Raw genomic sequence first — 225146 nt, forward strand, 5'->3', positions numbered from 1 at the left:
ACAGCGCCCATGGCAGGGTTCGGACGCTAAAGAATCAACGGCCAGCAGGCTCCAGCGTCAACACATGCAGCACCGCACGCTGATCCGGCACAACCTCGACATCGGTCCAACCGCCCACGCCAGCGGGACGCGCATGGCCCCGTGTGCAGGCTGCCACCAGCGCGACCCCTGGCTGCGGCTGCACGGTCAGGCGCACCGGCGGTGGAGTGCGGTCTTGTGCGCCCACGGCAATCTCGTAGCGCTTGGCGATGAACTGGGCAGAGCGGCCGAACCGTGTGCCCAGCGCGCGCAATGGCGCGTCCGCCAGGCAGTAGCGCTGGCGCAGGTTGGCTTTTGCCAGCGCCTGCTGCGTCATCAGGGCGTACCCGGGGCGCAGCCGGTAGCGGATGTCCAGCGTCTGGCCCGGTGACACGGCAACGCCCAGCGTGCGCTGCGCGCGCCACTGGGCGAGGTGGTCGGTGCCCGAGGTGCCCACAGCACCTGCGCGGACCAGTTGAGCGAGCAGGTCGGCAGAGATGCCTTCGGTGGGGACGAACGGGGGCGTGTCGGCGATCAGCCAGGGGTTGATGCCGGCCTGTTGCAGCAGGGTAGAAACATCCACGGCGCCTTTGCCTGCCACTGCCTTGACGGATTCCGTCAGGGGAACAGGCTGCCCCGCGCTGAGAACACGCAGCTCGGGAAAATGGCGGTCCGGGTACGTTTCCGAATCCCCCAGCCAGCCGTACAGCGGGCCTTGAATCACCCACTGCGCTGGCGCTGGCCGTGTGGGTTGAGCCGTCAGCGAGACGGTCACTTCACCCCCCTCCATGCGCACCGCGCTGCGGGCGATCACGCTGCGTGGCGATGAATCCTGCGGTGCAGAGAGCATGCGGGGGGCGACTCCCTCGCTGGTGTCGTCGGCCATGGCGGCGTGGCCCAGACACAGGCTGCCGATGACCGCTGCGGCACAGCGGGCAGCGGCGCGCAGCCGCGACGAACGCTCATGAATTGCAACGGTCATGGCGCAGTGGTCTGGTAGCGGTAGACCTTCGGAGGGTCGGGCCGCCAGTACCGCAAGGATGCAGGCATGTAGGCCGGTCCGTTCGGGCGGGTGGCGGTGAAGATGTCGTTTTGCTGCGTCCAGCTCCTGCCGCTGGCGTTGACGCGCGCGGTGGTGGCGTCTTCCTTCTGGAGTGCGGAGCCTGCATAGATCGCCATGTGGTTCGGCCAGGACAGCACATCGCCCACCTGCATCGGCTCATCGGACGCCAGCAGGCGAAACAGCCCCGACTGCCGCGCATAGGTGGGAAAGGTACCCGAAGGCTGATAGTCGTAAGGAAAGCCTGCCGCGCGGTAGATAAGGAAGGTTGTCCCGCTGCAGTCCGCGGCCACTCCTTTGACGGACGAAGAGCCCCGCAGCGAATAGGCGGTTCCTTTCCAGGTCGCAGCCTCCTTGATCAACGGAAGGGCCTCGTTGGCGGTGATATCGCGCCTTGTCGTTTGCGTCATGTCGGAAAGGTTTTGGGAAGTGGATGCACAGCAGACACCTGGGCTGCACTGAGCGTGCAGTAATGCAGCCAGCTCGCCCTCGCTCGGTGCGTTTGCAAAGCCCGCGATGGTATCGGCCGGAACCGCTCTTTTAGCGCTGCAATTCGTTGGAATGTGTGCCACATCCGAAACATTTGCAGCAAACTGCTTCTGCATTAAAAAACGCCGTCAAGCGCTCATCCCAGCACATCCCTCCCCTGTGCCGCCTTATCAAACAAGAACTATTCGCATTACAATCAGCATCCGACAGCAAGCCGACGTCCCGACCCAGTGATGTGAGCCAGCACCTTTCGTTTTTCCGCTCACACCAACGGGATCCCCATGTCTTTTCAGCTTCCGCACGCTGCGGCTGTGTCTACTTCGCCGCGGGCATCGCGCGCGCGCCCGCGGCAGGCCGCTATCCTCGCATTGACGCCGCTGGCCTTGTGCCTGGCCCAGGCCGCCGCCGCGCAGCAGACGGCCCCTGCAGCTCCAGAGGCCGCCTCCCCCAACGCTACCGCCCCCCAGCTGCAAGAAGTCCGCATCAACGCCAGCACCGAAAAGGACATGGGCTTTGCCCCGGTCGAGGCCCAAACCGCCGGCAAGGCGCCCATGCGCCGGCTGGAGACTCCGCAGTCGGTGAGCGTGGTCACGCGCGAGCAAATGGAGTCGCGCCAGATCGTGAACGTGCAGCAGGCGCTGCAGACCGTGGCGGGCGTGAGCCCCGTCAACTTCGGGCGCCGGGGGTTCGACGACATCAACATCCGCGGCTTTCGCTCCACCGAATCCATCCTGGTCGACGGCCTGGTGCAAAGCCCCGGCATGTGGGCCAAGCTGCAGCCCTACGGCTACGAGCGCTTCGAGGTGCTCAAGGGTTCGGCGTCGGTGCTGTACGGTCAGGTGCAGCCCGGCGGCATCGTCAACGCGGTGAGCAAGCGGCCCAAGAAGGACGCGCTGAACGAGGTGGGCGTCGAGGTGGGCAGCTTCGGCCAGCGCACGCTGCAGGCCGACGTGAACAAGCCGCTGTCCGAATCGGGCAAGACGGCGCTGCGCATCAATGCGCAGGTGTCCAACGCCGACGACCCGACGCAGTTCGTCTACCGCAAGGACCGGTGGTTCGCGCCGTCGCTCTCCGTCGACCTGGGCGCGCAGACCGACCTGGTGCTGTTTGCCACCTACAGCCGCAGCGAGTGGATGCGCCAGCAGGGCATCACGCCGTACGGCACGCTGCTGCCCAACCGCAACGGCACGCTGTCCCGCACGATGTTCACCGGCGACCCTGCGTTCGGCGTGTACGACGTGGAGAGCACCACGCTGGGCTATGCGCTGGAGCACAAGGTGTCCGACGCGATGACCTTCCGCCAGAACGTGCGCTACGAGACCGAGAAGGGCACGGGCAACTTCGTCTCCAACCAGGCGCTGCAGGCCAACCAGCGGCTGCAGAACCGCCAGGCCTCGCGCCAGTACATGGACTACGACCTGCTGGCCACCGACACCTCGCTGCTCACGCGCTTCGAGGCGCTGGGCGCCAAGCACCAGATCGTCACGGGCCTGGACGTGCGCAGCGGCCACAGCCTGCTGGCCAGCCGCACCTGCCGCATCGGCGCGCTGGATTTGTTCGCGCCCGTCTACGGCATGCAGGCCGTCTGCCCCACGGCGCTGACCAGCGACGCGCCCGCCAAGCTCACCGTGGCCGGTTTGTATGCGCAGGACCAGATCAAGTTCGGCCAGGGCTGGACGGCCCTGGTGGGCCTGCGCCGCGACTGGTCCACCAACGACACCGACAACCGCGTGGCCAACACGCAGACGCGCCAGAAGGACAGTGCCACCACGCTGTCCGCCGGCCTGGTGTATGAGTTCAAGCCCGGCTGGGCCGCGTACGGCAGCTACGGCGAATCCTTTCTGCCCCAGTCGGGCCTGACGTTTGCAGGCTCGCCTTTCGTGCCCGAGACCGGCAAGCAGTGGGAAGCCGGCGTGAAATACGAGTCGCCCAATGGCCAGCTCACCGGCGCCCTCGCCGTCTTCGACCTGGTGCGCGAAAACGTGACCACGGCCGACCTGGCAAACACCGGCTTCAGCGTGCAGACCGGCCAGCAGCGTGCGCGCGGCCTCGAGGTGGAACTGGGCGCAGACATGAAGAACGGCTGGAAGCTGACCAGCGCCTACACCTACACACAGACCAAGGTCACGCGCGACAACAACGCCGCCATCGTGGGCCTGCCGCTGAACCTCACGCCGCGCCACACGCTCACGGCCTGGGCCACCTACAAGCTGCCAAAGGTCCAGCGCATCACGCTGGGCATGGGCGGGCGCTATGTCAGCGAGCAGATCGGCTCCTACCCGTTCACGCTGCCGTCGTATGTGGTGGCCGATGCGTCCATCAGCTACGCGGGCGACAACTACCGCGTGACGGCCGGCGTGAAGAACGTGTTCAACAAGGCGTACTACGACGGCGCGATCAATGCCAACGTGGTCTCGCCCGCGTTGCCGCGCAGCTTCAACCTGGGCGTGACGTATTTCTTCTGACCGCAGCGCCATCACTCCGCCACCGCCAGCCGACCATGACCAGCCAGCGCACCCTGAACCGCCTTTTCGTGCTGCACTCCTGGGCGGGCATCGTCACGGGGCTGCTGCTGTTCATCGTGTGCTTCTCGGGCGCGGTGGTGGTGTTCAAGAACGAGATCGACCTGTGGGCCAACCCGTCGCTGGCGCAGTTGCCACGCTCTGACAAACCCGCGTCGCTCGACGTGGTGCTGACGCAGTTGCACACCCGCTACCCCGGCGCCACGGTGGAGACAATCGCGCTGCCCGATGCGGTCAACCCGAGCTACTTCGCCTTCGTGCGCGAGCGCGGAGCGCCGGCCAGCACGCGGACCAAGGTGGCACTGCGCTCGGACACGGGCGCGGTGGTGGGCCCGGTGGACAGCCAGCTCGGCCAGTACCTGCGCATGCTGCACGTGTTTTTGTTCTTCGGGCCGCGGTGGATCGTGGGCTTTCTCGGCGCGGCCATGCTGGTGCTGATCGTCACGGGCATCGTCATCCACCGCAAGATCCTGGCCGAGCTCTTCACCCAGCGCTGGGGCCGCAGCTTTCGCGTGGTGATGTCCGACCTGCACAAGTCCGCGGGCATCTGGGGTTTGTTCTTTCACATCCTGATCGCCACCACAGGCGCGTGGATGGGCCTGGCGCCGCTGTTCGAGCAGGGCTACAAATACGTAAGCACCGCCAACAGCAACACCAGCGGCACCGATGCCGCCAAAGCCCCCAAGCCTGCGCGCAAGGCCGCGGGCGATGCCGCAGAGCCCGTGCAGATGCAGTCGCTCGATGCCCTGTACGCCACCGCGCAGCAGGCCGTGCCGGGGCTGGAGGCGCGCTACGTGTCGATGCGCCGCTGGGGGACTGATACCGCTGAGGCGGGCTTCACCGGCAACCTGAGCGACCACCTGGCCAGCACCGCGCGGGTGGACATCAACGCCGCCACCGGCGTGCCCAGGAAGGTGCACGACCCGCGCACGGCGGGCTTCTGGTCGCTGGTCAATGGCCTCATGGAGCCGCTGCACTTTGGCGACTTCGGCGGGCTGGCGCTCAAGTGGCTGTATTTCTTGCTGGGCATGACGCCCGCGTTCCTGTCGATCTCGGGTACCTTGATCTGGCTCGACGCTCGCCAGCAACGCCGGCGCGAGGCCGAGGCCGCAGGCGGCGGCATCGCTGCGGCGAGTTGATGGTCATTGAACCGGTCACGCTGGGCCTGCGGAAGCGCCGCGCCAGACTTCGACAGGCTCAGCCCGAACGGTATTGAATGATTGAAAGCCCGTCTTTGCGAGGCCCATCCACTCCCATGTCCACCTCCAGGCCCCCCATTCGTTTTTCTCCTTGACCATGCAACGCTTCTTCCTGGCCCTGCACGCCACCACGCCCGCCGCGCTCGTCGTGGCGGTGTTCGTGCATTTATGGGGGCCTTCCGGCCTGCCTTCGCTGGCGCAACGGCCGGTATGGGCGACGTGGGTGCTCATCGGCGCGTGGCTGCTGATGTCGGGCATGGCCGCATGGACGCTGCGCACGCTCGCGCTGTGGCGCGTGGCGCTGGGCGGTGCGGGTGCCATGCTGGCCATCGCCGGCGTCGTGGGCCTGGCGCTGGGCAGCGCGCACGCGGTGGGCATGTGCGCCAGCCTGCTCGCCGTGGGCTTGGCGTTTGCGGGCATCGCCGCCTTCATCGGGCCGCCGCGGGTGCAGGCCCACCGGCGCAAGGCAGCGCGCCACGCCACAGTGGCCACATCGGGCCCGGCAGCGCACCCTGTCGCTCCCCGTTCGCGCTGGCACCCGCGCGGCTGGGGCCGCCTTGTGGTGCCGGCGCATCTGCCCTTCTGGCTGAGCGGCCTGCTGGCCGTGGAGTCTTTCCGCCTGGCCCACATCGTGGCCACCGAACCCGCGCGCTCGTCCGGCATGCTGGGCCTGCTGCTCGCCTTCTTCATCGCCCTGCCCGCCGCCACGCTGCGCCACTGGGCGCCGCGCACCACCGTGCTGCTGTGGGCGGTGGCCGCGCTGGCCTATGGCGGCCTGGCGGCCAAGGCCGGGCTGGTGCAATGGGCGGTGGCGTGTGCACTGTGCGCAGTGGCAGCCGGGGCCCCACTGCTGCTGCGCGCGCGGCGGGCACTGCGCTGGCGGCGGACGGGCAGTAACGCGCCGCACCCACCAGCCCCAGCGGCGGACCCTCACCCCCCGGAGGCTGCATGAACGAATTCACCGGCCTGTGCGCCGCAGTCGCTTCGCTGATGGCCCTGACCTGCTGGGCGCGCAGCGTGCCCACCCGCGCGTGGGGCGACGGCAGTCCCGCACCCCGCCGCGCCTGGGCCGTGGCACTGGCCACCGTCGTGCTGCAGGTGCTGACCGCGACTGCAGCGGCGGGGCTGGCGGCAGGGGTCGCCCTGGTGGTCGCCGCCTGGATGGTGCTGGGCTGGCTGCTGGTGCTGGCCATGAACCAGTGGCCCACCGCCAGCCTGCAGTGGGCTCGCCGGCTGGGCGCGCTGGGCGGCGCGGGCTGCGTGCTGGCGCTGGCGTGGCACTTCTTCTTCCAGGCCTGAGCCTTCTTTTTTCAATCAAAAATGCCGCTACCGCTTGTTGAATAAGCGCCAGAAGCTATCATTTTTATAGCATCACAGCCACGCACTGAATGCCGAGTGCCCACCCGGCGCCACGGCACAATCGCGGCCATGGACCAGTTGCTGCTCGACGCCCCCTGGGTGCACACCCTGCGCTTTCTTCTGGAGGTGGCTGCCACCATCGCGTTCGCTCTGTCGGGCGTGATCGCTGCCGCGCGCAAGCGGCTCGATGCCGTGGGCGTGTGCGTGCTGGCCTTCGTCGCGGCCTTTGGCGGCGGCACGCTGCGCGACCTGCTGCTGGACCAGCGGCCCTTCTTCTGGATCCGCCACACCGGTTTTGTCTGGGGCATCCTGGCCCTGTGCGTGGGCGCGATGCTGTTCATGCGCCAGCGCCACTTCGAGCCCACCCAGCGCGCCATGCTCGTGCCCGACGCCATCGGCCTCGGCTTGTTCGCCGCGGTGGGTGTCGACATCGCCACCGCCGTCGGCATGGAGCCGATCATCGCCGTGATGATGGGCGTGATCACCGGCGCCTTCGGCGGCGTGCTGCGCGACGTGCTGTGCAACGAAGTGCCCCAGGCCTTCAGCGACCACCGGCCGTATGCGCTGTGCGCGTTTGCCGGTGGCTGGGCCGACGTGGCCCTGCGCCACCTGCACGCGCCCGACTGGGCTCCGCTGGTGGCGTGTGTGCTGCTCACCGCGGGCCTGCGCGGCCTGGCGCTGTGGCGCAACTGGGAGCTGCCGGCCTGGCGGGTGTGAGGCGCGGCCAGACGCTGTGTGGACGCTCCGCGGCATGCGATGCGGCACACTGGCCTGCCGCCCCCGTGACAGCTGAGCACCGCCGCTACCTGCACACTGGGCCACGAGGAGCCATCGAACCATGACGACCCCCGACCACCCCACCCCCGCCCACCTGCGCGCCACAGCGCTCATCGACAGCGACGCCCCGGCCGTGCAGGCCTTCGCGGCCGAGCATGCACGCGGCGCCACCGACCGTGAGCGTGCCGTCGCCCTGTACCTGGCCGTGCGCGACGGCTTCCGCTACGACCCCTACCGCATCGACCTGTCGCCCGAGGGCATGGCAGCCAGCAGCGTGCTGGCCCACGGCCACGGCTGGTGCGTGCCCAAGGCCGCGCTGCTCACCGCCGCGTGCCGCGCAGCGGGCATCCCCGCGCGCATGGGCTTTGCCGACGTGCGCAATCACCTCTCCACCGAGCGCATGCGCGAGACGATGAAGACCGACCTCTTCATCTGGCACGGCTACACGGACATCTGGCTGGGTGGCCAATGGCGCAAGGCCACGCCGGCCTTCAACATCGAGCTGTGCGACCGCTTCGGGCTGCTGCCGCTCACGTTCGATGGCGAGAACGATTCGATCTACCACCCGTTCGACAAATCCGGCGCACGCCACATGGAGTACGTGCACCAGCGCGGCGCGTTTGATGACATGCCGCTCGCGCAGATCGTGGCGGATTTTCAGGCGGTGTACGGCGGCTGGCTCGACAGCGGCAGTGGTGCTAGCAGCAGCACCACCAGCGTGCTGCACGGCGCCAGCTTTGCCGACGATGTGGAGCAGGAGGCCGCGCGGTGACGTCCAACCCCTCCTCAGCGCACGCCCCGTCGCCGCAGATCCCCGATGGTTTTGTGGCGCTGGCCTCCGGTGGGCCGTTCATTGAGCACAACGGCCCGCTGTATGTGCAGCACGAGGGCGACGTGGTGCGGTTCGGCTTTCGGGTGGAGCGCCGCCACGTCAACCCCATGAACAACCTGCACGGCGGCATGATGGCCAGCTTTTGCGACATGCTGCTGCCGCTGTCCGTGCACCGCAAGAGCACCGAGGTGGCCGACCGTTTTTTACCGACCATCAGCCTGCAGATCGACTAACTCGCCCCTGCCCCGCTGGGCGCGTGGGTGGAAGGCGAGGCCGATCCGCTGCGCATCACGCGCTCGCTGGTGTTTGCGCAGGGGCTGGTCACGGCCGATGGCGTGCCTTGCGCGCGGGTGAGCGGGGTGTTCAAGATCGGGCCGGCTGCTGCACGCAACGCGGTGGAATGAGCAGCTGCGGGAAGCCGGAAGCCGGAAGCCGGAAGCCTATTTCCACATCACCTCTTCGACAGATTCATTCATAGATACATGATTTTGTCTATTTTCATTCATCTATGAATGAAAAGGGGGTTTTCATAACAATACAGTGAAATTCATAGATGTCATAAAATTCAATCCGCACTAACATCTATGAATGCCCGTTCAAAACACCAGGCCCACTGACCACCCGCAGGCTGTGCTGCAGCAGATCGAATTGCTGGCGCAGAACATCGTGATCGCGCGCAAGCGCCGCAAGGAAACGCAGGCGCAGTGGGCGCAGCGGCTGGGGGTGTCGCAACCCACCATGGCGCGCATCGAACGGGGCGACCCATCCGTCGCGATGGCGTCCTACGTCATGTGCATGTGGATGATCAACCCGGCCCTGGGCCTGGCTGACCTGATTGCGCCGCAAAACGACATGGCCTCGCTGGAGCGGGAAGTGGCCCGGACCCGCAGCCGGCCCCAAGCCACCAGGGCTGCGGTGCAAGAGGCGTCCTCCACTGATGTGCGGCAAGGCCAGATGGGGTATTCGGAGCCGAAACCCGCAAAGGGAAAAACGGCCCAAGCCGAACCTCGGGCTTCTCACGTTGCGCGGGAAGCAACGACAAGTCCCTGGGGCCCACCACAGGATGACAACGTGCAGCGGGCCACGCAGGTAGCCGCTGGGCTGGGCATGTCCGATCACAAGACCAACAGCACCGCAGCGGGTTTGGCGGCCCTCATCGCCGGCCACAACAAGGTGCGGCCGTGAGCATGGCCGACGTCACCCCGCGCTCCTACCAGCCGCAGGACACGCTGTACGTGTGGGCGCTGGTCAACCCTGCCAACCCTGTTCTGGCGGGCGCTGTCAGCCTGTCGCAACTGGTGCCCAACTGCGCCACCTTCCATTACGCCGCAGACTGGTGGCAGTTTGCGCTGAGCGAAGACCTGCCCCTGCTGGCCGGCCAGATGTTCAGCGCAGGCCACAAGGACAGTGCGCCCGGCGCCATCGACGATGCCCGCCCCGACCGCTGGGGCGAGCGCATCATCCGCCACATCGACCGCCCTGCACGCCTGTCGATCCTGGAGATGCTGCTGTTCGCGGGAGACGACCGCTTCGGCGCTTTGGGCATATCGACATCGGCCGACCACTACGTTCCCCGCCGCATCGGGCCGTACCCGCAGCTGCGTGACCTGGACGCCATGGTGCGGGCGGTGGAAGACGTGCAGTCCCAAGCCCCGGTCACCCCCGAAATCCAGCGCCTGGTGCAGCCCGGCGTGACGCTGGGCGGGGCCCGGCCCAAGGCGCTGCTGCAAACCGACAACGCCCCCTGCGTGATCAAGTTCAGCGAACTCGACGACACCGTGGACACGCCCCTCATCGAACACGCCACCATGACGCTGGCAGCGCAGGCGGGTATCCATGTCGCCACCACGGGTGTGCTGCCCATTGCATCGCGCCAGGCGCGCCCATCCAAACGCCATGCGCTGACGATCCAGCGGTTTGACCGCCTGCAGACCGAGGCACTGAACCTGCGCGTGCATTGCATTTCTGCCAAGACCGCGCTGGCGGCGGCGGGCCTGGCCGAGAGCTATGGCGCGCTGGCAACGGTACTGCTGCGCCAGGCCCACCCGGACCGGCACAAAGCCCTGCGCGAAGAGCTTTTCAGGCGCATGGTGTTCAACATCCTGATGGACAACACGGACGACCACGAACGCAACCACTGCCTGCGCCTGGGCTTTGACGGCTACTACGACCTGGCCCCGGCGTTCGACGTGGTGCCCACACTGCAGAACATGGGCTACCAGGCGATGGTGGTGGGCCGGCACGGGGCGCAGTCCACGCTGGACAACGCGCTGACCGACTTGAACGAGTTCGGCATCACACGGGCCCGGGCCATCGCATTGATCCAGGACGTCGCCCAGGTGGTAGCGCTGTGGCCCCGGCATTTTGTGCAGCATGGCGTCTGCCCCGCAGACATGGAGCAGCTCGCCGCCAGCATCGACCGCGATGCGCTCAGGCAGCAGCGCGAAGCTTTCTGCTGATCTGCCGTCGCAGAACGTTGCGCTGCACAGCACTGCGCTGCGCTGCTTTGCACTGCCACGCATCAAGCCACGCCCATCACCGCCACCACATGCTCCACAAACCGCGCCAGCTTGGGCAGCTGCCGCCGGTCCGGCGCATAGACCAGTTGCACGGCGCGCGCCGCGGGCAGGCAGTGCTGCATCACCGGCACCAGCGCGCCGCGGGCCAGGTCGTCGGCCAGTAATACCTCGGGCTGCATGATCAGGCCCAGGCCGCGCAACGCGGCCTGGCGCAGGCCTTCGCCCTGGTTGCAGGTCAGGCGGGCGTTCTCGGGCCAGAAGAAATCCGTGTCGCCATCGCGCAGCGTCCACTCCACGCGGCGCTGCCATGCCGAATGGCTCAGGCACTGGTGGCGGTCCAGGTCGGCCGCGCGCCCGGGCGTGCCGTGGCGCTGCAGGTAGGCGGGTGCGGCGGCGATCACCATGCGGTAGGGGCGCAGCGGGCGGGCCACCAGGCCTTCATCCACCACCCGGCCGATGCGCACGGCCACGTCAAAGCCCTCGCCCGCCAAGTCCACCACGCTGTCGGTGAGCTGCAGGTCCACGCGCACCTGGTCGTGCACCCGCAGAAAGTCGGCCACCAGCGGCGCAATGACGTGGGTGCCCAGGGTGAAGGGCGCGCTGACCCGCAGCAGGCCCTGGGGCACGGCGCGGCTGCGCTCCACGGCGGACTCGGCCCAGCGCACTTGCTCCAGCACGCGCCTGCTGTCTTCATAGAACGCGGCGCCCACCTCGGTCAGGCTGTTCTGGCGCGTGCTGCGCTGGAACAGGCGCGCGCCCAGGTGGGCTTCGAGCTGCTGGATGTGTTTGCCCACCATCACCGCCGACACCTGCAGCTGGCGCGCGGCGGCGGCGAAGCTGCCGGCCTCGACCACGGCCACCATGACTTCCATGTTGCGCAGTTTGTCCATGGCAGATTCCTAATCAATGGTTAGTACAAGAATAACTTCAATGTACTTTATGCATTTTTTTATTCACAAAAGAATCAGGGCCTGTCTGTTCCTCCCCCCGTTCTTTTTCAACCTTCAAGGAAAACACCATGTCCAAGATTCTTCTCATCGGCGCGAGCGGCACCATCGGCCAGGCCGTGATGGCCAACCTGGGCGCACGGCATGACGTGATCACCGCAGGCCGCAGCAGCGGCACGCACCGCGTGGACTTTGCGCAGCCGGGCGCGGTCGCACAACTGTTCGAGGCGGTGGGCACGGTCGATGCCATCGTCAGCACCGCCGGCAACCTGCACTTCGGCCCGCTGGCCGACATGACGCCCGAGCAGTTCAACCTGGGGCTGCAAGACAAGCTCCTGGGCCAGGTGCAATTGGCTTTGATCGGCCAGAAGTACCTGACCGATGGCGGCTCCATCACGCTGACCGCGGGCATCCTGTCGATCGAGCCCATCCGCAACGGCGCCAGCGCCACGGCGGTGAACGCTGCCATCGAGGGCTTCGTGGCCGCCGCCGCCATCGAGCTGCCGCGCGGCCTGCGCATCAACGCCGTGAGCCCCACCATTCTCACCGAATCGGTGGGCGTGTACGGGCCGTTCTTCCCAGGCTTCGACACCGTGCCTGCCGAGCGCGCCGCACGCGGCTACCAGCGCAGCGTGGAAGGCGCGCAGACGGGACGCGTGTACCGCGTGCAATGATCGCGGCAACCTGCGCCCCACCCAGCTGGGCATGAAATAAAAATAGCTGCTGCCGCTTGTCTATCAAGCGTCAGCAGCTATCATTTTAGTAGCTGCAATGACCGAAGGCGCAGATCAGTCCAAGCTGGCGCCCGACTCCTTGACCACCTTGCCCCACTTCACGGACTCGGCCTGGATGAAGGCGGCGAACTGCTCGGGCGTTTCGCTGTACGTCTCGGCGCCTTGTTCGTTGATCTTCTTCTTCACCTCGGCCTGGTTCAGCACCTTGACCAGCGCGGTGTTCAGCTTGGCCAGCACCGGTGCGGGCGTGCCAGTGGGCGCGAACATGCCGAACCACGACGTGGCTTCATACCCGGGCACGCCGGCTTCGGCGATGGTGGGCACGTTGGGCAGCTCGGGCGAGCGCTTGGCCGTGGTCACGGCAATGGGCACGAGCTTGCCGCTGCGCACATGCTGGATGGCAGACGGCATGTTGTCGAACATGATGCCGATCTGGTTGCCCAGCAGGTCGGTCACAGCCGGTGCGCTGCCCTTGTAGGGCACGTGCACCATGTCCACCTTGGCCAGGCTCTTGAACAGCTCGCCCGACAGATGGATGGAGCTGCCGTTGCCCGACGAGCCGAAGTTCACCTTGCCGGGGTTGGCCTTGGCGTAGGCGATCAGCTCCTTCACGCTCTTGTAGGGCTGTGCCGGGTTGGCCACCAGCAGGTTGGGCACATTGGCCACGCGTGTGAGCGGCGCGAAGTCCTTGATGGGGTCGAACGGCATCTTCTTGTACAGGCTGGCATTGATGGCGTGCGTGCCCACGGTGCCCATGAAGAGCGTGTAGCCATCGGCCGGGGCCTTGGCCGCCAGCGCGCCACCGATGTTGCCGCCCGCGCCGGCGCGGTTGTCCACGATGACCGATTGACCGAGTTCGGTGGTCAGCGCCTGGCCGATGATGCGGGCCAGGATATCAGTGGTGCCGCCCGCGGCAAAGGGCACGACGATGGTGACGGGCTTGGTGGGGTAGGCCTGGGCCATTGCTGCGCTGCTGCCCAGCAGGCCAGCACCGGCGATGGCGGCAATGCCCGCGCAGGCAGCGGCCGACAGTGCGAAGCGGCGGGTGGTGTAGATGGAATCGGTCATGGTTTGTCTCCTTCAGAAAGGTGGATGAAATGGGTGTCACGAGCGCGGAACCCGCCGCGCCGTGGCCTCAACCGGGCGCCAAGGCCTCCGGGCGAGAACAGGGGGTGCGCCCCTTTCAGGGCTGCAGTGCAAATGCGTTCAGGTGGCTAGACAGGTGCCACGCCGAGCGTGGTACCACCGCACACGTACAACACCTGCCCGGTCACGAAACCGTTGTCGGGCGACAGGAAGAACAGCGCCGCGCGGGCCACGTCGTCGGGCGTGCCCATGCGGCCCACGGCAATGCTGTTCAGGATGCGCTGCGTCTGCGGCGCGCCGTCGGGGTTGCTCTGGCGGAAAAGCTCGGTGGCGATGGGCCCGGGGCCGATGGCGTTGACGGTGATGCCGTCACGCCCCAGCTCCATGGCCAGCGTGCGCGTCATGCCGATCATCCCGGCCTTGGTGGCCGAATACACGATGCGGTCGCCTTTGCCCAGCGCCGCGCGCGACGACATGTTCACGATGCGGCCCTGGCCGCTCGCGCGCAGGCTGGGCAAAAAGGCTTGCACCAGCAGCATGGGCGCGCGCAGGTGCAGGCCCACCACGTCGTCCAGGTGCGCCGTGGTGGCAGTGTCGATGGTGCCGGGGCGCGTGGCGCCGGCGTTGTTCACCAGCGCCGTGACATTGTGTTTGGCGGCGATCTCGGCCGCGCGATCACGGGTCGATGCTTCGTCGGTCAGGTCGCCCTGGTAGGACGTGAGCAGCGGGTGGCTCCAGCTGGGCAGCACGTAGTCCAGGTTGACCACGGCGCGGCCCTGGGCCAGCACGGCCTCGGCGATGGCGCGGCCGATGCCGTTGCTGGCGCCGGTGACGACCGTGACGGGAGTGCTTTTATCGATGGCGGTCACACGCGCTCCAGGATGATGGCAATGCCCTGCCCCACGCCGATGCACATGGTGCACAGCGCGTACTGGCCAGCGTGTTCGTGCAGGCGGTTGACGGCGGTGGTCACCAGGCGCGCACCGCTGGCACCCAGCGGGTGGCCCAGCGCAATGGCGCCTCCCCAGGCGTTCACACGCGCGTCGTCGTCCTTGATGCCCAGCGCGCGCAGCACCGCCAGGCCCTGCGCGGCAAAGGCTTCGTTGAGCTCGATCACGTCCAGGTGGTCGATGGTCAGGCCCGTCTGCGCCAGTACCTTTTGCGTGGCGGGCGTGGGGCCGAAGCCCATGATGCGCGGCGCCACACCGGCCACGGCCATGCCCACCACGCGGGCGCGGGGCTTGAGGCCATATTTGGCGGCATTGGCTTCGTCGGCCAGCAGCAGTGCGCAGGCGCCGTCGTTCACGCCGCTGGCGTTGCCCGCCGTCACCGTGCCGTCGGGCCGCACCACGCCCTTGAGCTTGGCCAGCGCTTCCAGGCTGGTCTCGCGGGGGTGTTCGTCCTGGCTCACGATGATGGCGTCGCCCTTCTTTTGGGAGATGTGCACCGGCACGATCTCGCGCGCCAGGTGGCCGGCCTTGATCGCCGCCACAGCGTTGAGCTGGCTGGCCAGGGCCATGCGGTCCTGCGCCTCGCGCTCGATGCCGAAGTCGGTGGCCACGTTCTCGGCGGTTTCGGGCATGGAGTCGACGCCGTACTTTTCCTTCATCAGCTTGTTGATGAAGCGCCAGCCGATGGTCGTGTCGTACACCGCGTTGTTGCGGCTGAAAGCGCTCTCGGCTTTGGGCATCACGAAGGGCGCGCGGCTCATGCTCTCCACGCCGCCCGCGATCATCAGGCCGGCCTCGCCCGCTTTGATGGCGCGCGCTGCGGTGCCCACGGCGTCGAGCCCCGAGCCGCACAGGCGGTTGATGGTGGCGCCGGGCACGTCGATGGGCAGGCCCGCCAGAAGGCTGCTCATGTGGGCCACGTTGCGGTTGTCTTCACCGGCCTGGTTGGCGCAGCCGTAGAGCACGTCGGTCACGGCCGCCCAGTCCACGCCGGGGTTGCGGTCCATCAGCGCCTTGATGGGGATGGCGCCCAGGTCGTCGGTGCGCACGCTGGAGAGCGCGCCGCCGTAGCGGCCGAAGGGGGTGCGGATGGCGTCGCAGATGAAGGCTTGGCGTTGTGGGCTCATGGTGTTGTCTCCTCGTTTCTTGGGGGTTGGATTCAGGCGGCGGGGCGGATGGGCAGGCCCACCAGTTGCTCTAGCTCAGGCAACTGCAGGCCGGGCACGGTGTCGATGAGCTGCAGCCCGGTGGGCGTGCAGGCCAGTGTGCACAGATCGGTGTAGATGCGCTTCACGCAGGCGACACCGGTGAGCGGGTAGGTGCATTGCGTCACGATCTTGCTGGCGCCCTGCTTGGTCAGCAGGTCCATCATCACCCAGGTCTGCTTGGCGCCGATGGCCAGGTCCATGGCGCCGCCCACGGCCGGGATGGCGCCGGGCTCGCCCGTGCTCCAGTTGGCCAGGTCGCCCGTGGCACTGACCTGGAAGGCGCCCAGCACGCAGATGTCGAGGTGCCCGCCGCGCATCATCGCGAAGCTGTCGGCGTGGTGAAAATACGCGCCGCCGGGCAGCAGCGTCACCGGCTGCTTGCCGGCGTTGATGAGGTCGTAGTCCTCCAGCCCCGCAGCCGGCGCCGGGCCCATGCCCAGGATGCCGTTCTCGCTTTGCAGGATGACCTCGCGGCCCGCGGGAATGTGGTTGGCCACCAGGGTGGGCTGGCCGATGCCCAGGTTGACGTAGGCGCCGTCGTGGATATCTTGCGCCACGCGCTTCGCCAGTTCTTCTTTACTACGCTTTTGATAGCTGCTCACGCCTGTTCCTTGTGCGGTAGGGGCCGATTTCATGCCGATTTTTTGAAACCGCCGGCCTGCGTGGCGGTGCGGTCGATCTTCACGACATGGGTCACGTAGATGCCGGGCGTGACGATGGCCTCCGGGTCCAGCGCGCCCAGTTCCACCACCTCGTGCACCGTGGCGATCGTGGTCTTGGCGGCCGTGGCCATCACCGGGCCGAAGTTGCGGGCCGACATGCGGTAGGTCAGGTTGCCCCAGCGGTCGCCCTGCTCGGCCTTGATCAGCGCCACGTCGCCGTGGATGGGGTACTCCAGCACGTAGTGCTTGCCGTTGATCTCGCGCGTCTCCTTGCCGGCGGCCAGCTCGGTGCCGTGGGCCGTGGGGCAGAAGAACGCACCGATGCCCGCGCCCGCAGCGCGCAGGCGCTCGGCCAGGTTGCCCTGGGGCACGAGTTCGAGTTCGAGCTTGCCGCTGCGGTACAGGTCGTCGAACACGTAGCTGTCGACCTGGCGCGGAAAGCTGCAGATGATCTTGCGCACCTGGCCGGCCTTGAGCAGCGCGGCCAGGCCCTGGTCGGCATTGCCGGCGTTGTTGTTGACCACCGTGAGGTCGCGCGCGCCCTGGGCGATCAGGCCGTCGATCAGTTCACCGGGAATGCCGGCCGTGCCGAACCCGCCTATCAACACCGTGGCACCATCCTTCACCCCCGAAAGGGCCTGGGCCACCGACTCCGCCAGCTTGTTGATCATCGAACCGCTTTCATGATGTGCTTGTCTCGGGATAGAATTTGTTCGCTTATAGAACAAATGTTCGCATAAAGAATTATAGAGGGCCGCTGCATGAATACCGAAACGCTCCCCACCAAAGACCCCAAACCCAGCGACAGCTATGTGCAGTCGTTCGCCCGCGGGCTGGAAGTGATCCGCTCGTTCAGCGCCGCCCGGCCGCAGCAGACGCTGAGCGAAGTGGCCGCGCAGACCGGCCTGACCCGCGCGGGTGCGCGCCGCATCCTGCTCACGTTGCAGACGCTGGGCTATGTGGAGACGGACGGCAAGCTCTTTCGGCTGAGCCCGCGCATCCTGGACCTGGGCTTTGCGTACCTGTCGTCGCTGCCTATCTGGAACCTGGCCGAGCCGGTGATGGAAGACCTGGTGGAAGACGTGCGCGAGTCGTCATCGGCCGCGGTGCTCGACGGGCTGGACATCGTCTACGTGCTGCGGGTGCCCACGCACAAGATCATGCGCACCAACCTGGGCGTGGGCTCGCGCCTGCCGGCGCCGTGGACGTCGATGGGCCGGGTGCTGCTGGCCGGGCTGCCCGATACGGAGCTGGAGGCGCGCCTGGAGCAGCACCCGCTCGAGCGCTTCACCGCGCACACCACCGCCGACCTGCCGACACTGCTGTCACGCATCCGCGAGGCACGCCAGCAAGGCTGGTGCCTGGTGAACCAGGAGCTGGAGGAGGGTTTGATATCGATTGCCGCGCCGCTGGCCGACCGCACAGGCCGCACGGTGGCGGCGCTCAACATCAGCGGCCAGGCCAACCGGACCAGTGCGCAGATGATGCAGGAGACCCTGCTGCCCGCGCTGCTGCGTGCGGCCAGGACCATCTCACGGATGATGGGTGCGCCGCGTACCTGAGCGGCAGCGCTTTGAGAGGCAGCACTGCCAGGTGTGATTCGGGGGAACTATGCAGTGCAGTGCAATTTCATGCCGGCAGCGCGGCGCCGGTGAGAATCACCGATGGGACGATTCACCGCAACGAGTTGCCGGGGCTGACACCCTGGTGGCCTTTGCCTTGCGTGGGTGCAAAGGCCGGGGCACCACCGCCCAACAGCTCGCTGCGGTGACTGGCGCCAGGGCGCGCAGGGTGCGGCCGTGGCAGAAAACACGTGGGATCAGACCTTGCGGCGAAAGCCCACCACCAGCACCATGCCGCCCAGCACCATGGCACCCAGGCTCATCCACTGCGGAATGACGACGGACTCGTAGTTGTCCTGCGCCGTCAGCTCCAGCGCGCCCAGGGGCGCCTGCAGGACGTCGCTGCCGATGCTGAAGCCGCCGGTCACAAAAACCGCCATGCCGGCCACCAGCAGCAAGGCGCCCGCAATTCGCAGTGCAGTCATGAACGTATCTCCCCAACACCGGGCCATCCGTGGAATCTGGCAGATAGGGCCCGGCTCTCTCTGCGCAACGCAAATGTAGAAGCGGCCCGAAAGCCGCCGCGTAGGACATGGCCGCAGACTATGCTGCGTTGACGGCGCGCCCCGCAACCCTGCACGCCCCAGGCCCACAGGGTGCGTGCTAACCTTCCGCCCCATGTTCAGCCCCTCCCAAGCCGATGTGCGCCGCTTTCTCTGCGGGGTGCACACCAAGACCCAGGCCGGCGCCCCCATGGAAGCCATCGAGACGCTGGCCAGCCTGTGGATCGCGGAGCACCCCGAATACCACGGCGAGCTGTCCGACGCCGATGCCGCCGTCGCCCGCAACTACGACGAGACCCCGGGCCAGACCAACCCTTTTCTGCACTTGTCGATGCACCTGTCCATCAGCGAGCAGTGCAGCATCGACCAGCCCCGCGGCATCCGCCAGGCGGTGGAGCTGCTGACCGCGCGGCTGGACTCCCTGCACGACGCCCACCACGCGGCCATGGACTGCCTGGGCGAGATGCTGTGGGAAAGCCAGCGCGCCGGCCGCCCGCCGGACGGCCAGGCCTACATCGCCTGCGTACAGCGGCGCGCCACCAAGGACTGACAGGGCACGGAAAACACGCCCTGCCGAGGGAGCTTGCCGCTTCTTCCCGCTGGCGCACACAATAGGACACACCGACACCGGCCACGCAAGGCACGCTCCTTGCGTGCAGCCTGTCCAGTCCGGTCCAGGAGCCCCCACGGATGCGCGCATTTCAGCTCTCCCTGCGAACGGCCATCGCCGTGCCTTTTGCCGCGCTGTTCGCAGCCACGGTGGCACTGCAGGCCGTCACGCAGCACCGGCAGATCACCGATCTGATCGACCAGGAGAGCGTGCGCCTGCTCGATGCGATCACCAACACCTCGCGCGGGCGGCTGGCCGAGTTTCTGGAGGCGCCCTTCCTCATCCAGCGCAGCATCGGCGATGCCATAGCGCGCCATGGCCTGTACCAGCCAGGCAACCTCAAGCCCGTGTACCAGCATTTGCAGGGCATTTTTTCCGAGCTCTATACAGACCACCAGCAGATCAGCCTGCTCAGCTTCGGCAGCCAGACGGGCGAGTACGCCGGCATCCGCCGGGACGCCAGCGCACGCAGCGGCTTCAAGCTGATCCTCAAGGACGGCTCCACCCGCGGCCTCATGAACGTGTACGAGGACGCCACCCCCACCAAGGTGGCCGCGGCCTTCCCCCACTACGACCCGCGCGTTCGGCCCTGGTATGCACCGGTGGCGCAGTCGGGCAAGGCCCTGTGGTCGCCCATCTACACCACCGCCGGCGAGCGGGGTGACGTGACCATCTCGGCCGCGTCGACCGTCGTGGTCAAGGGCCAGCTGGTGGGTGTGATGGAGGCCGACGTGCGGCTGGACACCCTCAACCGCTTTTTGCGCGAGGAGCCGCTGCGCGGGCAAGGCCAGATCTTCATCACCGACGCGCAGGGCCGCATGGTCGCGCACTCCGAGCCCGGCGCGCTGGTCAGCGACCGGCAGGACACCGCCGGCCAGCGCGAACGCCTGAGCGTGGACCAAAGCGCCAGCGCGCAGATCCGCGCTGCCGGAGCCTACCTGCAGCAGGCGCCCACCACGGCCGAGGGAACGGGTTTTCGCTTCACGGTCCAGGGCGAGCAGTACTTCGGCCGGGTCACGCGGTACGCGGACGCACGCGGCATCGACTGGCGCATCGTCGTGCTGCTGCCGGAGTCCGACCTGCTCGGCGACTCGCGCAGTTCCAGCCGCCGGGCGCTGCTGGCCACCGCCGCCATCGCCGTTCTGGGCCTCATCCTCGGGCTGTGGGTGATCGAGCGCGCCGCGCGCCCCATCCTCATGACGGCCGAGGCTGCCAACCGCATTGCACGCGGCGAATGGAGCACCGGCATCGAAAAAAGCAGCCCGCTGCTGGAGACCACCATCCTCGTGCACGCCTTCAACCAGATGGCGGAGCGGCTGCAGCGCTCGTTCAACCAGATGCGCGAGCTGCTCATCTACGACAGCCTCACCCAGCTGCTCACGCGCCGGGGCCTGCTGGAGCAGGCCAACTGGACCGAGCCGCAGCCTGCGGTGCTGACCCTGGTGGGGCTGGACGCCTTTCGCGCCATCAACGACAACGTGGGCTATGGCACGGGCGACCGCCTGCTGCAGGCCGTGAGCGAGCGCCTGCGCGCCCGCCTGCCCGCCCCCGTGCTCATGGCGCGCCTGGGCGGCGATGAGTTCGCGCTGCTGCACCTGGCCGGCGGCGAGTCTTCAACGCAGGCGCAGATCGCCAAGGCAGTGCTGGCGCTGTTCTCCACGCCGTTCTCTGCCGGCGCCGACGAGGTCATGGTGCATGCATCGGTGGGCGTGGTGGGCGGGCACCTGCGCGGCGACGACCTGCCCGAATGGCTGCGCAACGCCAGCATCGCGCTGGGAGAGGCGAAGCGGCGCGGCCTGAACCAGTGCGTGGTGTTCGAGCCCAGCATGGCAGAGCAGTCCAAGGAGCGCGCGCGGCTGGCCACCGAACTGCGCCAGGCCCTGGAGAAAGACCAGTTCCTCGTGCACTACCAGCCCGTGATCGAGCTGGCCACCGGCCGCGTGAGCGGCGCCGAAGCGCTGCTGCGCTGGCACAGCCCCACGCGGGGCATGGTGCCGCCGGGTGTGTTCATCCCGGTGGCCGAAGAGTCGGACCTGATCCTCGCCCTGGGCGACTGGGTGCTGCGCCGCGCCACGCGGGACATCGCAGAGCAACTGCCGCGGCTGCCCGAAGGCTTCGACCTGCATGTGAACGTGTCCGCGCGGCAGCTCATCCAGTCGGACTTCCCGGCCGCGCTGCAGCAGGTGCTGGCCACCAGCGGCCTGCCGCCGCAGCACCTGACGCTGGAGCTGACCGAGTCGGTGCTGATCGAGGGCGATGCGGTGACCGGCCAGCGCCTGGCACGCATCCGTGCGCTGGGCGTGAAGATCGCCATCGACGACTTCGGCACCGGCTACTCGTCGCTGGCGTACCTGAGCCGCCTGCCGTTCGACTGCGTGAAGGTCGACCAGAGCTTCGTGCGCAACCTGCTCGACTCGCCGCAGAACGCTGCCATCGTCACCGCCGTGCTGAACATGTCGCAAGGTTTCGGCGTGACCGTGGTGGCCGAAGGTGTGGAGACACAGGCCGCCGCGCAACGCCTGCGCGAAATGGGCTGCGCCAGCGCGCAGGGCTACTGGTTCGGCCGCCCCGCGCTGCTGCAGGAGATGGACCTGTCGGTGCGCTCGCTGGACGGCGACGGCAAGGGCTCACCGCCAACACCGCCAACACCGTCGTCAGCGCCATCAACGCCATCCACGCAGGCATGAAAAAACCCGCCAGGGCATGGCGGGTTGTTCTGGGTGCGGGCGGGTGACTGATCACACCGCCGGGCTCTTGCTGCGATCAGCGAAAGCGCGATTGCGGCACCACGTGCAGGTCGCCGTCGATGCCGCTGATGTAGTTGGACAGCGCCTTCAGCTCGGCATTCGTGAACTGCTTGGCGACACCGCCCATGATGGCGTTGCTGCGGCCCACGTTGGGGTTCTTCTCGGCCTTGTACGACTTCAGGGCGACGAACAGGTAGTCGGCGTGCTGGCCGGCGATCTTGGGGTAGGACGGGTCGATGGGCTTGGCGAAGTTGTCGCCGTGGCACGAAACGCAGGCGCCCTTCTTGAGCAGCTCGGCCACTTGCACGCTGGGTTCGCGGGCGGGCTTGGCAGGCAGCTCTGCACCCGTCTTGCCATGCTGCTCGTAGTAGGCAGACACGTCGGCGATGTCCTTTTCAGACAGCGAATCGGCGATACCGCGCATGGTGGGGTGCTTGCGCTCGCCCTTTTGGTAGGCGGTCAGCGCAGCGGCGATGTACTTGGCGCTCTGGCCCGAAATCATCGGCACCTTGTGCACTTCCGGAAAGCTGGCCTGGTAGCCCGGAATACCGTGGCAACCGATGCACATGGCGATCTTCTGCTTGCCTGCTTCCACGTCGCCTTTGGCTTCCTGGGCATGGGAGACGGCGGTCACGGAAGCGACAGCCAGGGCGAATAGCGTGGTCAGCGTTTTGTTCATTTTGCGCGCACAATCTCGTGGAAGTTCAGTCAGCTCTGGGGATCTGATCAACAGCAGATTATAGCCAGCGCCTGTCAAGCCCCATCCATCAACGATCCGGTGATTTCCCTCATGAAATTTCAAGGTTCCCAGAACTACGTCGCCACCCAAGACCTGATGCTGGCCGTGAACGCAGCCATCACCCTGCAGCGCCCGCTGCTCATCAAGGGCGAGCCCGGCACCGGCAAGACGATGCTGGCCGAAGAAGTGGCCCAGGCGCTGGACATGCCACTGTTGCAATGGCACATCAAGTCGACCACCAAGGCCCAGCAGGGCCTGTACGAATATGACGCCGTGAGCCGCCTGCGCGACAGCCAGCTCAATGATGGCGACAGCGCCGACCGCGTGAAGGACATCCGCAACTACATCGTTCAGGGCGTGCTGTGGCAGGCCTTCACGGCCGACCGGCCCGTGGCGCTGCTGATCGACGAGATCGACAAGGCCGACATCGAATTCCCGAACGACCTGCTGCGCGAGATCGACCGCATGGAGTTCTACTGCTACGAGACGCGCGAGCTCATCAAGGCCAAGCACCGCCCGCTGGTGTTCATCACCTCCAACAACGAAAAAGAACTGCCCGACGCCTTCCTGCGCCGCTGCTTCTTTCACTTCATCAAGTTCCCCGAGGCCGACACCATGCGCCAGATCGTGGGCGTGCACTTCCCCACGCTCAAGAGCGAGCTCTTGTCTGTGGCGATGAAGACCTTCTACGACGTGCGCAACCTGCCCGGCCTCAAGAAGAAGCCGTCGACCAGCGAACTGCTCGACTGGCTCAAGCTGCTGGTGGCCGAAGACATCCCGCTCACCGCTCTGCAAAGCGCCGACAACAAGGTGGCCGTGCCGCCGCTGGTGGGCGCGTTGCTCAAGAACGAACAGGATGTGAGCCTGTTCGAAAAGCTCGTGTTCATGAACCAAAGAAATCGTTGATGCCGCAGCCAAGCCCGGCCCCATGAGCGCACCCCACACACCCTCTCTCGCAGACGGCATTGCCGATGCCATCGGTTTCGTCGGCGGCGCGCTGGCCGGCTTCTGGATCGGCCAGTGGCTGGGCTTCGATATCTTCGCGCCCGGCTACGGCACCAAGACGCTGCTGGGCATTGCCCTGGTGGGCCTGGGCGGCGGACTGGGCCTGCACGCGGCGCGCCGCTGGCAGGCGAGCCGCCGCGAGCGCACCCCCGACTGACTGGCCTGGGGCACCGCACGCTCTGGCAGCACCAATCGCAACGACAGCAACGACAGCAACATGGCCTTTGTAGAACCCGTCACCCTGAGCAGCCGCGGCGTGCGCCTGGAGCCCCTGGCGCTGTCGCACGAAGCGGGCCTTGCCGCGGCGGCAGCCGATGGCGAGCTGTGGAAGCTGCGCATCACCTCGGTGCCCGAGCCAGAGGACACGCGCGCCTACATCGACACCGCGCTCAAAGGCCGCGAGGAAGGCCATCGCTTCGCTTTCGCCGTCATCGACGAAGCCACCGGCCAGGTGCTGGGGTCCAGCAGCTTCCACGACATCGTGCCCGCCGTGCGCCGCGTGGAGATCGGCTACACCTGGTACCGCCAGAGCGTGCAGCGCAGCCACGTCAACACCACCTGCAAACTGCTGCTCATGGGCCATGCTTTCGACATGCTGGGCTGCCACGTGGTGGGCTGGCGCACCGACAACTACAACTTCGCCTCGCAGCGCGCCATCGAGCGCCTGGGTGCCAGGAAGGACGGCGTCATCCGCGGCCACGCGCTGCGCCGCGACGGCACCATCCGCGACACGGTGATGTACAGCATGCGTGCCGGCGAGTGGCCCGAAGCGCGGGCGCAGTTGCTATATCTTTTAGAGCGCCACACGCCCGCCTGACCAGCGGCAGGAGCCCACAACATGCTCATCGACTTCTTCTACACGCTGCGCGCGGCCAAGCTGCCGGTGTCGGTCAAGGAATACCTCACCCTGCTCGAAGCCCTGCAGGCCGGCGTGGTGGGCCCCCGCTCGGACGACGCCTGGAGCCTGGACGACTTCTACAACCTCTCGCGCCTGACCCTGGTCAAGGACGAGAAGCACTACGACAAGTTCGACCGGGCCTTCGGCGCCTACTTCAAGGGCGTGGAGATGGTGGCCGACTTCACCAAGGACATTCCGGCCGACTGGCTGCGCAAGATCCTGGAGAACGAGCTCACGCCCGAACAAAAGGCCGCCATCGAGAAGATGGGCTGGGACGAGCTGATGGAGACGCTCAAGAAGCGCCTTGAAGAACAGAAGGAGCGCCACGAAGGCGGCAGCAAGTGGATCGGCACCGGCGGCACCAGCCCGTTCGGCCACGGCGGCTACAACCCGCAGGGCGTGCGCATCGGTGGCGCGGGCAAGAACAAGAGCGCCGTCAAGGTGTGGGAGCAGCGCGCCTACAAGGACTACGACGACCAGCAGGAGCTGGGCACGCGCAACATCAAGGTGGCACTGCGCCGCCTGCGCAAGTTCGCACGCGAAGGACACGACCTGGAGCTCGACCTGCCCGACACCATCCGCAGCACCGCAGCCAACGCGGGGTACCTCGACATCAAGATGGTGCCCGAGCGGCACAACAACGTGAAGGTGCTGCTGCTGATGGACGTGGGCGGCACCATGGACGAACACATCCAGCGCGTGGAAGAACTCTTCAGCGCCGTGAAGTCCGAGTTCAAGCACCTCGAGTTCTACTACTTCCACAACTGCGTGTACGACTTCATGTGGAAGAACAACCGCCGCCGCTTTGCCGAGAAGTTCCCGACCCTGGACATCATCCGCAAGTACAACCGCGACTACAAGCTGATCTTCGTGGGCGACGCGACCATGAGCCCGTACGAGATCCTGCAGCCCGGCGGCAGCGTGGAATACAACAACGAAGAACCCGGCGCCGAGTGGATCCAGCGCCTGACCCACGCGTTTCCCAAGCACGCCTGGATCAACCCCGAGCCCCAGGGCGTGTGGCAGTACCGCCAGAGCATCAGCATCATCCAGCAGCTGCTGGGCAACCGCATGTACCCGCTGTCGCTCAAGGGGCTGGAAGAAACCATGCGCCTGCTGTCCAAATAGGACTGCGGGCACTGCCCCGGCGCCGACTGCGCACGGGGCCAGCGGGGCCGCCCGGGCATGCGGGCACAGTGAGCGAAGCTGTCTGACAAGGACCGCCCAACTTTCAGGGCATAGTGGCAGGGCACCAACAAGGTGCAGGTGCGGCGTGCAAGACACCTGAAACGCCGTTTTTGACGCCCCGGACGCCCAACACTCCTTGCCCACCGTGCCTTTCAGCCCCCTGCGCCCCACCGCCATCTCCCCAACGCCGGCCCTGTGGCCGGCGTTGCTGCTTGTTGGCGTGCTCGGCCTGCAAGGCTGCAGCATGCTGCGGCCCGGGGTCGACAAGGACGAGGGCGACAGCGCATCGGGCACGGGGCCCGTCATCGCAGAGTCTTCATCGCCATCGTTCGCGGTCGAAGTGCGCGCCCCCGATGCCGTGCGCGGCACGCTGGAGCGGCACCTGGAGCTGCAGCGCTTTCGCAACCTGCCCGATGTCAACGCCAGCGAGCTGCAGCGCCTGCTGGGCGCGGCTGACGCCAATGCGCGCGAGTTGTTGGGCACCATGGGTTACTTTGCGCCCACCATCACGGTCGAGCTGACCGAAACCCCGGACTCCAAAGCCGCGCCGCGCACCGTGGTGGTCACCGTGCAGCCCGGGCCGCAGACCCGCATCGCCAGCGCGGACATCGACTTCTCGGGCAACCCTGCGGCAGACCCTGAAGACGCCAAGGCCACCACCCGCCAGCAGCAACGGGTGCAGCGCAACTGGTCGCTGTCGCCGGGCCAGGCCTTCACGCAGTCGGCGTGGGATTCGGCCAAGACCGATGGCCTGCGCCAGCTGCAGGCCCGCCGCCACCCCACCGCCCGCATCGCCAACAGCCGTGCAGAGGTCGACGCCGACAAGCACGAGGCCAAGCTGAGCGTCACCTACGAGCCCGGCCCGGCCTACCGCTTCGGCCCGCTGCGCGTGCAGGGCAGCGAGCGCTACGACCCCGATGGCGCCCGCCGCCTGGCGCGCCTGCCCACGGGCGCGGTGTACGACGAGGCCGAGCTGCTGGACGCGCAGTTGCGCCTGGCCAGCAGCGGCTACTACGACGCGGTGTTCCTGACGCTCGACACCGAAGGCACCGACCCGCAGGCCGCCCCGGTGGTGGCCCAGGTGCGCGAGGCACCGCTGCAAAAGCTGGTGTTCGGCCCCGGCTTTTCGACCGATAGCGGCGCGCGCCTGTCGCTGGAGCACATCCACAACAAGCTGCCCGGCATCGGCTGGCGCGCGGTGAGCAAGCTGTCGCTGGACCGCGAGACGAAACTGGCCAGCACCGAATGGACCGCACTGCCCGACACCAACGGCTGGCGCTGGTTCGCCGGCGGCCAATTGCAGCGCGAGGACACGGGCGACTTCGACACCAACAGCGGCCGCCTGCGATCGGGCCGCAGCAAGAGCACCAAAGCCATCGACCGCAGCTACTTCCTGCAGTACGACTACGCCAACAGCCAGGGTGTGGGCGCACCGCCGTCGGGCACCGCCGTCAGCGTCAACTACGGCTGGACGGGTCGCTACTTCAACAACATGACCGCACCCACGCGCGGCCACGGCATCGCCGTGGAGCTGGGCGTGGGCACCACGCTGCGGCCCGAGCGCGACCCCTTCGTGCGCACCCTGGTGCGCTGGCAGACCTTCATCCCCGCAGGCCGAGTGCAGGACGACGCCGGCCAGGGCCGCAATGCCCGCATCGCCGTGCGCACCGAGGCTGGGGCCGTGCTGGCGCGCGACAGTGCCCAGGTGCCGGTGACGCAGCTCTTTCTGACCGGTGGCGACACCACGGTGCGGGGCTACGGCTACCGCAGCATCGGCGCCCGCACCGACAACGGCATGCTGTACGGGGGCCGCTACATGGCCGTGGGCAGCGTCGAATGGCAGCGCCCCATCGTCTACAAGGGTGAGATGACCGACTGGGAAAGCACCCTGTTCGTGGACGCAGGCGCGGTGGCCGACCGCGCAGGCGACCTGGACCCGCGCGTCGGCGTGGGCGCGGGTGTGCGCTGGCGCAGCCCGGTGGGCCCGCTGCAGGCCGACCTGGCCTACGGCGTGAAGACCAAGGAAGTGCGGGTGCACCTGCGTCTGGGATTCAGCTTCTGATGGCAAACCAGGACCCCACGCCCGTTCCAGCCCCCGCTCCGCCACGCGCCAGGTCTTCGGATTTCAGCGCTGGCGCGTCCGGCCGCAAGAAGCCCCCACGGCGGCGCGTACGCCGCGCGCTGCGGGGCCTGGGCTGGTTGCTGGCCACCGTGGTGGCCCTGCTCATCGCCACCGCCGCAGCCCTGTGGTGGTGGGCCGGCAGCAACAGCTCGCTGGCGGCGGCACTGGCACGCGCCGCGCAGTACCTGCCCGCCGACCAGCAACTGGAAAGCCGCGACGTCAGCGGGTCGCTGCGCGGCGGCGGGCACATCGGCTGGCTGCGCTGGAGCAGCCCGGCGCTGTCCGTGGAGGTGAACGACATCGCCCTGGGCTGGCAGCTCATGCCCCTGCTGCAACGGCGCCTGGAGCTGGGCGAGGTGCACGCCGCCCGGGTGCAGATCACACCGGCCGCGGACGCACCGCACAGCACCGAGCCACCACAACCCCTCACGCAGCTCAAGCTGCCGCTGCAGATCGGCGTGCCGTTTCGGGTGGACGAGATCCAGTGGGCAGGCACGCCGGCCGTGCAGGTGCTGGGCCTGCAGGGCACCTACCGCTACGACGGGCGCGATCACCGCCTGAAGATCGACAACGTGGAGCTGGCCCAGGGCCGCTACAGCGCCAGCGCCACGCTGCAGGCCGATGCGCCCATGGCGCTGGACGCCACGGTGGACGGCGCGGTGCACACCGCCGTGCCCGGTGGCGGCGCAGCGCTGCAGCTGGGCGCACACGCCACGCTGCAGGGCACGCTGGCCACCGCCGCGGCGCAGCTGGAACTGAAGGCGCGCATCAGCCCGGTGGCCGCAGAGGTGGCGCCACCTGCATCGGCTGCATCATCCGCCTCTGCAGCAAGGCCAGCCAAACCCGCATCCAACGGCACCCGCACACCACGCGCAGGCCAGCGCACGCCAACGCCACCGCCTGCTGAGCCCATGCAGGCCGACCTGACGGCCACCGTCACCCCCTGGACCGCCCAGCCCCTGCAGGCCGCCACCGCAGCGCTGCGCGCCGTGGACCTGGCCGCACTCTGGCCCCAGGCACCCAGCACACAGTTGCATGGCACGGTGAAGGCCGGTCCGGTGGCGATCACCCCCGCAGCAAACGCCACGCAGCAGCCACCCGCACCCCATCCACCCACCAGCACGCAGGGCAGTGCCCCACCCGTGCCTGCCCCAGCGTCGCCGGCACCGACCACCGGATGGACGCTGCAAGCCCAGTTGCGCAACGACCTGGCGGGCCCGTGGGACCAGGGCCGCCTGCCTCTGTCCGCGCTGCAGGCAGACGCCAGCTACGACGGCACCCGCTGGACCGTGCCCAGCGCCGTTGCCAGCGCAGGCACCGGCACGGCCACGCTGCAAGGTCACTACACGCCATCCACCCAGGCGCTGGAGGGCCAGGCCGAACTGCGCAACCTGCGCCCCGACCTGCTGCACACCGCCATGGCTGCCGTGCCGCTGGCAGGCCGCGCCAGCGCACAGACGCAGGGCGACCAGGTGCGCTTCAGCGCAGACATCCGTGCGTCGGGCCCCGCTGCAGCGTCTGCACGGGCCACCAAGGGCCGCCCTGCCCTGCTCAGCATCCAGACCCTGGCGGCGCAGGGCAGTTGGCAACCCGGGGCCCAGACCGGTGGCGGCACGGTGCAGCTCGACCGCCTGCTGGTGGATGCACTGCAGGCGCGCGCCGAAGGCACCGGCGTGCGCATCGCCCTGGCCGGCCCCGCCGTGCAGGGCCAGCTCGCCATCACCGTTCCGGGCGCCACGGCCCGGGCGCAAGGCAGCATCGCACCCACCACCGGCGCTGGCGAACTGCAGGTGCAATGGGTCGACCTGGATGCCACGCAGCGCTGGCTCACCAGCCTGCCGTTCGCCGGCAGCGCCGCACGGGACGCGCTGCAGGGTGCCACGGCCAAGGGCGCGGCGTCGGTCACCGCGCGCTGGAAGGGCGGCTGGCAGACACTGGCGCGCCAACTGCAGGCCGCCCCATCCGGCGCAGCCTTGCCAGCAACCAAGGACGCCTTCGAGCTGCAGGCCACGCTGGCCACATCGCAGCTCGACCTGACGCTGCCCCCAGCCAAGGAAGCCGGCAGCAGGCCCACCGCCGTGCAACTGCGCGGCGTGAAGGCCGAGCTGTCGGGCAACGTACTGCAGGCCGCCCTGTCGGTGGACGGCGAAGCCCGCCTGAACGCCAGCCAGGCACAGCAGATGCAGCGCGCCACCCTGCAGGCCCGACTGTCCGGTGGCCTGGCCGCCCCCTCGCAATGGCGAGCACAGATCAACGAACTGCGCCTGCAGGCGCAGGACGCTCAGCGCCCCGGCCCCTGGGCCGTGCAGCTGGCCGAGCCGCTGTCCATTACCGTGAACACCACGGCCAGCACGGCCCCCGCCGCCGGCACGGCAAGCCGGCGCAACAGGAACGACAACAACGACACCAAAAGTGGCACCGCCCCCGCGCCCCAGCCAGCGCCCGCACTGACCATCCAGACATCCGCAGGCCAGGCCCGCCTGACCGGCCCGCAGCCTGGCACCGTGGTGCTGCGCTGGCAGCCCGTGCGAGTCACCACCGGCCCCGCATTGCAGCTGCAGACACAGGGCACCCTGCAGGGCCTGCCCATGGCCTGGGTGGACGCGCTGGGCATGGGCGGCACACCCGCAGCAGCGGGCCGCCCCACGCAGCCGCTGCTGGCCCGCATGGGCCTGGCCAGCACCCTGGTGCTGGATGGGCAATGGAACCTGGACACCACCAGCACCCTGCGCGCCAGCGCCAGCCTGCGGCGCGCCAGCGGCGACCTGCGCATCCTGGCGGGCGACCCAACTGCCGTCACTGCCGTACAAAGCAGCGGCCAGGGCGCGGGTGCCGGCGCCACCACCGTGATCGCCACCGAGGCCACGTCCACCCCCGCCGCGGGCACGCCCGCCGGTGTGCGCCAGGCCGAGGTGTCGATCGATGTGGAAGGCGACGCGCTGCGCGCACGTCTGGCCTGGGCCAGCGACCGCGCCGGCGAGATCGATGCCAGCGCCAGCACCCGGCTCACCCTGGCCGGTGGCAGCGCGGGCACCGACCTGGCCGCCATCACCTGGGCGGCCGACGCCCCCCTGGCCGGCACGCTGCGCGCCCGCCTGCCGGACGTGGGTGTGTGGTCTGCCCTGGCACCGCCCGGCTGGCGCGTGCGCGGCACGCTGGACGCCAGCGCCACCTTGTCCGGCACGCGCGACGCACCCCGCTGGGCCGGCACGCTGGGTGCCGACGAACTGGCCGTGCGCTCCGTGGTCGACGGCGTGGACCTGCAAGGCGGCCGCCTGCGCGCCACTTTGAGCGGCAACCAACTGGACATCACCGAGTTCCGCCTGCAGGGCGGGCGCGGCAGCGGCGCACGCATCGCAGGTTTCAGCGGCAACCGCACCGCCGCGCCGCAGGACGGCGGCACCCTCACGGGCTCTGGCCGCATCACCTGGGGCCAGGCGGGCAATGGAATGTCCGGCATCGCCATGGCCATGCAGGCCGAGGCCAAGGCGCTGCAGGTGCTGGTGCGCGCCGACCGCCAGATCAGTGTGTCGGGCGAGCTGAAGGCCCAGTTGCAGCAAGGCCAGATCAGCCTGCGCGGCAAGCTGACCACCGACCGCGCCACCATCATCCTGCCCGACGAAAGCGCGCCCAGCCTGGGCTCGGACGTGGTCGTGCGGTCTGCCGCCAAGGACAAGGAAGACCAGGCCAAGGCCCAGGCCGCCGCCCGCGCCAACCAGGTGGCCGCCCAGGCCGAAACCGCCAAGCCGCCGGACATCGCCATCACCCTGAACCTGGGCCGCGACTTCGCGCTGCATGGCCACGGCATCACCACGCGCCTGACCGGCGAAGTGGACATCCGCAGCAGCGCCGTGGCCGGCGCCCCGCCGCGCGTGACCGGCGAAGTGCGCACCGAAGAGGGCCGCTACCGCGCCTGGGGCCAGATGTTGGACGTGGAGACCGGCCTCATCCGCTTCAACGGCCCGTACAACAACCCGTCGCTCGACATCCTGGCCCTGCGCCCCAACATCAGCGTGCGCGCGGGCGTGCAGGTCACTGGCAGCGCCCAGGCCCCGCGCGTGCGCCTGTATTCGGACCCCGAACTGCCCGACGCCGAAAAGCTGTCGTGGGTGGTCCTGGGCCGCAACGCCGCCGCCGGCGGCGCCGAAGCCGCCGTGCTGCAACAAGCCGCCCTGGCCCTGCTGGGCCGAGGCGGCGGCGGCAACAACACCGCCGCCAACATCGCCAACCGCGTGGGCCTGGACGAAATCGGCTTCAAGGGCCCCGGCTCCGGCGAAGACGCCACAGGCGCGGCACTCACTTTTGGAAAGCGCTTGTCCAAGGATTTGTATGTGACGTACGAACGCAGCCTGTCGGGCACGCTGGGCACGCTGTATATCTTCTACGACCTGTCGCGCCGCCTGACGCTCCGCGGGCAGACGGGGGAGAAGAGCGCGGTGGATCTGATCTATACCGTGAAGTACGACTGAGGGGGGGGTGGAACCAGTCCGCCAGGAACCGTGCCGCGCAGCCCCTACAATGCGCGGCTGTCTCCTCGTAGTTCAATGGATAGAACGAGTGCCTCCTAAGCGCTAGATACAGGTTCGATTCCTGTCGAGGAGGCCATTGATCCGCAGGAAAATCAATGGCTTACGTGTTTTGCCCCGCTCCCGGGGACATGCCGGGGACATGGAGGGGCATTTTTCACCCCCGAACCGACCCATGCAGGCTCATGAGGCGCTGGGCGATTCCGTCCGGATCGATGCGCATGTTGCTCATGGGGATGGTCCCCGCGCACACGTGCTCATACCAGACGTGGTATCCAGACAGATCGGGCATCTGCTGGCCCGCGCACTGGCGGATGGCTGCCGCGATGCCCGGGGCGCCGAACTCGCCCAGCTCCTCCCGGCCGTCAAATACTTGGGCCCGGTAGTTGCCGGGTTCTATCTTGTCGATGCGCAGGGTCAGGATCATTCTCGGCGGGCGGCTGCTGGTTTCTGGGCCTACACCGTAGGCGGCGGAAATTATCAGCGAGTTGCATGCTCGTTCTGCTGAACCTCCGGTGACGCAAGTCGCCCTGCCGCTATGATCCCTGCGAAGAAAGGGAGCCATGTTCGAAGCCATCATCACCATCATGTACGCGCTCAACGGGCGCCCCCAGGTCGAAGAGCTGAAGTCGGATACGCCAATAGCCGCCGCCAGCGTGGCGGAGTGCAAGGAGAAAATGCTGGCGCGCATGCTGCCCGGCCTGCAGGAGATGAAGGCCACCCCGGGCGTCACGCGACTGTCCTACTCCATCCGCTGCACGCCCAAGGGCTGACACGACTGGCCGGTCAAGAAGCGGCCACCACCGTTCGAAACAGCTCCCTGCAGTTACTGCGGGGGAAACTTCCTGAACAGTTCGAGCAGCTTTTCAGCCAGCCCATCTGAATCGTCGCGCATCTCACCCGCGGTCACGCTGCCCGCGCAGACGTGCTCGTACCAAAGGTGAAAGCCTGCTAGATCAGGCAGCGGATTCTCGGCCGCCAGCAATATGGCCTCCCGGATGCTCACCGCGTCGTAGTGGCCCAGGTGCTGGGTGCCTTCCATTACGTGGGCTCGGTAGTCACCTGAGTCGATCTTGATGATGTGCAAGGTGAGCAGCATCAGCGTCTTGTGTCAGGCGGCAGGGTAACCGTGGGCAGGGATGCGATGCCGTCCGTGGAACGCGGCGCAATCCAGTGCACCCAAAGCCCCTTCAGCCAGGCCAGGGCGCACACCACGGCAACCACTGCGACACCCCACTGGCCGCTGTCCCACACCGCCCAGAACCAGAACGGCTGGCTCGCGAGCCCCACGATGCAAGCCCACCGCTGAAACCGCATGCTGCGGCTTTGCGACAGCCAGATGGCAGTCGGGCCCATCAGGGCGATGGCGGTTTGAACGAGTAGATGGGAGGGCATGGCGGGATTGTGCACCACTGGATGCAATCACAGCATGCGACTTCAGCATGTTGGAGAATAGGGGCTCCGATCTCAAGGGGCAGCTCATGCATTTCGTAAAATTTGGCTTTGTAGTTGGTTTAACCGTGTGCTTGGTAAATCAGGCAGGCGCTGCGATTGACCCCGCCGCGCTTCAAATGATCCGAGAGACTGCGCACGATATCTGCGGAAAAACAGAAGCGGCGGGATCCCAGTCACGGATAGCGCTCCGAGGCGATGCGAATGCCAGCGTTGCACGGCTGATTCGGCGCCTCGTCGATGTCGGAGCAAGCGTGAAGGCCGAGTACGAGCGGGATGGTTACGTCGGCCTTCCACAAAACGAGCTTGCACAAACCTTTAACAACGAGCGTGAGTGCCGCGAGCGCATTTTTCAACAGCTCATTGAGAGAATCATTCCTACTCCGGCGCCTCCAGCCACTGGTCAGGGCAAACCAATAGCTCCTGTAACGAAAGCAAAAAAGCCAGCCGACAAATCAACGGTCTCTACCGCTGCAACTCCGTCCGATGGCAACGCTAGGTCCGCAGACTGGGCATCACCTTCGCAGTCAGCCACTGAGTTCGCTGTTGCCTGGTTGGATCTACTTGAGCTTAATAAACCTCAAGCCTATTCGCTCTTGGCACGTGACCTGCGCGAAGCTGTTACGCACGATCAGTTCTTCAGCCTTTTGGCACAAACCTATGAGAAGAACGGTGCTCCCGAGGCTCGGTCACCAATCGGAGCTGACCCCCTACCTCAGGCCTCCAGGTCAGATCGCAAGTACACGCTCGTAGCATTCAAGACGAAATGGAAAAAGACCGTTAATTCCTGGGGTTCTCCAGGCGACGAAGTTGTTATTACCGGTCTCTCTCCTACGGGGACCTGGGAAGTCGCTGCTTATAGGTGCCTCGCATGCTGAGTTGCTTGGTTCGATCACTATTCAGTTGCAAATCTACCTGCGTCTAATGCATCCCGTCGCTTGCTCGGCAGGTAGACCCCCTCCTCCGCTTCCCGGATCCGCTTCTGCCGCATGTTCACGCTCTGCGCCAGTTGCATCGCCTGGATCCGGCGGTTCGGGTTCTTGTCGTTGAACTTGGCAATGTCCTCGCGGGCCGCCGCCTTGCCCTCTTCGTCCCCGGCCATGGCCGCCATGGCGAACTGCTCCACCAAGGCACTGCGCCGCGCCTGCAGCGCGCGGTCATGCTGCACGATCGCGCTCTTGCCCTCGTACGCATTGCGCACGCCCGACGGAGAGAACCCGGCGGCCTGGCCGAACAGCGCCGCAGCATCCACCTCGTCCTGCACCACGATGCCCGACTTGTCGCGCACGCCCTCTGTGCCGTAGCGCCAGGTCTTCAGCGGCCCGCGCAGCACGCTGGGCGCCATGGCTTCCAGCCCGCGCTGGTACTGCCCCTCGCCCATCAGCTGCACGCCCTTCAGCGCATTGATGCCGATGCCGGCCACCGGACCCAGGGCTGCGGCCATGGCGGACTCGCCCAGGCGCTGGCCTTCCAGCCCTTCCTGCACGTCCGGGAAGATCAGCTTGTCCAAGCCCACCCGGCCCGAGATGTCCCAAGGCGTCAGGCGCGACAGGCCGTGGGCCAGCACCTCGGCCGGCTTCTGACCGAAGGTGTCGGCCAGCATGTTCTGCAGGGCCACCTGAGCGTCCCAAGGCTCGTCATCGTCGCCCCCCAGCATCGAGGCGGCCGCCAGCAACGTGGTGACCATGGGCAGGCCCAGGGCCCCGGCAGCCAGGGCGTGCATGGTGAGCAGGCCGCCCAGCGCCTTGCCGGCCTGCGCGCGCTCCGCAGGTGATGCGCCCTTGAGCGCCTGGTGGGCGTTGCGCGCCAGCGTGTAGACCATGTTCTGGCCGTACTGCTTGAACAACAGCACCACGCGCGCCACGTTGCCCTGCATCGCCCGGGGCCGGTTGTTGGAGCTGTAGTCGAAGTGGCCGTCGTAGGTGGCCTGCACCGCCTGCTCGAAGGCCGCCTTGTCGCCCGCGCCCGCCTCGCGCGCCAGCCGGTAGGCCGCCACGAAGGTCACTTGGCGGTTGAACTTCTCGGCGTGGTGGAACATCCAGCTGGCGGCCCGCATCACCGGGCGCAGCTTGTACGACACGTTTTGGTCCTCGCCCTGTGCGATGCCAGCCAGGTCGTGGGCCATGGTCACATCGATCACGCCGGAGCGCACCGCCTCGTCAAAGGCTGCCTTCTCCTCCGGGCTCAGGCTGGTGGTGATGTCGTTCTTCCCGCGTGCGGCTTCGCCCGAGGCCTTGAGCAGCGCGGCGCTCGCCTTCTTGTACCCCCACTTCGCGCCCATGACCGGGTAGGCCACCAGTGCCGTCTGGGTCAGGTTGACCATTGCCGATGCCGGCGACAGCCCCAGGTGGAAGATGAAGCCCAGGCTGGTGAGCGCGGTGGACACGGCGTTCGTCTTCGGGTTCATGGCGGCGTCGTGGCGCTTGACCATCTCGTCCACCACCTGCTGGCCCTTCACGGAGTCGAAGCCGCTGTCGGTCGAGCCGGCGTCCACGCGGCGCTGCATCTCGCCCAGCTCGTCCTGCAGGCGGTCGCCGTAGCGGAGCTTGGCCAAGTAGCTGGCACCGTGGAAGACGTTCTGCGCGAAGGCCCGGCGCGCGTCCTGGCTGAAGCCGGCCGTGCCCTTGCGGTGGATGCCATGCTTCGCCCAGGACAGGTCGGGCAGCGAGGACAGGTACAGCTGGCCCAGCGCATCCTCCAGCTCGGCGCGCTGCTTGGTGTCCATGCCCTGCTTGTCCAGCACGCCGTACAGCTGCTCCATGAAGCCGCGGCCCACGCTGTCGCGCTCGGCCACGAAGTCCTTGGCCTTGAGCACCTTGCCCACGGCGTAACCCTTGCCGGCCGGGAAGGCCTGCTGCAGCTGCCGGCGGGCGGCGTCTGCCTCGGCCATGGTCTCGGCGCGGCTCACATTGGCCACCTTGCCCTCGGCATCCTTGACCACCACAACGTACTGGCCGAAGCGGGCCAGGGGGAAGTACACGCCCTTGATGTGGCCGAAGAACTCGTCGTCCATCCGCTTGAGCATGGCGGCCTTGCGCTCGGAGCTGATCTCGGTGCGCTCGATGCGCTCCTTGATCGCGCCGCGGACATCGCGCATGTGCTGGCGGTAGGTGTCCCGCGCCCGGGCGTACACGTCCTTGGCTCCCTGCGTGAGGGCGTTGTACCGCGCCTGCAGCCGGGTCCAGTCGGTCTTGTTGTCGCCCTCCACGAAGTCGCGCGACGGGTCGATCTGCGCCAGGGTGGAGTCGTGCATCAGCTCGGCCAGCGCGCGCTCGTCCGGCAGCTTGGCCCAGTCCTGCGCCAGCTGATCGGCGCCGGACCCGGCCTCGTTCTTGTCGGCGTCCATACGCGCCATCAGGTCGCTGTACGTGCGCAGCTCGGGCAGCATGCCGCCGTACACGTCGACCAGTTGCCGGCGGCCCAGCAGCTGCAGGCCCAGGCCACGGTAGTCGGCGGCCTTGTAGCCGGCCTGCTGCTTGAGGTTGGTGACGGTCACAGATTTCAGGGCGTTGCCCACGCGCTGGGCGGTGGGAGTGTCGTCCTTGGCGCGGTACCGGATGTCCGGGTCGCTCGGGTCGAAGGTGCCTCGGTTGCCGGTGGCGGACTTCACCTGGCTGGGCTCGCGGACCATGTAGACCGTCTGGGTGCCGCCGTCGCGCATGGCCACGCGGATGATCGCGCCGTCGTTCTCCGGCTTCAGGCCCGACAGCAGCAGCTTGTCGGCTTCCATCATGTTCTTCGCCTCCAGCTGCAGGGGGTTCTTCAGCGACAGGTAGGTCGGCATGATGGCCTGGGTTTCCCGCGCCATGCGGGCGTAGTTCCCGGCCACCTCGGCGTTGTCGGTGAAGAAGAAGCCCATGCCCGTGTTGGCGGCGCCCGTCGTGGCCCCGGCCCGCGCGCGGCTGAAAACACTGAAGTCGCCGCCGGTGCCATGGAACACGCGCAGCGGCTGGCCGTTGGCGTCCACCGCCTTGCTGTCGCCGAACCAGCGCTGAAACGCTGGGCTCTGGGTCTGGTCCGCCGCGCGGAACCGCACGCCTGCGGGCCCGCCAGTGCCGCTTCCGGCGTGCTCGATGGCCCGCAGCACGAAGCGCTCGGCCTCGTTGTATGTCATGCCGCGGATCCGCTTGGCCAAGCCATCCATCCCCATGCGCTCGGCCACGCTGGCCAGCCAGTTGGCCAAGGTGCGCACGCGCAGGCCCAGGCGGGTGCCGGCCTGCTTCTGGGCGCGCAGCTCCTCGGCCACCACGGCCAGGCCTTCCTCGATGGCCAGGGCCTGGTACTGGGCTGTCAGCTCGCTGCCGGTGTGCCCCAGGTCGCGCAGGGCCTGCAGCTGCTGCCGCGCGTCCGGCGCCTCGCGCTTCCAGCGGTCCGCGTATTCCTGCACCCGCCTGTCGCGCTTTGCCAGGTCCAGCATGGCCTGCACATAATCGGGGGCCGGCAACACATTGCGCACCCCCAGGTGAAACATCTCATGGAAAACCGTCTCAGCGACAGCGTCAGCACTCCCGTGAGCGGAGGCCACGAGGACGATGCGGCCCTCGCCGGGTATCGCCGCCCCCATTACGCCGTCCGGCGCACCGACCCCAAGCTCCTCGCTCCGGCTCACGACGTCGATTGGTGGCGGGTTGGCCAAGCCCGCAAGGGCCTGCTGCACCGCCTGCTGGGCCTGTTCAAGCGATAGCCCGCGCCCGGGCTCCGCAGCGTCGCCAGCGCTGAAGAGCACGACAGCACCGCCCTCGCCCTGGCGTGTGTCCACCGTCTGGAAGAAGTTATCGAACGCGCCCCGGATCACGGGCAGCTCGCCGGCCGTGGGGTACGGGTAGCCGCCCTCCAGGGCGAAGGCACTGGCCGGCACCACGTTGGCCAGGTAGTCGTTGCCGGCGTTCTGGTCCTTCAGCTTCGCAATCACATAGCTCTCGAAAGCCCGTGCCGACATCTCCGGCTTCGTGGTCCAGTAGGCAGTGGTGCGTCGGTCGTCAAGCTTGCGGCTGCGCTCCTGCATGCGGGTGCGGTTGATCGCCCCGTTCACCTCCCGAAAGGCCGCACGCATCTCCTCGCGCACGCCCTCGCCGCCCTGCTCCTGCTGGGTCATGTAGGTGCCGCCGTCTCCACGCTCGCGCGAGAAGTAGTTGTCGAGGCCATGCCACCACTCGTGCGCCATGCTGCCCGCCCCCTCGCGCTTGGTCAGGTTGATGACCACGTTCCCGCGCTCGTAATGGGCGGCTGCAGCGTCGGTGCCTCCGGTGCCGCGCGCGCCGAAGGCCAAGCCCAAGCGCCCGCCCAGCGACAGTGCCTTGGGCGGCAGGTTCAGCACGCCGGCCAGGTCCATCAGGGCGTCATACGCCTGGTTCAGGTCCTGCTGCCGGCGCCCGCCCTCCACGTAGTTGCCAAACTGCACGCCGCGGAACCCGAAGGCATTCTGGAACTGCTCGGGCGTCACGTCGGCACCCTTGCGGTAGTCCTCGCCGATGCGGGGGGAGTTGGTGGCGGAGCGCACCGGCGGGATGGCCTTGAACTTGGCCAGCAGGTCTTCCAGCTCGCTCCGGTTCTCGGCCAGGTACTGGCGCGCGGCCTGGATGTCGGTGAAGCCCGACTTCAGCTCGGCCACGTTGCCGCCGATCTTCTTGCCGATGTAGAACTCGCGCGCACCGCCTGCCCGCTTGCCGTAGATCTCGAACGTGGCGCCGCGCGTGGGCGCCTGCTGCTCGGCCAGCAACTCGGCCGCCCGCCGCTTGAAGGCTGCAATCGCCTGCTCACGGGTATCACCCTTGGCCAGCTCACGCGGCCAGTTACCGAAGGCCGTGCCCTTGGCAGCGCGCGCTACGGTCCAGATGGTGCGCGGGGGCACGTACCGCTGGCCTTCATACAGCGAGTAGCTGTGGTCTTCCAGCTGGATACCCTTCAGCGAGCGCTCGTGGCCCATGGCCTCGTACAGGGCGGCCTGGTTGGCCACGCCGCGCAGGTTGGCGCGCTGCATTGCTTCGGCGACGGTGGCCGTGTCCATGGTGCCGCTCACCAGGTCCTCGGCGAAACCGCGCAGTGACTCCATCCTGCTGGTCCAGCCCTTGAGCTTCCAGGACGACTGCGGCTTCGTGGGCACAGCGTCGCGCAGCGCACGGGCCATCGCCACGGCGGCCGGCGGCGTGCCGCCCTCCAGCAGCTTGCCGTAGTCGGGCTCGGGCCAGGTCTTCGACAGTGGATGCGCACGGGCGTCCAGCTCCTTGGCCTGAGCCATGCTGTCGCCGTAGGCCTCGGCGTAGAGCATCTTGCGGGCGCCCTTCAGCTCCTCGCCGAAGTCCTCGATCTTGGTGGTGGACCGTGGTGCTGCTGCGCGTGCTGGGCGTGGGCCAGCGGATGCCGAATCCGCTCCTGATTTAATAGCTGCTGGCGCTTGCGTTTCAAGCGCTGGCGCCTGATTCGATGCCATTTCTGGGCGCGGGCCAGAGCCTGCTGCTCGATCCTGCTGGTGGCCGGCCCTTTGCGAGGTCGCCGATGGGCTGCTATCGCTTGATGCATCAGCATCGGCAGCTACCAATTCAGGAGCAGAAACCGTGGTGGTGGGCTCCGAGGTGGCCGGCCCCCTGCTGGTCATCATGCTGGGGGCCGGTTCAGTAGGGGGTGTCCTCAAATTTAAGGACACCCCTGCATTGTCAGAAGCATCGATCTCTGCGACCACCTGCGCCAGGCGCTTGCCCTTGGTCTCGATGCCCAGGCCCCGCGCGACGCGGTTGGCCTGAATGGCGTTGGTGCGCCAGTTGGGCGCGCGATCCGCTCCCGAATTTATAGCTTCTACCGCTTGTCCATCAATCGGTGCGCGCCGATTCTGTCCTTTTTCTCGCAGTACGAAGCCCAGAGACTCGTCCCCGCCGGCGGGCACCACCTCATGCGTGCTGGCCAACTGCTGGCGCTGCAGCTCCTGCTGGGCAGCCTGCCGTGTGGCGAACGGTGCACCGCTGGCGCTGGTCACGGTCTGCGGCGCTGGTGCTGGTGCTGGTGCTGGTGCTGCCGCGTTCTCCCTGTTCACTGCCTCGGCGCGGCGCTCCTGGCGCACGCCGTCGGCACCCGCCACCATGCGGCCGGTCGGTGCGTTGTCGAAGGGCAGAGGGGGTCGCGAAACGCTACCCCCTTCGCGCACGGGGGTTACCGGAGTGATGTTGCTCAGGCCCAACTCGGTCCGGCGCTGGCGCTCGGCTTCCACCTGCTGGCGCTGGACTGCCGCTGCGTTGCCCCGGGCGACCGCCTCGGACCGAGCCTCAGCCCGCACGCCGCCGTCTGGGCCGGCCAGCATGCGGCCCGTGGCGCTCTGGTCGTAGGGCAGTTGGGCTGCAGCCTCGTCCTGGGGCATTGCGGCTCGCGCAGCAGGATCCAGGCGTGCCGTGGGCGCCACGTCGTAGCCGCGGCCGCTGGGGTGCGGCACCACCGATACAGGAATTCCTGCATCGGCCGCGCTGCGGCGCAGGGCGTGGGCCTGATCCAGCCGCAGAGGTTGGCCAGACGTGAGGTCGGCGTCAAGCGCCAGCTGGCTGATGCGCTCGGCCACGGGGTCCACCACCGGCCCGGCCGCAGGCGCCTGGGTGAAGTCGATCTCGTTGCCAAAGCGCGCCGGGGCCGTGTCCTGCAGCTCCAGCCTGGTGTCGGGCGTGGGCCGCACGGTGCGCGTGCTCTGCAGTTGGTCGGGCGAGAACGTGGCGTGCAGCACCTCGGCTGCCGCGTCGCGCTCGGCGGGCGAGCGGGCGGAATCGGTAGCTTTTACGAGCAGGTCGCGAAACTCGGCCTGGTGCTCCGGCGCGATCGCGCGGTCAATCATCGGGCCGTACTCGGCCACCGACGGCAGGTCCGGTTGGCGGGCATCGAAGTTCTGCACCACCCGCCCGCGCTCCATGTCCTCGGGCGCCAGGTCCACCGCCGCTGCAGGTGCTGCATCGGCCAGCTCTTGCACGCGCTCGCTGCGCAAGGCCCGCACGCCCGCGGGCAGCGCCTCGTTGTCGGCGTCGGCCAGCTCCACACGCGCCTCGCGCTGCTGCTGCTCTGGCAGCCGGCTGATCGTCGCCTCCAGCTGCGCGCGCTCCTCCTGCGGCGTGGGCGCGGCCGGTACCGGTGCCAGCTCCATGTCTGCCGCCAGCGCAGCAGCCCGGGACATCACGCCGTCGTCAGGGTTGATCCCCATGGCTTCGCTTGGGCGCTGGGCCGGCGCGGCGACGGGCTCAGTGTTGAGCTCGTTGGTGTTTGGCTGTGCACTTGCTGCTGGCGCCGGCGCCGCGTGCCCACCGCTCAGCAGCGACACGCCGCCGCCCGTGGCACCGCCCAGGGCCGCTCCCATGGCGGCCGCTGCAGCGACGCCCTTGGTGGGGTCGATGGTCGAGTCGTAAGGCTGTGCCGCGCGCTGACCCTCGTACTGGGTCACGCCCTCTTCCAGCGCTTCCTGGGCACCTTCGACCGCCGCTGTCTTCGCCGCGCGGGATACGGCATTGCCGGTGAAGCCTTTCGCACCGGCCACCAGCCGCTCCGCGCCCACCACGCCGCCCACGCCGCCGATCACCGCCGGCAGCACGCTGGCCTGGCGCCCGGCCGCCACCGCCTGCTCGTCCGTGGCTCCGCCCTTGGTGGACAGCTCGTAGGCCGTGCCCGCGGCATCCCCGCCCGCCATGGCAGCACCTGCAGCAGCACCACCGGCCAGGCCGCCGCGCGCCGCGTTCAGGCCCGCGATGGATGCCAGGGTGCGACCACCCTTCACAGCCATGCCCGGGCCGACGAAGGAGCCCACGGCCTGTGCCGCTGCCTGCACGGGGTTGTTGACCACGTAGCTGCCCACGGCGCCCAGTTCGTCGAGCACGTCGTCAGCGTTGGCCACGCCCCGGCGGAAACGCTGCTTCTCGGACTTCACGGCATCGCTCTGGCTCGCCTCGCCGGCCTCGACGATGTTCTTGTCGATCCAGCCAGAGACCGCGTTGCCGGGCCGCACGAAGTTGGCCGCCGCGGACACGCCGCCAGCCGCCGCGTTCGCAGCCTCGATCACCGTGTCGTTGGCGATGGACGCGAGCGTTCGCCTGCGCGCTGGCTGTGCGTCTTCAACAACTTGCCCGCCAAAGTCATCCGTGGTGACGGGGATACCACCGAAGGTGTCGTTTTCCATGCCCCCAGTTTTCCCACCAAGGGAATGGGGGGGCAAACCCTACTGGGGCGGCGCACTTCCGATGCTGAGGGCCCTGCTAGAGTGCTGCAAGGAGAAAAAATGAACCCAGCAACCCGAATACTTGCAGTTTTAGAAGCCTTTCTGCCACTTTCCCATGGCAGTCCGCAGGTCGACGGATGGAACACTTGGCTAAAAGGGACAGGAGCTGAGGTGCGTGATGAGAACGTTATGCGAGCTGTTGGGGCGATTCGTAGGGAGACTCGGCTCTTAGAACGCAAAATGGTTGAACTTCAGGTCCCAGCGCCTCTGTACACGGGAGTGGTCAACGGCTTAACTGACGCCTTTCGAACGGCCTTCCTCCACCAGCAATGGGGCAACGTTCACGCAAAGGTAACGGCTGCGGAGGTTCGCGCTAGCCTTGCGTGGATGTCATGGGTGCTCGGCAAGTTTGACGAGAACGAAGTTGACGCAGAAGTGTTGGCCACGCTGGTCCAGGCGCTTGAGGACCAAGAAACACTCCTAAAAGGCGAGAGCCTACCGGCAGATTTACGAGAGCTACTTGAAGGTCAAGTGGAAGAGTTACGCATTGCGCTGATGCTTTATCAACTGAACGGGGTGCAGCCCATCGTAGACGCAGTGAACAAGCAGTCTGGTGAAATGCGGAATGCGTCCGAGGTGCTTGTTGCAGAGACGACAGCGGCCGGGCCGGAAGCGCAAGGAGCCGTCACTCGTGGGATGGAGCTGATTTCGAAAGCGGCGAAGGTGGCGGATAGCGGATCAAAAGTGGTGAAGTTTGGCAAGGAACTATACGAACTTGGTGCCAATGGGTATGCGATGTTCGGGCAGTTGCTTTTGTCGAGCCCTGCTTCAGGCAACTGACACTCTTCATCCTTAAAAACTAACCACTGTGGACCGACTGCTACAAATTCTGCTCTGGTGCCCGCGCTGCTGGCAAGTCTTCGGGCGCGCGATGTTCACAGTTTGCGGCCTTCTTACTTTGTTGGGTTGGCGTTTGGCGTCGCGAGTTGATCGCATCGAACGCAAGATCGGGGTGCTCGTGGAACTGGACAAAGCACTCGCCTCAGTGCCGCTACCGATCCCCACAAGCGCTGAGGGAATGGCACTCGCGATCTTCGGAGCTCTTCTTGGAGCAGGGTTGGCGATGGCAGGCAAGTGGGCCGCGCGAGTGACCTGAGAGCGGCGGACGCGCCCAAAAGAAAGCCCGCAGAAAGCGGGCCGAAAAGGGAGGGATCGCCGCCAGAGGAGTGGCGGCATCGGGATCATGGAGCAACCGCCGATGATCGCTTGTAGGACTGCATCTCCGCCGCGCCGCGCAGCACATGAGTGAAAAAGCCCACCCGGGCGGGCTTGGATTAGCTAAGGTTTCGCCCCCTTGAGAAACTCACCGGCTTTGGCAAGCAAGTCACCCGCCGTTTTCACGGCTTCGATTACCGGAGGCGCCACGGTGCTTTCATCCTCTTTGGCCTTGCCTTTTCTCTCGTTTGAGGACGAAAGGCCATAAGCAAATTTTGCGAGGGCAATCGTGAGTACCGAGATCGCGACGACCAACGACGCAACCAGGCCGATAGCCGCGGGTTGGAGCTTCGGGAGATCTAAGTTGATCGCCCGGATCACATTGGAGACCGCCACGAGAAGCACTGCCACCACGATGTAAATCAACGCTGCAGCAGCGAAGCGGTGTGTCCGACGCGACCTCGCCTCTTGGAGAACTTCGCTAACTGTTCGACCTTCTTTAAATGACGGATTTTCACCGCCCGCCAGATCAAATTTTGACTCTGGCGCGTCCGAAGGCGTACTCATGAAAAGAAGCCGAAGCCGAGGTTGTTCATGCGGTATGACATCGCCACCTTCGAAACGTCAAATAAAGTAGCGAGTTCATCCAACGTGTTGAAGCGCCCAGACTGCACAACTTGCTTCACTGCGCCCTCTGGCATCAGCAACTCAGCAGCAAACTGGTTGGCCTCTCGCTCTTTCGGGTCAGACACACGAGAAGAAAAAACAGCTGGAGTGTCCCGCGGTCGAGGACCGTGTCCCAATGCAAAATGGCCCAACTCGTGAGCGATAGTGAAGCGTCGACGCACTCTCGCCTCAGACTGCTTGTACTCAATTGTCCGTCGAGCATCATCAAACCAGCCGCTGTACGGCGCCGTGGCTGGCAACGGGTTGACTCGCAAACCGACACGGCCAGCCAGAGCCTCGGGATCCACGGGCAAGCGTTGATCCCAATGACCAGCGAGCATCATCCGAGCGGCGGATGCAGGAGAAAGAGATGACGATTGGTACATGGTGAGCCTCCAGGCGATTGGCGGGGAGCCCCGGTCCTAGACGCAAAATAATACATTAACAGTTAATAACAGGTTAAAACTAAGCTCAACAAGCTCCGTTTCAAGACTTTTCGCAACGCACAAAGGTTAAAAATGGGAACATTCAGTCCATTCCACTGGATCATCGTCTTGGCCATGGCCGTGCCACTGCTCGCACTGTTCATCGTGCCCCTGTGGCGCATCCTGCAGCGCGCAGGCTTCAACGGCGCGTTGTCGCTGCTGATGTTCGTCCCCATCGTGAACATGCTGCTGCTGTGGTTCGTGGCGTTCTCGAAGTGGCCCAGCGACCGCGACGGCAAGACCAGCACCTCGAAGGGCTGGATCGCGGTGGGCGTGGCATTCGTGCTGTTGGCGGCGCTCGTGCCCGTGTTGATGTCGGTCGGGGCGCAGGCGGACTATGAGCGGGCAGTGAAGGCCACTCCTGGCGGCCAGGGCTCTGGCCAGCGTGACCAGTTCGGGGGCGAGCTGGTCAACCCCGCCAGGTAAATCACGCAGGCTTGCGGTAAGTCCGCCCGTCAGCGCCGACGTAGGTGGCCCCTTTCGGCAGGGCATTGAACTGGGCTTGGGTTGATACACGCTGAGCAGCTTGCTCCCCGCCATCCACCCGCGCAGTCTCCCCGGTGGCCTTGTTATACCGCCACACGCTCCCCTGGGTGGAGCTGCCGTCGGCGTTCTTCGTAGCTGGCGTGACCTGCACCCCCCACTCGTTCTGAGGCGCCTTCCCTGCCAGGGCCAGCAGGCGCTCGCGGGCTGACTTCTGTCCTTCGGGGGTGCGGGCGTTCTCCAGGTCGGCTTGCGCCCGGTCCATGCGGTCGGCTGACCGGTTGGTGTAGCCCGCCGCGATCTGCTCGAGCGACAGCCGGCCGCGGGCGATCTGGTTCGTATCGTTCACGCCCTGAGCGCGAATGCCGGTGCGCTGGGTCTCTCCGGTCTGCTGCATGCCCTCGCGTTGCAGCCCAGCGTTTTCGCGCAGAGCGGCTTGGTCCAGGCCGGGCTGTGCCGAACGCAGGGCGAGGTCATTTCGCTGAGCCGCGTTGTACGCAGCCACGGCGCCGTTCTGATCCGCCTGTCCGCCCACCTGTCGGCCGCGCCAGTCCTGCGTGGCCCCGCGGCTCCATTCCGGGGTGTTGGTGATGCTGCTGGCGCCTACCGCCAGATTCCGCAGGTCGTTGCGGGCCTGCCAGTCGTTCGCGCTGTTGCGCACCATCGGGGCCTGAACACCGGGCGCCTGACCTCCACCGGTGGCCAGTGCCATCAACCGGGTGCGAGCATCCTGCTGCTGGCTCCCGGCCAGGTTGTCGGCCGCCGCCATGTTCTGCTGACTGACCTGCGCCGCCGGAGCCTGGCCGGTGCCCGCAGCCATCAGGCGCTCACGTGCGCCGTTGCCCTCAATCACCTGGGCACCGATTAGGCCGGCGCGCTGCGCTGCCTCGGGCGTCATGCCGATGGGCGCGCGCTGGGCAGACGCTTCGCCGGAGTTCATGAAGCCGCCGCCTGCGGTACGCCCGTTCACGGTGATGTCGCCGGCCACGTTGCTGCCGGAGTAGCTGTTGCCGACACGGGAGACGTCGCTGGTGGTGCCCGGCGCCGTGGCGCTGGTTGTGCTGGAGACTGCCGGGGGGGAGGCTGGCGTGGGGGCCGAAGGGTTCACAGCTGGCGGGTTGATCAGGCCGCGCCCTGCGCCGGCCGCCGACGTGGGCGAAGTCTGGGCAGTTGCAGCGCCTGGGAGCGCGCTGACAGCTGCAGCACCTGCACCAGCGTTCAGGAGCCGCGTCGCAGCGTTGATGCCGCCGCTGATCGCCCCGCCGGTCCTGGCTACGGCCGGGATGGCACCGCCGAGGGAGCCGGGCAGCGCAGAAGCGATGTTTGACAGGTTGCGCCCGGTCTCGGTGTTCGACCACCGATCCTGCGAACCGTCAGCCGCCGGCGCCGTCAGTCCACCAGTGGGGATCTGCGAGACCGCAGAGGCTGCCGGTGCTGGCGCGGGTGCGGCTACAGGCGGGGGTGCCGCGGGCACAGGCGCTGGTGGCTGCACGACCGTGGTGCCGGGCGCCTGCGTCGCAGCTGCAGCATCGCCGAAGCTGTTGGGGCGCTTCTCGTCCACCAAGCCGCCCTCGACGTAGCGGCCACGGAGCGGCGCCTTCCCGCTGGGCTCGTGGGTCATGTCGACCAGGTCCTGCAGACGGCGTGCGCCCACCTTGCGCACCGTGTCGGTGGGCATGATGAACTCGCCGTTCGAGGCCTTGATGTTGACGGAGTCGCTGGTGCCGGTACCGGGCCCGCGAATGCGTCCGCCGTCACGGTAGTGGGGAATGGTGGCGGCGGCGATCTGGGCGAGTGTTCTGCGCATGGTGGTGGCCTTTGGAAAGTCTTGGGGGAATTCTTCTGGCCAAGGGCTCAAGCGCCAAACCCCACTGGGGCACGGCCCTCACCAGTTCATGCGAACCAGGGGCGGCCGGCGGTCGCGCTGCTTGCGCTGGACGTTGGCGTCAGGGCGTTCGCCGAAGGCTTGCACAAACAGGGCGAGTGACGTCGCGGACTTTTCCGGATCGTAGGCGTCGGCGTCTTGCTTGAGGTATGCCCGGTGTAGCATCCAGTCCATCAGCCGCTCGTGAAAGCGCTCGGGGATCTCGGGCCGGCCCATGTCGAGATCTGCTCTCAGCGGCTTGAGCGCACCACGGTAGACCGTCAGGACAACGGTGTCGGCTTGCGTGGGCATGCGCACCAGGCGCAAGTTGGCCGGCTGCGCGCCGCTGGCCTGCTCGAAGATGAAGCACCGCGGGAGGCCTTTCTGGTTCTCCCACCCGGGGCAGTCGTCGTCCATCTCCTCCACGCTGGTTTCGTCGAGCGGTCGGCCGCGCAGCGTGGCGCGCTTGATCTCGAAGACAGAAGGATGGAGTGGATAGGTGGAGACGTTGGGCTGCAGGGCGATGCTGCACACGGCAGGCGTCAGGCGATCCTCGATAAGCTTCGCTCGCTCGCAGGCTTCCTGCACCGCCTCGTTCAGGTAGCGGACTATGTTCTCGGATGTCCAGAACGGCGGCTCCGCGTGGTCTGCCACCGTGTCACGGAACTCTCGGAAGAAGTCCTCTACCTTCATGGCTTACACCTTGGCCGTGAGCTCGGTGAAGACAGCGTCGGCCTCTTCGCGAGACACAGTGAAGCCCAGCCGTGCCTTCAGGCGCGTGAGGTTGGGTTTGCCCTCGGCCGTGAAGTCGTCTTCGGCCTTGCCATCCAGCATGCCGGTGATAGCGGCGGAGATGGCGGCCTTGCGGGCCTCGGGTGTGATGGCGGAGGCGCCGCTGTCGTCAAACAGCACTGCGCCGCGCGCGCTGGCTTCCTTGTGGAACATCGGTGCCAGCTCCACACCCTCGGGCGGAATGGAGGCAGTGTGGCCCGTCGTGAGGGCGACATGGATGGGTTGGTCAGAGGGGGAGCGGAATTTCATGATGGTGTCCTGGAAAAGAGCCCGGCGGAGATGAAGCCGCCGGGCGAACGGGCCTCAACGACCCGACCACGAGAACAGGGATCAGCCCTGGCTGAAGGCTGCGCGGCCCTCGACGAAGTACAGAATGGTCACCCGCGCAGCGCCAGCCGTGGCGCCCGCGCCGGTCTGGGCGATCAGCGCCTTGAGCGCCTGTGCCACGGTGTGCTTGTAGCCCGTGAGGGTCAGCGCGGTGCGGCCGGCGGTCTTGAGGTCGATGGGCGAGGCGGTGTAGCGGTCATCGTCCGCCACGTCGCCCAGCTTCAGCGTGGCAGTGGTCGCGCTGTTCCAGGGCGTCTTCACCACCACGTCGCCGCCCAGCAGGATGGCGTTGCCGGGCAGGTCGAACGCTTCTTCAGCAGTGCCGTAGGCGATGGGGTCGGCAAAGCCGATGTCGAGGTGGGCGACGATCAGCTCTTGCCGACCGGAGTTCTTCTTGATGGCCATGGTGGCCTCCTTTCAACAACAAGGGGAGGATGAAAGGACGGAGCCCGCAGGCCCCATCCCTCCGTGCGCTGCTTACTGCAGGTAGTGGTCGATGGTCACGAGGCCGAAGTCCTCGTCGCTGCCGTCGTAGATCGAGGGGAAGACGGGCTTTTTAAAGCCGATCATTCGGTCGATGTTCAGACCGATCTGGCTGTCGTACTGGAACAGCTTCTCGACCCAATGGCCGTCGCCGATGTCGGCGAAAGCCAGTGCCTGCGCGCCGCACAGCAGCGTGCGGGTGCCGTTGACCAGGCCACCGGAACCCCACTTCGAACCGCTGGCCGCGCCCTTGGTGTTGTAGACCAGGTTGTGCTCGTGGATCACCGCGCCGTCCACCGTCACAGTCGCACCGGTGAACCAGGGCGAGTCCAGGCCGGCCTTCGCAGCCACCTGCACCACGGCACGCTGGTAGGCCTCGTCCTTCTTCAGAGCGGCCAGGGAGCCCGGGGCAACGAACATGACGTAGTACGGCTTGCCACCGGACATCAGCGGCTTGATGCGGCGCTCCTTCGCGTAGGCGATGGCGTCCACGATCATGTTGTACTTCGGCACGTAGCCCGTCGTGATGCTGGCGGTGTTCGACGCCTGCAGGGTCGTGCCATCCCACATCAACGAGCGCTTGGCGGACGGCGCCGTGACATCGGAAGCGAACGTCAGGTCAGGGAAAACCGAGCCGATGCGCAGCGCACCGTTATTCTTGAAGGCGTAGCTGATGCCCGACATCGTGAGAAATGCCAGTTCATCGGTGCGTTGCGCCAGCCAGAACGACAGCTTGTCCTTGCCCTGCTGCCGGAAGTTGATGACGTTTTTCTGGTCGTCGTAGCGGCCCTTGTTCTTGGTGCCGTGGCTGACCTGGTCGATCTGGATGATTTGGCTGTGGGAGTCCATAGCCTCTTCGTTGCCCTCGCGCTCATCGTCCCCGCGCACGCCGTCGCCGATCAGGTCGGCCACCAGCTGGAACAGGCACTGGGTGCCCTTCTCAGTCTCGGTGAGCTCAGTGACGCGATGCACGACGCTGTTGCCCGTGTCGCTCATGAAATTCTTGAGGAACATCTGGTCGCGTGCGGCCTTCCAGACGACGCGGGACCAGTTGACTTTTTGAATCGGCGTGAGTTCGCCGAATGCGGTGAATGCCATGTCTATCTCCAATAGGTTGGGGTACTTCTCGGGACATGACGCCGCCCATCTGCGGAGAACATGGCTGTTGAGGCGGCCAAGGCGCCGGACCGTTTTACGCCAGCCTGAGGCGACAACCCGGAGATGACGCTGGCAAGGTGGGTGAACCCTTGCCAGCCTTGGCGGTGCTACGCGATGCCGAGCGACTTTTCCAGCTCCGCTTTCGACAGGCCCTCGATCTGCTCATCGCTGAGCTTGGTGGACTCGTCGATCTTGGGCGCCGTGGCTCGGTTGCCCATGCCCGCCTGCACTGCCGCTGGCTGCAGGAGGGAGTGCGCTGCACCCCGCTCGTCTGCTGTCTTGAGGCGAGTGTCCACGGGGTCGGCCTTTCCAGGCAACACCCTACTGGGGGGACCGTCTGGAGCGAAGCGCGGGGCGATGGTGGCGATGGCCTGGGCGAGCGCCACGTGGTGTGGAACACCACCGGCCAGCTTCGCGCGGACCGACGCATCGATCAGCTCCAATGCTTCCGCACCCTCGGGCTCGTTCAGCCAGGGATAGGTGGCCAAGGCATCCGCGGTCACTTCCTGAGACTTGGCGACGGACTGGCTGTGTTGGGTGGCCTGCTCGAACCGCTGCACCACCGCCTCCTCGATGTGCAGGTTGATCTGCTTGCGCAGCGCCACCGCAGCCTTGGAGTCACCGTCGAGCAGCGCCTGGGTGTACTGCTCCTCCAGGGCGTCCACATCCACTGCAGCGGTCTGAGGTGCAGCCTGAGCGGGAGCAGGTGCCGCACCGCCGCGGGCACTGGCAGCCAGCTGTGCGCGCAACTCCTCGTTCTCGCTCTCCAGCGCCTTGCGCCGGTCATTCACCTCGTTGAAGCGCACACGGGGGATGCCGCCGCCCGGCTTGCCTGGCTCGTCAGCATCATCGGCACCACCGCCTGCGGCATCCGAAGCGGCAGCCGGCGCCGGGGCGGGGGCTGCAGCAGCGCTGGGCGCTGGAGCCTGAGGCGCGCCATCCTCGGGCAAGTCGTTGCCCAGGTCCAGCGCCTCCTCTGCAGCTCCTCCGGCCGCCGCGTCGCCCTCTTCTGCGGGCTTCATGTAGCCGCTGTAGGGCATCAGGCGGCGCTTCAGTTCTCGGATGTTCATAGTCTCGTTCTCCTTCAGATGATGGGTTGCTGATCGGCGAGAAATGCCTACAGATCCGCGAAGCGCGCTTCCGCCCCGAGGCCATCGGCGTCGACCGGCGCGGGCGTCACGGTCGTGGCCTGCGTGCGGCACGTGTCGCACAGCAACGGATGGCCTTTCACGCTGGCGCCACACTGGGCGGTTTTTTTGCCGAAGTCGTAGGTGACTTCGCGGCTGCACTGGCTTTCTGGGTTCGTGGTCATAACGCGGTTCTCCTTCAGGGTTGCAGGCCGTCTGCGGCCAGGGTTTCAATGCCTTCGCTCGCGCCCACACCTGGGCTTGCGGGATTCATGGGGTCGGTGTTCTGCGGCAGGTCCACGGTGGGTAGCCCGGCCGGCGCCTCGGGCACGATGGGCCCCGCGTCCTGATCGACGTAGCCCGCCGACTTCAGCAGCCCATCGGCCAGCGCCGCAGTGGCCGGGACCTGGGCCACGACCTGTGCCGTCTGCACGCCGCTGTACTGGGTCTTCACCTTCACGTCGGTGGCCTGGGCGTCGGTCTTGCGTGTCTGAGCATCGAGGAGGCGCACGCGGGCTTCGGCCGTTGGATCGGCAGGCGGCTGGGCGCCAGGCAGCGACTCCAGGATCTCGTGCTTGTCGGCCAGGTTGGAGTAGCGAACCATCACGGGGTCCGGGATGTTCACACCCGCCTTGCGCATCTCCAGCGCCTGCTGGAACTGCGAGTTCTGGAACGTCACCTGCATCGGCTGCTCGGTGATGACCACGTCGTAGGTCCCGATGGTCACGTCGTTGATGTAGCCGCCCGTGGCCGGGTCGAACTTGTTGATCTCCAGCACTTCTTCCTTCGGCTTGCCGGTCTTGGGGTCCGTCTCGGTAATGCGGAAGATGCGGTAGGTGTCGTAGTAGCGCTGCACCAGCTTCAAGATTCGCTTGGCCAGCAGCTGGCGCGTGTATGCCAGGTTGTCCAGAGGCACGGACAGCTGCTGCTGGCTGGCGAACTGCTTGGCTTGAATGGCAATGCCGCTGGTCTCCGGGCCCTGCTGACCGCGCATGGCCTCGGGCACAGTCACATCCTTCAGCGCCTTGTCCGCGCGATCGATCAGGTGCGTGACCCCGGTGGGAACCTGGTTGGGCTGGATCTTCTCCGGCTTCTTGGAGCCCTTTTTGTATTCGATGACCAGGCCGTTCTGGGCACCACGGACCTCCAGCTCCTTCATCGACATGTTGGTGACAGAGTTCTCCTCCACCACCCAGCCGCTGTTGGCGCTCGAATTCACGATGTGCACCACCTGGGACACCGCCTTGTTCAGCACCTCCTGCGGACCGATAGCGTTGTCCACCATGCCCACGGTCTTGCCGCGACGGAAGTATGCGAAGTACGGCACCACCGTGAAGTGCTCGTAGGGGCTGTAGGCATCGTGCAACGTGGCCGTGAATGTCGTCACCACCCACTTGATGCGGCGGCGCATGCGCTTGGCGCGCACCGCGCCGTTGTTCAACGCGTCTGCGATGGAGTCGGCTGCCATCGTGGCTTCCACCTGCACGTCCCCGGCCCCAGGCCACACCAGGCAGGACGTCAGCTCGTACACGAACCGCTGGCGGTCGATGACGCGGTAGCGATCAAGCCCATCCTCCTTGGTGGCGCATGCATCGGTGTAGCCCCAGTCCTTGCGGGTGGCGAACTTGTTCCGCTCCACACCGTCTTCGAGGTCGCCGAAGTCCTGGCCGGCGTCGTTGCTTCCTTCCGCGCGCTTGCGGGCCAGCTTGCCGTAGATCTGCTCGATCTCGTCGAGGGTGAGCCAGCGGGTGATGATCACGTCGCCCCACTTGTCCGGGTCGTAGCTCTTGGCGTCCGGGTCGGGGATGACGTCCAGCGGGTCCAGCGTGCCCACCACGATCTCGCCCTTGATGTTCTCGTCGAAGGACATCCGCACGTCGTAGTAACCGCGCTGCTGGATCAGGCCGTCGCTGAACACCTGGGTTTCGTGCCAGTGGAGCGCGCACAGGTCAGCCACCTGCATCACGGCCTTGGAGATCGTCGTAGCCTTCGTGAGGTCCGAGTCCCCGCCCCGTGGCTTGAACGCGATGTCCATCCGGTTGTGGATCTGGTAGCCGATGGCGCTGTTCACGCTGGGCATGATCTGGTTGAACTCGTACCCAGGCCGGCGGGCCGCGATCAATGCTGCGCGCTGCTCGGGTGTGAGCTGGCGGCCACCGCCAAGGTACATGTCCTCGCAGCGGGCCGCGTGCGGCAGGTAGTCGGTGTGGCCACGGTCCTTGCCGTAGAGGTAGCGCGCCCAGTTATCGCGCGCGGCGCTGTCTGCCAGGATGGGGTAGGAAGAGTTTTCCATGTTCATGCAGTCGCTTGGTCCCAGTGGTCGGAGTCAGAGCCGGCCAGGCGATCCCGCCAGCTCTTGGCCCGTGGCTTGGGCTCTGGTTTCGGAATGTCGGCCGCGAAGGTCATGGCCACGGAGTCGCCCTTGTCCGGGCTGCGGCCCAGCACCAAGCGGATGTCATCCTTGCTGCTGATCTGGATGGCGGCGTGGCGCCCCATGGTCACGACCTTGTATCTGGGCGCAGTGAGGTCGCCCAGCAGTTCCTGGTCAGGCGGCAGTGCGATGGGGTCGGGGTTGGTCGGGTCCAGCGCCTCACGCAGCAGCCAGTAGTACTCGGCCCGCTTGTTGCGGAAGTGCAGCTGGCCAGCCTTGTCCATCAACGAGCTGCCCTCGGAGCCCACCACGGCGTGCACATGCAGGCCCAAGCCCTTGATGAAGTCCAGCGCGCTGGAGCCGATGCCGATGGAGTCGATGCAGACCACAGCGCCGTCGCGGATCAGCGGCACCACGAAGCCGGCCGCGGTCGGGCCATCTTTCGTGACCACGCCCGGGGCGGTGATGATCCTGTCGAACCACTGGCCGTGCCGGCGGGCCGCTGACGACTTGTCCTGGCCGCCCCGCGAAGGGTCGAACCCCATGGCGGTCATCACGCCCTTGGTGGTGCGGTCCACCCAGCGCGCCTGCGCCGCCTTCACCCAGTCCGTGGGGATGAGCTGCCAAACGGGATCGGTCGAGCCCGCGTTGAAGTCGCCGCGCAGCATCTGCGAACGCAGCGGCTCGGGCAGCGCCTGCAGTGTGGCCTTGTAGCCGGTCGTGGTGAGGAACAGGTTGTCGTCGACGCGCGAGGGGATGTAGGTCCGGCTCTTGGGCGTCATCAGCTCGTCGCCCACCATCACCGGCGTGCCATCGGGCACTTCCTGGTCCTCGCCCTTCTCGTCCGTCACGAACCAGCGCAGCTCGCCCGGCTTCGCGGGGTTGGGGTGCTGTGGGTCCAGCCAGGCCGCCCAGTACCGCTTCACCCACTCGCCTTCGGCGGTGGTGGGCGGGTTGCCGGCGGCCACCACGCGCTGACGCACGTTCGGGTTGTCCGTGCGCATCCAGCCGATGAGGGTGCGGAACTGCAACTCGGTGAAGTGGGTGATCTCGTCGAAGCCTTTGAAGTCGTGCGGCCGGCCCTGGTACTTCATCCAGTCGTCGGGCTTCTGCACGCTGCCCAGCTCCAACACCCTCTTGTCAGGCAGGCGCCAGAGGTGGTCCTGGCCGTTGTAGCCCTGGCGTGACCCCAGGATGGCCGTCATCCGCTCCTCCAGGCCGATCAGCTGCACGGCCTCGCGGCGGAACACGATGCTGTGCTCCTGCTCCGTGAGGCTCAGGCCCAGCAGCAGCTCCGACTTGCCGCCGCCCGCGCTGCCCCCGTAGAACAGGACGTCGGCCTGCGAGTGGAAGGCGGCGGATTGCGGCCCCGCCTGCGGCACCCAGATGGCAGGGCTGGCCAGCATCAGGAAGGAGTCCACGGCGGCGCGCATCTCGGCCGTCATGCCCTTGAACGTGGCCAGGATCTGCTCGGGCGTAGGTGCTGACAGCATCATTCGGTGACACCTCCGCCGGTCAGCTGCGCGAACATGGCGAGCAGCCCGGGGTTGCCCTGCAGCACGGCTGACAGGCGCACCGCGCGCTCAGTGTCGGACATGGTGCGCAGCGCCAGCGGGTCGTTGCGCTGGGTGTTGTCCTTCTCGAACACCCCCAAGTGCCGGGCCAGGCGGTCCAGCGCCGCGCCCTTGTCCTGGGTCAGCACCTGGAAGCCCTCCTTCGTGCGGCGCACGCCGGCATACAGCGCCGCGGCGGCCGGGCTCAGGTAGCGGGTGTCCTTGATGACGTCGCGCGAGTGGCCGTCGCCGCAGCACTCGATGCATGCCGGGTTGGGCGACAGGTGAGGGTTGAAGCCGGTGCCACCCTCCTCGTCGAAGACTTCGCCCTCCTTGGCCTTCTTGCGCCACAGCTCGAAGTCAGCGTCGCGCTGGTACTGGGTGCGCTGGCGGAGGAAGTTCGTGCCCCAGCAGTGCCGGCAGCAGCCGACCTTCGTCTCGACCAGCTCGCGGGGGTCGGCGAAGGCCACCAGGGCTATCTCCTGGATCACGCGGGCGGCCGACACCTGGGCGACTCCCTGCAGGTGCGTCTGGCCTGCCTTGATGGCTGCTTGGACGTCCACTCTCGCCAACAGGCGGGAAGCCATGGTCCGGGCGGTCTTCTCGGCCGTCCCGGGCACGGCGCGCATGTACGCCTGGCTGCCGTTCAGGTCGATCAGGAATTCGGAGACGAAGCGCTGCACCCGTGAGTCCAGCTCGACCTGCACCCTTTTGGGGGTAGGTGCGAAGTTGCCCGCTGTCGGGACATCTGCCTTCGTCCGCTGGGCCTTCTCTTCCTTGGGGGGGCGCTCCCAGCCCTCTGCGCCGGCGCGCTTGGCGACCATGGTGTGTGAGATCCCGAACGCCCTGCCGATCTCCCGGGTGGACTGGTGGCTACCGCAGTAAGCCTTCTTCACCCCCGCCCAGTTGATGGTGGACGCGGGCGCAGTCTTGCCGCCTGCGGGCTTGCTGGTTGCTGGTTTGGGGGTCTTGCGGTTGCCGGTTGCCATTTACACGCATGGTTGCGTGCGCATTCAGAATTTGGAAACCCTACTGGGGGCACCCACAATGGCCTACCCCCAGACCGGGGGCAACAACCAGCCCTGGAGAATCCGATGCCCGACGACCTGACACCCGAGATCTACGAACTCCCACTTGGACCCAACGGTCTGCCAGATCTCCTGATGATCTCGAAGGTTCGATCAGGGGACCACGCCATAGTGCGTGCCGCGATAGTCACTTCCGATCCAGAATTGCGCGGTTATTGGGCGCAGCGCTTCAACTGTGATGGCGAAGACGGCATCAAGTGGGCCGTGTTGTTCGCGAAGGAGCGCGCACGCCAGCATTTGGCGGAACAGCGTGGGGATGATTTGCCAGCGGCAGAGCGGGCAATTGTCTTCAAGCCGTTTAGCGACTGGGACGCCCTTTCTGTCCGGCGCACGCTGGGGTTCTACCCCGCAATCCAGACCGCAGCTGGCAACGGTTCCGGCGTTGCGCTGCTGACGCTGCTCCACGAGAAAGACACGGCGTACCGCGTCGTCATCACGGAGGAAAGCGCTCCGGCGAGTTACGCGTAGCCGGTTGGCTATCCTCCTTCCCCTCTACTTGGGCCGGGTCCAGCCTCGCTTCCTGGCCCGCTTGGTGATGAATTGGGTGTCAACGCCGTAGCGCTTGGCAATTTCGCTCACAGTGGCGAGGGTTGTCGTGTAGTCGCGCTTGATGTCTTCCAGGTGCGGATGAGGGAGCGACACGGCAGAGCACGCCACTCCGCGCGATCGACGCATCGCCGTTACTGCCGCTCGGCTGCGCCCCACACGCTGTGCCACTGCTGCGTCCGACAGGGTGCCCAGCAATGCAATTTCCGCTTCTGTCCAGGCTTTTTGAGTCTGGAAAGCGGAGATGCCACGGGCGTATCTCCACATGGCCACGGCTGAGGGGGCGCATCCCCAGTCTGAGGCGAGCGCCTTGTCAGGCTTGTTTCCAAGCTGCCCGACCTGCGCTGGCGTCAACTGGTACGGCGTGCAGAACGGACGAATGCCGTGCCTTTGGCGAGCGTCACGAATCGACGTGATGCTCCTGCCGACGATGCGCGCAATTTGTGCATCGGCGGCCGTCCCCAGTAGCGCCGCCCGCTCCGGCGTCCAGAACACATCTTTTGCCATCTCAGCCTCCCAGGTCCCGCTTCAGTTGCTTGAGCTCTTCAATGTCCTTGGACAGCCGCTCATTCAATGCGATGGAGTCGGCCAGAGCAGTTTCCATCGTCACCGACCTGCGCTGCAGCCTGCGGATCTGCGCTTGCTGCTCGCTGATGCGGTGATCCATCACCACCACCGCCGCCTGCTGCGCGAAGCCGGCTCCGGCAGAGAAGAGTGCCCGGGCCTCTCTGGGGTTCAGGTCCAGCACCACGTCACCCTTCTCCACCTTCACGGCCCCATTCGGCAACCAGCTGTGCGAGACGGACTGGGTCTCTGTGTGTTCGGTACAGGCATACAGCATCCCGTTGTCGCTGTAGATGCGCTCCCGCTTTTTCAACTCCTTGACGCAGTCGTAGACGATGGCCGTTGAAAGACCGGTGATCGCTGCGATTTCAGGTGCGCGGGCCGGAATTTCAGAATCGGTCATCTCCACGATCACGTCGAACACCCTGTCGCGAGTGCTCTTTCGGCCATTCAGCTTCGCAAGGGCTTGCGCCTCGCTCGCGGTGAGTTCGGCCTCCTCGGCCTCGTGCGTTGTTTCGGTCATGTCGTTCATCAGCATCTCCCCAGATACAATTCAAGTGCTCAGGTCGAATTGACCGGGAAGGCCCGCTTCGGCGGGCTTTTCCTTTTCAGGGCCCCGCGGGCAGCGGTTCCGCCCTGTTCCACTCGCCATAGGTCCCGAACAGGATGAACTGGGGCAGGGTCTGCTCCGCGCAGCGCTGGATGACGCCGTGCAGCGGCCCACCTTCAACGCCAGCGGCGGCGTCGATGTCGAACCCGCACCACTTCGTGTCGTAGAACACCGCCGTCACCGCGGACGCTGCGCCGTGATGGGCGCAGAGCGCTGCAAAAGCTGTGAACTGGGCGAACTCCAGGGCGGAGTCCTTGGTTTGCGGCCGCCGGTGGGCGAACTCGATGCCGTTGGCATTCATGGTGCTGCTCCTTCGGATTGGACTTGGTTGATGTCGCGGGCCCTGGCCCATCAAAGACCGGCTGGCGGGCGCCTGCTCATGGCCGTATCGGGTTCGGAAAGCCGCTTGGGGACCTCGCCTATCCAGTCGCCCATCTGCTGCAGCTCGCCGATAAGCTGGAGGGGAACCAGGCCCTGTGGCCCGTTGCGGTGCGCGACGACCTCCAACTCGCAGTACCCTTTGAACTGGGCGAGCTTCTTGCTCATGGGGTGGGCCCAGTCGTTGAACAGCAGCGCCACCTGGTCCGCCGCCGCCTCGATGGCGCCGGAGTCGCGAAGGTGTGTCATTTGCGGCCGGCCGTAGTGCTCATCTGCCTTCCGGCTCATCTGGCTCAACAGCACCACTGCGAAATCGAGATCCATGGCCATGGCCTTGATGCCATTGACGATTACGTCCAGTTCACGGTTTCGGCTCTCTTCGCCGCCGCCCGCCATCAGCTGCAGGAAGTCGATGAACAGAACGTCAAGCCCAGCAGCGCGTTTGACTTTGAGGGCTTTTCGACGAATGTCCATCAGCGTGAGCTGGCCTTGCTGGTCGTGGTACAGCCTGAGACCGCCCAGTTTGCTCGCGGCGTCCGTCACGCCAGACCACATGCCCGCATCCTCCGGCTTCGCGGCCAGGATGCGGCCCAGGCCGATCCCACCGCTTGCGGCGGTGTGCCGGTGCATCAGCTGGATGATGTTCATTTCCTGGCTGAGGAACAGAACGCCGTGCTCGCGCGCGATGCTCCGAGCCATCGTGAGCGACAGGGCCGTCTTGCCATGCTTCGGCCGTGCGCCGATCACCATCAGCTCGCCCCGGCGCAGCCCACCGTTGAGCATGTCATCCAAGCCTCCAATGCCGGTCCGAATAGCTGGGTTCTTTCCCTCGCTCAGATCGTGGAGCACCGCAAGGTACTCAACCAGCGACTCGGAGATGGCTTTGGGGTCGCTCCGGCTGCGCACCGTGGCCACTTTCGCGAGCAGCATCTGGGCCTTGTCCGCTTGCTCCGCGAAGTTGTGCCCCGGGGTCATCGCCAGTTCACCGATCTCGCGGCCCACGTCCATGAGCTTGCGCAGGCGATAGCAGTCGGCCACCGTGGCGGCGTACATGCGCGTGCTGGCAGTCCCGACAGCCAAGGACGCCAGGCCCATCAGGTCCTCAACGTCTGCATCGAAACCGTGGCGCTGCATGTCGACTTGCACCGCGACAGGTTCCACAGGCAGGCCTTGCGCGGCCAAGCGCTGGATCGCACGGTACACCTCGCCATGAAACGGGTTGTAGAACGCTTCCGGGCTGATGCTCGCAACTCGCATGAGCGCGTCGGGGTGGGCAAGCAGCCCGCCGAGCAACGCAGACTCGGCCTCCAGGCTCACGGGAATGGCCAGCCGTGGCTGCTCACGCATGCTCAGCCTCCCGCTGTTCGCCGTGGTAGTTGGTCTGGATCACTTTCGTGAAATTGGCCTTTTTCACCAGCCATGCAATGTCGCAACCTCGAAACTTGCCAGATCTCCCGGTGAGGAAGTCGCTCTGCTCGACGTAGGCGAAATAGCGTGCGAACCAAGCGATACCCTCGTCAACCGTCACGGCAAGCCGCTGACCTTTTCGATCTCCGTTTTCGTGCTTTTCGGTCATCACCCACGCCCATCGGTGGCGCAGGGCCGTGGCGCCTTCCCCATCGCGGAACAGTGACCTGCGCGGCTGAGGCAGCATTGGCAAAGCTTCGGCGTAGACGTCGAGGAGTCGCTCAATGGGGCACGGCGGCACCTTCGGGATCTTCGATTGTTCTCCCTCACCCAAAACCGGCTCAATGCCGTCCAGGCCGGGCTGCACGTCGCCGGGCGGCGAAGCCGACGAAGACCCGATAGGGTCTGGTATTACGGGAGGAGACGGAGACGGAGACGGAGACGGAGACGGAGACGGAGACGGAGACGGAGACGGAGACGGAGACGGAGCATTGCTACTCGCTTGCTGCGTGCATGCTGGCAGCATGCTAGTAGCATCAACCGCAGCATTGCTAGCAGCATTCCTGCTAGCAGCGTACTCCGGCACAAGCCGGTCAGCTTCGGCAGCACCGTGGTGCCTTTTGGCGGCATTCCAACGCGCCTTGGCGCTGCGCATGTCTGCGCCGGCAGCCCAGGGGTTGTGCTCGTGCCAATCGTGCAATGTGTAAGCGCCATCCGTACCGTCAAGGAAGCGCACCGCCGCAAGAGCTTCAACCAGCTGGCCCTCTTCTCCTTGCCACTCCGCCGCGAGTTCGATGTCCTCGTCGGACATGCCGGACAGATCCCCGTCGCTGCGATTTGCGGCAGTCCAGAGGATCAGGCAGACCAGATTCCAACCTGCAGCCTGCCCAAGGCGTCGCATCAGCTTCTTGGCCTTAGGGTGACCGGGCAATCCGGTCGAAATACGTGCATCAGTGGCCATCAGCGGTTCCTTTTTGTTTTTGCGGGTGCGTTCGAATGGGGGCTGGGTCCGACATGCTCTCGGAGCGTCCCAGCGCAAGTACCTGTGCCCATTGCCGCAGCTCGTCCATGGTCTCGGGATCGGTGTTCACTGGTCGGGCCCACGCAGGTGCACCCTCGTTGGGATTCAATGCGCCGGTCCAGGCCCCCTTCGCGAACGCCGGCAGCAAAAGCATGCGCAGGTATCCCCATCCAAATGGGATGTCGCCTCGTGCGCCCTCGAGAAAGAAATGGACCGTGCGCTGACCCGGGAGCCCGTGGAATTCCATGGCCATCAGGCGAGCCCCATCGTTCACGTCCGTCGCCAAGAACGGCATGCGGGGCATCGGCAAGTCCCCGAATAGGTCTTGCGTATGCCCGTGCTGTTGGGCCAAGGCGCGGAGGCGCGCTTTGTTGAATCGGTAGCTGGGCAAGGGCGCAGGCGAGCCAGAGTCAGGACGGACGGTTACCACCAGAACTCCCAACGCAGCCAGTGTTTCGATGTGCCCCCGGATCTGGTCTGGAGGCAACCCAACGAACTCAGCTTGGCTGCTCAAGGGGGCGGGGAAGTCCGGTCCCTCGCGATCCTGAAATGCGGCCAGCACCAGAGCAACGCGGCACCGCATCGCAGGTTCGATTGCGGCAGCACTCACCAGTGAAGAAACGGACTCGAAGCGCTGTTTCATACGGCCCCCATTGCGCGCTGGATGAGGTGATAGGCCTCGATTGCGGAGGCCTTCTCGTGGAGGATTTCCTGGGCGGCCGTCGCCCGCGACTCGCACTCTGCTATCGCGTGCGCCACAGCGTCGACTTCAGGCAACTGCACTGGTACGACGTGAACATCCCCGCCAACCGCCCGCACTACGATCACGATCTTGCCGAGGGTGGTGGGATAGATGGCCAAGCCGCGATCCGGCTGATCGATCAGCACACGGCCGGCGTCGCGGAGTTCTTGCCAGGTGGGTGAAGTCACGCCACGGCCCTCAGGTTGCCGTCGCCCTTGCCCTGGGATTGCTGCAGCTGCGCGAGAGCCTTCAGGGCGGTGTTGAGTGTGTTGGTGGCGCCGTCGATCACGTCGGCAATGCGGGCCGCTTGGTCCTGCGCCGACTTGCGGTCGGGTCGGGCATGGAGCGTCTCGTCGCACATGAAGTACAGCGGATCGGCCGTGCCGCAGAACCGCATGGCAGCGATGATCTGGCCGAAGGAGAGCTTGTCGTCCTTCTCCGGGTTCAGGCACGCCTTCAGGCGGGCATAGGCGCTGTCCATCTTCAGGTGGGGAAACAGGTACACCGCCAGTTCTTTGGCAGTCTTGCTACTGTTTGCCACCATCCGGTTCAGCGCGTCGTACTCGTCGTCATAGAGGTTCTGCATTCTTGGGCTCCTGTGGTCTTCACTAGACGACACTCCTTTCGAAAGCGCCTATTTGTCTAGTGTTGTTGCTCTTTAATTCGTAGCAAATCCGTTTCGCTTCCGACCCCTACTTTTTCTTAGGGGCGTGTAGCGATGCTTTTTCGGGGCAAAAAAAGGACAGTCCATTCATCGCTGATTTCCAGCACTCGAAGGTTTGCCGTCATGAACCCCACACCCGCCGTTTTCCACCGCAGCACACGCACATCGGTAGCCCTCAACACCGATCCCGCCACCGGCCAGCGCACGCAGACGCTGCGCACGTCGGCACTCGAAATGGTGTGGGTGGGTGAAGACCTGTGCATCCGATACGTGGCCTCGCAGGCCACGCTGGACCCGGACCGTGCGCGGCGTTCGCCTGGGCGGTGGCGGGGGAAGTAAGTGATGACCGCGCCCTCTCCCGCCGGCACAGTGGCCGCCGCGCCGCCAGCGAGTGGTGGGCAGGGTGGCTGCGGCAGCACCAGGTCGGGCTCGGGCTCGCCGGGGCGTGGCCGGGGCTGCTGGTCAGGCATGTGCCGGCTCCGCCCCGTGGCCCTCAGGGGCTGAGCTGTGATCGGCGACGGCGTCGTCGACATCGACAGATACCCAGCGCGGCAGAGGGCGTTGGCCGTAGACGTGGTTGAAGTCCAGCACGCAGCCTCGCGTTGCCGCGTACTCGATCAGCTTCTCGGCCCGCTTGTGCGGCAGCGCCCGGCCCTGCTCGTAGGCAAGGATGCAGGCTTGGCTGCAATCAATCGCTTCGCCGAGTGCTTTCTGGGTTAGACCAAGATGCTGGCGGATCAGTTTGGTGCGGTTCATACCGCCAATTTAACACCATTCAGTGTTTGTCGCCGACTTTCTTGTGTTTGGAAGAACCACGGGAATACATGACCATTACGACCATGACGACCGAATCCATTGAAGAGCGCAAGCGCGCCATGTACCAAGAAGAGGCCGCGCGGCTGCGCGCCATCTGGGACGCAACCCCCAATCGCCCCAGCCAAGCCGAGTTCGGAGAGCGCTACGAAATCGGCGGGCAGAGCGCGGTCAACAACTTCCTTCGCGGCGCCTCGCCGCTCAGCCTGAAGGCTGCTGCGGGCTTCGCCCGAGGCCTGGGCGTGTCCATAGCGCAGTTCAGCACCAGACTGGCCGACCAGGCCAATGCCCTCGCCGAGATCACCGAGGGCGCCGACGCGGCGACGGCAGCACGTCAAAAAACGTCAGCGCAGGGTACCCGGAAGTACCTTGTAGCTATCCACAAGCCTGATACGGAGGAACAGATCGGCATGGTTCTCGTGAACGCCAGCGGCCTCTCTGATGCCCATGACCGTGGGGTGCGCCTGATTCAGCAGCATAAGGGCGCGCTGGGCATGGACATCGAGCACGTGCAGACCGTTGTTTTCGAGATCTACTCCATGCGGCCCGCCCGCTGGGATTGAAGAAAAACAGAAAAAACTCAACACTAAAACAGTGTTTGTGTTGAATTAAAAATCAGTTGGTGTAATACTTCGCTCATCGCGCCGCACACCGTGGCGCTCACATGGAGCGAAGATGGAAGCATCCGAACTTGCCGCCCTCCTGCTGGCGGCACCCGCGGACAACCAGCGCCGCAGCGCATTGGCCCACAACGCCATGTCCGAAGGACGTTGGCCCGCCGCAGCTTGCGGGCTACGCCATGCCGCCGCCATGGCCCGCGAGTGGGCCGACAAGGCAGTGGAGCTGGCCAACCACTGTGACGCCCAGGCAGAAAGCGGCCGCGTTGCGTCGACCGTAGGCCCCGCACTCGGCGCGATCATCCAGCCCGGCACGCTGCTGGAGCATGCCGGCCCTGTGACCCTTGAAGCGCTTGAGGCTGCCCTGATGGCCTTGGCACACAGCGTGGGCCGCGAGCATGCCGTCCACGCCAGGCGCGCCATGGTCAACGTGTTGCGCTTGCAGGCCGCGGAGGCGTGAGCATGTCCAGCAATATCCGCCCCCTCCCGCGCGACGTGGCTGCAGCTGCCAGCGAGTGGGATCACCTCTCTGCTGTTTGGCATGCCGGACAGGTTCTGTACTGGCGCCGCCAGATGGGCCATGGCCCCGTGCCCGCCAGCCGCTGCGCCTTCCACGTCCAGCGCCATGAGCGCCGCGTCCTTGAAATCGCCGACCGCTCCATGGCCAGCTTGGACAGGCACACCCAGCTCGCGCGGAGGCCAGCATGACCGACGCGCACGCCGTTGCAAGCAGCGATGCACTCCCTGGTGCATCGGTCCGCAGCGCCCCCACCAGGCACGACAACGCCGCCCTGCGCGCGCTGCTTACGCTGCCTCCCATCCAGACCAGCACGAGCACTGCGTTGACGGTGCCAGAAACGCCGGCGCCCACGCACGTGACGGGCGACCGCGAACTCGATGCCGTGCTGTGGCTGCGCGACTGCATCGAGACAGCGCACCCACAGCTCATCGACAAGGCGCTGGAAGCGTTCGGAAAGATCAAGACACCGGCGAACGAATTGGAAAAGCGCTACACGGCCCACGTCTCGCGCGAGTCGAACGGCCACTTTGCGGCGGTGCTGATGACCTTCGGATTCGCAGACCTGGAGGGCTTGGCCAAGTCCACGCTACAGAAGAAAAGCCGGGCAGAGGAAGCCATCTTCCGCTTCGGCAACGTGGAGGCAGTCTTCAAGGACACAGCGCCAGAGGCGGCCTGCAAGAAGACATTGCGAGGGCTGAAGCGTTCGAAGGCTTTGGGAGATTTCGACGCCTCGGAGGCGAGGGCCCGCTTTTCAGGCGTGCCCAATCTGGCGCCTGCCACGCTGAGCGATTGCTTGTACGCCATCGCTTACTGGGACCAGCTGTACCGATTGCGCGCCGTCCTGAACGATGGATTTGGAGATCCTGCCCCAGCTGGCGATGCCCACGAGCGCTTCTGCTTCAGCATGCTGGCAACGCTGCCGCCCCGCACGCGCCAGGAGAGCTTCGCCGTCTTTGAACATCTGCAAAGCGAGGAAAGGATGGGATGGGACGATACCCCGGCCATCCTGCGCAACCTCATCGGCGGCGGGTGGGCGTGATGGCAACCATTGCGATTTCCACAACGGTAGGCCACTGCAAAAGTTTTGTAATGGGGTCAGGTCGGAGGGACTTCCGCCGGCGGCGGGAGTGCGTCGTCGGAACGCACGTGCACGCGCGTCCCCGAGTGCTCGATGAATATCGTGGTGTCTGGCGCTATGTGGTCGGCAACCGCCTTAAACACGTCCATGTACCCCCCGGCCGTCCTGCTGGGGTTCGCAGCGAAGTACACCACGGCAGGCCCGCCGCGCGCAGCTCCCGCGAGTACCAGCGATGCCAGCGCATCGCCCTGCGACATGCCGCCCTCATCGGCCTCGCGCTGAATGATCGCTTGCACGGCGGGGGAAAGTTTGGTGTCTGCGCCAGCCGGAATCTCAAGCAGCTTGTCGATCTTGTACTGCGCCTTGATCAACTCCTGCATGAGGAATTCGCGGTCTTCAAGCAGTGTGACCAAGTGCGCATTCAGGCTGCGGCCTGCTTTCGCTGCGTCTTCCTCCAGGCGGGCCCGAAGTTCTGGCGGCATACGGAGGGGGTACGGGGGCAACTGCTTCTGTTCCATCCCCCAATCATCGATTCTTTTTGATCCTTTTTCAAAGAATCTAGTTGACTCTACAAGTTAGAATCTGAAAGAATCACCAACCATGACCACCGACCGTCACCAACTGCCACCAACCCCGGTCCGAATCCCGCCGGACTTCAAAGCCCAGTTGCAGGCTGAAGCGAAGTCGAACGAGCGCAGCCTGAACGGAGAGATCCTGGCCCGTCTGCGCTCGACCTTCAAAGGCAAGCGCGCCACCACGACTCAGCGGAAAGACCACTCCTAGGCTTGACCAGGAGATCTTTCCATTTACAATTCAGACGCACCCAACACACACAATACAAACGCACCTAATTTAATTAGCAAACGCAACTTTTGAGAAAGCCAATCCATGCGCCAAACACCACAAACCACAGCTCTTCGACTGGCCACTCTGCTGGCGCGCTCGGGTAAGACGCGTGGTCGCTTCAGCGAAAAGACGATACGTCTCGTGGCTGGGCGGACACAGCTTCGCCAAGTTTTCTTGAACCAAGTTTCCGACGAGCTCGATGACCTTGGCTACGGGTTCACCCCCCTACGTCGTCCGGGGTACGGGATCTTCTCGTATCACGCATTGGAGTCCTCGCCCGTCCTGCTCGTAAAGCACCACCCGGGCTTTCGCAAACTAAGCGTTGACGACATGCTGCGAGAACTGGGGTTGACAGATGAAGGGGACAACGAAGCCGAAAACGAAAACAGCGAAGAATAGGCCCACAAAAGTCGAAGCCCTGATGCAGGTGAGAGCGCATCAGGGCTTCTAGATCCCACCCGTCGAAAGGATTCAGATCATGCCCGATATTACAGCGGTCGCCCCCACACGCGCAAACAAGGCCCCGCCGAAGGCGAAGGCCACCGCAACCGACACGTCTGTGCAGACAAAGTCCAACGAGGCGGATTTGCTTCTTCAGGAAGCCCTCCTTACCCTAAACTTTGTTCTCACCGACCTTTGCGAATCCTCCATACCTGCTGGTGCTGCACCGGCGGCAACTGAAGCGCAGAACATTTCTTATGGGATGTGCCACGACAAAGATGAGGAGGCGAACGCAGATGCACCAGGCTTCACTCCCAGCATCGAATTTTGGACTGGTGTGGATCTGCTCGAGCGGCAGCTCAACGCAGTCATGTTGTTGCTGGGCAAAGCTAACGGCTTGGAACTGCGCGGCGCCATTGCTGCGGTGCCACTTGTGGAATTCGCTCGTTCCTACCTCGAATCCCTCACAGACGCTGTGGCCGCTGGGTCGAACACAGCTCTGCGCGCTTTGACCACCTTTGCTGGAGCTCGCCAGTTCCGCGACCGCCCCAGCCCGCCAATTCGCCGCGTAGGCGATTCTGCAGAAGGCCCCTACAGCCTGCAGCAACTGCGGTCAGTCCTCACTGCAGTGGCTGGCGTGGCTGTCACCCTGGACCAGGTGCTGATGAATGCGCAGGCCTCGGACAGCGAATGGAACACCGGTGTGCTGATCGACAGCGCGCAGATCCTCGCGCGTCACCTGGGCGGCATGGCTGACTGCGCCGTGGGTGGCACTGTGCAGGGGGACCACGATCGCTGGAACTACGGCCCCAACTTCGCCCAAGAAGGCAAGGCAGGTGCCGCATGAACGCCGCTGCAACCCCCGTGCGCAAGACTGCACGCAAGTCGACCTCGAAGCCTGTCAACCCGCCCGCTTCGTTGAGCACTGCAAGCGAACGTACTGTCGCAACCACTGGCGCCGATCTCATGCGTCAGGCCGCGGCCTTGGTCCGGGAAGAGGATGGAGGTGACTACGCTGACCCTTTGCTCGAGTTCGGGCAGAAGGCTCTGTGCCGATTGGCTGAGGGCCTGTCGCCCGAATGCACCCCGCGGGATGTTTTCCTATCTGCTGCTGCAGCCTGCCAGGGCGCTCTCGCAATAGACCGCAGCCAGCATCCCGTGCACGTGCCGCGACATCAGTTGATGCTCTCAGCGTTCGAACTATTGAGCAACGCGGCTCTGAGTTACGACACCCCGCTACGGCCATGTGTTGAAGCGGCAGCAGCCATCGATGCTGGTGCCCGGTGGTCAACAAATCTGGAAGGCGAGGACGCCGACATCCTCGGTGACCGCGCGATGGCCGCCAACGAATTGGTGTCGTGGATCATCGCGGCGCGCGTGACGCTTGAGCAAGCGCGCAAGGTAGTCGCCCAATGCCCCGAAGTCGAAGCGGCAATGCGCCGGCATTTCGTGGCCATCAACAGCCCGATCTGGGGAGGGTGCGAAGAAGACAACGCCCTTCAATGGCTGTTGCAGGACCAGCGCCGCCAGATTGCAGAACTCGCGAAAAGGGGAGCAGCATGAGCGCCGTTGCTGCTCCACGCAAGGTCGTGCCCGACACGACCACGAAGGCGCGACGAGCCGCTGCTTCGGCGCTCAAACCATCCCCCGCGCCACAACAGGTGATCGCGCCATCGCCACCAGGCTCCGACACCAACAGTGCTGAGTTGGCATCCGTCCACCTTGGCGAAGCCGAGGCGGTCATTCGCGCGGCCGCCGAAGCTGAGACCGGCCCGACCCGGGGCGCTGCTCTTCTGGCCGCCGCCCTAGTTACCGGTCTCGCCAAAGAATGCATTCCACTGGGTGTTCCCGTGGACAGGAAAGCGCTCAGCGAAGCGGCCTCCCTGCTCTCACAAGCTGAGGCAGTGCTCGAGTTGGTCACCAGGGACGACGACGATCTTTTGGCTGATGCTGGCCTGACGCTGCTGCTCGCTGCACAGGATCTCATCAGCTCAGCCGAAGACGAGGTGCGCCCATGACGTCGGCCGCTGAACGCATGAGCACGCTCCCTGCGGTGCTCCAGCCGACCAGCGGGCCGCGTCCGGGCAGCTTGGCAGCCCGCGCACTGGCAGCGCCACCGCCCATTCCAACCCCAACAACGTCAGCCCCGGCCGCGATGCTCCCCGCCCAGCGCGGCCTGCCGCACGCACCACCCCGCATCGACAACGCGAGGTGGTATGGGCGGCATGCCAAGCTGGCGAACCGCCTGCTGCACATGGCAGTCCGAGCGGCCGCTCTGCCGCCCGGGCCCCAGGACAACGAGGTGGACGAAGCGCTCGCGGCCCTGCTGCTGCACGCACGCGAAATCGTGAACTACGAGCCGCCCGAGATCCTGGCCAAGGACGGCGTGCACACCATCCCGCACGCGAAGCTGGCCAGCGCGCGGGCCAAGGTGTCCGCGCTGCGACTGGAGCTGGTCCGCACCCGGGCCGAACTGGCCGCGCTGAAGGGCGCAGGAGGTGCAGCACCATGACAAGATGGGTGACGATCCAAAAGGCGGCAGAGCTGACAGGCCTGCCGGCGTCGTTCTTCGACGAGCGCACGGGACGCTCCGGCCGCTGGCCCGAGGGTGTCGTGTGGAAGTGGTTCGAGGGTCGCAAGATGATCGACAGCTTTGCGCTGGACGAGTTCATCGACAGCAACAGCAGCCCGCCCAGCACGAGGGGGCGCAAGAAAGCGAGCGAGACATGCCCGGCGTGATCATCAGGAAGAACGCCCTTCAGATCGACCTTCGGGCACACGGCTACGGCAAGGAACCGCTGCTCATGTCGCCCACGCCAGCGAACGTGCGGTATGCGGAAAGGCTGCGGCTGGAGATCCTGGGGAAGATCGAGCGGGGTACTTTCGTCCTGGCCGAGTACTTCCCGGACAGCCCGCGGGTGCCTAAGGTCCAGGCCAGCGCAGCGCCAGCGGCCGGCGCGCAGCCCACCATCGGCGATGTTTTCCAGGAGTGGCTGAAGATCAAGCGCCCTGAGATTCAGCACAGCACGGCGGACCAATATCAGCAGACCCTGGACAGCTACCACTTCGACACCGTGCGCAAGATGGACGCAAGCCAGCTCACCTTTCGCGAGCTCAAGATCCTGCTCGCTGGGCTGCCGGAGAACTCCAAGACTTTCAACAACGTCGCCAGCGTGCTCAGCATGGCCCTGGAATATGGGCACCTGGCCAAGATGATTCCCGAGGCCCTGCACGTGCACATCGCCATGCGGAAGCATCAGAAGCCGCAGCCCGATCCCTTCACCTTGGACCAAGTCGAAGTGCTGCTGCAGCGCTTCAGCTCGGGGCAGGGCCGGGACTACTACGAGTTCGCCATCTTCACCGGCATGCGGCCCTCTGAGCAGATCGCGCTGAGCTGGTCGAAGGTGGACCTGCATGCCGGCACGGTACTGGTGGACGAGGCGCTGACGCGGGGCAAGATCAAGGGCACGAAAACGACCGACATCCGGGAGTTGGAACTGACGGCCCGCGCGCGCCAGGTGTTGGAGAGGCAACGCGCTGTCTCGCAACTGGCGGGCGGCAGGGTGTTCGTGGGGGAAGACGGCGCGGCCTTTTCGTCGACGGATGAACCGCTGCGTCTGTGGTGGAAGCCTGCCATGAAACTGTCCGGCCTGCGGCAGCGCGACGCCCGGCAGACTCGGCACACCTTCGCGACCGTCTGCTTGATGGCGGGCATCACTCCGGCCTGGGCCGCTCGCCAACTCGGGCACTCGGTGGAGATGTTCTATCGCGTGTACAGCCGATGGATCGACCGAGCCGACAAGGGTGCCGAGCGCCGCAAATTGGACGGTTACATATCGGCAAAACCCGGGGACATAGACAGCAAATTAGGCTGATTTAAACCATGAAAAACAGGCAAAAGCTGTGCGTTTAAACAGTAGATTTCGGCCTATTTACCCCGGTTCTCGGTTCGATTCCTGTCGAGGGGACCAAACAGTCAGTCCGCACGGGTGCAAGCTCTTGCGGGCTTTTTTGTTTCTCGTTCGACGTCAGCCTTTCGGCTGCACGCCCCCTTCAGCTCCTTCCACGCTCCTCCCAGCAAAATTGAGGGCATATCTGGGAGCTATGTCCCAAGGAGTGCGGTTTCATCGGCGCCCCTTTGCAAGCGCTGAACGTGCCAAGACCGAGCCCAGTCCTCCGTCAACCTCGCAGAAGGGCTGCCCGAGGCGGTGGCCGATTCGCAGCGCACTGCGCTGCCACTCCGCGCAAGCGCATCACGGGCTGCGGAGCAGTCGCAAACGCCCACGATGAGGCCCCTGCGGCCAATGACTGTCTGGAGGTATACAAGGCCATGGCAGAGTGCGAAGAGGCCTTCTCGAAGGCCATGGCGCTGCTGGCGCACGCATCCCACCCGTGGGCTTTGATCGGCACGCAGCGGATATGCGGGCCTACCGAAGGAAGTTCGCCGGGGATCGCCTCACGGTTGCGGCGTTGGAGCGGCCTGAGGTGGAGGCGCAGGGCGTTCTGAAACTGGGGGCGTTTGCGGGGCTTGCTGACCTCACGCCAGTGCAGCCGCTGCAGCTGAAGCGCGCGGAGGACGCTGCGGCGGCCTGAGCGTCGCGATGATGACAGCCAGGCTCGCACTGGGCGCTGAAATGCAAAAGGCCCCCGCAGTGATGTCGGGGCCTTTTGCCGTGGTTGCCATCGGCCAGAATCGGGCCCACGTCGATGCAGATGAAGATGGCTTGCCGCGGTTGACGTTGCATACATCGGACGGTAGCCGCTTGGTGTTCAAACGGTGTCCTGGAAAAGTCAACTGAACCGAGATCACCGTACGGACACTCAAGAAACGGCAGCCTGGCTTTCCTCGCATTGCCAAACACTCGCGTTGTAGCGCATCGCGGCCACGCCATGCGCAGCGACGCTCCAGCCAGTTCGCCGCTGCACGAGGGTCAAGCGACGTATGCCGCCAACTCTTGCGGCGTCCCCTCTGGAAAGGCCTCCTTGAGCAGATCCAGAAACGCCGACACACGGGGGCTGAGCAGGCGGCGCGAGGGGTAGAGCGCCCACAGCGCTATTTCAGGCCCTGGAACATCCCCCCACTTCACCAAGGTTCCGGCTGCCAGGTCGTGCAGCACCAGTGACAGGGGCAGCCGCGCAGCGCCCACCTGCGCACGCACCGCGTCGCGCACCATGAACAGCGAGGAGAGATGCAGCACGGGTTGCACCGCCAGGCGCTGCGGCGAGCCCTTCGCGTTGGTGAGATTCCAGATGGCGGCAGGAACGGCGCTGGCGTCCGCACCCGCGCTTCCCCGCACCACCGCCGCAGTGGTCGCGCCAGCGCGCGGCTTGCGGAGCTGGGGGCTTGCAACGACCACGATCCGGTCGCGCAGGAAGATGCGGCCGACCAGGCGTTCGTCCGGGTCGGGGTCGACGCGGATCACGAGGTCGTAGCCCTCCTCCACCATGTCCACGGCCCGGTCTTCGGTCGTGACCTCCAGCCGCACCTCGGGGTGCTTCAAGGCGAAGCGGGCTGCCAGCTTGCCCATGGCAGCCTGCGAGAACAGCAGCGGGGCACTGACCCGCAACCGGCCTCGGGGCGCATCGCCACCGGAGGCGATGGCGGCGGTGGTTTCGTCCAGCTCGGCCAGCAGCACCGAGGTTTTCTCGAACAGCGCCCGCCCCTCTTCGGTGAGCTTGAGCACCCGCGGCCCGCGCTCGAAAAGCCGCAGGTTCAGACCGCTCTCCAGGTCCGCCACCCTGCGCGAGAGGGTGGCCTTCGGGCGGCCCGATGCGCGGGCAGCCCGGCCGAAGCCTCCGTGCCGGGCCACCAGCGTGAAGTCCGCCAGAGCAAGCAAGTCCATGTGTTCCACCAGTGAGACGCAAAGTCCAAATATAACGTCTATCGCACATGGAATGAAACGATGAAGATTCGGGCTTCTTCAACGCAACGGAGCAATTTCATGACCATTCTCATCACCGGCGCCACGGGCAACGTAGGCCGCCAAGTCGTTCAGCAATTGGTGAACCGGGGCGCCGATGTGCGCGCGCTGGTGCGCAAGCCGGCCCAGGCGAACCTCCCGGCGGGCGTGCACACCGTGCAGGGCGATCTGCTCGACATCGACGCCCTGCGCCGCGCCTTCGACGGTGTCTCCACGCTGTTCCTGCTCAATGCGGTGGTGCCCGACGAGTTCACGCAAGCGCTGGTGGCGCTGAACCTTGCACGCGAAGCGGGCATCGAGCGCGTGGTCTACCTGTCGGTGATCCACAGCGACCGCTACCTGAACGTTCCGCACTTCGCGGGCAAGTTCGGCGTGGAGCGCATGCTGGAGCAGATGGGATTCGGCGCCACCATCCTGCGGCCGGCCTATTTCATGGACAACGACCACAGCATCAAGGATGTCGTGCGCAACCATGGCATCTACCCCATGCCCATCGGGAACAAGGGCCTGGCCATGGTGGATGTGCGAGACATTGCCGAGGTCGCTGCCATCGAACTGCTGCGCCGCGAGCAGGCCAGCGGGCAGCTGCCGCTGGCACGCATCAACCTGGTGGGCCCCGACACGCTCACCGGCGAAGCGGTGGCCGGCATCTGGTCGTCGGTACTGGGCCGCCCCGTTGCCTACGGCGGCGACGACACCGCCGGCTTCGAGGCCAACTTGCGCCACGCCATGCCGCACTGGATGGCGTATGACATGCGTCTCATGAGCGAGCGCTTTCTGACCGACGGGATGGTGCCGGAGGCTGGCGACGTGCAGCGCCTGGTGCAGTTGCTCGGGCGCCCGCTGCATGCGTACCGCGACTTTGCGCACGCCGTCGCCACGGCGGCTTGAGTGCTGCACGCACAACGTTCGCCCCCAACCCCAGACCCAATCTGCCCCAGAGGACACCACGATGATCTACTCCACCGCCACAGTCCCCGTGAACCCTGCCGGCCAAGTCCCGCTCACCCGCGCCCAGGCGTGGGCGGGTCTGGTGCTCAAGGCCCGCGATGCAAGGCTGTTTCTGCCGCCAAACCTGTGCACCCACTGCGAGGTGGTGCAAGAGAGCGATACCCACTTCGTGCGCGAGGCCACCATCGCCGGCCAGGCACTGCGCGAGATCATCACCTTGGAGCTGCACAACAAGGTGACCTTCTTCCAGGCCACCGGCCCGCGCGAAGGCGCCATCGTCAACGAGCTGTTCGAGGACGACCAAGGGAACCTGCAACTGCGCTTTTACGGCTATCTGGGCCTGCGGGGCAAGGCGCCCGGTGGGCCCGAGGAGCAGACAGAGCAGGCCTGGATGGACGGCGACAAGGGCTATCGGAGCGCGCTGCTGTCGACCCTGCAGCGCACCCGCGAACTGCTGGCGCAAGGACAGCTGACAGGCGCTGCCGCATGAACCACGCCACGCCGACCACCAGCCACACGCGCATCCAATTGCGGGGGCTGGCGGCGGCAGGCGGTGCCTGCGCGAGATGCGGCAAGAGCCCGTTTGAAGATCGCTCGCAGCGGCCCGGGCTTTTCCCATCAGGCGATCGAAGCGCAGGCCTCACTGCCGCACGGTGATGCCGTCGGCATCACCCTCCACCCTCGTCACATCCGGGGTGGCTGGCCCACGGGATCGCCGCTTTCATCCTCCTGCTCTCCCTCATACGGATCCGAAGCAGACGACTGCGGCAACTGCGGCTGTGGCGGCACCGTGAGCGGCTCCGTGCTGGGCGGCAGGTCGCCGGGCGGCAAGGGAAACGTATCGGGGACTTTGTGGATGGGGTGTTCAGCGGGGTCGGTGGCCATGGGGTTCTCCTGGTACAAAAATTGAATTGGGCCCGGTGGCGCACGCGCTCGGCGTAGGAGGCTGGCTTAGAACGGGGTGCGCTGCGAGAGGTTCACCCAACCCTTGCATGCGCGGCCAAGGCGCAAAAAAAGGCCCCGGCAGGGGTGCCGAGGCCTTCGCGATGCACAGCGCTAACAAGACCGCGCTGCAGCACGGTCACTTGGTCTGGTCCTTGTTCTTCGCGCTGGCGGTCTGCTGGTTCTGGTCGGTGCTCTTGGTGCGGTTGCTGCGCCAGGTGCTGAAGTCGTCCGAAAATTTCTGGTAGCGCTCGCCGCGGAAGGTTTCATAGTCCTTGTCCAGGCTGCGGATCTGCTCGTTGCGCCATTGCAGGTAGTCCTGATCGTGGCCTTGCTGGCTTTGGTGGCGCCCGGCACTGAAGCGGTCTGAATCTCCGTAGAACCCGCCGCCGAAGCGGTCCTGCTGGCTGCCGTACTGGCCGCCACCCCCATAGCCTTCGGAGAACTGCTCACGCCCGCCATAGCTGCCGCCCGGCTGGCGTGCACCGCCCCAGTCGTAGGCTTGTTGTTGCTGGTCACCTTGCGGGTAGCGGTTTTGCTGAACCTGCTGGCCACCCCGGGGGCCGAAGCTGCCGCCGCCGTAACGACCGCCCGGCCCGTTGTGGCCGTAGCCGCCGTATTGCGACTCATCGCTGCGGCCGCCCTGGTACTGGGACTGCGGGGCGCCAAAGTCCCTGTCGGAGCCGTACCGGCCGCCGTCACTCTGCGCCTGGTATTGCCTGTCGTGCTGGCCGTCGTGGCTGCCATAGCCGCTGCCGCTGCGGTACTCCTGCTGCTGATGCTGCTGATGCCGACCGCCGTCGCTGTCGTACTCGCGTGCGTGGTTGCGGTTGCGTTCTTCGTCGTCACGGTATGCCATTGCAATCTCCTCGTTTCAATGAAAAGCGCATGGGCCTATTCCTCATGCGAAAACCCATGTTGAAAAAACACAGGGCCCATTTCTGTAGGCCATTCCTTACGCGTCTGTAGTGCTGTGGCTGCGATACAGATGTGCACATTCACGCCATAAACGTTGCACACCCGCGGCACGGCGCACGGGCCTGCGAGCCACGGTGAACCGGCCATGACCGACGCACGGGGCCACTCCCGTCATGTGCGACAAACCCTTGGACACTGCGCCGGACATGACTACGATGACGACCACCCGGATGCACGGCGGATCCACCTTTTCCAGGAGCCAACCCATGATCAGCAAGAACACGATTTGCCTGTGGTACGAGCGCGATGCCTTGAGCGCCGCCAACTTTTACGCGGCCACCTTTCCCGACAGTTCCGTCGGCGCGGTGATGCTGGCGCCGGGCGACTACCCGGATGGACAGCAGGGCGATGTGCTGACCGTGGAGTTCACCGTGGCGGGCATTCCCTGCGTGGGGCTCAACGGTGGCCCGCACTTCAAGCACAACGAGTCCTTCTCCTTCCAGATCGCCACCGACGACCAGGCCGAGACCGACCGGCTGTGGAACGCGGTGGTAGGCAACGGCGGCCAGGAGAGCGCATGCGGCTGGTGCAAGGACCGCTGGGGCGTGTCGTGGCAGATCACCCCGCGCGTGCTGACCACCGCCATGGCCGACCCCGACCGCGCAGCGGCCAAGCGGGTGTTCGAGGCGATGATGACCATGCGCAAGATCGACATCACCACCATCGAAAAGGCATGGCGGGCCAAGTAGCCGCCGCAGATGGACCGAACCAAGGGTCTGCCATCGCGGGCACGAACCCGCAACCACCGGGTTCTGTTTCGCCATGGCGAGCCGGGAGCGCCAGCGCCCTCCACCCCTAGGCGGCGGCCGGCTCGCGCAGCGCGGGCTTGCTCCGCCCGGCCGTCATGGCCGTGCCCATCGATGCCGACACGATGAGACCGATGGCGAGCCATTGGTTGAAGCTCAGGTGCTCGCCCAGCAGGCCCATGGCCAGCACGGCGGCCACGGCGGGCTCCATGCTGATCATGATGCCGAAGGCCTCCTTGGGCAGCCGCTTCAAGGCCATCATTTCCAGCGAGATCGGGATGGCGCTGGAGATGGCCGCCACGGCCAAGCCGACAAGCAGCACGGTGGGCGTGAGCAGCGCGGCGCCCGCATGCACTACGCCCACGGGCACCACCACCAGCGCGGCCACCAGCAGCCCCAGCGATACGGTGTGCCCCGCGTGCAGGTGACCGGCGCGCTTGCCGAACACGATGTACAGCGCCCAGAACACGGCGGCAGCCAGCGCGTAGAAAACGCCCATCGGGTCGAGCGCGCTGCCGTTCAGGCCCAGCGGCAGCAGCATGCCCAGGCCTGCCATCGCCAGGGCCACCCACACGAAGTCCACCGCGCGGCGCGACGACCAGATGGCGACCGCCAGCGGCCCCGAGAACTCGATGGCCACGGCCAGGCCGAACGGCAGCGTGCGCAGCGACATGTAGAACATCAGGTTCATGGCGCCCAGCGCGGCGCCGTAGCACGCAATCGCCACGGCATCGGCGCGCGACAGGCGCCAGCGCCAGGGGCGCCACAGCAGCAGCATCAGCACGGCCGACAGGCCCACGCGCACGGCGGTGGTGCCCTGCGCGCCCACCGCCGGAAACAGGATCTGCTTGGCCCACGATGTGCCAAACCCGAGGGCCGTGACGGAGCCCAGCACGGCCAGGAAGGGAATGAATCGTTGAAAGGGGGACGCGGTCATGGGTAAAAATATAGTTCGACCGCGGCGTGTTTTTGGCTCTGTTTCGAAGCCCTTCACGCAACTTTCGCTCACTCCCCCTGCCCTGCACTGGAAGGCTGCCGACATGCCCACCACGCCCATTGCCGCCTCCGCCTCCGCCACCGCGCCCCTGCCGCACCCGGGCCTGGACCGCTTCGACCTGGCCATCCTCGACATCCTGCAGACGGACAACACCGCGCCGCAACGCCTGATCGCCAGGGCGGTCAATCTGTCGGCGCCCGCCGTGCAGCGGCGCATCAAGCGGCTGCAGGACAGCGGCGTGATCCGCGCCAACGTGGCCGTGATCGACCCGGTGAAGGTGGGCATGCCGCTGACCATCGTGCTCGAGATCCACCTGGAGAACGAGCGCCCCGACCGCACGGCCCCGCTGCGCGCGCGCATCGCCGCCGAAGACGCGGTGCAACAGTGCTACAGCGTGACCGGCGAGGCGGACTACCTGCTGGTGGTCAATGTGGCGTCGATGGCGGACTACGAGGCGCTGACGCGGCGGCTGTTCGACGGGGACGACAACGTGCGGCGCTTTCGCACGTCGGTGTCGCTGGGGTGTTTGAAAGCGGGGCTCAAGGTGCCGCTGGGAATGGGCATGCGCGAGGGTGGTGCGGCCTGAATGGCGACCCCGGCTGCAGGGGTGATGTTGGTGCTTGGCTCTGTCATCGTGGGTCTTTGGTCTTTGGTTGAGGAGCTTGGGGGCGCAAGGGGTCCGAACGAAAGGAGCCCCTCAATGACCCCACGGCCCAACGTCCTACGGCTGCCAGCGAATTCGGGCCCTAGCTGGATCGCCAGCTGGCGCCGACGATTTCCCATCAACATCACCGATGGGAACAACACATGAAAACGCCTGGTCTCCTTTGGTCCGTGCTCATTGGCGCGGTTGCCAGTGCCCGCTCGATGACACCGATGGCCACGCTGTCGGCAGCGAGGCTGCTGGGGCGCTCCACGCCCGGCAGGCTCGCATTGCTGGACCGCCCCTTGTTCAAGTATGGCGCCCTCGCCATGGGCGCCGGGGAACTGGCCGGCGACAAAATGAAGACAGCTCCTGACAGGACGGTGGCCCTGGGCCTGCTGGCGCGGACCATGAGCGCCGGTATCGCCGGTGCGGCCCTGGCCCCGCGCGGGCGTGAGCAAGCCGGAGCGCTGGCAGCGGTGGCCACCGCGGTGCCTCTGGCTTACGTCACCTTGAACGCCAGAAAAAGCGCCATGAAACGCATCGGCCAGACGCGCAGCGGCCTCATTGAAGACGCGTTGATCATCGCTGGCGGTATCGCCATCGTCGCACTGGCCGTCAAGCCCGGCAACCACCGGTGAGCGTACAGCCCATCAGGGCACGGTGTAATCCGTGCAATCGGGCGCTGGGGTGTCGGGCACGTAAGTGCGGGCCTGCGGGGTGAAGCGATACAACCGCTGGTAGCTGCAGCGGGGATCGGTCACGGTCACCAGGTCGCGCTGGCGAAGTGGCCGCGCCGCCAGCGAGTCTTTGGACCGCGACACGTGCCCCGGAAACGATGTCGCCTTGCTGCGATAGCGCAGCACCGGCCATCCTGCAGCGGATGCTTGCGTCAGGGCGAGGCTCGCGTCGAAGCTGTATTCATCGTGGCAGGCCCCGGCACGCTGCTTCATGTGGCGCTCGCTGAAACACGCCCGGATCGTCGCGCTGGAGCTCTGTGGAACACGCAGGACCTCGAACGGTAGTTGGTCGGGCACAAAGGCGATGAGATGCAGGGTGGTTGCACTGGCCCCACCGCCCGAATACATGGCGCGCTCCTCCGTTTGCACACCCACAAGGATGCCGCCCTGGAAGCGGATGAGCTTGGGCCACAGCCGGGCATAAGCATCTGCGGATGGCAGCCCTGCTATCCGATAGAGCATGTGCACCGGATCGCCCTGACCGCCAGGCAACTGCAGGCTCACGTCCGTGCCATCGGCTGCGCCGTTGGGGCATGCCTGGCCTTCGCAGCCGGGCTCGGAGGGAGCGATTTCCACGCAGAGTTGGTCTGGCGTACAACCGACCGCGGCCCATCCTTCGGATGGGCTGATGACCAGCGTATCCGTGCGCGGTGGTGCGGCGAGGGAGGGGGCCGATGCCACGAGCGCAGCGGCTGCAAGGAGAACGAATTTGCGCATGATCAAAAGCTTAGCGGCCCCAACGCAGCGTTGACGTGAACGCAGCTTGGCGGGAGGGTCTGCGCAACGCAGGGATGGAAGGTTGGGACAGGGAGCACATGCGCCTTGGCAAGCCATCGACCTGGGTTCGACGGCAAGGCGCCAAGCTTCTTCCCGGCACATCCGGTCTCACGCCAGACCCAACGCGTTGCGCATCTCTCTGCCCGTCAACCGCAGCCGCGGGCCACCGAGCAACTCGCACATGCGCGCACTGAGCGGCGCCTGCCCACCGTGCTGCGCAGCCAGCCGGACCACCGCTCCGCAGATGGCGTCGATCTCGGTCACGCGGCCCGCTTCGAGGTCGTCCCACATGGACGAGCGCGCCTTTTCGTCGATCTGCAGCATGCGCCGGGCCAGCCGCGTGAACAGCCAGTTGGGCAGGCGCAGCACATGGGGCAGCAGGCGCGGCGACACCGCGGTGACCTTGGCCGGGGAGATGCCGGCGCGCGCCATCGCCACCAGTGCCTCGGACTGCAGCGCGGCAAAGACGAAGCGGCAGTCGCGGTCGAGCAGCTCTTCGCGCAGCGGCAGGTTGGACAGCGCATTCACCGGGTTGTTGAGGTTGAGCAGCAGCTTGCCCCACTGCACCGACCGGATGTCGTACGGCAGCACGGTGGCAAGGCCCGCGGCGTTGAGCAGGGGCGCCAGGCCTTCGGTGACCTCGTCGCGCTGCAGTTGCAGGTGCCCCGCCGTGGCGCGGTGCACATGGGCGCCGCGCAGCACCACGTTGTAGGGCACCATGCCGGCCAGCACTTTCAGGCCGGGGGCCAGCGCGGCCAGCCGGGCCACGTTGTCCACGCCGTTCTGCAGCGATATGACGGGGGTGCCGGGCGGGCAGGCAGCAGCCAGCTCGCGCGCGGCGGCTTCGGTGGCGCCGCTCTTGACGCACAGCAGCACCACGCTCTGCGCGCGGGGCACCGCGTCGGCCAGGGTGGTGGCCATGCGCAGCGCGGTGGGCGGCACCTGCTGGTCCAGGCCGTCGAGGTCCGTCACCCGCAGGCCCTGCAGCGCGATGGGCTCCAGCGCGTGGGGACGGCCCACCAGGCATACCGTATGGCCCTGCGAAGCCAGCCGCCCGCCCACGTAGCAGCCGATGGCACCCGCGCCCAGAACGATGAAATTCATGTGATGACGATCCCGTTGAAGCCCTGAGGAAACGCACGGCAGGCCAGGCCCGCACGGCCCCCGTGCGACACGGCGGCCCGCAGCGTGCGCATTGTGCGGCGATGCAAGCGCGTGCCCTGGCACCCGGGCGACGCAGCAGCGCTACCGCTCCCCACCCAGCGCCACGCCGCACGCCAGAGTTTGACCTTTTTTGGCACCTTCCGCTGGATGGACAAGCGCAAGCAGCTACCAAAACTATAGCATCCACACAACGCACTGACCAGCGCCCCATGAGTGCTGCGTCAGTGCGGCCTCCGTGCGGGGCCAGTGCCACGGACATCTCACCCGGTCGGGCTTGCGCGCAGGCCGCCGTGCCCACGCGCGGGAGCCGCCTACGCCACGCCCGGCCACCGCACCGTGGCCCGCAGCCCGCCCAGCCGGGGCGATGCGTCCAGCGCGACCACGGCGCTGTGGGCCTGCGCAATGGCCTGCACGATGGCCAGGCCCAGGCCGCTGCCCGGTGCGCCGTCGCTGGTCTCGCGCACGAAGCGCTGCATCACGCGGGCGCGGTGTTCCTCGGCAATGCCGGGGCCGCTGTCTTCCACCGTCAATTCAACAGCCTGGCCGTCGGCCGCACGCCGGACCTGCAGGTCCACCCGGCCGCCCGCGGGCGTGTACTTGACGGCGTTGTCGAGCAGGTTGCGCACCAGCATGCGCAGCGCCTCGGCGTTGCCGGGTACGGTGGCCGCATCGGAGTCGAGCAGGCCCAGGTCGATGGACCGCGCCTGCGCCGCCGGGGCCACGTCGGCCAGCGCCAGCTGCGCCACGGCCTGCAGGTCTACCGGCTCGGTGTGTGCGCCGGGGGCCGCCGCACCCGCCTCCTGGCGGGCCAGGGTCAACAATTGCTCCACCAGCCGCGTGGCGCGGTCGATGCCCGAGGACAGGCGCTCGATGGCGGCGGCCCGCGCAGCGTCGTCGCCCGCGCGCTGCAGGCCCTGCAGTTGCAGGCGCAGCGCGGCCAACGGGGACCGCAGCTCGTGCGCGGCGTCGGCCACGAAGTGCTGCTGCGCGTCGAACGCGCGCTGCACGCGCTCGAACAGCAGGTTGAGCTCGCTCACCAGGGGCTGTACCTCGTCGGGCAACTGCGCGTCGCTGACGGGCGAGAGGTCGTCGGCCTGGCGCTGGGCCAGTTGGCGGCGCACGCGCTCCACCGGCGCGAGCGACCGGCTCACGCCCCACCACACGGCCAGCACCAAGAGCGGCGCCATGAAGGCCAGCGGCGCCAGCGTGCGCAGCGCCAGGGCGCGCGCCATGCCCCGGCGGGCCGCCATGTTCTGCGCCACCTGGATGACCTGCGAGCGCGTCTGCATCGAGAACACCCGGTAGGTGCCGCCCCGTGCCTGCACGTCGGTGAAGCCCAGCACCGCGATCTGCGGCAGCGCCGCGCCCACCGCGGATTCGAAAATGCGCAGGCCTTCGTTGGTCCACACCTGCACGATGAATTCGTGGTTCTCGTCCTCCGGGTCCAGCCCCGGGCCCAGGCCTTGCGCGTCCACCGGCAGGCCCGAGCGCAGCGCCAGCGCGGTCTGCTGCATGTGGTAGTCGAACAGCGTGTCGGCCTCGGCCAGCGCGCCCCGGTAGGCCAGCGCGCCCTGCACGGCGCCGGCCAGCACGATGGCGGCCAGGATGAAGATCAAGAGCCGCGTGCGCAGCGAGCGCGGCAGCACCGCGCGCACGGATTGCAGGGCTGGGGTGATTTTTTCCATCATGCCTTGGGCACCAGGTAGCCCACGCCGCGCACATTCAGCAGCACCTCGGCGCCCAGCTTCTTGCGCAGCCCGTGGATGTACACCTCGACCGCGTTGCTGCTGACTTCGTCGCCCCAGCCGTAGAGCTTGTCTTCGAGCTGCTGGCGCGACAGCACCATGCCCGGCCGGGCGATCAGCGGCTCGAGCACGGCCCATTCACGCGCCGAGAGCACGACCGGCACGCCCTGCACCGAGGCCTCGCGCGTGGCGGGGTTGATGCACACGCCCTTGTGTTCGTACACCGGCTCGGCCCGGCCGGCGGCACGGCGCAGCAGGGCACGGATGCGGGCGAGCAGTTCGTCCAGGTCATAGGGCTTGAGCACGTAGTCGTCGGCGCCGGCGTCGAGCCCTTCGATGCGTTGCGTGACCGAGTCGCGGGCTGTAGCCACCAGCACCGGGGTGCGGTCCTTGCGCGTGCGCAGGTCGCGCAGCACCGAGAGCCCGTCGCGCTGGGGCAGGCCCAGGTCGAGCAGCACCAGGTCGTAGGCCTGCGTGCGCAGGGCCGTGTCGGCCGCGTTGCCGTCACGGGCCCAGTCGACCGCGTAGTGCTCGGCGCGCAGCAGGTCCTGCACGGCTTCGCCGATCATGGTGTCGTCTTCTACGAGGAGCAGTCGCATGGTGGGGCGAGCATAGCGAATGGTGGGGGTGGGGTTGTGCCCTGGCTTCGACAGGCTCAGCCCGAACGGGTGGGGTCGGGTCGGGCTGAGGTGTGGAGGTTGGGGCACCCCGCCCCGCCCCGCTCCACCCACCTCACCCTCATCCCCGCATCAGCCCAAACGCACCGGCACAAAGATCTTGTTGCCGTCGCGCTCGATCAGCAGCGCCACCGACTTGCCGGCCTTGGCCATCGCCGTGCGCACCTGGTCGATGTTCTTGGCTGGTGCGCCGTTGATGGCCAGCAGCACGTCGCCGGGCTGCACGCCCGCGGCAGCGGCGGGGCCGCGGGCCTGCTCGATCACGAGGCCTTCGCTCACACCCACCTCGCGGCGTTCGTCAGCATCGAGCGGTCGCAGCGACAGGCCCAGTTGCGCCTTGCCCACGGCTTCTTCGGCGCGCGCCTGCTTGCTGCCCGCCTTGTCGCTGGCGTCGCCCAGGGTGGCGGTCAGCTCCACCGGCTGGCCGCGGCGCCACACCGACAGCTTGGCCTGCTGGCCAGGCTGGGCCTGGCCCACCCAGGCGGGCAGGTCGCCCGAGGCGACGATGGCATGGCCGTCCACCTGGCGGATCACGTCGCCGGGCTGCAGGCCCGCCTTCTCGGCGGGGCTGCCCTTGCTCACGCTGGCCACCAGCGCGCCTTCGGGCTTGTCGAGCTGGAAGGATTCGGCAAACGCCTGGTTCACCTCCTGCACTGCCACGCCGAGCTGCGCATGGCGCACCTTGCCGGTGGCGACGATCTGGTCCTTGATCTTGGCGGCCAGCTCGATGGGGATGGCGAACGACACGCCCTGGTAGCCGCCCGAGCGGCTGTAGATCTGCGAGTTGATGCCCACGACCTCGCCGCGCGCATTGAACAGCGGCCCGCCCGAGTTGCCGGGGTTCACCGCCACGTCGGTCTGGATGAAGGGCACCAGGCTGTCGTCGGGCAGCGAGCGGCCCTTGGCGCTGACCACACCGGCGGTCACGCTGTTCTCGAAGCCGAAGGGCGAGCCGATGGCCAGCACCCATTCGCCCACCTGCAGGTCGCGCGTGCTGCCCAGGCGCACCACGGGCAGGTCCTTGGCGTCGATCTTGAGCACGGCCACATCGGTCTTGGGGTCCGAGCCCAGCACCTTGGCGCGGAACTCGCGCCGGTCGGTGAGCTTGACGGTGACATCGCTCGCGCCCTTGACCACATGGGCGTTGGTCAGCACCAGCCCGTCGGGGCTGACGATGAAGCCCGAGCCCAGGCCATGGGTGGGCACGTTGGGACGGCCCTGCGCACCGGCGCCGGGCATGCCGAACTGGCGGAAGAATTCGTAGAACGGATCGTTCGGATCGATCTGCGGGCCCCGGCCCTGGCGGGCGGTGGGCTGGCTTTCGTCGTCATCATCGTCATCGTTGGCCATGGCGGCCTTGGTGCTGCCGGTGACGCTGATGTTGACCACCGCCGCGCCATTTTGCGCCGTGATCTGCGCAAAGCTGGGCAGTGCGCCGCCCGAGGGTGCCGCAGGGGTCTGCGCCACGATGGGGGTAGCCGGCGTGACCGCGCGGGCCTGGTGGCCGCTGATCAGCCCGGCGCCGGTGGCGCCCAGAGCGCCCGCGGCCACCAGGGCCAGGATCAGGCGGCGGGGAGTGGATGCAAGCGTGTTGCTCATGGTGTCTGCCTTTTCAATCGGGGTTGCGATGGAAGGCAGTGTGGGCAGCGACACTTAGACGAAACTTAGGCTGCGGGATGTGCATGTGGGTGCATTTGGAGCATTCTTTTGCCGCCCAAGGGCCTTCGATACTGGCGCGACCCCAGGGCCAGTGCCACCGTGCAAGGGCCGCCATGCTGCGTATGCGGCGCTGCGCTTGCGTGCACCTGTGGCGTCCCCCTCCCTAGCGCGAAGCGCGTAGAGAGAGGGGGAAGGCGCGTAGCGCCCAGGGGGTGCACTCTACAAAAACATGCCGCCCGAGGCCTCGATGCGCTGCGCATTCACCCAGCGCGTGGCGGGCTGCAGCAGGGCTGCGACCAGCGGGCCGATGTCCTCCGCCACGCCCACGCGGCCCAGCGCGGTCTGGCCGGCGACAAAGGCGTTGAGCTGTGCGTTGTCGCGCACGGCGCCGCCGCCAAAATCCGTCTCGATGGCACCCGGGGCCACGACGTTCACGGCGATGCCGCGCGGGCCCAGCTCCTTGGCCAGGTAGCGGCTGAGCACCTCGATGGCGCCCTTCATCGCCGCATAGGCCGCATAGCCGGGCAAGGCGAAGCGGGCCAGGCCCGACGACAAGTTCAGGATGCGGCCGCCGTCGTTCATCAGCGGCAGCAGGCGCTGCGTGAGAAAGAACACGCCCTTGAGGTGCACGTTGACCAGCGCATCGAACTGCGCCTCGGTGGTCTCGGCAAACGCTGCGTGCACGCCCATGCCGGCGTTGTTGACCAGGAAGTCGATGCGCTCGCGCTCCCAGCCGGACTGCAGGGCCTGCGACAGCTGGCCGGCAAACGCCTCGAAGCTGCCGACGTCGCCCACATCCAGCGGCAGTGCCACGGCGCGCCGGCCCAGGGCCTCGATCTCGGCCACCACGGCCTGGGCTTCGGCGGCCTGCTGGAGGTAGGTCAGCACCACGTCGATGCCGCTCTTCGCAGCCGCCAGCGCGGCGCTGCGGCCCAGGCCCCGGCTGCCGCCGGTGATGAGAACGATGGGGGTGGAGTAAGACGATGAAGTGTGTGCCGGTCCGGTCATGGGAAGGTCCTCGGGTAGGGGTGGGGTGCCTGCCACGGGGTGCAGCGGGCATGGAGAGAACTTTATTGATTCCCCATGGATACATAAACCAGGCAAAATTGAATTGATTGTTCAAAAATGAATAGCCAATGAACCCCTTTGACCGCATGCACATCTTCGCCCGCGTGGCCGAGCTGGCCAGCTTCACGCAGGCCGCGCAGGTGCTGGGCATCCCCAAGGCCAACGCCTCGCTGGCCGTGCAGCAACTGGAGGCGCAGTTGGGCACGCGCCTGCTGCACCGCACGACGCGCCGCGTGCAGTTGACGCAGGACGGGCAGGTCTACTACGAGCGCTGCAAGGACCTGCTGGCCGACGTGGAAGAGCTGCAAACCCTGTTCACCCACCCCGAGGGCGCCGACCTGCAGGGCCGGGTGCGCATCGACATGTCCACCGGCATCGCGCGCCAGCTGGTGCTGCCGCGCCTGCCCGAGCTGCTGCAGCGCCACGCCCTGCTGCAGGTGGAGCTGAGCAGCACCGACCGGCGCGTGGACCTGGTGCGCGAGGGTTTTGACTGCGTGATCCGCGTGGGCCCGGTGGCAGAGCCCGGCCTGGTGGCGCGCCCGCTGGGCGTGGTGCGCGTGGCCACCTGCGCCAGCCCCGGCTACCTGGCGAAGAAAGGCACGCCCCGCACGCTGGCAGACCTGGCGCAGCACGACCTGGTGCACTACGTGAGCACACTGGGCACACGCTCGGCGGGCTTCGAGGTGCAGGACGGCGACAGCCCGCAGTTCCACCCCATGGACGGGCGCGTCACTGTGAACAGTGCCGAGGCCTACCTGGGCGCCTGCGCCGCCGGGCTGGGCCTGATCCAGGCGCCGCTGCTGGGCGTGCGCGAGCTGATCGACAAGGGGCTGCTGGTGGAGGTACTGCAGGACCACCCCGCCCCGCCCATGCCCGTGACGCTGCTGTATGCCCACCGGCGCCACCTGCCCCAGCGCGTGCGGGTGGTGATGGACTGGCTGGCGGCGGTGGTGCAGGAGCACCTGCAGCGCGAGGCGGCCGCAGCAGCCCAGCAGGCATCGCTATCAATTCAATAGCTGACAGCGCTTGCCAGACAAGCGGCAGAGGCCTGAAAAGCTTGATAACCCATGAAGGCAGGCGGACGCATCAGCCTGTGAACCGGTAGACGATGGCCCCGCGCACCACCTCGCCCGGCTGCCACCAGCGCGCGCCGAAGCCGGGGTGGTTGGGCGCGTCGGGGTACTCCATGGGCTCCAGGCAAATGCCGTCGCCGGGCTGCCACAGCCAGGGCGTGCCGGGCGCGCCGATGGCGCTGCGCCCGCTGTCACGCATCGGGTCGGCCTTGAGGCCGTGGCCCGCATACACCTGCACGCCCGGCGCGGTGGTCCACACCTGCATCGCGCGGCCGCTGCCCGGGTCGCTGAGCAGGGCCGCGGGGCGCAGCCCCCCTGGCGTGATGGGTGAGACCGGTGCGGGTGCCTGCTGTGCCCAGGCGGGCAGCGCGGCGCCGGGAGCGTCGCCCCAGGGCAGGTAGTGGTCCAGCCCGCCTGCGCGCGCCAGTTGCTCGTGCGGGTGCGCCATGGCATCGCCCACACGGCGGGGCGCACGAAAGTCGAACGGCGTGCCCTGCACCGTCTCCACCGTACCGACGGGGCACACATCCGCCGCCAGCGGCACGTAGTGGCTGGCAGGCACCTGCAGCACATGGCCGTGCGTGCCGCCCGCACCGGCCAGGTTGAAGAACGCATGGCCGGTGATGTTGACCACGGTGGGGGCATCGGCCACCTCGGCCGTCCAGGCCATGTGCAGCGCGTTGTCGGCTGCGATGGCCAGGTCCAGCGTCAGCCGCACGCTGCCGGGCACGCCGTCGTCCTGCGTGCGAAACACGTGTTGCAGGCGCAGTGCATCGGGCCGCGCCTCGGCCACCGTGAACACCTGGAACCGGCTGCCCAGCGGGCCGCCGTGGTGGTGGTGCGGACCGCTGTTGGTGGGCAGCTGCAGCGTGGTGCCATCGGGCAACTTCAGTTGTCCGTGGCGCAGCCGCCCGGCCCAGCGGCCGATGATGGCGCCCATGGAGAGTTGCCCATCCAGGTAGCCCTGCAGGCTGTCGTAGCCCAGCGCCACGTCGGCCAGGCCGCCCTGCCCGTCCGGCACCGCCACCTGCACCAGGCGGGCGCCGTAGTTGCTGACCGCCACCTGCAGCCCGCCCGCGCCGCGCAGGGTGTACAGGTCGGTGGGTTGACCGTGGAGGGTGTGCGTGAACGCGTCGCGATGGAGGGTATGGGCCATGGGCAGCGAGTCTAGGGCTTGGCAGGGGGCGTGGCCGGCGTGGCCGCAGGCGCATCGCGCGTGACCAGCCAGATGCCGGCGCACACCAGCACCAGGGCCAGCAGGTTCTTCCACTCCAGCAGCGCCTCGCCCAGGAACAGCGCCGACAGCGCCGCGCCGAAGATCGGTACCGTGAAGTTGAACACCGTGATCTGGCTCACCCGGTTGTGCTTGAGCAAAATGCTCCACAGCGAGAACGCAGCCGACGACAGCAGCGCCAGGTACACCAGCAGCGCGGCCGAGCCCCAGGTAAAGCCCGTGAGCGAGCCGCCCAGCACCCCGCCGACGGCCAGCAGCGCCGCGCCGCCAATGCCCAGTTGCCAGCCGGTCATGACCACCGAGTCCATGCGCTGCGACACCTGCTTGCCGTAGATGCTGGCCGCGGCCAGCACGAAGGCGGCGATCACCACGAAGCCTTCGCCCAGCAGCGTGAAGTCCATGTCCAGCGTGCCGCGCCCCAGGTTGACCACCATCACCCCCACAAAGCCCACCAGGCAGCCCCAGAGCTTGGCGTGGCTCAGCCGGTCGTTGTGATAGACCCAGTGCGCCAGCAGCACGCTGAAGAAGGTGCCGGTGGCGTTCATGATGGAGCCCTTGACGCCCGTGGTGTAGGCCAGCCCCACGTAGAAGAACACGTACTGCAGCGTGGTCTGCGACAGGCCCAGCACCACCAGCTGGCGCGCACTGCCCGCCCCCAGGTTCACGATGGACTTGCGCTGGCTCAGCGCCCAGGCCAGCAGGATGAGCCCCGCGCCCAGAAAGCGCCAGCCGGCGAACACCAGTTGCGATGGGATGTCGTCGCGCGCAATGCCGAACCAGGCGTAGCCGGTCTTGATGGCGGGGTAGGAGCTGCCCCAGAGCAGGCAACACAGCAGCGCCAGCGCCACCACGACCTTGCGGTCGGAAAATCGGGTGTGGGGCATGGGAGTTCGTCTTTCTCTCTAGTGACACAGCCCGTGCAGTGACGGGCTGTGGGGATGGGATTTCGGCAGATCGTGTCTCATGGATCTGTCTCGAAAAAAAACTTAAAACCCGTTCACGCTGAGCTTGTCGAAGCGCCGCGCAGGGCTTCGACAAGCTCAGCCCGACCGGGTATTTGGTGGGTTTGAAGGATGGGAGCGGACGCGGGACAGATGGGTGAGGTCCCTCACAACGTACGCTTCAAAAGACTCCTGCGAACCCTTTCAACAACCCATACCGTTCACGCCAAGCCTTTCGACGGACTCAGGACAGGCCTGTCGGAGCGCGGCGCGAGGCTTCGACAGGCTCAGCCCGAACGGTTGGCTAATACACGCGAGCCTCGTCAAGTCACCGGTGCCGGATTGAACAGCACCAGCGCGTTGTGCAGCTTCCACTGCTCCGCCCAGGTCTTCTTGCGGCCGCTGGCCACGTCGAGCAGCAGGTGGAACATCTCCCAGCCCAGATCTTCGATGGTGGCCTCGCCGTCGGCGATCTTGCCGGCGTTGATGTCCATCAGGTCGTGCCAGCGGCGCGTCAGGTCGCTGCGCGTGGCCACCTTGACCACGGGGCATTCGGCCAGGCCGTAGGGCGTGCCCCGGCCGGTGGTGAACACATGCAGGTTCATGCCGGCGGCCAGCTGCAGCGTGCCGCAGATGAAATCGCTGGCCGGCGTGGCGGCGTACACCAGGCCGCGCTGGTCGCGGCGCAGTTTTTCGCCCGGGGCCAGCACGTGCGAGATGGGCGCGGTGCCGCTCTTGATGATGGAGCCCATGGCCTTCTCGGCGATGTTGGACAGGCCGCCCGCCTTGTTGCCCGGCGTGGTGTTGGCTGCGCGGTCCACGCGGCCGCGGTCCAGGTAGCGGTCGTACCAGCCCAGTTCGCGCACGATGGCTTCGGCCACCTCCGGCGTGGCGGCGCGGCTGGTGAGCTGCTCGACCGCGTCGCGCACCTCGGTGTTCTCGCTGAACATCACCGTGGCGCCTGCGCGCACCAGCAGGTCGGCGCAAAAGCCCACGGCCGGGTTGGCGGTGACGCCCGAGAACGCGTCGCTGCCGCCGCACTGCACGCCCAGCACCAGCTCGCTGGCCGGGATGGTCTCGCGGCGGCGGGCGTTCAGGCGCGCAAGGTGAGGCCTGGCGCTTTGCACGATGTCGTCGAGCATCGACATGAAGCCCACGTGGTGGTCGGCCTGCAGGCACACCGTCTCGGGGCCCAGGGCTGCATCGCGCTCGTCGGTGATGGGGAAGCTGCCCGGGGGCAGCAGGCGATCGGGCTGCAGTTTCTCGCAACCCAGGCTCACCACCATGATCTCGCCGCCGAAGTTGGGGTTCAGGCTGATGTGCTTGAGCGTGCGGATGGGGATGACCGCGTCGGGCGCGTCGATGGCCACGCCGCAGCCGTAGGTGTGTTCCAGGCCGATCACGTCGTCGACGTTCGGAAACAACGGCAGCAGCTCGGTCTTGATGCGGTGCACGGCCTGCGCGACCACGCCGGCCACGCACTGCACCGTGGTGGTGATCGCCAGGATGTTGCGCGTGCCCACCGATCCGTCCGCGTTGCGGTAGCCCTCGAAGGTGTAGCCCGTCAACGGCTCCAGCACCGGGGGCTTCACCGTGGCCATGGGCAGGCCTTCCAGCGCACGGGCCGAGGGCATCTGCAGCAGCCGCTCGTGCACCCAGCTGCCGGCCGCGATGTCCTTGAGCGCGTAGCCGATGGGCACGTTGTAGCGGCGCACCACGCCGCCTTCGGGGATGTCCGCCAGCGCCACCTTGTGGCCCTGGGGCACCTTGTCGCGCAGCGCGATGCCGGCGCCGGGCACGCCGGGCGGCAGCACGGTGCCGGCGGGCAGGCCACCGTCGTTGGCGACGATGGCGACGTTGTCTTCCGCATGCATGCGGATGGTGAGGGCTTCTCGCATCGGGTCTGTCACTTCTTTCACTTCTTGCTGGCGCTGCACAGCGTGCACAAAACATGCGCCCTGCGCCGCCAGGGTCACCACCGGCAGCGCGCATGGCACTTCATCCACCATCACGCCGCACGGCTCAAATGCAGTCAGGGGGCAGGCTTGCAGCCACGCCCCCTGTGCTTCAGGTCACATCACGTCGCTTCAGCCGCCTTTGAGCACCAGGTCCGGCAGCCACATCGAGAACTGCGGCACATAGGTCACCAGCATCAGCGCCACGATGAGCGCGCCGTAGAACGGCCAGATGGTTTTCATCACCTCGCCCACCGAAACGCCCCCGATGGTGCACCCGATGAACTGCGTGGTGCCCACGGGCGGCGTGTTCAGGCCCAGCGCGCAGTTGATCAGCATCACGATGCCGAACTGCTCGGTGGACATGCCGAACTGCTGGCAGATGGGCAGGAAGATCGGCGTGCAGATGAGGATGGTCGCCGCCATGTCGAGGAACGTGCCCAGAACGAACAGGATGATGTTCACGCACAGGAAGATGACCCACGGCGACGAGGTCATGGACTTGAGCGCATCGCCCGTGAGTTCGGCCACGCCGTACAAACCGATGAGGTAGCCGAACATCGACGAGATGCCGATGAGCAGCAGCACTGTGCCGGTGGTCTTGACGGCCTTGGACGCGGCCTTGAGGAACTGCTCGCGGGTGAGGCGCTTGTAGACGAACACCGACAGGATCAGCGCCCACAGCACCGCGACCGACGCGGACTCGGTCGCCGTGAAGGCCCCCGACAGAATGCCCGCGATGATGATCACCACCACGGCCAGTCCCGGCAGCGATGCGCGGAACGAGATCCACACGATCTCCCAGCCGGGGAAGGTGCCCGCGGGGTAGCCGCGCTTGACGGCCACGAAGTACGCGGCCGCCAGGTTGCAGATGGTCAGCAGCAGGGCGGGCACGATGCCCGCGAGGATCAGCGCCGCGATGCTCACCTTGCCGCCGGCCGCCAGCGTGAAGATGATGAGGTTGTGCGACGTGGGCATGAGCGCGCCCACCAGCGATGCGTGGGTGGTCACGTTGACGGCGTAGTCGGCGTGGTAGCCCTCTTTCTTCATCTGCGGGATGAGCACGGCACCCATGGCGGACACGTCGGCCACGGGCGAGCCCGAGACGCCGCCGAACAGCGTGCAGGCGAGCACGTTGCTCATGCCCAGGCCGCCGCGCACGTGGCCCGCCACGCTCTTGGCGAAGTCCACGATCTTGTCGGCGATGCCGCCGTACATCATGATTTCGCCGGCGAAGATGAAGAACGGAATCGCCAGGAACGAGAACGGGTTCATGCCCGAAATCATCTGCTGGAAGCCCACCGCCAGCGGCAGGCCTTCATACAGGATGGTGGCCAGCGACGACAGGCCGATGGAAAAGGCCACGGGCACGCCCAGCAGCAGCAGGAGCGTGAAGGTCACGCAGAGGATGGTCAACGCCATGGTGGTGGAATCTCGGTGGAAATCGGTGAGAAGACGGTGTGAGCGCGCAGGAACGGCCGCTCAATGCCAGGCGGGCTCGACCTCGACGCCGCGCAGGATGGCGATGATGTGCTCCAGCGAGAACATGGCCACCAGCACGCCGGCCATGGCGGGCGGCACGTACTTGAAGGCTTCGGAGATACCGAGCGTGGGGATCTTGTAAGGAGCCACCGATTCGGCCAGCACGCCGCAGTTCCAGGCCATGACGGCGCCGAACACCAGCACCAGCGCGTGGATCAGCAACTCGAGCTTGGTGCGCAGCCAGTCGGGCGCCAGCACCAGAAAGGATTCGAGACCGATGTGGCCGGCATCGCGCACGCCCACTGCCATGCCAAGCATGGTCACGTAGAGCACGAGCAGCACGGCGCCGCTCTCGGCCCAGGTGGGTGTGTCGTTGAACACGTAGCGGCCGATCACCTGGTAGAGCACGGCGCAAACCAGCAGGACGAGCCCTCCTACCCCGAGTTGAAGGCAGGTGCGCGCAATGAAAGCGCAGAGTCGCGTGTACATAGTGGACATTCAAAAACAACTGGAAGTGGGCAGGCGGCGCACTGCTCCGTGTGCCACCTGCCCTGAAGACGCTGGCTTTTTCTTACTGCACCGCGTCGATGCGCTTGACCATGTCCTGGAGCTTGGGGTCCTTCAGGAACTTGTCGTACACCGGCTTCATCGCGTTCTTGAACGCGACCTTGTCGATCTCCACGATCTGTGCGCCGCCGGCCTTCACCGTGGCCAGGGACTTTTCCTCACGCTCGTCCCAGATCTTGCGCATGAAGCCCACCGATTCCTTGGCGGCAGCGCGGATGGCCTTTTGCTCGTCGGCGCTCAGCGTGTCCCACACGCGCTTGCTGAACAACAGGATCTCGGGCGCCATCGAGTGCTCGGTCTTGTTGAAGTACTTGGCCACTTCGAAGTGGCGCGAGCTTTCGTAGCTGGGGTAGTTGTTTTCGGCAGCGTCCACCAGGCCGGTCTTGAGCGCGGTGTAGACCTCGCCGAAGGGCATGGGGGTGGCATTGGCGCCCATGGCTTCGAGCAGGGACACCCACAGGTCGCTCTGCTGCACGCGTACCTTCAGGCCCTTGACGTCGGCCAGGGTCTTGATGGGCTTCTTGACGGTGTAGATCGAGCGGGCGCCGGAGTCGTAGAACGCCAGACCCACGAACCCTTGCGACTCGCAGTCCTTCAGGATCTCGTCGCCGATGGCGCCGTCGAGCACCTTGCGCATGTGTTCCTTGTCGCGGAACAGGAAGGGCATGGTGGGCACCATGGTGGCGGGGCAGATGTTGTTCATGGGCGCGACGTTCACGCGCGTCATGGCGATCGCACCCAGCTTGGTCTGCTCGATGGTGTCCTTCTCGATGCCGAGCGACCCCTTGGCATACACCTTGATGCTGTGCTTGCCGCCCGTGGCCTTGGACAGCGTCTCGCCCATGTGGCGCACGGCCAGCACGGTGGGGTAGTCCTCGGGGTGGATGTCCGACGAGCGGAACTCCGTGGCCTGCGCGGCCAGGCTGCCGAACAGGACGCTGGCAGCCAGTGCGACGCGGCCGAACAGATGGGGGATTTTCATGGTTGTCTCCTGGGTTGAAATGTTGTGAATTGGGGGAGAGTTCCGGGGCCTGTTGTCCTCAGGCGCTCCGATAGGGTGTTTCCGGCAACCCCGCCACGCCGGGCCGGGTGGCAAAGATGGCGCCGCCGAGCGCCACGTCGTCGCCTTGGGGCTGCCCCGGACGGATGGAGGTGATGAACAGCACGTCCAGCCCCGGGCCGCCGAAGCTGCACATCGAGGGCTTGCTGGTGGGCACGGCGATGGACCGGTCCAGGCGGCCGTCGGGCGTGAAGCGGTGCACCACGCCGGCGTCGTTGCCGCAGATCCAGTAGCAGCCGTCGGCATCCACCGCGCCGCCGTCGGGCCGGCCGGGCAGATCGCGCATGTCGACGAACAGCGAGCGCTCGCCCAGCGACCCATCGTCGTGCAATGGCAACTGCCAGATCTGCTGCACGCTCGGGTGGCTGTCGCTCAGGTACATGGTCTTGCCGTCGGGGCTGAAGCCCAGGCCGTTTTGCGTGACCAGGCCCTGCACCTGCGGTGCCGACAGGCCGCGCTCTCCATCCATGCGGTACAGGCTGCCCGCGGCCTGCGCCAGCGACATGTCGCGCACCATGGTGCCCGCCCAGAAGCGGCCCTGGCGGTCGCAGCGGCCGTCGTTGAAGCGCATGCCGGGCTGGGGGTGGTCCACGCCGGCCAGCAGCGTGGCGGCCAGCATGCCGTCCACCTGGGGATGCAGGTAAAAGACGCCCGTGTCCATGCCGGCGATCAGCCCGCCGGCTGCGTGCAGCGCGATGCAGGCAGGGCGCTCGGCGGTGTCCCAGCTTTGCAGGTGCTGGTCCGCATAGGTCCAGCGGTGCAGCTGGCGGCCTTCGATGTCCACCCACCAGAGCGCCTGCTCGGCAGGGCTCCACACCGGGCTTTCGCCCACCTGGTCGCGGTGGTCGGGCAGCAGCAGGTCCACGGACGGCGTCATCGGGGCGCTCATTCGAAAGGGCCGGTGCGCACGAAGGGGCCGCCCTGGTAGATCACGGCGGGGTCGGTCAGGTCGGGGTGGGGGTCGGCTGCCTCGACCTTGGCGCGGAAGGGCTCGGAGCTGTCCTGCGGGCGGTAGCCGATGTGGCGCGCCAGGGTGTTGTCCCACCAGGTGGTGGTGTTGTCGCCCATGCCGTAGATGGTGCTGTGGCCCACGACCGGCGCGGTCAGGCTGGCGACCACCAGGCGCTCCAGGTCGTCGTAGCTCATCCAGGTGGCCAGCATGCGGCGGTTGCGTGGCTCAGGGAACGAGGAGCCGATGCGCAGGCACACGGTCTCGATGCCGTAGCGGTCGAAATAGAAACGCGAGAGGTCTTCGCCAAACGCCTTGGACAGGCCGTACAGGCCGTCGGGGCGGGCGGGGTCTGCCAGGCCCACGACTTCGTCCTGGCGATAGAAGCCGGTGACGTGGTTGGAGCTGGCGAAGATGACGCGCTTGACGCCCTGCTTGCGTGCGGCTTCGTACAGGTTGTATGCACCGACGATGTTGGCCTGCAGGATCAGGTCCCAAGGCTGCTCGGTGGACACGCCACCCAGGTGGATCACGGCGTCCACGCCTTCCAGCAGGCTGAGCACGGCGCCGGCATCTTCCAGCCGAGCGGGGCGCACTTCCTCGCCCTCGGCCTCTGCGCCCAGGTCCGCGATGTCCGACAGGCGCAGCGTGGTGCAATACGCCGACAGCCGCGTGCGCAGCTCTTTGCCCAGCCCCCCGGCGGCGCCCGTCAGAAGCAAGCGTTGAAAACGGATCGACGTCGGATGGCAAGGCATGGCGGTTACAAAGGCAGAGGTTCTTGGTACAGTGACAACACTCTTGCTATACGTCATCAGTTGTCGTACAACAAAGAAAGAGCAATGTACCGCTTCTGCCCCACGAGGCCACATAGGGATAACACCAAGAAATGAACACCGTTACCGAGCTTCGCCGCAAGCCCCGCACCCTGGCCCTGGAGCTGGTCGAATCCCTGGGCGACCGCATCCGCGACGGCCGCCTGGCGCTGGGCGACAAGCTGCCGACCGAAGCCGCGATCATGACGGAGTTCAGCGTGAGCCGCACCGTGGTGCGCGAGGCGATTTCCAAGCTCCAGGCCTCGGGCCTGGTGGAGACGCGCCACGGTATCGGCACCTTCGTTCTGGGGCTGGGCCAGGCGCCCGGCTTCAAGATCACGCCCGACCAGTTCAGCACGCTGCGCGACGTGATCGCCGTGCTGGAGCTGCGCATCGGCGTGGAGACCGAGGCGGCGGCCCTGGCCGCCCAGCGCCGCACCGACGCCAACCTCAAGGCCATGCGTGAAGCGCTGGACGCGGTGGCCGCCGCCGTGGAGGCCGGGCGCGACGCGGTGGCGTCGGACTTCCAGTTCCACCTGGAGATCGCACGCGCCACGCACAACAGCCACTTCGCGGAACTCATGGGTACGCTGGGCAGCATGATCATTCCTCGCGCGCGCCTGGACTCGGTGGACGGCGTGAGCAACGAGCGCAGCCAGTACCTGCGGCGCGTGAACGGCGAGCACGAAAGCATCTACGACGCCATCGTGGCGCAGGACCCGGACGCCGCCCGCGCCGCCATGCGCACCCACCTGGCCAACAGCCGTGAACGCCGCCGGCGCGCACAGGCCGAGGCCAGCTGAACGCCACCGCCACTGGCAGGCCACAGTCTCGGCGCCTAAGTAGTTACCCTGGCAAAAGTATGTGCACATTGTTGTACGATGACATACAACATATTCTTTTGCCTGGGTGCGTCGTCCTTGGGCCGCCGCACCACCACGGCGCTTGCGGCACGGCGCCGTATCACAGCGCCACGACGTCCACAGCCCTGAGGGCTTGAAGACTTGTCGACCCCCATCCATCCACCTCACTCACTCCCATCACAGCCATGCATGCAAACCTGATTGGCGGCACCTGGACCGAAGGCGCCCGCAACTACCGCAACACCAACCCGTCGGACACGCGCGATGTGATCGGCGACTACGCCGTGGCCAGCCGCGAGCAGGCGCTGGAGGCCGTGTCGGCAGCCCACGCGGCCTTCCCGGCATGGAGCCTGTCCACGCCCCAGCAGCGCTTTGACATCCTGGACGCAGTGGGCAACGAGATCATCGCCCGCAAGGCCGAGCTCGGCGACCTGCTGGCCCGCGAAGAAGGCAAGACACTGCCCGAGGCGATCGGCGAAGTGGGCCGCGCGGCCGCCATCTTCAAGTTCTTCGCCGGCGAGGCGCTGCGCCCTGGCGGCGAGCTGGTGCCTTCTGTGCGCCCCGGCGTAGGCATCGAGATCACGCGCGAACCCCTGGGCGTGATCGGCATCATCACGCCGTGGAACTTCCCCATCGCCATCCCGGCCTGGAAGATCGCCCCGGCCCTGGCCTACGGCAACTGCGTGGTGTTCAAGCCCGCCGAAGTGGTGCCCGGCTCCGCCTGGGCGCTGGCCGACATCCTGCACCGCGCAGGCCTGCCAGCCGGCGTGTTCAACCTGGTGATGGGCCGCGGCTCGGACGTGGGCCAGGTGCTGCTCGAAGACGAGCGCATCGCCGGCGTGAGCTTCACCGGATCGGTGGGCACGGGCCAGCGCGTGGCCGCCGCCTGCGTGCCGCGCGGCGCCAAGGTGCAGCTGGAGATGGGCGGCAAGAACCCCTTCGTGGTGCTGGACGACGCCGACCTGGCCGTGGCCGTGGGCGCTGCCGTGAACAGCGGCTTCTTCTCCACCGGCCAGCGCTGCACCGCCAGCAGCCGCGTGATCGTGACCGAAGGCATCCATGACCGCTTCGTGGCCGCCATGATCGAGAAGATGAAGACCCTGAAGGTGGACGACGCCCGCAAGGCCGGCACCGACATCGGCCCCGTGGTGGACGACCGCCAGCTGGCGCAGGACCTGGAATACATCGGCATCGGCCAGCAGGAAGGCGCCAAGCTCGCCTTTGGCGGCGAAGCCCTGGAGAAGAACGCAGACGGCGCGCCCGGCTTCTACCTGCGCCCCGCCCTGTTCACCGAGACCACGCCCGGCATGCGCATCAACCGCGAAGAAATCTTCGGCCCCGTGGTGAGCGTGCAGCGCGTGAAGAACTACGACGAAGCGCTGGCCCTGGCCAACGACACGCAGTTCGGCCTGGCCAGCGGCATCGCCACCACCAGCCTCAAGCACGCCACGCACTTCAAGCGCCACGCGCAAGCCGGCATGGTGATGGTGAACCTGCCCACGGCCGGCGTGGACTACCACGTGCCGTTCGGCGGCCGCAAGAGCAGCAGCTACGGCCCGCGCGAGCAAGGCCGCTACGCCGCCGAGTTCTACACCACCGTGAAGACGGCCTACACCCAGGCCTGACCCGCCCGCACCGCGCCAGGCCGCCCACCCGTACGGGCTGGGCAGCCTGCCACCCGCAACCTCGCCACGGCGCCCCGCCATGGCGAGGTTTCTTTTTGGGCGGGTGGCGATGACAGCCCCAATCGTTACGCATTGCAACGGTGGGCCGTGGGCCCCGAATGCGCCGCGGGCCGCCCGTATGATCCTGCCCGGACCAGATTCACACAACCAACAGGGCGAGGGGGCGCGGGATCCGTATGGCATTCACGATGGAAGGCGTGGTGGCGCTGGCGCCCGACGACGCTTCGGCCAAGGCCGCCAAGGGCCTGGTCTCCCCCGCCAAATGGCCCCTGCTGGGCGCCGACGACCACGCCGTCTGGGGCGAGTGCCAGGGCAGCGGCTCCAAGCCCTACCAGACGCAGGTGGACTTGAACGGCCCCGCCTTCCGCTGCAGCTGCCCGAGCCGCAAATTTCCGTGCAAGCACGGCCTGGCGCTGCTCATGATCCAGGCGCAGAACCCCCAACTCTTTCAGGCCACGACGCCGCCCGCGTGGGTGAGTGAATGGCTCGGCTCGCGCGCAGACAAAGCGCAGCAAAAGGAAGTGCGCCAGGCCGAAAAGGCCGCCGCCCCCGTGGACGAAGAGGCGCAGGCCAAGCGCGAAGCCCAGCGCTGGCAGCGCATGGAAACGGCGGGGCAGGAACTGCAGCGCTGGCTGTGCGACCAGGTGAGCCGCGGGCTCGGTTCGCTGAACGCCGAGGTGCTGCAGACCTGGCAGACCATGGCTGCGCGCATGGTGGATGCGCAGGCCCCGGGCCTGGGCGTGCGCATCCGCGAAGCCGCCGCCGGCATCCGTGACGGCGAAGACTGGCCCGAGCGCACGCTGGCGCGCCTGGGCCTCATGCAGCTGGCCTGCGAAGCCCTGCAGCGCCGCGCCAGCCTGCCGCCGGCCCTGCAGGCCGAGCTGCGCGCCATGCTGGGCTGGCCGCACGACAAGGCCGAGGTGCTGGAGCACGGCGAGCGCGTGGACGACCACTGGACCGTGCTGGGCGTGGTGGCCCAGGACCGCGACGACAAGCTCACCGAACGCCGCGTATGGCTGCACGGCGCCCGCAGCCAGCGCCGCGCGCTGCTGTGGGACCACGCCTTCGGCGGCCGGGGTTTCGAGCAATCCTTCTTCGCCGGGACGGGTGTCAGCGCCACGCTGGCCTTCTTCCCCGGCACGGCGGGCCTGCGCGCGCAGGTGGTGGACCAGGCAGGCCCTCCGGCCGCCCCGCAGTGGCCCGATGCCGGCACGGCGCACGAATGGGACGGCGTGGCGCGCCGCATCGCCGCCAGCCCCTGGGTGTTCAGCCATCCGGTGGTGATGCACCACGCCGTACCGTTGCTGCGCGACAGCCAGCCGTACCTGCATGCCGACGGGCATCTGCTGCCCCTGGCCGTGGGAGACGCCGACCTGTGGACCCTGCTGGCCGCGACCGGCGGGCACGCGGTGCACCTGGCCTGCGAATGGGACGGCAGCAGCCTGGTGCCGATGACCGCGTGGGAGAGCGCTCCGCCCCAACACCAGGCCGAAGCCCCGGCGCCGTCGCCCCTGTGGCAAAGGAGTGCCGCATGAGCGCCGCATGGACCCCGCTGCTGGCCACCGCGATGGTGGGCACCGAGCGCCAGAGCAGCGCGCAGCCGCACTGGCCCGGCGCCATCGGCCAGTCCATCGACGACGCGATGGCGCAGGCGGCGGATGCACCCACGGCCCTGCTGCGCGCCTCGGGCATGCTGGCGGCCTGCAGCCTGGCGGGGCTGCAGGGCGTGCCCAGCACCCTGCCCGCATCGGCCACCCAGGCAGGGCCCGACACGCGGCCCGCGCTGCAGGCCTGGCCTGACGGCCAGCTGCCGCACCTGATCACCTGGGCGTTGCAGGAGGGGCCGCCCCGGCTGCACCACCAGATCTGCCTGGCGCTGGCCGGGGCGGGGTACCGGCTGCCGCCGCGCCTGTTGCCCGCAGCCCTGGACCTGGGGCGCCGCTCCGTCGCGCTGCGGCCCGTGCTGGCGCCGGTGCTGGGCGAGCGGGGCCGGTGGCTGGCCAGCCAGCGCGAGGACTGGCGCTACGCCGTGGGCGTGAGCGCGTCGGCCCCCGAAGAAACGCGCTGGACCGACGGCAGCCTGGAACAGCGGCGCGCCTTCCTGGCGGCCGAGCGCGCCACGCAGCCCGAGCAGGCCCGGCAGCGGCTCGCGCAGGCGCTGGCCGAGCTGGGCGCCAAAGAGCGCGCCGACCTGGTGGGCGTGCTGGCCGACCAGCTCTCGCTGCAGGACGAGCCGCTGCTCGACGGCCTGCGCACCGACCGCAGCCGCGAGGTGCGCGCCAGCGCGCTGGAGTTGCTGCTACGTTTGCCTGAGGCCGCCCATCCCCGGCGCGCTGCAGACCGCATGGCCCCGCTGATGCGCCACGAACGCGCGCTGCTGCGCAAGCGCTGGGTCATCGATGCGCCCGAGGCCGTGGGCGCCGACTGGAAAGCCGACAACCTGGACACGCCCCGCCCTCAGCACGAGGCGCTCGGCGAACGTGCCTGGTGGCTGTACCAGCTGGTGCGCCAGGTGCCGCTGGACTGGTGGAGCATGCACACCAGCCTGTCGGCCAGCGAGCTGATCGAGTGGGCCCGGGGCACCGACTGGGCGCAGTCGCTGCTGCGCGGCTGGCGCGACGTGCTGCTGGCAGCGCCGCAGACCGACTGGGCCCAGGCCTTCATCGACACCGGGGCCGCCCACCAGCTGCGCACCGACGTGGCGGCCATCCTGGCGCTGCTGCCCCGCGCCGCACGTGAAAAGATCTGGCAGCAGCGGCTGGACAAGGAGGGCGTGACGGTGCAGCTGTACACCCTTGCGCCGCAGATGCTGGCGGCCTGCCCGCCTGCGGACACCTTGTCGGCCCCGCTGTCCGCGGCGCTGGCAGACATCCTGCTGCAGCGGGCCCGCCAGGGCACGCTGAGGGACGACTACGGGCTGCGCTCGGACCTGGCGGAGCTGGCCTGCGCGCTGCACCCCGATGTATTGCCCGCGCTGGCCCAGTGGCCGCGCCATGCCGACGAGACCCCTTCCTTTGCCACCGTGGTGCATGACGTGATGCAGGTCATCGCCACACGCCGCGCCCTTCAACCCCTGTCCACGACACCCACCACCCACGCCACGCCATGAGCTCCACACCTTCTTCCGTCATGCGCCAGCACGCCGAGCACCAGTTCGCCGAAGAACTGGCGGAACTGAAAAAGCACGACCAGCGCCAGCGCCCGGACAACTGGGCGCTGTCGCCTTGGGCCGTTGTGCAGTACCTCATGGGCGCCACGCTCGCCAATGGCTTTCAGGTGAGCGCCAAGTACATCGGCAATGCGCGCCTGATGGAGGTCGCCGTGGCCACGCTGGCCACGGACCGGGGCCTGCTGCTGTACGGCGTGCCGGGCACGGCCAAGTCCTGGGTGTCCGAGCATTTGTCGGCCGCGATCAGCGGCGACTCCACCCTGCTCATCCAGGGCACGGCGGGCACCAGCGAAGAGCAGCTGCGCTACGGCTGGAACTACGCCCAACTGCTGGCCCATGGCCCGTCGGAAAAGGCCCTGGTGCCCAGCCCGTTGATGCAGGCCATGCGCGCGGGCAAGATCGCGCGCATCGAAGAGCTCACGCGCATCCCGGCCGACGTGCAGGACAGCCTCATCACCGTGCTGTCCGAAAAGACCCTGCCCATCCCGGAGCTGGGCAGCGAGGTGCAGGCCGTGCGTGGCTTCAGCATCATCGCCACCGCCAACAACCGTGACAAGGGCGTGAACGAGCTGTCGGCCGCGCTCAAGCGCCGCTTCAACACCGTGGTGCTGCCTGTGCCCGGCAACGAGAACGACGAGGTCGCCATCGTGGTCAAGCGCGTGGCCGAGATGGGCCGCGCGCTGCAGCTGCCTGCCGAGCCCCCGGCGCTGAAGGAAGTGCGGCGCATCGTGCAGATCTTCCGCGAGCTGCGCAACGGCAAGACCGAGGACGGCAAGACGCAGATCAAGTCGCCCTCGTCCACGCTGTCCACCGCCGAGGCCATCTCGGTGATCAACAACGGCATGGCGCTGGCGGGGCATTTTGGCGACGGCACGCTGAGCCCGCTGGACGTGGCCTCGGGCCTGATCGGCGCCGTGGTCAAGGACCCGGTGCAGGACCAGGTGGTCTGGAACGAATACCTGGAGACCGTGGTGAAGGAACGCGCCGACTGGAAGGACCTGTACCGCGCCTTCCGCGAAATGGCATGACGCAGGCCCCTTGTGACACCGGCGCCATTGGCGCAACCTGCGCCACTTGCGCCACCCGTGCCGGCGGGTTGCGCGCCGGTGCCGTGCACCGTGGACCCCTGACATGAGCGAACCCCACTACTTCGGCGTGCGCCACCATGGCCCCGGCTGTGCGCGCAGCCTGGTGCGCGCGTTCGAGGCGCTGCGCCCCGACTGCGTGCTGATCGAAGGCCCCCCCGAAGGCGACGCGCTGCTGCCGCTGATGGTGCATGCCGACATGAAGCCGCCGGTGGCCCTGCTCAGCCACGCACCCGACGAAAAAGGCCTGGCGGTGTACCACCCCTTCGCCGTGTTCTCGCCGGAGTGGCAGGCCGCCCTGTGGGCAGTGCAGGCCCAGGTGCCCGTGCGCTTCATCGACCTGCCGGTGGCGCACAGCCTGGGCATCGAGAAAGCGCGTGCGGACGCTGAGAAGGCAGAGCAAGCCGACACGGCTGAACCAGCGGCCGAGAGCGACGCGGAAACCATGCACGCAGAGCCCGGCAAGGCAGCCGATCCTCTCGCCACCGACGCCACCGAAGAGCACGCAACAGCATCCACCCCCACCCACCCCGGCGACGCCGATGCCGACACAACGGACAGCCCCGCAACCGATGCGGACCTGGACCCGCGAGCCGACGCAGAGGGCGCACGCGGCGACCCGCTGACCTGGCTGGCACAGGCCGCAGGCTATGCCGACGGCGAAGCCTGGTGGAACCACATGGTCGAGGAGCGCGGTGACGGCGAAGAGCTGTTTGCCGCCATCTCCGAAGCCATGCTGGCGCTGCGCAGCGAGTGGGGCGAGCGCCACCGCAGCCCCGAGGAAGCGCAGCGTGAAGCCCTGCGCGAGGCGCACATGCGCCAGTGCATCCGCGCGGCGCAGAAGGAAGGCTTCGAGCGCATCGCCGTGGTCTGCGGCGCCTGGCACCTGGGGGGCCTGCAGGCCAAGGCCACGGCCAAGGCGGACCAGGCGCTGCTCAAGGGCCTGCCCAAGGTCAAGGTGCAGAGCACCTGGGTGCCTTGGACCTACCGCCACCTGGCCCGCGCCAGCGGCTATGGCGCCGGCATCCACGCGCCCGGCTGGTACGAGCATCTGTGGACCAGCCACCAGAGCACGCAGCCGCGCGCCGTCGGCTGGCTGGCCCGTGTGGCGCGGCTGATGCGCGAGCGCGACCTGGACTGCTCGTCCGCCCATTTGATCGAGGCCGCACGGCTGGCCGATTCCCTGGCCGCGCTGCGCGAGCGGCCCGCCCCGGGGCTGGAAGAGTTGCACGAGGCCAGCCGCACCGTGCTCACGCTGGGCGACGAGTCGGTGCTGCACTTCATCCACGATGCGCTGGTGGTGGGCGACCGCCTGGGCGCGGTGCCGCCCGACGTGCCCATGGTGCCGCTGCAGCGCGATGTGGAGCAGGCCCAGAAGAGCCTGCGCCTGAAGCCCGAGGCCACGCACAAGACGCTGGACCTGGACCTGCGCAACGCCAACGACCTGGCGCGCAGCCACCTGCTGCACCGCCTGAACCTGCTGGACGTGCCCTGGGGCACGCTGGCCCGCGTGGGGCGCTCGTCGCGCGGCACCTTCCACGAGGTGTGGAACCTGCAGTGGCAGCCCGAGTTCGTGCTGCGCCTCATCGAGGCCAGCCAGTGGGGGCAGACACTGGCGCAGGCCGCCACGGCGCGCGTGACCGACGAGTCCGCACGCGTCGAGAGCCTGGGCGAGCTGTCGTCCCTGGTGGACCGCGTGCTGCTGGCCGACCTGGACACGGCCGTGGCCGCCGCCACGCGCGCGCTGGAAAACCGCGCGGCGCTCACCGGCGATGCGCTGCAGCTGCTGGCCGCGCTGCCGCCGCTGTCCAACGTGTTCCGCTACGGCAATGTGCGGCAGACCGACGCCACGCTGGTCAGCCATGTGCTGGACAGCCTCATCGTGCGCGCGGCCATCAGCCTGCCGCTGGCCTGCAGCGCCATCGACGACGACGCCGCCGACCAGCTGCGCGAAAAGCTCCTGGGCGCCCACGCGGCCATCGCACTGCGGCAGTCGCCTGAGCAGACCGAGCAGTGGCAGCGTGCGCTGGCCCAGGTGGCTCAGCAGCACCAGAGCGCGCACGAGCTGCTGCAGGGCGTGGCGGTGCGGCTGCTGCTCGACGATGGCGTCTGGTCGGCAGACCAGGTCGGACCCGCGCTGTCGCTGCACCTGTCGGCGGGCGCGGAGCCCGGCAAGGCGGCGGCGTGGCTGGATGGTTTTCTCAACCGCAACGCCGTGGTGCTGCTGCACGATGCCAACGTGTGGCAGCTGGTGGACCAGTGGCTCTCCAGCCTGAATGAAGAACACTTCGTGCGGGTGCTGCCGCTGGTGCGCCGCACGTTCTCGGCGTTCGGCCCGAGCGAGCGGCGCGACCTGGGGCAGCGAGCGAGCCAGGGCGCGCGCACCGCCGCCGCACCGCTGGCCGCCCCCGCATGGGACGAAACCCGCGCGGCCCTGCCGCTGCCGCTGCTGCGCGAACTGATGGGACTGACGGCATGACAACAACCCCGAACCCCGCGCCGGCCGCCCACGCAACGCCATCTGCACGGGAACTTGAGGCGGACACCCAGCCCACCCCGCTCTCCCATGAAGAGCGCCTGCGCCGCTGGCGCCTGGTGCTGGGCAGCGAGGCGGCGCAAAGCTGCGGCCCCCTGACGGGCCCTGCGGTGGAGATCGACCAGGCCCTGGCCGCACTGTACGAGGCCGACGGCCCGGGCGGCCTGCAGTCGCGCGAGCGGCGTGGGGGCCGGGGCGCCTCGTCGCCCAGCGTGGCGCGCTGGCTGGGCGACATCCGCAAGTACTTCCCCAGTTCGGTGGTGCAGGTGATGCAGCGCGATGCCATGGAGCGCCTGAACATGCGCGACATGCTGCTGCAGCCCGAGATGCTGGAGACCGTGCAGCCCGACGTGCACCTGGTGGCCAACCTGCTGGCGTTGTCGCACGTGATTCCGGCCGGCACCAAGGACACCGCGCGCATGGTGGTGCGCCGCGTGGTGGACGACCTGATGAAGCGACTGGAAGACCCCATGCGCTCGGCCGTGAGCGGCGCGCTGGACCGCAGCCAGCGCAACCGCCGCCCGCGCCACTCGGAGATCGACTGGCAGCGCACCATCCGCGCCAACCTCAGGCACTGGCAGCCCGACTACCGCACCGTGGTGCCCGAGACGCTGATCGGCTACGGCCGCAAGGCCCGCCGCCCGCAGCGCGAGGTGGTGCTGTGCATCGACCAGAGCGGCTCCATGGCCAACTCGGTGGTGTACTCCAGCATCTTCGGCGCGGTGCTGGCCAGCCTGCCCGCCGTGTCCACGCAGCTCGTGGTGTTCGACACCGCCGTGGTGGACCTGACGGAAAAGCTCGACGACCCGGTGGACGTGCTGTTCGGCGTGCAGCTGGGCGGCGGCACCGACATCAACGGCGCCGTGGCGTACTGCCAGTCCCTCATCAAGGAGCCGCGCAACAGCATCTTCGTGCTGATCTCCGATTTGTACGAAGGCGGCGTCGAGGCCAACCTGCTGCGCCGCGCCGCGGAGCTGGTGGACAGCGGCGTGCAGTTCATCACCCTGCTGGCGCTCAGCGATGAAGGCGCGCCTGCCTACGACCACGCGCTGGCGGCCAAGCTGGCCGCCCTGGGCGTGCCCTCGTTTGCATGCACGCCCGACGCCTTCCCGCAGTTGATGGCGGCGGCCATCCGGCGCGACGACATCAACGCGTGGGCGGCGACCCAGGGCATGGTGACCAGCGCCAAGGCGCGGTAATGCTGATGATGATGAGGAGGTGGTGGCGGGCGCCAAAAAGAATTTGACGCCCCAAAGCTTCCCATCGAGCATGTCGCTCCACATTCAAGGAGGTCCAGCATGTCGTATGTACAGGGAACACCGCACACCAGTCTTGCCGCGCTTCGGAGCGCCCCGCCAGAGCACACCATTCCCCCAAAGTCCAAGGCGAGCATCGAAGAAAATTTCGAGGCGATCTTTGCCACACCGACGGAGTTGTTCACCTGCGCCGACATGGGCGGCATGGAGTCGCAATTGCTGGAGCTGGTCACCCGCAACGAGTCCGACTTCGTCTTCGGCAAATCGAACAGCGCTGCGACCGGCAATGGCGACGTGACGCTCCAGGACGTGCAGGCGTACATCCGCGAAAAGAAGAACGAGCTGCGCGCCGAAGCGCTGCCCGTGCTGGTATCGAACGCCCTGGGGGGCGAGCTGCCCGCCAGCGAGGACTTCCAGGCCGCAGTGGTGGACACGCTGCGCAACGAATACGGCAAATCCGGCGATTTCGACAGTTCGTCGTTGAAGTGGCTGCTGGAGCTCAAGGGCGGCATCTTCACGCACGATGACGGGCCGGCGCTCGAGAGGCTGTGGGAATCCGGCGGCAAGTACGCTGCGAAGTTCGAAGTGCCTGAGGGGCATCTGGGCCTGCTGTCGGAAGACTTCGGGGACGAGCACATCGACGTCATCCTGGAGCCCCACCAGAACAAGCACCAGTCGCCCGAGATCACCGGCCTGGACCCGTATTCGGGCGGCCGGGGTACCGAATTCCCCGCCAGTTGCGGTCTGGTCTGGCACACCGCAAACACAGCCGCAGTGGTGCGCGATCAGGTCCGGCAGGCCGTGGCGGATGGTTCGGTCACGAAGGACGGTGCGGTGTTCTGCCCCAAGAAGGATGCCATCGGCGGAATCATCTACGACACCAGCATCAGCTTCGACCAAGACACCGGCTCGTATGTGGCGAGCTACCACTGCAACCCGGTGTTGGAGAGCTACGACCCCGCCCGGTTTACAGGGCTCTGAGGCCGAACAGCGGGATTTTTATAGGCTCCAGAGCCCTCTACCGCTCATCCAGCAAGCGGTAGCAGCTATCATTTTTGGAGCATCAGACCTGTCAGGGGTGCTGGCACGTTCCAGCACGCGGCGCGGTATCATCGCGCCCCATGACCGCCACCCGACGAACCTTCTCTGCGCTGCGCCTGTGGGTGCTCGCATGGTTCGTGGCGTCGATGGGCATGGCCGTGGCGACCCCGTTCGTCAACCCGCAGACCATCGAAGTGATCTGCTCGGGCGCCGGCACCATCAAGGTTTTGGTGCAGACCGACGACGGCACGGTGGAGATGGCCGCCACCCCCATGGACTGCCCCCTGTGCGCCACGCCGGCTGCACCGCCGCCGGCTGCGGTGGCCCTTCCGCTCCCCCACCACCCGCTGGCCCATGCGCTGCAGCCGGTGGAGGCCGCCCGCATTGCGGCGGCCACGGCAGCGCCGCTGCCGGCCCGCGGCCCGCCCGCACGCTCGTGAGCTGACACGCCTTCGCAGCGCCGCGTTCCTGGTGGGACGGCGCTGCGTCCCTGTCCGTACCAGCGCGCCAGCGCATCCTGTGGGGTGGGCTGCGCGGTTCATTCCGAGCGTTTCCATGTCCCGTACTTCCCCCCGCCGCACTGCGGCCACCCGCGCCTGCGCGCCCCGTTTCGCTGACAGCGCCTGCCTGCAGCCCGTGGGCCGCTCATTGACCCTGTCGCCCTCGCCCATCTGCAGCGGCGTCCTGGCCCTGCTGGCACTGGGCCCGCTGGCAGCAGCCCAGGCGCAAGACGCCACCCCGACACCCACACTGCAAAGCGTGACCGTGGCCGAGCCCGCTGCATCGGCTGGCGGCAAGCTGCAGCTCGACACCCCCACCGAGACCGGCAGCCGCCTGGGCCTCACGGCGCGCGAGACCCCGGCCGCCGTCACCGTGGTGGACCGCGCCACCATCGACGCGCGCGGCGCGCAGGACACGCAGGAGATCCTGCGGGGCATCCCGGGCGTCACCGCCCACAACGCACCGGGCTCCATGGCCGCCAACTACCGGGGCTTCACGGCCAACTCGGTGGCGCAGCTGTACAACGGCATCAACCCACAGTACGGCAGCGCCACGCGCGCGGTGGACAGCTGGATCTACGACCGGGTGGAGGCCATCGGCGGGGCGTCGAGCTTTCTGTTCGGCGCGGGCGGCGTGGGCGGCTCGATCAACTACATCACCAAGACGGCCGAGCGCAGCGACTTCGCCGAAGGCCAGGTGCGCCTGGGCTCCTACGGGCACAAGGAGGTGTCCTTGGGCCTGAACCGGCGCATCGCCGCAAGCACCGATGGCACCGGCCCGGCCCACTTCGCACGCATCGACCTGAACCACCGCGACGCCGGCAGCTGGACCCACGGCACCCAAACCCAGGCCACGCAACTGGCTGCGTCGCTGCTGTCGGACCTGGGTGGCGGCTTCACCCACACGCTGGCCTACGAGTACCAGAAGGACCACGTGGACCGCCCCTACTGGGGCACGCCGGTGCTCAACCCCGCCGTGGGCGCACTGCGCATCGACCGGGCCACGCGCTTTGCGAACTACAACAGCGCCGACGGCATGTACGGGCACCGCGTGCAGTGGCTGCGCTCGGTGTCGCAGTGGCACGTGTCGGACGCACTGCAGTTCACGAACACGCTGTACGCGTACGACGCGCTGCGCGACTACCGCAACGTGGAGATCTACACCTTCAACGCGGCCAACACGGCCGTCGTGCGCACCTCGCCCTACCTGCAGCGCCACGACCAGCAACTGGTGGGCAACCGGCTGGAGGGCACCTACCAGGGCCAGCTCGCGGGCCGCCGAAGCGACTGGGCCTTTGGCCTCGACGTGAGCGTGAACAAGCAAACACGCTTTCCGCTGGGCCCTTCGGTCACGGTGAGCACGGTCAACCCCTACCAGTTCTCGACCGAGAACTTCTTCGACATCCCCGGCATGTCGCCGGTACTGAGCGCCGACAAGGACAACAAGGCCACCACCACCGCGCTGTACCTGGAGAACCGCACGGCCGTGGTGCCGGGCGTGAACCTCGTCACCGCGCTGCGGCACGAGCGCATCGGGCTCGACCTGGTCAACCGCCGCGCCGTCACGGCCGCCGCGCCCGCCACGTTCAGCCGCAGCTACAGCCCCACCACCGGCCGCCTGGGCGTGGTGTGGGACATCGCCCCGGGGGCCAACCTGTACGCCCAGGCCTCCAACGCGGCCGACCCGCCCTCGGGCTCGCTGGCATCGGCCTCGTTCGCCGACGTGCGCAACAACAGCGAGCTGACCACCGGCCGCCAGGTCGAGGTGGGCAGCAAGTGGGACTTCTGGGACGGCAAGGGCAGCGCCACGGTGGCGGCCTTCGAGATCCGCCGCAAGAACATCGCCACGCAAGACACGGCCAACCCCAACCTCACGGTGCTGGTGGGCGAGCAATCGTCCAAAGGCATCGAGCTGGCAGCCGGCGTGCGCCCCAGCGCGCAGTGGCAGCTGCAAGGCAACCTGTCGCTCACCCGCGCACGGTACGAGCACTTCGTGCAGGGCGGCGTCTCGCGCGCGGGCAACGTGCCGGCCCTGGTGCCGCAGGCCGTGGCCAACCTGTGGGCGTCGTATGCCGTCACGCCGGCCATCACGGCCAGCGCCGGGGTGCGCCATGTGGGCAAGGTGTATGGCAACGCGGCCAACACCAAGTTCTGGCCCTCGTACACGCTGCTGGACCTGGGCCTGGCGTGGAAGGTCAGCCCCACCACCACCCTCACCGGCCGCATCCGCAACGCCACCGACCGCATCTACGCCGCCGAAACGCGCGACCAGGTGTACCTGGGCGCGCCCCGCACGCTGGACGTGACGCTGCACACCGCCTTCTGACGCAGGGAGCCCACGCACATGCTGCATGCCAAGCGTTGGCTGTACCTGGTTCACCGGTGGCTGGGCGTGCTGCTGTGCGCCTTCTTCGCCATGTGGTTCGTCTCGGGCGTGGTCATGATGTACGTGGGCTACCCCAAGCTCACACAGGCCGAGCGGCTGGCACACCTGCCGCCGCTGCGCCCTGCCACGCAGGGGCCCGACCGCGTGCTGGAGCCTGCCGAGGCGCTGCAGCGCGCCGGCATCACCGGCCCGTTGCAGGACCTGCGCCTGGCCGTGGCCAGCGCAGGCCGCGCCGTGTACCTGGTGGTGCCGGCGACGGCGCAGGCATCGCCAACAGCCCCCGCGTCAAAGGCCGCGTCCCCACGAAGGCCACCGGCCCCGACCGTCATCGACGCCATCACCGGCGCCGTGCTGCAGCAGGTGGATGCACAGCACGCCGTCGCTTCCGCGAGCGCCTTTGCACAGGGCGCTGCGGGCACCATCCAGCACCTGGGCACGGTGGACGAAGATGCGTTCACCCACTCCCGCGCCCTGGACGTGCACCGCCCGCTGCACCGCCTGCACCTGGGCGACGCGGCCGGCACCGTCGTCTACGTATCGGGCGCCACCGGCGAGGTGGTGCGCGACGCCACGCTGCAAGAGCGCGTGTGGAACTACGCGGGCGCCTGGATCCACTGGCTGTACCCGTTGCGGGGCAATGTGTTCAACCCCTACTGGACGGACATCGTCAACTGGCTGTCCATCGCAGGCATCGTGCTGACGGTGACGGGCACCGTGGTGGGCGTGATGCGCTGGCGCTTTGCGGGCCGCTACAAGACCGGTGCACGCACGCCGTACCGCGGCTTCATGATGCGCTGGCACCATGTGTTCGGCCTGGTGTTTGCGCTGGTCACCTTCACCTGGATCTTCAGCGGCCTCATGTCCATGAACCCCTGGAAGATCTTCGACAGCGGCGCCGCCCCGCTGCGCACCGAGGCCATGCACGGCGGCCCCCTGGTGCTGCCCGTGCCCGCCGCCAGCGTGCCCGCGCTCTTGGCCGCCGCATCGCCCAACACCCGCGAGCTGCGCTGGACGCAGACCGCCGGTCACGCCCTGGTACAGGCACACAGCCCCACCGGCGCGCCCCTGGTACTGCACGCGGGCACAGGCGACCCCCACGCGTGGCAGCCCGGCGCACTGGCCCACGCCGCCGCCCAACTGCTGCCCTACCCGGTAGTGCGCACCGACACCCTGCAGGCCTACGACCTGCACTACTACGACCGCGCCGCCCACACCATGACCGGCGGCGGCGACAAGCCACTGCCCGTGCTGCGCGTGGTGTTCGACGACCCACAGGCCACCTGGGTCCACATCGACCCGCACACCGGCGCGGTGCTGGGCCGCACCGACACCCACCGCCGCACCAGCCGCTGGCTGTTTGCCATGCTGCACAGCTGGGACTGGCTGCCCCTGCTGGAGCGCAGGCCCCTGTGGGATGTGGTGCTGATCGTGCTGAGCCTGGGCGGTGTGGTGATGAGCGTGACCGGGGTGGTGATCGGGTGGCGCAGGCTGGGGTTGAAGCTGCGGGTAAAGACATGACAGCGCACAAGCGCTGAACGCTGGCTGGGCCTTTTTTTGCGAGAGACTTCGCGGAGGATTTCTGACGTACTCTCCTGGTCCGGTCTGCAATCCACGCCATCGCTGAACCACAGCCCCGCCTTTTTTGGAGACATCGAGTGACAAGCCCTTGGTACATCGCGCTGGCTGCTGCAGCTGCATTTCACACCGCAGCGCACTCGGAGGATCGCCCACTGCCCGGTCCCATCCACCTCACCCAGGTGGTCGTCACCCACCCCGACCTGGCGGTGGCCCTGCAAGACCTGAAGACCAGCTTGTTCCGGGCTCGCACGCCCCTGGAATTCGACAACGGCACGTCTGCCAACAACTGCGCAGAATATTCAAACCTGGTGCTCACCAGTGCGCCGCAAGAGTCCGTGAACAACGCGAGCATCCAGTCCGAATATCTCGTGTGCGACGCGGTCAGCTATATCGCGAGTGGCCCGTTCACCGTGGAGCTAACCCCGCCGCGCGCGCGCACGGCCGGCCGTGCCCAGGCGCTGTTCGAGCGCCTGGATCTGCGCTCCTTTCCGTCATCGCTGCACAACCGCACGGATGAGCGAGCCCACACGCTGAAGACCTTGCTGGCCTCTGGCAAGGTGACGTCGACCGGCAGCACGCTGGAGGTGGACACCAGCGATCAGTTCTTCGCGCTTCAAGTGGTCGCAGTGGTGCGACGGCCCGCCACGAAGGGGGCGGCAAAACCTCGCCCTGTCGAATGGATCGTCTGGGTGACGGATGAAAGGAAAGACGGCAACTACCGGTCGTACAGCACCTTGATCGTGCACCCGCCGATCCCGTCGTCGACGGGGCTCTATACCGGCGCCGTCTATCCGCGGCCCTAGGCCCTCAGGCCGGCCGGGCGCATATCGCCTGCGTCAGCTTCAGCTTCTGCTGCGCAGCGTGCGGCTCAGCAAAATCACCGGCACCAGCCCCACCGCCACCAGTGCCAGCGACGGCAGCGCCGCCTCGCCCAGGCGCTCGTCGCGCGCCAGCTGGTAGGCCACCACGGCCAGCGTGTCGCTGTTGAAGGGCCGCAGCACCATGGTGGCGGGCAGCTCCTTCATCACGTCCACGAACACCAGCAGCGCCGCCGCGGCGGTGGAGCGCTTGAGCAGCGGCCAGTGCACCCGCGCCAACAGCCGCGCGCTGCCCGCGCCCAGCATGCGGGCCGAGGCATCGAGGTTGGGGGGAATGCGCGCATAGCCGCTTTGCATCGACTGCAGTGCCACCGCGCAAAAGCGCACCAGGTACGCCCACACGATGCCGAACGCCGTGGCCGTGACCAGCGCGCCCACGCCCCACTGCGGCACGGCGGCCTGCAGCCAGCCCACGGGCAGCAGCAGGCCCACCACGATCACCGCGCCCGGCACGGCGTAGCCCACGCTGGCCAGTTGCACCACGCCGCGGGTGATGCGGTCGGGCTGGCGGCGCAGCGCAAACGCCAGGCCCAGCGCCACGACCACGGCCAGGCCGGAGGTGATGCCGCCCAGGCGCACGCTGTTCCAGGCCCAGCCCACGAAGCGCTCCCACGGCAGCACCGACCAGTCGGCTGCCAGCGGGCGCAGCATGAAGAACACCGGCGCCACAAAGCCCATGACGACCGGGACCAGGCAGATGGCCCAGGCGGCCGCGCAGCGCGCACCGCGCAGCCGCACAGGCTGCGCCTCGGCCGAGCCCGCGCGGCCACCACCGGCCGCAAAGCGCATGCGCTTTTGCGCGCGGTGCTCCATGTGCAGCAGCAGCAGCACCAGCACCAGCAGGATGGTGGCCAGCTGCGCGGCGGCCAGCCGGTTGTCCATGGACAGCCAGGCCTTGTAGATGCCGGTGGTGAAGGTCTGGATGCCGAAATAGCTGGTGACCCCGAAGTCGGCCAGCGTCTCCATCAGCACCAGCGCAACGCCAGCCGCCACGGCGGGGCGCGCCAGCGGCAGGGCCACGGTGCGGATGCGGCGGGACAGCGGCGCGCCCAGCAGCCGCGCGGCTTCCATGAGGTGCGCTGCGCGCTCGCCCAGCGCGGTGCGGGCCAGCAGGTAGACGTACGGGTACAACGAGAAGATAAACACCCAGACCGCGCCACCCAGGCTGCGCACTTCGGGCAGCAGGCGGCCTTCCAGGCCGAAGGTGTTGCGCAGCCCCACCTGCAGCGGCCCGCTGAACTGCAAGAAGTCGGTGTACGCATACGCGGTGACATACGCCGGCATGGCCAGCGGCAGCAGCAGCAGCCATTCGAACGTGCGCCGGCCCGGAAAGTCGAACAGCGTCACCATCGCCGCCGTGCCCGTGCCGACGATGGCCGCCCCCACCGCCACCAGCAGGCTGAGCCACAGCGTGGTCCACACATAGCCGGGCAGCACGGTGGACGCCATCTCGCGCAGGATGCTGCCCGCCTGCGCGTCGCCCTGGCCGAACGGCAGCCACGACGCCAGCACCGCCAACACGGGCAGCGACAGGAAACCGGCAAACAGGATCAGCGGGATGGAGCGAAGGGCGAAGGAGATGCGGCGCAAGGCAGGGGGCTCGGCGAAGGAGTCAGGGAATCAGGGACCAGGGACGCACGCCCGGCGTGGCGGGGCCAGGCATGGTTCGGGAATGCAAATGCGAATTTTAAGCATTCGTGCGTACGCCTAGAATTGGGGCATGTTTCTTGAGGTCTCCCAACTCGACGTGCGCTATGCCGGCCGCGCGCAGGCCGCCGTGCAAGGCGTCACTCTCAGCCTCAATGCAGGCGATATCGGCGTGCTGATCGGCCCGTCGGGCTGCGGCAAGACCACGCTGCTGCGGGCGGTGGCGGGGCTGGAGCCCGTGGCCGGCGGCCAGATCCGCCTGACCCAGCAGGTGGTGAGCAGCGCCACCGTGAGCGTGCCGCCCGAAGAGCGGCGCATCGGCATGGTGTTCCAGGACTACGCGCTGTTCCCGCATCTGTCCGTGGGCCGCAACGTGGCGTTCGGCATCCACCGGTTGTCCAAGGCCGAGCAGGCTGCGCGCGTGGCCGAGGTGCTGGAGCTGGTGGGCCTGGCAGGCAGCGAGAACCGCTTTCCGCACGAACTGTCGGGCGGCCAGCAGCAGCGCGTGGCGCTGGCCCGGGCCCTGGCGCCGCGCCCCCAGCTCATGCTGCTGGACGAGCCGTTTTCCAACTTGGACGTGGACCTGCGCGAGCGGCTCGCGCACGAGGTGCGCGGCATCCTGAAGGCCGCGGGCGCCACGGCGCTGTTCGTGACGCACGACCAGCTCGAAGCCTTTGCCATCGGCGATGTGATCGGCGTGATGCACGAAGGCCATCTGCACCAGTGGGACGACGCGTACACCCTGTACCACCGCCCGGCCACCCGCTTTGTGGCCGACTTCATCGGGCACGGCGTGTTCGCGCCCGCCACGCTGGTGCAGCGCGGTGACAACGTGATCGCGCAGACGCCGCTGGGCGAGCTGACCGACCTGGAGGAATGCCCGCTGCCCGGCAGCTACGCGGGCGGCGAGTGCGACGTGCTGCTGCGCGCCGACGACGTGGTACACGACGACGCCGCACCGGTGCAGGCGCAGATCCTGCGCAAGTCGTTCCGCGGGTCGGAGTTCTTGTACACGCTGCGCCTGGCCAGCGGCCACACCGTGCTGGCCCATGTGCCCAGCCACCACAACCATGCGCTGGGCGAGTGGATCGGCATTCGCGCGCAGGTGGACCATGTGGTGACTTTTCCGCGCGAATAGCGGCCCAAAGTTGAGTCTTAGCGGGCTCTACCGCTTGTCTACCAAGCGCAAGCAGCTATCATTTTTGATGAATCACGCTGCGAGCCTTCAGTCCAGAAAGCGTGCAGCGGACTCGGGCGAAGGCACCATGCACACGTCTGACCGCCCCCAGATCCGGTAGCGGTTGCGCGCCACCCAGCGGTAGAGCGCATCGCGCAGTGGTGCGGGCACGAGCCACCCCACCCACGCCAGCCGCCACGGCCAGCCCAGCTGGTGCAGCACGCGCAGGATGGCGGCGGTGTGCTGCCAGCTGCGGGCGCCGTCGATGACGAGCAGGGTCTGCAACGAGTCCACCCGCAGGCCGGCGTCGGCCAGCAGCTGCCGGCCCGTGGCCCCCTGCATGGACGCGAAACGGATGCGCCCGGCGCGGTCGTGCCGCAGGATGAACTGCACCCAGCCATTGCACAGCAGGCACTGCGCGTCGAATACCACGATCATGCGGACGCCTCCTGCCCAGCCGGGACGGCCGGCGCGATCGGCACGACCAGGTGGCCCCGGTAGTGCACCACCCGCCCCACCCAGGGCACGGTGGCCTGCACATGAAAGTGCAGCGTGTCGCCCTGCCCCGTCTCCTCGGCCACGATCTGCGGGCGCAGCCATGCGGGGCACGGAACGCCCAGAAAGTGAAGGCTCTCCAGGCGCATGACCAGGCGGCCCTGTGCCTCGACCAAGGTGAAGCCCAGGCGCGCCGCACCCAGGTGCTCGACCACCTGGCCGCCCGATGCGCGCAGCGTCGAGCGCATGGTGCGCGCGGGAAAGTGGCGGGTCCACACCTCGGCAAGCGGCGTGGCCTGAAGCTCGAAGACGATGCTGCCGCGCACCGATGCCTGCGGCGCCCCCAGCGCCCAGGCCAGCACACGGCCCATGGCGCCCGCGGGGGCCTCTACCGCGACCTGCCCCTGCAGCCGGTGCTGGCCCGACAGGCTGTGAAAACGCGCCAGCGCCGGTGCCAGGCGCGCGAAGGCCGGGCCCATGGCGCGCTGGTACAAAGGCAAGGAGTGTGAGAGTGCGGACGAGTCGGGCATGGGCGAAGTGAGGGTATCAGTCCAGCGAAGACCGCCGTCGCCAACGGACGGACGGCCACGCTGCCGATGCCGACCAGTCTACCGACCCTGCCCGCGCCCCATGCTTCAAAGTCCGCATGCATACCGATGCATCGGCCACCCGCAGCGCATGCCACTGACGCGGCCAGAGCCAGTGCCCCCGCTCTAGGGCCGCCCCTGCCGAGGATGCGGATGCGGCGCTTAGCTGGCGTGCGCTGCGGGCGTGCCCCGCCCGAATCGCGCAGCGAATCGATAAAGGAAAAGGCGAGAGGAGAAGGCGCGCAGCGCTTCAGAGGGTGCTATTGCGCCTCAGGACTTGCCCTTGCGCTGCATGCCTTCCAGGGCATTCAAGTCCACTTGCGACATGTAGCCCTGCAGTTCCTTCACGCCCACCTTGTCGCCTTCGAGGCTGACCACCAGGCCGTTTCTCAGGATGGCCTTGAACTCCGCATGGCTGCCGTCCTTCTGATAGCGCGTGTGCAGCGTGCGGCCGCCTTCCTGCCAGGTCTTTTCGGTGCTGGACGGGTCTTCCTTTTCGCCCTGGGCCATGCCCATCGCCATCGCGGCCATCTGGCCCAGGCCGCCCACGTCCACGATCTCCAGGCGCACCTGCTTGTCGTCGCTGCCGTACTGCGCACGGGCCTGGCTGGTGGGCAGGCCCAGCGCTGCGCCGTCCTGCACGTCGAAACCCGTGCGGGGCAGGCCCGCCAGCTTCTCGGGCAACGCGGCCTTGAGCGACTGCGCGGCCACCACCTGGCCGCCGCCCAGGGCGCCCGCAGCCGCCGCAGCGGCCTGTTGGCCCGCGGCAGCGATGGCGGCCGGGTCTTGGCTCTTTTGCGCTTCTTCCATCTTGCGCGCGGCCTCTTCCATCTTCTTGCCCGCGGCCTCCAGCCCGGCCGTGTCGATGGACACCTTGCCGCCCGCGGTCTCCATGGTGATGGCAGAGCCCGCAGCACCATCCATCAACGACCCACCGCGCGGCATGAAGATCGAGCTGACCGCACCGATGATCACGCCCACCACGATCGCCGCCACGATGACCACCACGGTGTAGACCACCGATTTTTCGGGCAAATTTTTCATCAACACCGGCAGGCCGGTGTAGAGCAGGTAGATGGAATACAGCGAAGCCACCAGCATCAACACGGACAGCGCAGGCAGCAGGCTGAAGATGCCGCCCAGCAGCGCGGCCGTGCTGGAGTACACCGCCACTTTCTGGGCCTGGATGGGGTTCTTCTGCCCGCCGAACGTGGGGGCCAGCGCATCGATGATGAGGCCCAGCACGAAAATGCCCACGAGGCTGAGCACGTACGACACCACCATGTTCGCCAGCCCGGCGAGGAACGGCACGCGGATGGTGACGCCGAACCCGCCGAACCCGATCAGCGACATGCCGATGAACCCGCAGACCGCCGGAATGGCCGCCAGGATCATCGCGTAGCGGGTGAACAGCGTGGCGACGTCGGTGGACTCCGTGTCGATGGCGACCCAGGTCTCCTTGGGTTGCAAAAGAATGCTCTTGGCGCGTTCGATCAGGTTCATGGTGCCCTCCCGGCAGTGAAAGGCCTGCAGAAGGCTGCAGGCCGGCGAAAGATGCGGACGATACGGAAAAAACGCGTGGATGGGGCCGGTGTGTAGCAGCCCCCGCGGCTATAACCGTGGAATATGCACGGTTTTGGGGAGCGAGGCCAGTGGCTGCTTTCGGGAAGGGTGCCCACTGTCGACTCAGGGCCCTGAGCCGCCGTTGGGGATCCCCTCCCAAAAGCAGTCATTGTTTCAAAACAGATTCATCGGGGCCCTAGCACTAAGTCGGCGGAATCGGTTCAGTCTAAGAGGGCGCTATAAATGCAATCTCATCTTGCATTGCATCCGATCCTGGCCAGCCGAACTCAATCGTTATGACTCGTGACATGCCACGCCGTTATCTCAGCTCCGTCGAAGCACATGCTGCACTTCGCCGTGGTAAGGCCATCGAAGTGTTTCTCGGCGGGTGCTCGCGCTCAGACTGTCACGGCATTCGCTGGGTGCAGATTCGAGGTTTGCCAAATGGGTGCGAACTTCACCTTTATGAGACGGCGGACCTTGGGTCAGAAGACTACACGGACTTGTATGAGTTCGGTCCGTTAGACCCAGAACTTGAGCAGGACGAGGCAAATGAGGTGCTGACCTTTTCGAGCTTTGAAGAGTGCTTAAAAAAACTCGAAACTCGCTGGCCTAGCGCCCCATCGCGATTGACGAATGAGTTCGTGGTCCAGGACGAGTACGCCGACTATTTGCGGCGAGGTCGCGATGCATAACCTGCAGCTGAATAGTTGAGCGTCCGCTTTCACCTGCCACCACCGACTACTCCTGGCTGATCCCAGTCATCGGTTCAGGCCGCTTGTCCAAACCATTCAGCCTGTACTCCCGCGCAGCGCAGGAGAGTCAAAACACAACCCATTCAAGTCCCGACAATTCTCACCCCGTCTGCCGCAGCGTATCCACCGTATCGTGCAAATGCTGCGTCCACACGCGGCGGTCGCGCCCCTCGGGCTGCTGGATCTCGCCATAGTGCACCACCGCTTCGATCGGCGGTGCGCTGAGCGTGCGCCAGATGGAGCCGACCAGGGTCTCATCACCGATATAGCTGGGCGCAAAACTTGTTGCACCTGTCGCCTTGTCGGCGAAGCGCAGGCCCACCGGCTGCACCGGCGCCTGGGCGGCGACGGCGGCCTGGATGAGGTTGGCGTGGAAGGGCAGCATGTCGCGGCCATCGCCCGTGGTGCCTTCGGGGAACACGGCCAGCACCTCGCCGCGCCCAAGTGCGTCCTGCATGGACTTGACCATGCGCAGCGCGTCGCGGCGCGAGCTGCGCTCGATGTACAGGGTGCCGGCCGCGGTGGCCAGGGTGCCGATCAGCGGCCAACCCTGCACGTCGGACTTGGAGACGAAGCGGCAGTGCCGCCCGGCGTGCATCACCGGAATGTCGAGCCACGAGATGTGGTTGGCCACCAGCATCACCGGCCCCGCCACCGGCGGCTGGCCCACGACGCGCAGGCTGATGCCCAGCCGGGCCAGCAGCTGCAGCGACCACGCCTGCACATGCGCATGCTGCTGGTCCTCGGACAGTGCCGGAAAGCGCAGCGCCACGATCCACAGCCCCTTGGCAATGTGGCCCAGCAGACGCAGCAAGCGCCAGCCGGCGCGCAGATGCCTCATGCCAATGGTCCGTATCGATCCATCCGTACGGACCGGCCCTGCAGCGGTCGCCCAATCAGCATGCCCGGCACGCCAGGCACGCTCGGCATGAATGGCGCGGCCGACGCCCGTTCCACCATGGAACCGGCTTTCCCGGGCCAAGGGTGGCGTCCCCTTGGGTGCATGGCGTGAAGCGGCACAGGGGGGCTACCGATCAAACGCGACTTGTCCGCCCACGAGCGTCATGCGCACGCGGCCCGGCAGCTCGTAGCCGGAGAACGGCGTGTGCTTGCCCTGGCTGCGCAGCGCGTTGCCCTGCACGACCCAGGCGGCGCCGGGGTCCAGGATGCACAGGTCGCCCACGCCGCCCTCCACGATCTGGCCCACGCTGGCCTGCAGCGTGCCCAGGGCAGAACCCAGCACGCGGGCGGGCTCGGAGGTGACCACGGCCAGCGCGCGCGAGAGCGGCACGCCGCTGTCCTGCGACCACTTGAGCGCCAGCGACAGCAGCAGCTCCAGGCCGGTGGCGCCGGGCTCGGCTTCGGCGAACGGCAGGGTCTTGGCGTCTTCGTCGACCGGTGTGTGGTCGGACACCAGCGCATCGATGGTGCCGTCCAGCAGGGCGGCGTTCAGTGCATCGCGGTCGCGCTGCTGGCGCAGCGGCGGCGACAGGCGCGCGCGGCTGTCGAAGAAGCCGATGTCCGCGTCGGTGAGGTGCAGCGAGTTGATGCTGACGTCGGCCGTGACCTTCAGGCCGTCGGCCTTGGCGCGGCGCAGCAGCTCCACGCCGGCCGCGCTGCTGATGCGGCACAGGTGCACATGCGCGCCGGTGGTCTTGAGCAGTTCGAAGATGGTGTGCAGCGCGATCGTCTCGGCCGCCACGGGCACGCCCGAGAGGCCCAGGCGGGTGGCCAGCGGGCCGCTGGCAGCCACGCCCTTGCCCAGATGCATCTCCTGCGGGCGCAGCCATACGGTGTAGCCGTAGGTGGCCGCGTACTGCAGCGCACGCTGCAGCACCTGCGTGCTGGCCAGCGGCACCTCGGCCTGTCCAAAGCCCACGCAGCCGGACTCGGTCAGCTCGGCCATCTCGGTCAGCACTTCGCCCGCGAGGTTGCGGGTGAGCGCGCCCAGCGGGAACAGACGCGACTGGTGCAGCTTCTCGGCGCGGAACTTGAGCATCTCCACCAGCCCCGGCTCGTCGAGCACGGGGTCGGTATCGGGCGGGCACACCAGGCTGGTCACACCCCCGGCCACGGCGGCGGCCATCTCGGATTCGAGCATGCCTTCGTGCTCATACCCCGGCTCGCGCAAGCGCGCCGCCAGGTCCACCAGCCCAGGCAGCACGATGCAGCCCGCCGCATCGATCACCCGGTTGGGCGCGAACTCGGGCGGCACGCGGTTCACCCCCACGATGCGGCCCGCCGCCAGCGCAATGTCACAGGTCTGGTCGAACCCCGAGGCAGGGTCGATCACACGGCCGTTCTGGATCAGGATTTTCATGATTTCAAGCCAAATGGGCCGCTACCGCTTGATGGATAAGCGCCAGCAGCTACAAAAAAACATAGCAAATACTTCACTCAACTCTTCACCCGCCGTTCGCACCGCAGCAGACGCGATGCCAGCGCCCCCGTGGAACCGGCTTCGCCGGGCCACCGGGGGCGTCCCCCTTGGGGGAAGACGCGAAGCGGCTCAGGGGGGTTAAGCCTCATTTCCGGCAACGATGGACATCACCGCCATGCGCACCGCAATGCCAAAAGTGACTTGCGGCAGGATCACGCTCTGCTTGCCGTCCACCACGGCGGAGTCGATCTCCACGCCACGGTTGATGGGCCCCGGGTGCATCACGATGGCGTCGGGCTTGGCCAGTTGCAGGCGCTCCTGCGTGAGGCCGAAGCTCTTGAAGTACTCCTGACTGGACGGCAGCAGCGCGCCGCTCATGCGCTCGTTCTGCAGGCGCAGCGTGATGATCACGTCGGCGTCCTTGATGCCTTCTTCGAGCGTGTGGCACACGCGCACGCCCATCTGCGACATGTCGGACGGCACCAGCGTGCGCGGGCCCACCACGCGCACCTCGGGGCAGCCCAGCGTGGTCAGGCCGTGGATGTCCGAGCGCGCCACGCGCGAGTGCAGCACGTCGCCCACGATGGCCACGGTGAGGTTGCTGAAATCTTTTTTGTAGTGCCGGATGGTGTACATGTCCAGCAGCCCCTGCGTGGGGTGGGCATGCCGGCCGTCGCCCGCGTTGATCACGTGTACATGCGGCGCCACGTGCTGGGCAATCAGGTACGGCGCGCCCGACTCGCTGTGCCGCACCACGAACAAATCGGCCGCCATGGCCGAGAGGTTGGCGATGGTGTCGAGCAGCGACTCGCCCTTGCTGGCCGAGCTGCGTGCGATGTCCAGGTTGATCACGTCGGCCGACAAGCGCTTGGCCGCGATCTCGAATGTGGTGCGCGTGCGCGTGCTGTTCTCGAAGAACAGGTTGAACACGCTCTTGCCGCGCAGCAGCGGCACCTTCTTGACCTCGCGGTCGTTGACGCTGACGAAGTTGGCGGCCGTGTCGAGGATGTGCGTGACGATGTCGCGCGGCAGCCCTTCGATGGACAGCAGGTGGATGAGTTCGCCGTTGCCGTTGAGTTGGGGGTTGCGCTTCTTCAGCACGGTCAGGCCTCTTTGACTTGGAAATGGAAGGTGCCGCTGTCGTCACGCGCCAGCGCCAGCGACTGCGATGCGGGCAGCGCCACGCGCGCGGCGGCGAAGTCGGCCTGCACCGGCAGCTCGCGCCCGCCGCGGTCCACCAGCACGGCCAGGCGCACGCTGGCGGGGCGGCCGTAGTCGAACAATTCGTTGAGCACGGCGCGGATGGTGCGCCCGGTGTAGAGCACGTCGTCGAGCACCAGCACGTCGGCGCCGTTCACGTCGAACGGCAGCGTGGTCTGCGCGCTGGCGGCCAGGCCGCGCTGGGCGAAGTCGTCGCGGTGCATGGCCGACGACAGCACGCCGGCGGGGCCTTCGAGGCCCAGGTCCTTTTGCAGGCGCTCGGCCAGCCAGGCACCGCCAGAGGCAATGCCCACCAGGCGGGTGGTGCCGGTGTGCATGCTGCGCACGCCGCGCAGAAGCTCGCGGTACAGGGCCTCGGCATCGAGCACGAGGCTGCCTGCGATGGCGTTGGAGGGGGTGGTCATGGGAGGGTCCTCAAAAACTGTTCCAGGATGATGCAGGCCGAGGCGGCATCGGCGTCCTTGGCGCCACCGGCGATGGCCTCGGTGGTGCTGTAGCGCTCGTCCACCTCGAACACCGAAAGGCCGAAGCGTCCGCGCAGCTGGCGGCCGAATTTGAGCGCGCGCGCGGTGTTCTCGTGGCTGGCGCCGTCGGGGTGGTAGGGCACGCCGATCACCAGGGCGTCGGGCTGCCATTCCTTGATGCGCTCGGCCACATGGGCAAAGCGGGCGTCGCCCTCGGCCTGGATGGTGCGCTGGGGTGTCGCGCTGCGAAGCATGCGGTTGCCCGTGGCCACGCCCGTGCGCTTGAGGCCGAAGTCAAAAGCTAAAAAGGTCTGGAAATGCGCGGGAACGGCGGGTTGCTCGGGGGGCTCGTGGTGAACGGGCGCAACGGTCATGCGTGCCCCGCCTCGGGCGACAGCATCCAGGCCTTGAGGCCCAGCAGCGCCAGGGCCCGGTCGTAGCGCTCGGGCACGGGGGTGTCGAAGATCACCGACAGGTCGGCCGCCACGGTGAGCCAGGCGTTCTCGGCCAGCTCGGTCTCGAGCTGCCCTTCGCCCCAGGACGAGTAACCCAGCGTGATCAGCACGCGGCGGGGGCCCGCACCGGTGGAGAGGGCTTCGAGCACGTCTTTGGAAGTGGTCATCTCCAGGCCGCCCGGAATGGTCATGGTGGAAGCGTACACGGATTCATCCGCCTCGGCACTCTCGAACAGCATGGGCTCGTGCAGCACGAAGCCGCGCTCGGTCTGTACCGGGCCGCCCTGGAACACGGGCTCTTGGGTCAGGTCTTCGCGCCGCAGGGACAGATCGACCTTGTCGAACAGGCCCTTCAGGGTGATGTCGGTGGGCTTGTTGATGATGAGGCCCAGCGCACCGCGTTCGCTGTGCTCGCACAGGTAGACCACACTGCGCGCGAAAGACTCATCCTCCAGGCCGGGCATCGCGATCAGGAAGTGATGCGTCAGGTTGATGGGCGCAGAATCGGAGGACATTCCGCAATTTTAACGGTGAACATGCAGCCCCCTTCGGCGCCCTCCTATTCAAGCGGGCTGGTCTGGTTTCGGCGCGATCTGCGCACCGAGGACCAGGCCGCCCTGTACCACGCCCTCACCCAGTGCCAGCAGGTGCACTGCGCCTTTGTCTTCGACACCGATATCCTCGATGCGCTGCCCCGCACGGACCGGCGGGTGGAGTTCATCCGCGAGACGCTGGTGGAGCTGGACGCCGCCCTGCGCACCCTGTCAGGGCACGATCATGGCGGGCTCATCGTGGTGCACCACGCCGCGGCAGCCGATGCGGTGCCGGACCTGGCCGCCGCGCTGGACGTTGAGGCCGTGTACACCAACCATGACGACGAACCGCAGGCCATCGCGCGGGACGCCTCCGTCCGCACCCGGCTGGCGGCCCAGGGCCGTGCACTGCACACCTTCAAGGACCACACGGTCTTCGAACGCAGCGAGGTGATGACGCAGGCGGGCCACCCGTACAGCGTGTTCACACCGTACAAGAACGCGTGGCTCAAGAAGGTGGATGCGTTCTACCTGAGCAGCTACCCGGTGGAGCGGCACGCCGCGCGGCTGGCGCCCCGGCCTGCGGGCCACCGCAGGCCCGTGCCCACGCTGGCGGCGCTGGGCTTCGAGCCCGCGGGCCTGGCGCAGTTGAAGATCCCCACCGGCAGCCAGGGCGCCCACCAGTTGCTGGCGGACTTTGTGGAGCGCATCGACAAGTATGAGGACACGCGCAACTTCCCGGCCGTCAAGGGCCCAAGCTACCTGAGCGTGCACCTGCGCTTTGGCACCATATCGCCCCGCCTGCTGGCCCGCACCGCCCACGAGCGCGCCAGCCAAGGCAGCCCCGGCGCTGCCACCTGGCTGAGCGAGCTTATCTGGCGGGACTTCTACTTTCAGATCCTGTACCACCACCCCCACGTGGTGACCGATAGCTTCAAGCCCGCCTACGACGCCATCGCGTGGGAGACCGGGCCCGAGGCCGATGCCTTGTTCGCGGCCTGGTGCGAGGGCCGCACCGGCTACCCGCTGGTGGACGCCGCCATGGCGCAGATCAACCAGACGGGCTACATGCACAACCGGCTGCGCATGGTGGTGGCCAGCTTTCTGGTCAAGGACCTGGGGCTGGACTGGCGCCGGGGCGAGGCCTACTTTGCGCTGCAGCTGAACGACTTCGACCTGTCGGCCAACAACGGCGGCTGGCAGTGGGCCAGCTCGAGCGGCTGCGATGCGCAGCCCTACTTTCGCATCTTCAACCCGGTGAGCCAAAGCGAGAAGTTCGACCCCGACGGCAAGTTCATCCGCCGCTACCTGCCCCAGCTGGCCGGGTTGCCGAACGCGGCGCTGCATGCCCCCTGGAAGGCCAAGCCTCTGGAGCTGCAGAGCGCCGGTGTGCAACTGGGGGGCAACTACCCCCTGCCCATCGTGGACCATGACACCGCGCGGCAGCAGACGCTGGAGCGGTATGCGGTGGTGAAGGCCAGCGCCTGAGCTTGACCTTCGTACCGAGGGGCGGTCGATGATGCAACACCGTTCGGGCTGAGCCTGTCGAAGCCTTGCGCGGCACTTCCTCGGGCCCGCCCCCAAGCCCCGTCCTGAGCTCGTGGAATGCTCAGCAGGGACAGGTTCTTGTATTTTCTGGAGGCAAATCGGTGTCCGCCACATCGCTCAGACGAGCGGCGTGTTCTCCCGCATGCTCATCCCCGCCACCGTGAGCGAGCCCCCGGCGGCCAGCCGCAGCTTGAGCGACAGGTCAGTGCGGTTGTCCGCATGGGCGATGGCCTCTTCGGCGCTGATCGCGCCGGACTCGGCCAGCGCATACAGTGACTGGTCGAAGCTGCACATGCCCTGCTCCACACCCCGGTTGATCGCCGTCTTGAGCTCGTCGACCTGTCCTTTCTGGATCAGGTCGGCCACGTAGGGCGTGAGCAGCATGACCTCGGTAGCAGGCACCAGGCGGGCCGACACGCCTTTGATGAGCCGCTGCGCAATCACCGCCCGCAGGTTCAGCGAGAGGTCCATCTGCAGTTGCTTGTGCGCATGCTCCGGAAAGAAATTGAGGATGCGCTGCACCGCCTGGTTGGCGTTGTGCGCATGCAGGGTGGACACGCACAGGTGGCCCGACTCGGCGTAGTGCAGCGCATGCTGCATCGTGGCGCGGTCGCGGATCTCGCCAATCATGATCACGTTGGGCGCCTCGCGCATCGCGCGGCGCAGGGCCTCGTCGTAGGAGCGTGTGTCGATGCCGACCTCGCGCTGCGTGATCAGCGATTTCTTGTGCGGATGCAGGTACTCGATCGGGTCTTCGATGGTGAGGATGTGGCCGGGCGCGTTGGTGTTGCGGTGGTCCAGCAGCGCGGCCAGTGTGGTCGTCTTGCCCGAGCCCGCAGAGCCCACCGTCAGCACCAGGCCGCCCTTCAGGAAAGCCAGCTCCTTGAGCACCTTGGGCAGGCCCAGCTCGTCCAGGGTGGCGATCCGCGAGGCCACGTGGCGGATCACCATGCCCACCTGGCCGCGCTGCAGGTGCACGTTGACCCGAAAGCGATCGCCCTCTGCCGTCGCGTACGAGAAGTCGCACTCCATCGTGCTTTCAAACTCATGGCGCTGCGCCTTGCCCATGATCGAATAGGCCATCGTGCGGATGTCCTGCGCAGGCAGCACCTGCTGGCTGATCGGCAGAAAGTCCCCCTGCCGCTTGACGGTGGGCGGCGCCCCCGCCAGCAGGAAGAGGTCCGAGGCCCTTTCCCGCGCCACCAGGGCCAGGCAGGCCAGCAGCCGGCTGTCACCGAACGGTGCGGGTGGGTGGGGCTCGATCACGACATCGGACTCTGAGGGCATGGCACGCTCGAAAAAAAAGGGCGCCTCCAGGGCGCCCGTTGCAGGAACTGTGTGAGAACCGGGCATGCAGCTCCTTCAGGGGGCCGCATGCCGCGGCACACATTCGTTCGTCTCGTCTCGTCTCTATCTCTTTCGTCCACCGAGCCGGGCATCTGCTCCTGCAGTGCCCTGGTCAAGCCTCGGCGGCCGCGGCCTCCAGGCGCGCATAGTGCTGGATCAGGCTCAGCAGTTCCTCGTCCGAGTACGGCTTGCCCAGGTAGTGGTTCACGCCCAGCTCCATCGCATGCTCGCGGTGCTTTTCGGCGATCCGCGAGGTGATCATGATGATGGGCAGGTCGCGCAGTGCACCGTCGGCCCGGATGTTGCGCGCCAGGTCGAACCCGTCCATGCGCGGCATTTCGATGTCGGAGAGCACCACGGTCGGCCGCTCCTCCTGCAGGCGTTCGAGCGCCTGCAGGCCATCGGCCGCCAGGGACACCCGGTAGCCTTCGCGCTGCAGCAGGCGCTGCGTGACGCGGCGCACCGTGATCGAATCGTCCACCACCAGCACCAGGGGCACCTGGCTCGGTCCCGCCAGCTGGGGCGACACCACGGCTTTGCCGGCACCCGCACCCGCACCTGCACCTGCACCTGCACCGGCCGCATCCTGCATGGGTGGCAGGCCGACGCTGGCAGCACGCACCTGGTCGCCGTACACCGTGGACAGCGCCACGGGGTTGTAGATCAGCACCACGGCACCCGAGGCCAGCACCGACATGCCGGCCAAGCCAGGCAGACGGGACAGCTGCGGGCCGAGGTTCTTCACCACGACTTCCTGGTTGCCCAGCACTTCGTCCACGTGCATGGCAATGCGTTGAGCGGCGCTTCGGAAGATCACCACAGGGCGGGTCTTGCCGGCAGGCTCGTGGCTGCGGGCCGACGCCTGCAGCAGCGCGCCGGACCAGAAGAACGGCAGCTTTTCGGTGCCGTCGTCGAAGGTGCCCGTGCGATAGGCCTCTTCCAGATCCTGCGACGAGGTGCGCCGCACGATCTCGACCACGCTGGCGGGCACGCCAATGGCCAGGTCGCCTGCACGCAGCATCACCACCTGCGTCACCGCCGTGGTCAGGGGCAGCACCATGCGGAACGCAGCGCCCTTGCCGGCTTCGGTCGAGGTCTCGATGCGGCCGCCCAGAGCGTTGATCTCGGCGCGCACCACGTCCATCCCGATGCCCCGGCCCGACAGGCCGGTCACTTCGGATGCGGTGGAGAAACCGGGCATGAAGATCAGGTTGGCGGCATCGGCGTCGCTCAGCTCCACACCGGCTTCCACGATGCCCTGCGCCAGCGCCTTCTCGCGGATGCGGGGCAGGTTCAGGCCTGCGCCGTCGTCGCGGAACTCGACCGACACGTCGTTGCCTTCGTGGTGCAGGTCCACCGTGATGGTGCCGGAGGCCGGCTTGCCCGCCGCCGTGCGCACCTGCGGGTCTTCGATACCGTGGGCGACGCAATTGCGCAGCAAGTGTTCGAACGCAGGCGTCATGCGGTCCAGCACGCCGCGGTCCATCTCGATGGAGCCGCCGGTGATGTCGAGCTTGATCTGCTTGCCGGTCTCCTTGGAGGCCTGGCGCACCACGGCGTACAGGCGTTCTGCAATGCCTTCGAACTCCACCATGCGGGTGCGCAGCAGGTCGCGCTGCAGCTCGCGGGCCTGGCGGCCCTGGGCGATCAGATCGTCTTCGGCGCCTTCCATGGCGCGCTGCAGGTTGCGCTGCACCGTGGCCACGTCGTTCACCGATTCGGCCATCATGCGGGTGAGTTCCTGCACGCGGGTGAAGCGGTCGAACTCCAGCGGGTCGAACCCGGCAGCGGAGTCCTTGGACAGCGCCAGGCGCGATTGCATCTGCGACTCGGCCTGCACTTCGATGTCACGCAGCTGCTGGCGCAGCCTGTCCAGGTTGCCCGACAGGTCGGTGAGCGAACTGCGGAACTGGCCCAGGCGCACATCCAGGCGCGAACGGCTGATCATGACCTCGCCCGCCTGGTTGACCAGGCGGTCCAGCAGCTGCGCGCGCACGCGCACCGACTGGTTGGCGGCCACGCGCAAGGGCGCCAGTTGGGACGGGCCGGGCAGCCGGGCTGCAGGCACGCCCGCTTGCGCAGGCGCTGTGGCTGCCGGAGCGGTTGCATCGCCAGCGGCGGATACCGCCGGCGCTGCGGCCGCAGCCGGGCCACGTGCGGGCTCGACGGGCAGCGACACCACGGTGTCCGATGCGTTCTGGCCAATCGCACGCAAGGCTTCGAAGTTGGCCTGCAGGCCGTCGAAACTGCCCTGCAGCGGCTCGATCTGGTCGGACGTGACGGTCTCGGCATCGAGGTGTTCGATGGCCGATTCCAGCCTGTGCGCCATTTCGCCCAGGCGCATGGCACCGGCCAGGCGCGAGCTACCCTTGAGGGTGTGCAGTGCGCGGAGCACCTCGCTGCGTGCGCCCAGGTTGTCGGGGCGGGACGCCCACTGGCGCAGTGCACCACCCAGCTGGGGCAGCAGTTCAGCAGCCTCTTCCTCGAAGATCGGGAACAGGTCGGGGTCGATGACGTCGATGGCGTCGATATCGTCGTCCACGTCCGACGACAAGGCGACGGCGTGGGCGATGGCATCGTCGACCAACTGGTCCTGGTCGTGGGCCACCACCGACAGGGCCGGGGCCACATGGCCCTGCGGCACGATCAGCGGCGCGGGGTCGAGCGTCGACTCGGCAAACGACTGGGGTTCTTCGGCCTCTTCAGGCACGGCGGGCGACTGTGCCACGGCAGGTGGCGCGGGCTCTGGCGCCACGGACTCGGCCGCGAACGCATCCACCAGGTCTTCCTCGGGTGGCGTGAGGGTGTTCTCGACCTCGGTCTCGAGGATCTGGCGCAGTTGCTCCAGCACTTCCTGGCTGGGCTCCTTCAGGAACCCGGCAGCGAACTGGTGCAGCAGGCGGCGAATGTCTTCCGCCGCAGCCATGAAGGCCTGGGCCTGCTCCTGCGTGCCGCCGGACTGGAACTGCACATGCTGCAGCGCATGTTCCAGGGTGCGGGCCATTTCGGACAGGCCGGTGAATCCCACCGTGGCGGAACTGCCGGCGAGCGAGTGCGACAACGCCACCGCGTTGTCGGGCAGCGGCTCGTGCAGCTCCAGCGACCATTCCTGCAGACCCGTCACCAGGCGGCGCGACCATTCGTCGGCTTCGTTCAGGTAGACGTTGTACAGCGGGATCGGAATGCGCAGCGTGTCGATGACCTTGACGGCGTCATCGTTGGCGGAGTCGTCCAGTTGCAGGGGCTCGTCCAGCTCGGCCGCGGCAGGCGCTGGTGCTTGCAGTTCTGCATCGAGGGCCTCGTCGGCCACCAAGGCCACGGGCGACTCCACGGGAGCCTCCACAGAGGCTTCCGGGAGTTCGGCTGGCAGCAAAGCCTCGGGCTCCGGCTCGCCGGCGTCCAGCAGTTTTTCCAGCTCCGCAAACTCCTGGGCTTCCAGGAATTCGACTTCCTCCACCGACTCCAGGGGCGGCAGGGCAGGCGGCGCATCGGCCTCCTGAACGGGCATCTCGGCAGCCGGTTCGGCAGCCAGAGACAGCGCATCGTCGGCGCGCGGCTCGGCGGCGGCCACGGGCTCAAGGTCGGGCAGTTCAAGGTCCAGCACGAAGTCCACACTGGACGTATCCAGCGCGGCAGGTGCCTCGCCACCAGGCGCGGATTCGTTCAGCGCAGCGCTGAAGACCGAGAAGTCGATGTCCTCGGCCACTTCGGGCACTGCAGCGATTTCTTCGGGCCCGTGCTCCGCGATCTCCGTGGCCTCGAAGTCGGGAATCGTGAATTCTTCTTCGACCGCCAGAGCGGCTTCTTCGGCCACGGGCTCGGGCAACACCGGTGGCAGATCGGCCACCAGCGGCTGCGCTTCGGGAGCCGCCAGTTCGGGCTCTGCGGGCACCAGCTCGGGCTCGGCGGCGGCAGGGGCCACCGAACCGTCGGCAGACGGGAGCGCCAGCGGCAGCAGCGTGCCATCCAGGCGCATCGCATCGGCCGACTTGCGGAAGGGCTCAGGCTCCCAGCCTGCATGCCGTCCGGCCGCGATGTCGTCTGCCCAGCGGCTGAAGGCCTGCAAGGAATCCGACGACAGCTGGAGCAGCTCGGGCTGCATGGGCTTTTGCTCCGCCAGCCAGGCGTTGAGCAGTTGCTCCATCGACCAGGCGGCTTCGCCGAAGTCGTTGAGCCCGACCATGCGCGAGCTGCCCTTGAGCGTGTGGAAAGCACGCCGCAGCGTGGTCTGCTCGCTCAGGTTGCCGGGTTCGTCGCGCAGCAGGTCGATGGCGGCAAGGCCGTTGACCACCACTTCACGCGCTTCTTCGAGGAACACCTCGAGCAGTTCGTCTTCGATGGCGGGCGCTTCGCGCAGGGTGATCGTGGGGGCGGGAGCGGCAGCGGGTGCTGCGGCACCGGCACCCAGGTCCGGTGCGTCGAAGGATATTTCGGGGGCCAGGGCCGGTTCCTCGGCCGGAGCGGCCGCGGGGAAATCCGGCAGCTCCTGCAAGGAGCCGAAGTCGGTCGGTGCGCTGATCGGCTCCTGCACCGGAAAGCGCGGCAGCACGTCGGGCACCGGAATCGCAGAGCGCTCTTCGAGCTTGGCCGGCGACTCTTCCACGGCGTCCGATGCACGGGGACGGGTCTTGCCCATGAGGATGCGCAGCTCGCCCAGGTCCTCGTCGTACACGAACAGCTTGCGCGCCATGGTGCGCTGGTAGCTGAGCATGTCGATCAGGAAGCCCAACGCGCCCAGGCTGTTGCCCAGCTTCTCGAAGACGCCCTGGCGCTCGGCCTCGGGCACTTCGTTGATCAACAGGCGCTCGACCATGTCGCGCATGCGCACGACGGCCAGCGAGGCCTGGTCCAGGCCCAGCACCGACAGCACACCGCGCATTTGCGCCAGATGGCCGGGCACCGCGGCCAGAATGGCCGTGTCCTGGGGGTTGCGGAAGAACTGGTCGAGCGCCTTTTCGGCCTCGCCCAGGGTGGCCCGCAACTCGTCCACCACGCTGCCCATGGTCTGGTTGTCGCTGACCCTGCGGTACAGCTCTTCCATCCATTGTTCGAGCGGCTCCGGCTGCGCACCGGCGCCGACGGCGTCCAGGCGCTCCGCCAGGCGGGTGGCGCGCACGCCCATCTGCTCGTCGCCAGCGTCCAGTTCTTCGAAAGCAGCCTGCAGATACAGCACCGAGGTGGCGACTTCCATCGCCAGGGCGGCCGACGGTGGCTCGCCCGAACGGGTGGTGGATTCGACCACGCGCGTGAGCGCCTGGGCCAGGTTCTCGCTGCCGGGGTGCAGCTTGCGCAGGGAATCGCACACCAGGCTGAACTGGTCCGCCGCGGGCTTGAGCTTGTTGCGGTCACCGCCGGCCAGGCCGGACCAGGTTTCCGTGGCCGCAGCGATGCGCTTACGGGCCTGCGCCAGCACGGCGGGGTCGAAGCGGCCGAAGCGCGGCGTGTCGTAGTCGACCGGCTTGAATCGGTCCAGCGAGAACGCCTGGCGCACGGCGCGCAGCGAAGGCACCTGGTCCAGCGTTCCTTCGGTCGGCTTGGCCTGGGAACAGAAGAACAGCAGGTCCTGAACCAGGCGGTCGGCGATGGTGGTGTCGCCCTTGGCCAGCGTCGCGTACTGCATCAGCACGCGGGACGCCACGCGTTTCACATACACGTCAGGGGGCAGCAGGCCCGTGCCGAATGCTTCGAAGAAGCCGGCGCAGATCTTCCAGAAGGCGCGGGACTGGCGGTCCGGCTGGGCAGCGACGAACCCGAGGCAGGTATCGCGCAGGCTGATCGCCGCCTTGATGTCGCCCGACTTGACGATGCGCAGCACCGCGGAATCCAGGCGCGCGCGGGCTTCGGGCCCGTAGGGCAGCGGCGGCACGGACACGGTGCCTTCCGGCTCGCGGAAACGGCGCTCCACAGGCCACAGGTCTGCGGGGTGCACGCGGTCGGCCCCGGCCAGGGCCTGGGCCTCGCGGTATTGCGGGAACAGCGCCACCGGCGAGGCAGGCTTGCCCGCCAGCACCGTCTCCAGGTATTCGATCAGGGCGAAGCTGGCGCGCTCGATCACGGCCGCAGCTTCGTCGCTGCAGGTCTCGGGGCGCTGCACGAACTTCTGGACGGCAGACTCCATCGACCGCAGCACCAGCGCCGGCGGGCCCATGCCCACCATTTCCAGCGCGCCGCACGCCTGGTGCAGTTGCTGGCGCGCTATGCGCAGAGAGCCCGCGTCCAGCGCGGCCAGATCCGACTCCCGGGCCACTTCGGCATCGCGCACGAAGCGGCGCATGGCCTTGACCGCACCGTCCAGCGATTTGCGCAGTTCATCCAGCACCCAGGCCAAAGGTCCCAGGTCCTGGTCCCCTTGGGACCAGTCTGCGGCCGGTGCATTGTTGACATCCATAGATGACATGTATTCGTCCCCGGCCGCTATGAGCCAGCTGATTGATGACTAACTGCTGACGCGTCAGGCGATCTTGAACCGTGCCACCGATTGGCGCAGTTCTTCGGCCATGTGCGACAGTTCGCGCACCTGCTGTGCGGTGGTCCGGGTACCTTCACCGGTTTGCTCGGTCACCGCGAAAATGTGCTGGATGTTGTCGGCCACTTCGTTGGCCAGCACGGCTTCGCGGGATGTCGAAGACGAAATCTGCTCAATCAGTTCAGCAAGGCGGCGCGACACGCGGTCGATTTCGGTCAGTGCGGTACCGGCGCTGTCGGACAGTCGGGCCCCTTCCACCACACCCTGCGTGGAGCGCTCCATAGCGGCCACGGCATCCTGCGTGTCGGTCTGAATAGCCTTCACCAGCGCCGAGATCTGGCGCGTGGCGTCTGCGGAACGTTCAGCCAGTCGCTGCACTTCTTCCGCCACCACCGAGAAGCCGCGACCGGCTTCACCAGCGGACGCTGCCTGGATGGCAGCGTTCAGGGCCAGAACGTTCGTCTGTTCGGTAATGTCGGAAATCAGCTCGGTGATTTCACCGATCTCCTGCGACGATTCGCCCAGGCGCTTGATCCGCTTGGAGGTGTCCTGGATCTGGTCGCGGATGGAGTTCATACCGCCGATGGCGTTCTGCACGGCCTGCAGACCGGAGTCGGCAGCTTGCAGCGACTGGCGGGCCACCGTGGCGGACTCTTGCGCCTGTGTGGACACTTCGTTGATTCGGGTCGCCATGTCCAGAACGGAGCGGCCGGTTTCACGAATTTCGCGCAGCTGCTCGGTCGAGGCGGCGAGCAGTTCGGTCGAGGTGCTGTCCACCTGGGCGGTCGTTTGTGCCACGCGGGTGGCCGTGTTCTGCACGCTGCCCACCAGCTGGCGCAGTTCTTCCACCGTGTAGTTCACCGAGTCGGCAATGGCGCCCGTGATGTCTTCGGTCACGGTCGCTTCCTGGGTCAGGTCACCTTCAGCGACCGACTGCAGTTCGTTCATCAAACGCAAAATGGCGGCCTGGTTGGCGTCGTTGACGCGCTTGGCTTCCTGCTCCTGGCGCTTGGCGTCCTTTTGCTGCGATTCGGCAGCGGCCTGGCGGCCCCGGCTGTCCAGCAGTTGCACGCGCGAGATGCCCACGCCGCAAAGAATCACGAACAGGCCGGCGAGGGCCAGGGCTGCCAGTTGGCCGCCGCCCACACCGGTTTGTGCGGACAGCTTGGACTGCAGGCCTTCCAGCTGGCGGCGCAGGGGTTCGCTGTCGGCAATGATGGCGGACTGGGCTTCACGCGCAGACACCAGGCCTTGCAGGTTGCCCAGGATAGCGCTGGCTTGCGTGCGGGTTTGTTCGTACAGCTTGATCAGCGACTCGAGTTGCTCGCGGGTCTGGGCGTCCTTCGTGGCGGCCAGGCGCAGTTCGGGGCTGCCGTCCAGCAGGCCCTGGGCGATTTCCTTGAACGAGTTCAAGTCCTTGCCCAGCAGGAACACGGCCTCGGGGCTCACGCCTTCCATGGTCTGGAATTCGTTGGCGGACTTGCCGATACGCTGGGTCAGCATCACCAGCTGGCCGGCGGCGGAGATTTCAGCGGCGGGAGCGTTCTGCTGCAGCTTGAGCGACGACACCGTTTCGGCGATTTCCAGCAGGTCGGACGACTGGCGGTTGATGGTGCGCAGAGCGTCACCCACCTGGGTCAGGATCTTTTGCTGGCCCATCACCACGCTGGCGTTGCGCTCTGCGCGTTCCATCAGCGGGTTCACGGCATCGAGGTCCGGCTTGTAGGGCTCGCCCAGCGATTGCACGCCCAGTTCGTTGTCGCCAGCGTTCAGGCCGCGCACGTTGCGCGCCAGCACGCCCGAGCTTTCCACCACGTCGGGGAAGGCCTGGGGACTACCCACCAGCGCCTGCGACACCGACTTGGCCAGACGCTGCGACTGCATCAGCGATTGGCCGGTCGCGGCCAGTTGCTGTGCGGAGCGGTCGGCTTGCTGCAGCACCCAGAAGGCAATGGCACCCAGCACCAGCACGCCCACGCCCAGCAGGGCCAGCAGGCGGCGCTGGTGGGCCGCGGCCGTCGCGCGGCCCAGGATGGGCAGGGAGATCAGGTCTTCCTCGACGTCTGCGGCCGACAGCTCCGGCGCGTAGCCGTCAGGGTCGCCCTGCACGCTGTTCATGGCTTCGGCCTGGTACGCATCGCGCAGTTGCGCGCCGTCCAGCGAACCCGTGGCCAGGAGATCCTGCCCATCGTCGGCAGTGCCCGCCGTCGCGCCGTTGTCCGGCGTGGCAGGTTTCCGGTTGAACAGTTTTCCAAATTGATTGACGACGGACATGGTGCAGCCTTACAGAAAAACTCAAGCACTGATGCTCAGGAAAGCGGGATGTTGGGACAGGAGCTGCAGGTTCAGCTCCTGCCAGCGTGTGCCGCTGGAATCGATATAGGTGGTGCCAAAGAATGCGGGCGCATCTTCGGCCGGGGGCTGGGACGACACGAAAGCGTCGGTGCCCCGCAGGCCCGCGAGGCGGTCCACCAGCAGGGCGGCATTGACGTCGAGCGCGGCGTTGAACGCCAGCAGGCTGGACTCCGACAGCGCCTGGTCGGTGCGGGGCGCCGTGGCACCGAGCAAGCCGGCCAGGTCCACCACGCCCACCAGGCCGCCGCGCAGGTTGGCGACGCCCAGAAACCAGCTCTGGGTGTAGGGCACGGCCTGCACGGACACCCAGGAGAAGATCTCGCCGGACTGCGCGAGCGGCAGCAAATAAAAACTCCCGGCGGACTCTACAGCCAGCCAGGACGATACAGAGGTTCCTTCGACCCGCGCCGCCTGCAGGCGGCTGGCAAGTCGGGTCTGGAGCTCTCGCAGGGCTTCGCGGTTGGCCATGAGCGCGCCGCCGCGTTAGCTGAGAGCGTCGATTTTGGCCTGCAGCTCTGCGGGATCCACGGGCTTGGTGATGTAGCCGCGCGCGCCCTGGCGCATGCCCCAGACGCGGTCTGTTTCCTGGTTCTTGCTGGTGCACATGATGATCGGCACATCGGCATACAGCGGGTCACGCGTGATGGCACGGGTGAGCTGAAAACCGTTCTGGCCAGGCATGACCACGTCCATCAGAATCAGGTCGGGTTTTTCTTCAGCGAGACGGCGAAAAGCTTCGTCAGCATTTTCTGCGGTACGAACCTGCATGCCTTTTTTCTGCAGCAGGTCGGTCAAAAACATCAGCTCGGTCTTCGAATCGTCGACGACCAGTACTTTCTGGATGGGCATTACATCGCTCCTTGTTGGGCATTGCCAAATTGCTGCACAGCCTGCAGCAACTGGTCTTTGGTAAACGGTTTGGTGAGATATTCCTGGCAGCCGACCATGCGCCCGCGCGCCTTGTCGAACACACCGTCCTTCGAGGACAGCATGACTACCGGTGTATCTGCAAAACGGGCGTTGCGCTTGATGATGGCGCAGGTCTGGTACCCGTCGAGCTTGGGCATGAGAATGTCGCAAAAAATCAGCTGCGGCTGGTAATCGTTGACCTTCGCCAAAGCATCAAAGCCGTCGTCCGCCAACAAGACTTCGTGCCCCCCCTGCTTGAGAAAAATCTCGGCGCTTCGACGGATGGTGTTGCTGTCATCCACCACGAGCACTTTGAAAGATGCGCCTGTTGTAGTCAATTGTTACTGCTCCCGATGGAAAAATAAACAACGCTGTAGTCCATGATCTAGAGCGTCTCAAATCTGAACCATCTCGAAATCTTCCTTGCGTGCACCACACTCGGGACAGGTCCAGTTCATGGGGACCTGCTCCCAGGGAGTATTGGGGGAAATGCCGTGCTCAGGGGAACCCTCCGCCTCGTCATATATCCAGCCGCAAATCAAACACATCCAGGTTTTAGAGTCGGTCACAGCTTAAAGGGCCTTCACATAGAATGCAACGATTGTATCTAGTCATCTCAGCGGGTTGCGGCTTCTGTGCCACCCCTCTAGCAGGATCTGGTCCATGACCACCAAAGCATCCCAACCCTCCCCCGAAATCATAGATATCGAAGATGACGGTTCCGAAGACGCCAGCCCCGCCTGCATCCTGGTCTTCAACGCCAGCGACCCCAGCGGCGCGGGCGGCCTGACCGCCGACATCACCACCATCGCCTCGGTGGGCGGCCACCCCATTGCGGTGGTGTGCGGCGCCTACGCCAGGGACACCGCCCAGATCTTCGATCACTTCAGCTTCGAGGACGAGGCCGTGGCCGAACAGGCCCGCACCGTCCTGGAAGACATGCCGGTGCAGGCGATCAAGGTCGGCTTCGTGGGCAGTCCCGAGAACATCAGCGCCATCGCCGAGATCACCACCGACTACGACGAAGTCCCCGTGATCGCCTACATGCCCAACCTGTCCTGGTGGACGGATGAGCAGATCGACGAGTATCTGGATGCCTTCCGGGAATTGTTGTTACCGCAGACCTCGGTGTTGGTAGGAAACCACAGCACGCTGTGGCGCTGGCTGCTGCCGGACTGGGGCAGCGAGCGCAGCCCCACGGCGCGCGACATCGCCCGCGCGGCCTCCGAGATGGGCGTGCCCTACACCCTGGTCACCGGCATCCCGCTGCCCGAGCAGTTCGTCGAGAACGTGCTTGCCTCGCCCCAGGCCATCCTGGGCACCGGCAAGTTCGAGCTGTTCGACGCGACCTTCGCCGGCGCGGGCGATACGCTGTCGGCCGCGCTCACCGCGCTGGTCGGCGCCGGCAACGACCTGGGCGAGGCCACGAGCGAGGCGCTGAGCTACCTCGACCGCTGCCTGGATGCCGGCTTTCGCCCCGGCATGGGCCACATCGTGCCCGACCGCATGTTCTGGGCCCAGCCCGACGACGATGAAGACGATGCGGATGACGACACCCCGATCGACGAAACACAGGCCATCGAAGGCTTTGTGATGCCCCCCCATGACACCAAGCACTGACCTCAATATCCCCCTGTTCGAGCGCGCCAAGGCGCTCATCCCCGGCGGCGTGAACTCGCCCGTGCGGGCCTTCAAGGCCGTGGGCGGCACGCCCCGCTTCATCCAGCGCGCCCAGGGCGCGTACTTCTGGGACGCCAACGACCAGCGCTTCATCGACTACATCGGCTCCTGGGGCCCGATGATCCTGGGCCACGGCCACCCGGCCGTGCTCGACGCGGTGCAGAAGGCGGCGCTCGATGGCTTCAGCTTCGGCGCGCCCACCGAGCGCGAGGTCGAACTGGCCGAGGAGATCCTGGGCCTCGTGCCCTCCATGGAGATGATCCGCCTGGTCAGCTCGGGCACCGAGGCCGGCATGAGCGCCATCCGCCTGGCGCGCGGCGCCACGGGCCGCAGCAAGTTCATCAAGTTCGAAGGCTGCTACCACGGCCATGCCGACTCGCTGCTGGTCAAGGCCGGCTCGGGCCTGGCCACCTTCGGCAACGCCACCAGCGCGGGTGTGCCCCCCGAAGTGGTGCAGCACACCCTGGTGCTCGAATACAACAACGTCGCCCAGCTCGAAGAAGCCTTTGCCCTGCATGGCAAGGAACTGGCCTGCGTGATGATCGAGCCCATCGCGGGCAACATGAACCTGGTGCGCGCGAGCGTCCCGTTCATGAAGCGCTGCCGCGAGCTGTGCACCGAATACGGCGCCCTGCTGGTGCTCGACGAGGTGATGACCGGCTTTCGCGTGGCGCTGGGCAGTGCGCAGAGCGTGTATGCCCAATCGATCCCCGGCTTCAAGCCCGACATCACGGTGCTGGGCAAGGTGATCGGCGGCGGCATGCCGCTGGCGGCCTTCGGCGGGCCGCGCGCCATCATGGAACACCTGGCCCCGCTGGGTGCCGTGTACCAGGCGGGCACGTTGTCGGGCAACCCGGTGGCCACCGCCTGCGGCCTGGCCACGCTGCGCGAGATCAAGAAGCCCGGCTTCTTCGACGCGCTCTCGGCCCGCACCCGCTCGCTGGTCGATGGGCTGTCTGCCGCCGCCGCCGCAGAGGGCGTGCCCTTCAGCGCGGACTGCGAAGGCGGCATGTTCGGCTTCTTCCTGCTGCCCGAGCTGCCGCAGAACTACGCCCAGGTGCTCAAGACCGACAACGCGCGCTTCAACACGCTGTTCCACGGCCTGCTGGACCGCGGCGTCTACATCGCGCCAGCGCTGTACGAGGCAGGCTTCGTGAGCTCGGCCCACACGGCCGACGACATCGACGCCACCGTGTCCGCCGCGCGCGAAGTATTCAAGACACTATAAAAATCATAGCTACCAGCGCTTATCCATAGCGCGGTAGCGGCATTTTTTTATCGAAATCCTGGCTGCAGCGCCATCACAGCAGCCCGCGCAGCTCGCGCGCGGCTTCCTGCAGCAGCGGCAGCATGTCGCGCTGCAGGCTGCCCTCGTCCACCTGCTTGGGTGATGCCACCACGTTCAGCGCCGCCACCGTGCGGCCCTGCAGGTTGCGCAGCGGCACGGCCAGCGCGTGCACGCCCAGTTCATGCTCCTCCACCGCCAGGCAGCAGTCGTCCCGCCGCGCACTGGCAATCACCTGCCGCAGCGGCCCGACCTGCGTGATGGTGTGCGGCGTGAGGCGCTGCAGGGTGCAGCCCTTGAGCCAGGCCGTCAGCTCCGCCGCAGGCAGCGCCGCCAGCAGCACCCGCCCGGTCGACGTGGGGTGCGCCGGCAGCCGAGCGCCCAGGTGCAGGCCGTAGGCGAGCACACGGGACGGCGCGCCGTACACACCGCTGCGCGCCACGATCACGACCTCGTTGCCGTCCAGCACCACCGCCGAGAACGACTGCTGCGTCTGCGCCGCCAGCCGGTTGAGCGTGGGCTGCAGCACGCGCGGCAGCCGGGCCGACGCGAGGTAGCTGCCCGAAAAGCGCAGCACCTTGGGCGCCAGCCAGAAGTAGCTGCCGTCCGTCTCCAGGTAGCCCAGGTGCGCCAGCGTCAGCAGGTGCCGGCGCGCCGCCGCGCGCGTAAGGCCCGTGCGCTGCGCCGCCAGCGTGGCGTTCAGCCGCTGGCGCTCGGTGTCGAAGCTCTCCAGCACCGCCATGCCCTTGGCCATGCCTTCGATGAAGTCCGCCTTGGCGATGGGGGACGCGGTCTGAACGGTGGTCATTGCGCGATGATCGCACAATACATCCAACTATCGCACGCAACCGCCTGTGCGCCCTGCCCGTTTGACGCAGATCAACCTACGCTTGGCAGCATCTTTTCCCCAAGAGGTTGCCCACCCATGCGTACCCAGGTTGCCATCATCGGCGCAGGCCCCGCCGGCCTGCTGCTCGGCCAGTTGCTCTACACGTCCGGCATCGACGCCGTCATCATCGAACAGCGCAGCCCCGATTACGTGCTGGGCCGCATCCGCGCCGGCGTGCTGGAGCAGGTCAGCATGGACCTGCTGGACCAGGCCGGCGTCGGCGCCCGCGCCCATGCCGAAGGGCTGCCGCACGACGGCATCGAGCTGCTGTTCAAGGGAGCCCGCCACCGCATCGACCTGCACGCGCTGACCGGCGGCAGCCGGGTGACGGTGTACGGCCAGACCGAGGTGACCCGCGACCTGATGGACGCCCGCGCCGCCGAAGGCCTGACCACGGTATACGACGCCCAAAACGTGAGCGTGCACGACTTCGACGGCCAGCAGCCGCGCGTGACGTACGAGAAGGACGGTCAGACGCACGAGGTGCTGTGCGACTTCATCGCAGGCTGCGACGGCTACCACGGCGTGTGCCGCGCCAGCGTGCCCGAGGGCGCGCTGCGCACCTACGAGCGTGTCTACCCCTTCGGCTGGCTGGGCGTGCTGGCCGACGTGAAGCCCGTCTCGCACGAGCTGATCTACGCCAACACCGAGCGCGGCTTCGCGCTGTGCAGCATGCGCAGCAACACGCGCAGCCGCTACTACCTGCAGGTGCCATCGACCGACAAGGTGGAGCAGTGGAGCATCGAGCAGTTCTGGACCGAACTGGGCCACCGACTGGACCCCGAGGCACGTGAGAACCTGGTCACCGGCCCGGCGCTGGAGATGAGCATCGCCCCGCTGCGCAGCTTCGTGGCCGAGCCCATGCGCTTTGGCCGCCTGTTCCTGGCGGGCGACGCCGCCCACATCGTGCCGCCTACCGGCGCGAAGGGCCTGAACCTGGCTGCGAGCGATGTGGGGTACCTGTGGAATGCGCTGTCGGACTATTACCGCGACCAATCCAGCGCGGGCATCGACACGTATTCCGACCGCTGCCTGCGCCGCGTCTGGCGCGCCGAGCGCTTCTCGTGGTGGTTCACCTCGCTGATGCACCGCTTTCCGGACACGGGCGAGTTCGGGCAGAAGATGCAGGAGGCGGAGCTGGACTACTTGGTCAACTCGCGTGCTGCGTCCACGTCGCTGGCGGAGAACTATGTGGGGTTGCCGCTGGATTTTGCGGTGGGGGCAATCCGCTGAGGCAGCCCCGCAGGACTGTCGGCCTGTGCGCGTGGGCGTATCAGGCGGCGACCATCGGCGGGAATGCTGCAAATAGGATAGCGCCTGACGCCTTATCGGCGGGCGCTAGAGGCCAAAATCTTCTCAGCTGGCCCTTGTTGCTGGCTCTCACCGATCGGCATCACTTCACGGTGTCGTCATCGGCCGGCGGCGGCTTCCCGCGGTGCGCAGCGGATTCGGCAGGCGGTGCCAGTTGCAGGATCCACGCAGCAAGCTCCAGGGCGGTAGCGTCCGTCACCCCCACCTGGCGGGGCATGACGACGCGGCCCCACTCGCCCACGCTTCCGTTGCGGATCTTGCCTGCTAGGTAGGCCTGCGCATCGGCGCGATCACGGTACCGCGTGGCAATGCTGGCGAAAGCAGGGCCTACGTAGGTGCGGTCCACCCCATGGCAGCGCATGCAGCTGCTGGCCGTCGAGGGGATTGAGGGCCGCACGGCAGCCGAGGAAGCAGAAGGCGCACCGGCAGATGCTGCAGCACTTTTCTCGGCCGTGGGACCGAGCCGGCCTGTGAGCATCATCCACGCCAGATTCGCCATGCCCAGCGCGATGGCAGCGGCCAGCAAGCCGATGGCCCACGCCACCCAGCGGGGGCGTGGGTTGTCCCGCTCGTCGTCGGAAGCTTGTGGGGCCATCGCGTTGGCTCAGCCCCGCCGTGCCAGGCACCGGCACTCCACCGCCCGGCACCGCACGGGCTTGTTCAGCCGCACCCGCATCAATGACGGAAGTGGCGCACGCCGCTGAACACCATCGCCACGCCGCGCTCATTGGCTGCGTCGATGACTTCGTTGTCGCGCATCGAGCCGCCGGGCTGGATGACGCAGGTGGCGCCTGCGTCCACCACCACATCCAGGCCGTCGCGGAAGGGGAAGAACGCGTCGCTCGCCACCACGGTGCCCTGCAGCGACAGGTTGGCGTGGCCGGCCTTGATGCTGGCGATGCGGGCGGAATCGAGGCGGCTCATCTGGCCGGCGCCCACGCCCATGGTCATGCCGCCCTTGCAGAAGACGATGGCGTTGCTCTTGACGTACTTGGCGACCTTCCAGGCGAACAGCAGGTCTTCCAGTTGCTCCAGCGTGGGCTGCTTCTGGGTGACCACCTTGAGGTCGATCAGCGACAGCTCGTGGTTGTCGGCGGTCTGCAGCAGCAGGCCCGAGCCGATGCGCTTGGCATCCATGGCGTTGCGGCCGCGCTGCCAGTCGGTCAGCGTGTCGGTCTTGGAGGCGTGCGGTGGCAGCGCGATCTTGAGCAGGCGGACGTTGGCCTTGGCCTTGAAGACTTCCAGCGCCTCGGCGGTGAAGTCGGGGGCCATCAGCACTTCGACGAACTGCTTGCTGATCTGCGCGGCAGCCGCGCCGTCGAGCGTGCGGTTCACGGCGATGATGCCGCCGAAGGCGCTGGTGGGGTCGGTCTGGAAGGCCTTGCTGTAGGCATCCAGGGCATCCAGGCCCACGGCCACGCCGCAGGGGTTGGCGTGCTTGACGATGACGCAGGCAGGCGCCTCGAAGCTCTTGACGCATTCCCATGCCGCATCGGCGTCGGCGATGTTGTTGTACGACAGCTCCTTGCCTTGCACCTGCTCTGCGGTCACCAGCGAGCCGGGCGCAGGGTGCAGGTCGCGGTACAGCGCGGCCTGCTGGTGCGAGTTCTCGCCGTAGCGCAGGTCCTGCACCTTGGTGAAGATGCCGTTGCTCTGGCCGGCGAACTGGGCGCGCGTGGGCACGTAGGTCTCCGACAGTTTGTCTTCTTCGAACGTGACGGACGACAGGTAGTCGCTGATGGCGCCGTCGTACTGGGCGATGCGGTTGAACGCGGCCACCGACAGCGCAAAGCGCAGCTTGTGGGAGAGCTTGCCGCTTGCCTTCAGTTCGGCCAGCACAGCCTCGTACTGGTCGGCCGAGGTTATCACGCCCACGTCGTTCCAGTTCTTGGCGGCGCTGCGCACCATGGCGGGGCCGCCGATGTCGATGTTCTCGATGGCGTCGGCCAGCGTGCAGCCGGCCTTGGCCACGGTGGACTCGAACGGGTACAGGTTGACCACCAGCAGGTCGATGGTGTCGATGCCGTGCTCCTTCAAGGCCGCCATGTGCTCAGGCAGCTCGCGGCGGGCCAGCAGGCCGCCGTGCACCTTGGGGTGCAGCGTCTTCACGCGGCCGTCCAGCATCTCGGGGAAGCGGGTGACCTCGGCCACCTCGGTCACGGGCAGGCCGTTGTCGGCCAGCAGCTTGGCGGTGCCGCCGGTGGACAGCAGCTTGATGCCCAGCGCGTGCAGGGCCTGGGCAAATTCGACGATGCCGGTCTTGTCGGAGACGGAAAGAAGTGCGTTCATGGCAGTGGTGGTGGGGAGAGTTTGAATAAAAACAGGGCCTACCGCTTTATGGATAAGCGCTAGCAGCTATAAATTTAATAGCAATAGGTTGTGCGGGCCGTCACAGCAGCTTGTGCAGCGACAGCTTCTTGCGCAGGGTGTTGCGGTTCAGGCCCAGCCATTCGGCCGCGCGGGACTGGTTGTTGTCGGCCTGCTGCATCACCACTTCCAGCAGCGGTTTTTCGACCACGCGCACCAGCATGTCGTACATGCCGTCGGGCGTCTCTCCGCCCAGGTCGCGAAAGTAGCCTTGCAGGCTCTCGCGCACGCATTCCTCGATGTGTTTCTTGCTCATGCAGCCATTCCCTCTTGTTCTTCTGTGTCAGCGTCCACGCCGGTGGCGGCGGGCAGCCGGTCCATCTGCTGCCCCAGGGCATCCAGGTGGTCGGCCACGGCCTGCCACTGTGTGGCGCTGTCTTCGATCGTATTGATGTGTTGCCTGAAGGCCTCGCCGCCCGGCAGCGCGCGCAGGTACCAGGCAATGTGCTTGCGCGCACTGCGCACCCCGGTCAGTTCGCCGTACAGGCTGTAGTGGTCGTGCAGGTGCTCCAGCAGCAGGCGCCGCACCTCGGCCACCAGGGGCGGCGCCAGGTGTTCGCCCGTGGCCAGGAAGTGGCCGACCTCGCGGAAGATCCACGGCCGGCCCTGGGCGGCGCGGCCGATCATGATCGCGTCGGCCCCGGTGGCGGCCAGCACGTCGCGCGCCTTTTCGGGCGATGTGATGTCGCCGTTGGCCACCACGGGCACTTTCACGGCGGCCTTGACCGCAGCGATGGTGTCGTACTCCGCATGGCCACGATAGCCCTGCTCGCGCGTGCGGCCGTGCACGGTGAGCATCTGGATGCCCACGCCTTCGAACGCGCGCGCGAGCTGCACCGCGTTCTTGTGCTCCTGGCACCAGCCCGTGCGCATCTTCAGCGTGACGGGCACGTTGAAGGGCGCGCAGGCCTCAACCACCGCAGCGGCGATCTCCACCGCCAGGGCCTCGTTCTGCATCAGGGCGGAGCCCGCCCATTTGTTGCAGACCTTTTTCGCGGGGCAGCCCATGTTGATGTCGATGATCTGCGCGCCACGCTCCACGTTGTAGACCGCGGCCTCCGCCATCATCTGCGCCTCGGTGCCGGCGATCTGCACGGCAATCGGCCCGGGCTCCCCCTCATGGTTGGCCCGGCGCGAGGTCTTGAGGCTGTTCCACAGGTCCTTGCGCGAGGTCACCATCTCGCTCACCGCGTAGCCCGCGCCCAGCGCCTTGCACAACTGGCGGAACGGCCGGTCCGTGACGCCCGCCATCGGGGCGACGAACAACCGGTTCGCCAAAGGAATGTGGCCGATGTGCATGGGTAGGGTGCGGGAGGGGGCAGCAGCGAATGCTGAAAAAGGAGGCGGGATTGTACCTGCTCAAAATTTCAGCAAATGAAATGTTCCGTCCCGTGAAAACCAGGGGCTGCCGGTGCGGCCGGACATGCCCCTCGCGCCCAGCCCAGCAGAGGCCGCCGCTTGCGCACACGATGGCACGGCCCGATTCACCCTGGCACGCCGCTGGCCGTGGCGGCCAGCCTCCTATCAACGCGCTGCCAGATCGGTCTCGGACGATGGGGCGGGCACCGCGCCGCGCTGCGCGAAGAGCCACCAGGCGGTGGGCAGGTTGTCGAACTGATGGCGGGCCATCAGGCCGCGCAGCCATTCGCGGTTGTGCTGCACGTCGGGCGAAAAGCCCTGTGCGCCGGGTTGCGCACCCGCCAGCTCCACACCGGCCGGGGTGCCCATGTCGACATCGTGGCCATCGGCCAGCGGGCCGCGCACCACCTTGCTGGCCTTGGCGCCATCCACCACCTTCACCTGCACCACCCAACCGCTGCGGCTTTGCGCCACCTGGCACGACGCACGGAAGGCCAGGCCCTGGGCCTTGAGCTCCTGCGCAATGCCCTGCAGCGCGTTGCGTGAGGCCGCAGTCTCGGCACAACCTTGCGCCGCCCCGCGACCAGGCCCGGTCACGCCCACCAGCGGCTCTGGCGATGTCGATACCGCCGCCTGGGGGCTGTGCACGCACGCCGCCAGCAGCAGCGCCATGGCCACCGACGACCAGCGCGTGCCCGCAGGCACCTTGGCGCTGGCGCGCCCTGCACGGTCTGCATGCTGTGCCAGTGGGGACAGGGAGTTTTTCTGCATGGGGGCCTCCTGTGCGGCGCCTGGAAGGAAGAACAGATTTCAGCGGCACCGTGTTGCTTCACGATACAAATCGGGCCCTGGCAGGCCCATGCGCAGATGCCGCGGGCCGGCGTAGGACAGCGCCCCCATGCGCGGACCACCCTGTTTTGCCGCCCTACACTTCGCCGCTATGGAAATCTGGATGCAAAACTGGATGCAGCAGCTGCTGGAATGGCTGGCTTTGCCGCAATTCGGCCTGAGCACGGTCTTCATCGTCTCGTTCATCTCGGCCACCTTGCTGCCGCTGGGCTCGGAGCCCGCCGTGTTCGGCCTCATCAAGATCAACCCCGCAATGTTCTGGCCGGCGATCCTGGTGGCCACGGCAGGCAACACGCTGGGCGGTGGCGTGAGCTGGTGGATGGGTGTGGGCGCGCACAAGGCGGTGGACAAGGCACGGGGCGGCCACACGGACGTGCGTGCCCTGGCCTGGCTGCAGCGCTTCGGCGCCCGCGCCTGCCTGCTGAGCTGGCTGCCGGTGGTGGGCGACCCGCTGTGCGCGGTGGCCGGCTGGCTCAAGCTGCCGTTCTGGCCCTGCCTGGCCTACATGGCCATCGGCAAGTTCATGCGCTACCTGGTCATGACCAGCGTGCTGCTGCACTTCATGCCCGGCAAGCTGGGCGGCTGACCGCCTGCGCCCTGAGCGCAGGCCTACAGAAAAGCGTGGGCGCTCGACTCCGACAGTACCGAGTCGCCCTTGGCCACGGGCTCCTCGACCACCACCTGGTTGCGACCACCCTCCTTGGCCATGTACATCGCCGTGTCGGCGCGCGAGAAAAACTCCAGCACCGACTCGCCCAGCACATACTGGGTGACGCCGATGGACACCGTCACCCGGCCCTTGAGCAGGCCGCTCCAGGCGTGCGACTCGACCTGCGCTCGGATGCGCTCGCAGGTATTGAGTGCTGGCAGCAGCGAGGTGGCGGGGAAGATCAGCAGGAACTCCTCACCGCCGTAGCGCCCGAACACATCGCCGCCGCGCACGCCCTGCTGCGCGATGCGCGCGAACGTGCGCAGCACCTCGTCGCCGCCCAGGTGGCCGAGTTCATCGTTGATGCGCTTGAAGCGGTCGATGTCCAGCACGGCCAGGCACAGCGGGATGCCGCTTTCGTCGGCCAGCTGCTTTTGCTCTTCGAGCGCGGCCAGCACGTAGCGCCGGTTGAAGCAGCCCACCAGGGTGTCCCGCTGCGCGTCTTCCTGGATGTTCTTGATCTTGCGGCTGGCATGGTAGAGGCTGCGGTACAGGCGCTGCACCCGGCCCATCAGCAAGATGAACGCCGGCAGCGCCATCAGCAAGGCCAGCCCGTGCAGCACCTCCAGGCGCAGCAGCGCGGCATTGCGCTGGTCCAGGTAATGCAGCCCCACCACCCCCGCGTACAGCACCATGAGGCAGGCCGACAAGCCCAGCAGCGTTCGGCGCGGCACGGTGAACGTGCCATAGGCCACCGCCACGAACGCGAAGGGCGCCAGCAAGATCTGCGTGACGGGCTCCAGGTAGAACAGCACCAGCATGCACGCCAGCGCGGCGGCCACGATGGCCAGCTTGAGGTGCCGGTGCCGCAGCTTCTGGTGCAGCCTGGTGGCAAACACCGCCCAGAAGACCAGGCAGCACAGCACCGCCAAGCCCGCCAGCACCAGCAGCACCTGCGCGGAGACCACGTCCAGCGCGTAAAAACCCACCAACGCCACCGCGTACAGCCCGATCAGCCCCGTCGCCTGCAGCCATTGCTGCGCCACGCTCATGCCGCGCGCGCCCTGCGCGCCCAGTCCGTCCATGGCGCGCCGGGCCGGACGCACCGCCGCGGCCGACGAGGAGTCATCGAACTCCATGACTGCGTCGGACAAGGGAAAGGCATCCGTGGCAGAAAACGGATTCTTGCGTCCAAAAAACATGTGGGAGGGCAGGCGGAGCCTGGGTTCGTTCGGGTGGCAACATCTTGCCGGGGTGCGCGGGCCCTTGGCAAGCTGCCTGGGGCAGGCCCCGCGCATCTTACGCAGAACTGACATCACACCACACGGTGTTTTCCAGTAGCGGGCAGCGCCACACGCCCAGTTTTGAGAAAGATCAACCCATGGGGGGCATGGACCGCCGTGCGCAGCGGCCGCCGCGCACTGCAGCGCGGCGCATCATAGGCGCGCGGGCTCCGTCCTGCGCACCGACCACCAACCTTCAGCAGAATAGACGCAAAGAGCCGCCCAGATCAGCACAAAACCCACCAATCGCGCGGGCTCGAAGGCTTCATGAAACACCCATACGCCCAGCGCGAACTGCAGGCTGGGCGAGATGTACTGCAGGATGCCCAGCGTGGACATGGGAATGAGCCGCGCGCCCGCCGCAAACAGCAGCAGCGGCACGGCGGTGAGCGGCCCGGCCACCAGCAGCCAGCCCAGGGTGGCTGCGTTGTTGCCCTGCACCACCGCCCCCTGCCCCTGCCAGGCCCACCAGCCGAGCACGACGGCGGCCACCGGGGCCAGCAGCATCGTCTCGAGCGCCAGGCCCTCCAGGGCCCCCAGGGTGGCCACCTTGCGCAGCAGCCCGTAGACCCCGAAGCTCGAGGCCAGCACCAGCGCGATCCAGGGCAACCGGCCCGCCTGCACCGTGAGCCACAAGACCCCCGCGGCCGCCACGGCCACCGCCACCCACTGTCCGGGGCGCGGACGTTCGTGCAAAAACACATAGCCCAGCGCGACGTTCACCAGCGGCAGGATGAAGTAGCCCAGGCTCGCGTCCACCACGTGCTGGTTTTGCACCGACCACACATAGGTCAGCCAGTTGCCCGACAGCAGCAGCGCCGACAGCGCAAACGCCCCCAGCACCCGGGGCTGGCGCACGACAGCCCCCATCCACGCCCATTGCCGGCGCACCAGCAGCACCGCCAGCACGAACACCAGCGACCACAGCGTGCGGTGCATCACCACCTCCACCGACGGCACATCGGCCACCTGCTTGAAGTACAGCGGGAACAGGCCCCAGGCGACATAGGCCAGCGCGGCGTAGAGGATTCCGGGGTTCATGGCAGCAAACCCGGTTGCACTATTGAAAGCATAGCTGTTACCGCTTTATCTGCCTGCGCTAGCGGCATTTTTCTTGAAATCAGTGAGCCACGGAGCTGCGCACAAAACTGGCGCGCCCCCAGATCAGCGGACGCCGTGGAACGGGCTCCGCCAGGCCACCAGCGTCGTCCCGCTGCCCGCATTGCGCGGCAATGCGAGAGCGGGGGCTGAGGGCCGCGGCTCCAAGCCTGCCTGCGCAGGGTTGGACGGCCTGAAGAGCTGCAGCCTCTGGCGGCCGGCACCGAGCCGCACAGCGGCTCAGGGGGCATCACACATTGAACAGGAAGTTGAGCACGTCGCCGTCCTTGACGATGTACTCCTTGCCTTCGGCGCGCATCTTGCCCGCGTCCTTGGCGCCCTGCTCGCCCTTGTAGTGGATGTAGTCGTCGAACGCGATGGTCTGCGCACGGATGAAGCCACGCTCGAAGTCGCCATGGATCACGCCGGCAGCCTGCGGCGCGGTCGCGCCCACGGGCACCGTCCAGGCGCGCACTTCCTTCACACCGGCCGTGAAATAGGTCTGCAGCCCCAACAGGCTGAAGCCCGCGCGGATCAGGCGGTTCAGGCCGGGCTCTTCCAGGCCCATCTCCTGCAGGAACATGTCGCGGTCTTCATCGCCCATCTCGGCCATCTCGGCCTCGATCTTGGCGCAGATGGCCACCACCGGGGCGCCCTGGGCGGCGGCGTATTCCTTCAGGCGGTCGAGCAGCGGGTTGTTCTCGAAACCGTCTTCGCTCACGTTGCCGACGAACATCGCAGGCTTGGCCGTGATCAGGCAGAACTGCTTGAGCAGCGGCGCGTCTTCCTTGCTGACGGGCACGCTGCGGGCGGGCTTGCCCTGGTCCAGGGCCGCCTGGATGGGCGTGAGCAGCGCGACGATCTTGGCGGCTTCCTTGTCGTTGCCCGACCGGGCGGCCTTGCTGTAGCGGTTCAGTGCCTTCTCGACCGTCGTCATGTCTGCCAGGCACAGCTCGGTCTGGATGACCTCGATGTCGGCGATCGGGTCCACGCGGCCGGCCACGTGGATCACATTCGGGTCTTCGAAGCAGCGCACCACGTTCACGATGGCGTCGGTTTCGCGGATGTGGGCCAGGAACTGGTTGCCCAGGCCTTCGCCCTTGGAGGCACCGGCCACCAGGCCGGCGATGTCCACGAACTCGACGATGGCGGGGACCACGCGCTCGGGCGAGACCACCTCAGCGAGCTTTTGCAGGCGCGGGTCGGGCACTTCCACGACGCCCGTGTTGGGCTCGATCGTGCAGAAGGGATAGTTCTCGGCGGCGATGCCAGCCTTGGTCAGCGCGTTGAAGAGAGTGGACTTGCCCACATTGGGCAGGCCCACGATGCCGCATTGGAGGCTCATGGCAGGGCTTTCTGGAATTCGGAGACAAACCGCCGATTTTACGGCGCGCCAGCCATGGCCCTCCGCGAGGGTCTGTTCAGGCCTCAGTCAAACCGCAGATCGGCCGCCACCCGCTGCCCCACGCGCAGCACCTGGCCGGCGCCCTGGCGCACGATGGCGTTCATGCCGAAGGTGATGGCACCGTTCAGGCGCCGGTCCGCGCGGTAGGTCCGCAGCGTTGCCCCGACCTCGGGGCTGCTCTCGGCGGTGGCCGGGTCGATGTCCGGAATGGGGCAGCGTGCGCAGGGCTTGACGCCCTGCAGATGGATCTCGCCCTCGGCCCCGCCGTCCACCCGCACCATGTCCACCCGGTCTTCGTCGTGCGCATCCACGCCGCCCAGCACCACGTTGGGCCGAAAGCGCTCGATGCCGACGGCGCCGTGGCCGGCGGCCGTGAGGCGGTCGTTCAGCTCCTGCATGGACGCCTCGCTCGCCACCAGCACCGGGAATCCGTCCGAGAACTGGTTGGGCGCCTCGACGCCCCCCGTCCAGTCCATGCTGGACAGGCGCCGGTGCTCGGGATCGAAGCGCACCAGGCGGCAGGGCTGGCCCAGGAAGTCGGTGAACCACTGGGCCGCCACCGCGCCCATGTCCCAGGCGGGCACGGTGTCGCGCCAGACGGTCACCGTGGCGGGCGCCTCCACCGCGTCGATGGCCACGTGCAGCGCCAGCATGCCGGGCGCGCGCAGCACCATCTCCTCGGTCTTGAGCTGCGGACGGATCAAGGCCATGCGCGGCAGCGCGCGCTGGGTCAGGAACATGCCATCGGCATCGACCACCATCCAGGCGCGGTCCAGGTCCAGGCCCGTCTCGGTGAGCAGCGCCTCCCGCACCTCGATGCCCGCGCACGACTTGACGGGGTAGACAAACAGGCGCGCGATGGTGCCGGACAGATCGGAATCGGGGTTGAAACTCACGCCAGCACGCTCCTGAAAAACGGACCCTTGGACACGGGGAAGATGCCCCTTCCCCGCAATTTTGCACTGCGCACGGCGGCCCGGCACGGCTCCTACAATGCCCCTCATGGCCCAAACCTTTGATATTTGCATTCGCGGCACCGGCGTGGTGGGCACCACCCTGGCATTGCTGCTGGCACGGGACCGGCTGAAAGTGGCGCTGCTGCCCGCCCCCGGCCCCAAGAATCCTGCCGCAACCGACGTACGGGCCTACGCACTCAACCTGGCGTCCCGGCAGTTGCTGGAATCCCTGCGCAGCTGGCCCGACGAAGAACACGCCACCGCCGTGCGCCAGATGCAGGTGCAGGGCGACCAGGGCGGCGCCGTGCGGTTCGACGCGGCGGCCCAGGGCGTGCAGGCCCTCGCCTGGATCGTGGACGTGCCCGCCCTGGAATCACGCCTGGCCGAGGCGGTGCGCTACCAGCCCCATGTCGAGGCGGTGAACGCCCCCGTCCCCGCCGCGCTCACCGTGGTGTGCGAGGGCCGGGCCAGCAGCACGCGGGACGAATTTGGCGTGAACTTCGACGTCACGCCCTACGCCCAGCACGCGATCGCCACCCGGCTGCGGTGCGAGCGCCCCCACGGGCAGGTGGCCCGGCAGTGGTTTCTGCCCGACGGCATCCTGGCTTTTTTGCCTTTGGGCGGGCGGGAGGGGAACTCCGTCGCGGTTGTGTGGTCCGTCCTGCAGGAGCAGGTGGCGCCGTTGCTGGCGCTGTCACCGCAGGAATTCGCCCTGCGGCTGCAGACTGCGAGCCAGGAGGCCCTGGGCGCACTGGAATTGACGGCCGAGCGCGCTGCCTGGCCCTTGCAGCTGGCCCGGGCCGACCGCTGGTGCGGGCCCGTGCCCGGCACCGCTGCCGGCCGCCCGGCCCGCAGCTGGGCGCTGGCCGGCGACGCCGCCCACAATGTGCACCCGTTGGCAGGACAGGGGCTGAACCTGGGGCTTGCGGATGCGCAGGCGCTGGCGGCCGTGCTGCATGGGCGTGACTATTGGCGCAGCGTGGCCGACCTGCGGCTGCTGCGGCGCTACGAGCGCGAACGCAAGGCGGCGCTGGTGCCGATGGGCCTGGCCACCGACGGGCTGCAGCAGCTGTTTGCGCGGCAGGAAGGTCCGATACAGGCGCTGCGCAACTGGGGCATGAAGGGCTTCGAGAGAAGCGGCCCGCTGAAGGACTTTGTGGCCCGGCAGGCCATGGGAATTTGATTGACGACGACCACAGCGGACGCCTTGGCGGCCGCCGACCATTGAACCCGAGAACACCATGAAATTGATTCCCATCCTGATCACGGCCATCGGCCTTTTCGCCAGCGCGGCGGCATCCGCCCAGGAGGCCGACATCCGCAAGGCGCTGGCCGAGCGCATCCCGCAGATGGACAAGATCGACGAGGTGCGCCCCACGCCCATGAAGGGGCTGTACGAGGTGCGCATCGGCACCGACCTGTTCTACACCGACGCCAAGGGCAACTACGTGATCCAGGGCGAGCTGATCGACGCCAAGGCGCGCCGCAACCTCACCGAAGACCGCATCGCCAAGCTGACCGCGGTGGACTTCTCGGCGCTGCCGCTCAAGGACGCCTTCACCATCGTGCGCGGCGACGGCAAGCGCAAGGTGGCGGTGTTCGAGGACCCCAACTGCGGCTACTGCAAGCGCTTCGAGCGCGACCTGCAGAACGTGGACAACCTGACGGTGTACCTGTTCCTGTACCCCATCCTGAGCCCCGACTCGGCAGAGAAGTCGCGCAACATCTGGTGCGCCAAGGACAAGGTCACGGCCTGGCAGGACCACATGGTGCGCGACAAGCCCGCACCCGCCGCCAGCTGCGACACCAGCGCCCTGCAACGCAACCTGGCCTTCGGCCGCAAGCACAAGATCACCGGCACCCCCACCCTGATCTTCGCCAACGGCACGCGCGTGCCGGGCGCCATCGGCGCGCAGGAAGTGGAAAAACGCCTGGCCGAGGCCGGCAGCGAAGCCACCGGCGGCAACTGAACCCCACCGCACCCGCGGGAACGCGATGGCGTTCCCGGAGCCTGCCAGCAGGGCCCGGCGCTGCTGGCCACCACGCCAGAACACAGCACACGCCCATGCCCTCCACCCGCCACCACGAGCCCGCAGCCATCCACTACCGCGTGGAGCCTGCGGACCTGCATGCCCATCTCTTCAGCGTCACCCTGACCATCGCCCACCCCCAGGCGCTGCAGGAAGTGTCCCTGCCGGTATGGATTCCGGGGAGCTACCTGGTGCGCGAGTTCTCCAAGAACCTGCAGGAGCTCACGGCACACCAGGGCAAACACGCCGTGCCGCTCACGCAGCTGGACAAGCACCGCTGGCGCGCGGACTGCAGCGCGGACAAGCCCCTGGTGCTGACGTATGCCGTCTGCGCCTACGACACCTCGGTGCGCACGGCCTGGCTGGATGCATCGCGCGGTTTCTTCAACGGCACCAGCGTGTGCCTGCAGGTGCGCGGCCAGGAAAAGCAGGCCCACACGCTGGAGATGGCCAGCACCCCGGCGACGGCCGACTGGTCGGTGGCCACCGGGCTCACTGCGCTCAAGGTCGATAAAAAAGGTTTTGGCCTGTACCAGGCCGAGGACTACGACGAACTGGTGGACAGCCCGGTCGAGCTGGGCAGCTTCTGGGTGGGCCGCTTCACTGCGGCGGGCATCCCCCACCGCTTCGTCGTGGCCGGCGCCGCGCCATCGTTCGACGACAAGCGCCTGCTGGCGGATACGCAGAAGATCTGCGAGACCGCCATCCGTTTCTGGCACGGCGACGGCGCCGCCCCGTTCAAGAGCTACGTGTTCATGCTCAATGCCGTGGGCGACGGCTACGGGGGCCTCGAGCACCGCAACTCCACGGCGCTCATCTGCGGGCGCAGGGACCTTCCCCGCGTGGGCGACAGCCGCGCGAGCGACGGCTACACCACGCTGCTGGGCCTGATCAGCCACGAGTATTTCCACACCTGGAACGTCAAGCGCCTGCGCCCCGCCGAATTCGCACAGCACGACTACGCAAGGGAGAACTACACCGACCTGCTGTGGTTCTTCGAAGGCTTCACCAGCTACTACGACGACCTGCTGCTGCGCCGGGCGGGATTGATCGACGACGCAACCTACCTGAAGCTCATCACCAAGACCATCAACCAGGTGCACCAGACCCCGGGGCGCATGGTGCAGACCGTGGCCCAGGCGAGCTTCGATGCCTGGGTCAAGTACTACCGCCAGGACGAGAACACCCCCAACGCCACGGTGAGCTACTACACCAAGGGGTCGCTGGTCGCGCTGTGCCTGGACCTGGCGCTGCGCCGCGACGGCAAGAGCACGCTGGACGACGTGATGCGCGCGCTGTGGAAACGCTGCCAGGGCGGCCCCATGACGGAGGACGACCTGCGTACCGTGCTGCGGGAACTGGGCGGGCGGTCTTTCGACGCGGACATCGCGCAGTGGGTGCACAGCACGGCAGAACTCCCCCTGGCCGAACTGCTGGCGGCGCACGGCGTGCACCTGCAGGCAGAGGCACCGCAATGGGCCCAGCGCCTGGGGCTGCGCGTGGCCGAAAACCACAGCGTGCAGATCAAGACCGTGCTGCGCGCGGGCCTGGCCGAACAGGCCGGCATCGCGCCCGGGGACGAATGGCTGGGCGTGGAGGTGCAGGGGCAAGGCTGGCGCATCAGCAAGCTCGACGACGTGGCGTTCTATGCAGGCGCCGAAACCTCGGTGACCGCCCTGGTGGCACGCGACGGCCGGCTGCTGCGCCTGGCGCTGGAGCTGCCCCCCCGCGGCCAGGCCGCGGCGCCTCGCAAACCCGCCCGGCACGCTCCGGCACCCGATACCGTCAGCCTCTCGGCCGCCGACGCGACCGCACTGGGGCGCTGGCTGGCGTGATCGCCGCCGGATGCGCGGCCGCGGTACGGCCTTTTACCTACCGCGCCACGCGCAGGGCCGCAATGCGGACCTGCTTGGGTATATTGCCGACAGCCCTTCACAACAAACCATAAACCAGGAGATACCATGGCCTACGAAACCATCGAAGTCCGCGTCGAAGCGGACAAGGTCGGCGTGATCACGCTGAACCGCCCCAAGCAGCTCAACGCCCTGAACGACCAGCTCATGAACGAGCTGGGCGCGGCCCTGAAGGATTTCGACGCCAACGAGGCGATCGGCGCCATCATCGTCACCGGCAGTGAAAAGGCATTTGCAGCGGGCGCCGACATCGGCGCGATGGCCAAGTACAGCTTTGCCGACACCTACAAGGGCGACTACATCACCCGCAACTGGGAAGCCATCCGCTCCATCCGCAAGCCCGTGATCGCTGCCGTGAGCGGCTTTGCGCTGGGCGGCGGGTGCGAGCTGGCGATGATGTGCGACTTCATCATCGCGGCCGACAACGCGCGGTTCGGCCAGCCCGAGATCAAGCTCGGCGTGATCCCCGGGGCCGGCGGCACGCAGCGCCTGCCTCGTGCGGTGGGCAAGGCCAAGGCGATGGACATGGCCCTCACCGGCCGCATGATGGACGCCACCGAAGCCGAGCGCGCCGGCCTCGTCAGCCGCGTGGTGCCCTACGACAAGCTCATGGACGAGGCCCTGGGCGCGGCCATCCTCATTGCCGGCTTCTCGCAGATCGCGGTGATGGCCGCCAAGGAATCGGTGAACCGGGCGTTCGAAGGCAGCCTGTCCGACGGCGTGATGTTCGAGCGCCGCCTGTTCCACGCCCTGTTCTCCACCCAGGACCAGAAGGAAGGCATGGACGCGTTCATGAACAAACGCACGGCCAACTTCACACACCAATAATTTTTGTTCTATAATCTTAGTCTTACGGTCGTATAGCTCAGTTGGTTAGAGCGCAGCATTCATAATGCTGATGTCGGTGGTTCAAGTCCACCTACGACCACCACATTCGAGTGACCGCCAAAAGCCCGCAACGCGCCAGTGATTGCGGGCTTTTTTGTGGCCGCGGCGCCCTTGCCGTGGCAGTAAGTCCTTGTATGAAAACGGTTTTTTGGGCCCCCTGGCCCGTAAAATCGGCCTCCCCCACCTTGTTACCAGCCTCTGGATACACACCATGAACCGCTGCACCCCTGCCCCTCACTCCCCCCCGGCCAGCACCGGCCGGCGCCTGCATGCTGCGCGTGCGCTGGCTGCGGCCAGCCTGTCGGCCCTCGCCTGCCTGGCAATGCCCGCCCATGCACAGGTCCAGCCCGGCCTGGGGGTGGCGCGCAACTTTCCGGACGCATCGCTGCGGGGCAGCCTGACCGTCCAGGGCGGCTCCGATGCCGTGCTCAACGGGCGCAACATCCGCATGGCGCCCGGCATGCGCCTGTTCAGCCCCCAGAACTCGCTGGTCATGCTGCACACGGTGCAGGGCCAGACCTTCAAGGTCAACTACCTGATCGAGAACAGCACGGGCATGCTGCTGTCCGCCTGGATCCTGACCGAAGGCGAAGCGGCCCAGCCGCGCAATGGCTCGGACACGATCCAGTTCAATTTCCGCACCGACTCGGACCCGACCAAGAAGTAGCCCCGGCATGGGCAGGCCCGCTGCGCGCCCGCCCACTGCCCTGCCCCAGTGGCCGCCCCACGCGCGCCGCCGCATCCACATTCGGACACGAGATTGATTGCCATGGCCTCCAAAAAAGTCTTCATCAAAACCTTCGGCTGCCAGATGAACGAGTACGACTCGGACAAGATGGCCGACGTGCTCAATGCAGCCCAGGGCTATGAGCCCACGCAGAACGTGGACGAGGCCGACCTCATCCTCTTCAACACCTGCTCGGTGCGCGAGAAGGCGCAGGAGAAGGTCTTCAGCGACCTGGGCCGCATCAAGCACCTCAAGGCCCGCGGCGTGAAGATCGGCGTGGGCGGCTGCGTGGCCAGCCAGGAAGGCGCCGAGATCATCAAGCGCGCGCCCTATGTCGACGTCGTGTTCGGCCCCCAGACCCTGCACCGCCTGCCCGAGCTGCTGAACCAGCGCGAACGGCTGGACCGTCCGCAGGTGGACATCAGCTTCCCGGAGATCGAGAAATTCGACCACCTGCCGCCGGCACGGGTCGAAGGCGCCAGCGCGTTTGTCTCCATCATGGAAGGCTGCAGCAAGTACTGCAGCTACTGCGTCGTGCCTTACACACGCGGCGAAGAGGTCAGCCGCCCCTTCGACGACGTGCTGGTGGAAGTCGCCGGCCTGGCCGACCAGGGCGTCAAAGAGATCACGCTGCTGGGCCAGAACGTGAACGCCTACCTGGGCAAGATGGGCGACACCAGCGAGATCGCCGACTTCGCGCTGCTGCTGGAGTACGTGGCCGACATCCCGGGCATCGAGCGCATCCGCTACACGACGAGCCATCCCAACGAGTTCACGCCCCGCCTGATCGACGCCTATGCCCGCATTCCCAAGCTGGCCAGCCACCTGCACCTGCCGGTACAGCACGGCAGCGACCGCATCCTGATGGCGATGAAGCGCGGCTACACCGCCATGGAATACAAGAGCACGGTGCGCAAGCTGCGCGCCATCCGCCCCGATCTGGCCATGAGCAGCGACTTCATCGTGGGCTTCCCCGGCGAGACGGAGGACGACTTCAACAAGATGATGAAGCTGATCGACGATATCCACTTCGACAACAGCTTCAGCTTCATCTTCAGCCCCCGCCCCGGCACGCCCGCGGCCGGCCTGCACGACGACACGCCGCACGACGTGAAGCTGCGCCGCCTGCAACACCTGCAGGGCGTGATCAACGCCAACATCAAGTCCATCAGCGAAAGCCGCGTGGGCACGGTGCAGCGCATCCTGGTGGAAGGCGCCTCCAAGCGCGACACCACCGAACTGATGGGCCGCACCGAGTGCAACCGCGTCGTCAACTTCGTGGGCCAGCCCCGCCTGGTCGGCCAGATGGTGGACGTGACTATCACCGAAGCCAAGGCCTACACGCTGCGCGGCGAAGTCCTCACCCACGAGGCCGCGCTGGCCTGAAACTGCAGGAACAGCCCCTCCCATGTCCGCACCCAGCAGTCCACCCAGCGCTGGCACGCCCAGGGCGGGCGGTCCGCTCAACGGGTTTTCCTTTCAGCAGCTGCTGCTGCTGGCCTTCCTGCTGATTGCAGGACTGCTCGGCGTGAGCTCGCTGCGGGCGCTGCACACGCTGGAGCAGCTCATGGTGCAAAGCCGGCACGGTTCCACCCATGCCACCGCCATGGGCACGGCCGCGCAGGCACTGAACCAGCGCAGCCAGGCCCTGGAGCGGGCGGCCCGGCAGTCGCTGGTGCTGCGCGATGCGCCCCTGCGCCGCAGCTTCGATGAGATGTCGATCGAGGCCTCGGCCATCCTGGACCAATTGCAAAAGGACGGGCTCCCCGAGGAGCAGGCCATCGAATGGCGCCGGCACCTCGATACCGTGAAGGAGTTGCTCAACGCCCCGCCTGAGCGCGCGCTGGACAACGAGCGGCTCGTGGCCGACGAGTTCGTGGCCATCGAGACGCTGAACCTGAACATCGCGCAGTCGATCCAGGACATCAATGCCCAGCGCAACCGCGAGCTGCAGGACCGCGTGGAAGCCAGCCGCCGCAATGTGACGCACCAGGTGGTGGGCGTGATCGTGCTGGCGCTGGTGCTGGCCCTGGCACTGGGCATCTGGCTGGCCCGTCCCTTCAAGCGCCTGGAGGGCGCCATCCGCCAGCTGGGCGAGAACCAGCTGGACGAACCGGTGGTGATCTCCGGCCCGGACGACGTGCGCCGCGTCGGCCAGCAGCTCGAATGGCTGCGCCTGCGGCTCCTGGAACTGGACGCCGACAAGGCGCGTTTCTTGCGCCACGTATCGCACGAACTCAAGACCCCGCTGGCTGCACTGCGCGAAGGCGTGGCACTGCTGCAGGACGGTGTGACCGGCGAGCTCAATGGCGGACAGCGCGAAGTGGCGCAGATCCTGCACCACAACACGCTGGTGCTCCAAAGCGAGATCGAGGCCCTGCTGCGCTTCAATGCAGCAGCCTTCGAGGCCCGCCAGCTGAAGCGGCGCGATACCGACCTGCTGGCGCTGCTGGAAGCGCAGGTGGAAAGCCAGCGGCTGCAGTGGCAGTCACGGGGACTCAAGGTGCTGGTGGAAGGCTCGCCAGTCTCGCTGCCGATCGATGCCGACAAGATCGCCTCGGCGGTGAGCAACCTGCTGTCCAACGCGATCCGCTTTTCGCCCAAGGGCGGAACCTTGCGCATCGTGCTGTCGCGCGCTGCGGGCACTGTCCGGGTGGATGTCATCGACCAGGGCCCCGGCGTGGCACCGGCGGACCGTGACCACGTCTTCGAGCCCTTCTACCGCGGCGTGCGCCAGCCGGACGACGCCGTGCGCGGCACCGGCATCGGCCTGTCCATCGTCCAGGAGTACATCGCAGCCCATGGGGGCACGGTGCGCCTGGTGGACGAAGGCGCCACATCATTCTTTCGCATAGAACTACCGCATGCAGCCTAGCGACCTTCATCTTTTCGCGGCCACGGAGCGCACCCGCGCACTGACGAGCCCCGCGGCAGCACTTCTTCCGCTGGCGGCGGCGTGGCTGCTGGTCGGCTGCGGTGCGACGGCCCCGCAGGCCGCGACCCCGCCACCGCCCCCCGTGGCCGCCGTGGCGCCGGCTCCGGTCGAGGTCAAAACGCAGGACCACACCCCGCGCGCGGAGCCCCCGCCGCTGCCCGCTCCCAGCCCGGTGCTGCAGGTCCTGGCCCAGACCGACCTGACCCTGCGCATGGGGCCGGCAGAGCTGGCAAGGGAAATCTCGCGCCTGAGCGATGCCGAAGAGGCCTCTGCCGAAACCCCGTTGCTGCTGGCGACCGCCCTGGCGCAAACCCGCCAGGCCGTGGACACGGCGCGCGCGCTGGGCCTGGTGCAACGCGTGCTCGCCAACCAGAGCGCGGCGTCCCAGGCACTGCACCCGCTGGCACGCCTGATGGAGGCCCGCCTGCTGAACCTGCGCCGGCTGGAAGACCAGCTGGACCGGCAGACGCAGCAACTGCGCGACGCGCAGCGGCGCAACGACCAGCTCAACGAGCGGCTGGAAGCCGTGCGCGCCATCGAGCGCAGCTTGACCACCCGCCCCCCGGTGCCAGCGGCCCCCGCATCCTCGCCCGGCAACGGCCCCCAACGTTCTGCCCCCTGACCTGCCCCATCACCATGCCCACCCACTCCACCCCTGCATCCCGCGCTGGCGCATCGGCCCGCATCCTTGTGGTGGACGACGATGCCGACATGCTGCGGCTGCTGTCGCTGCGCCTGAATGCCGCAGGGTACGAGGTGATTGCGGTGGGCTCTGCCGAAGCCGCGCTCGCGCAGCTCGACATGGCGCGGCCGCAGCTGGTGCTCAGCGATGTCCGCTTGCCGGGGCGCGACGGGCTCGCGCTGTTCGACGAAGTGCGCGCGCGGCACCCTTCGCTGCCGGTCATCCTGCTGACGGCGCACGGCACCATCCCGGATGCGGTGGAAGCGACTTCGCGCGGTGTGTTCACCTACCTCACCAAACCCTACGACGGCAAGGACCTGCTTGAGAAGATCGGCCAGGCCCTGGCGCTGAGCGCGCCGGCCGTGACCCACGCCCACGCCAACGACGCCTGGCGCGCCGAGATCGTGAGCCGCTCCAACCGCATGACCGACCTGCTCGCCGAGGCCTACATGGTGGCCCAGTCGGATGCGAGCGTGCTGCTGCTGGGCGACAGCGGCGCGGGCAAGGAACTGCTGGCCCAGGCCATCCACCGGGCGAGCCCGCGGGCCGCCAAGCCCTTTGTGGCGGTGAACTGCGGGGCCATCCCCGAGGCACTGCTCGAATCCGAGCTGTTCGGCCACGTGAAGGGGGCCTTCACCGACGCCACCAGCAACCACAAGGGCCTGTTCCAGGCGGCCGATGGCGGCACGCTGCTGCTGGACGAGATCGGAGACATGCCGCCGGCCCTGCAGGTCAAGCTGCTGCGCGTGCTGCAGGAGCGCGCCGTGCGGCCCGTGGGCTCGAGCCAGTCCACGCCCATCGATGTGCGCATCATCTCTGCCACGCACCGCGACCTGGAAGCAGCCATGGCCACGGCCCAGTTCCGCGAGGACCTGTACTACCGCCTGAACGTGGTGACGCTGATGCTGCCCACGCTGGCCGACCGGCGCGAGGACATCGCGCTGCTGGCGAACCACTTTCTGGACCGCCTCGCACGCAAGTACGACAAGCGCCTGTCGGGCTTTGCGCCCGAGGCCCTGAAGGCACTGACCATGGCCGCGTGGCCCGGCAACGTGCGCCAGCTGTTCAACGTGGTGGAGCAGGTGTGCGCCCTGTCCACCACGCCGCTCGTGCCGCTGACCCTGGTGCAGCGTGCGCTGCGCATCCCGTCGGCCCAGGTGCTCAGCTTTACCGAAGCGCGGCAGCGGTTCGAGCGCGAATACCTGGTGGGCCTGCTCAAGATGACCGACGGCAATGTCGCAGACGCTTCTCGCCTGGCCCAGCGCAACCGCACGGAGTTCTACCGCCTGCTGCAAAAGCACGCCCTCACCCCCGGCAACTTCAAGAGCGACACGGCGGGCGGCGATGATGTCGCCGAAGAGCGACACGACTAAGTCTTTGATTTTCAAAGCATTTTTTATAGGCAACGCCATACCTGTCGCCACACAGCGACAAAAACATGGCTTTTGAGGCAGCAGAAACTGCTTGCACAATCGCTTACATGTACATCAAGGCCTAAGTCGTTGATATAGAACAGTTTTTCAGAGCTGGCACAGGGTTTGCCCTATATGCCGCATGCAAGCTGTTTTTTCTCTCTCCTCGCCTTTGCTCCGGCATGCCCAGCGGACCGTCGGTCTGCTGGCGCTGGCTCTGGTGGCCGCGAAGGCCCAGGCGCAAGGCTTCGACTTCGACAGCGTCACCCGCCTCGCCCGTGAGCGTGCCGAGAAGCCCTATCGGGCAGCTGGCGACAAGCTGCCGGCCGACCTGGCCAAGCTCAACTACGACCAGGTGCGCGACATCCGCTGGCGCCCCGACCGCGCGCTGTGGCGCGCCGAGAAGCTGCCTTTCGAGGCCATGTTCTTCCATCTGGGCCTGTACCAGAAGGAACCGGTGCTGATCAACGAGGTCACGCCGCAGGGTGCCCGCCACATCAGCTACAACCGTGCCGACTTCGACTACGGCAAGAACCAGGTCAAGCCCGAGGCCTGGGGCGACCTCGGCTTTGCGGGCTTTCGCCTGCACAACCACCTGAACTCCAACGCCTACAAGGATGAGCTGGTGGTTTTCCAGGGCGCAAGCTACTTCCGCGCGCTCGGCAAGGGCCAGCAGTACGGCCTGTCGGCCCGCGGCCTGGCCATCGACACCGTGGGCGCGCCCCCCGGGCAGAGCGAGGAGTTTCCGCGCTTCACCGAGTTCTGGCTGGTGCGGCCCGATCCGCTGTCGACCCAGGTCACGGTGTACGCGCTGCTGGATTCGCCCCGCGCCACCGGTGCCTACCGCTTCGACATCCAGCCCGGCACGCAGACCACCACCACCGTGCGCAGCCGCATTTTTGTGCGGCCGGGCGCAGGCAAGCCCATCGGCACGCTGGGCATCGCGCCGCTGACGAGCATGTTCTTCTTCGGCGAAAACCAGCCCCGCAAGGATGACTTCCGCCCCGAGGTGCATGACTCCGACGGCCTGATGATCGCCACCGGCGAGGGCGAATGGCTCTGGCGCCCGCTGCAGAACCCCAAGCAGACCGTCGTCACATCGTTCGCCACCAAGAACCCCAAGGGTTTCGGCCTGATGCAGCGCGACCGGCAGTGGGCCAGCTACGAGGACGTGGAAGCCCGCTACGAACGCCGCCCCAGCGCCTGGGTGCGCCCCCTGAACGACTGGGGTCCTGGCCGCGTTGAGCTGGTGCAGCTCAACACCCCCGATGAAACGCACGACAACATCGTCGCTTACTGGGTGCCTGCCCAGTTGCCCGCACCAGGCCAACCCCTGGAGTTCGCCTACGAGCTGAGCTGGCAGGGCGACGAGCAACAGCGCCCCCCGGGCGGCTGGGTGACGCAATCGCGCCGCGGCATGGGCTACACCAAGGAAACCGCTGCCGCCCTGCGCCAGCAAGCCCAGTTCGTCGTCGACTTCGACGGCCCTGCGCTCAAGGCCCTGCCACCCGAAGCCGCCGTGAAGGCGGTGGTGAGCACCGATGCCAACGGCAAGGTGCTGGAAAACATCGTCTACCGAAATCCCGCCACCGACCAGTGGCGCATGACTGTTCGCGTACAGCGCCAAAAGGCCGATCGTCCGATCGAGCTGCGCGCTTTTCTTCAACACGACAACAACGCTGTGAGTGAAACATGGACGCACATCATTCTTCCCGAGTAAGCCCCGAGGCGCCCCATCGCTCCCCTGCCAAGGCAGCCGCGGCCGTGTCCACTGGCCAGCGCGTGCCCTATCTGCGCGCCGTGCCCAGCCCACGCAGCGTGGTGCGCGAAGAGCGCCACCCGAACGCTGTCACGGCGCCTCCGCTGCACCGCGGGTCGATGACCCCGGTCCCCTGGCGCGGCTTCTGGAACAGCCTGAGCACCGCCGTGCTGCTGCGCCTCACAGGACGCGCCCGCAATGCCGGCCCTGCGCAGCCCAAGGATGAGCACACCCAGGCCTGGCAAGGTGCGGCGCAGCGCCGCCGCTGGACATTCATGGTCTTGACGGTGCTGGCCACGGCGCTGGCCAGCCTGCTGTTCGCGGGCGTGCAGCCCACGTACGACAACCCCTGGCTGGGCTATGGGCAGATCGCCTTGTTCGCCCTGCTGTCGGCCTGGGTGGTCACGGGATTCCTGACCGGCCTGATGGGGTTCTGGGTGATGGTGCGCGGCGACAAGCATGCGCTGTCGGTGCGCAGCGTGACCGAGCACCACCTGGCGCCCGATGCGCGCACCGCGATCATCATGCCGATCTGCAATGAAGACGTGTCGACCGTGTTCGCCGGCCTGCGGGCCACGTGTGAATCCGTCGCAGCCACCGGGCACGGCGCCACCTTCGACGTGTTCGTGCTGTCCGACAGCTATGACCTCGCCATTGCCGCCGCCGAGCGTGCTGCCTGGGAAGAGCTGCGCAGCGCCCTGGCGCAGCACGGCCAGCAACCGCAGGTGCAGGTGTACTACCGCCTGCGCACCCGCCGCACGCACCGCAAGGCCGGCAACGTGGCCGATTTCTGCCGCCGCTGGGGCAAGGACTACCGCTACATGGTGGTGCTCGATGCCGACAGCGTGATGAGCGGCGACTGCATCGTCTCCATGGCCAAGCTGATGGAAGCCAACCCTTCTGCCGGCATCATCCAGACCGCCACGCAGGCCATCGGCCACGTCACGCTGCACGCCCGTGCGCAGCAGTTCGCATCCCGCGTCACCGGCCGCCTGTTCACGCTGGGCATGCAGTACTGGCAGCTGGGCGAGTCCCACTACTGGGGCCACAACGCGATCATCCGCGTGGCGCCGTTCATGGAACACTGCGCACTGGCGCCCATCAAGGGCACGGGCGGCCTGGCGGGCGGCATCATGTCGCACGACTTCGTCGAAGCCGCGCTGATGCGCCGCGCCGGCTACCACGTGTGGCTGGTGTCCGACCTGATCGGCAGCTACGAGCAGCAACCCCCTGACCTGCTGGCCGAGCTGCAGCGCGACCGCCGCTGGTGCCAGGGCAACCTGCAGAACGCCCGCCTGATGGCCGAACCCGGCATCCACCCTGTGCACCGCTCGATGTTCGTGACGGGTGCCATGGCCTATCTGTCGGCACCGCTTTGGCTCGCGTTTCTGACGCTGGGCACGGCACTGTGGCTGTCGGGCGCCAAGCTGGTGGCCGACTGGCACATCCTGCCGGCCGAGTTGCTGGCGCTGTGGGCCTGGACGCTGTGCTTGCTGTTCCTGCCCCGCATCCTGGGCGTGGCAGCAGTGTTCATGCGCCGCGAGCAAGCGCAGTACGGCGGCGCTTTCAGCCTGCTCAAGAGCGCTGTGCTCGAAAGCGTGCTGGCCATCCTGCAAGCGCCCATCCGCATGCTGGCGCACTCGCTGTTCGTGGTGATCGCGCTGACGGGCCTGAAGCTCGAATGGAAGTCGCCCCCCCGTGAGGCCCATGCCGTGCCCTGGCTCCACGCCATGCGCCAGCTGGCCCCCATGAGCGCAATCATCGCCGTGCTGGCGCTGGGTGTGGCCTTCATCGACAGCAGCGCGCTGTTGTGGCTCATGCCCGTGGGCCTGCCCCTGGCGCTGGCGATTCCGCTGGCAGTGGTGACGAGCCAGATTGCGCTGGGCAAGGCGCTGCGCGCGCAGCGGCTGCTGCTGATCCCCGAGGAATCGTGGTCGCCTCCCGTGCTGCGCCGCGCCTGGCTGCATGCGAGCCGCCTGGCGCAGCCCGCACTGCGCGCGGCGTGACCGCCCTGTGACCCACGTCACACCCCCACGAAGCCGGTGCATGCACCGGCTTTTTTACGGTGAATCCGCGGCAAATCGACATCCAGGTCCCGCGATTTGGATGCGGACGATCGATGCAAGCACTTGAAACACTGCCCTGACAACTGCGTCAGGGTGACAGCACTCCTTTAGGATACGGACGCTTTGGACTCGGCCGGACGCATGCTGCCACCGGGCAGCTGCCACCTTTCCATCCGTCTTAGCTTCTTGATCACCATGCCCATGTCTTCCCTCGCCCCCGACACCCTGAGGCGCTTTTTTCGAGTCGGCGCACTGGCACTGGCCACCGCAGCCGCGGGGTGCATCGCTCCACCGGCGCCGATGGCCGAAGCTCCCACCGCGCCCCAGGCTGCACCCGCGCCAGCACCGCCTGCCGAGCCACCGGGCCGCATCATCTTTGCCGGCTTTGCGATGCACTCGCAGTCCAAGGCCTTCCGCAACGACGTGTTGCTGGCTGAAAAGCTGGTCCGCGAGCTCGACGCCAACGCCTTGATGCTCAAGCTGGCCAACCCGGCCCGCGGCGAGAGCGCAGAGTGGCCGCAGGCGACGGTCGAAAATTTCGCATTGGTGATGTCCAAAATGGCCGAGGTGGTGCAACCGCGGGACCGGGTCTTGCTGCTGATCTCCACGCATGCCAACCCTGGCCTGCTCAACATCACCGTGGCTGGCAAGAACCAGCCGCCCATCACCCCCAGGTTGCTGAGCGATGCACTGGCGCCGCTGAAGGTACCGACGCTGGTGGTGCTGTCCGCCTGCTACAGCGGCGCATTCATCAAGCCACTGAGGGCGCCGAACCGCGTGGTGCTCACGGCCTCCGACACGCGCCTCACCTCGTTCCGCTGCCAATACGATGGCACCCACACGCCGTTCGCCGAAGCGCTGTTCGGCCAGGCAGACGCCGAGAACCTGTCAGTGACCGACTGGATGGATGAGGCCAGAAAATCCATCGCAGCCCAGGAAAAGCGCCGCAAGCTGCCCGCTTCCAGGCCGCAGGCCTTCATCGGCGAAGAGGCCAAGGTCTGGGCGGACCAGCCCTTGAAAGACTGGTTGCAGGCGCCCTGAGATCTTGAGCTGCGCACCGGACCGCACACAGCCCATTGCGCAGTTGGTGAGAGGGCGGGTTTGAGCGGGCCCCGCTCGGGCCCTGCTCCGGCCCGTCAAAGCCTTGGATGGCCGCTGTCAGGCGCCCCCGCTGAGCCGGGCCGATGACACGGAGCGGCTCCGACGGTGGGTCTCAGAAAGGCATCTTGGGCATGCCACCGCCGCCCAGACCCTTCATGCCGCCCATGCGCTTCATCATCTTCATGAGGCCGCCGCCCTTCATCTTCTTCATCATGCCCTGCATCTGCTCGAACTCCTTGAGCAGCCGGTTGACCTCCTGGACATGCACGCCTGCGCCCGTGGCGATGCGCTTCTTGCGGGTGGCCTTGATGAGCTCGGGCTTGCGGCGCTCCAGCGGCGTCATGCTCTGGATGATGCCTTCCTTGCGCTTGATGTCCTTCTCGGCCTTGTCCATGTCCACCGCGCCGGCCTTGGCCGTGAGCTGGGACGGCAGCTTGTCCATCAGGCTGGACAGGCCGCCCATCTGTTTCATCTGCTGGATCTGGGACAGGAAGTCATTGAGATCGAAACCGTCGCCGCTCTTGACCTTGGCGGCCAGCTTCTGGGCAGCCTCCATGTCCACGCCAGCCGTGACCTGCTCGACCAGCGCCACGATGTCGCCCATGCCCAGGATGCGGCCCGCATGGCGCTCGGCGTCGAACACCTCCAGCCCGTCGATCTTTTCCGAGACGCCCGCAAACTTGATGGGCGCACCCGTGATCTGCCGCACCGACAGCGCCGCACCGCCGCGCGAGTCGCCGTCGAGCTTGGTCAGCACGATGCCGGTGAGGGGCAGGGCTTCCTTGAACGCCTTGGCCGTGTTGATCGCGTCCTGGCCCTGCATGGCATCGACGACGAACAGGGTTTCGATGGGGTTCAAGGCGGCGTGCAGGTCCTTGATTTCCTTCATCAACGCTTCGTCGATGGCCAGGCGACCGGCCGTGTCGACCAGCAGCACGTCGAAATAGTGTTTCTTGGCGTAGTCGAGCGCCGCGCGCGCGATGTCCAGGGGCTTTTGGTCCGGCGTGCTCGGGAACCACTCCGCACCCGCCTGCCTGGTGACGGTCTTGAGCTGCTCGATGGCCGCGGGGCGGTACACGTCGCCCGAGACGGTGAGCACCTTCTTCTTGCGCTTTTCGATCAGGTGCTTGGCCAGCTTGGCGGTGGTCGTGGTCTTGCCGGCGCCCTGCAGGCCTGCCATCAGGATGATGGCGGGCGGCTGGGCCGCCAGGTTGATGTCCGAGACGCCCTGGCCCATGGTGGCCGCCAGTTCGCGGTTGACGATGGAGACCAGGGTCTGGCCGGGCTTGAGCGATCCGATGACCTCCTCGCCCAGCGCCTTTTCCTTCACCCGCGCGATGAAGTCGCGCACCACCGGCAGGGCCACGTCGGCCTCCAGAAGTGCCATGCGCACCTCGCGCAGCATGTCCTGCACGTTGGATTCGGTGATGCGGGCCTGGCCACGCATCTCCTTGACGAGGCGCGAGAGTTTGTCGGTAAGGGCGGAGGCCATGGGCAATGTTCCGGTGTTGCCTGCGCGCGATCAACACAACGGTTGTGGCTGGCAGGCACGCCCAGGTACGGGCGGTGGGGGCAAAAGGCTAAACTGCGATCCATGATTTTAGCGAGTAGCTCCCCCTTCAGCTGGCTGCTGGCCCTGGCCGCCGCGGTGGCATATGGCGTTCCCGCCGTCGCCGCCAAGCGCCTGGGCACCACGGCAGCCCGCAATGCGCTGCTGGTGGCGTGGGTGCTGCATGGCGCCGTCCTGGTGTGGGGCCTGTGGGGCGACGCACCGCGCTTCGGGTTTGCGCCCGCCCTGTCGATGACGGCCTGGCTGGTGCTCACCGTCTATGCGGTCGAGCGGCAGCTCTTTCCCCAGATGCAGTCGCGCTGGGTGCTGGCTGCGCTGGGCGCGGTGGCCGTGGTGCTGGCCCTGGTGTTCCCGGGGCAGCCACTGCATGTCACGGCTTCTGCCTGGCTGCCGCTGCACCTGGCGCTGGGCATTGCCTGCTACGGCCTGTTTGGTGCTGCGGTGGTGCACGCCTGGCTCATGACCCGCGCCGAGCGGCACATCCGGCAGGCCGAGGACCCGCACAGCGGCATCCCGCTGCTGACGCTGGAGCGCCTGACTTTCCGCTTCGTGACGGCCGGCTTCATCCTGCTGACGGCCACGCTGCTGGCGGGCTGGCTGTTTGGCGAGACCCTGTACGGCCGTGCCTGGCGATGGGACCACAAGGCCGTGTTCTCGCTGCTGTCCTGGCTCACCTTCGCCGCGCTCCTGATCGGTCGCGCGCGCTTTGGCTGGCGGGGCCGCAACGCAGTGCGCGTGCTGTACGCGGGCTCGACGCTGCTGCTGCTGGCCTATGTGGGCTCGCGCTTCGTGATGGAAGTGGTGCTGGGGCGCAGCGCATGAAGTACCTGGTCCTGCTCATCGTCCTGGTCGTGGCCATCGGCATCTGGCGCAGCCGGCGCGACAAGGACGGCGCAGAGGCTCCGGTGCGCCTGGCATCCCCACCGCCGGGTGGCCCGCAGGACATCCTGGCCTGCGCGCATTGCGGCGTGCACATCCCCAAGGCCGAGGCCTTGATGCTGGGCAGCCAGGCCTATTGCTGCCCGGAGCACCGCAGCCTCGGTCCGGCCTGAGCCATGCAAGTACCCCCCGCCGGGATGTTCCTGCCCACCGTGGATGCGCCGTTCGTGCGGCTATGGCGCGGTTTTCTGACCGGCCGGGTGGTGGTGGCGCTGGCACTGTTGATGCTGCAAGGCATCGGGCAGATCGTCAACCAGGCGCCGGAGCCGGCCGTGCTGGCTGTGTGTGTGGCGTATCTGGTGGCCACCGCCATGCTGCGCGTGCTGGCTGGGCACGCACCGCCATCGCCGCGTGCCGGAGCTCGGTGGCTGCCGTCGATCGGGGTCGACCTGCTGGCCATCGCCCTCGTGCAGTTGCTGCACGCGGGGATCATGAATTTCACCCCCCTGTTCGGCCTGCCCATCCTCATGGCGGCCGTGCTCGGCACCTTGACGCTGGCCCTGGGGACCACGGCGGCGGCCACGCTGCTGCTGCTGGGCTGGGCCTGGTGGCAGGGCATCAGCACGACCGGCGATGCGGCCCCGCGCTACCTGCAAAGTGCGCTGACGGGCACCGGCTACTTCATCGTGAGCTATCTGGTGCACCAGTTGGCCGCCCGCCTGGCGCGCGAGCAAGAGCTGGCCCATCAAAGCCAGGTCGCGGCCCGCGTGCAGACCCAGGTCAGTGCCCTCGTCATCCAGAACCTGACCGACGGCGTGCTGGTGGTGGATGAAAGCGATACCGTGCGCATGGCCAACCCTGCAGGCCTGCAACTGCTGGGTGGGCGCGACCTTCCCGAGCTGCCGTTCGTGCTGGCGACGGAATCCCCCTGGAGCCCCCTGATCATCCTGGCCCGGCGCACCTTCCGGCACGAGCAACCCCAGACTGCCGATGTCGACCTGCTGCACCCCGGGCAGAGCCCCACCGGCCTGCACGTGCGCACCTGGCTCACGTCCACGCGGGAGGCCTCCCGGCAGGCGCAGACCGAGCGGCTGTGCGTGATGTTCCTGCACGACCTGCGGGAGATGGAAGCGCGGCTGCGCACCGAAAAGCTCGCTGCCATGGGCCGCATGTCGGCCGCCGTGGCCCACGAGATCCGCAACCCGCTGGCGGCCATCGTCCAGGCCAACGCATTGCTCGAAGAAGACCTGCACGACCCGGCACAAAAGCGCCTGGCGCACATGGTGCAGCAGAACGCCGACCGACTGGCCCGCATTGCGGAAGAAGTGCTGGACATCGCCCGCGTGCAGCACCAGATCAGCCACGCTCCGGCCTCCACGGTGCCGCTGGACGACACCGTGGCGCAGATATGGAGCGACTGGCAATCCCAGAACCCGGCCCGGCGCCGGGCCGTGGTGACGCTGGAGGCCGAGGGCATCCAGGTCGAATTCGATCCCGAGCATCTGCGGCGCGTGCTGGTGAACCTGCTGGACAACGCCTTGCGCTACATGAGCGAGGCGCCCGATGCGCTGCGGGTCAGCACGCGCGCGCAGCCGTCGGGACAGGTCAGCCTGCAGGTGTGGAGCGATGGCGCGCCCATGGACAAATCCGTGGAGCGCCATCTGTTCGAGCCCTTCTTTTCCTCCGAGAGCCGATCCAGCGGCCTGGGCCTTTATATTTGCCGCGAGCTGTGCCAGCGCCACGGTGCCTCCATCAGCTACCAGCGGATTGCACACACCACGGCGCAGGGCGAGACCGGGGGCAACGCCTTCACCGTCGGCTTTCGCCGCACGACCCGCCCCGCCGAGGCCGCCACCCTGTTCGACACCATCGTGGTCTGACCCCCACCGCCATGAACGCCACCCCAGCCTCCATCCTCGTCGTGGACGACGAACCCGACCTGCGCACCCTGTATGAGCTCACGCTGCTGCGCGAGGGCTACCGCGTGCAGACGGCCTCCAGCGTGCAGGAGGCGCGCGAGCAGCTCAAGGCCCAGCGCTTCGATGCGGTCATCACCGACATGCGGCTGCCCGACGGTTTCGGCATGGAACTGCTGCAGGACCTGCGCGAACAGCAGCGCAAGGAGCGCTGCGTGGTCATGACGGCCTACGGGTCCGCCGAGAACGCGGTCGAGGCGCTGCGCTCCGGGGCCTTCGACTACCTCACCAAGCCGGTGGACCTCAAGCAGTTCCGCTCGGTGGTGGCCTCGGCCATCCAGGGCACGGGCGGCGTGCCCGCGCCGCGTGCGGCGCGCAGCGGCGGCAACCAGAACAAGAGTGCGGCCTCGGCGGCTGCGGACCCGGCCGGATCGACCCCGGCGCTGGAGCGGATGGTGGGCGAGTCCGCGGCCATCCGCAACGTCAAGCAGCGGGTGGCCAAGGTGGCGCGCGGCATGGCGCCCGTGCTGATCCATGGCGAATCAGGCACGGGCAAGGAGCTGGTGGCGCAGGCCCTGCACGCCAGCAGCCAACGCGCCGACGGCCCGCTCGTGGCCGTCAACTGCGGCGCGATCCCCGAGAACCTGCTCGAGGCCGAGTTCTTTGGCGCCCGCAAGGGCTCCTACACCGGCGCCTCGCAAGACCGTGACGGTTACTTCCAGGCGGCGCGTGGCGGCACGCTGTTCCTCGACGAGATCGGCGACCTGCCGATCGCCATGCAGTCCAAGCTGCTGCGGGCGATCCAGGAGCGCAGCGTGCGCCCCCTGGGCTCCACACAGGAAGAAACCGTGGATGTGCGCATCGTGAGCGCCACACACCGCGACCTGGCCGCCGACGTGCAGTCGGGCCGGTTCCGCCAGGACCTGTACTACCGGCTGAACGTGATCGAGATCGTGATCCCGCCACTGCGCGAGCGCCGCGAAGACCTGCCCGCCCTGTGCACCGCACTGCTGGCACGCATCGCGCAGGAGTCGGGCATGGCCGTGCCACGGCTGACCGAACAGGCACTGGCCGCCATCGCGGCCCATCCGCTGACCGGCAACGTGCGGGAACTGGAAAACCTGCTGCACCGCGCGGTGGCGCTCAGCGATGGCGATGAACTCCATGTGGACGGCCCGGCGCTGCCGCTGGATAGCGCTGGCGCGCGGGCCGTGCCGCACCAGGCGGCCACCACGTCCAGTGCGCCGGCAGTCGCGGCCGGCGACGCGCACGCCACCCTGCAGGCACCATCCGGCTCTCACCACAACCCAGGCAGTTCCGTACCGCTGCCCAGCGACCTGCAGGCCTGGCTGGACCAGCAGGAACGCGACATCCTCATCCGCGCCCTGCGCGAGGCCGGCTTCAACCGCACGGCCACCGCGGCGCGCCTGGGCATCAGCCTGCGCCAGATCCGCTACCGCATCGCCCGCCTGAACATTGCCGCGCCCAACGACCAGGATGCGAATGACGAGATCGGTTGAAGCCGCGCAGGACGACTCAGGCCCACTTTGGGACGGCGGCTGGCACCAGCGGGCACACCGGATCCCCTCGCCGAACTACGGCGAGCGCCCTGTGCAGGGCGCGCAGGCCATCGACCTGATCGTGGTGCACTCGATCAGCCTCCCGCCGGGTGAATACGGCACGGGCAAGGTACAGCAGCTGTTCACGAACAACCTCGACTGGGACGCCCATCCGTACTTTCAGAGCATCCGCGGCCTGGCCGTGTCGTCGCACTTTTTCATCGAGCGCACGGGCCAGCTCTGGCAATTCGTGAGCTGCGACCAGCGCGCCTGGCATGCGGGCCAGTCTGCCTACCGCGGCCGCAGCCAGTGCAACGACGACTCCATCGGCATCGAGCTGGAGGGCCTGGAAGGCCTGGAGTTCGAAGCGGCGCAGTACCAGATGCTCACCCAACTGTGCCGGGACATCGAACAGCGCTACGCCATCGAGCACATCGCCGGCCATGAGCACATTGCCCCGGGTCGCAAGCAAGATCCCGGGCCAGGGTTCGACTGGCGCCGTCTTCAGGATGCACTGCGTTGGCCGTTGCGCCGGTTTCCTGCCGCCACGCTGGCCGACCCTCCGTCGACCCGCTGATCACTGCGGCCCCAGCGCCACATCCCGTTTTTTTCTTTGTGCGCTTGCACATTGTTGCAGTGCTGGGTGGCCCCAAGGAACCATGCGGCCTCGGCGGCGAAATCCCGCGCAACGCGTGTCGGCATGCGGGTTGCGTGTCCCACATCCCCGCGTTTCAATGGATTGCGCGGAGGTGCCCGACCTCTGCTTCGCACGCCTAGCACAAGCCGTGTCGTCCTCGGGGCAGTTTTACCGCGATACACTACCGGTAGTGTCTTGAACGCACGAGACACACCATATATAGTGTGCCCACCCCAAAGCCCGGCACACCGATCTCCCGGCCCGGCTGCATTCCCAGCCGAGCATCACACCCCAGACAGCCCATAGAAGAGGACACCCATGCAAGCTGCTTTGAACACGCCTGTCACCCCCCACTCCGCCACGGTCGATGCGCCCGCATCCCAGGCAGCGCCAGTGGCCGCCACCCAATCGCTCCCGCACTACCAGATCATCCGCCGCAACGGCGCGGTGGTGCCCTTCGAGCCCCAGAAAATCGCGGTGGCGATGATGAAGGCCTTTCTTGCAGTGCATGGCACCCAGGGCGCAGCCTCTGCCAGCGTGCGCGAAGTCGTGGACACGCTGACGCAGAACGTCGTGCGCGCGCTGGTGCGTTCGCGCCCCGCTGGCGGCACCTTCCACATTGAAGACGTGCAGGACCAGGTCGAGCTGGGCCTGATGCGCGGCGGCCACCATGAGATCGCCCGCGCCTATGTGCTCTACCGTGAGCGCCGCACGCAGGAGCGTGCCCGCCACACCGAGCAACAGGCCGCTGTGCCAGCGGCACCGCTGCTGCATGTGATGGATGGCGACAAGCGCGTGGCGCTGGACCTGAACCGCCTGCAGGGCCTGATCGAATCGGCCTGCGTGAACCTGGGCGCGGACATCAAGGCCGACCCCATCGTTGCCGAAACCATGCGCAACCTGTACGACGGCGTCCCCATGGACGAGGTCTACAAGGCTTCCATCCTGGCCGCGCGCACGCTGATCGAAAAAGACCCTGACTACACCTACGCCACCGCCCGCCTGCTGCTGCACACCATCGTGCGCGAGGTGCTGGACAAGGAAGTGGCCCAGGCCGACATGGGCCAGGCGTACCTCGAGTACTTCCCCCAATTCATCCAGAAGGGCGTGGACAACGAACTGCTGGACGAGCGCCTGCTGACGTTCGACCTGGCCCGCCTGGGCGCCGCCCTCAAGGCCGACCGCGACCTGCAGTTCGACTACCTGGGCCTGCAGACCCTGTACGACCGCTACTTCCTGCACGTGCGCAAGACCCGCATCGAGCTGCCCCAGTGCTTCTTCATGCGCGTGGCCATGGGCCTGTCGCTCAACGAATCCGACCGCGAAGCCCGCGCCATCGAGTTCTATGAAGTGCTCTCGAGCTTCGACTTCATGTCCAGCACGCCCACGCTGTTCAACAGCGGCACGCTGCGCTCGCAACTGTCCTCGTGCTACCTGACCACGGTGCCCGACCACCTGGAAGGCATCTACGACTCCATCAAGGAGAACGCGCTGCTGTCCAAGTTTGCCGGCGGCCTGGGCAACGACTGGACCCGCGTGCGCGCCCTCGGCTCGCACATCAAGGGCACGAACGGCGAATCGCAGGGCGTGGTGCCCTTCCTCAAGGTGGTCAACGACACGGCCGTGGCCGTGAACCAGGGCGGCAAGCGCAAGGGCGCTGTCTGCACGTACCTGGAAACCTGGCACCTCGATATCGAAGAGTTCCTGGAGCTGCGCAAGAACACCGGCGACGACCGCCGCCGCACGCACGACATGAACACGGCCAACTGGATCCCCGACCTGTTCATGCGCCGCGTGATGGAAAAGGGCACCTGGACCCTGTTCTCGCCTTCCGACGTGCCCGACCTGCACGACCTGTTCGGCACCGCGTTCGAGAAGGCCTACGTGGCCTACGAACAGAAAGCTGCGCGCGGCGAGATCAAGCCCTCCAAGACGGTGCAGGCCACCGACATGTGGCGCAAGATGCTGACCATGCTGTTCGAGACCGGCCATCCCTGGATCACCTTCAAGGATGCCTGCAACGTGCGCTCGCCCCAGCAGCACGCCGGCGTGGTGCACTCGTCCAACCTGTGCACCGAGATCACGCTGAACACCAGCGACACCGAAACCGCCGTGTGCAACCTCGGCTCGGTCAACCTGCTGCAGCACTTGAAGGATGGTCAGATCGACCACGACAAGCTCAAGAAGACCATCACCGTGGCCATGCGCATGCTGGACAACGTGATCGACATCAACTACTACGCAGTACCCAAGGCCCGCGACTCCAACATGCGCCACCGCCCCGTGGGCCTGGGCCTGATGGCCTTCCAGGACAGCCTGTACGAACTGCGCATCCCCTACGCGTCGCAGCAGGCCGTGGAGTTTGCCGACAAGTCGATGGAAGCCATCTGCTACTACGCCTACTGGGCGTCGACCGAGCTGGCCCGCGAACGCGGCCAGTACACCAGCTACAAGGGCTCGCTGTGGGACCGCGGCATCCTGCCTTTCGACACGCTGGACATGCTGTCCGAGGCCCGTGGCGGCTATGTGGACGTGGACCGCTCGTCCACGCTCGACTGGGACGCCCTGCGCAAGAAGATCGCGCAGGACGGCATGCGCAATTCGAACTGCGTGGCCATCGCTCCCACCGCCACCATCTCCAACATCATCGGCGTGGACGCATCGATCGAGCCCTCGTTCGGCAACCTGTCGGTCAAGTCCAACCTGTCCGGTGAGTTCACCGTCATCAACGGCGGTCTGGTGCGCGACCTCAAGCGCCTGGGCCTGTGGGACGACGTGATGATCATGGACCTCAAGCACTTCAAGGGATCGCTGCACCCCATCGACCGCGTGCCGGCCGACATCAAGGCGCTGTACTCCACCGCCTTCGAGGTCGAGGCGCAGTGGCTGGTGGAAGCCGCATCGCGCCGCCAGAAGTGGATCGACCAGGCTCAGAGCCTGAACATCTACATGGCCGGCGCATCGGGCAAGAAGCTCGACGACACCTACAAGCTGGCGTGGATCCGTGGCCTCAAGACCACGTACTACCTGCGCACGCAAAGCGCCACGCACGTCGAGATGAGCACCGTGAACACACGCCAGCTCAACGCCGTGTCGTCCGGCAACGAGGGTGGTTCGCAGCAGGCTTCTGCAGCCGCTCCATCCAAGCCCGGCGCGTCGGAAGCAGCAGCCACTGCAGCTTCTGCGCAGGCCGCATCACGGCCCGCCACGGACGTTCAGTTCACCGCGATCGACGACGTCAGCTGCGAGGCCTGTCAGTAAGGTCCTACGAAGCAGCGTGCATCGCGTTCAATGCACGCTGCTTCGGTGCTGTGAAGCAACAAATCGTTGCTGCACAACGCTGCAGTGCTTTCCTTTTTGCAGCACTGCTTTCATAATCCGAACACTGGAAAATCTATGTTGTCCTGGGACGAAGAAGTCAAGCCCTCATCGCAAAATCAACTGGACGGTGGACTGAACAAAAGCCACCCGGCGGAGCAGCCGCCCCTGTCTTTCCAGACCCCCTCACTGCAGGACGTCCACGCGTCGATGATTGCATCCGCAGCCCCCCAGGCAACTCCTGCAGCCGCTGCCACGCACCGCCGCGTGAATGCCGCCGACAAGCGCATCATCAACGGCCAGACCGACGTCAACCAGCTGGTCCCGTTCAAGTACAAGTGGGCGTGGGAAAAGTACCTCGCCACCTGCGCCAACCACTGGATGCCGCAGGAAGTGAACATGACGCGCGACATCGCGTTGTGGAAAGACCCGAACGGCCTGACCGAAGACGAGCGCCGCATCATCAAGCGCAACCTCGGCTTCTTCGTGACCGCCGACTCGCTGGCTGCCAACAACATCGTGCTGGGCACGTACCGCCACATCACCGCCCCCGAGTGCCGCCAGTTCCTGCTGCGCCAGGCGTTCGAGGAAGCGATCCACACCCACGCCTACCAGTACATCGTGGAGTCGCTCGGCCTCGATGAAGGCGAGATCTTCAACGCCTACCTGGAAGTGCCGTCGATCCGCGACAAGGACCAGTTCCTGATCCCCTTCATCGAAGCGATCATGGACCCCAACTTCCACACCGGCACGTTCGAGACCGACCAGACGCTGCTCAAGTCGCTGATCGTGTTCGCCTGCCTGATGGAAGGCCTGTTCTTCTACGTCGGCTTCACGCAGATCCTGGCCCTGGGCCGCCAGAACAAGATGACCGGCGCTGCAGAGCAGTACCAGTACATCCTGCGCGACGAGTCGATGCACTGCAACTTCGGCATCGACCTGATCAACCAGCTCAAGCTGGAGAACCCGCACCTGTGGACCGCCGAGTTCAAGGCCGAGATCAACGCGCTGTTCATGAAGGCCGTCGAGCTGGAATACCGCTACGCCGAAGACACCATGCCGCGTGGCGTGCTGGGCATGAATGCGTCGATGTTCAAGGGCTACCTGCGCTACATCGCCAACCGCCGCGCCACGCAGATCGGCCTGGAGACGCTGTTCCCCAATGAAGAAAACCCGTTCCCGTGGATGAGCGAGATGATCGACCTCAAGAAGGAACGCAACTTCTTCGAGACCCGGGTTATTGAATACCAGTCTGGTGGTGCGCTGTCCTGGGACTAGCACTTTTTAGCATTGCACCACCATGGATATCTACACCACGCACCACACCGACAGCGCCCCAGAGCATTGCCGTGTGGAGCGTTCCCGTGTTCATGGGGATGGGGTCGACCTCCATCTCCATGGATCGCTTCTTGTCCATTGAAGACAGGAAGTGCTCTTTGCAAATTGACCCAAGGAGAACATGATGGCAACTGCGAAAAAGACCGCTGCTAAGAAGGCAGCCCCCGCGAAGAAGGCCGCTCCTGCCAAGAAGGCAGTAGCAGCAAAGAAGGCAGCACCGGCCAAGAAGGCTGCGCCCGCCAAGAAGGCAGCACCCGCCAAGAAGGCCGCTCCCGCCAAGAAGGCAGTAGCAGCAAAGAAGGCTGCGCCCGCCAAGAAGGCAGCACCAGCCAAGAAGGCCGCTCCCGCCAAGAAGGCAGTAGCAGCGAAGAAGGCTGCGCCCGCCAAGAAGGCAGCACCAGCCAAGAAGGCCGCTCCCGCCAAGAAGGCAGTAGCAGCGAAGAAGGCTGCGCCCGCCAAGAAGGCAGCACCCGCCAAGAAGGCCGCTCCTGCCAAAAAGGCAGCTGCACCCGCCAAGAAGGCCGCTCCCGCCAAGAAGGCAACGGTAGCGAAGAAGGCAGCACCCGCCGCCAAGAAGGCAGCCCCTGCTGCCAAGAAGGCTTCGCCCGCCAAGAAAGCGCCCAAGGCCCCTGCCCCTGCGGCCGCAGCGCCTGCTGCACAGACCACGCTGAACCCTCAGGCAGCCTGGCCATTCCCTACGGGCAACAAGCCCTGATACAGGCGCATGACGCCCTCGACCCGGTGCCTGTGCACCGGGTTTTTTTATGCCCGCGCGCAGTCGGGCGAGAGGATTGGCAGGGCGCCTGGCGTGGCTCGGTTCAAGGACTGCACGCAACTCCGCACAAGCCCGCGCACGGGGCCTCACCCGAGCGCAAGGCCCTGCGCGACGCCAATCCCTGAGTCAGCCGCCGCAGCGCCGATCAGCGCAGACCGATCAGCGCAGACCGATCAGTGCAGACCGATCCGCGGCAGGCCTTGCTGCATCACTGTGGCTGGAAGTCGAGCGTGTAGTTCTGCGGACCGCGCTGCGCGATCTTGAGCGCGCCCACACGGTTGCCCAGCTCTGCGCAGCGCACGAGCGGCCAGCCCTTTTCCAGGCCGAACAGCAGCGCGCCACGCCATGCGTCGCCACAGCCGGTGGGGTCGACCACCTGCGCGGGCGCCACCGCGGGAACATGCGTCCTGGCACCGCCCACCCACACCTCGCAACCTTCGGCGCCCAGCGTCACCACCAAGCCCTGCACCTTGCGCGAGAGCTCTTCCAGGGTCATGCCCGTGCGGTCGCACAGCATCTTGCCTTCGTAGTCGTTCACCGTGACCCAGGTGGCCTGCTCGACGAAGCGCGTGAGCTCCTCGCCATTGAACATGGGCAGGCCCTGACCTGGATCGAAGACGAACGGGATCCCCGCTGCCACGAACTGCGCCGCATGCTGCAGCATCGCGTCACGTCCATCGGGCGAGATGATGCCGACCTTCACCCCTGCGTCGCGCTCGATACGGTTGGCATGCGCCTGCATCATGGCGCCGGGGTGGAAGGCCGTGATCTGGTTGTTGTCACGGTCGGTCATGATCATCGCCTGCGCCGTGTAGGTGTCCTGCACCTGGCCCACATGGCGCCGGCTGATGCCCAGTGTCTCCAGGCGCTGCAGGTACTCGGCGCCATCGCTGCCGAGCATCGCCATGGGCAGCGGCTCACCACCCAGCAGCTTCAGGCTGTAGGCAATGTTGCCGGCGCAGCCGCCGAAGTCGCGGCGCAGCGACGGGACCAGGAAGGACACATTCAGGATGTGCAACTGGTCGGGCAGTATCTGCTCGGCAAACCGCCCCTCGAAGGTCATGATGGTGTCGAACGCCAGGGAACCGCAAATAAGGGCAGCCATATCGGTGATGTAGGTTGGGGAAAAAGAAATAAAGGAAGCAACTGGCTGCTTCGGCTCAGGGGTAGAACGCCAGCAACCGGTATCCGGCCACGCGCGCGCCCCCGGTGGTCACGACCACCGATACCGCCGTAGACCACTCGCCACGCGCTGGCAGCTCGGCAGGCGCCCCCATGTCGGCAGGCAGCAGTACCCGCCGCAGGACTGGCTGGTCCTGCGCATCGGTCAACGTGAGCTCCACGGCCGGCATCGCCAGCGCAACACTCGCCTTGCTCTTCATGCCCACGGTGAGCTGGTAGCTGTCACCCCGCGCCTTGTTGAAGGACGAACTGTCGATCACCACATCGGCGATCTGGCGCTGCGGCGCGATCTCGCATTGCAGCGGGGCACACAGCTTCATCAGCCAGGGCCGCGCCCGCGCATCCATCGCCGCGATGCGGTCGCGCTCCTGCACCGCCACCTGCAGTGCGAGCGCCAGCGTGGCCACCAGCATGATCACCACCAGCACCGCACGCACGGCGGGCTTGCGCCAGAACGCCTTGCGGCGTGCAGCAACGACAAAGCTCACCTCCTCTTCGGCAGGCGGCCCGGGTTCGTCATCCTCTGGCTCCGCGCGCAGCGGCTTCTTGCGCGGCTTGGCCTGCAGCACCGCAGCGGGAGAGTCATCCTCCACCAGGGCCAGCCCCTGCACGCTCGGCGCCGGCTGCGCAGGGAGCGCAATGAAATCCACTGGCGGCAGGCCTTCTGCCGCACGCTCTTTCTCCGAGGGTGTGGCCAGCAAGGCCGTGGCTGCGCGCTCTTCTTCCGCACTGGCGGCCGACTCGACCGGCGAGGGCTGCGCCGCGATCGGCCGGATGGGCAACTCCAGCGCGGGATACCCCATGGGCGTCAGCTCTGCGGGCACCGTCGATTCGAACGACGGCATGTCGAGCGGCTCTTCGTCGTCGCGCAGGTCGGCGAACGGCAATTCGTACCCTGCGGGCACATCGGGCACTGGGGGTACAGCAACGCGGGCGGCTGCAGCGGGCACAGCCCCTGGAACCATGGCCGGTGCTGACGTGAGGGCCGGGGAGGCGGTCTCCGATGCAGACGCCGCGTCGACCCGCAACGGTGAAGGCGGGGTTTGCACGCGTGGTGGCGCGGCAGGCTCCGGCAAGGCCGCGCCGTCCTCCGCCGAAGCGGGTGCCTTCGGAGACTGCACCGCTTGGCGGGAGCGCCAGCCAAAGGGCGTGAGAGGTTCGAGTTGAAGGTCTTCGCCGGGCCGCTGGCCTGCCGGGCCAGGCGCCGCCAGGAAGGCGGGCACGGCCGGGTCGGGCACTGCCAGCACCGGCTCCGGGACTTCATGCTCCGCAGGCCCGGCAGGAAAGACAGGCAGGTCCGAGGAGTCTTGCGCCTCGCCAGCGGCAACCCCCGCTTCGGCCGACGTATCCGCGGGGAACAGCGAGAAATCCTGCGCTGCATACAGCGGCGCAGATGGCGTTGCCGCAGGCCTGGCAGGCGCGGCCGGGAGCGGCGAAGCCGGAGCCCCTGCGCCCCAGGCACGGCCCATATCCGGCTTGCGCACCACCGGTGACGGTGGCGGGCGCACGTCCGTCAGGGACACATCGGGCAGCAGAGGCGGTGGCGGCGCGGGCAGCAGGTGGGCCGCTGCATCGAAAACTTCCTTGCAATGGCCGCAGCGCACCCACCCTTCCGAGATGCGCAATTGGTCTGCCACCACCTTGAACGAGGTGGAGCAGGACGGGCAACGGGTGATCTGGCTCATCTGCGGGCGATTGTAGGGGCCGATAGCGCCCTGCCACGGGCGGGCTGCACGCTCAGCGCCGGGCGGTCATCAGGATCCAGCCGTCTTCCGTGTCCGACACTTCCAGCTGGACCCAGGGGGCGTACGCCTCTGTGAGCTCGTCGCGCTGGCGCTCCAGGATACCGGCCAGGACCAGGTGCCCGCCAGCCGCCACGTGCCCGCACAGCAAAGGTGCCAGCACCCGCAGCGGAGTGGCCAGGATGTTGGCCAGCACCGTCTGGTACTGGCCCTGCGCCTTGTCCGGCAGGCCTGCACGCAGCACGACCTCGTTGGCGGCCGCATTCAGGGCGGTGGACTCCACGGCCGCGGGGTCGATGTCGACCGCGTCGATCTCGGTCGCGCCGAACTTGGCGGTGCCGATGGCCAGGATGCCGGAGCCGCAGCCGTAGTCGAGCACACGCCCGAGCGGATTGCCGTGGGCCGCGTCGGTCGCGCCGTGGCGCGCGATCCAGCGCAGGCACATGCGCGTGGTGGGGTGCGTGCCGGTGCCGAATGCCAGGCCTGGGTCCAGCCGGATGCTGCGCTTGGCCTCGGCGGGCAGCTCATGCCAGGTGGGCACGATCCAGAAATCGGGCGTGATGTCCACCGGCGCGAACTGCGACTGCGTGAGCCGCACCCAGTCCTGATCCTCGACCTCAGCCACGCCCAGCACCTGGCATCCTTCGAAGAAGTCCTGCACGGCCAGCAGGTCCCGCGCCTCGTGGGCCGCAGCCTCGGTCGGGAACAGCGCCACCACGCGGCTGCGCTGCCACCCGTCCTTGGGCGGCGGCATGCCGGGCTCGCCGAACAGCGCCTGCTCGGCATCGGTCTGTGCGTCGGCGTCTTCCACCGACACCGACAGCGCATCCAGCGCATCCAGCGCGTCGCTGACCGCTTCGATACTGTCTTCCGGGCACATCAGGCTGAGCTCAAACATGGGCGACTCTCTGAAAAAATGAAATGCCGGCCCCCGTTGCCAGAGGCCAGCATGCAAACCAACCAATACCGCGCCAGCAACAGCCCGGCACAAGCCTTGGCTCTTGAAAAGCGCACAGAACTTGCCAGCGACCGCCGCGCAAGGGCCGCCCCGCAGCGCTGGCGGCATCCCCTTGCCGAACCACGCAGTGGTTCGAGAGAAGGGGGAACGCGAGAAGCGACTCAGCGGGTTGTACCCCGCCTGCCTAGCGCTTGTGCTGCGACAGCCACTCTTCCAGGTAGTGGATGTTGGTGCCGCCGGCCATGAACTTGGCGTCCACCATCAGCTCGCGGTGCAGCGGCACGTTGGTGTTGATGCCTTCGATCACCGTCTCGTTCAGCGCCGTGCGCATGCGGGCCAGGGCCTGCTCGCGCGTATCGCCGTGCACGATGATCTTGCCGATCATCGAGTCGTAGTTGGGCGGCACGAAGTAGTTGGTGTACGCATGCGAATCCACCCGCACGCCCGGGCCGCCCGGCGGATGCCAGGTGGTGATGCGTCCGGGGGATGGTACGAACTTGTAGGGGTCTTCCGCGTTGATCCGGCACTCGATGGCATGGCCGCGGATCTCGATCTGGCGCTGGGTGAACGGCAGCTTCTCGCCCGCGGCGACCATGATCTGCGTCTTCACGATGTCCACGCCCGTGATCCACTCGGTCACCGGGTGCTCCACCTGCACGCGCGTGTTCATCTCGATGAAGTAGAACTCGCCGTTCTCGTACAGGAACTCGAACGTGCCCGCACCGCGGTAGCCGATCTTCTTGCAGGCGGCCACGCAGCGCTCGCCGATCTTTTCGATCAGCTTGCGGGGAATGCCCGGGGCCGGCGCCTCTTCGATCACCTTCTGGTGGCGGCGCTGCATGGAGCAGTCGCGCTCGCCGAGGTACACCGCGTTGCGGTGCTTGTCGGCCAGGATCTGGATCTCGATGTGGCGCGGGTTCTGGAGGAACTTCTCCATGTACACCGCAGGATTGCCGAACGCGGCACCCGCTTCGGCCTTGGTCATCTGCACGGCATTGACCAGGGCGGCTTCGGTGTGCACCACGCGCATGCCGCGGCCACCACCGCCGCCGGCGGCCTTGATGATCACGGGGTAGCCCACGGCCTTGGCAATGCGGCGGATCTGCACCGGGTCATCGGGCAGCTCGCCTTCGGACCCCGGCACGCAGGGCACGCCGGCGCGGATCATGGCCTGCTTGGCCGAGACCTTGTCGCCCATCGTGCGAATGTTGTCCGGCGTGGGGCCGATGAACTGGAACCCGCTCTTTTCCACGCGCTCGGCAAAGTCGGCGTTCTCGGACAGGAAGCCGTAACCGGGGTGGATGGCTTCGGCGTCGGTCACTTCGGCGGCCGAGATGATGGCCGGCATGTTGAGGTAGGACAGCGGGGACGGGGCGGGGCCGATGCACACCGCTTCTTCCGCCAGCTTGACGTACTTGGCGTCGCGGTCGGCCTCGGAGTAGACCATCACCGCCTTCACGCCCAGCTCATGGCAGGCGCGCTGGATTCGCAGGGCGATTTCGCCGCGATTGGCAACAAGAATCTTCTTGAACATGAGCGCCTTATTCGATCACGAACAGCGGCTGTCCGTATTCCACGGCCTGGCCGTTTTCGCCCAGGATTCGGGTGACCGTGCCCGACTTGTCGGCCTCGATCTCGTTCAGGATCTTCATGGCCTCGATGATGCAGATGGTCTCGCCTTCCTTGACCTGGCTGCCTACTTCGACAAAGGCCTTGGCGCCCGGGCTGGACGAGCGGTAGAACGTGCCCACCATGGGGGACTTGACGATGTGGCCCGCAGGCGCTGCTGCGGCGGTCGGGGCGGGCAGCTCGCCCACAGGGGCTGCGGCAGGTGCAGGGGCGGGGGCTTGCACGGGGGCCGGCACGTATTGCTGAACGACCGCGCCACCGCTCTTGACGATGCGGACTTTGCCCTCGGCCTCGGTGATTTCGAGTTCGGACACGTTCGACTCGGACACGAGATCGATGAGGGTTTTGAGTTTTCGCAGATCCATGGAAGCTCCAACGGCTATAAAACTGAATAGGGCGCGAATTTACTCCAATTTCACCCTATCACCGTCTTCCACGGCTATTTTTCATGAACTTCTGCTGACAATTTGCGGTGCCTGCGCTGGCAGGAGCCATGGAATCAGCGAAAAAACTCAGCGCAGCGAGGACCAGAGCTGCAGATCCTGCGGGGTGACCTGGCCCATTTTACGGTGCAGCACCCGTCCGTTGCCACCCAGGACCACGGTGAAGGGTAACCCGCCGGTGAGATTGCCGAGCGAACGGCCCAGGTCCGTTCCGCCCAGCCCCGCCAGCCCGACCGGAAACTCCAGCGGAATGCGCGTGAGGAACTTGCGCACCGCCGAAGGCTGATCGATCGCCAGACCCAGCACTTGCCAGCCATTGGCAGCCTGTTCGCGGAAGAAAGTGTTGAGCATGGGGAGCTCTTCCACGCACGGAGGGCACCACGTCGCCCAGAAGTTCAGCAGCAAGGGCTTGCCCGCCAGGGACTGCAGCGCCAGCGTCCCGCCCTCGGGCCGCTCGAATTCCTGCGTCCACAGTGCCTGTTCGGCGCCGCTGTCGATGGCGTGAGGCTGGAACTTCCACCAGGCCAGGCCCGCGCCACCGACCGCGGCAACGCCCGCCACGCCCGCATACAACATGCGCCGGCGCGCGGGCGACGGGGGTTGTGCGGCGGCTGCCGGCACAGGGGAATCTGGCGATTGCGGTGCGTTCATGGAGCCGCATTTTCCTGCAGAAGCCGCCGCACCGCAGCGATGTCGCCACGCGGCACACGGCCTTTGGTGTCCGGCCGCAGCGCGCCGCGCATGTCGTCCAGGTCGTAGACCATGAGGTGCACCCCGATCATTTCATTGAGCTCGGGCGACTTGCTGCCCAGGCTCAAGGCTTCCACCGACTCTCCGTGAAATCCCGTGACGGTGCGCGGCTCATAGTCCACGTGGTGGTCGATGAGCGCTATTTCTGCGGATTTGGAATCATCACAGAACAGTTGGATGTAGATGTCCGACAGCCGCGTGGCCGTACCGTGCCACACGGCCCCGGCCAGGTAGGGGCGAAAGGCCGCCATGCGCTCCATCCACACCAGCGCCAGCTGCCGCAGCGCCCGCAACTCGCCCGGCTGGGTATCGGCGCAGAAGAGGTCGATGTACTCGCGCACTGCCGCCTCGACCAGGTCGTTGTCGGGCAGCGGCGTGCGCGCCGGCAGGCCCATCTGGCGCAGCGCCCGGCGCTTGGCCGGCCCCCACTCCAGGCCTTCTTCCACCACCAGCCGGGCCGTGGTGTGGGCGATTTCTTCGCTCAGGGGTGTGTGCATGGCAGGCAAGGATGGAAGAAGGACACCACGGCATTGTGGCGCCAAGTGCCGCCTGGGGTAAGGGTTGACCCTTGGAAGTGGCGGGATGGTGTGCCTCCCCGGCGAACGCTACGATTTTCATAGCTGGTACCGCAATACCGATGAGCGGCAGGGCCGATTTTCACGGCACTCGGGCACCCCGCACAGCGTCAGGTCGACGCCCGTGCATACCTGCGCCATTGCTGCGCGCGCCCCGCGCCGGCCCGACGCCCGCGCCTGCCGCATCCGGGCCGCGCCCATCACATGCCCATGCACGCCGCCACGGCCAGGCCACCCTGGGCACGCTCTTAGAATCTGCGCCCATGCATATACACATACTGGGCATCTGCGGCACGTTCATGGGCGGCCTGGCGGCGCTGGCGCGCGAGGCCGGCCACAAGGTCACCGGCTGCGACGCAGGCGTCTACCCGCCCATGAGCGACCAGCTCCGCGCGCTGGGCATCGACCTCATTGAAGGGTTCGGCGCCGACCAGCTGGCCCTGAAGCCGGACATGTTCGTGGTAGGCAATGTGGTCAGCCGTGCCCGCTTGCCGGACGGAACGGCGAAATTTCCGCTGATGGAAGCCATCCTGGAGGCCGGCCTGCCCTACACCAGCGGGCCGCAGTGGCTGGCCGAGCACGTGCTGCAGGGTCGGCACGTGCTGGCTGTGGCCGGCACGCATGGCAAGACCACCACCACGTCGATGCTGGCGTGGATTCTGGACAGTGCGGGCCAGCAGCCCGGGTTCCTGATCGGCGGCGTGCCGCTCAACTTCGGCCTGTCGGCCCGTCTGGGCGCTCCCCGGCGCCCCGCACCGGGCAACGCGGCGCTGGGCGAGGCCCCGCTCTTCGTCATCGAGGCGGACGAGTACGACACCGCCTTTTTCGACAAGCGCAGCAAGTTCGTGCACTACCGCCCCCGCACCGCGGTGCTGAACAACCTGGAGTTCGACCACGCGGACATCTTTGACGACCTGCCCGCCATCGAGCGGCAGTTCCACCACCTCGTGCGCACCGTGCCGCCGTCGGGCCGCGTGGTGGTCAACGGGCTGGAAGAAAGCCTGGTCCGCGTGCTGCACATGGGCTGCTGGAGCGAGGTGAGCAGCTTCGGCGAGGCGGTGAGCGACTTCGCCGCCGACGGAGGGCCCCATGCGTTCGACGTGCTGCACCGGGGCCAGAAGGTGGCGCGCGTGGAGTGGGGCCTGACCGGCGTGCACAACCAGCTCAACGCGCTGGCCGCCATCGCCGCGGCGCACCATTTGGGCGTGGGCCCGCAGCAGGCGGCCCAGGCGCTGGGCGCGTTCCAGAACGTCAAGCGGCGCATGGAGCTGCGCGGCACCGTGCGCGGCATCGCGGTGTATGACGACTTCGCGCACCACCCGACCGCCATCCGCACCACGCTGGACGGACTGCGCCGCAGCATCGGCGGCAGCGATGCCCGCATCCTGGCCGTGTTCGAGCCCCGCAGCAACACCATGAAGCTGGGCGCCATGAAGGCCCAGCTGCCATGGTCCCTGGAGCCGGCCGACATGGCGTTCTGCCACACCGCAGGGCTGGACTGGGACGCCGCACAAGCCCTGGCCCCGCTGGGCGTGGGCCCAGGGCAGCGCGCCCAGACGGCCGCAGACATCGACACCCTGGTGCAGCAGGTCACCGCGGCCGCCCGGCCGGGCGATCACATCGTGTGCATGAGCAACGGGGGGTTCGGCGGTGTCCACGCCAAGCTGTTGCAGGCGCTACAAAATAAATAGCTACTAGCGCTTATTGGACGAGCGGTAGAGGGCTTTTTACTTCTGAATTCTCGCCTCAAGGCACTTCAGGAGTGCCATGCGTTGACCACGCACCCGCCGCCTTGCAGACCCATGCACACCCGCCGCGGGGTGGCAGCCCGGCGTCAGAACGTCACGGCCATCGCGGGCACGTCCACGCGCACCACTGGCTTGGCCAGCGCAGCGGTGGCTGCGCGCGCAAAGTCCTGCAGCCAGGCGGGGTCGCCCAGCAGCTTCTCGCCCGCGGCGCGCGCCACGGTCAGCACCTTGTCGGCGAGCAGCACCTTGCCGCTGGCGCGCAGGGGCTCGCAATCGAGCACGGTGAACTGCTCATCCAGCCAGCGCCGGCCGGCCTCGTGGCCCATGGGCTCGGCGCCCTTCAGGTCAAAACGGAATTCCTGGTTGCCGGCCAGACGGACGGAGACTTCGCTGTGCATGGTGGGTTGCCTTTCTTCTGAAACCGGGGCCGTGGGGGGTGCCCGTGCACCGGCCCCACAGCCATCAGTTTAGGGCCACGGCGCGTGACCTGCCCCTGGCCCTTGCAGCTTCGATCAACGCGCGCGGCGCGCTGTCACAGCGTTGGACAGTTCGGCCAGCGACTGCAGGGAATCATCCCAGCCCAGGCAGGCGTCGGTGATGCTCAGGCCGTAGGTCAGTGCTGCCGCATCGTCCTTGCCGGGCGTGAACTTCTGCGCGCCGGCCGTGAGGTGGCTTTCGATCATCAGGCCGAAGACGCTGCGCGAGCCGCCCGCGATCTGGCCGGCCACGTCGCGCGCCACGTCCATCTGCTTTTGGTGCTGCTTGCTGCTGTTGGCATGGCTGCAGTCCACCATCAGCGTAGCGGGCAGTTGGGCCGCTTCCAGGTCCTTGCAGGCCGCGGCCACGCTCGCGGCGTCGTAGTTGGGGGCCTTGCCGCCGCGCAGGATGACGTGGCAGTCCTTGTTGCCGTTGGTGTTGACGATGGCGACCTGGCCGTTCTTGTGCACCGACAGGAAGTGGTGGCCGCGGCTCGCGGACTGGATGGCATCGGTGGCGATGCGGATGTTGCCGTCCGTGCCGTTCTTGAAGCCGATGGGCGCCGACAGGCCCGAGGCCAGCTCACGGTGCACCTGGCTCTCCGTCGTGCGCGCGCCGATGGCGCCCCAGCTGATCAAATCGCCGATGTACTGGGGCGAGATCACGTCCAGGAACTCGCTGCCCGCCGGCATGCCCAGGCGGTTGATGTCGATCAGCAGCTGGCGCGCGATGCGCAGGCCTTCGTCGATGCGGTAGGTCTCATCCAGGTAGGGGTCGTTGATCAGGCCCTTCCAGCCCACCGTGGTGCGGGGCTTCTCGAAGTACACGCGCATCACGATCTCCAGCGTGTCCTTGTACTGCTCGCGCGCCACCTTCAGGCGGCGGGCGTACTCGAGCGCGGCGGCCGGGTCATGGATGGAGCACGGGCCGATGATGACCAGCAGGCGGTCGTCCTCGCCGGCCATGATGTTGTGGATGTTCTTGCGGGTCTGGGTGATCAGCGATTCCACCGGCGTGCCGCTGATGGGGAAAAAGCGGATCAGGTGCTCTGGAGGGGGCAACACGGTGATGTCCTTGATACGTTCGTCGTCGGTCTGGCTGGTTTTCTCGACGCTGCGGTACCAGGCATCGCTGGTGGGGGTGGTGGAGACCGTCATGGTGCTGCTTCCTCGTGGAGTCGTTGGTTGGGTGAAGAAAGGGAAAAAACGGAGGGCTGAAAAAAACAAAAACCGCCGGGCTTTGCAGCGTCGGCGGTTGGTATGGGGAGGTGTGTTGGCTTGCGCGTCTTCCTCTCATCCGCCGGGGACCGAGATAAAAAACCAAAAATAAAACGCGCTGCGAACTTGCATGGGAGGCAATGTAGCACAGGAGTGCGGCAGTGCAGCAAGCGGCGTGCGTTGCAGCCGCACAACAGGGCGGTGCGCCAGAACCCGCGCCAGGGGGCCCGCGGCACGCGTTTTCAGCCCGGCTTCAGCAGGTTGGTGGGCGGTGACTGTACGGGCCGGCCTGCTCAGCGCCGCCACCGGCGAAACCACGCCCGCACGCGCTGCAGGGCAGGCACTTTGCCCTGCCGCTCCCCATCGGGCAGATCGCTGGGCGGATCGCTGTGGTGCTCGTACATGTCGATCAGCAGCAGCGCCTCTCCCAGGGTGCGCCAGGCCAGCAGTTCGAACTGGTCGAAGCCCGCGCTTTCCTTGGCGCTGCGGCGCTCGAGCATCTGCTGCCAGTGGGCGATGGCATTGCGCAGCTCGCGCAGGGCCCGCTGGTAGGCGCCGAACTCGTACAAGGCATGCCAGGCCGACCCCAGGCCGGTCAGGAACAGCTGGTGCTCGCGCGCGCACTGCGCCAGGCTCACCACGCGCTGCATGATGGCCGACGTGTCGCTGCTGGTGCGGCGGGTGCGCACGGCCTCGTCGATCTGGCTCGAGAGCGCGCCCAGGCTGTCGCGCAGCTGGCGGGACTCTTCATCGGCCACGCCCTCGCGCAGAAAGCGGCTGATGTCTCCAAACGACTGGAGCGTCAACTGCTGGCTCGGTATCGTGGCGGGCATGCGGGTATTTTGCGCCGCCCGCAGGGCGTCAAGGCAATTTGTGCACTGCGCGTGCAACCGATGGTGGGTGCCTGCAACACTTGCCTGCGCTGCAGGATGAGCGGCAACCGCGAACAGATCAGGCCGTGCCGCCCACCGTCAGACCTTCCAGGCGAAGCGTGGGCTGGCCCACCCCCACCGGCACGCTCTGGCCTTCCTTGCCGCAGGTGCCCACGCCGCTGTCCAGGCGCATGTCGTTGCCGATCATGGTCACCTTCTTGAGCGACTCGGGGCCGCTGCCGATGATGGTCGCGCCCTTCACGGGGTACAGGATCTTGCCGTTTTCGACCCAGTAGGCCTCGCTGGCCGAGAACACGAACTTGCCCGAGGTGATGTCCACCTGGCCGCCGCCGAAGTTGGTGGCGTACAGGCCCTTCTTGATGCTGGCCACGATCTCCTGCGGGTCCTTGTCGCCACCGAGCATGTAGGTGTTGGTCATGCGCGGCATGGGGATGTGCGCATAGCTTTCGCGGCGGCCGTTGCCGGTGGGCGCCACGCCCATCAGGCGGGCGTTGAGCGAATCCTGGATGTAGCCCTTGAGGATGCCGTCCTCGATCAGCACGTTGCGCTGGCTGGCGTTGCCTTCGTCGTCCACGTTGAGCGAGCCGCGGCGGTCGGCGATGGTGCCGTCGTCCAGCACGGTGACGCCCTTGGCCGCCACGCGCTGGCCCACGCGGCCGCTGAACGCGCTGGAGCCCTTGCGGTTGAAGTCGCCTTCCAGCCCGTGGCCGATGGCTTCGTGCAGCAGGATGCCGGGCCAGCCGGAGCCGAGCACCACGGTCATCTCGCCAGCCGGTGCGGGGCGGGATTCCAGGTTCACCAGCGCCGCGTTGACGGCCTCGTCCACGTACTGGTTCATCTGCGCGTCGTCGAAATACGCCAGGCCGAAGCGCCCGCCGCCGCCGGCCGAACCCACCTCGCGCCGGCCGTTCTGCTCGGCGATCACCGTCACCGACAGCCGCACCAGCGGACGCACATCGGCCGCCAGGGTGCCATCGGCACGGGCCACCAGCACCACGTCGTACTCGCTGGCCAGGCCCGCCATGACCTGGGCCACGCGCGGGTCCTTGGCGCGGGCGCGCTGCTCCAGCCGCTCCAGCAGCGCCACCTTGGCGGTGCTGTCGAGCGAGGCGATCGGGTCCACGCCCGGATACAGGCTGCGGCCTGCCGCTACCTTTTTAGGAGCTACCCGCGCTTTACCAGAGCGCGATGCAGTCGAAATCGACCGCACAGTGCGCGCGGCATCCAGCAGCGACGCCTCGGAAATGTCGTCCGAATACGCAAAAGCGGTCTTCTCCCCGCTGACCGCCCGCACGCCCACGCCCTGGTCGATGCTGAACGAGCCGGTCTTGACGATGCCCTCCTCCAGGCTCCAGCCTTCGCTGCGCGTGTACTGGAAGTACAGGTCCGCATCGTCCACCTGGTGGGTGCGGATCTCGGCCAGGGCACGGGCGAGGTGGCTTTCGTCGAGACCGAACGGCGTCAGCAGCAGTTCGCGGGCAACATCGATGCGCTGGCTGGTCGCCGCGCGCTGGGGGGCGGCAGTGGAGGTGCGGAGAGTCATCAGGGCATTTTAGGCGCGCCGCCCCGCACTGCACGGCACCGCCGCACAAGCCCCTGCGCGGACCCGGCAAGACGCCTGCGCAAAACTGCCGTCAGGCGGCCGTCTGGTCGTCCACACCCGCCTCGGGCGCATGGGCCTGCACGGACTCGATGCCCGCATCCCGTGCCTTGGCCCCGGCGTACATCTGGCTTTGGCCGATGACCTGTCCGTTGCCGGCCTTGAGGGTGAAATAAGGCGATCCGTCCTTGGCGCTCAGGCGCCCGAACCGGCCGCCCTGCGGCGCGTGCTTGCGCACGGACTCGATGCCATTGAGCGCACTGGCACGGGACTCGTACATCTCGCTGGTCAGGATGACCTGGCCGTTGGTGGCCAGCAGGTTGAACACAAATTTGTCGTTCTTCGACTTCTTCAGCTCGAACTTCGCCGCCATGGGGATGCCCTCCGGTTGCACAGGCCAAGAAATGCTGGGACCGCCAGCCGCGTTGTACCCGCTTGCCGCAGCACATGCAACGCCGGGGCAGAGACCCCTGGTCGGGTCGGGATGTACTGCTAGGCAGCCAGGCGCACGCGCGCATCCCGCACTGCGCGGGCTCCCCCATGGCCCGCAGCCGTTGCGCCTTGCCGCCAACCCTTGCGCGACGACTGCCGGTTGCCAGGAGCCGAACCAGCCCTCCCGAACCATCGAACTGTGAGAGAAAATTCTCGCCCCGACAGGATTTCCTTTCTCCCCCACAGCACCCCTACCGATGCGCCACCTTCCAGCCTTTGCCCTCCCCCTGATGGCAGCCTTTGCCGCCTTCAGCCCTGTCCTGCATGCCCGCGAAGACGTTGATCTGAAAGTGACGGGCGTCACCTTCATCGAAGCCCCGCCGGGCCGTGACAAGAACCTCACGGCGTTTGGCGCATCCCCATCGCAAGAAAAGGTGGAGATCAACGCCGTCGCCACGAGCCGCACCCTCCAATTCGTCGAAGCGTCGGGCGGCTTCCCTGACAAGGGCGATGTGAACGTGACCGCAGTCTTTCCCGACAAGAGCAGCCAGGCGTTTGGCAATGCCGAGATGAGCGGGTTCGCAAAGTTCTCTGCGGATGGCCGCACGCGCAGCTTCAACCTGGTCATCAACCGCTTGCCCGACAAACCGGTGAGCGGCCTGATCTTCGAGGGCACACTGCCCTTGAGCGTGGCCAACGGCACCAGCAAGGCCGCCCAGGCGCTGGACCCCCAACGCCTTGGTCCGCTCAAGCTGGGCAGCGTCGACATCCTGCAGTTCAAGGTGGATGGCACCAGCGTGCACTTCCAGGGCAACGACACGCTCCTGCGGATCAAGACACTGTCTCTCAAGCTGCCGTCCGGGCAGATGATTAAGGCCGAGCGTGGCGGTTGGCAGCGCACGAACGCGGACTACAGCCAGACATGGAAGTTCGATGCACCGCTGGCCAAGGGGGAGCTGCAGGCGGAGCTGTACGACGGCATGAAGACCGTGCGGCAACCGGTGCGCTTCGTGGTGGGTCGCCCCTGGTGAACTGAACCGCGCCGGGCGATTGGCAGTGCCACCTAGTCACACGGGTGGCACCTTGTCCGCCGGTGCGGATGGGCAGGGCCTTGTACCGGGAACGGGTGTTGTGCAAGGCCAAGGCCCCAAGACTGAATCGCGCTGAAAGGAATTTTTGGCATTGGACCGTCTAGCCGCCCCGGTCATCCTGGGCACTGGCGCCGTCCATACGGCTTACCAGCCGCTGCGGGGACCTAAGCACCCTCTGCACGAATCATCGCGCCGTGTGCATCTGCGGTCTCGGGCGGCCTGCGGCGTTGCCATTACTCGCAATAGCTACGGCTATGGCTGCGTTTTGCGCCTTGCACTCCTTCCCGATCCGCAGTGCACACTTGGCAGCTCGATGCGTGCAGAGGATCCCTAACCAGACGCCCCCAGCAGCGCCGGCCGCGCATCCTTCGGGTCCTGCCGCTGCGCCCGCGCCACCGACATCAGGATGCCCAGGGCCATGCCCAGGGTGACCATGGCGGTGCCGCCGTAGCTGATGAAAGGCAGCGGCACGCCCACCACGGGCAGGATGCCGCTGACCATGCCCATGTTCACGAACGCGTAGGTGAAGAAGATCATCGACACCGCGCCCGCCATCAGGCGCCCGAACAGGCTGGTGGCGCCCACGGCGATGGCCAGGCCGCGCCAGACCAGCAGCAGGAAGCACACGTTCAGGAACAGGTTGCCCGCCAGGCCGAACTCTTCGGAGAACGCCGCGAAGATGAAGTCGGTGGTGCGCTCGGGGATGAACTCCAGGTGCGTCTGCGTGCCGGCCATGAAGCCCTTGCCCCACACCCCGCCCGAGCCGATGGCGATCATGCCCTGGATGATGTGAAAGCCCTTGCCCAGCGGGTCGCGCGTGGGATCGAGCAAGGTGCAGATGCGCTGCTGCTGGTAGTCGTGCAGCACCACCCAGCGCACGCCGTCGGCGCACAGCTGGTCGCCCAGCAGCACCAGCGTGAAGATGCCCACCCCCGCGATGAGCACGGGGGGCAGGACCAGCTTCCACGACAGCCCCGCAAAAAAGATCACCGACAGCCCCGCGGCCAGCACCAGCAGCGAGGTGCCCAGGTCGGGCTGCTTCATGATGAGCCCCACCGGAATGACCAGCAGCAGCCCTGCCGCCGCAAAGTCGAGCGGGCGCAGCGTGCCTTCGCGCTTCTGGAACCACCAGGCCAGCATCAGCGGCATGGCGATCTTGAGGATTTCGCTGGGCTGGATGACGATGCCCACATTGACCCAGCGCTGGGCGCCCTTCTTGGTGATGCCGAACAGCGCCACCGCCACCAGCAGCGCCACCCCGGCGGCATACAGCGGCACAGCAAATGCCATGAGCTTTTGCGGGGGCACCTGGGCCACCATGAACAGGATGGCGCCCGCGATCAGCATGTTGCGGCCATGGTCGATGAAGCGCGTGCCATGGTCGAAGCCTGAGGAATACATGGCCACGAGCCCCGCGCAGGACAGCAGCATCACCACCAGCAGCAGTGGCAGGTCGAACCCACGGAACAGAGGCATGAAACGCTGCGCGAGCGTGGGTTTGTCAAAAACGGCGGACATCCCCCGATTATCGGCGACCCCACCGGTTGCAGCGGCCGCAGCGGCATGGAGAGCGGATAACAAAACCCGGCGAAGCGGTTCTGGCCAAGCGCCGCGTCGCGGGCAGTACAAGGAGCACGACCAGACGCGGCAACGACGCCAGACAAAGTTTCGCTAGCCGCTCCAAGCCCCCTCAACCCGCCTGCCTAAAGGCCATCACCGCCTGGTTGCGCAGGGTGCGCAGCAGGCCCAGGGCCTTGTCGTCCACCACGATGCCGCCGGGCGTGGACTGGTCGGCATAGATGAGTGCAAAGGTCTGCCCCTTGATCTGCAGGGGCAGCAGCAGGAACGAGGGGGCATCGAGCCCGCTGCGGTACCAGGCCGGCAGCCGGGCCTGCATGCGAGGCTCGGTGGCGTCGTTGATGAGCGTGTCCGCCCCCCGCAGGCACACCGCCGCGAACAGGTCGCCCGGCACCTTGAGCGGGACTTTCAGGGCGCGCACAGCCGCCTCGCTGCCCTCGCCCAGGCCAAAGCGGCCGGTCAGCATGTCGGTGCGCGCCTCGCGCAGGCAAAACACCATGCGGCGAAACCCGAGCGCCCGGAACATCGTCTCCAGGATCATGCGCAGCACGTCGTTGAGCTGAAAGCTCTCCACCATGGCATTGGTGATGTCCTGGATGCCGGCGGCCAGCACCTCGTTGATCTGGGCCACCGACACCGCGCTGCGGGCCTGCGACTCCAGCACCGCGGGCAGCGGCTGGGTTTCGCTCTCGCGCAGTTCGTGCGTCTTCAGCGCATCGTCCTGCACGGCCGCCGCACTGGCTGCGGCGCCGGCTGCCGGGGGCAGCTTCAGCAGCCGCGCGGCCGGCGTGCCGGGGTCCACCCGCAGGTCCAGTGCCTGGGCCAGCGCCACCAGCTTGTGGCGGGCGCGCACGGTGGCGTCGGCAATGTCCTGCGCCGGCAGCGCCAGCGTGCGCGAATAGCGCGTGCCGACCTGCGCCAGGCGGGCATCTGCCTGGCCCGGCTCGCTCAGCAGCAGCGTATTGGCGACCTCGTTGGCCGCCAGGGCCACCCAGCGCAGGCGCTCCACGCCCTGCTCGGGCGCGCGCTGCATGGGCGAGCCCAGCGGTTTGCGCATGCAGCGCTGCAGGCTGTCGGGCAGCGCCCAGACGCGGGCCACGCCCACGCCCAGGTCTTCCAGCCCCAGGCCGAGCACCTGCAAGGCTGCGGACTCTTCGCCGCCTTCGATGCGGCCGGAAGCCACCAGGCTGCGGATCTGGCGGGCTTCCTCGGGGAAGTAGAACTCGCACAGCATGCGGCCCAGGTTCTGGAACATGGCGCCGATGAAGGCCTCTTCCGCCGCCTGGCCGGGCTCGCAGAGCTCGGCGGCCACCGAGCCGGCCATCATCGCGCGCAGGAACTCCTCGCGCATCTGGCTGGCATGGGTCTTGTCCTGCATGTGGTCCAGCAGCACCAGGCTGAGCGCCATGTTGCGCACGGCGTTGAAGCCCACCAGGCTCACCGCCCGCGACACGGTGCTGATGGTGCCGCGCCCCGCGTGCGCGTAGTGCACGCTGTTGACCAGGCGCAGCAGCTTGTTGGTCAGCGCCACGTCCTTCAAGATCTCGTGCGTGAGGTCGCTGATGCTGTCGTCCTCGGAATTGGCCACGCGCTGGATGCGGGCCACCGAATCGGACAGCGCCGGAAAGTCGCTCTTGTGGCGCATGCGCCGCAGGAGGAAGTCGAGCGTGGCGTTGCTCGCGGCGCTGGACGCGCTGGCCGGTGCCGCCCAGGTGCGCAGCGCATCCCGAAAATCCGCGGCCGAGCCGTAGCGCTCGCCCGGCGCGCGCGCCATGGCACGCTGCAGGATGGCCCGCAGTCCATCGTCCACGCCCGGGCCCAGGTCCTGGGGCAGCTGCAGGGTTTCGTTGGCGATGCGGTACAGCGCCTGCCAGGTGTCCTTCTGGTGGATCAGCGGCTGGCCGGTGAGCATCTCCACCAGCACCAGCGCCGCGGAAAACACGTCCATCGCGGGCGACGGCGCCGCGCCCGCCGCGGCCTCGGGCGCCAGGTAGGCGGGCGTTCCGCTGGCCAGCTGCGCATCGGGCTCGGCCTGCACCGGGGCGGCCATGCCAAAGTCCATCACCCGCGCGTGGCGCTGGGTGTCGATCATGATGTTCGACGGCTTCAAGTCCCGGTGCACGATGCCGGCCTGGTGCGCGGCCTGCAGGCCATCGAGCACATCCACCATCAGCGCCACCGCGTCGTGCGGCGTGCAGCGCCCCTGCTGGGCCAGGTGTTCGGCCAGGGTCTTGCCCGGCACGTACTCGAACACGATGAAAGGCTGGCTCCCATGCACGTCGGCTTCGAACACGGGCACGATGAACGGGTGCGCCAGGCGCCCCACATGCCGCGCCTCGCGCAGCCACTGCTCCAGCACCGACGCATCCTGCTCCTGCACGGGGCGCATGAGCTTGATGGCCACCTCGCGCTGCAGGCGTGGGTCCAGCGCCAGCCAGACGGTGGCCTGGGCGCCGCGGCCGAGCATCTTCTTGAGTTCGAACCGGCCCACCGACGCAGGCGGCTTGTCGTTGTTGGATCCCAGGGCCCAGCGTTTGGCGGTGGAAAGCGGGGCAAAATCGGTCATGGTGGGGATCATTGCGGGCCCTTCGACACGGCGCCCATGCCCTGCATCTTATGCCCCGTCCCTGCGTTTTCGCAGCAGTGATTCCCCTGCCTTGTCGTTTTCTGCGCCATGACCACCATGCACCCCGACGCCCCCACCGCCACCCACCTTCTGTACCTGCACGGCTTTCGCTCGTCGCCCCAATCGGCCAAGGCCCGCCAGATGGCCGCGCACGTGGCCCGGCACCATCCGGGCGTGACCTGGTGGTGCCCGCAGCTGCCGCCCTCGCCGCGCGAGGCCATGGCGCTGGTGGCACAGGGCATTGCCCAGTGGCCCGGCGCGGCGATGGGGGTGGTGGGCTCGTCGCTGGGCGGCTTTTACGCCAGCTGGGTGGCACACCACAAGGGGTGCCCGAGCGTGATGCTCAACCCTGCCGTGCACCCTGCGCGCGACCTGGCCCGCTACATCGGCGAGCAGACCAGCTGGCACGACCCGGCGGAGAGTTTTTACTTCCGGCCCGAATACATCGACGAGCTCAAGGCGCTGGACACTTCGGGCCACCCACCGGCCAGCCGTGAGCTGGCCATCATCGCCAAGGGCGACGAAGTGCTGGACTGGCGCGAGATGGTCGCCCGCTACCCCCAAGCCCGCGTGCTGCTGCAAGAGGGCGGCGAGCATGCGCTGGTGAATTTCGAGGAATACCTGCCTGCTGTGGTGGAGTTCCTGGCGCTTTTTCAGCCTTCCGTTTGACAGGACTTCTATCGGAGAACTACGGTCTTTGCAATGCCTGAGACGCGCCAGTACCTATGCGTGTGCCCGCGCTTTTCCATCGCAGATACTCGGTCGGATACGCTAGACGGTAGCGCTTTGTATGAAACTCAGCTTCCTCGTCCTTACCCAACATTGCAGCACTTTCGATCAATAACTCAATGACGCGTGGTTCTGGGGAAAAATGCAAAAGCTCTCGAGCCAAAATGAGAACTTGCGGTGCAGTATCTTGGGTCAAAGTGGTTGCGGATAACAACGCAAAATCCACCTGGTCTGAAAAAAACGGAGTGCCAGATACTTTGGCCATGGTGTCTTCACGAAAATGCGGTGGGCGAAGGGACGATGGCCGATATAACAGGCTGACCTTGTAGTAGTCCCAAGCGAGTATTCCCCCGAGGGCGCAGGCACCTAGCAAGACGATTGTTGCTACTGCCCTTGCGGCCGGTCCGGTAACCCATCGCGGCACTGCTCGTCGCCACAGCAACAGTGTCGCCGCCAGCAATGTAACGACCTGGAAAGGCCCATACCACAGGGGAAATTCCAGCATGCTGTGCACTCCCACAATGGCCAATATTCCCCAAGCTAGCTGACGTGCAGTGTCAGTCTCTCGCCACGGGCGTGCGCGCACGCACCAGATCAGTACCAATGAGCAGAGCGCGAAAGCTACCGGCAACCCCAACTCAACGGCTAAATGCAAAGGCAGATTGTGGGCGTTATCCAGCAGCAGACAAAATCGCTCGCCGCTATAAACGGTGACGTAATGTGCGTAGTCCAGTTCACCCCACCCCCAGCCCAGCCATGGTTTCTGTGCGATCAAGTGCAGCACATTCATCCATAGCACACGTCGACTATTGCAGCTCTGCTCATCCCCGTGGATGCGGTTGAACAAGCCGTCCGTAGTAAAGCCTGTCCAGGCTTGCAGCAACTGTGGCAGCAACCAAGCCGCCACTGCATACACCACCAACCCAGCCATGGAAAGTGCGATGGCCGCGCGACCGGAGCTTGCACGCCAGATCATTAGCAAGCCCACAATCAATAGCCACTGCAACGCGCCAGTACGCGATGCCGTTGCCGCACTGCCGATAACCAGCAGCACCAGCACCCAGGCCAAGAGCATCCCGGCCAGCAAAGAGCACCAGCGCTGTCGCGCACGGATTGCCGTCTGCTGCTCCAAAATCTCACGCCGCTCTGCCAACAACCTTGTTTCGGACTTTGCTTCGATTTGCGCCAGTAGCCACAGCAATGCCCAACCACCAAGACTTAATAAAGTTGCCTGTTGGTTACGCTGTCGCAGGTTACCTATGGCTTGCCCATGCATGGAGCCCTGTATCCAGGGAGACAGTCCAGCGTCACCTGAAAAGTACTGAACCAATCCGATGGTGCCGCCCAAAATTGCTGCCAGCACAAGACCAGCCGCTACTTGCGAGGCAACAGCCGTCCGTGCCCAAGCTGCGCACTGCTCGCGTGTACGCGCGGCGACGCCCACCTGCGCGCGTACGAGCAGCATCGACCATAGGATCATCAAGACCAACCCGCAAGCCCAAGATGCGATCAGGGGCCAGAAATTGGCATTCGGGGCGTCGGTGTAGCCAAAAACGAAAGGAAGCGCCAAGGCCACCATGGACAGTGGAATGGCAATGGCGTCAAAAAGCATGGGCTACTCAAAATCGATACAGATGCAGCTAGGACGGCACCGCTGGGTTGTGAACATCATAGGGGCAGACACCACATCTTCTACACCGCCCCCGCACACTCTGTAGCCCACGGCCACCCATGGGACAATCCCCGCCATGCATGCACTGTTTGAAGAAGCCGGCAAATTCATGGCCGGCCGTATCCTGTCGGAGGCCGATACATCGGCCCAGGTCGAACTCGACTCCGGCAAGCGGGTCAAGGTCAAGGCCGCCAACATCCTCCTGAAGTTCGAAAAACCCGCCCCGGCGGAACTCATCGCCCAGGCGCAGGCCGTGGCCGAGTCCATCGAACTGGACCTGGCCTGGGAGTTCGCGCCCGAAGACGAGTTCGGCTTTGCCGACCTGGCGCGGGACTACTTCTCCGAGAACGCCACCCTGGTCCAGCAGGCCGGCGCCCTGTTCCGACTGTACGACGCACCGCACTACTTCCGCCGCGCGGGCAAGGGCCGGTTCAAGAAGGCATCGGCCGAGATCCTGCAGCAGGCGCTGGCCGCCATCGAGAAGAAAAAAGCCCTGCTCGCGCAGATCGACGAGTGGGCCGCAGCGCTCGGGCGCGGTGAGTGCCCCCAGCCCATCCGCGACCAGCTCTACAAGATCTTGTTCAAGCCGGACAAGAACGCGCCCGAATACAAGGCCGTGGTGGACGCCAGCCGCGCCACGCACACCGCGCCGCTCGACCTGCTGCAAAAGGCCGGCGCCATCGACTCGGCCTACCAGTTCCACTGGAAGCGCTTTCTGTTCGAGAACTTCCCCAAGGGCACGGGCTTTCCGGCCGTCACGGCGCCCGTCATTGCCGACGAGCTGCCGCTGTCCACCGCGCAGGCGTACTCCATCGACGACTCGCAGACCACCGAAATCGACGATGCGCTGTCGGTGCAGGGCCTGGGCACGGGCACCGTGGTGCTGGGCATCCACATCGCCGCGCCGGGCCTGGCGATCCAGCCGGGCAGCGCCATCGACCAGTTGGGCCGCGCGCGCCTGTCCACGGTGTACATGCCGGGCTACAAGATCACCATGCTGCCCGACGATGTGGTGCAGACCTACACGCTGGACGAGGGCCGCGCCAACCCGGCCGTGTCGCTGTACGTGACCATCGACGAAGCCACGCTGGAGTTCAGGAGCTCCGAGACCAAACTGGAGCGCGTGCACGTGGTGGCCAACCTGCGCCACGACCAGCTCGACGCGGTGGTGACGGAAGAATGGCTGGCCAACCCGGCGTTCGAGCATCAAAACGACCCGCAGCGCTTGTCTGACCTGCGCCCCCAGCTATCCTTTTTGCACCGCCTGGCCAAGGACCTCAAGGCCCGCCGCGAAGTCGTGCGCGGCAAGCCCGAGAACTTCAACCGGCCGGACTACAACTTCCGCCTGGTCGGCAACAACGGCGCCGAGCCCACGGGCGACGAGCAGGTGCAGATCAGCGTGCGCCAGCGCGGCGCGCCGCTCGACCTGATCGTGGCCGAGGCCATGATCGTGGCCAACAGCACCTGGGGAAGCTGGATGGCCGAGCTGGGCGTGCCCGGCATCTACCGCAGCCAGGCCAGCATGGCGCCGGGTGTGAAGGTGCGCATGGGGACCAAGGCGCTGCCGCACGCGGGCATCGGCGTCAAAGCGTATTCGTGGGCCACGTCGCCCCTGCGCCGCTACACCGACCTGGTCAACCAGTGGCAGATCATTGCCTGCGCCCGCCACGGCAAGACCGCCGCGCTGGCTGCGCCCTTCAAGCCCAAGGACGCCGACCTGTTCTCCATCATCAGCAGCTTCGACGCCGCCTACAGCGCCTACAACGGCTACCAGGGTGGCATGGAGCGCTTCTGGACGCTCAAGTACGTGGAGCAGAACGGCATCACCGAGCTGAACGCCACCGTCTTCAAGGAAGGCCCGGGCGGAAGCTTTTTGGTGCGAGCGGACGACATTCCGCTGGTCTTCCCGGTGCTGGGCGCGCAGAACCTGCCGCGCGGCGCGCGCCTGAAAGTCAAGCTGGGCGAGGCGGACGAGATCACCCTCGACATCCACGGCACCGTGATCGAGCGCCTGGACGATCCGGCCGATAGCAGCGACGACGGTCCGGTGGAGGACGCCGAGGAAGACGACGACGCCGTGGCCGGCCCGATCGCCATCGCGGTGGATGTGAACGAGGCCCCCGCCGAAGCCGCTGCGGCAGCCGCGGCTTCCTGACCGCCTGCAACAGCCACCGACAGCCCCGTAACACCCCCTGATAATTGCCGGCGATGAAACTCCCCGCCTTTCTCCGCACCTTCAGCACGCTGCAGCTGGCGCTGGGCGTGTCCATCGCCGTGCACGCTGCGCTGATCTCGGTGCGCTTCATCGACCCCGAGGGCTTCAACCGCGTGTTCCAGGACACGCCACTCGAAGTCATCCTGGTCAATGCCAAGTCGAACGAGCGCCCGGACAAGGCCCAGGCGATCGCCCAGTCCAACCTGGCAGGCGGCGGCGATGCCGAGAAGGGCCGGGCCACCAGCCCCCTGCCCTACTCGGCCCTCACCGCCATCGGCGACGACTTCGAGGAAGCGCAGCGCAAGATGGACGCGATGCAGGAGCAGCAGGCCCAACTGCTGGCCCAGTTGCGCAAACAGCTGGCCACCCTGCCCGAGCCCGACCCGCGCAAACCCAGCCAGAGCGCCGAGCAGGTGGCCGAGCAGGAAAAGCGCCGCCAGCTCGTCAAGCTGCTGGCCGAGATCGAAAAGCGCATCAACGAAGAAAACTCGCGCCCCAAGAAGCGCTACATCAGCCCCGCCACGCGCGAGGAGGCCTACGCCATCTACTACGACGGCCTGCGCCGCAAGGTGGAAGACAAGGGCACCGAGAACTTCCCCGAACAGGGCGGCAAGAAGCTGTACGGCGAGCTCACCATGATCGTCACCGTCAACCACGACGGCCGCGTGCTCGACACCGAGATCGTGCAAAGCTCGGGCAACGCCACCCTGGACCGCCGCGCCGAGGCCATCGCCCGCGCCGCCGGACCCTTTGGCACCTTCGACGCCGACATGCGCAAGAAAGCCGACCAGATCGCCATGGTGGCGCGCTTCAAGTTCACCCGGGACCAGACGCTGGAGACGAGTGTGAGGTAGCTCCCCCTTGAGTCGCCTGCGGCGCCTTCCCCCCGGGGGGACGCTGCCAGCGGCCTGGCAAAGCCAGTTCCGCGGCAGCCCTCGCCCGGCACCGCCCCCTGCATGCAGCCCCCGTTGTTGTTGTTCCCATGACCTCTTCGTCTTTCCCCGCTGATCTGTACTGCGTGATGGGCAACCCGGTAGCGCACAGCCGCTCGCCCGCCATCCACGCCCGCTTTGCCGAACTGACGGGCGAATCGCTCACCTACGAGCGCCGCCTGGTGCCCATGGACGGCTTCGCCCAAGGGGTGCGCGAGTTCGCGGCCCAGGGCGGGCGCGGCTGCAATGTCACCGTGCCGTTCAAGATCGACGCGCCGGGCCTGGCCACCGAATCCAGCGCGCGCGTGCAGCTGGCGGGTGCGGCCAACACCCTCACCTTCCGCACGGACGGCAGCATCTACGCGGACAACACCGACGGCCTGGGCCTGGTGGCGGACATCACCCGCAACGCCGGCGTATCGCTGGCCGGACGCGACGTGCTGCTGGTGGGCGCGGGCGGCGCCGCGGCCGGCGTGCTGGGCCCCCTGCTGCTGGCAGGCGTGCGGCACATCACCGTGGCCAACCGCACGTTGGAAAAAGCCCAGGCGCTGGTGCAATCGCACAGCGCGCTGGCAACGCTACAAAAATCAGAGCTGCTGGCGCTCACCCCGCAAGCGGTAGAGGCCGATTTCGATGTGATCATCAACGCCACGGCCACCAGCCTGGCCGGCGCGGGCGTGCCCGTGGCGCCCCGCGTGCTGCGCCCCGGCAGCCTGGCCTACGACATGATGTACGGCCCCGCCGCGCAGGGGTTCCTCGACTGGGCCCGCCAGCACGGCGCCACGCCGCGCGACGGGCTGGGCATGCTGGTGGAGCAGGCGGCCGAGGCGTTCCTGCTGTGGCGCGGTGTGCGCCCGCCTTCGGCGCAGGTGCTGCAGGAAATGCAGCAGGCCGCTTGAGCCACGGCACTGCCATGATTCCCCTTGAACCGTTCACGCTGAGCCTGTCGAAGCGCCGCGCGAAGCTTCGACCCGCTCAGCCCGCACGGTTTTGCAAGGGCGGGACCCTCCATCCACAACACCCAACACAGAGAAAAACGCTCCAATGAAAGCCGTGCTGCGCTGGCTGGGACTGGTGGTGCTCGCGTTCGTGGCGCTGCAGCTGTTCTTCGTGGTCCGCATCGCGGCCATGACCGTGATCGACCCGGAATCCACCAGTTTCCAGCGCTCCGAAGCCTGGGCCCAGCTGTCCACCACCGGCCACGTGCGCTGGCGCCAGCAATGGGTGCCGTATGCCGGCATCTCCGACACCCTCAAGCGCGCCGTGATCGCCTCGGAAGACGACGGCTTCGTCAGCCACGACGGCGTGGACTGGAACGCCATCGAAAAAGCCTGGGAGCGCAATGCCAAGGCCGAAGCGCAGGCGAGCAAAGCCCAGGCCCGCGCGCCAGACCGCCCGCAGCGCGCGCCCAAGATCCGCGGCGGCTCCACCATCACGCAGCAACTGGCCAAGAACCTGCTGTTGTCGGGCGAGCGCACGCTGCTGCGCAAAGGCCAGGAGTTCGTGCTCACGCTGCTGCTGGAGCAACTGCTCTCCAAGCAGCGCATCCTGGAGATCTACCTCAACAGCGTGGAATGGGGCGAAGGCGTGTTCGGCGCCGAGGCGGCCGCGCAGCATTACTTTCGCAAAAGCGCGAGCAAACTCAGCGCCGGCGAAGCCGCCCGCCTGGCCGTGATGCTGCCGGCCCCCAAGCGCTTTGAAAAAGCGCCAGGCTCGGCCTACCTGGCCGGGCGCACCCGCACGATCATGGCGCGGATGGGGAGTGCGGAGCTGCCGTGAACATGGCGCCCGCGCGTCGCTGCAACGGCTGGCCGCACATCACCCCGCCAGATCAATCTGACGCCGCCGCACCAACCGCAGCACCACCGGCGCATCAGGCCGCAGCGTCACGTGCAGCTGGGGCGCACACGCCACCGCCGGCTCGGGCTGCCGCAGCGTGTACCGCTGTAACAGCATCGCCGCCAGCAGCGTCATCTCCAGCATCGCAAAGTGCTGCCCGATGCACACGCGCGGACCCACGCCGAAGGGAATCCACGCGCCCTTCTCGATGGATGCGGCCCCCTCCAGAAACCGCTCGGGCACGAACCGGTCGGCCTGTGCGAACCAGCGCTCGTCCCGGTGCAGCACCCACGGGGTGATGCGCAACATGGCGCCCCGCGGCACGGCCACGCCGCCCAGCGTGATGGGCGCGGTGGTGCGGCGGGTCATCAACGCAGCCACCGGCGGGTACAGGCGCAGCGCTTCCTTCAGGGTGGCGGTCAGCCAGGGCAGTTGCGCCATGTGCTCGGGCCCCGGCGTGCCGCCCTGCAGCACGGTGTCCACCTCGGCCTGCGCGCGCCGGGCGGCCTCGGGGTGCTCGGCCAGCAGGCGGCTCCACCACAGCAGGGCAGTGGCGCTGGTCTCGTGGCCCGCCTGAAAGCTCACCATGCACTGGTCGAACACCTCCTGCGGCGATAGCGGCTCGCCGGTGGTCTCGTCGTGCAGTGCCAGCAGCATGTGCAGCAGGTCGGCGCGCTCGGGCGCTGGCGGGCCTTGCGGCGCGTCTTTTTCTTGCCGGCGGACATCGATGTGCCGCTGCACCAGGCCGCGCAGGGCCTTCAGCGCGCGGCGCTTGGCGGCCTTGCCGGGCAGGGGCAGCCAGTCGGGCAGCGTGAACGGCATGAACATTTCGCGGAACGCGGCGGCCGACAAGGTCTGCGTGGCCCAGGCCGCATCGCGCGCATCGGCCTGCGCCGATTCGCTGAACAGGGTGCGCAGGATCACGTCCATGGCCACATCGGTCCAAAGCGTGTCCATGGTCACCAGGGCCTCGGACTGGCCTGCGGGCACGGCCGCGTCGAGCGCGGTCTGCGCCGCGTCGGTCATGAGCTGCGCGTAGCCCGCCACGCGCCGGGGGCTGAAGGCCGGCATCAGCATGCGCCGCTGGCGCTGCCAGGTGTCGCCTTCGGTCACCAGCACGCTCTGGCCGAACACCTGCTCGAACACGGCGATGCCACGCTCCCAGCGGATGAGCGAGTCGGCGTGGGTGACCATCGCCTCGCGCACCAGCGCGGGCGACATCAGGTCCCAGGCGTCTTCATTGACGATGCGCATGCGGGTCAGATCGCCGTGGTCGCGCTGCAGGCGCTGCACGAAGCCCAGATAGTCCGCTCGCATGGCACGCAGCAGGGGCAGGCCCCACCATCGGTGGGGCGGGCCACCGGCTTTCAACGTGGGCGCGCTGGACGCTGGAGCCGCCAAAGAGGCCGAAGATGCACCAGGCAGGGGGGTGTGGACGGACGTGGTTGGGTTCATGCCGCCGATGGTGCGGGGCGATCGCGCGGCGGTCTTGAACGAATTCGACATCCGCACTGGCCTACACTCGCCGCGCATGGCCACCCTGGTTTCCTCTGCCGCACGCCAGCCCGACGGGCTGATCCCTTCGGGCCAGCTCTGGCTGGCACGCCCCACGCTCGCGGCCTGCCTGCGCGGCACCATCGTGCGCAGCACGGTGGGCCATGTGCTCAGCGACGAGGACCGCATCAACCGCTTTCCGGCCACGCCGCTGTGCAGCCTGAGCTGGTGGTTTGCCGGCCGCAGCGAACACTTGGTGCCCCAGCGGCCCGACACCATGGCCGACCTGAACAGCCCGCGCGAGGCCTACCCCGGCCGCTGGGTTCTGGCAGGCCCGCAAACCCGCCCCAGCAGCAGCCATTGCGCCGGGCCCACCCACGCGATGATGGTGATGTTCATGCCCGATGCGCTGCACCAGCTCACCGGCCTGGAGCCGCAGGCGCTGACCGACCGCATGGTGGACGCGCAGACCCTGTTGCCGCCGGAGTGGATCGCGATGTGCGAGGCCGTGCAGCGCCAGGCCGACGACGCTGCCCGCCTGGAATGCCTGGAAGACTTTCTGGAGCCCCGCTGGCAGGCCTGCCGCCCCACGCAACCGCTGCACACGCAACGCTACGGCGACTGGGCCGCGCACCTGGCGCAGCGCGCCGCCATGTCCGCGCCGGGCCGCAGCCTGCGCCAGCTGGAGCGGCGCATCAAGCGCTGGGCCGGGCTGCCGCTGCGCGAGCTGCGCGGCTTCGGCAAGGCGGAGCAGGCGTTCTTCAACACCATCGCGGCCGACACCGCAGGCGAGTCGGTGAAGTGGGCCGACGTGGCCGCAGGGGCGGGGTTTTCAGACCAGTCGCACCTGTGCCGCGTGACGCGGCGCATCACCGGGTATGCGCCGCAGGCGCTGTACGAGGGCATCCACCGGGAAGAGGCTTTCTGGGTGTACAGGATCTGGGTGTAGCGTGTTGGCTCGCTGCCGTGGCGCGGTGCTGCGCCACGCAGCGGCCTGGCGTCTTCAACCCGCAAGCGAGTCCGGGTAGCGGACCCGGTGGGCCTCGGTCGGCAGTGGCACCTCCCACCGGTACAGCATCTCCAGCAGCCGCTTGTTGGACAGCGTGGTGTCGCGCCGCTGGTTGCGCGCCAGCAGCTCCGCACGGGGCCTCTCCAGGTATACCAGCTCCACGTCGGCCTGGTAGGCAAAGCACAGGTCCAGCGACTTCGAGCGCATCTGATCGGAGAGGTGGGTGGCGTTCCACACAAAAGGCCGCTTCTCGCGCAGCAGTGCCTTGGCCTTGTCGATGGCGCCGTGCGCCACCAGGCCTTCGTTCTTGCCGTGCGCGAGGCCCAGTTGGGCCCGCATGTCGTCGAACGACACCACCGGCCAGTCTTTGCAGTGGGCGGCCACCCAGGTGTCCTTGCCCGACGCGGGCAGGCCCGACAGCACGACCACGCGCGAGCCTGCCTCTTGGAAGAGCGGGTAGTCAGGGTGCACGCTGGCGCCGCGAAAGTAGCTCACGGCCGTGTGCGCATCGGCAAAGGCGCGCGGCAGGCCAAAGCAGTTTTCCTCGCGCGCCAGTTCGCAGAACAGCTCGATGGCATCGAGCGTGCGCTGCATGTCCGGGCAGATGCGGCCGCGCATGTCGGCCTCGGCCAGCAGCGCCAGCAGGCGCAAGTCCACCTGCCAGGACAACTGGCGCACGGTGAACTCGGGCGACCAGCCCTTGCGCGATGTCTCCAGCGCATAGAAGGGCACCTGGTGCACCGCAATGAGCCGGCAGATCGCCTCGCGCACCGCGAACGGCGCACCCGCGTCCCAGAGCGCAATGCGGGCGTCGATGGCACCCTTCTTGGAGTGCCCGGGCTGCCCGATGCGGCCCGTGGCCTCGTCGATGACGGTGGTGCTGCACTTGGCGATGTCGTGCAGCAGCGCGGCGAAGAACACGACTTCCTGGTCGGCCCTGCGCAGCTGCGCATACGCCGGCGCAGCCAGCAGCGCACGCACCACCATGCAGGTGTGCGTCCAGACGTCGCCTTCCGCGTGGTACACGGGGTCTTGCGGCGTCGTCGCCGCCAGCAGCAGTTGCGGGAATGCCTCCAGGCACCGCGCGAAATCCGGGTCCTGCCCGGCGGCAGGGACCAGGCCCTGCATGTCTTTCCATTGCATGTTGTTCTCCTTGCGGCAGGTGGTGTTGCACCACCTGCCGGATAGCCACGTCGTTGCCTGGCTTGCGCAGCGCGCTCTGTCAGCACGTTGCGCCTGCGCGCCGGGCCGTGGCCGTTGATGGGTGCCGGGATGGCACCCGGCGGGTCATTGCGTCAAGCACCGGGCCAGCGCCCGCCGCCTGGCAGCGGCCAGTGCTTGTCCACCTCGGCCGCGAACAGGTCGACGCCGGGCCTTAAGCGGTTGGGGATGATCGGCCGCTCGCTGTGGTGCGACTGCGAATCCAGAATGGTCTGGATGAAGTCCGGCCGCACGAGCTTGTAGCGCCCCACCGTTTTCCCGTCCGCCTCGGCCTTGAGGTACAGGCCTTCGGCCAGCTCCGACGTGTCGGTCTGCCGCCAGCACAAGGCCCGGTCGAGCTGCAGGCGCGCCACGTCTTCATCGAAGGCGTCGCGCCAGCGCGCCGTGCGGCCGAGCGAGGGCGCCACCATGGCCTGTAGGTCCTGCAGCCGCTGCGGTGCGGGCCCGGCGTACAGCACCGGCACCGACACCACCGGCAGCGGTGCCAGCAGCGCATGTCGCCGCGAGGTGTCCAGAAACTCGCCCGTCGCGCGGTCCCAGATGTCGAACTCGCAAAACAGGTGCGGCAACGCGTCGTAGTACACCGAATGCTTGGCGTGCATGAACTCGCCGTACATCACGTAGCGGTCTTCCAGCACCTGCAGCAGGCGCGACTCGTGCGCGCGGGCCCACTGCTTGAACAGGTTGAACTGCCGCTCGCGGCCGCCCATGCGGTCCACGTCCAGGTAGTGGCCGCGGGACTGCAGCCACAGCTGGCCTGCGGCATCAAAGCTCAGGCCCGCGTTCGCGGCATCGAGTTTTTCTTCGACCACCAGGGTGAGGCCGCTCAGGGCGCTCAACGGTACAGGGTCGCCCTTGTCGCCGGGCTGGTAGCGGGACCCCTGCAGATGGGGCGTACGGGGGTATTTCGCGAGTTCGCGGTTGTGCAAAAGAATGGTGTGCGTCATGACAGTCTCCGGTGGGGTGCGAACCAGGCCCGAACAATCGGGGCCTGGGACGGGCCGAAGACAACGCAGCACATCGCGCGGTGATCGCGGATGGCAGGCTTCAAGCGCTGTGGAGCGATGGCGCAGCCGCTAGGACGCGGCCGGCAGATCGTGCTTCACTGGCTTATCGCATTCGCACACGAGTGGCATAACCCGGGGCTTGAGGCCGCGGGCTTCGTGTGGCGTGTCGTTCAGCAGGAACGGTGAATGCGGGGCATGTGAATCTCGCAGAGATGGGGGTTTTTGGAAGGGCCGAATACTAAGGCGGCGAGGCCACGTGCTGCAAGCGGAATGCGCCACGCTGGCGTTTTGGCGCCACACACGGCGCACCCGTCGCTGCGCTAGCTGACGCACCCGGGGCGATCCACTCGCAGTGCCACTAGAAGGTCCAGCGTGCGCTCAGGCGTGCGCTGCGTGGCTCCATGGGATGCACGTGGCGCCCCTCGATGCCGACGCCGTTGCAGTCGCCCCGTGCCGATTCTCCGGCCGTGCAGGACGCATAGAAGTACTCGATGTCGTTGCCCTTTTTACCGGCCAGGTTGAACACATCCAGGCCCAGCGTGAGCTCTTTGTTCACGGCGTAGCGCAGGCCGGCGTTGAGCACGGTGTTGGCGCGCGAGCGCACGGAGTTGAGCGTGTCCAGCGCCCGCGGGCCCATGTAGCGCAGTCGCAGCGATGCGGTCAGCGGCCCCTCGGTATAGACCCCGCCCACGGCCAGCACACGCTCCACCGCGTTGTCGATGTGGTTGCCTTCGCCCGCAGGCGCCGTGCCGCGAAAACGCGCACGCGACAACGCCGCATCGGCCTCCAGGCGCCAGCGCGCGTTGGGCTTCCAGCGCACCGTAGTTTCGATGCCGCGGCGGTAGCTTGTGCGGCCCGGCTCGGTGCTGCCCGCGTCGCCCACGTAGACCAGTTCCGAATCGAGCTTGAGTTGCCACAGCGCCGTGGTAACGGTCAGGTCGTCACCGGGTTGGTAGCGCCAGCCGATCTCGCTGCCCACGCCCCGGACGAGTGCGGGCACGCGGTCGGCAGGCAGACCGCTTTGCGGGTCGACCTGGATGGTGGCCCCGCGCACGTCGTTGCTGTGCGACCCCACGCCCATATTCAGGTACAGCTCGTGGGCAGGGGTGACCGCCCAGGCCAGGCCTGCCTTGGGGCTGACCAGGGTGTCGTGCCCGGTGCCGCTGTTGGCAGCGCCGTAGACAGCCTCGCGGCCTTGCACGTCGTACCGCAGCAGGTCGCCGCGCAGCCCGGCGTAGCCGCGCAGGCGCTCGGTGAAGCTCACGAACTGCTGCACATGTACCGACAGCATGTCTTGCGACACCTTGTCGTTGCGCACCGTGGACAGGCGCTGGCGGGCCGCCGTGTTGTACAGCCCTACTTCGCCGATGCGGTCGCCGCGCCATTGCGCTCCCAGGCTGAGCACCCCGTCCAGGCCCGCGATGCGGTTGGATACGCTGCGGGAGGCTTGTGCGCCCAACACGCGGCGCCGGTCCGACTGCTCGAACTGGTCGCCCTGCAGGGGGTCGCGCAGAAAGTAGGTGAAGTCGGAGAACAGGTCGAACCGGTAGTCGATGGCGTAGGCGCTGACCTGGGTCTGGCCCTGCGGGTCGTTGTCGAACCACTTGCCGGACAGGCTCAGCCGCCGGGAGCTGCCGCCATCGGTGGGGTTGAGAGAGCCGAAGCGCGGCAGCTCGCCGCTGTCGATCAGGCGCTCGGGAATCTGGTCGGTGGCGTTCCAGCGGTTGCGATACGCCATGCCCGTGACGCTGAAGCCGCGTGTGGGCGAGCCCTGCGCATAGCGCACCACGGCGTTGATCTTGCGCAGGCGCTCGGGCACGTCCCAAGGGCCGTCGTTGCCCTCGAGCTCGATGGCGCCCAGCCAGGTCTGGTCGTCCCGGGTGCGCGAGCCAGCGGCCAGCAGGCGGCGCAGGTTGTGCGGGCCCAGGGTCACCTCGGCGAACGGCGCATCCAGCGCGCTCATGTAGTCCAGCGAGGCGCTGCCTGCCACCGAGAAGTCGCCGCTGTCGGCAAAGTAAGGGCCCTTGCGGTAGCGCACGCCCGACACCAGGTCGGGGATCAGGAAGTTCAGGTCGGCAAAGCCCTGGCCGTGGCCATGCGTCGGCATGTTGACCGGCATGCCATCCACCGTGACCGAGAAGTCGGTGCCATGGTCCAGGTTGAAGCCCCGCAGGAAGTACTGGTTGGCCTTGCCGTCCCCCGAGTGCTGCGTGGCCACGACACCGGGCACCGCCTCGACGATGTCACCGGGGCGCAGCTTGGGGCGGGCCTGAAAGGACTCTTTTTCCACCGCGCCTTCGCTGGCACTGTCGGCCACTCCGATGGCCATGTCTCTGGGGCCGCGCACATCCACCTCGGGCAGGTGCGTGGGCTGCTGGGCCCCAGCCTGCAGGGAGGCCATGGTGGCCGTGCCGGCCATGAGGATGCCGAGCGCGAACGGACGCGGCGATGTCATGCGTGAGAGCTTCATGTTGTCCTTGCGAGGATGCCTGCGGATGTGCGTTCACTCTTTCAAGACCGTTCGGGCTGAGCCTGTCGAAGCCTTGCGCGGCGCTTCGACAAGTCTGTCTTGAGCCCGTCGAATGGCTCAACGTGAACGGTTTTTTGCGTTTCTGAAGACAAATGGATCAGGGGTCATGCTGCGCACGCCATCAGCCGGAAAACGCCACCCGCTGCACCGTCCAGTACAGCGACAGCACGATCAGTGCCACCGACCCGCCCTTGACGACGATGGTGCCGTAGCCCGCCCACCGGGCCAACACCAGGGACACGGCGCACCACACGGCCACCACCATGAGCTGGCCCGCCTCGACCCCCAGGTTGAACCCCGCCAGGGCCCACACCAGCAGGCCGCCGGAGACGCCCGCCTCGATCAGCGCGCCCGAGAATCCCAGCCCGTGCACAAGCCCGAAGCACAGCGCCAGCAGGTCGCTGCGCAACCCCTTCACCGGGAACAGGTTGAGCAACGCCGACACGCCGATGCTGATGGCGATGGCCGGCTCGACCCAGTTGCCGGACACCGTCACCCAGCCCAGGCCCGCCAGTACCAGGGTGATCGAATGGCCCACGGTGAAGCTGGTCACGGTGATGAGCAGCGCCTTGAGGCCGCCCCAGCGGGCACCGCCATGCGGGCCTGCAGCCGGCACGGCCGATGCTGCGCCCTGCGTGCTGCCGCCACGCCGCAGCATTGAAATGGGCAGCAGCAGGGCCAGCAGGAATGCCAGGTGGTCATAGCCCTCCAGGATGTGGTGCACACCCTCGGCAACGAAGTGCACCAGCGTGGCCGGGCCACCGCGGGCCGCTGCAACCCCCTCCTGTGCGGCAGTGCCGCGGCCCACCGCGCGCAGATCGGTGCGCGAACGATCGTCGGGTGCCAGCACTGCAGCGAGCGGCTGGCCGCCCAGTTGACCGCTGACCAGCAGGCGATGGGTGGGGTCGATCCCCTGCATCAGGCGGTAGTCGATCGCCAGCGTCTGCGCCGGGCCACAGTCGAGTGCGGCCGCCATGCGGATATAGCGCCCGTCGGTGCGCTGCTCCAGCGCGTCGAAGCGCCAGGCCACGGGCTGCACTGCATCGCCACAGCGCCACTCGATGCCCTTTTCCACCCACTCGGCCAGCGCCCGCGTGGCCTGCTTGATCTCGCCCCAGGTGAGCCGGCGGTCGCCATCGGCGTCCAGGCGGTCCACTGCGGCGTCTACGTCCTTAAGCGCCAGCGAGAGCTGCAGCGCCACGGTGCCTGCGGGCGCTGCTGGCACTGCCGCAGCTGCTGATGCTGAAGCTGCTGATGCTGCTGATGCTGCATCGCTGGTGTCGTTGACGCGCAGATAGGCGTCGCTGGCCTTGTGCGCCCATGCCGAGGGTGCCGCGGCGCAGGCAGCAACCAGGGCCGCCGCGATAAATGCTTGTCGGAACAGGAGCGTGTGCCTCACTTGTTGCTCCCCCGCGCCTGCCAGCGCGCCAGGCGAGCGTCCTGCAGGCCCGTACCCTGGAAGGCCTGGACCACCTTGCGATGCGCGGCCGCATCACCGGACTGTTCGGACGTCTGCAATGCAAGCCACCAGTCGAGCGGCTCCTTTTGCAGGGCCAGGTTGGACTGCGCCGCGCGCCAGGCATCCTGGGGCTGCCCCTGCAGCCACAGCGCCAGCAGCGAGCGCTCACGGGCATGTGCGTCCAGGGCCTCGCCACGCGCTGCAAGGGCCGCGAACCGGGCCTCCAGCTCGGTCGAGAGCGCCTGCGCCTGCACGGTGTTGCCCATGAGCCGCAGGGCGTGGGCACGGCGCAGCAGCACGGCGTCGCTGGCGGGCTGGGCCTTCAGCGCCTCTACCGCATCCGCCGGGCGGCCCAGGCGCAGCAGCAGGTCGGCGTAGGCCAGGGCGGTGTATCCGTCAGGCGCTGCGGCCAGGCTGGCGCGGTAGGCCGCATCGGCGGCATCGTCGCGACCGGCGCGCTCTTCGCTTTCTGCCAGCAGCGACTGCAGCCAGGCCCGGTCGGCCGGTTCGCGTGCTTGCTGGATGAGCGCACTGAACCCGCTGCGCGCGGCATCGCTGTGGCCCTGCAGGGAGCGGCTTTCGAGCAGGCAGGCGGTGGCATAGAGGGCGGCGCCATGGCGCGCCACGTTGCGGCAGGCGCTCTCGGACGCGGGGTAGCGGGCGGCCACCCGCTCCAGCGTGGCCAGGGTCAGCCAGCCCTGCACCTGCGCGGGGTCGGCCTGCAGCGCACGCTGGAGTGTTTTGCGTGCGGCGTCGAATTCATGGCGGCTTTGCTCCACCGTGGCCTGCAGCACCGCCAGCTCGGCAGGCGCATCGGGCTTGCCCCACCACACGGCCAGCACGGCCTGTGCGCGGCCCAGGTAGCGGGGGTCGGCCGTCTCGCGTGCCAGGGTGATCCAGCGGCGCGCGGCCACAGCCGCCGCCTGGGGTGTGGCCGGCGTGACGCTGATCCGCGCGGGCAGGATCTCGATCACCTCCGCGTCGGACGCCGGATGCAGGTCTTGCAGGGCGGCCGCCGCCGAGGTCACGAGGCCGCAGGCAAGGCAGATCCCCCAGAAGAGGCGGACAGGTTTTTTCATGGGATGAGCCTGGATGGGCCGGGATGGACGGCAATGAGAGAAAGGCGGGCTGGAACGCCCGCGCAGGCCATGCCACGGCCGCGCGGCCATCCGCGCAGCCGTGGCCCGGGCAACGATCTACAGACGGGTGTCTGGCTCGTCCGTGTCGCTGGTGGACAGCACGATCTGGTCCACCGACGCTGGCTCTGCCGTGTCCTGCAGGGTGGCTGCAATCGGCTGGGTGTAGGCAAAGGCATCGACCACGCGCGGGCCCTCTACCGGCCCTGCGCTGTCACTGCCGCCGCCGCCGCCGCACGCTGTGAGCGCCAGGGCACCTGCAGCCGCCAGGGCGGCTTGTTGAATCTTGATGTTCAGCATGGTTGCATTCCTCGCATCAGAAGTTCTTGGCGCCTGGCAGCGGCGTGTTGACGTAGGGGAAGGCCTGCTTGTAATCCGTGGCCTTGGTGCGCGAACCGTCCACGAACTCGACGCCGCCTGCCGGCGCATCGGAAGGCTTGCAGCCCACCTTCAGCGCATCGTTGGCCCCGGTCAGCGTGCACAGGGCGCCCATGGCCACGCGCAACGAGACATCCACCACATCATCACCCAGCCGGCGTCCGTTGGGGAAGCCAGCAGCATCGCCGGCCACCACGCCCAGCGATTTCTGGGCACTTGCGGGGGTGGCTGCAATGCTCGTGTTCAAGCGCAGCATTTCTGCCAGCGGGCCACCCGTACCCAGCGCCGTGATGTTGGCCGGGCGGTTGACCGTGGGCAGCCCGGTGAGGAACGCGGTCATCAAGTCCGTGCGCGGGAAGTTGGTGGGCGCCTGTGCACCGAACAGCACCTGGATCAGCGCCGGCAGCGTGGGGTGGGTCACGTAGTCCGCAAAGTTGGCGGCATCGTCCTTGGGCTTGGAGCCATTGAACTTGTCCTTGTCCTTGAGGCCGATGACGACTTCATTGACCAGGGGCATGCCCAGGCGCGATACCTGCGTCCACGCGCCGCCGGCTTTCTCGGTGGCCTGCAGGCCCGAGTCGGGCTTGCCGTTGAGCACGCGGGCCTGGCGCAGGCTGGCCGTGGTCCAGCCGCCGATGACCTTCTCGCCCGATGCCGCGGTCAGGCAGTTGGTGGGCATCTCGACCGCGAGCGAGGTCACGTTCTTGTTGGCAATCTGGCCTGCGCCAAAGGCAGCGGCATTGGCCTCGCTGGTGATGACCGCGGCCGGTGCGTTGACCAGGTCGAAGATGGTGCCCAGTGAGACCGGGAACGGGTCCTGCCGCTGGCCCACGAACACCTTGCCCGGTGTGGCGCAGCCCGGCACGTTGATGCCGTACACGTACTTGCCGGCGTAGGCGTCGTAGGCTGCGGCGTTGCCCAGCGATTTCTCACCGATGTAGTCGATGGGCTTGGTGAAGGTGGTGCCCCCGCCGGCCATCGTGATCTGCTCGCGCTTGCCGGTGCGCCGGTCGCCGCGCACGATGAACATCTCGTACTCTTCACGGTAGGACACCGGGTCTGCCGCAGCGCCGCTGATGCCGCCGGCATTGCGCAGCGGAATGGCGACCTTCTTGCGGTTGCCGTCGGGGCCGATGTCCAGGGTGATGCCGGCGCCTGCATTGTTCAGCGTGTTCTTGAAGCGGAACTGGAAGGTGATGTCTTCCGAGGCATCGCCATTGTTGTCGATATGGATCTCGTACAGCGCATTCGGGTCCAGGCTGAAGTAGTTGGGGCCGCCGTACGGGTCCTGCAGCGGCAGGTAGTTGGCGATCATGGTGACGAAGCCGCCGCGCCCCGACTCATAGCTGTTGAAGAGATAGAAATCCGCCCCATCGACCTTGGGCTGGGTCGTGATGAACGGCGCCTCGCGGTGGCTAGACGCCAAGCTGACGCCGGCTGTGCAAGCGGCCAATGCCGCAAGCGCACCCAGACTGAGTTTCTTCAATCGCATGGAGATCTCCTGGTGAATGGACTGTTGTGAGCAAGAGGGCTCAGGTGCACATACGACAAAGGCGCCCCGGTGGATTCAGCTTTTGAGATGCGCAAGGGTTTACCCCACCCCATCGGTACTTCTGGGAGTACCTTTCATTCACCTTATGCCTGCACTGTTTCATGGGCAAGCTTTCTTTGCCCGCCTGCCGGCCCGGCATGACGGCGACATGTACGGTGACATGCACGGCCGCCGTGCAGGGCCGCGCATTGCAGCGCGCCTGCGGTGACTGTTGCAATTTGCCCCCATCGCGCAGCCCGGTCTGTACACGCCGCGGGTCTGGCATTCCAATCGGCGACACATCCAAAAACGCCATGCAATTTCCGATTGTTCAAAAACTCAAACTGATAGTTTTGTGCTTGTTGGCAGAAGGCATTTACTACATCCTGGCGCTCGTTCCCGTAGTGCCATTCACCCTGCTCAGCGCCATCTTTTATCCGCCCACCACTGCGCTGCTGATCGGCGCCACGCTTTTTCTGGTGGTCGTGTGGGCGATCCAGCCAGACCCTATCGACGACCGGGATGCGATTACCGTCGCGCCGGGCAGCGTGCTGCACCAGTGGGTCCACGCGCTGTCGGCGGCCGTGGACGGGGGCAGGATTCACCGCATCGTGTTGACCGACGAGGTCAACGCTTCGGCCTACGTATCGCCCGGGTTCATGGGGCTGGGCGCGCGCCGAACCCTCCGTATCGGACTGCCCCTGCTGCAGTGCCTCTCCAGCCATGAAGTCAAGGCTGTGGTGGCGCATGAGCTCGGGCACTTTTCACGGCAGCACAATCGGGCGGGCCACTGGGTCTACCGCGTCAGGTACAAGTGGGGCATTTATCTGCTGGCACACAGGTCCGATGCGGACGGGTTCATCCAGTCGGCGCAAAAGCTCGTGGCCCGCTGGTTCATTCCGTACTTCCTGCGCCAGTCTTCTGCCTGGTCACACCAGTGCGAATACGAAGCCGACGCCTGCGCCCAGCGTGCGGGCCTGGCCGGCAGCCTGATCGACGCGCTGGTGAAGGTGGAGCTGCACCAGCACATCGAGCAGCATGTGATGCAGCAGGACTGGGTGCAATGGAAGCTCCAGTCGGACTCCCCGCCCCCGAACATCCTGGAGACCACCCTCGAACACATACAGCGCTACGCCGCGCCGGCCTTCGCCCCGATGCTGGCGGCGGCCCAGGCGCGCCCCACACGCCTGTACGACACCCACCCCCGCCTCCAACAGCGCGCAGACCACCTTTGCGTCACCATCGAGCCGCCGCAATGGCATGGCGTCTGCGCGGGTGCCGAAGCCTTTCCGAACGACTGGGCGTCCATCTTTCAGGCGCACCAGGCGGCATGGGTGGGCAAGCACCGGGATGCATGGTACTTCGCGCACTACCGATTGCGCTGGCTGCAGGCCCAGGCCGATGCCCACCCGAACGACGTGGCACTGCAGGCCGTTGCCATGGCGTCACTGTCCACATCCACCACGGCAGTGGACGCGCTGAGGGCACTGGTGGCAGACCATCCTGCCAACGCTTACCTGAACTACGAGCTCGGCTGTGCCTTGCTCGATAACGACGATGAGGACGGCATCGACCATCTGCAGGCCGCCGTCCGGCTGAACAAGAAGATGGCGGTGCCAGCGCTGCGAAGAATCTCCGAGTACCGCTTGCAAAGCGACTGCGCGCAAGCCATCGAACGGTCCATCAGAAAACTGGACGCCGCGTTGCGCTGGACAGCCGCCTTCTTCGACCGGGACCTCTGGAGCCGGTTCGCCAACGAACCGCTGGAGCCTCTGCCGGCCGCGGCCCGGGGGCTGTTCCGCGATGCGGTCCGCGCAAACCCACGGATAGACGGATGCTGGGTGGGCAGCCTTCCATCCAGGTCCATCGACGGGCACCAGTTCAAAATCAATCTGGTCGTGTTCCGCATGGATGGGTCGGGTGAACTCTCGCCCTACCATACCGAAGAACGCATGAAAGCGCACATGGCTCACCTGCTGGAGACGGTGACCAGGCCCGATGAACTCACCTGCGTGAAAGCGGTGTTCTACACCGAGCCGTTGAACCCCCGGCTCCTGCAGAACATCAACAAATACCCAGAGGTGTGCATTGCGCAACCTCTGGGCGCCGTGAACCAGAACGTGATCAGAATCGACGTGCTCTGAACGTGCTTTGATACAGGCCGAGCCTGTGGCTCGCGTGTAGCAACGCCTGCAGCCAGCGCGCCGATTCCGAAGCGCCTCACCCCATGATCGCGCCCTTGACCATGCTCATCACCCCGATCGCAGGGTCGACGGCCTTGAACACGCCCACGGCGCCGGTCACGGCATCTTTGGTGCGGCCTGCGTCGGTGAGCGCGCTTTCGTGCAGTTCGGTGGCCGAGGCCGTATCTTTGCCGTCCAGCGAGCGGATCAACGCGGACGCCACCAGCCCGCCGTCCGGATCCAGTGCAGTGCTTCCATGCTCGGGCTCCTTCAAGGCCATCACCTCCCCACGGACTTCGTCGAGACTTTCCTTGAGCAATTCGCGGTCCAGATCGTCGGTCAACAGCCCGCCGACGGTGGACGCGACGGCCACCGCGGTGCCGACCGACGATGCCACCTTGCCCGCCAGGTCATAGGCAGCGGGCAAACCCGACAGCCCCGCGCTGACGGCGACCGAAGCCACTGCCAGGCCCACGCCCACCGTGATGCCCGTCCATTTGGCGGCAGTGGACGCCGTCTCTGCACCCACACCGCACCGGGTGAGCGCCCCGTGCACCACGTTGGCCACGATGCTGTTACCCATGGGCAGTTTTTCGTACGGCGGAGGCCTGTGGTCGGCAATGGCTTCCATGTTGCGCATGTTGCGATAGGCGCACACGGCATCGCCGGTGGACACCGCAAAGTTCACGCAGGCCAGCGCCAGCAGCGGCGTGGCGCCGCCAAACGATATGGCCGTCAAACCCACGGCCACACCCACCGCCACGGCCGAGAGGGCCACCCCCAGCGCCTTCTTCCAGAACGATGTCTTGGCAACGTCCACGCCCTCCTGCCGGGCTTCCAGCAGCTTGTTGCCTGCGGCCACCAGCTTGCCCTTGGCCACTTCAGCCCGCGATGTCGTGCCGGTCGTTGAGCCTTCGCGGACGGGCTCGGAGGCCACCGACCGGACCCGGTCTGCCTGCCCAGCCGTCACGTCGCTGCGCGGCGGCGGGGGGAGCGTCAGGGACACCGGCGCCTGCGCTGAAGAGGCCTGCGCCGTGCTGGTGGCTTGCTGCGCGGGCCCGCTGCCCGTGGTCGAGAACAGATTGGCCGGCCGGCCCATTCCTACGCCGATGGGAGAGCTCATGCTGCACCTCCGGTCAGGCTGGACAGGCGGGCTTGCGCGTGGGCGCGCACCAGGTGGTGCTCGGGGCCCAGGTAGCTCAACTGGATGCACGCGCGGAACGCTTCTTCGGCTTCCTGGGCGTTGCCCATCGCTTCCATGCATTCACCCAGGCGCAGGATGCAGCCCGCATTGGTGGCGTCCATCAGCAGCGCCTGTGCGTAGTGCTGTGCGGCCGCCTCATGGTGCCCCAGCATCTGCAGGGCCAGCGCATAGGCGAACTGAAAGCGCGGCTCCCAGGCGTCGTGCGTCACCAGCAGGAGCAGGTCTTCCACCGCGTCCTGCGCGCGGCCCTCGGCCAGGTGCTCGTAAGCCACGGCATAGAGCGCCTCCAGGTCATCGTCGGAAATCCCCTTGACCGAGGCCAGGGTGATTCCATGGTTGACGAAAGCATCGGCGATGCCTTCCGGGGTGCTGAGGTCGACGTGGTTTGCGTCGGATGTGGGGTTCATGGTCGTGCTCCTGCCTGGTCAATCCAGTGACCACTGAGTAACAGGCGGACGCCGGGAGTTCCTCACCCTGCGACTTCTTTGCATGCAGCCCCCATTCAGCAGCGCCCCGCCCTGGCCTGCGCACCTCGCCCCGTATGATCCCGCCCATGCTTGCCAAGTTGATGAGTCTTCTCCTGCTGGGGATCGTGCGGTTTCTGACCGGTTCCCAGGCCCGCTGGTATGGCTGCCCGCCCAAGGCCGAGCAGCGCATCTATTTCGCCAACCACCAGAGCCACGCCGACATGGTGCTGATCTGGGCCGCGCTGCCGGAGGAGCTGCGCAGCATCACCCGCCCCATCGCGGCCAAGGACTACTGGACCAAGACGCCGTTTCGCCAGTGGATCACCACCGCCGTGTTCAACGCCGTGTATGTGGACCGGCAGGCCACGCCAGCACGCCCGCCCGCTCCGGCGGCACCGGTAGCCCCGGACGTCGGAAGCGTGATCGACGCCATGTCCACCCCGCCATCAGACGCCGACACCGCGACGGCGGGCGGCCCCGACCCGTCACCCGAAGCGCCGCCGCGGGCGCCCACGCCCGAAGAGCTGCGCACGGCCCTGCCTGAATCGGACCCGCTGGCGCCGCTGGTGCGTGCGCTGGAGAGCGGCGACTCGATCGTGATCTTTCCGGAAGGCACGCGCGGCCATGGTGATGAGCCGCAGCCGTTCAAGTCGGGCCTCTTCAAGCTGGCGCAGATGTTCCCGCAGGTGGTGCTGGTGCCCGCCTGGATCAACAACGTGCAGCGCGTCATGCCCAAGGGCGAAGTGGTGCCGGTGCCCATCCTGTGTTCGGTGACCTTCGGCACGCCGATTGCGCTCGAATCCGGCGAAGAACGCCGCCCTTTTCTGGACCGTGCACGCCGCGCGGTGATCGCCCTGCGGGAAGTTTGACCACCATGAACGACTTCCTTCGCAACCTCACCGCTACGCAGCAGATCGGGGCGCTGTTCCTGGCCGTGTTCGGCATCCTGTCCATCGTCACCGTGTGGGCCTTCGTGCGCAATCTGCGCGAGCATGCCAGCGACGACCCGCAGGCTGAAGCACGCGTCGTGGAGGCCAAGCGCTTCTGGGGCCTGCTCAAGACGTCCTGGATGATGGCCACGGTGTTCTGGGTGGGCTGGGTGCTGGGCGAGACCGTCGCCACCGTGCTGTTCGCCATCGTGGCGTTCTTCGCGCTGCGCGAGTTCATTACGCTGTCGCCCACACGGCGGGGCGACCACCGCAGCCTGGTGCTGGCGTTCTTCGTGGTGCTGCCGCTGCAGTTCTGGATCGTGGGCAGCAAGCACTTCGACCTGTTCACCGTGTTCATCCCCGTCTACGTGTTTCTGGCGATCCCCGTGGTGAGCGCGCTGGCCAACGACCCGCAGCGCTTTTTGGAGCGCAACGCCAAGCTGCAGTGGGGCATCATGGTCTGCGTATACGGCATGAGCCACGTGCCCGCGCTGCTGCTGCTCGACTTTCCGGGCTACAAGGACAAGGGCGCGTTCCTGGTGTTCTTCCTGGTCTTCGTGGTGCAGACCTGCATGGTCGTGCAGCACCTGCTGGGGCGCCGCTTTCCGCACAGGCCCGTGGCGCCGCAGGTGAGCCAGAGCTTTCAATGGGCCAGCTGGCTCGCCGGCGTGGCGGTCGGGGGGCTGATGGGCGGGTTGCTCACCTTCATCACCCCCTTCAAGCCCGGCCAGGCACTGGGCATGGCGCTGCTGGCCTGCGTGGCCGGCAGCCTGGGGCACCTGGTGATGAAGGCCCTGAAACGCGACCGCGGCATCACGAGCTGGGGCATGCAGGGCATGTCGGTCACCGGCGCGGGCGGCCTGCTCGACCGGGTGGACGCGCTGTGTTTTGCGGCACCGGTGTTCTTCCACTCGGTGCGCTGGTACTTCGGTTTATAAGAAAAAAACCTTCTACCGCTTGATAGACAGGCGCCAGAAGCTACAAAAATAATAGCAAAACAATAGCAATGCGAATTCTCGGCATCGACCCTGGCCTTCAAACCACCGGCTTCGGCGTGGTGGACATGGACGGCCACAAGCTCAGCTACGTGGCCAGCGGGACCATCCGCACCACCACGCTGGCGCTGGGTGACCTGCCCGGCCGCCTGAAGATCTTGTTCGACGGCATCACCGAAGTGGCGGCCCGCTACGAGCCCGATGTGGCCTCGGTCGAGATCGTGTTCGTGAACGTCAACCCCCAGTCCACCCTGCTGCTCGGCCAGGCGCGCGGCGCGTGCATCACGGCCCTGGTGGCCAGCAACCTGCCGGTGGCCGAGTACACCGCGCTTCAAATGAAAAAAGCCGTGGTAGGCCACGGCCGCGCGGCCAAGAGCCAGGTGCAGGAGATGGTGCGCCGGTTACTGCAGTTGCCCGGCCTGCCGGGTACCGATGCAGCGGATGGCCTGGGCATGGCCATCACCCATGCGCATGCGGGGGCCGCCATGGGCCGGCTGGGTGAGGCGGCCACGCTGAATCGGCGGCAGCATGCGATGTACAAGGGTGGGCGGAGCTATTGAGGCAGGGGGGAAGGGTCAGAGGTCAGCGCTCTGAGGTTGAGGTCAAAGGAAAGACCGCAGATGCCTAAGGCAGGCACGCCAGCTGCTGTGAACCGGGCGAGCGGATGGCCATCTTGCCCCCTTCGCCCCATGCTCAGCACGTCAGGGCATGCACTGCGTCATCCATCGCAGTAACCAAACTTGCCCGCTGGCTTCGCCGCCAAGTCTTTCCCTACTTTGCGCGCCAGGGCCACGGCTTCGCGCGACGCTGTGAAATGCGACCCCACACCACCCCAGTAAAAACCGTTGGGGCCGCGACAGAGCATCACGATGGCGGGCTTTGTAGACAGGGCCGTGCTGTCTCCGCGGTCGACAACCACCTCATAGCGGACCCGCTTCATGGGCTTGCCGCGCAAGGTGGCGACCACGCGCCCTTCGTAGACATGGCGCTCTTCGGTCATCGTGCGGCCTTCGTCCGGGTCATAGAGCCCGGTCGGCACATCCGGGCTGGGGACGGGCACGATGGTGAGGCGGGTGTGCACGACCACCACTGTGTGCGGGGTCATCGCCATGGCGTGGGCGAGCCCCTCTTTTTCAGTCTCGTCCATGGGCACGGGAGGCTCTGGCTTCCAGACGAATTCGGGCATGTGCTGGCCGGCATAGCTCGCTATTCCTGCCATGGTCAAAGCCAACACGGAACCGCAGCGCACAAGCCTTCGTAACGAGCCGCGAGTCGAAGACTTTGCGAAGGGCAACGGAGAATCATCAGTGCAATTCTCAATCTCTGCGGAGCGGCCGCTATCAATTGAGAAAGTTAAATGGTTTGTCATGGATCTCCAAAATAGCCCGCAGCCTCACGTTGGGGGCAAATCTTCTACAGCTTGTTATGAAGGCGTTTCGGCACCGCGGATAAGGCAAATCGGTTGGCGGCGCATATCAGCCAGCAAGCGCAGTTCAGCCTCATGCAAGGCTACGTTCAATCGCCCGTTTTGCTCAAGCGCACTGCGCATAGTTTGCCAGCCAGGATCGGTTTCGTTGATCGCGGTGGGTGTGCCATCGACAGGCGAGCCCCACAAGACCCATGTTTCGCCGACGAACCCTGCGTGAGAAGCCAGGTCAAGACGCACCAACTGGTCAATGAGCGCTGGCGACATGGGCAGCAGCGTTTGGCTTGATGAACGATATCTACGGTGGGTCCGCTTGGCGATAGTGTCCAGAAAGTAGCGATTTATCTGATTGATCCAGTTTGTCAGCATTTCTCATTCCGTGCAGACACGCGACCTCCGCAGAATCTAGTCTACGCGCTTGAATGACCTGTCATCAACCACCCAA

General features: G+C 67.1%; 204 protein-coding genes and 2 tRNA genes. 97 read left to right on the forward strand and 109 right to left on the reverse strand.

Annotation, left to right across the window (positions count from 1 at the left end; translation table 11 throughout):
- Positions 1-34 precede the first annotated feature (34 nt).
- On the reverse strand, positions 35-1000 hold the full coding sequence (locus tag ACSQ3D_RS10680; RefSeq protein WP_436126856.1) for a hypothetical protein: 966 nt from the start codon (positions 998-1000) through the stop codon (positions 35-37).
- On the reverse strand, positions 997-1683 hold the full coding sequence (locus tag ACSQ3D_RS10685) for a hypothetical protein (protein WP_436126857.1): 687 nt from the start codon (positions 1681-1683) through the stop codon (positions 997-999). The genes ACSQ3D_RS10680 and ACSQ3D_RS10685 overlap by 4 nt, the downstream gene beginning before the upstream one ends.
- A 165-nt stretch (positions 1684-1848) precedes the next feature.
- Here ACSQ3D_RS10685 and ACSQ3D_RS10690 point away from each other — a divergent pair, with 165 nt between their 5' ends.
- The 10 genes from ACSQ3D_RS10690 to ACSQ3D_RS10735 all read left to right on the forward strand — a co-directional run bounded on the left by ACSQ3D_RS10690 (position 1849) and on the right by ACSQ3D_RS10735 (position 10715).
- The gene (locus ACSQ3D_RS10690; protein WP_436126858.1) at positions 1849-4032 is read left to right on the forward strand and encodes a TonB-dependent siderophore receptor; all 2184 of its coding nucleotides are present in this window, start codon (positions 1849-1851) and stop codon (positions 4030-4032) included.
- Positions 4033-4067: 35 nt separating this feature from the next.
- Complete coding sequence (locus ACSQ3D_RS10695) at positions 4068-5228, forward strand: PepSY-associated TM helix domain-containing protein (RefSeq protein WP_436126859.1); 1161 nt, start codon at positions 4068-4070, stop codon at positions 5226-5228.
- Positions 5229-5385: 157 nt separating this feature from the next.
- Complete coding sequence (locus ACSQ3D_RS10700; protein WP_436126860.1) at positions 5386-6240, forward strand: hypothetical protein; 855 nt, start codon at positions 5386-5388, stop codon at positions 6238-6240.
- Entirely contained in the window at positions 6237-6587 is a 351-nt protein-coding gene (locus ACSQ3D_RS10705) for a hypothetical protein (protein WP_436126861.1), read from the forward strand. The genes ACSQ3D_RS10700 and ACSQ3D_RS10705 overlap by 4 nt, the downstream gene beginning before the upstream one ends.
- Before the next feature lie 129 nt (positions 6588-6716).
- On the forward strand, positions 6717-7364 hold the full coding sequence (locus ACSQ3D_RS10710; protein ID WP_056417913.1) for a trimeric intracellular cation channel family protein: 648 nt from the start codon (positions 6717-6719) through the stop codon (positions 7362-7364).
- 121 nt (positions 7365-7485) lie between these two features.
- Positions 7486-8196 (forward strand): transglutaminase family protein, encoded by a 711-nt coding sequence (locus tag ACSQ3D_RS10715; protein ID WP_396503849.1) that lies wholly within the window; start codon positions 7486-7488, stop codon positions 8194-8196.
- Complete coding sequence (locus tag ACSQ3D_RS10720) at positions 8193-8489, forward strand: PaaI family thioesterase (RefSeq protein ID WP_436126862.1); 297 nt, start codon at positions 8193-8195, stop codon at positions 8487-8489. Before ACSQ3D_RS10715 ends, ACSQ3D_RS10720 begins: the two co-directional genes overlap by 4 nt.
- Positions 8490-8516: 27 nt before the next feature.
- A complete protein-coding gene (locus ACSQ3D_RS10725; protein WP_436126863.1) occupies positions 8517-8660 on the forward strand; it encodes a hypothetical protein in 144 nt (47 codons plus the stop codon).
- A gap of 184 nt (positions 8661-8844) precedes the next feature.
- Positions 8845-9441, forward strand: a complete 597-nt coding sequence (locus ACSQ3D_RS10730; RefSeq protein WP_436126864.1) for a helix-turn-helix transcriptional regulator — start codon at positions 8845-8847, stop codon at positions 9439-9441.
- 2 nt (positions 9442-9443) lie between these two features.
- Positions 9444-10715, forward strand: a complete 1272-nt coding sequence (locus ACSQ3D_RS10735; protein ID WP_436126865.1) for a type II toxin-antitoxin system HipA family toxin — start codon at positions 9444-9446, stop codon at positions 10713-10715.
- Positions 10716-10777: 62 nt separating this feature from the next.
- Here ACSQ3D_RS10735 and ACSQ3D_RS10740 read toward each other — a convergent pair whose 3' ends face one another.
- Positions 10778-11665: a LysR family transcriptional regulator gene (locus tag ACSQ3D_RS10740; RefSeq protein ID WP_056417902.1), complete on the reverse strand. Its 888-nt coding sequence runs from the start codon at positions 11663-11665 to the stop codon at positions 10778-10780.
- Between the two features lie 128 nt (positions 11666-11793).
- Between ACSQ3D_RS10740 and ACSQ3D_RS10745 the strand changes: the two genes are divergently transcribed.
- The gene (locus tag ACSQ3D_RS10745) at positions 11794-12396 is read left to right on the forward strand and encodes a short chain dehydrogenase (protein WP_436126866.1); all 603 of its coding nucleotides are present in this window, start codon (positions 11794-11796) and stop codon (positions 12394-12396) included.
- 114 nt (positions 12397-12510) lie between these two features.
- Here the strand turns inward: ACSQ3D_RS10745 and ACSQ3D_RS10750 are convergent, their stop codons facing one another.
- From ACSQ3D_RS10750 to ACSQ3D_RS10770, 5 genes are all read right to left on the reverse strand, one after another.
- Positions 12511-13524 (reverse strand): Bug family tripartite tricarboxylate transporter substrate binding protein, encoded by a 1014-nt coding sequence (locus ACSQ3D_RS10750; RefSeq protein ID WP_436126867.1) that lies wholly within the window; start codon positions 13522-13524, stop codon positions 12511-12513.
- A gap of 146 nt (positions 13525-13670) precedes the next feature.
- Complete coding sequence (locus ACSQ3D_RS10755) at positions 13671-14402, reverse strand: SDR family NAD(P)-dependent oxidoreductase (protein ID WP_436127202.1); 732 nt, start codon at positions 14400-14402, stop codon at positions 13671-13673.
- Positions 14403-14407: 5 nt separating this feature from the next.
- Complete coding sequence (gene pcaF, locus ACSQ3D_RS10760) at positions 14408-15619, reverse strand: 3-oxoadipyl-CoA thiolase (protein WP_436126868.1); 1212 nt, start codon at positions 15617-15619, stop codon at positions 14408-14410.
- A gap of 32 nt (positions 15620-15651) precedes the next feature.
- On the reverse strand, positions 15652-16302 hold the full coding sequence (locus ACSQ3D_RS10765) for a 3-oxoacid CoA-transferase subunit B (RefSeq protein ID WP_056169142.1): 651 nt from the start codon (positions 16300-16302) through the stop codon (positions 15652-15654).
- Between the two features lie 29 nt (positions 16303-16331).
- On the reverse strand, positions 16332-17033 hold the full coding sequence (locus tag ACSQ3D_RS10770) for a 3-oxoacid CoA-transferase subunit A (protein ID WP_396503857.1): 702 nt from the start codon (positions 17031-17033) through the stop codon (positions 16332-16334).
- Between the two features lie 90 nt (positions 17034-17123).
- Here ACSQ3D_RS10770 and ACSQ3D_RS10775 point away from each other — a divergent pair, with 90 nt between their 5' ends.
- Positions 17124-17924, forward strand: coding sequence for an IclR family transcriptional regulator domain-containing protein (locus ACSQ3D_RS10775; protein WP_436126869.1), 801 nt, complete (start codon positions 17124-17126; stop codon positions 17922-17924).
- A gap of 257 nt (positions 17925-18181) precedes the next feature.
- On the opposite strand, the gene ACSQ3D_RS10780 is transcribed toward ACSQ3D_RS10775, so the two are convergent.
- A complete protein-coding gene (locus ACSQ3D_RS10780) occupies positions 18182-18409 on the reverse strand; it encodes a hypothetical protein (protein WP_200912433.1) in 228 nt (75 codons plus the stop codon).
- Positions 18410-18602: 193 nt separating this feature from the next.
- Here ACSQ3D_RS10780 and ACSQ3D_RS10785 point away from each other — a divergent pair, with 193 nt between their 5' ends.
- Entirely contained in the window at positions 18603-19037 is a 435-nt protein-coding gene (locus ACSQ3D_RS10785) for a DUF1841 family protein (RefSeq protein WP_056417883.1), read from the forward strand.
- 140 nt (positions 19038-19177) lie between these two features.
- On the forward strand, positions 19178-21784 hold the full coding sequence (locus ACSQ3D_RS10790; protein ID WP_436126870.1) for a putative bifunctional diguanylate cyclase/phosphodiesterase: 2607 nt from the start codon (positions 19178-19180) through the stop codon (positions 21782-21784).
- Positions 21785-21860: 76 nt separating this feature from the next.
- On the opposite strand, the gene ACSQ3D_RS10795 is transcribed toward ACSQ3D_RS10790, so the two are convergent.
- Positions 21861-22523, reverse strand: coding sequence for a c-type cytochrome (locus ACSQ3D_RS10795; protein WP_056417881.1), 663 nt, complete (start codon positions 22521-22523; stop codon positions 21861-21863).
- A gap of 111 nt (positions 22524-22634) precedes the next feature.
- On the opposite strand from ACSQ3D_RS10795, the gene ACSQ3D_RS10800 reads away from it, so the two are divergent.
- The 7 genes from ACSQ3D_RS10800 (at position 22635) to ACSQ3D_RS10830 (ending at position 32401) form a co-directional block, all read left to right on the forward strand.
- Positions 22635-23489: an AAA family ATPase gene (locus ACSQ3D_RS10800; RefSeq protein ID WP_056417878.1), complete on the forward strand. Its 855-nt coding sequence runs from the start codon at positions 22635-22637 to the stop codon at positions 23487-23489.
- A 22-nt stretch (positions 23490-23511) separates the two neighbouring features.
- The gene (locus tag ACSQ3D_RS10805) at positions 23512-23745 is read left to right on the forward strand and encodes a hypothetical protein (RefSeq protein WP_056417874.1); all 234 of its coding nucleotides are present in this window, start codon (positions 23512-23514) and stop codon (positions 23743-23745) included.
- 60 nt (positions 23746-23805) lie between these two features.
- Positions 23806-24405 carry a GNAT family N-acetyltransferase gene (locus ACSQ3D_RS10810; RefSeq protein ID WP_056417871.1) on the forward strand — a complete coding sequence of 200 codons (600 nt, stop codon included), beginning with the start codon at positions 23806-23808 and terminating at the stop codon, positions 24403-24405.
- 21 nt (positions 24406-24426) lie between these two features.
- Positions 24427-25614, forward strand: a complete 1188-nt coding sequence (locus ACSQ3D_RS10815) for a vWA domain-containing protein (protein WP_056417868.1) — start codon at positions 24427-24429, stop codon at positions 25612-25614.
- Between the two features lie 205 nt (positions 25615-25819).
- The gene (locus ACSQ3D_RS10820; RefSeq protein WP_436126871.1) at positions 25820-27736 is read left to right on the forward strand and encodes an autotransporter assembly complex protein TamA; all 1917 of its coding nucleotides are present in this window, start codon (positions 25820-25822) and stop codon (positions 27734-27736) included.
- The gene (locus tag ACSQ3D_RS10825; protein WP_436126872.1) at positions 27736-32265 is read left to right on the forward strand and encodes a translocation/assembly module TamB domain-containing protein; all 4530 of its coding nucleotides are present in this window, start codon (positions 27736-27738) and stop codon (positions 32263-32265) included. The genes ACSQ3D_RS10820 and ACSQ3D_RS10825 overlap by 1 nt, the downstream gene beginning before the upstream one ends.
- A gap of 61 nt (positions 32266-32326) precedes the next feature.
- A tRNA-Arg gene (locus ACSQ3D_RS10830) sits at positions 32327-32401 on the forward strand.
- Between the two features lie 78 nt (positions 32402-32479).
- On the opposite strand, the gene ACSQ3D_RS10835 is transcribed toward ACSQ3D_RS10830, so the two are convergent.
- Positions 32480-32749 carry a hypothetical protein gene (locus ACSQ3D_RS10835; protein ID WP_436126873.1) on the reverse strand — a complete coding sequence of 90 codons (270 nt, stop codon included), beginning with the start codon at positions 32747-32749 and terminating at the stop codon, positions 32480-32482.
- A gap of 136 nt (positions 32750-32885) precedes the next feature.
- On the opposite strand from ACSQ3D_RS10835, the gene ACSQ3D_RS10840 reads away from it, so the two are divergent.
- Positions 32886-33095: a hypothetical protein gene (locus tag ACSQ3D_RS10840; RefSeq protein WP_436126874.1), complete on the forward strand. Its 210-nt coding sequence runs from the start codon at positions 32886-32888 to the stop codon at positions 33093-33095.
- 53 nt (positions 33096-33148) lie between these two features.
- Here the strand turns inward: ACSQ3D_RS10840 and ACSQ3D_RS10845 are convergent, their stop codons facing one another.
- Both ACSQ3D_RS10845 and ACSQ3D_RS10850 read right to left on the reverse strand, forming a co-directional pair.
- Positions 33149-33421, reverse strand: a complete 273-nt coding sequence (locus ACSQ3D_RS10845; RefSeq protein WP_436126875.1) for a hypothetical protein — start codon at positions 33419-33421, stop codon at positions 33149-33151.
- The gene (locus tag ACSQ3D_RS10850) at positions 33421-33717 is read right to left on the reverse strand and encodes a hypothetical protein (protein WP_436126876.1); all 297 of its coding nucleotides are present in this window, start codon (positions 33715-33717) and stop codon (positions 33421-33423) included. The genes ACSQ3D_RS10845 and ACSQ3D_RS10850 overlap by 1 nt, the downstream gene beginning before the upstream one ends.
- An 86-nt stretch (positions 33718-33803) precedes the next feature.
- Here ACSQ3D_RS10850 and ACSQ3D_RS10855 point away from each other — a divergent pair, with 86 nt between their 5' ends.
- On the forward strand, positions 33804-34652 hold the full coding sequence (locus tag ACSQ3D_RS10855; RefSeq protein WP_436126877.1) for a hypothetical protein: 849 nt from the start codon (positions 33804-33806) through the stop codon (positions 34650-34652).
- 17 nt (positions 34653-34669) lie between these two features.
- Here the strand turns inward: ACSQ3D_RS10855 and ACSQ3D_RS10860 are convergent, their stop codons facing one another.
- Positions 34670-42910, reverse strand: a complete 8241-nt coding sequence (locus ACSQ3D_RS10860; RefSeq protein WP_436126878.1) for a PLxRFG domain-containing protein — start codon at positions 42908-42910, stop codon at positions 34670-34672.
- Positions 42911-43009: 99 nt separating this feature from the next.
- Here ACSQ3D_RS10860 and ACSQ3D_RS10865 point away from each other — a divergent pair, with 99 nt between their 5' ends.
- The gene (locus tag ACSQ3D_RS10865) at positions 43010-43789 is read left to right on the forward strand and encodes a hypothetical protein (RefSeq protein ID WP_436126879.1); all 780 of its coding nucleotides are present in this window, start codon (positions 43010-43012) and stop codon (positions 43787-43789) included.
- 498 nt (positions 43790-44287) lie between these two features.
- On the opposite strand, the gene ACSQ3D_RS10870 is transcribed toward ACSQ3D_RS10865, so the two are convergent.
- Both ACSQ3D_RS10870 and ACSQ3D_RS10875 read right to left on the reverse strand, forming a co-directional pair.
- The gene (locus tag ACSQ3D_RS10870) at positions 44288-44731 is read right to left on the reverse strand and encodes a hypothetical protein (RefSeq protein WP_436126880.1); all 444 of its coding nucleotides are present in this window, start codon (positions 44729-44731) and stop codon (positions 44288-44290) included.
- Positions 44728-45216, reverse strand: a complete 489-nt coding sequence (locus ACSQ3D_RS10875) for an ImmA/IrrE family metallo-endopeptidase (RefSeq protein ID WP_436126881.1) — start codon at positions 45214-45216, stop codon at positions 44728-44730. Before ACSQ3D_RS10875 ends, ACSQ3D_RS10870 begins: the two co-directional genes overlap by 4 nt.
- 132 nt (positions 45217-45348) lie before the next feature.
- On the opposite strand from ACSQ3D_RS10875, the gene ACSQ3D_RS10880 reads away from it, so the two are divergent.
- Positions 45349-45741, forward strand: coding sequence for a hypothetical protein (locus ACSQ3D_RS10880; protein ID WP_436126882.1), 393 nt, complete (start codon positions 45349-45351; stop codon positions 45739-45741).
- Between the two features lies 1 nt (position 45742).
- Here ACSQ3D_RS10880 and ACSQ3D_RS10885 read toward each other — a convergent pair whose 3' ends face one another.
- The 10 genes from ACSQ3D_RS10885 to ACSQ3D_RS10930 form a co-directional block, all read right to left on the reverse strand.
- Positions 45743-47605, reverse strand: a complete 1863-nt coding sequence (locus ACSQ3D_RS10885; RefSeq protein ID WP_436126883.1) for a hypothetical protein — start codon at positions 47603-47605, stop codon at positions 45743-45745.
- 78 nt (positions 47606-47683) lie between these two features.
- Positions 47684-48355, reverse strand: coding sequence for a phage adaptor protein (locus ACSQ3D_RS10890; RefSeq protein ID WP_436126884.1), 672 nt, complete (start codon positions 48353-48355; stop codon positions 47684-47686).
- Between the two features lie 3 nt (positions 48356-48358).
- Entirely contained in the window at positions 48359-48703 is a 345-nt protein-coding gene (locus ACSQ3D_RS10895) for a hypothetical protein (RefSeq protein WP_436126885.1), read from the reverse strand.
- An 81-nt stretch (positions 48704-48784) separates the two neighbouring features.
- Positions 48785-49186 carry a hypothetical protein gene (locus ACSQ3D_RS10900; protein ID WP_436126886.1) on the reverse strand — a complete coding sequence of 134 codons (402 nt, stop codon included), beginning with the start codon at positions 49184-49186 and terminating at the stop codon, positions 48785-48787.
- A gap of 72 nt (positions 49187-49258) precedes the next feature.
- The gene (locus ACSQ3D_RS10905; RefSeq protein WP_436126887.1) at positions 49259-50362 is read right to left on the reverse strand and encodes a N4-gp56 family major capsid protein; all 1104 of its coding nucleotides are present in this window, start codon (positions 50360-50362) and stop codon (positions 49259-49261) included.
- Positions 50363-50529: 167 nt separating this feature from the next.
- The gene (locus ACSQ3D_RS10910; RefSeq protein WP_436126888.1) at positions 50530-51492 is read right to left on the reverse strand and encodes a hypothetical protein; all 963 of its coding nucleotides are present in this window, start codon (positions 51490-51492) and stop codon (positions 50530-50532) included.
- Between the two features lie 47 nt (positions 51493-51539).
- Entirely contained in the window at positions 51540-51734 is a 195-nt protein-coding gene (locus ACSQ3D_RS10915) for a hypothetical protein (RefSeq protein WP_436126889.1), read from the reverse strand.
- Positions 51735-51748: 14 nt separating this feature from the next.
- On the reverse strand, positions 51749-53842 hold the full coding sequence (locus ACSQ3D_RS10920; RefSeq protein ID WP_436126890.1) for a genomic island protein: 2094 nt from the start codon (positions 53840-53842) through the stop codon (positions 51749-51751).
- Positions 53843-53844: 2 nt separating this feature from the next.
- Complete coding sequence (locus tag ACSQ3D_RS10925; protein ID WP_436126891.1) at positions 53845-55413, reverse strand: terminase; 1569 nt, start codon at positions 55411-55413, stop codon at positions 53845-53847.
- Positions 55413-56462, reverse strand: a complete 1050-nt coding sequence (locus ACSQ3D_RS10930) for a terminase small subunit (RefSeq protein WP_436126892.1) — start codon at positions 56460-56462, stop codon at positions 55413-55415. Before ACSQ3D_RS10930 ends, ACSQ3D_RS10925 begins: the two co-directional genes overlap by 1 nt.
- 105 nt (positions 56463-56567) lie before the next feature.
- Between ACSQ3D_RS10930 and ACSQ3D_RS10935 the strand changes: the two genes are divergently transcribed.
- The gene (locus ACSQ3D_RS10935; protein WP_436126893.1) at positions 56568-57029 is read left to right on the forward strand and encodes a hypothetical protein; all 462 of its coding nucleotides are present in this window, start codon (positions 56568-56570) and stop codon (positions 57027-57029) included.
- A 24-nt stretch (positions 57030-57053) separates the two neighbouring features.
- Here ACSQ3D_RS10935 and ACSQ3D_RS10940 read toward each other — a convergent pair whose 3' ends face one another.
- The 8 genes from ACSQ3D_RS10940 to ACSQ3D_RS10975 all read right to left on the reverse strand — a co-directional run bounded on the left by ACSQ3D_RS10940 (position 57054) and on the right by ACSQ3D_RS10975 (position 62415).
- Positions 57054-57614: a hypothetical protein gene (locus tag ACSQ3D_RS10940; protein ID WP_436126894.1), complete on the reverse strand. Its 561-nt coding sequence runs from the start codon at positions 57612-57614 to the stop codon at positions 57054-57056.
- A 1-nt stretch (position 57615) separates the two neighbouring features.
- On the reverse strand, positions 57616-58203 hold the full coding sequence (locus ACSQ3D_RS10945; RefSeq protein WP_436126895.1) for a hypothetical protein: 588 nt from the start codon (positions 58201-58203) through the stop codon (positions 57616-57618).
- A gap of 76 nt (positions 58204-58279) precedes the next feature.
- Positions 58280-58582 (reverse strand): hypothetical protein, encoded by a 303-nt coding sequence (locus ACSQ3D_RS10950; protein WP_436126896.1) that lies wholly within the window; start codon positions 58580-58582, stop codon positions 58280-58282.
- 50 nt (positions 58583-58632) lie between these two features.
- Entirely contained in the window at positions 58633-60006 is a 1374-nt protein-coding gene (locus ACSQ3D_RS10955; RefSeq protein WP_436126897.1) for a replicative DNA helicase, read from the reverse strand.
- The gene (locus ACSQ3D_RS10960; protein WP_436126898.1) at positions 59999-61027 is read right to left on the reverse strand and encodes a hypothetical protein; all 1029 of its coding nucleotides are present in this window, start codon (positions 61025-61027) and stop codon (positions 59999-60001) included. Before ACSQ3D_RS10960 ends, ACSQ3D_RS10955 begins: the two co-directional genes overlap by 8 nt.
- A complete protein-coding gene (locus ACSQ3D_RS10965; protein ID WP_436126899.1) occupies positions 61017-61730 on the reverse strand; it encodes a hypothetical protein in 714 nt (237 codons plus the stop codon). The genes ACSQ3D_RS10960 and ACSQ3D_RS10965 overlap by 11 nt, the downstream gene beginning before the upstream one ends.
- The gene (locus ACSQ3D_RS10970; protein WP_436126900.1) at positions 61727-62017 is read right to left on the reverse strand and encodes a hypothetical protein; all 291 of its coding nucleotides are present in this window, start codon (positions 62015-62017) and stop codon (positions 61727-61729) included. The genes ACSQ3D_RS10965 and ACSQ3D_RS10970 overlap by 4 nt, the downstream gene beginning before the upstream one ends.
- Complete coding sequence (locus tag ACSQ3D_RS10975; protein ID WP_436126901.1) at positions 62014-62415, reverse strand: hypothetical protein; 402 nt, start codon at positions 62413-62415, stop codon at positions 62014-62016. The genes ACSQ3D_RS10970 and ACSQ3D_RS10975 overlap by 4 nt, the downstream gene beginning before the upstream one ends.
- Positions 62416-62616: 201 nt before the next feature.
- On the opposite strand from ACSQ3D_RS10975, the gene ACSQ3D_RS10980 reads away from it, so the two are divergent.
- Complete coding sequence (locus ACSQ3D_RS10980) at positions 62617-62832, forward strand: hypothetical protein (protein ID WP_436126902.1); 216 nt, start codon at positions 62617-62619, stop codon at positions 62830-62832.
- A 123-nt stretch (positions 62833-62955) separates the two neighbouring features.
- On the opposite strand, the gene ACSQ3D_RS10985 is transcribed toward ACSQ3D_RS10980, so the two are convergent.
- Positions 62956-63249, reverse strand: coding sequence for a helix-turn-helix domain-containing protein (locus ACSQ3D_RS10985; protein WP_436126903.1), 294 nt, complete (start codon positions 63247-63249; stop codon positions 62956-62958).
- A gap of 83 nt (positions 63250-63332) precedes the next feature.
- Between ACSQ3D_RS10985 and ACSQ3D_RS10990 the strand changes: the two genes are divergently transcribed.
- From ACSQ3D_RS10990 to ACSQ3D_RS11005, 4 genes are all read left to right on the forward strand, one after another.
- A complete protein-coding gene (locus tag ACSQ3D_RS10990) occupies positions 63333-63869 on the forward strand; it encodes a hypothetical protein (protein ID WP_436126904.1) in 537 nt (178 codons plus the stop codon).
- Between the two features lie 112 nt (positions 63870-63981).
- Positions 63982-64383 carry a hypothetical protein gene (locus ACSQ3D_RS10995; RefSeq protein WP_436126905.1) on the forward strand — a complete coding sequence of 134 codons (402 nt, stop codon included), beginning with the start codon at positions 63982-63984 and terminating at the stop codon, positions 64381-64383.
- 2 nt (positions 64384-64385) lie between these two features.
- Positions 64386-64631 carry a hypothetical protein gene (locus ACSQ3D_RS11000; RefSeq protein ID WP_436126906.1) on the forward strand — a complete coding sequence of 82 codons (246 nt, stop codon included), beginning with the start codon at positions 64386-64388 and terminating at the stop codon, positions 64629-64631.
- Positions 64628-65482, forward strand: coding sequence for a hypothetical protein (locus ACSQ3D_RS11005; RefSeq protein ID WP_436126907.1), 855 nt, complete (start codon positions 64628-64630; stop codon positions 65480-65482). The genes ACSQ3D_RS11000 and ACSQ3D_RS11005 overlap by 4 nt, the downstream gene beginning before the upstream one ends.
- Before the next feature lie 56 nt (positions 65483-65538).
- Here the strand turns inward: ACSQ3D_RS11005 and ACSQ3D_RS11010 are convergent, their stop codons facing one another.
- Positions 65539-66039 carry an Arc family DNA-binding protein gene (locus ACSQ3D_RS11010; protein ID WP_436126908.1) on the reverse strand — a complete coding sequence of 167 codons (501 nt, stop codon included), beginning with the start codon at positions 66037-66039 and terminating at the stop codon, positions 65539-65541.
- Positions 66040-66121: 82 nt separating this feature from the next.
- On the opposite strand from ACSQ3D_RS11010, the gene ACSQ3D_RS11015 reads away from it, so the two are divergent.
- The 8 genes from ACSQ3D_RS11015 (at position 66122) to ACSQ3D_RS11050 (ending at position 70683) form a co-directional block, all read left to right on the forward strand.
- Positions 66122-66304 carry an Arc family DNA-binding protein gene (locus tag ACSQ3D_RS11015; RefSeq protein WP_436126909.1) on the forward strand — a complete coding sequence of 61 codons (183 nt, stop codon included), beginning with the start codon at positions 66122-66124 and terminating at the stop codon, positions 66302-66304.
- A 105-nt stretch (positions 66305-66409) separates the two neighbouring features.
- A complete protein-coding gene (locus tag ACSQ3D_RS11020) occupies positions 66410-66766 on the forward strand; it encodes a hypothetical protein (RefSeq protein ID WP_436126910.1) in 357 nt (118 codons plus the stop codon).
- 79 nt (positions 66767-66845) lie between these two features.
- Positions 66846-67655: a hypothetical protein gene (locus ACSQ3D_RS11025; RefSeq protein WP_436126911.1), complete on the forward strand. Its 810-nt coding sequence runs from the start codon at positions 66846-66848 to the stop codon at positions 67653-67655.
- Complete coding sequence (locus tag ACSQ3D_RS11030; protein ID WP_436126912.1) at positions 67652-68371, forward strand: hypothetical protein; 720 nt, start codon at positions 67652-67654, stop codon at positions 68369-68371. The genes ACSQ3D_RS11025 and ACSQ3D_RS11030 overlap by 4 nt, the downstream gene beginning before the upstream one ends.
- The gene (locus tag ACSQ3D_RS11035; RefSeq protein WP_436126913.1) at positions 68368-68826 is read left to right on the forward strand and encodes a hypothetical protein; all 459 of its coding nucleotides are present in this window, start codon (positions 68368-68370) and stop codon (positions 68824-68826) included. Before ACSQ3D_RS11030 ends, ACSQ3D_RS11035 begins: the two co-directional genes overlap by 4 nt.
- Positions 68823-69320: a hypothetical protein gene (locus tag ACSQ3D_RS11040; RefSeq protein WP_436126914.1), complete on the forward strand. Its 498-nt coding sequence runs from the start codon at positions 68823-68825 to the stop codon at positions 69318-69320. Before ACSQ3D_RS11035 ends, ACSQ3D_RS11040 begins: the two co-directional genes overlap by 4 nt.
- The gene (locus ACSQ3D_RS11045; RefSeq protein WP_436126915.1) at positions 69317-69547 is read left to right on the forward strand and encodes a hypothetical protein; all 231 of its coding nucleotides are present in this window, start codon (positions 69317-69319) and stop codon (positions 69545-69547) included. Before ACSQ3D_RS11040 ends, ACSQ3D_RS11045 begins: the two co-directional genes overlap by 4 nt.
- Positions 69535-70683: an Arm DNA-binding domain-containing protein gene (locus tag ACSQ3D_RS11050; protein WP_436126916.1), complete on the forward strand. Its 1149-nt coding sequence runs from the start codon at positions 69535-69537 to the stop codon at positions 70681-70683. Before ACSQ3D_RS11045 ends, ACSQ3D_RS11050 begins: the two co-directional genes overlap by 13 nt.
- 1056 nt (positions 70684-71739) lie before the next feature.
- On the opposite strand, the gene ACSQ3D_RS11055 is transcribed toward ACSQ3D_RS11050, so the two are convergent.
- Positions 71740-72651 (reverse strand): LysR family transcriptional regulator, encoded by a 912-nt coding sequence (locus ACSQ3D_RS11055; protein WP_436126917.1) that lies wholly within the window; start codon positions 72649-72651, stop codon positions 71740-71742.
- Between the two features lie 99 nt (positions 72652-72750).
- Here ACSQ3D_RS11055 and ACSQ3D_RS11060 point away from each other — a divergent pair, with 99 nt between their 5' ends.
- Both ACSQ3D_RS11060 and ACSQ3D_RS11065 read left to right on the forward strand, forming a co-directional pair.
- On the forward strand, positions 72751-73620 hold the full coding sequence (locus ACSQ3D_RS11060) for an SDR family oxidoreductase (RefSeq protein WP_396503129.1): 870 nt from the start codon (positions 72751-72753) through the stop codon (positions 73618-73620).
- A gap of 61 nt (positions 73621-73681) precedes the next feature.
- Positions 73682-74170 (forward strand): AtaL-like protein, encoded by a 489-nt coding sequence (locus tag ACSQ3D_RS11065; RefSeq protein ID WP_436126918.1) that lies wholly within the window; start codon positions 73682-73684, stop codon positions 74168-74170.
- Positions 74171-74364: 194 nt separating this feature from the next.
- On the opposite strand, the gene ACSQ3D_RS11070 is transcribed toward ACSQ3D_RS11065, so the two are convergent.
- Complete coding sequence (locus ACSQ3D_RS11070) at positions 74365-74565, reverse strand: hypothetical protein (RefSeq protein WP_436126919.1); 201 nt, start codon at positions 74563-74565, stop codon at positions 74365-74367.
- Positions 74566-74761: 196 nt separating this feature from the next.
- The gene (locus ACSQ3D_RS11075; RefSeq protein ID WP_436126920.1) at positions 74762-75481 is read right to left on the reverse strand and encodes a hypothetical protein; all 720 of its coding nucleotides are present in this window, start codon (positions 75479-75481) and stop codon (positions 74762-74764) included.
- A gap of 325 nt (positions 75482-75806) precedes the next feature.
- Here ACSQ3D_RS11075 and ACSQ3D_RS11080 point away from each other — a divergent pair, with 325 nt between their 5' ends.
- Entirely contained in the window at positions 75807-76289 is a 483-nt protein-coding gene (locus tag ACSQ3D_RS11080) for a VOC family protein (RefSeq protein WP_436126921.1), read from the forward strand.
- A 106-nt stretch (positions 76290-76395) separates the two neighbouring features.
- Here ACSQ3D_RS11080 and ACSQ3D_RS11085 read toward each other — a convergent pair whose 3' ends face one another.
- Complete coding sequence (locus ACSQ3D_RS11085) at positions 76396-77283, reverse strand: EamA family transporter (RefSeq protein WP_436126922.1); 888 nt, start codon at positions 77281-77283, stop codon at positions 76396-76398.
- Positions 77284-77386: 103 nt separating this feature from the next.
- On the opposite strand from ACSQ3D_RS11085, the gene ACSQ3D_RS11090 reads away from it, so the two are divergent.
- Together ACSQ3D_RS11090 and ACSQ3D_RS11095 are read left to right on the forward strand one after the other, a co-directional pair.
- On the forward strand, positions 77387-77929 hold the full coding sequence (locus ACSQ3D_RS11090) for an Lrp/AsnC family transcriptional regulator (RefSeq protein WP_436126923.1): 543 nt from the start codon (positions 77387-77389) through the stop codon (positions 77927-77929).
- A 290-nt stretch (positions 77930-78219) separates the two neighbouring features.
- Positions 78220-78627, forward strand: coding sequence for a hypothetical protein (locus tag ACSQ3D_RS11095; protein ID WP_436126924.1), 408 nt, complete (start codon positions 78220-78222; stop codon positions 78625-78627).
- A gap of 12 nt (positions 78628-78639) precedes the next feature.
- On the opposite strand, the gene ACSQ3D_RS11100 is transcribed toward ACSQ3D_RS11095, so the two are convergent.
- The 6 genes from ACSQ3D_RS11100 to ACSQ3D_RS11125 all read right to left on the reverse strand — a co-directional run bounded on the left by ACSQ3D_RS11100 (position 78640) and on the right by ACSQ3D_RS11125 (position 85756).
- Positions 78640-79443: a hypothetical protein gene (locus ACSQ3D_RS11100; RefSeq protein WP_436126925.1), complete on the reverse strand. Its 804-nt coding sequence runs from the start codon at positions 79441-79443 to the stop codon at positions 78640-78642.
- Between the two features lie 168 nt (positions 79444-79611).
- Complete coding sequence (locus ACSQ3D_RS11105) at positions 79612-80607, reverse strand: 2-dehydropantoate 2-reductase (protein WP_436126926.1); 996 nt, start codon at positions 80605-80607, stop codon at positions 79612-79614.
- A gap of 371 nt (positions 80608-80978) precedes the next feature.
- Positions 80979-82355, reverse strand: coding sequence for an ATP-binding protein (locus ACSQ3D_RS11110; protein WP_156370735.1), 1377 nt, complete (start codon positions 82353-82355; stop codon positions 80979-80981).
- Positions 82352-83011 (reverse strand): response regulator transcription factor, encoded by a 660-nt coding sequence (locus tag ACSQ3D_RS11115; protein WP_056417813.1) that lies wholly within the window; start codon positions 83009-83011, stop codon positions 82352-82354. Before ACSQ3D_RS11115 ends, ACSQ3D_RS11110 begins: the two co-directional genes overlap by 4 nt.
- A gap of 150 nt (positions 83012-83161) precedes the next feature.
- Entirely contained in the window at positions 83162-84688 is a 1527-nt protein-coding gene (locus ACSQ3D_RS11120) for a DegQ family serine endoprotease (protein ID WP_056167598.1), read from the reverse strand.
- 279 nt (positions 84689-84967) lie between these two features.
- The gene (locus tag ACSQ3D_RS11125; RefSeq protein WP_436126927.1) at positions 84968-85756 is read right to left on the reverse strand and encodes an SDR family NAD(P)-dependent oxidoreductase; all 789 of its coding nucleotides are present in this window, start codon (positions 85754-85756) and stop codon (positions 84968-84970) included.
- Between the two features lie 128 nt (positions 85757-85884).
- On the opposite strand from ACSQ3D_RS11125, the gene ACSQ3D_RS11130 reads away from it, so the two are divergent.
- Complete coding sequence (locus tag ACSQ3D_RS11130; protein WP_436126928.1) at positions 85885-86832, forward strand: LysR family transcriptional regulator; 948 nt, start codon at positions 85885-85887, stop codon at positions 86830-86832.
- Between the two features lie 70 nt (positions 86833-86902).
- On the opposite strand, the gene ACSQ3D_RS11135 is transcribed toward ACSQ3D_RS11130, so the two are convergent.
- The 8 genes from ACSQ3D_RS11135 to ACSQ3D_RS11170 form a co-directional block, all read right to left on the reverse strand.
- On the reverse strand, positions 86903-88045 hold the full coding sequence (locus tag ACSQ3D_RS11135; protein WP_436126929.1) for an aldose epimerase family protein: 1143 nt from the start codon (positions 88043-88045) through the stop codon (positions 86903-86905).
- Positions 88046-88056: 11 nt separating this feature from the next.
- Positions 88057-89007 (reverse strand): DMT family transporter, encoded by a 951-nt coding sequence (locus ACSQ3D_RS11140; protein ID WP_436126930.1) that lies wholly within the window; start codon positions 89005-89007, stop codon positions 88057-88059.
- Between the two features lie 380 nt (positions 89008-89387).
- Positions 89388-90962, reverse strand: a complete 1575-nt coding sequence (gene garD / locus ACSQ3D_RS11145) for a galactarate dehydratase (RefSeq protein WP_436126931.1) — start codon at positions 90960-90962, stop codon at positions 89388-89390.
- A 189-nt stretch (positions 90963-91151) separates the two neighbouring features.
- Positions 91152-92441 (reverse strand): TRAP transporter large permease, encoded by a 1290-nt coding sequence (locus tag ACSQ3D_RS11150; protein WP_056417799.1) that lies wholly within the window; start codon positions 92439-92441, stop codon positions 91152-91154.
- A gap of 60 nt (positions 92442-92501) precedes the next feature.
- Positions 92502-92990: a TRAP transporter small permease gene (locus ACSQ3D_RS11155; protein ID WP_056417796.1), complete on the reverse strand. Its 489-nt coding sequence runs from the start codon at positions 92988-92990 to the stop codon at positions 92502-92504.
- 82 nt (positions 92991-93072) lie between these two features.
- The gene (locus ACSQ3D_RS11160) at positions 93073-94050 is read right to left on the reverse strand and encodes a TRAP transporter substrate-binding protein (RefSeq protein WP_396503147.1); all 978 of its coding nucleotides are present in this window, start codon (positions 94048-94050) and stop codon (positions 93073-93075) included.
- Positions 94051-94108: 58 nt separating this feature from the next.
- Positions 94109-95017, reverse strand: a complete 909-nt coding sequence (locus tag ACSQ3D_RS11165) for an SMP-30/gluconolactonase/LRE family protein (protein ID WP_436126932.1) — start codon at positions 95015-95017, stop codon at positions 94109-94111.
- Positions 95014-95832, reverse strand: a complete 819-nt coding sequence (locus tag ACSQ3D_RS11170) for an NAD-dependent epimerase/dehydratase family protein (RefSeq protein ID WP_436126933.1) — start codon at positions 95830-95832, stop codon at positions 95014-95016. The genes ACSQ3D_RS11165 and ACSQ3D_RS11170 overlap by 4 nt, the downstream gene beginning before the upstream one ends.
- A gap of 131 nt (positions 95833-95963) precedes the next feature.
- On the opposite strand from ACSQ3D_RS11170, the gene ACSQ3D_RS11175 reads away from it, so the two are divergent.
- The 12 genes from ACSQ3D_RS11175 (at position 95964) to ACSQ3D_RS11230 (ending at position 112791) form a co-directional block, all read left to right on the forward strand.
- Complete coding sequence (locus ACSQ3D_RS11175) at positions 95964-96692, forward strand: FadR/GntR family transcriptional regulator (RefSeq protein WP_056167571.1); 729 nt, start codon at positions 95964-95966, stop codon at positions 96690-96692.
- A 245-nt stretch (positions 96693-96937) separates the two neighbouring features.
- Positions 96938-98377, forward strand: a complete 1440-nt coding sequence (locus ACSQ3D_RS11180) for an aldehyde dehydrogenase family protein (protein WP_056167567.1) — start codon at positions 96938-96940, stop codon at positions 98375-98377.
- Positions 98378-98613: 236 nt separating this feature from the next.
- Positions 98614-99972 (forward strand): SWIM zinc finger family protein, encoded by a 1359-nt coding sequence (locus ACSQ3D_RS11185; protein ID WP_436126934.1) that lies wholly within the window; start codon positions 98614-98616, stop codon positions 99970-99972.
- Positions 99969-101546, forward strand: coding sequence for a DUF5691 domain-containing protein (locus ACSQ3D_RS11190; RefSeq protein WP_436126935.1), 1578 nt, complete (start codon positions 99969-99971; stop codon positions 101544-101546). The genes ACSQ3D_RS11185 and ACSQ3D_RS11190 overlap by 4 nt, the downstream gene beginning before the upstream one ends.
- Positions 101543-102634, forward strand: coding sequence for an AAA family ATPase (locus ACSQ3D_RS11195; protein WP_396503152.1), 1092 nt, complete (start codon positions 101543-101545; stop codon positions 102632-102634). The genes ACSQ3D_RS11190 and ACSQ3D_RS11195 overlap by 4 nt, the downstream gene beginning before the upstream one ends.
- 103 nt (positions 102635-102737) lie before the next feature.
- Entirely contained in the window at positions 102738-105170 is a 2433-nt protein-coding gene (locus ACSQ3D_RS11200) for a DUF5682 family protein (protein WP_436126936.1), read from the forward strand.
- The gene (locus ACSQ3D_RS11205; protein WP_436126937.1) at positions 105167-106426 is read left to right on the forward strand and encodes a vWA domain-containing protein; all 1260 of its coding nucleotides are present in this window, start codon (positions 105167-105169) and stop codon (positions 106424-106426) included. The genes ACSQ3D_RS11200 and ACSQ3D_RS11205 overlap by 4 nt, the downstream gene beginning before the upstream one ends.
- 99 nt (positions 106427-106525) lie before the next feature.
- Entirely contained in the window at positions 106526-107464 is a 939-nt protein-coding gene (locus ACSQ3D_RS11210) for a hypothetical protein (protein ID WP_436126938.1), read from the forward strand.
- Positions 107465-107604: 140 nt separating this feature from the next.
- A complete protein-coding gene (locus ACSQ3D_RS11215; RefSeq protein ID WP_436126939.1) occupies positions 107605-107964 on the forward strand; it encodes a DUF2946 family protein in 360 nt (119 codons plus the stop codon).
- Positions 107965-108079: 115 nt separating this feature from the next.
- Positions 108080-110350, forward strand: a complete 2271-nt coding sequence (locus ACSQ3D_RS11220; protein WP_436126940.1) for a TonB-dependent receptor — start codon at positions 108080-108082, stop codon at positions 110348-110350.
- 18 nt (positions 110351-110368) lie between these two features.
- Complete coding sequence (locus ACSQ3D_RS11225) at positions 110369-111928, forward strand: PepSY domain-containing protein (RefSeq protein ID WP_436126941.1); 1560 nt, start codon at positions 110369-110371, stop codon at positions 111926-111928.
- A gap of 137 nt (positions 111929-112065) precedes the next feature.
- Complete coding sequence (locus tag ACSQ3D_RS11230; RefSeq protein ID WP_436126942.1) at positions 112066-112791, forward strand: hypothetical protein; 726 nt, start codon at positions 112066-112068, stop codon at positions 112789-112791.
- A 39-nt stretch (positions 112792-112830) separates the two neighbouring features.
- Here ACSQ3D_RS11230 and ACSQ3D_RS11235 read toward each other — a convergent pair whose 3' ends face one another.
- Complete coding sequence (locus ACSQ3D_RS11235) at positions 112831-114456, reverse strand: ABC transporter permease (protein WP_436126943.1); 1626 nt, start codon at positions 114454-114456, stop codon at positions 112831-112833.
- Positions 114457-114586: 130 nt separating this feature from the next.
- Here ACSQ3D_RS11235 and ACSQ3D_RS11240 point away from each other — a divergent pair, with 130 nt between their 5' ends.
- A complete protein-coding gene (locus tag ACSQ3D_RS11240; RefSeq protein WP_436126944.1) occupies positions 114587-115651 on the forward strand; it encodes an ABC transporter ATP-binding protein in 1065 nt (354 codons plus the stop codon).
- A gap of 87 nt (positions 115652-115738) precedes the next feature.
- On the opposite strand, the gene ACSQ3D_RS11245 is transcribed toward ACSQ3D_RS11240, so the two are convergent.
- The 3 genes from ACSQ3D_RS11245 to ACSQ3D_RS11255 all read right to left on the reverse strand — a co-directional run bounded on the left by ACSQ3D_RS11245 (position 115739) and on the right by ACSQ3D_RS11255 (position 118275).
- Entirely contained in the window at positions 115739-116128 is a 390-nt protein-coding gene (locus ACSQ3D_RS11245; protein WP_436126945.1) for a thiol-disulfide oxidoreductase DCC family protein, read from the reverse strand.
- On the reverse strand, positions 116125-116715 hold the full coding sequence (locus tag ACSQ3D_RS11250; protein ID WP_436126946.1) for a DUF4166 domain-containing protein: 591 nt from the start codon (positions 116713-116715) through the stop codon (positions 116125-116127). The genes ACSQ3D_RS11245 and ACSQ3D_RS11250 overlap by 4 nt, the downstream gene beginning before the upstream one ends.
- Before the next feature lie 327 nt (positions 116716-117042).
- Positions 117043-118275: a Yip1 family protein gene (locus ACSQ3D_RS11255; RefSeq protein WP_436126947.1), complete on the reverse strand. Its 1233-nt coding sequence runs from the start codon at positions 118273-118275 to the stop codon at positions 117043-117045.
- Between the two features lie 368 nt (positions 118276-118643).
- On the opposite strand from ACSQ3D_RS11255, the gene ACSQ3D_RS11260 reads away from it, so the two are divergent.
- Positions 118644-119030 carry a hypothetical protein gene (locus ACSQ3D_RS11260; RefSeq protein WP_436126948.1) on the forward strand — a complete coding sequence of 129 codons (387 nt, stop codon included), beginning with the start codon at positions 118644-118646 and terminating at the stop codon, positions 119028-119030.
- A 160-nt stretch (positions 119031-119190) separates the two neighbouring features.
- Here ACSQ3D_RS11260 and ACSQ3D_RS11265 read toward each other — a convergent pair whose 3' ends face one another.
- The 6 genes from ACSQ3D_RS11265 to ACSQ3D_RS11290 form a co-directional block, all read right to left on the reverse strand.
- Positions 119191-119931 (reverse strand): lysophospholipid acyltransferase family protein, encoded by a 741-nt coding sequence (locus tag ACSQ3D_RS11265; protein ID WP_396503165.1) that lies wholly within the window; start codon positions 119929-119931, stop codon positions 119191-119193.
- Between the two features lie 186 nt (positions 119932-120117).
- On the reverse strand, positions 120118-121410 hold the full coding sequence (locus tag ACSQ3D_RS11270) for a dihydroorotase (protein ID WP_396503166.1): 1293 nt from the start codon (positions 121408-121410) through the stop codon (positions 120118-120120).
- 198 nt (positions 121411-121608) lie between these two features.
- On the reverse strand, positions 121609-122571 hold the full coding sequence (locus ACSQ3D_RS11275) for an aspartate carbamoyltransferase catalytic subunit (protein WP_056167520.1): 963 nt from the start codon (positions 122569-122571) through the stop codon (positions 121609-121611).
- A gap of 2 nt (positions 122572-122573) precedes the next feature.
- A complete protein-coding gene (gene pyrR, locus ACSQ3D_RS11280) occupies positions 122574-123095 on the reverse strand; it encodes a bifunctional pyr operon transcriptional regulator/uracil phosphoribosyltransferase PyrR (protein WP_056167517.1) in 522 nt (173 codons plus the stop codon).
- Positions 123092-123529: a Holliday junction resolvase RuvX gene (ruvX, locus tag ACSQ3D_RS11285; protein ID WP_056167514.1), complete on the reverse strand. Its 438-nt coding sequence runs from the start codon at positions 123527-123529 to the stop codon at positions 123092-123094. Before ruvX ends, pyrR begins: the two co-directional genes overlap by 4 nt.
- Entirely contained in the window at positions 123526-124125 is a 600-nt protein-coding gene (locus ACSQ3D_RS11290) for a YqgE/AlgH family protein (protein WP_056167512.1), read from the reverse strand. Before ACSQ3D_RS11290 ends, ruvX begins: the two co-directional genes overlap by 4 nt.
- Before the next feature lie 21 nt (positions 124126-124146).
- Between ACSQ3D_RS11290 and ACSQ3D_RS11295 the strand changes: the two genes are divergently transcribed.
- Positions 124147-125631: a cryptochrome/photolyase family protein gene (locus ACSQ3D_RS11295; protein ID WP_436127203.1), complete on the forward strand. Its 1485-nt coding sequence runs from the start codon at positions 124147-124149 to the stop codon at positions 125629-125631.
- A 177-nt stretch (positions 125632-125808) separates the two neighbouring features.
- On the opposite strand, the gene ACSQ3D_RS11300 is transcribed toward ACSQ3D_RS11295, so the two are convergent.
- The 7 genes from ACSQ3D_RS11300 to ACSQ3D_RS11330 form a co-directional block, all read right to left on the reverse strand.
- Positions 125809-126978, reverse strand: coding sequence for a PilT/PilU family type 4a pilus ATPase (locus tag ACSQ3D_RS11300; protein WP_436126949.1), 1170 nt, complete (start codon positions 126976-126978; stop codon positions 125809-125811).
- 172 nt (positions 126979-127150) lie between these two features.
- Positions 127151-133435, reverse strand: a complete 6285-nt coding sequence (locus ACSQ3D_RS11305; protein WP_436126950.1) for an Hpt domain-containing protein — start codon at positions 133433-133435, stop codon at positions 127151-127153.
- Positions 133436-133489: 54 nt separating this feature from the next.
- Positions 133490-135778 (reverse strand): methyl-accepting chemotaxis protein, encoded by a 2289-nt coding sequence (locus tag ACSQ3D_RS11310; protein WP_056417721.1) that lies wholly within the window; start codon positions 135776-135778, stop codon positions 133490-133492.
- A gap of 21 nt (positions 135779-135799) precedes the next feature.
- A complete protein-coding gene (locus ACSQ3D_RS11315; protein WP_056417718.1) occupies positions 135800-136327 on the reverse strand; it encodes a chemotaxis protein CheW in 528 nt (175 codons plus the stop codon).
- A gap of 15 nt (positions 136328-136342) precedes the next feature.
- Positions 136343-136708: a response regulator gene (locus ACSQ3D_RS11320; protein ID WP_056417714.1), complete on the reverse strand. Its 366-nt coding sequence runs from the start codon at positions 136706-136708 to the stop codon at positions 136343-136345.
- Positions 136708-137106, reverse strand: coding sequence for a response regulator (locus ACSQ3D_RS11325; RefSeq protein WP_034692846.1), 399 nt, complete (start codon positions 137104-137106; stop codon positions 136708-136710). The genes ACSQ3D_RS11320 and ACSQ3D_RS11325 overlap by 1 nt, the downstream gene beginning before the upstream one ends.
- A 57-nt stretch (positions 137107-137163) precedes the next feature.
- Positions 137164-137337, reverse strand: coding sequence for a rubredoxin (locus tag ACSQ3D_RS11330; protein ID WP_082485978.1), 174 nt, complete (start codon positions 137335-137337; stop codon positions 137164-137166).
- Between the two features lie 94 nt (positions 137338-137431).
- On the opposite strand from ACSQ3D_RS11330, the gene thiD reads away from it, so the two are divergent.
- Together thiD and hemL are read left to right on the forward strand one after the other, a co-directional pair.
- The gene (gene thiD / locus ACSQ3D_RS11335; protein WP_056417711.1) at positions 137432-138388 is read left to right on the forward strand and encodes a bifunctional hydroxymethylpyrimidine kinase/phosphomethylpyrimidine kinase; all 957 of its coding nucleotides are present in this window, start codon (positions 137432-137434) and stop codon (positions 138386-138388) included.
- Complete coding sequence (gene hemL / locus ACSQ3D_RS11340; protein WP_436126951.1) at positions 138372-139676, forward strand: glutamate-1-semialdehyde 2,1-aminomutase; 1305 nt, start codon at positions 138372-138374, stop codon at positions 139674-139676. The genes thiD and hemL overlap by 17 nt, the downstream gene beginning before the upstream one ends.
- Positions 139677-139749: 73 nt before the next feature.
- Here hemL and ACSQ3D_RS11345 read toward each other — a convergent pair whose 3' ends face one another.
- Positions 139750-140541: an IclR family transcriptional regulator domain-containing protein gene (locus tag ACSQ3D_RS11345; protein ID WP_436126952.1), complete on the reverse strand. Its 792-nt coding sequence runs from the start codon at positions 140539-140541 to the stop codon at positions 139750-139752.
- A 117-nt stretch (positions 140542-140658) separates the two neighbouring features.
- Here ACSQ3D_RS11345 and pobA point away from each other — a divergent pair, with 117 nt between their 5' ends.
- A complete protein-coding gene (gene pobA, locus ACSQ3D_RS11350) occupies positions 140659-141855 on the forward strand; it encodes a 4-hydroxybenzoate 3-monooxygenase (protein ID WP_436126953.1) in 1197 nt (398 codons plus the stop codon).
- Between the two features lie 160 nt (positions 141856-142015).
- Here pobA and ACSQ3D_RS11355 read toward each other — a convergent pair whose 3' ends face one another.
- The 5 genes from ACSQ3D_RS11355 to ACSQ3D_RS11375 all read right to left on the reverse strand — a co-directional run bounded on the left by ACSQ3D_RS11355 (position 142016) and on the right by ACSQ3D_RS11375 (position 146430).
- Positions 142016-142528, reverse strand: a complete 513-nt coding sequence (locus ACSQ3D_RS11355) for a c-type cytochrome (protein WP_436126954.1) — start codon at positions 142526-142528, stop codon at positions 142016-142018.
- Between the two features lie 80 nt (positions 142529-142608).
- Entirely contained in the window at positions 142609-144222 is a 1614-nt protein-coding gene (purH, locus tag ACSQ3D_RS11360; protein ID WP_436126955.1) for a bifunctional phosphoribosylaminoimidazolecarboxamide formyltransferase/IMP cyclohydrolase, read from the reverse strand.
- Positions 144223-144322: 100 nt separating this feature from the next.
- Complete coding sequence (locus ACSQ3D_RS11365; protein WP_056167477.1) at positions 144323-144556, reverse strand: Fis family transcriptional regulator; 234 nt, start codon at positions 144554-144556, stop codon at positions 144323-144325.
- Positions 144553-145599, reverse strand: a complete 1047-nt coding sequence (gene dusB, locus ACSQ3D_RS11370; RefSeq protein WP_436126956.1) for a tRNA dihydrouridine synthase DusB — start codon at positions 145597-145599, stop codon at positions 144553-144555. The genes ACSQ3D_RS11365 and dusB overlap by 4 nt, the downstream gene beginning before the upstream one ends.
- A gap of 225 nt (positions 145600-145824) precedes the next feature.
- The gene (locus ACSQ3D_RS11375) at positions 145825-146430 is read right to left on the reverse strand and encodes a D-Ala-D-Ala dipeptidase (protein ID WP_056417691.1); all 606 of its coding nucleotides are present in this window, start codon (positions 146428-146430) and stop codon (positions 145825-145827) included.
- A gap of 181 nt (positions 146431-146611) precedes the next feature.
- Between ACSQ3D_RS11375 and ACSQ3D_RS11380 the strand changes: the two genes are divergently transcribed.
- Complete coding sequence (locus ACSQ3D_RS11380; RefSeq protein WP_056418339.1) at positions 146612-147094, forward strand: YqaA family protein; 483 nt, start codon at positions 146612-146614, stop codon at positions 147092-147094.
- A 23-nt stretch (positions 147095-147117) separates the two neighbouring features.
- Here the strand turns inward: ACSQ3D_RS11380 and ACSQ3D_RS11385 are convergent, their stop codons facing one another.
- The 4 genes from ACSQ3D_RS11385 to ACSQ3D_RS11400 all read right to left on the reverse strand — a co-directional run bounded on the left by ACSQ3D_RS11385 (position 147118) and on the right by ACSQ3D_RS11400 (position 151839).
- Positions 147118-148311, reverse strand: coding sequence for a GGDEF domain-containing protein (locus ACSQ3D_RS11385; RefSeq protein WP_235504039.1), 1194 nt, complete (start codon positions 148309-148311; stop codon positions 147118-147120).
- Positions 148312-148593: 282 nt separating this feature from the next.
- Positions 148594-149481 carry an EamA family transporter RarD gene (rarD, locus tag ACSQ3D_RS11390; RefSeq protein WP_436126957.1) on the reverse strand — a complete coding sequence of 296 codons (888 nt, stop codon included), beginning with the start codon at positions 149479-149481 and terminating at the stop codon, positions 148594-148596.
- Between the two features lie 307 nt (positions 149482-149788).
- Positions 149789-150883 carry a redox-regulated ATPase YchF gene (gene ychF / locus ACSQ3D_RS11395; protein WP_056417681.1) on the reverse strand — a complete coding sequence of 365 codons (1095 nt, stop codon included), beginning with the start codon at positions 150881-150883 and terminating at the stop codon, positions 149789-149791.
- Positions 150884-150966: 83 nt separating this feature from the next.
- Positions 150967-151839: an MOSC domain-containing protein gene (locus ACSQ3D_RS11400; RefSeq protein ID WP_436126958.1), complete on the reverse strand. Its 873-nt coding sequence runs from the start codon at positions 151837-151839 to the stop codon at positions 150967-150969.
- 106 nt (positions 151840-151945) lie between these two features.
- Here ACSQ3D_RS11400 and ACSQ3D_RS11405 point away from each other — a divergent pair, with 106 nt between their 5' ends.
- The 13 genes from ACSQ3D_RS11405 to ACSQ3D_RS11465 all read left to right on the forward strand — a co-directional run bounded on the left by ACSQ3D_RS11405 (position 151946) and on the right by ACSQ3D_RS11465 (position 167352).
- Positions 151946-153082 (forward strand): FAD-dependent monooxygenase, encoded by a 1137-nt coding sequence (locus ACSQ3D_RS11405; protein ID WP_436126959.1) that lies wholly within the window; start codon positions 151946-151948, stop codon positions 153080-153082.
- A gap of 58 nt (positions 153083-153140) precedes the next feature.
- Entirely contained in the window at positions 153141-153869 is a 729-nt protein-coding gene (locus ACSQ3D_RS11410) for a DsbC family protein (RefSeq protein WP_436126960.1), read from the forward strand.
- Positions 153870-153964: 95 nt separating this feature from the next.
- The gene (locus ACSQ3D_RS11415; protein ID WP_436126961.1) at positions 153965-155764 is read left to right on the forward strand and encodes a M61 family metallopeptidase; all 1800 of its coding nucleotides are present in this window, start codon (positions 153965-153967) and stop codon (positions 155762-155764) included.
- A 126-nt stretch (positions 155765-155890) separates the two neighbouring features.
- Positions 155891-156670: an enoyl-CoA hydratase gene (locus ACSQ3D_RS11420; RefSeq protein WP_436126962.1), complete on the forward strand. Its 780-nt coding sequence runs from the start codon at positions 155891-155893 to the stop codon at positions 156668-156670.
- Positions 156671-156696: 26 nt separating this feature from the next.
- Positions 156697-156773, forward strand: a tRNA-Met gene (locus ACSQ3D_RS11425).
- A gap of 168 nt (positions 156774-156941) precedes the next feature.
- Positions 156942-157397, forward strand: coding sequence for a hypothetical protein (locus tag ACSQ3D_RS11430; RefSeq protein ID WP_436126963.1), 456 nt, complete (start codon positions 156942-156944; stop codon positions 157395-157397).
- 102 nt (positions 157398-157499) lie between these two features.
- Complete coding sequence (miaB, locus tag ACSQ3D_RS11435) at positions 157500-158843, forward strand: tRNA (N6-isopentenyl adenosine(37)-C2)-methylthiotransferase MiaB (RefSeq protein WP_056418332.1); 1344 nt, start codon at positions 157500-157502, stop codon at positions 158841-158843.
- Positions 158844-158865: 22 nt separating this feature from the next.
- Complete coding sequence (locus ACSQ3D_RS11440) at positions 158866-160332, forward strand: sensor histidine kinase (protein ID WP_056417658.1); 1467 nt, start codon at positions 158866-158868, stop codon at positions 160330-160332.
- Positions 160322-161014 carry a hypothetical protein gene (locus tag ACSQ3D_RS11445; protein ID WP_396503183.1) on the forward strand — a complete coding sequence of 231 codons (693 nt, stop codon included), beginning with the start codon at positions 160322-160324 and terminating at the stop codon, positions 161012-161014. Before ACSQ3D_RS11440 ends, ACSQ3D_RS11445 begins: the two co-directional genes overlap by 11 nt.
- Positions 161015-161028: 14 nt before the next feature.
- Positions 161029-162447, forward strand: a complete 1419-nt coding sequence (locus ACSQ3D_RS11450; protein WP_436126964.1) for a sigma 54-interacting transcriptional regulator — start codon at positions 161029-161031, stop codon at positions 162445-162447.
- 181 nt (positions 162448-162628) lie between these two features.
- A complete protein-coding gene (locus ACSQ3D_RS11455) occupies positions 162629-164206 on the forward strand; it encodes a glucan biosynthesis protein G (protein ID WP_436126965.1) in 1578 nt (525 codons plus the stop codon).
- A complete protein-coding gene (mdoH, locus tag ACSQ3D_RS11460; protein WP_436126966.1) occupies positions 164179-166251 on the forward strand; it encodes a glucans biosynthesis glucosyltransferase MdoH in 2073 nt (690 codons plus the stop codon). The genes ACSQ3D_RS11455 and mdoH overlap by 28 nt, the downstream gene beginning before the upstream one ends.
- Positions 166252-166512: 261 nt before the next feature.
- Positions 166513-167352, forward strand: a complete 840-nt coding sequence (locus ACSQ3D_RS11465; RefSeq protein ID WP_235504187.1) for a C13 family peptidase — start codon at positions 166513-166515, stop codon at positions 167350-167352.
- Positions 167353-167524: 172 nt separating this feature from the next.
- On the opposite strand, the gene ffh is transcribed toward ACSQ3D_RS11465, so the two are convergent.
- Positions 167525-168904, reverse strand: a complete 1380-nt coding sequence (gene ffh / locus ACSQ3D_RS11470; protein WP_436126967.1) for a signal recognition particle protein — start codon at positions 168902-168904, stop codon at positions 167525-167527.
- 102 nt (positions 168905-169006) lie between these two features.
- Here ffh and ACSQ3D_RS11475 point away from each other — a divergent pair, with 102 nt between their 5' ends.
- The 8 genes from ACSQ3D_RS11475 to ACSQ3D_RS11510 all read left to right on the forward strand — a co-directional run bounded on the left by ACSQ3D_RS11475 (position 169007) and on the right by ACSQ3D_RS11510 (position 179344).
- The gene (locus ACSQ3D_RS11475) at positions 169007-169804 is read left to right on the forward strand and encodes a cytochrome C assembly family protein (RefSeq protein ID WP_056167431.1); all 798 of its coding nucleotides are present in this window, start codon (positions 169007-169009) and stop codon (positions 169802-169804) included.
- Positions 169801-170034, forward strand: a complete 234-nt coding sequence (locus ACSQ3D_RS11480; RefSeq protein ID WP_436126968.1) for a PP0621 family protein — start codon at positions 169801-169803, stop codon at positions 170032-170034. Before ACSQ3D_RS11475 ends, ACSQ3D_RS11480 begins: the two co-directional genes overlap by 4 nt.
- A gap of 3 nt (positions 170035-170037) precedes the next feature.
- The gene (locus tag ACSQ3D_RS11485) at positions 170038-171741 is read left to right on the forward strand and encodes a two-component system sensor histidine kinase NtrB (protein WP_056417644.1); all 1704 of its coding nucleotides are present in this window, start codon (positions 170038-170040) and stop codon (positions 171739-171741) included.
- 11 nt (positions 171742-171752) lie between these two features.
- The gene (locus tag ACSQ3D_RS11490; RefSeq protein ID WP_436126969.1) at positions 171753-173297 is read left to right on the forward strand and encodes a sigma-54-dependent transcriptional regulator; all 1545 of its coding nucleotides are present in this window, start codon (positions 171753-171755) and stop codon (positions 173295-173297) included.
- A complete protein-coding gene (gene ampD, locus ACSQ3D_RS11495) occupies positions 173281-173913 on the forward strand; it encodes a 1,6-anhydro-N-acetylmuramyl-L-alanine amidase AmpD (protein ID WP_436126970.1) in 633 nt (210 codons plus the stop codon). The genes ACSQ3D_RS11490 and ampD overlap by 17 nt, the downstream gene beginning before the upstream one ends.
- A 378-nt stretch (positions 173914-174291) precedes the next feature.
- The gene (locus ACSQ3D_RS11500) at positions 174292-177234 is read left to right on the forward strand and encodes a ribonucleoside-diphosphate reductase subunit alpha (RefSeq protein ID WP_436126971.1); all 2943 of its coding nucleotides are present in this window, start codon (positions 174292-174294) and stop codon (positions 177232-177234) included.
- Positions 177235-177369: 135 nt separating this feature from the next.
- Entirely contained in the window at positions 177370-178569 is a 1200-nt protein-coding gene (locus ACSQ3D_RS11505; protein WP_056417633.1) for a ribonucleotide-diphosphate reductase subunit beta, read from the forward strand.
- Between the two features lie 184 nt (positions 178570-178753).
- A complete protein-coding gene (locus ACSQ3D_RS11510; RefSeq protein WP_436126972.1) occupies positions 178754-179344 on the forward strand; it encodes a histone in 591 nt (196 codons plus the stop codon).
- A gap of 268 nt (positions 179345-179612) precedes the next feature.
- Here the strand turns inward: ACSQ3D_RS11510 and ACSQ3D_RS11515 are convergent, their stop codons facing one another.
- The 7 genes from ACSQ3D_RS11515 to ACSQ3D_RS11545 all read right to left on the reverse strand — a co-directional run bounded on the left by ACSQ3D_RS11515 (position 179613) and on the right by ACSQ3D_RS11545 (position 186605).
- Positions 179613-180509: a carbohydrate kinase family protein gene (locus tag ACSQ3D_RS11515; RefSeq protein WP_436126973.1), complete on the reverse strand. Its 897-nt coding sequence runs from the start codon at positions 180507-180509 to the stop codon at positions 179613-179615.
- A 55-nt stretch (positions 180510-180564) separates the two neighbouring features.
- Positions 180565-182271 carry a zinc-ribbon and DUF3426 domain-containing protein gene (locus ACSQ3D_RS11520; RefSeq protein WP_436126974.1) on the reverse strand — a complete coding sequence of 569 codons (1707 nt, stop codon included), beginning with the start codon at positions 182269-182271 and terminating at the stop codon, positions 180565-180567.
- 52 nt (positions 182272-182323) lie between these two features.
- Positions 182324-183226 (reverse strand): 50S ribosomal protein L11 methyltransferase, encoded by a 903-nt coding sequence (gene prmA / locus ACSQ3D_RS11525; protein ID WP_436126975.1) that lies wholly within the window; start codon positions 183224-183226, stop codon positions 182324-182326.
- A 244-nt stretch (positions 183227-183470) separates the two neighbouring features.
- Entirely contained in the window at positions 183471-184820 is a 1350-nt protein-coding gene (gene accC, locus ACSQ3D_RS11530) for an acetyl-CoA carboxylase biotin carboxylase subunit (RefSeq protein WP_010466452.1), read from the reverse strand.
- Between the two features lie 7 nt (positions 184821-184827).
- Positions 184828-185280 (reverse strand): acetyl-CoA carboxylase biotin carboxyl carrier protein, encoded by a 453-nt coding sequence (accB, locus tag ACSQ3D_RS11535; RefSeq protein ID WP_056417624.1) that lies wholly within the window; start codon positions 185278-185280, stop codon positions 184828-184830.
- A 147-nt stretch (positions 185281-185427) separates the two neighbouring features.
- Positions 185428-186009: a TlpA family protein disulfide reductase gene (locus ACSQ3D_RS11540; protein ID WP_396503196.1), complete on the reverse strand. Its 582-nt coding sequence runs from the start codon at positions 186007-186009 to the stop codon at positions 185428-185430.
- Positions 186006-186605 (reverse strand): hypothetical protein, encoded by a 600-nt coding sequence (locus ACSQ3D_RS11545; RefSeq protein WP_056417618.1) that lies wholly within the window; start codon positions 186603-186605, stop codon positions 186006-186008. The genes ACSQ3D_RS11540 and ACSQ3D_RS11545 overlap by 4 nt, the downstream gene beginning before the upstream one ends.
- Positions 186606-186946: 341 nt before the next feature.
- Here ACSQ3D_RS11545 and mpl point away from each other — a divergent pair, with 341 nt between their 5' ends.
- Positions 186947-188374, forward strand: a complete 1428-nt coding sequence (gene mpl / locus ACSQ3D_RS11550) for a UDP-N-acetylmuramate:L-alanyl-gamma-D-glutamyl-meso-diaminopimelate ligase (RefSeq protein ID WP_436126976.1) — start codon at positions 186947-186949, stop codon at positions 188372-188374.
- A 143-nt stretch (positions 188375-188517) separates the two neighbouring features.
- On the opposite strand, the gene ACSQ3D_RS11555 is transcribed toward mpl, so the two are convergent.
- The 5 genes from ACSQ3D_RS11555 to ACSQ3D_RS11575 all read right to left on the reverse strand — a co-directional run bounded on the left by ACSQ3D_RS11555 (position 188518) and on the right by ACSQ3D_RS11575 (position 192991).
- The gene (locus ACSQ3D_RS11555; RefSeq protein ID WP_056417615.1) at positions 188518-188829 is read right to left on the reverse strand and encodes a hypothetical protein; all 312 of its coding nucleotides are present in this window, start codon (positions 188827-188829) and stop codon (positions 188518-188520) included.
- Between the two features lie 114 nt (positions 188830-188943).
- Entirely contained in the window at positions 188944-190065 is a 1122-nt protein-coding gene (locus ACSQ3D_RS11560) for a 3-deoxy-7-phosphoheptulonate synthase (protein ID WP_056417612.1), read from the reverse strand.
- A gap of 353 nt (positions 190066-190418) precedes the next feature.
- The gene (locus ACSQ3D_RS11565; RefSeq protein WP_436126977.1) at positions 190419-190958 is read right to left on the reverse strand and encodes a hypothetical protein; all 540 of its coding nucleotides are present in this window, start codon (positions 190956-190958) and stop codon (positions 190419-190421) included.
- A gap of 118 nt (positions 190959-191076) precedes the next feature.
- Positions 191077-192561: a metalloprotease TldD gene (gene tldD, locus ACSQ3D_RS11570; protein WP_396503199.1), complete on the reverse strand. Its 1485-nt coding sequence runs from the start codon at positions 192559-192561 to the stop codon at positions 191077-191079.
- Between the two features lie 91 nt (positions 192562-192652).
- The gene (locus ACSQ3D_RS11575) at positions 192653-192991 is read right to left on the reverse strand and encodes a YegP family protein (protein WP_056167380.1); all 339 of its coding nucleotides are present in this window, start codon (positions 192989-192991) and stop codon (positions 192653-192655) included.
- Positions 192992-193340: 349 nt separating this feature from the next.
- Here ACSQ3D_RS11575 and ACSQ3D_RS11580 point away from each other — a divergent pair, with 349 nt between their 5' ends.
- The gene (locus ACSQ3D_RS11580) at positions 193341-194081 is read left to right on the forward strand and encodes a hypothetical protein (RefSeq protein ID WP_436126978.1); all 741 of its coding nucleotides are present in this window, start codon (positions 193341-193343) and stop codon (positions 194079-194081) included.
- A 390-nt stretch (positions 194082-194471) separates the two neighbouring features.
- Here the strand turns inward: ACSQ3D_RS11580 and rodA are convergent, their stop codons facing one another.
- Positions 194472-195659 carry a rod shape-determining protein RodA gene (gene rodA / locus ACSQ3D_RS11585; RefSeq protein ID WP_436126979.1) on the reverse strand — a complete coding sequence of 396 codons (1188 nt, stop codon included), beginning with the start codon at positions 195657-195659 and terminating at the stop codon, positions 194472-194474.
- A gap of 172 nt (positions 195660-195831) precedes the next feature.
- On the reverse strand, positions 195832-198285 hold the full coding sequence (locus ACSQ3D_RS11590; RefSeq protein WP_436126980.1) for a protein kinase domain-containing protein: 2454 nt from the start codon (positions 198283-198285) through the stop codon (positions 195832-195834).
- A gap of 108 nt (positions 198286-198393) precedes the next feature.
- Here ACSQ3D_RS11590 and ACSQ3D_RS11595 point away from each other — a divergent pair, with 108 nt between their 5' ends.
- Entirely contained in the window at positions 198394-199014 is a 621-nt protein-coding gene (locus tag ACSQ3D_RS11595; RefSeq protein ID WP_436126981.1) for a YqiA/YcfP family alpha/beta fold hydrolase, read from the forward strand.
- Positions 199015-199033: 19 nt separating this feature from the next.
- Here the strand turns inward: ACSQ3D_RS11595 and ACSQ3D_RS11600 are convergent, their stop codons facing one another.
- A complete protein-coding gene (locus tag ACSQ3D_RS11600) occupies positions 199034-200686 on the reverse strand; it encodes a PglL family O-oligosaccharyltransferase (protein WP_436126982.1) in 1653 nt (550 codons plus the stop codon).
- A 136-nt stretch (positions 200687-200822) separates the two neighbouring features.
- Between ACSQ3D_RS11600 and ACSQ3D_RS11605 the strand changes: the two genes are divergently transcribed.
- The 4 genes from ACSQ3D_RS11605 (at position 200823) to mtgA (ending at position 205672) form a co-directional block, all read left to right on the forward strand.
- Positions 200823-202901 (forward strand): ribonuclease catalytic domain-containing protein, encoded by a 2079-nt coding sequence (locus ACSQ3D_RS11605; protein ID WP_436126983.1) that lies wholly within the window; start codon positions 200823-200825, stop codon positions 202899-202901.
- Between the two features lie 53 nt (positions 202902-202954).
- Positions 202955-203815 (forward strand): TonB family protein, encoded by an 861-nt coding sequence (locus ACSQ3D_RS11610; protein ID WP_056167361.1) that lies wholly within the window; start codon positions 202955-202957, stop codon positions 203813-203815.
- Positions 203816-203943: 128 nt separating this feature from the next.
- On the forward strand, positions 203944-204792 hold the full coding sequence (gene aroE / locus ACSQ3D_RS11615; RefSeq protein ID WP_436126984.1) for a shikimate dehydrogenase: 849 nt from the start codon (positions 203944-203946) through the stop codon (positions 204790-204792).
- A gap of 145 nt (positions 204793-204937) precedes the next feature.
- Entirely contained in the window at positions 204938-205672 is a 735-nt protein-coding gene (mtgA, locus tag ACSQ3D_RS11620; RefSeq protein WP_436126985.1) for a monofunctional biosynthetic peptidoglycan transglycosylase, read from the forward strand.
- A gap of 39 nt (positions 205673-205711) precedes the next feature.
- Here the strand turns inward: mtgA and ACSQ3D_RS11625 are convergent, their stop codons facing one another.
- Positions 205712-207238 (reverse strand): cytochrome P450, encoded by a 1527-nt coding sequence (locus tag ACSQ3D_RS11625; protein ID WP_436126986.1) that lies wholly within the window; start codon positions 207236-207238, stop codon positions 205712-205714.
- A 25-nt stretch (positions 207239-207263) separates the two neighbouring features.
- Here ACSQ3D_RS11625 and ACSQ3D_RS11630 point away from each other — a divergent pair, with 25 nt between their 5' ends.
- Positions 207264-208175: an AraC family transcriptional regulator gene (locus tag ACSQ3D_RS11630; RefSeq protein ID WP_436126987.1), complete on the forward strand. Its 912-nt coding sequence runs from the start codon at positions 207264-207266 to the stop codon at positions 208173-208175.
- Between the two features lie 54 nt (positions 208176-208229).
- Here ACSQ3D_RS11630 and ACSQ3D_RS11635 read toward each other — a convergent pair whose 3' ends face one another.
- The 7 genes from ACSQ3D_RS11635 to ACSQ3D_RS11665 form a co-directional block, all read right to left on the reverse strand.
- Complete coding sequence (locus ACSQ3D_RS11635; protein WP_436126988.1) at positions 208230-209378, reverse strand: AAA family ATPase; 1149 nt, start codon at positions 209376-209378, stop codon at positions 208230-208232.
- Positions 209379-209530: 152 nt separating this feature from the next.
- Positions 209531-210403, reverse strand: a complete 873-nt coding sequence (locus tag ACSQ3D_RS11640; RefSeq protein WP_436126989.1) for an RNA ligase family protein — start codon at positions 210401-210403, stop codon at positions 209531-209533.
- A 418-nt stretch (positions 210404-210821) separates the two neighbouring features.
- Positions 210822-212882: a TonB-dependent receptor gene (locus tag ACSQ3D_RS11645; RefSeq protein ID WP_436127204.1), complete on the reverse strand. Its 2061-nt coding sequence runs from the start codon at positions 212880-212882 to the stop codon at positions 210822-210824.
- Between the two features lie 232 nt (positions 212883-213114).
- Positions 213115-214218 (reverse strand): HupE/UreJ family protein, encoded by a 1104-nt coding sequence (locus ACSQ3D_RS11650; protein ID WP_436126990.1) that lies wholly within the window; start codon positions 214216-214218, stop codon positions 213115-213117.
- Positions 214219-214388: 170 nt separating this feature from the next.
- Positions 214389-215531, reverse strand: a complete 1143-nt coding sequence (locus tag ACSQ3D_RS11655) for a hypothetical protein (protein ID WP_436126991.1) — start codon at positions 215529-215531, stop codon at positions 214389-214391.
- A 117-nt stretch (positions 215532-215648) separates the two neighbouring features.
- Positions 215649-215888 (reverse strand): hypothetical protein, encoded by a 240-nt coding sequence (locus ACSQ3D_RS11660; protein ID WP_436126992.1) that lies wholly within the window; start codon positions 215886-215888, stop codon positions 215649-215651.
- 16 nt (positions 215889-215904) lie between these two features.
- Complete coding sequence (locus ACSQ3D_RS11665; RefSeq protein ID WP_436126993.1) at positions 215905-217458, reverse strand: DUF4331 domain-containing protein; 1554 nt, start codon at positions 217456-217458, stop codon at positions 215905-215907.
- 161 nt (positions 217459-217619) lie between these two features.
- Here ACSQ3D_RS11665 and ACSQ3D_RS11670 point away from each other — a divergent pair, with 161 nt between their 5' ends.
- Positions 217620-219641 carry a M48 family metalloprotease gene (locus ACSQ3D_RS11670; RefSeq protein WP_436126994.1) on the forward strand — a complete coding sequence of 674 codons (2022 nt, stop codon included), beginning with the start codon at positions 217620-217622 and terminating at the stop codon, positions 219639-219641.
- Between the two features lie 76 nt (positions 219642-219717).
- On the opposite strand, the gene ACSQ3D_RS11675 is transcribed toward ACSQ3D_RS11670, so the two are convergent.
- Both ACSQ3D_RS11675 and ACSQ3D_RS11680 read right to left on the reverse strand, forming a co-directional pair.
- On the reverse strand, positions 219718-220803 hold the full coding sequence (locus ACSQ3D_RS11675) for a hypothetical protein (protein ID WP_436126995.1): 1086 nt from the start codon (positions 220801-220803) through the stop codon (positions 219718-219720).
- The gene (locus ACSQ3D_RS11680) at positions 220800-221291 is read right to left on the reverse strand and encodes a tetratricopeptide repeat protein (protein ID WP_436126996.1); all 492 of its coding nucleotides are present in this window, start codon (positions 221289-221291) and stop codon (positions 220800-220802) included. The genes ACSQ3D_RS11675 and ACSQ3D_RS11680 overlap by 4 nt, the downstream gene beginning before the upstream one ends.
- 146 nt (positions 221292-221437) lie before the next feature.
- On the opposite strand from ACSQ3D_RS11680, the gene ACSQ3D_RS11685 reads away from it, so the two are divergent.
- From ACSQ3D_RS11685 to ruvC, 3 genes are all read left to right on the forward strand, one after another.
- Positions 221438-222220 carry a lysophospholipid acyltransferase family protein gene (locus tag ACSQ3D_RS11685; RefSeq protein WP_056169098.1) on the forward strand — a complete coding sequence of 261 codons (783 nt, stop codon included), beginning with the start codon at positions 221438-221440 and terminating at the stop codon, positions 222218-222220.
- A gap of 5 nt (positions 222221-222225) precedes the next feature.
- A complete protein-coding gene (locus ACSQ3D_RS11690) occupies positions 222226-223218 on the forward strand; it encodes a phosphatidate cytidylyltransferase (RefSeq protein WP_056169095.1) in 993 nt (330 codons plus the stop codon).
- 68 nt (positions 223219-223286) lie between these two features.
- Positions 223287-223835: a crossover junction endodeoxyribonuclease RuvC gene (gene ruvC, locus ACSQ3D_RS11695; protein ID WP_056417572.1), complete on the forward strand. Its 549-nt coding sequence runs from the start codon at positions 223287-223289 to the stop codon at positions 223833-223835.
- A gap of 158 nt (positions 223836-223993) precedes the next feature.
- On the opposite strand, the gene ACSQ3D_RS11700 is transcribed toward ruvC, so the two are convergent.
- Positions 223994-224422 (reverse strand): hypothetical protein, encoded by a 429-nt coding sequence (locus ACSQ3D_RS11700; RefSeq protein WP_436126997.1) that lies wholly within the window; start codon positions 224420-224422, stop codon positions 223994-223996.
- 276 nt (positions 224423-224698) lie between these two features.
- Positions 224699-225070 carry a hypothetical protein gene (locus tag ACSQ3D_RS11705; protein WP_436126998.1) on the reverse strand — a complete coding sequence of 124 codons (372 nt, stop codon included), beginning with the start codon at positions 225068-225070 and terminating at the stop codon, positions 224699-224701.
- Between the last annotated feature and the right edge of the window lie 76 nt (positions 225071-225146).

The organism is Acidovorax sp. LjRoot117 (assembly GCF_964252695.1).
Taxonomy (GTDB): domain Bacteria; phylum Pseudomonadota; class Gammaproteobacteria; order Burkholderiales; family Burkholderiaceae_C; genus Acidovorax.

What these genes read in the sequence shown, in the direction of transcription:
- ACSQ3D_RS10835 (WP_436126873.1), bottom strand. Translation starts at nt 32,749, where the DNA reads ATGATCCTGACCCTGCGCATCGACAAGATAGAACCCGGCAACTACCGG.
- pobA (WP_436126953.1), top strand. Translation starts at nt 140,659, where the DNA reads ATGCGTACCCAGGTTGCCATCATCGGCGCAGGCCCCGCCGGCCTGCTG.
- ACSQ3D_RS11565 (WP_436126977.1), bottom strand. Translation starts at nt 190,958, where the DNA reads ATGCCCGCCACGATACCGAGCCAGCAGTTGACGCTCCAGTCGTTTGGA.
- ACSQ3D_RS10800 (WP_056417878.1), top strand. Translation starts at nt 22,635, where the DNA reads ATGAAATTTCAAGGTTCCCAGAACTACGTCGCCACCCAAGACCTGATG.
- ACSQ3D_RS11365 (WP_056167477.1), bottom strand. Translation starts at nt 144,556, where the DNA reads ATGAGCAAGAAACACATCGAGGAATGCGTGCGCGAGAGCCTGCAAGGC.
- ACSQ3D_RS11630 (WP_436126987.1), top strand. Translation starts at nt 207,264, where the DNA reads ATGGCCACCCTGGTTTCCTCTGCCGCACGCCAGCCCGACGGGCTGATC.
- ACSQ3D_RS10900 (WP_436126886.1), bottom strand. Translation starts at nt 49,186, where the DNA reads ATGGCCATCAAGAAGAACTCCGGTCGGCAAGAGCTGATCGTCGCCCAC.
- ACSQ3D_RS11685 (WP_056169098.1), top strand. Translation starts at nt 221,438, where the DNA reads ATGCTTGCCAAGTTGATGAGTCTTCTCCTGCTGGGGATCGTGCGGTTT.
- ACSQ3D_RS11475 (WP_056167431.1), top strand. Translation starts at nt 169,007, where the DNA reads ATGATTTTAGCGAGTAGCTCCCCCTTCAGCTGGCTGCTGGCCCTGGCC.
- aroE (WP_436126984.1), top strand. Translation starts at nt 203,944, where the DNA reads ATGACCTCTTCGTCTTTCCCCGCTGATCTGTACTGCGTGATGGGCAAC.
- ACSQ3D_RS11020 (WP_436126910.1), top strand. Translation starts at nt 66,410, where the DNA reads ATGCGCCAAACACCACAAACCACAGCTCTTCGACTGGCCACTCTGCTG.
- ACSQ3D_RS11265 (WP_396503165.1), bottom strand. Translation starts at nt 119,931, where the DNA reads ATGAGGCATCTGCGCGCCGGCTGGCGCTTGCTGCGTCTGCTGGGCCAC.
- ACSQ3D_RS11060 (WP_396503129.1), top strand. Translation starts at nt 72,751, where the DNA reads ATGACCATTCTCATCACCGGCGCCACGGGCAACGTAGGCCGCCAAGTC.
- ACSQ3D_RS10940 (WP_436126894.1), bottom strand. Translation starts at nt 57,614, where the DNA reads ATGGCAAAAGATGTGTTCTGGACGCCGGAGCGGGCGGCGCTACTGGGG.
- ACSQ3D_RS10910 (WP_436126888.1), bottom strand. Translation starts at nt 51,492, where the DNA reads ATGAACATCCGAGAACTGAAGCGCCGCCTGATGCCCTACAGCGGCTAC.
- ACSQ3D_RS11215 (WP_436126939.1), top strand. Translation starts at nt 107,605, where the DNA reads ATGACCGCCACCCGACGAACCTTCTCTGCGCTGCGCCTGTGGGTGCTC.
- ACSQ3D_RS11100 (WP_436126925.1), bottom strand. Translation starts at nt 79,443, where the DNA reads ATGCGCAAATTCGTTCTCCTTGCAGCCGCTGCGCTCGTGGCATCGGCC.
- ACSQ3D_RS10740 (WP_056417902.1), bottom strand. Translation starts at nt 11,665, where the DNA reads ATGGACAAACTGCGCAACATGGAAGTCATGGTGGCCGTGGTCGAGGCC.
- ACSQ3D_RS10730 (WP_436126864.1), top strand. Translation starts at nt 8,845, where the DNA reads ATGCCCGTTCAAAACACCAGGCCCACTGACCACCCGCAGGCTGTGCTG.
- ACSQ3D_RS10785 (WP_056417883.1), top strand. Translation starts at nt 18,603, where the DNA reads ATGTTCAGCCCCTCCCAAGCCGATGTGCGCCGCTTTCTCTGCGGGGTG.
- ACSQ3D_RS10975 (WP_436126901.1), bottom strand. Translation starts at nt 62,415, where the DNA reads ATGCAGAACCTCTATGACGACGAGTACGACGCGCTGAACCGGATGGTG.
- ACSQ3D_RS11465 (WP_235504187.1), top strand. Translation starts at nt 166,513, where the DNA reads ATGTCTTCCCTCGCCCCCGACACCCTGAGGCGCTTTTTTCGAGTCGGC.
- ACSQ3D_RS11075 (WP_436126920.1), bottom strand. Translation starts at nt 75,481, where the DNA reads ATGGCATACCGTGACGACGAAGAACGCAACCGCAACCACGCACGCGAG.
- ACSQ3D_RS11205 (WP_436126937.1), top strand. Translation starts at nt 105,167, where the DNA reads ATGACAACAACCCCGAACCCCGCGCCGGCCGCCCACGCAACGCCATCT.
- ACSQ3D_RS10870 (WP_436126880.1), bottom strand. Translation starts at nt 44,731, where the DNA reads ATGAGTACGCCTTCGGACGCGCCAGAGTCAAAATTTGATCTGGCGGGC.
- ACSQ3D_RS11160 (WP_396503147.1), bottom strand. Translation starts at nt 94,050, where the DNA reads ATGAAAATCCCCCATCTGTTCGGCCGCGTCGCACTGGCTGCCAGCGTC.
- ACSQ3D_RS11690 (WP_056169095.1), top strand. Translation starts at nt 222,226, where the DNA reads ATGAACGACTTCCTTCGCAACCTCACCGCTACGCAGCAGATCGGGGCG.
- ACSQ3D_RS10775 (WP_436126869.1), top strand. Translation starts at nt 17,124, where the DNA reads ATGAATACCGAAACGCTCCCCACCAAAGACCCCAAACCCAGCGACAGC.
- ACSQ3D_RS10885 (WP_436126883.1), bottom strand. Translation starts at nt 47,605, where the DNA reads ATGCGCAGAACACTCGCCCAGATCGCCGCCGCCACCATTCCCCACTAC.
- ACSQ3D_RS11070 (WP_436126919.1), bottom strand. Translation starts at nt 74,565, where the DNA reads ATGGCCACCGACCCCGCTGAACACCCCATCCACAAAGTCCCCGATACG.
- rarD (WP_436126957.1), bottom strand. Translation starts at nt 149,481, where the DNA reads ATGAACCCCGGAATCCTCTACGCCGCGCTGGCCTATGTCGCCTGGGGC.
- ACSQ3D_RS11595 (WP_436126981.1), top strand. Translation starts at nt 198,394, where the DNA reads ATGACCACCATGCACCCCGACGCCCCCACCGCCACCCACCTTCTGTAC.
- ACSQ3D_RS11245 (WP_436126945.1), bottom strand. Translation starts at nt 116,128, where the DNA reads ATGATCGTGGTATTCGACGCGCAGTGCCTGCTGTGCAATGGCTGGGTG.
- ACSQ3D_RS10735 (WP_436126865.1), top strand. Translation starts at nt 9,444, where the DNA reads ATGGCCGACGTCACCCCGCGCTCCTACCAGCCGCAGGACACGCTGTAC.
- ACSQ3D_RS10695 (WP_436126859.1), top strand. Translation starts at nt 4,068, where the DNA reads ATGACCAGCCAGCGCACCCTGAACCGCCTTTTCGTGCTGCACTCCTGG.
- ACSQ3D_RS11375 (WP_056417691.1), bottom strand. Translation starts at nt 146,430, where the DNA reads ATGCAGAAAAACTCCCTGTCCCCACTGGCACAGCATGCAGACCGTGCA.
- ACSQ3D_RS11505 (WP_056417633.1), top strand. Translation starts at nt 177,370, where the DNA reads ATGTTGTCCTGGGACGAAGAAGTCAAGCCCTCATCGCAAAATCAACTG.
- ACSQ3D_RS11250 (WP_436126946.1), bottom strand. Translation starts at nt 116,715, where the DNA reads ATGCCCGACTCGTCCGCACTCTCACACTCCTTGCCTTTGTACCAGCGC.
- prmA (WP_436126975.1), bottom strand. Translation starts at nt 183,226, where the DNA reads ATGTTTGAGCTCAGCCTGATGTGCCCGGAAGACAGTATCGAAGCGGTC.
- purH (WP_436126955.1), bottom strand. Translation starts at nt 144,222, where the DNA reads ATGAACGCACTTCTTTCCGTCTCCGACAAGACCGGCATCGTCGAATTT.
- ACSQ3D_RS10995 (WP_436126905.1), top strand. Translation starts at nt 63,982, where the DNA reads ATGGAAGCATCCGAACTTGCCGCCCTCCTGCTGGCGGCACCCGCGGAC.
- ACSQ3D_RS11455 (WP_436126965.1), top strand. Translation starts at nt 162,629, where the DNA reads ATGCAAGCTGTTTTTTCTCTCTCCTCGCCTTTGCTCCGGCATGCCCAG.
- ACSQ3D_RS10935 (WP_436126893.1), top strand. Translation starts at nt 56,568, where the DNA reads ATGCCCGACGACCTGACACCCGAGATCTACGAACTCCCACTTGGACCC.
- ACSQ3D_RS11085 (WP_436126922.1), bottom strand. Translation starts at nt 77,283, where the DNA reads ATGACCGCGTCCCCCTTTCAACGATTCATTCCCTTCCTGGCCGTGCTG.
- ACSQ3D_RS11015 (WP_436126909.1), top strand. Translation starts at nt 66,122, where the DNA reads ATGACCACCGACCGTCACCAACTGCCACCAACCCCGGTCCGAATCCCG.
- ACSQ3D_RS10865 (WP_436126879.1), top strand. Translation starts at nt 43,010, where the DNA reads ATGAACCCAGCAACCCGAATACTTGCAGTTTTAGAAGCCTTTCTGCCA.
- ACSQ3D_RS11300 (WP_436126949.1), bottom strand. Translation starts at nt 126,978, where the DNA reads ATGCCCTCAGAGTCCGATGTCGTGATCGAGCCCCACCCACCCGCACCG.
- ACSQ3D_RS11545 (WP_056417618.1), bottom strand. Translation starts at nt 186,605, where the DNA reads ATGCACACACCCCTGAGCGAAGAAATCGCCCACACCACGGCCCGGCTG.
- ACSQ3D_RS10850 (WP_436126876.1), bottom strand. Translation starts at nt 33,717, where the DNA reads ATGCCCTCCCATCTACTCGTTCAAACCGCCATCGCCCTGATGGGCCCG.
- ACSQ3D_RS10700 (WP_436126860.1), top strand. Translation starts at nt 5,386, where the DNA reads ATGCAACGCTTCTTCCTGGCCCTGCACGCCACCACGCCCGCCGCGCTC.
- mpl (WP_436126976.1), top strand. Translation starts at nt 186,947, where the DNA reads ATGCATATACACATACTGGGCATCTGCGGCACGTTCATGGGCGGCCTG.
- ACSQ3D_RS11405 (WP_436126959.1), top strand. Translation starts at nt 151,946, where the DNA reads ATGGCCCAAACCTTTGATATTTGCATTCGCGGCACCGGCGTGGTGGGC.
- ACSQ3D_RS10780 (WP_200912433.1), bottom strand. Translation starts at nt 18,409, where the DNA reads ATGACTGCACTGCGAATTGCGGGCGCCTTGCTGCTGGTGGCCGGCATG.
- ACSQ3D_RS11600 (WP_436126982.1), bottom strand. Translation starts at nt 200,686, where the DNA reads ATGCTTTTTGACGCCATTGCCATTCCACTGTCCATGGTGGCCTTGGCG.
- ruvX (WP_056167514.1), bottom strand. Translation starts at nt 123,529, where the DNA reads ATGACCGTTGCGCCCGTTCACCACGAGCCCCCCGAGCAACCCGCCGTT.
- ACSQ3D_RS11290 (WP_056167512.1), bottom strand. Translation starts at nt 124,125, where the DNA reads ATGTCCTCCGATTCTGCGCCCATCAACCTGACGCATCACTTCCTGATC.
- ACSQ3D_RS10875 (WP_436126881.1), bottom strand. Translation starts at nt 45,216, where the DNA reads ATGTACCAATCGTCATCTCTTTCTCCTGCATCCGCCGCTCGGATGATG.
- ACSQ3D_RS10805 (WP_056417874.1), top strand. Translation starts at nt 23,512, where the DNA reads ATGAGCGCACCCCACACACCCTCTCTCGCAGACGGCATTGCCGATGCC.
- ACSQ3D_RS11560 (WP_056417612.1), bottom strand. Translation starts at nt 190,065, where the DNA reads ATGACGGTCTCCACCACCCCCACCAGCGATGCCTGGTACCGCAGCGTC.
- ACSQ3D_RS11210 (WP_436126938.1), top strand. Translation starts at nt 106,526, where the DNA reads ATGTCGTATGTACAGGGAACACCGCACACCAGTCTTGCCGCGCTTCGG.
- ACSQ3D_RS11500 (WP_436126971.1), top strand. Translation starts at nt 174,292, where the DNA reads ATGCAAGCTGCTTTGAACACGCCTGTCACCCCCCACTCCGCCACGGTC.
- ACSQ3D_RS11110 (WP_156370735.1), bottom strand. Translation starts at nt 82,355, where the DNA reads ATGATGGAAAAAATCACCCCAGCCCTGCAATCCGTGCGCGCGGTGCTG.
- ACSQ3D_RS11090 (WP_436126923.1), top strand. Translation starts at nt 77,387, where the DNA reads ATGCCCACCACGCCCATTGCCGCCTCCGCCTCCGCCACCGCGCCCCTG.
- ACSQ3D_RS11555 (WP_056417615.1), bottom strand. Translation starts at nt 188,829, where the DNA reads ATGCACAGCGAAGTCTCCGTCCGTCTGGCCGGCAACCAGGAATTCCGT.
- ACSQ3D_RS11080 (WP_436126921.1), top strand. Translation starts at nt 75,807, where the DNA reads ATGATCAGCAAGAACACGATTTGCCTGTGGTACGAGCGCGATGCCTTG.
- rodA (WP_436126979.1), bottom strand. Translation starts at nt 195,659, where the DNA reads ATGTCCGCCGTTTTTGACAAACCCACGCTCGCGCAGCGTTTCATGCCT.
- ACSQ3D_RS11150 (WP_056417799.1), bottom strand. Translation starts at nt 92,441, where the DNA reads ATGGCGTTGACCATCCTCTGCGTGACCTTCACGCTCCTGCTGCTGCTG.
- ACSQ3D_RS11480 (WP_436126968.1), top strand. Translation starts at nt 169,801, where the DNA reads ATGAAGTACCTGGTCCTGCTCATCGTCCTGGTCGTGGCCATCGGCATC.
- ACSQ3D_RS11440 (WP_056417658.1), top strand. Translation starts at nt 158,866, where the DNA reads ATGTCCGCACCCAGCAGTCCACCCAGCGCTGGCACGCCCAGGGCGGGC.
- ACSQ3D_RS10770 (WP_396503857.1), bottom strand. Translation starts at nt 17,033, where the DNA reads ATGATCAACAAGCTGGCGGAGTCGGTGGCCCAGGCCCTTTCGGGGGTG.
- ACSQ3D_RS10855 (WP_436126877.1), top strand. Translation starts at nt 33,804, where the DNA reads ATGCATTTCGTAAAATTTGGCTTTGTAGTTGGTTTAACCGTGTGCTTG.
- ACSQ3D_RS11320 (WP_056417714.1), bottom strand. Translation starts at nt 136,708, where the DNA reads ATGCCCATCCAGAAAGTACTGGTCGTCGACGATTCGAAGACCGAGCTG.
- ACSQ3D_RS11165 (WP_436126932.1), bottom strand. Translation starts at nt 95,017, where the DNA reads ATGAGCGCCCCGATGACGCCGTCCGTGGACCTGCTGCTGCCCGACCAC.
- ACSQ3D_RS11675 (WP_436126995.1), bottom strand. Translation starts at nt 220,803, where the DNA reads ATGAGCTCTCCCATCGGCGTAGGAATGGGCCGGCCGGCCAATCTGTTC.
- ACSQ3D_RS10920 (WP_436126890.1), bottom strand. Translation starts at nt 53,842, where the DNA reads ATGGAAAACTCTTCCTACCCCATCCTGGCAGACAGCGCCGCGCGCGAT.
- ACSQ3D_RS10945 (WP_436126895.1), bottom strand. Translation starts at nt 58,203, where the DNA reads ATGAACGACATGACCGAAACAACGCACGAGGCCGAGGAGGCCGAACTC.
- ACSQ3D_RS11190 (WP_436126935.1), top strand. Translation starts at nt 99,969, where the DNA reads ATGAGCGCCGCATGGACCCCGCTGCTGGCCACCGCGATGGTGGGCACC.
- dusB (WP_436126956.1), bottom strand. Translation starts at nt 145,599, where the DNA reads ATGCACATCGGCCACATTCCTTTGGCGAACCGGTTGTTCGTCGCCCCG.
- ACSQ3D_RS11295 (WP_436127203.1), top strand. Translation starts at nt 124,147, where the DNA reads ATGCAGCCCCCTTCGGCGCCCTCCTATTCAAGCGGGCTGGTCTGGTTT.
- ACSQ3D_RS11135 (WP_436126929.1), bottom strand. Translation starts at nt 88,045, where the DNA reads ATGGCCCATACCCTCCATCGCGACGCGTTCACGCACACCCTCCACGGT.
- ACSQ3D_RS10750 (WP_436126867.1), bottom strand. Translation starts at nt 13,524, where the DNA reads ATGACCGATTCCATCTACACCACCCGCCGCTTCGCACTGTCGGCCGCT.
- accC (WP_010466452.1), bottom strand. Translation starts at nt 184,820, where the DNA reads ATGTTCAAGAAGATTCTTGTTGCCAATCGCGGCGAAATCGCCCTGCGA.
- ACSQ3D_RS11655 (WP_436126991.1), bottom strand. Translation starts at nt 215,531, where the DNA reads ATGAAAAAACCTGTCCGCCTCTTCTGGGGGATCTGCCTTGCCTGCGGC.
- ruvC (WP_056417572.1), top strand. Translation starts at nt 223,287, where the DNA reads ATGCGAATTCTCGGCATCGACCCTGGCCTTCAAACCACCGGCTTCGGC.
- ACSQ3D_RS11665 (WP_436126993.1), bottom strand. Translation starts at nt 217,458, where the DNA reads ATGCGATTGAAGAAACTCAGTCTGGGTGCGCTTGCGGCATTGGCCGCT.
- ACSQ3D_RS11680 (WP_436126996.1), bottom strand. Translation starts at nt 221,291, where the DNA reads ATGAACCCCACATCCGACGCAAACCACGTCGACCTCAGCACCCCGGAA.
- ACSQ3D_RS11140 (WP_436126930.1), bottom strand. Translation starts at nt 89,007, where the DNA reads ATGCCCCACACCCGATTTTCCGACCGCAAGGTCGTGGTGGCGCTGGCG.
- ACSQ3D_RS11050 (WP_436126916.1), top strand. Translation starts at nt 69,535, where the DNA reads ATGCCCGGCGTGATCATCAGGAAGAACGCCCTTCAGATCGACCTTCGG.
- ACSQ3D_RS11130 (WP_436126928.1), top strand. Translation starts at nt 85,885, where the DNA reads ATGAACCCCTTTGACCGCATGCACATCTTCGCCCGCGTGGCCGAGCTG.
- ACSQ3D_RS11170 (WP_436126933.1), bottom strand. Translation starts at nt 95,832, where the DNA reads ATGCCTTGCCATCCGACGTCGATCCGTTTTCAACGCTTGCTTCTGACG.
- ACSQ3D_RS10690 (WP_436126858.1), top strand. Translation starts at nt 1,849, where the DNA reads ATGTCTTTTCAGCTTCCGCACGCTGCGGCTGTGTCTACTTCGCCGCGG.
- accB (WP_056417624.1), bottom strand. Translation starts at nt 185,280, where the DNA reads ATGGATCTGCGAAAACTCAAAACCCTCATCGATCTCGTGTCCGAGTCG.
- ACSQ3D_RS11610 (WP_056167361.1), top strand. Translation starts at nt 202,955, where the DNA reads ATGAAACTCCCCGCCTTTCTCCGCACCTTCAGCACGCTGCAGCTGGCG.
- ACSQ3D_RS11065 (WP_436126918.1), top strand. Translation starts at nt 73,682, where the DNA reads ATGATCTACTCCACCGCCACAGTCCCCGTGAACCCTGCCGGCCAAGTC.
- ACSQ3D_RS11260 (WP_436126948.1), top strand. Translation starts at nt 118,644, where the DNA reads ATGCCACGCCGTTATCTCAGCTCCGTCGAAGCACATGCTGCACTTCGC.
- ACSQ3D_RS11540 (WP_396503196.1), bottom strand. Translation starts at nt 186,009, where the DNA reads ATGAACGCACCGCAATCGCCAGATTCCCCTGTGCCGGCAGCCGCCGCA.
- pyrR (WP_056167517.1), bottom strand. Translation starts at nt 123,095, where the DNA reads ATGACCACCCCCTCCAACGCCATCGCAGGCAGCCTCGTGCTCGATGCC.
- ACSQ3D_RS11025 (WP_436126911.1), top strand. Translation starts at nt 66,846, where the DNA reads ATGCCCGATATTACAGCGGTCGCCCCCACACGCGCAAACAAGGCCCCG.
- garD (WP_436126931.1), bottom strand. Translation starts at nt 90,962, where the DNA reads ATGCGAGAAGCCCTCACCATCCGCATGCATGCGGAAGACAACGTCGCC.
- ACSQ3D_RS11635 (WP_436126988.1), bottom strand. Translation starts at nt 209,378, where the DNA reads ATGCAATGGAAAGACATGCAGGGCCTGGTCCCTGCCGCCGGGCAGGAC.
- ACSQ3D_RS10790 (WP_436126870.1), top strand. Translation starts at nt 19,178, where the DNA reads ATGCGCGCATTTCAGCTCTCCCTGCGAACGGCCATCGCCGTGCCTTTT.
- ACSQ3D_RS10895 (WP_436126885.1), bottom strand. Translation starts at nt 48,703, where the DNA reads ATGAAATTCCGCTCCCCCTCTGACCAACCCATCCATGTCGCCCTCACG.
- ACSQ3D_RS11380 (WP_056418339.1), top strand. Translation starts at nt 146,612, where the DNA reads ATGCAAAACTGGATGCAGCAGCTGCTGGAATGGCTGGCTTTGCCGCAA.
- ACSQ3D_RS11490 (WP_436126969.1), top strand. Translation starts at nt 171,753, where the DNA reads ATGAACGCCACCCCAGCCTCCATCCTCGTCGTGGACGACGAACCCGAC.
- ACSQ3D_RS11515 (WP_436126973.1), bottom strand. Translation starts at nt 180,509, where the DNA reads ATGGCTGCCCTTATTTGCGGTTCCCTGGCGTTCGACACCATCATGACC.
- hemL (WP_436126951.1), top strand. Translation starts at nt 138,372, where the DNA reads ATGACACCAAGCACTGACCTCAATATCCCCCTGTTCGAGCGCGCCAAG.
- ACSQ3D_RS11705 (WP_436126998.1), bottom strand. Translation starts at nt 225,070, where the DNA reads ATGCTGACAAACTGGATCAATCAGATAAATCGCTACTTTCTGGACACT.
- ACSQ3D_RS11450 (WP_436126964.1), top strand. Translation starts at nt 161,029, where the DNA reads ATGCCCACCCACTCCACCCCTGCATCCCGCGCTGGCGCATCGGCCCGC.
- ACSQ3D_RS10990 (WP_436126904.1), top strand. Translation starts at nt 63,333, where the DNA reads ATGACGACCGAATCCATTGAAGAGCGCAAGCGCGCCATGTACCAAGAA.
- thiD (WP_056417711.1), top strand. Translation starts at nt 137,432, where the DNA reads ATGACCACCAAAGCATCCCAACCCTCCCCCGAAATCATAGATATCGAA.
- ACSQ3D_RS11625 (WP_436126986.1), bottom strand. Translation starts at nt 207,238, where the DNA reads ATGTCGAATTCGTTCAAGACCGCCGCGCGATCGCCCCGCACCATCGGC.
- ACSQ3D_RS11115 (WP_056417813.1), bottom strand. Translation starts at nt 83,011, where the DNA reads ATGCGACTGCTCCTCGTAGAAGACGACACCATGATCGGCGAAGCCGTG.
- ACSQ3D_RS11010 (WP_436126908.1), bottom strand. Translation starts at nt 66,039, where the DNA reads ATGGAACAGAAGCAGTTGCCCCCGTACCCCCTCCGTATGCCGCCAGAA.
- ACSQ3D_RS10960 (WP_436126898.1), bottom strand. Translation starts at nt 61,027, where the DNA reads ATGGCCACTGATGCACGTATTTCGACCGGATTGCCCGGTCACCCTAAG.
- ACSQ3D_RS10860 (WP_436126878.1), bottom strand. Translation starts at nt 42,910, where the DNA reads ATGGAAAACGACACCTTCGGTGGTATCCCCGTCACCACGGATGACTTT.
- ACSQ3D_RS11430 (WP_436126963.1), top strand. Translation starts at nt 156,942, where the DNA reads ATGAACCGCTGCACCCCTGCCCCTCACTCCCCCCCGGCCAGCACCGGC.
- ACSQ3D_RS11310 (WP_056417721.1), bottom strand. Translation starts at nt 135,778, where the DNA reads ATGTCCGTCGTCAATCAATTTGGAAAACTGTTCAACCGGAAACCTGCC.
- ACSQ3D_RS10815 (WP_056417868.1), top strand. Translation starts at nt 24,427, where the DNA reads ATGCTCATCGACTTCTTCTACACGCTGCGCGCGGCCAAGCTGCCGGTG.
- ACSQ3D_RS11700 (WP_436126997.1), bottom strand. Translation starts at nt 224,422, where the DNA reads ATGGACGAGACTGAAAAAGAGGGGCTCGCCCACGCCATGGCGATGACC.
- ACSQ3D_RS10930 (WP_436126892.1), bottom strand. Translation starts at nt 56,462, where the DNA reads ATGGCAACCGGCAACCGCAAGACCCCCAAACCAGCAACCAGCAAGCCC.
- ACSQ3D_RS11035 (WP_436126913.1), top strand. Translation starts at nt 68,368, where the DNA reads ATGAGCGCCGTTGCTGCTCCACGCAAGGTCGTGCCCGACACGACCACG.
- ACSQ3D_RS11485 (WP_056417644.1), top strand. Translation starts at nt 170,038, where the DNA reads ATGCAAGTACCCCCCGCCGGGATGTTCCTGCCCACCGTGGATGCGCCG.
- ACSQ3D_RS11240 (WP_436126944.1), top strand. Translation starts at nt 114,587, where the DNA reads ATGTTTCTTGAGGTCTCCCAACTCGACGTGCGCTATGCCGGCCGCGCG.
- ACSQ3D_RS10880 (WP_436126882.1), top strand. Translation starts at nt 45,349, where the DNA reads ATGGGAACATTCAGTCCATTCCACTGGATCATCGTCTTGGCCATGGCC.
- ACSQ3D_RS11645 (WP_436127204.1), bottom strand. Translation starts at nt 212,882, where the DNA reads ATGGCCGGCACGGCCACCATGGCCTCCCTGCAGGCTGGGGCCCAGCAG.
- ffh (WP_436126967.1), bottom strand. Translation starts at nt 168,904, where the DNA reads ATGGCCTCCGCCCTTACCGACAAACTCTCGCGCCTCGTCAAGGAGATG.
- ACSQ3D_RS10745 (WP_436126866.1), top strand. Translation starts at nt 11,794, where the DNA reads ATGTCCAAGATTCTTCTCATCGGCGCGAGCGGCACCATCGGCCAGGCC.
- ACSQ3D_RS10680 (WP_436126856.1), bottom strand. Translation starts at nt 1,000, where the DNA reads ATGACCGTTGCAATTCATGAGCGTTCGTCGCGGCTGCGCGCCGCTGCC.
- ACSQ3D_RS10710 (WP_056417913.1), top strand. Translation starts at nt 6,717, where the DNA reads ATGGACCAGTTGCTGCTCGACGCCCCCTGGGTGCACACCCTGCGCTTT.
- ACSQ3D_RS11605 (WP_436126983.1), top strand. Translation starts at nt 200,823, where the DNA reads ATGCATGCACTGTTTGAAGAAGCCGGCAAATTCATGGCCGGCCGTATC.
- ACSQ3D_RS11660 (WP_436126992.1), bottom strand. Translation starts at nt 215,888, where the DNA reads ATGCTGAACATCAAGATTCAACAAGCCGCCCTGGCGGCTGCAGGTGCC.
- ACSQ3D_RS10845 (WP_436126875.1), bottom strand. Translation starts at nt 33,421, where the DNA reads ATGCTGCTCACCTTGCACATCATCAAGATCGACTCAGGTGACTACCGA.
- ACSQ3D_RS11305 (WP_436126950.1), bottom strand. Translation starts at nt 133,435, where the DNA reads ATGTCATCTATGGATGTCAACAATGCACCGGCCGCAGACTGGTCCCAA.
- ACSQ3D_RS11045 (WP_436126915.1), top strand. Translation starts at nt 69,317, where the DNA reads ATGACAAGATGGGTGACGATCCAAAAGGCGGCAGAGCTGACAGGCCTG.
- ACSQ3D_RS11125 (WP_436126927.1), bottom strand. Translation starts at nt 85,756, where the DNA reads ATGACCGGACCGGCACACACTTCATCGTCTTACTCCACCCCCATCGTT.
- ACSQ3D_RS10840 (WP_436126874.1), top strand. Translation starts at nt 32,886, where the DNA reads ATGTTCGAAGCCATCATCACCATCATGTACGCGCTCAACGGGCGCCCC.
- ACSQ3D_RS11580 (WP_436126978.1), top strand. Translation starts at nt 193,341, where the DNA reads ATGGCAGCCTTTGCCGCCTTCAGCCCTGTCCTGCATGCCCGCGAAGAC.
- ACSQ3D_RS10985 (WP_436126903.1), bottom strand. Translation starts at nt 63,249, where the DNA reads ATGAACCGCACCAAACTGATCCGCCAGCATCTTGGTCTAACCCAGAAA.
- ACSQ3D_RS11590 (WP_436126980.1), bottom strand. Translation starts at nt 198,285, where the DNA reads ATGACCGATTTTGCCCCGCTTTCCACCGCCAAACGCTGGGCCCTGGGA.
- ACSQ3D_RS10915 (WP_436126889.1), bottom strand. Translation starts at nt 51,734, where the DNA reads ATGACCACGAACCCAGAAAGCCAGTGCAGCCGCGAAGTCACCTACGAC.
- ACSQ3D_RS10825 (WP_436126872.1), top strand. Translation starts at nt 27,736, where the DNA reads ATGGCAAACCAGGACCCCACGCCCGTTCCAGCCCCCGCTCCGCCACGC.
- ACSQ3D_RS10890 (WP_436126884.1), bottom strand. Translation starts at nt 48,355, where the DNA reads ATGAAGGTAGAGGACTTCTTCCGAGAGTTCCGTGACACGGTGGCAGAC.
- ychF (WP_056417681.1), bottom strand. Translation starts at nt 150,883, where the DNA reads ATGAGCCTCCAATGCGGCATCGTGGGCCTGCCCAATGTGGGCAAGTCC.
- ACSQ3D_RS10810 (WP_056417871.1), top strand. Translation starts at nt 23,806, where the DNA reads ATGGCCTTTGTAGAACCCGTCACCCTGAGCAGCCGCGGCGTGCGCCTG.
- ACSQ3D_RS10980 (WP_436126902.1), top strand. Translation starts at nt 62,617, where the DNA reads ATGAACCCCACACCCGCCGTTTTCCACCGCAGCACACGCACATCGGTA.
- ACSQ3D_RS11175 (WP_056167571.1), top strand. Translation starts at nt 95,964, where the DNA reads ATGAACACCGTTACCGAGCTTCGCCGCAAGCCCCGCACCCTGGCCCTG.
- ACSQ3D_RS11055 (WP_436126917.1), bottom strand. Translation starts at nt 72,651, where the DNA reads ATGGACTTGCTTGCTCTGGCGGACTTCACGCTGGTGGCCCGGCACGGA.
- ACSQ3D_RS10905 (WP_436126887.1), bottom strand. Translation starts at nt 50,362, where the DNA reads ATGGCATTCACCGCATTCGGCGAACTCACGCCGATTCAAAAAGTCAAC.
- mtgA (WP_436126985.1), top strand. Translation starts at nt 204,938, where the DNA reads ATGAAAGCCGTGCTGCGCTGGCTGGGACTGGTGGTGCTCGCGTTCGTG.
- ACSQ3D_RS10685 (WP_436126857.1), bottom strand. Translation starts at nt 1,683, where the DNA reads ATGCAGAAGCAGTTTGCTGCAAATGTTTCGGATGTGGCACACATTCCA.
- ACSQ3D_RS11640 (WP_436126989.1), bottom strand. Translation starts at nt 210,403, where the DNA reads ATGACGCACACCATTCTTTTGCACAACCGCGAACTCGCGAAATACCCC.
- ACSQ3D_RS11315 (WP_056417718.1), bottom strand. Translation starts at nt 136,327, where the DNA reads ATGGCCAACCGCGAAGCCCTGCGAGAGCTCCAGACCCGACTTGCCAGC.
- ACSQ3D_RS11355 (WP_436126954.1), bottom strand. Translation starts at nt 142,528, where the DNA reads ATGGCCCCACAAGCTTCCGACGACGAGCGGGACAACCCACGCCCCCGC.
- ACSQ3D_RS11040 (WP_436126914.1), top strand. Translation starts at nt 68,823, where the DNA reads ATGACGTCGGCCGCTGAACGCATGAGCACGCTCCCTGCGGTGCTCCAG.
- ACSQ3D_RS11415 (WP_436126961.1), top strand. Translation starts at nt 153,965, where the DNA reads ATGCCCTCCACCCGCCACCACGAGCCCGCAGCCATCCACTACCGCGTG.
- ACSQ3D_RS11030 (WP_436126912.1), top strand. Translation starts at nt 67,652, where the DNA reads ATGAACGCCGCTGCAACCCCCGTGCGCAAGACTGCACGCAAGTCGACC.
- ACSQ3D_RS11005 (WP_436126907.1), top strand. Translation starts at nt 64,628, where the DNA reads ATGACCGACGCGCACGCCGTTGCAAGCAGCGATGCACTCCCTGGTGCA.
- ACSQ3D_RS11410 (WP_436126960.1), top strand. Translation starts at nt 153,141, where the DNA reads ATGAAATTGATTCCCATCCTGATCACGGCCATCGGCCTTTTCGCCAGC.
- ACSQ3D_RS11445 (WP_396503183.1), top strand. Translation starts at nt 160,322, where the DNA reads ATGCAGCCTAGCGACCTTCATCTTTTCGCGGCCACGGAGCGCACCCGC.
- ACSQ3D_RS10955 (WP_436126897.1), bottom strand. Translation starts at nt 60,006, where the DNA reads ATGCGTGAGCAGCCACGGCTGGCCATTCCCGTGAGCCTGGAGGCCGAG.
- ACSQ3D_RS11180 (WP_056167567.1), top strand. Translation starts at nt 96,938, where the DNA reads ATGCATGCAAACCTGATTGGCGGCACCTGGACCGAAGGCGCCCGCAAC.
- ACSQ3D_RS11575 (WP_056167380.1), bottom strand. Translation starts at nt 192,991, where the DNA reads ATGGCGGCGAAGTTCGAGCTGAAGAAGTCGAAGAACGACAAATTTGTG.
- ACSQ3D_RS11670 (WP_436126994.1), top strand. Translation starts at nt 217,620, where the DNA reads ATGGGCAAGCTTTCTTTGCCCGCCTGCCGGCCCGGCATGACGGCGACA.
- ACSQ3D_RS11000 (WP_436126906.1), top strand. Translation starts at nt 64,386, where the DNA reads ATGTCCAGCAATATCCGCCCCCTCCCGCGCGACGTGGCTGCAGCTGCC.
- miaB (WP_056418332.1), top strand. Translation starts at nt 157,500, where the DNA reads ATGGCCTCCAAAAAAGTCTTCATCAAAACCTTCGGCTGCCAGATGAAC.
- ACSQ3D_RS11185 (WP_436126934.1), top strand. Translation starts at nt 98,614, where the DNA reads ATGGCATTCACGATGGAAGGCGTGGTGGCGCTGGCGCCCGACGACGCT.
- ACSQ3D_RS10705 (WP_436126861.1), top strand. Translation starts at nt 6,237, where the DNA reads ATGAACGAATTCACCGGCCTGTGCGCCGCAGTCGCTTCGCTGATGGCC.
- ACSQ3D_RS11195 (WP_396503152.1), top strand. Translation starts at nt 101,543, where the DNA reads ATGAGCTCCACACCTTCTTCCGTCATGCGCCAGCACGCCGAGCACCAG.
- mdoH (WP_436126966.1), top strand. Translation starts at nt 164,179, where the DNA reads ATGGACGCACATCATTCTTCCCGAGTAAGCCCCGAGGCGCCCCATCGC.
- ACSQ3D_RS11095 (WP_436126924.1), top strand. Translation starts at nt 78,220, where the DNA reads ATGGCCACGCTGTCGGCAGCGAGGCTGCTGGGGCGCTCCACGCCCGGC.
- ampD (WP_436126970.1), top strand. Translation starts at nt 173,281, where the DNA reads ATGACGAGATCGGTTGAAGCCGCGCAGGACGACTCAGGCCCACTTTGG.
- ACSQ3D_RS10925 (WP_436126891.1), bottom strand. Translation starts at nt 55,413, where the DNA reads ATGCTGTCAGCACCTACGCCCGAGCAGATCCTGGCCACGTTCAAGGGC.
- ACSQ3D_RS11120 (WP_056167598.1), bottom strand. Translation starts at nt 84,688, where the DNA reads ATGAGCAACACGCTTGCATCCACTCCCCGCCGCCTGATCCTGGCCCTG.
- ACSQ3D_RS10795 (WP_056417881.1), bottom strand. Translation starts at nt 22,523, where the DNA reads ATGAACAAAACGCTGACCACGCTATTCGCCCTGGCTGTCGCTTCCGTG.
- ACSQ3D_RS10715 (WP_396503849.1), top strand. Translation starts at nt 7,486, where the DNA reads ATGACGACCCCCGACCACCCCACCCCCGCCCACCTGCGCGCCACAGCG.
- ACSQ3D_RS10950 (WP_436126896.1), bottom strand. Translation starts at nt 58,582, where the DNA reads ATGAATGCCAACGGCATCGAGTTCGCCCACCGGCGGCCGCAAACCAAG.
- ACSQ3D_RS11510 (WP_436126972.1), top strand. Translation starts at nt 178,754, where the DNA reads ATGGCAACTGCGAAAAAGACCGCTGCTAAGAAGGCAGCCCCCGCGAAG.
- ACSQ3D_RS10965 (WP_436126899.1), bottom strand. Translation starts at nt 61,730, where the DNA reads ATGAAACAGCGCTTCGAGTCCGTTTCTTCACTGGTGAGTGCTGCCGCA.
- ACSQ3D_RS11105 (WP_436126926.1), bottom strand. Translation starts at nt 80,607, where the DNA reads ATGAATTTCATCGTTCTGGGCGCGGGTGCCATCGGCTGCTACGTGGGC.
- ACSQ3D_RS11220 (WP_436126940.1), top strand. Translation starts at nt 108,080, where the DNA reads ATGTCCCGTACTTCCCCCCGCCGCACTGCGGCCACCCGCGCCTGCGCG.
- tldD (WP_396503199.1), bottom strand. Translation starts at nt 192,561, where the DNA reads ATGACTCTCCGCACCTCCACTGCCGCCCCCCAGCGCGCGGCGACCAGC.
- ACSQ3D_RS11520 (WP_436126974.1), bottom strand. Translation starts at nt 182,271, where the DNA reads ATGAGCCAGATCACCCGTTGCCCGTCCTGCTCCACCTCGTTCAAGGTG.
- ACSQ3D_RS11420 (WP_436126962.1), top strand. Translation starts at nt 155,891, where the DNA reads ATGGCCTACGAAACCATCGAAGTCCGCGTCGAAGCGGACAAGGTCGGC.
- ACSQ3D_RS11225 (WP_436126941.1), top strand. Translation starts at nt 110,369, where the DNA reads ATGCTGCATGCCAAGCGTTGGCTGTACCTGGTTCACCGGTGGCTGGGC.
- ACSQ3D_RS11200 (WP_436126936.1), top strand. Translation starts at nt 102,738, where the DNA reads ATGAGCGAACCCCACTACTTCGGCGTGCGCCACCATGGCCCCGGCTGT.
- ACSQ3D_RS11155 (WP_056417796.1), bottom strand. Translation starts at nt 92,990, where the DNA reads ATGTACACGCGACTCTGCGCTTTCATTGCGCGCACCTGCCTTCAACTC.
- ACSQ3D_RS11345 (WP_436126952.1), bottom strand. Translation starts at nt 140,541, where the DNA reads ATGACCACCGTTCAGACCGCGTCCCCCATCGCCAAGGCGGACTTCATC.
- pcaF (WP_436126868.1), bottom strand. Translation starts at nt 15,619, where the DNA reads ATGAGCCCACAACGCCAAGCCTTCATCTGCGACGCCATCCGCACCCCC.
- ACSQ3D_RS11255 (WP_436126947.1), bottom strand. Translation starts at nt 118,275, where the DNA reads ATGAACCTGATCGAACGCGCCAAGAGCATTCTTTTGCAACCCAAGGAG.
- ACSQ3D_RS11270 (WP_396503166.1), bottom strand. Translation starts at nt 121,410, where the DNA reads ATGAAAATCCTGATCCAGAACGGCCGTGTGATCGACCCTGCCTCGGGG.